The sequence below is a fragment of the Brevibacterium sp. UCMA 11754 genome, from assembly GCF_021532275.1.
Classification (GTDB): Bacteria; Actinomycetota; Actinomycetes; order Actinomycetales; family Brevibacteriaceae; genus Brevibacterium.
The window spans coordinates 230,383-460,141 of record NZ_JACBOT010000031.1 but is presented as its reverse complement, the minus strand read 5'-3'; the positions used below and the strand labels follow the sequence as shown (position 1 = coordinate 460,141).

Here is a 229,759-nt window from a genome sequence, read left to right as displayed (position 1 = left end):
GGCCAGGAGTGAGGCGATGACGGGGAGACCAGCGGTGTCGAGGACCGCGACGAAGGGTGACTCGGCCAGCCGTTCGTCTCTCCAGTCGAGGACGAGGACGATGATCGCCACGGAGCCGATGTAGAGGAACAGGATTCGCCACACAATGGTCTTGATCGCCTGCGTCACGCTGCGACTCGGGTTCGCGGTCTCGGCAGCGGCGACCGCCACGATCTCGATCCCGCCGAAGGCGAACGCCACGACGAGGAGACCGGCCGCAACACCGGGGAGACCTGTGGGCATGAACCCATCGGCGAAGATGGTCTCTGGTGGTTGTGCCGGGGTCCAGCCGAACAGGAATGCGGCGCCGAGGACGAGGAACAGGGTCACGAAGGCGACCTTGATGAGGGAGAACCAGAACTCGAACTCTCCGAAGCTGCCCGAGGTGGTGAGGTTGATCGCGGTGAAGACGACCATGATGGCCAGAGCGATGACCCATTGCGGGATCGACGGCACATAGCTGGCCGCGATCTGTGCGGCGGCAGTGGCCTCGGCTGCGACGACGAGGCAGAGTTGGACCCACCACAGGGCGCCGACGGCGAATGCAGCGGCAGGGCCCATCGCCCGACCGGCGTAGTGGGAGAAGGCGCCGGGATTCGGGTCGGCAGCCACGAGCTCTCCCAGGGCTCGCATGACGAAGATGACGATGAGCCCGGCAACCGCATAGGAGATGAGGACGGCTGGTCCGGCAGCCTGGACACCGGCACCCGAGCCGACGAAGAGGCCGGCTCCGATCGCCGATCCGAGGCTCATCATGACCAGATGGCGGGGCTTCATTCCGATCTTCAGGCCGGCTCCGGCCTTCGACGCATCAGGCGTCGGAGACGACGATGACGAGTCAGCAGGAACAGGGGGCTGTGAGGAACGAGATTCAGGCACCAGATGAGTGTATCTCGTGGCTGCAATCAGGAGACAGTGCAGTCGAAAGGAAGAGGTGCCGTGGTCGCGTCTGCGACCACGGCACCTCTGTCCGGGGTTCCCTGTTTCTGCAGTCTGGGCCGGTGCGGTGCTCGGCGATCGGATCGATCGCCTGCTCGCGCACCACCTCGGCGAATCAGAGAACGAGGATTTTCACGCTCCGCGTTTGATCCAGTCCTCCAGCGACGGAGCTTCGGCACCGATGGATGTCGGATCGCCGTGTCCGGTCAGGACGATCGTGGCGTCGGGCAGCTTGAACAGGACGTCTCTGATCGATTCGATGATCGTGTCGAAGCTTGAGTGCGAACGACCGGTCGCGCCGGGGCCTCCGTTGAAGAGCGTGTCTCCGGAGAAGAGGACAGGCCCGACAGCACTGCCGGCACCCGCAGATGCCGGGATCGGCAGGCCGGTCTCGACGAAGAAGCAGGTGGAGCCGGGGGAGTGGCCGGGAGTGTGCAGGGCCTTGATCCTCACGCCGCCGACGTTCCAGGTATCTCCGTCGGAGATGTCGTTGTCCGGGCGGTAGCTGTCATAGGTCATGTCCCAGAGGACGTGATCCTCGGGGTTCAGATGAACGGGCGGGTTGCCCACACGGTGCGCGAAATCGCGGACGACTCCCACATGGTCATCGTGACCGTGAGTCAGCAGAATCGCTTTGACCTCACGCGCTCCGACCTTCTCCGCGATGGCGTTGACGTCGTGCGCAGGATCGATGACGATGACTTCGGAGTCGTCGCCGATGATCCATACGTTGTTGTCGACGTCCCAGGTTCCGCCGTCGAGCGAGAACGTTCCGGACGTGACCAGATGTTCGATTGCCGTCATCAGAGCTCCACCACCGATCGCAGTACCTTGCCTTGACTCATCTTCTCGAATGCCTCCTCGACGTCGCCGAGCCCGATGCGCTCGGACACGAACTTCTCCAATGGCACGCGTCCCTGCTGATACAGGTCGACGAGCATCGGGAAGTCCCGTTCGGGCAGGCAGTCACCGTACCAGGAGGACTTCAGGCGACCGCCGCGGCCGAATACGTCGAGCAGCGGAACGCTCAGCTCCATCTCGGGGGTCGGCACGCCCACGAGCACCACGGTGCCCGCAAGGTCACGGCCGTAGAAGGCCTGTCGCCAGGTCTCCGGACGGCCGACCGCGTCGATGACGACGTCGGCGCCGAAGCCTCCGGTGAGTTCCTGGATGGCCTCGACGACCTCGTCCTCGCTCTTGCCGCGGGTATTGACCGTGTGGGTGGCTCCGAGATCCTTCGCCCAGTCGAGCTTCGTGTCATCGAGGTCGAGGGCGATGATCGTGCCGGCACCGGCCAGCGCAGAACCGGCGATGGCCGAGCAGCCGACGCCGCCGCAGCCGATGACGGCCACGGTCTTGCCGCGGGTGACCTCGCCGGTGTTGATGGCGGCACCGATTCCGGCCATGACACCGCAGCCCAGCAGACCCACGACAGCGGGATCAGCCTCGGGGACCTTGGTGCACTGTCCGGCCGCGACCAGGGTCTTCTCTGCGAAGGACCCGATGCCCAGTGCGGCTTCGAGCTCGGTGCCGTCGGGCAGGGTCATCTTCTGCGAAGCGTTATGGGTGTCGAAGCAGTACCAGGGTTCACCGCGCTTGCAGGCCCGGCACTCACCGCAGATCGCGCGCCAGTTGAGGATGACGAAGTCGCCCACCTCGACGTCGGTGACGCCTTCGCCGATCTCCGAGACCGTGCCGGCCGATTCGTGGCCGAGCAGGAACGGGTAGTCGTCGCTGATCCCGCCCTCGCGGTAGTGGAAGTCCGTGTGGCAGACGCCGCACGACTTCACATCGACGATGACCTCGCCTGGACCCGGATCGGGAATGACGATGTCGGTGAGTTCGACCGGCGCCCCCTTGCTGCGGGAGATGACACCTTTGACGGTCTGTGGCATTGCGTCTCCTAGTGATCTGGGCGTTGTGCTCTGTGCATTGGCAAAGGCCATATGCGCCCACCGAAAAGTTCGTACAGCCCCCACCCTAACCAGGCAGGGCGCTCGCGACCAGTGCGCCCGCCGAATGAGAACTCAGGTCCGAAGTCGGGCCATGCGAGGGGTCTGTAGTCGGTCGGTGCGAGGGGCGAGACGAGCGGCGAAACGACGAAGGCGGCTCGATGCCTGCTGCCAGGTGTCGAACCGCCTTCGCCGGAACAGATCTCGGGTGTGAGGTCACCATCTGTCGGTGGTGATCACTCCCCGTCCGGGTGCTTGCGCAGGTGCATGATTGCGGCGATGAGGCCGCCCCAGACGGTGACCATGGCGATGACCATCATGACGATTGCTGAGGTACCCATCAGTGTGCTCCTCCGTGAGTGGTGTTTGTGCGATTCTCTTCGGCCACAGAATCGGCGACGGCCGCTTCGGCCGCGTCGAGTGTCTTCTGGGGCCATTTGATCAGGGTCAGGACGATCGAGGCGATGATGAGCAGTCCGATCATGCCCCAGCCGAAGGTGCCTGTGAGGACGACTGGATAGTCTTCGTAGCCCTCGGTCGAGTAGGTGATGATCTGGGTGATGAGCATGTAGATGAGCACGATGGTCGTGAGACCGCCGAGGATGATCATCCAGAGCCAGCCCACCTTGAAGCTCGAGATCGCGTTGAGGTGATCACGCAGGACAGGAAGCCTGCGGGCGATCCAGCCGATGGAGATGAGCGCGACGACGGCACCGCCGACGATGCCGATGTTGTTGGCCCAGGCATCGATCGTGTCGAGGACGTAGAGGCCGGTGACGGTGGGCATGAGCAGGATCGAGATGACCGCCATGATTCCGCCGACGAGCAAGGTCGAGGCCTTGTCGCCGAGGCCGAACTTCTCACGTACGGCCTGGATCGGGACCTGCACGATCGAGATGATCGAAGTCAGTCCGGCGAACACGAGGCAGGCGAAGAAGGCGAAGCCGAACAGCGCGCCTCCCGGCATCTCCGAAATCAGTGTCGGGAACGCCATGAACGCAAGTCCGATGCCGCTGTCGGCGACCTCGGAGACCTGCGTGCCCTGCGCCGCGGCCATGAAGCCGAGAGCTGCGAAGACGCCGATGCCCGCGAGGATCTCGAATGCGGAGTTCGAGAAGCCGACGACGAGACCGGCACCGGTCAGGTTCGTCTTCCGCTTCAGGTAAGAGGCGTAGGTGATCATGATGCCGAAGGCGATCGACAGTGAGAAGAAGATCTGACCATAGGCCGCGATCCATACTGCCGGATCTGTCAGTGCCGCGAAGTCCGGGGTGAACAATGCGTTGATGCCGTCGAAGGCTCCAGGCAGGAACAGCGCCCGGACGACGAGCGCGAGGAACAGGACGACCAGCAGCGGGATGAAGATCTTCGAGAATCGCGCGATGCCGTTCTGCACGCCGGCCAGGAGGATTCCCAGCGTGGCGATCCACACGAGGATGATCGGAATCAGGATGCCGGGGACGAACTCGAACGAGATGCCCGGGTCGCTGGCGTGGAGGAACGTCTCGGTGAAGAAGCCGGTCGCGTCATCGCCCCATGCCTGGTTGAGCGAAAAGAACATGTAGCAGCCGGCCCAGCCGATGATGGCTGCGTAGTAGATGCCGATGAAGAAGGCCACACCGGTCTGGAACCAGCCGATGGGCTCGGCGACCTTCGACGCCATCCGGAACGCCAGCGGCGCTGAGCCGCGGGACCGGTGGCCCATTGCGTAGTCGAAGAACAGCAGCGGGATGCCGGCTGTCAGAAGAGCGACGAGGTAGGGGATGATGAAGGCGCCGCCGCCGTTGTCGTACGTGATGTACGGGAAGCGCCAGATATTGCCGAGGCCGACTGCCGATCCGATGGCTGCGAAGATGAACGCGCCGCGGGTGGCGAAGACCTCCCTCTGGGGTGATTTGGTGGAAGACACGGTGTTCCTTTCTGTCCAACCACATTGTTGTGAGGCTGATGCCGGTATGACGGTCTGCTGTGACGAAGTCGCCGGCAAGCGAGCGTACCGCCCACGAGGGTGTCGTCGTGATGAAGCAGGCACGGTCGCGTTGACTTGCTCCCCAGCATACTGGGAGGTCACTGTGAAACGTGCCCCAAGTCACGTGAGCTGTGTAACACTCTCGTATCAAATGTCGGACACCTCATAGTCGTCCCTGCGTCATGATGCCCGCGCAGCCACAGCACCACGCCTGTCCCCGGTAGACTTGTGTGCGTGACTATCGCTCTGTACAACACCGCCAGCCGCACCACCGACGAACTGCGCCCCGTCAATGCCGGGCACGTGGGCATCTACGTCTGTGGTGCCACGGTGCAGGGCGAGCCCCATATCGGCCACCTGCGCTCGGCCTCGGTCTTCGACCAGCTTCGTCGTTGGCTGATGTATCGCGGCTACAACGTCACCCTGGTCCGCAACGTCACGGACATCGACGACAAGATCCTGTCGAAATCCGCCGAGGAGGGTCGACCCTGGTTCGCCCACGCCTTCAAGTACGAGCGGGCCTTCACCCAGGCCTATGCCGCCCTCGATGTGCTGCCGCCCAGCTACGAACCCCGCGCCACCGGGCACATCACCGAGATGATCGAACTCATCGATCGACTCATCGAAGCGGGGTATGCCTACCCGGCACTCGATGACAGCGGCGATGTCTACTTCGCGGCCGCCTCGTGGGCGGACTATGGGGAACTGACCAACCAGCGCCTCGAGGACATGGAACCCGCGAACGATGCGGACTTGCGGGGCAAGAAGGATGCCCGGGACTTCGCGCTGTGGAAGGCGCACAAGCCCGGCGAGCCCGGCACCGCCTCGTGGCCGGCTCCCTGGGGTCGGGGCCGACCGGGCTGGCACGTCGAGTGCTCGGCCATGTCCACGAAGTACCTCGGCGAGAATTTCGACATCCACGGTGGCGGGCTTGACCTGCGCTTCCCTCATCACGAGAACGAGCTGGCCCAGTCGCGCGCGGCCGGTGACCGGTTCGCCAACATCTGGATGCATTCGGGCCTGCTCAACGTGGGCGGGGACAAGATGTCGAAGTCGCTCGGCAATTCGGTCTTCGCCTCCGAACTCTTCCACCGCTACAGCCCGCTGGCCGTGCGCTACTTCCTCACCGGTGCCAGCTACCGGTCGATCCTCGAGTTCTCACCCGAGGCCATGGACCGGCAGACCGCCTCGCTCGACCGCCTGGCGAATTTCCTCCAGCGGGCCCGGCAGACACTCGGAGACGACGCACCCGCACTGCCCGATGTCAGCGACTCCTACCGCGGTCGCAGCGTCGACGTACCCGCGGAGTTCGCAGCGGCACTCGACGACGACCTCGGCGTGCCCCGTGCACTGTCCGTGGTCTTCGCGAAGGTCACCGAGGGTGCGAAACTCCTCGATTCCGGCCAGGACCGGAACACTCTCACGCAGATCGTCGCCGAGGTGGAGCTGATGCTCGATATCCTGGGAGTCAATCCCAGCGCCGAGGCGTGGGCCGGCTCAGGAGCGAATGCGACGGTGGAATCGGCGCTGGATTCCCTCGTCGATGCGCTCGCCGGACAAAGGGCCGCGGCGAAGGCGGAGAAGGACTTCGCCACCGCCGATGCGATCCGCGACAATCTGGCATCCGCCGGAATCGTCATCGAGGACACAGCCGACGGTTACCGCTACCACGTCAAGGACAGCTGACTCACGACACTCTGCTCAGAAAATCTCTCCCGGTGACGAACTCCGGTTCGTGACCACCTACGACTCTTAAGGATTCACATGGCTTCCAACCCACGCGCCGGCGGCTCGAAGAAGGGCCCGACCAAGGGCTCCGGCGGCAAGAACAAGCGCAGCCTGCAGGGCCGCGGCCCCACGCCCAAGGCCGAGGATCGTGTCTATCACAAGGCACACAAGACGGCAGCGGCGAAGAAGGCCTCAAGCGCCAATCAGGCCAGGCGCCGCAAGAAGGAGAACGGTCCGAACATGGTCGCCGGGCGCAACTCGGTGCTGGAGGCTCTGCGCGAGGACGTTCCCGCAACCGCGATGTACGTCGCCGGACGGATCGACTCCGATGACCGTGTCCGGGAGGCCATCACACTGGCCACCAAGCGCGGCATCTCGATGCTCGAGGCGAGCAAGCCCGACCTTGACCGGCTCACCGACGACGCGATCCACCAGGGCATCGCCCTGCAGATCCCGCCCTACGACTACGCCGAGCCCCGTGACCTTCTCGAGGTCGCAGCCGACCGGGCCGAGGCCCCGCTGCTTGTCGCCCTCGACGGCATCACCGACCCCAGGAACCTCGGTGCCATCGTGCGATCCGCGGCGGCCTTCGGCGGTCACGGCGTCATCATCCCCGAGCGTCGTGCCGCCTCGATGACGGCAGCCGCGTGGAAGACCTCCGCCGGTGCTGCGGCCCGCATCAAGGTCGCCCAGGTCGTCAACCTCGCGCGTGCCATCGACGAGCTCAAGAAGCAGAACGTCTTCGTCGTCGGACTCGACATGGACGGAGGCGTCGAGCTGCCGGAGCTGACCTTCAGCCGTGACCCCCTTTGCATCGTCGTCGGCTCCGAGGGCAAGGGCATCTCTCGCCTCATCGCCGACAAATGCGATCAGATCGTCTCGATTCCGATCGCCGCGACCACAGAGTCCCTCAACGCGGGAATCGCCGCAGCAGTCTCCCTCTACGAGGTCGCCCGCACCCGCCGCGGCTGACCCCCGCTCCCGTCCCCGCTACAACTACCTGACGGCGGCTCAACTACCTCGCGCGAGGTAGTTGAGCCGCCGTCAGGTAGTTGTAGGGAGGCTCAGGCGTCCATGCTGGCGCGGTAGTCGCTGTTGCTCAGCGCCCCGACGCGGGAGTGGCGGCGGCTGTAGGTGAGGTAGACGACGAAGCCGACGAGCATCCATAGGCCGAAGACGAGCCAGGTGGTCCCGCCGAGGTTGACCATGAGGAACGCGCACGCCAGGGATCCGAGGATGGGAATCGTCGGGCCGAAGGGCACCTTGAATGAGCGTGGCAGGTCCGGGCGTCTGACGCGTAGGTAGATGACCGCGATGTTGACGAGGCAGAAGGCGAACAGGGTGCCGATGCTCGTGGCATTCGCGAGTTCGCCGAGCGGGATCAGTGCCGCCGTGATCGCCACGAGCACGCCGGTGACCAGGGTTCCCACCAGGGGAGTGCCCGTCCGTGGTGAGACGATGCCGAATACCTTCGGAACCATACCGTCGCGCGACATCGTGAGCAGGATGCGTGATTGTCCGTAGAGGACGGTGATGACGACCGAGAAGATCGCGAGCACTGCGGAGACGGCGAAGATGAAGACCGCGAAATTGGACTGCGTGAGCTCGTGGACGATCTGGACCAGAGGAGCCGTGGTCGAATCAAGACCGAACCACTGCCATTCCCGGGCACCGATCGCGGCCACGGCGACGAGCACGTACATGGTGGTGACGATGACCATGGAGAGGATGATCGCCCGCGGCAGGTCCCGCTTGGGGTTCTTCGCCTCCTCGCCGGCGGTCGAGGCTGCGTCGAAGCCGATGTAGGAGAAGAACACACTCGAGGCCGCGGCGGTGACTCCGGCGGCACCCATGGGCAGCATCGGTGCGAAGTTGCCGGCCTTGAATGCGGTGAACGCGACGATGGCGAAGAAGACCAGGATGCCGAGCTTGACGAACACGATGATCGTGTTGACGATGCCTGACTCCTTGGCCCCGCGCATGAGCAGCACCGTGGCGAGGAGGACGACGATGAGGGCCGAGAGGTTGATGACTCCGCCTGCACCATCGGGGCCGGCCGACAGCGACGGCGGCAGCGACATTCCGAAGATCCGCAGCGTCTCATTGACGTAGTCGGCGGCACCCACGGCCACCGCAGCCACGGAGACCGCGTACTCGAGGACGAGACACCAACCGCAGATCCACGCCACGCCCTCGCCGAGGGTCGCATAGGAATACGAATAGCTCGACCCCGACACCGGAACCATGCCCGCCATCTCCGCATAGCTGACGGCAGAGAGCAGAGCGGTGATTCCGGCCAGGATGAAGGCCAACCAGACGGCAGGCCCGGCGATCGGCACGGCCTCGCCGAGGATGACGAGGATGCCCGTGCCCAAGGTGGCGCCGACGCTGATCATCGTCAGTTGGAAGACGCCGAAGGTTCTGCGCAGACCGCCGGTGGACGCGTCCTGGGTGTCCTCGACCATGCTGCTGATCGACTTGCGACGGACCAGCTGATTGGCCAGTCGAGGTCGATCGGTCGCTGTCGGGGAGGTGGAGTTGTCTCGAGCGGTCATGCGAATATTCTTGCACGTGCTCCCACCACGGTCGCACACGAATGCGTGCTGCGACTGCGTGCTGAGGTCGCACCTGACTGCGCTCGACCGCCGCACGCGACTGCGCTCGACCGGAGACTTACACCGGAGACCTACGGCGGAAACTTACAGCCGAGGGGAGAAGCGACCGTCTTGGGCCATCCAGCCGCCGTCGACGAGCTGCGAGTGTCCCGTGACATACGTCGAGGCGTCGGAGGCGAGGAACAGCACGGGCCCGGCGATCTCGTGGAGGTGCCCCCAGCGGCCCAGTGCGGTCTTCTCCGCATAGGCGGTCCACCACTCATCATCGGCCTTGATCTGCTGGGTCAGCGGAGTGTCGAAGGGCCCGGGCAGGATCGCGTTGACGCGCACGCCCTGTGGCCCCAGCTCACTGGCCAGCGTCTTCGTCAGCTGCACGACACCGGCCTTGGCCGCGGCGTAGATGCCCTGGCCAGGTTCGATCGCCAGAGCCCGGAATGATGAGTAGGTGACGATCGAGCCGCGGCCGCGCTCGGCCATTTCGGCGCCGAATCCGCGCATCAGGCGATAGGTGCCCTTGAGATTGATGTCGATGACCCGGTCGAATTCCTCGTCGGTCGTCGACAGCAGCCGCTTGCGCACGTTCGCACCAGGGGTGATGACGAGAACCTGGGCCTCCGGGTGAGCCGCGACGAGGGCATTGACCGATTCGGTATCGGTGATGTCCACGCGTGCGGCCTCGGCCCCCGGCGATGAGGTAGCGCTGTGTCCGCCCTTGCCTGTGCCACCCGGGTCGCCTTGGCGCTCGGTGATGATCCGCACCGTCTCCTCGGCACCGTCGACGTTCAGGTCGGCGACGACGACGTGGGCACCGGCATCGGCGAGGCCGATCGCGCTGGCCTGGCCCAGTCCGGAACCTGCTCCGACGACGACGGCGGTACGGCCGCTGAGGTCGAAGAGTGAGGGGATCGAAGGGTTGTTCTCATTCGTCGGCACACAATTCTGCGTCGACTGTGATGAGTTCTGCGGGACTTGCGACATCGAAGGTCCTTTGCGTAGCACTGGCAGTTCAGGCGGGGATCGCCTCATTGTCCTCAAACATATGCCCGCCGAGGTGGCACTCGGGTCCACGTTCCACTTGGTGGAATCCCAGCTCACACGTCCTCAGAACTTCTGGCTGTCGACGTAGAGCGCTTCGTCCGGGAGGTTCGAGAGATAGTCGACGATGAAATAGGCGATGGCCTCCATCGTGGGGATGTCGCGCTGCCTGGCCCGGGACATGACGCGCCGGTGCTCGATGAACTCATAGAAGATCTGGCCAGGTTCGAGTTTATGGGTGAGGTTCTCAGGGATGGCGGAGATGAGGGGCTTGTAGACCTCGTCGAGCCACAGCCGCGCGGCCTGGTCCTCGTCGAGTTCGACGGGCAGCTCGCCCGAGCCGTGTGCTCCGCCGGTGAAGCCGGGTGCGCTGCGGTGGGAGTCGAGGTCGTTGAGCATGGTCCGCGCCTGGTTCTCGTTGGCACCGATGCCTGTCAGGCGCAGGAGTCTGCGGGAATGGTGGTTGGGCTCGACGACCTTCGGTTCGACCAGCAGGCTGACGCCGTCGAGGTCGGTCGTCACGGTCAACTCGCCCAGGTCGAAGCCCAAGTCGTTGAGGCGGCGGATGCGCTCGTCGATGCGCCAGCGTTCGTTGACGGAGAACTCTTCGACCCGAGTCAGCTCCCGCCACAGCCCGTTGTAGGCCTCGAAGAGACGCTCGCCGGCGGCCATCGGGTCGACCGTCGATTCGATGAGGCCAGCGGCCTGCAGATCGAGGAAGTCACCGGCGATGTTCGTGCGCGCGATGCGCAGATCCATCTGCCGCTGACCGTCGGAGAGCTGATCGTGGAGCTCACCGGTCTCCGCATCGACGACATAGGCCGCATAGGCGTCGGCATCGCGCCGGAACAGGGTGTTCGACAGGGAGACATCGCCCCAGTAGAAGCCGACCAGGTGAAGTCGGGCGAGCAGGACCGCGAGTGCGTCGACGAGGCGGTCGGCTGCGTCCGCTGCCAGCGACTGGGAGAACAGAGCACGGTAGGGCAGTGAGAAGTTGAGGTAGGCGGTCAGCAGTGCCCCTGGGAGCTCCGTCGCCGAGGCGGTGGATCGGTTGGTGACATAGGCGCGCGGTTGGACCGTGGGTACGGCTAGGTTTCCGAGCACGCCGAGGATGTCGAATTCGCGCAGGGCCCGACGGTCGTCGGTCTCCTTGATCGCGAGGACCTCATCGCCGATCTCGACGAAGCGCACCACATGGCGGGAGATGCCGCGGGGCAGACCACCGAGGAAATCCTGGGGCCACTCACCGAGGGGAAGATGCCACGGAAGTACTGCGATCGCGTCGTGATCGGCACTGTGGACCGCGTGGATCTGCGGTGCTGAGGCTTCGGGCACCGATCAGGAGTCCACGTCCGCGATCGAGGCGACGAGCGCCTCGGCGACTTCAGGTTTCTCCACCCCGATCAGACGCCCATGGTCGAGGAACGCGATGCGGTCGCCGAGGACCTTCGCATCATCGAGATCGGCCGTGGCATAGAGCGTGGTCAGCCCGAATTCCTGCTGCAGATCCTTGACCAGGCGCAGGGTGTCGGCCTGGTACTCGGGAACGAGGTTGACGACCGGTTCGTCCATGATCAGGACCTTGGGCTGGCGGACCACGGCGCGGGCCAGGGCGATCGTCTGGCGCTGCAGGGCGGAGAGATCACCGGGCACTGCATCGAGGATGTCGCTGAGCCCGATCTTCGAGGTCACGGACTCGACGCGTTCACGGATCTCCTCGGCCGGGAGACCATCGACACGGAGCGCGAAGCCGAGGTTGTCGCGCACGCTCATGTGCGGGTAGAGGGCGTAGCTCTCAAGGGCAAGGGTGACGTCGCGATCGTTGACCGCGGCGTGGGTGACGTCGACTCCATCGATGAGGATCGTGCCCGTTTTGGGGGCCTCGAGGCCGTGGAGCATCCGCAGGATGGTCGATTTGCCGGATCCGGATGGTCCATAGAGGACGACGAACTCGCCGTCGTCGATGAAGAGATTGAACGGGTGCACCGAGGGGGACACGGTGTTCTCGTAGGCATGACTGAGGCCATTCAACGACACTGTTGACATGTTTCCTCCTAAAGTCTTCGTGAGCAGCTGGTCGTCGGTGACCTGGCGGGGATGCTCAGTCATTCACATCCTAAGCCGTTGAATGCGCTCTGTGACAGCCTATTCGACGAAGCGTAGAGTGATTCTCAGCACTGTGCCAGCGCGCAGACGCACACCTGGGCGGATGCTGGGTGAGAAACCGCGGGTTCAGCGATTGTTCAACGGTTCTCATGCGCCGAACGGACAGGCAAGTTTGTTTGTGCAATTGCTTGCGCAGGCGGCGTGTCGGAACTGAGGCCCACCGCAGGCGAGCCTGTCGACCAAATCTGCAATCGAGGGACACCGCCGCTGAGGTGGTCGCCGGTGGGGTTGGCCCCGATAGACTTCCCGGTATGAAGGTCAAGCTCGATGATGTCGCCGTCCGGGCGGGCGTGTCCCTGGCGACGGTGTCCCGCGTCCTCGGCAGGCGCGGTGCTGTGGCCGAAGAGACCCGGGCCAGAGTGCTCGAGGCCATGGACTCGTTGGGCTACTCTCGCTCCACGCTCCTCCATGAGGCGCCGAGGCGGTTGGTCGCCGTCAGCGCGCCCGGCAATCCCGAATACTGGCAGGTTCAGGTCTGCACTCGCGTGGCCGCGGCTCTGCAGGAACACGGTCTGCTCATCACCCGGCCGCCGGTCGAGACCGAGACCACCCCGCTGGAGGTCGCCGTCGACGCCGGTGCCGTTGCCCTCGTGACGCCGACGCTGACGAGCCTGCACACCGACATCCCCTGCATTCGCGTCGACGAGCAGTCGGCGGTGGACTCCGATGATGTCAGCGGCGACATCATCGCCGCCCGCCTCGACCTCGGCGGGGGAATGACGACGGCCTTCGAGCATCTCCAGGCCATCGGTCACCGACGCATCGGTCTGATCTGCAATGACAGCGGTGAGCTTGCGGTGCAGCTGATCAGACGCTTCAGAGCCGAGCATCCCGCTCGCAACTTCGGGGTCAAGCTCGATGATTGGATCTCGCAGGTTCCGAAGTCCTTCTCCGGCGGTTCGCGCGCCGTCCTCGACCTCAAGGATGCGACCTGCACTGCGGTGATCGTGCAGTCGGCCCTGCAGCTGCACGGGGCTCTGCAGGGTCTGCGCAACCGGCACCTGCAGGTACCGCGGGACATGTCGATCGTCGGCTTCGGCGATTCGCCGACGATGAAGTTCACCGGGCCACCAGCCACCGTTCTCGGCATCGACGTCGAGGGGCTCTCGCAGGCGCTCGTCGCAGCCACCCTGTCGACGCTGAAGATCTCCGGTGAGGACCTGAAATCGGTCCCGCCGGTGTTTCGGCCCCGGCTCTTGGCCAGGGCCTCGACGACGGCGGCGCGACAGTGAACCCGACAGCCGACTCACACTCCGGTGCCGGTGGCTCCAAGGCAGCCGAGGCACCCAATGCATCCACCGAGCCCGAACTCGGTGAGCACAGACATGTCGGACTCGGCGCCATCGCCGGTGCGGCAGGAGTGTCGAAGGCGACTGCTTCGCGGGCACTGCGCCACCCGGACACCGTGTCCCCGGGGTCATTGGCCAAGGTCAAGCGCGCATTGGCGATCCTCGGCGTGGACTCGGGCAGTCACGACACACCGTCGAGACAGATGATAGCCCTGGTCAGGCCCTCCGCTCCGGCGGGCGACGTCGACCCCTATGCACGCCTGTTCGACCTTCTGACCAGCAGAGTCTTCGCCCAGGGGATTGCTGCTGTGCATGTGGAGGCCGCGGCCTACCGGGCCGATGCCCTGGCCGAATCACTGCTCGGCCCGGATGGAAGCGACCCTCATGTCCAGGGCGCGATCGTCCTCGGCGGGGGAGCGGCCGGTGAACTCGCCGCGAAACTGGCCGAGCGGAACCTGCCGCAGATCAGGGTCTCCAACGCCCGGCACGAGGACGGGATCTCGCGCATCGTCCTTGACGCCACGGACGGCATCGCGACCGCGGTGCAGCACCTCGTGCACCTGGGGCATCGGCGGATCGGGCTCGCCGTGCTCCGTGACTCAGCCGCGGCCGTGCGCATCGCCGGATTCCGCAAGTCCATGGCCCAGGTCCTCCACATTCCCGCCACCCGTGACCAGGCGCCCGTGATCGAGGCCGCAGGAGGCACCATGGCCGGAGTCGCCGCGGCCGAGGAGCTGCTCCAACTGCAGTGCTCAGCCGTCATCGCCTGCGCTCCATCGCTGTCGTTCGGCATTCTCGAAGCCGCCGCGCGCGCTCGCCTCGACGTTCCGCGGGACCTCTCGCTGCTCACCGTCGGGGACATGCCCGATGCCGATGTCATCGCACCACCCCTGTCGCAGGTCAGCTACGACTGGGAGGCGATCGCCGTCTCCGCGCTCAACGAGGTCAGGGCGATGATGGCCAATCCCGCCGAGGCGGCGGCCATTGACTACTCGATGACCCCGGACCTCGTCCTGCGGGCCAGCGCAGTGCCGCCGCAGCGACGCTGACAGAGCAGCCGCAGCGACGCTGAGGAAGCAGCCGCCGAGGCGCTTCAGGGCTGTGGCGGCGCTGCGCGGCGTTCGTTTACGAGACGTGTGAGGAGTTCTGCGACCGCGCTGGGATCCGTGATCCGCCACGGTGCCCGGGTCGGGGCCGGCCCGACCTTGATGCTCAGGCCGGTCGGCAGGCCTTCGAGTTCGGCGAAGGCATCCTCGTCGGTGACATCGTCGCCGAGGTAGAGGACCGCGGCGGGCGAACCGGCGGCGATGAGGGCCCGCAGACCATCGCCCTTCGTCGCCGTCTTCACTGCAAGCTCGGTGATGTCGTGGCCCTCGATGACGCGGATCCCTGGATGTTCGGCCTGGACGGCGATGACATGGGCGTGCAGCGCGGACGCGAACTCCGGGTCGAGGCCACGCGTGTGCACCGTGCGGGAGAACGGCTTCCGCTCGACCCTGACCTCAGTGACCGAGCCCGAACCCGATTCTGAAACCGAACCCGAGCCGGGCTCCGAACTCGACCCCGAGCCAGGCTCCGAACTCGCGCCCGATCCCGAGGACAGGTCGTGTTCGAAGGACTCGATGTGGGCATCGATTGCGGTGAGCATCCGCTGTTCGGCGACGCTGACCTGGGGCTGATTCATCGTCACCCCAGGTGAGGGAGTCGATGCCGGCGATGACGAGCCCAGGTCCACCTCGGCGCCGTGCGAACCGACCAGCCACACACCCGGGGACGGGTCGGCAAGACGCCGCAGGGTGGTGACGTCACGACCGGAGACCAGGGCAACCCGGGTTGCGGGCAGGGTGCTGAGATCAACGATCGCCTGTGCCGATTCCGGGAGCATCCGGGACAGGTCGGGATTGTCCTGGAGCGGCGCGAGGACACCGTCGAAGTCGAGGGCGATGAGGACCGAATCGGCGCCGGTGACCTGCCCGAGGTCGAGGGAAGCCGATGGCGTGTAATCGGGAGTCGATCGTGGTGAGGGCGCCTGCTCAGGTGACAGCGGCTCCGATGTCACTGACGGCCCTCATCGGGTACAGATTCCGGGCTGGAGTCCTGTGCGGCGACGGTGGAGGTGATGCGATCGGATGCCGTCGTCGGCCGTTCGGGCAGGGCGGCAGGCCGGTCGGGGATGATCGCCTCCGGGTTCGTGTGGATGGCTTCGAGTTCGGCCAGGAACTTCTTCGACCAGATGCTCACCGTGTCCGTGGCGATTTTCTTGCGCATCTGCTTCATCCGCCGTGAGCGCGTCTTCTCATCCATCTGCACGGCATCGAGGATGCCAGCCTTGAGGTCGCCGATGTCGTGGGGGTTGACCATCACGGCGCCCTTGAGCTGATCAGCGGCCCCGGTGAACTCGGACAGGACGAGGGCGCCGTCGTCACGTCTGCGGCAGGCCACGTACTCCTTGGCCACGAGGTTCATCCCATCACGAAGGGCCGTCACGAGCATGACGTCCGCGGCGAGGAAGAAGGCGGTCATCTCATCGCGCGGGTAGGAATGGTGGAGGTAATGGACGGCGATGGACCCGACTTCGGCCTGCTCACCATTGATCCGACCGACGGCCAGCTCCACATCGTGACGGATGATCTTGTACTGCTCGAGTCGTTCTCGGGAAGGCGTGGCGATCTGGATCAGCACGACGTCCTCGACATCGAGCTTGCCCTCGGCCAGCAGCTCACCGAAGGCCTTGAGCCGGTGCCGGATGCCCTTTGTGTAGTCCATCCGGTCGACGCCGAGCATGATGACCTTCGGGTTGCCGACCTCTTCGCGGATCTGCCGGGCACGGTCGATGATCTTCGGATCACGCGCCAACTCCTCGAGGTATGGGGTGTCGATGGAGATCGGGAAGGCCTCGGCGCGCACGATGTGCTCCGGCAGGAAATCCCCGGCCGGGACGTTGACCGTTGAACCCTTCGTCGTGAAATTGAGACGTCCGCGAACCGCACGTCGGAAGTTCGCGGCATCGGCCGGACGCTGGAATCCGATGAGATCCGCGCCGAGGAGGCCGCGGAGGATCTCGTCGCGCCAGGGCAGCTGTGCGAAGAGTTCGTAGGGTGGGAAGGGGATGTGGTTGAAGAACCCGATCGCCAGGTCGGGACGCATCCGGCGCACCAGCTGCGGAACCAGCTGGAGCTGATAGTCATGGACCCAGACGGTGGCACCCTCGGCAGCCACCTCGGCGACTTTGGCCGCGAAGCGCTCATTGACACGCACATACGATTCCCACCACGTGCGGTGGAACTCGGGCGGGACGATCACATCGTGATAGAGCGGCCACAATGTTGCATTGGAGAATCCTTCATAATATTTGAGGACATCCTCACTCGTCAGGGTGACGGGAACCAGATGCATCCCGTCGATCGTGAACGGGTCGAAATCGACGTCGGGCACCCCGGTCCAGCCGATCCACGCACCCTCCTGAGACTTCATCACCGGCGCCACTGCAGTGACCAAACCCCCAGGTGAGGTGCGCCATCCTTGGCTCTTCTCAGCAGGGTCCCTGTCCACGGGCAGACGGTTCGCCACGACGACGAAATCGCTGTCACCATATGCGGATGCGGTAGTGGTTTCGGCAGAGTTGACGGTGTTCATCTGCGCCTCCTCCTGTGTCGGTCCTTGGAACGAACTGTACCCGCTCGACTACGCTTGGGAGGGTGATGGTTCAGGATCTGGGAGGCTACCGCCTCATCGAGGAGCTCGGCTCGGGCGGCATGGGTGTCGTCTATCTCGGTGTCGACGGCGGAAACAACCCTGTCGCAGTGAAGGTTCTGCACCCGCATATCGCCAATGATGAGACCGCTCGCAAACGCCTCGGACGCGAGGTCAGGACCCTGCGACGGATCAAACATCCCAGAATCGCCGAGGTGCTCGACGCCGAGCTCGAATCCGCGCAGCCCTTCATCATCACCGAGTTCGTCGACGGGCAGACGCTGTCCGACGATGTCAGAGACAACGGTCCCTTCGCCGAGGATGAACTCGTCCATTTCGGCCATGCCCTCCTCGACGCCCTCAATGCTGTGCACGAGTCCGGTGTCATCCACCGCGACCTCAAACCCGCGAACGTCATGATCATGGACGGCGAGCCGATGGTCATCGACTTCGGCATCGCCCAGGTCGCCGACGAGGTGCGGGTGACCGCGACGGGCCTGGTGATGGGAACGCCCGGATACCTGTCCCCTGAGATCGCCGATGGCAAGACCTCGAGTGAGAAGACCGACTGGTGGGGGTGGGCCGCGACGATGGCCTATGCCGCCACCGGCCGCAACCCGTACGGCTCCGGTCCTCTTGAAGCGGTGCTGGGGCGAGTGGCCATGGGCAAGTTCGATCTCGACAACGCTCCCCGCAACTTCGTCCCCCTGATCGCGGCCTGCCTCGACCCGAAGCCCGAACGCAGACCCAGCGGACAGATGATCCTCGACGCACTCGTCGACATCGAGTCCGGACGCGAACCGCAGCTGGGATCCGGTCCGGCGGCCGGGAGTTCGAACCAGGCATCGCCGACCGGGACTGCACGGATGCCTGCGGTCGACGGCGGTGGGGGCAGCGGGTCAGGCTACGGCAACGCATTCGGCGCTGCTGCCGGCGGTGCCGCCGCTGGTGCTGCTGCTGTTGGAGGTGCCGCAGCCTATGGCGGAGGCACCTCAGCCGCCGGCTACGACGCTTCCGGCTACGGTGCCACCGGGCACGGATCGCCGCGCGGAGGCTACCCGGGTTCGGCGCCGAACCCGAACGCGCACGGTGGTACGGGGCCCGGAGGCTCGGGCCCCGGCGGAACGGACCCGCAGAGATACCCACAACAGGGCTATTCCCCACAGGGCCAGCATCCACAGAGTCAGCGCCCACAGGGCCCACCGGTGCAGGGCCAGCAGCCGCAGGCCCGATCCGGGATGATGCCCGGCGCGCAGGGGAACCCGCCCACAATGAACCCAGGCCAGATGAACCGGGGAACCGCACCGCCTGTGCGCAATCCCAACGGCGGCATCCAGGCCGCTCCGGGATCAGCAATGGCCGGGACCAACCTCGGCGGGGCAGGGTATGGACTCGGCGGACCTCCAACCGTTCGCGGCGGACCAGCAGCAGGTCAGGGCACGGTCCGACCCGACCCCAACGGCACTGGAGTCCAGTCAGGACAGCAGAGCCGACCGGGTCAGCCGGACCAGCAGGGCTACGGCTGGGGACCGATGACCTACCGGACGATCCGGACCGGCGGATGGGTGGTGTTCGCCCTCATCCTGCTGGCGATCGCGATCATGCCTCTGGCCCCGCTGCTCGTCACACTCATCGTGTTCCTGTGGTCGATCCTGGCGCGGACCGGCACACGGCTGGACCGCAAAGCCCAGAAGCACCGGTTCGAACGCGGAACGAACGGCAGGGGATTCCTGCGTTCGCTCGCCTCGGCGCCGGGTGCGCTTCTGGCATCGGTGCTGACCTCGATCACGTCATTCATCCTGCCGGCGATCGCGGGTGTCGCGATGCTCGTGTTGACCCGACTCGACATTGCCGGAATCGTGCCCAGCGGATACTCGGAGCAGTGGTCGGTGTGGGCAGCCGGTGCCGCCGGTGGTTTGGTTCTGTGGCTGGGGCCCGGTGCGGGCAGCCTGCGATTCGGATCACGGCTCATGGTCTCCGGGGCGACGCGCAACCAACTGGGTCGGCTCATCGCTCTTTCCGCGATCGCGCTCCTCATCATCATTGCGATCATGGTCATCCAGACGGGTTCCGGCATGTCCTGGTGGCCCCTGCAGACGAACCCATTCACCTATCTGCCCGAACCTGTATAGGCGTCTCCCACCCCCGGCGTAGTTGATCCTTGAATTTCACTGGGAGTTGAGGCACCACCTGTTTGGGTAAGGTGGGAAGGTCGGGACTCGTATGTCGACCCGATTCCCCACGGTCCGAGGCTGGGCCGACGTCAGACGATCGCAACGTGAGGAACAATGGCGAAGAACAATTCCGGTGACAATCGGCGGAACCAAGCACGTGAGAACGCGCGCCAGATCGCAGCGGCTCAGGAGAAGAAGGAGAAGACCGCCAAGACCATCCTCTACGTGGGGATCGGTGTTGTCGTGCTCGTCGTGGCTGCGGTCGTCGCTGTTCTCATCTTCCAGCAGAGCAAACCGGGGATGACTCCGGCCAACTTCGTCGGCGGCGGTGTCAGCATCGCCAAGGACGGCAAAGTGGTGCAGCCGAAGCAGATGCCCGAGGGGGAGGAGTCGGATCTGCCGACTGCTGCCGATGCCGGTGCCAAGGAGAATGCTGCCACTGTGACCGTCTATCTCGACTTCCAGTGCCCAGGATGCAAGGCGTTCGAGGACGCTAACACCCCGACTCTGGAGAAGCTCGCCGACGAAGGCTCGATCGTGCTCGAGTACAAGCCAGTCTCCTTCCTTGACCGCGCGTCCAGCGGCAACGAGTACTCGACTCGATCTGCCAACCTGGCGGCCTGCGTCATCGACTCGCAGCCGGAGACCGCCAGGGACTTCTTCCCCGCGATGTATGCTCAGCAGCCGGAAGAGGGGCAGGACGGTCGCACCGACGAGCAGCTGCTCAAGGTCGCTGAGGATGCCGGAGTCGACACCTCGAAGAAGCTCCAGTCCGATCCCGAGCAGACCGTCAAGAGCTGCGTCACCGACCAGTCGTTCAAGGACTTCGTCGAGAATTCCTCGCAGGACGCCCTGGACGCGAAGGTGGAAGGCACCCCCTGGGTGCTCATCAACGGCGAGAAGACCGACAAGACCAGCGACCCGCAGGCGCTGACCATGGAGATCCTCAAGGCCACCGGCGAGTTCAAGGGCTGATCGACTTCACGGACATCGGTCGACCGCCGCCGAGGTGGTGGTCGACCGATGCTCGTGAGTGAAGTCTGCCTCGCGTCCGTTTTGTAGCCGTGAAGGTGAATGGACTACTATCGTGTAGGCGCAGACGGCATCGTTTCGCCGCCACGCCTCCCTAGCTCAGTTGGTAGAGCACCGCTCTTGTAAAGCGAAGGTCATCGGTTCGAGTCCGATGGGGGGCTCCACTCAGCCAGGCCAGACAGTGAATCGTCTGGCCTGGTTTTTTCATGCTCAGGAGTTGTGGCAGATCTGCTACGTGGTGTGCTGTGATCATCACCCGTATCCGGGGTCGCTGACCATAGAGTCTTTCCTTGTCAGGGCCGAAGAGCCGTCAATCACACAGCTCATGCAGTGCCCATCATTTCGAAAGGGAACCCGATGAACCACACCGGACGCCACTCAGCCCGAATCCTCACGCAGACCTCAGCCTTGGCCTTTGCCGCCTTACTGGCCCTATCAGCCTGCGGCACCGATGACTCGGCGGCGGAGACAGCCCCCGAGGGTGCAGCGCCGACTCAAGCGCAGGGCGAAGCCCTCGACGCAGAAGAGACAGCAGACAAGACCACAGAGACGGACGATGCCGAAGGCGCGAGCGACAAGGCCGAGGGCACCGAGGTGAAGGTCGGTGCAGAGTTCACCGATAAGGAGACCGGGGATGTCATCACCGTCGTATCCGCGGTGCGCAACAACCCCACCGAGTACTACGAAGCCGCCGACAACCCTGATGGAGAGATGGTCTACATCGAAGTGAAAGTGGAACCAGGCGACAGCTACGGCGGGACCATCAGCTCATCGGACTTCTACCTCGACAGCGCCGGCGAAGAGGCCAACTACGCATCGAGTGCGAGTGCCGAAATCGAAGACGCCGGTTATGAGTATTTCGACCTGGCGCCACGTCGTGACGGAGAGCACACGGGGTACATTCCGATCTACATGAGTGAAACGGCCGAGGAGCTCAAGGGAACCTACCTCCGTCCCGAGGCGAAGGTGCTCGGAGAGGACAAGAAGGTACCCGAATTCACCTCTGAGTTCGAGATCCCCGCCTCCTAGGACATCAGCGCCTGCGACTATCCGTCGACGTCGCGTTTGAAGACGAGCATGAGCGATCGCATGCTCAACACGAATCCGCCGAAGAGCAGGACGAACCCGAAGAACGCGTAGAGGTGGATGCCCTCGGTCAGCAGCGGCCCTTCTTCGCTGGTGATGAGCATGATCGATCCCAGGACAGCAGCGCCGGCCAGAACTGCGACGATGAGCTGCTGGAACAGACTCGTGAGGAACCGTCGATCGGAGGTGTTCTCCAGCACGCGCATGTTCATTGAGAAGCGGCCCTGCTCGAGGTCCTCGGTGATCTTGTTGAGCCGCCGAGGCAGGCGGTCGATCATCGGCAGGATCTGCATCGCACGCCGCTGCAGTTCGTCGGTGATCTTCGTGGACTTCAGCTTGCTGCGCATGAGTCGGTTGCCCTCGTCGCGGGCGACGGCGACCACGTCGAAGGTGGGGTCGATGACGAGGAGCGCTCCCTCGACCGAGGCCAGGGCACGGAATGCTGCGCTGATCGGGGCCGGGACGGAGAACCGGTGGGCCAGGACAAGGTTGAACAGATCGTCGAAGAGCTTCTGCCCGTTGTACGAGTGGCTTCCGCCGCCGTAGCGGGTGAGCAGCTCGCCGACCGCACGTTCGACGGCCCGATCGTCGAGGTTCTCGGGGCGTCCGAGGAGTTCGATGAGGGAGTCGGTGGCTCCTGCACTGTCGTTCTGATCGATTGAGTAGAGCATGAGTCCCAGGGCCGTCTGCGTTCCCGGGTCGAGTCTGCCGACCGCGCCAAAGTCCAGCAGGCCCAATCCTCCGTCGGGCGTGATGAAGATGTTGCCCGAGTGCAGGTCGGCGTGGAAGACGCCATCGGTGATGATCTGTTCGAGTGTGGCGCCGAGAAGAGTGGTCGCCAAGGCCTTCCGTTCCTTCTCCGAGAGCTCCTCGAGGATGGCCCCTGCCGAGGACACCGGCTGCCCCGGCAGCTTGTCCATGATGAGGAGTCGTTCGCTCGAGAGTTCCGGATAGCCGTGGGGCACCGTCACGGAGAACTTGCCCGACCGCTTCAGACTGTCCTCGATGGTGCGCATGTTGCCGAGTTCGATCCGATAGTCGAGTTCCTCTTCGAGGGAGGTGGCGAAGCCCTTGGCAAGGGTCTCGATTCCCAGGTCCTGGCCCCACACGGTCGTCTTGTCCAGCCACCTGGCCAGACGCAGAATGATGTCGAGGTCCTGATTGACCTGGTTGAGAGCCTTCGGGCGCTGGACCTTGACGATGACGTCGGTGCCGTCGAGCAGTGTGGCCTCATGGACCTGGGCCACCGAGGCCGCGGCCAGAGGCGTTGCATCGATGCGGGAGAACACGTCGTTCAGCGGCCTGCCCATGCGCTCGACGACCGCCGGTTCGATGACGGACCAGGGTTCGGGAGAGACCTGAGTCTGCAGCATCTCCAATTCGCGGATGTATTCGGGCGGCAGCACATCACGACGGGTCGAGAGCATCTGGCCGAGCTTGACGAAGGTGACTCCGGCTTCGGACAGTGAGTTCTTCAGGGCTCGGGCCGTCTTCGCCTCGCGCCCAGGGGCCGTGCCCCGACCGAAGCCGCGGATCTGTGCACCCAGACCGTGACGGACGGCGATCGAGACGACCTCGGCGTAGCGTCGACCGCGCCGCCTGCGCGCCTTCCAGCCGAAGAACAGCGACTGCGGACCGGGCACCGATCCTGTCGGGAAGGCGGCTTCGATGACGACGAGAGCACCGACACCGAGAGCGAAGATCCAGCCGGTCGCCAGCAGCAGGAGCATGAGTGCGACACCCGGGGCCACGTCGAGGCCACCAGTATTCTGTCCTGTCCCGGCGCGATAGAGGTACTGCACTGTCACGGCCATGACCGCGCTCATGACCAGACCCACGCCGATGGTTCGCGGCCAGCCCGTCGGGACGCCGACGACGCGTCGCACAACCGTGGCAGCCAGCCATGACTGAAGCAGGAGGAACAGCAGGGCGGCAATGCTCAGGAGCGCAAAGGCTCCGAAATCGAGGGCGGCCATGTCCGCCTCTCCTTCCACGGGGTTGTCTGGGTGGGGCAGTCCGGGCGTTGAAGGTGGGTCATCACCAGCCTAGACGGTTCAGGGGATTTCGACCGGTCTTCAGCGGCGGCGTCGACTGGGCAGGCCGATCTGCTGGGACCAGATCATCGCCCACACAGCGCCTAAGATGGCGAAGAGTCCCGGGAACAGGATCCCGAAGCGCAGTGAGGCGACCGTGATGACCAGTGAGATGAGGGTCGGTCCGGCCAGTTTGCCGCCGTTGGAGAAGATCGCCCAGATGCCTAGGAAACGGGCGCGTCCGATCGCCGGCGACAGATCGGCACCGATGGTCATGTTCACACCCGCACCCAGACCGTTGCCGAAGGCCATGACTGCTGCGGCCGTGATCATGCCGGTCAGATCTGGACGCAGCACCATGACGATGAAGCCGGATCCGAAGATCGTCAGGCAGGTCACCAACGTCGTCGTCCGCCCGAGGTGGTCTTTGATATAGGCGCCGAGGAACATGAAGCCGAGTTCGAGGGCGGCGCCGAAGGCGATGAGGAGCGAGATCGACGATTCGTGCATCCCGATCTCGACTCCCCACAGCTGGATCACCACGGGCTGAGCCGACCGAGCCACCGTCAGTGCAGCGACCGAGATCCCCACGAGGACCACAGCCTTCCACCTCACGTCGAGGCGAGGGCGGGGAGGCTCTGCTGACTTCAGCGCCTGACCCGGATCGGACGCACCAGCACCGGAGTTCCCGCGGTCCGAGTAGCCGGGGATGTGGGCGATGGGCAGGGCCATGACGACGATGGCGGCGATGGCTGCGGCGCCGGCGAAGACGAACACCGACCACAGCGGGAAGGCGAGCATGAGGCCGGCGCCGGCGATGGGGCCGATCAGGTTGCCCACCCGCTGAGTTCCGCCCAGCGCCGTCATCGCCTTGGCCAGATCCTTCGCCGGCATCACCTCGGCGACCACTGCCTGCCGGGCCAGGCTCCACACATCGGAGACCGGCGCGAAGAGCATGAGCGCCACCGTGTAGAGAACAAGAGAGGCAGGCGAGTCCCAGAGGAAGGCCGCGACGATCCCGCCGAGGACGACGACCGCGGTCATCGTGGCGACGAGCATCGCCCGGAAGTCGCCGAGGCGGTCGATGAGGATCCCGGCCGGCACAGTCGCGACAAGGGACACTGCGCCCATGATGCCGACGATGGCAGCGGCGAAGGAGGAACTCGAGCCCAGATCGAGCGCGCCGAGGACCAGAACCGGAAGCATCGCGCCCACACCGACGGCGAAGAGAAGGGACGGCGCGAGGACCGGCCACAGGATGGGTTTGAGCACCTGACCAGTCTAGACGCCTGCGAATTCAGCCAGCGGGGGCGATTGCGGGCAGGCACACTTCGAAGCGTGCCCCCGCCTCGGTGTTGGTCACGCCTACGGTCCCCGTATGAGCCTCGACGATCCCGCGGACGATGGCCAGCCCCAGACCGGCATTGCCGGTGAGCGCCCCGCCGCCATCGACCCTCGGGTCGCCGGTGATCGTATCGTCGCCGGGGGTGCGTGCCGGTGAGCCTCGCCAGCCAGTGGTGAAGACCTCGGTGAGTGCCTCGGACGGGATGCCGCCTCCGTCATCGGTGACGGTGAGCACGGCCTGCCCCTCAGCGTTCCTGTCCGTCTCGAGGACCACTTCGGTGTTCGCCGGTGTGTGCTGAAGCGCATTCATGAGCAGATTCTCGATCACCCGGGTCAGCTCTCGGGGGTCACCGGCCACGATGACGTCGCTGAGTCCGCGCGCGTGGATTCGGACGTCCTTCGACGCAGCCACGGGACGCAGCTCGGCCACCGCATCGGAGACGAGGTCGTAGAGGCTGAGCTCGATGCTCTCGAGCTCGAGAGCCCCCGACTGGATCCGTGACAGGGCGAAGAGATCGTCGACCATGCGCGAGAGCCGATCGATCTGGACGCGGATCTTCGCATAATAGCGCTGCCGGTCCTCGACCATCCCGTCCTCGAGGGCCTCCGACATCGCCTTCAGGCCGGCCATCGGCGTGCGCAGATCGTGGGCAATCCAGGCGACGAGCTCGCGCCGCGAGCGGTCGAGCGCAGCAACTTCGTCCCGGGAGTCGGCGAGCCTGCGGCTCGTCGCGACGAGTTCGGCACGCAGCAGCGCGGTCTCCGAAACATCCTTCGGATCGCCGAGGTCGCCGAGCCTGCGGCCGTCACCGACCTCGGCCGTCAACGCCCGCAGGTCCTCGTGCTCACGGGTGATGCCGCGGGCGAGGAACCATGTCACCGCGATCGTCGACAGCAGCGAGGCGAAGGCCACGGTGAGGAACACGTAGAGGTCGTGCTCGGACAGGTACATGGCCGCAGAGATCGCGATCATCCCGGTGAGCACGGATGCCAGGGTCGTGGCCACGATGATCGTCAGCCGCACTCTCAGTGATCGGCGCCTGCCCAGCCACAGTGCACTCACGCCGAGGGTGCCGACTGCGGCTGAGCACAGGAAGGCGACGAGGAAGATCCGCAGCATCTCCGGCAACGGCAGCATCATCGGGCAGTCCCGTCCGCAGCGTCGCTACTGACCGCGGCATCTCCACTTACCGCCGCATTGCCACTGTCCGCAGCGTCCGGGACGTCGAAGCGGTAGCCGGCGCCCCACACAGTGGTCAGGAACTTCGCCTGAGAGGGCTCGTCCTCGATCTTCTCTCGCAGCCGTCTCACCGTCACGGTGATCGTCGACAGATCCCCGATCTCCCATCCCCACACCGTCCGCAGCAGCGTTTCACGGTCGAAGACCTGATGAGGGTGTTTGAGGAAGAAGGCGAGCAGGTCGAATTCTCGAGCCGAGAGCTCCAATGGGATCCCATGTCGGGTGACCCGATGGGCAGAGACGTCGAGGTGGAACGGTCCCAGGTCGAAGGGGACCTCGGGTGTGGACTCGGTGATGGTGCGCCGGAGGATGGACTGGACCCGCAGCACCAGCTCCTTGGGGGAGAAGGGCTTCGTCAGATAGTCGTCGGCACCGGCTTCGAGGCCGTCGATGCGATCCTCGGTCGCGGACAGCGCGGTGAGCATGAGCACCGGCACCGAGGTGAAGGCTCGCAGCCGGCGGCACACCTCGGTGCCATCGATGCCGGGCAGCTTGCGGTCGAGGATGACGAGATCGGGCACCGCCTCGGCGAGGGCCTCGAGGGCTTGGAAGCCGTCGGTGACCTCATCGACGAGGAAACCGGCGGCGCGCAGATAATTGCGGGCCACCTCGGCGACCGTGGGATCGTCCTCGACGAGGAGGAGACGGCGATCGGCCAGATGAGGGTCCACAGCGGCATGGGTCATGGCTTCAGTCTAAGAAGCCGCACTCGGTTCGGATACCGTTTCGCGCCGACGCTCGGAGCTTAGACTGTTCCCAGCGGAAATCGGCCCCCATGCGAAGGTGACAGAAATGAGCAGTGCAGCCGCGCACCGAACCCGGTTCCGACTGACCCCGATGCGACCCCGAGACCCAGGTGAGGACTCTCGTGCGGCCAGTTCGCTCGAGCTGTTCTTCGACCTCGTGTTCGTCATCGCGGTGTCCATTGCCGCGAGCAATCTGCATGATACGGTCACTGCCGGCCACCTCGGCGCCGGTCTGGGCAAGTACCTCATGATCTTCTTCGCGATCTGGTGGGCGTGGATGAACTTCACATGGTTCGCGACCTCATTCGACACCGACGACTGGCTCTACCGGGTGATGACGATCGTGCAGATGGGCGGGGTGCTCATCCTGGCCGCGGGCATCGGACCGGTCTTCGAAGACGAGAATTTCCTCGTCCTCATCCTCGGCTACATCCTCATGCGCGTGGTCATGATCGCGCAGTGGCTGCGCGCGGCACGGCATGCGGGCAATGCGCGAGGGGCGACGCTGACCTACGCCTGCGGAATCGGCATCGCGCAGGTGCTGTGGGTGGCGTGGATGAGCATCGATGATCCGGCGATCTCACTGGCCGGGTTCCTCATTCTCGTCCTCGCCGAGGTGGCCATCCCCGTCATCGCGGAAGCGCGGGGGACGACACCCTGGCATCCCGAGCACATCACCGAACGCTTCGGCTGCTTCACGATCATCGTCCTCGGCGAGTCCATGCTGGCCTCGGCGAACGCGGTGTTCGGAGCGTTCGAGGACAGTGTCGACCTCGTTTCGCTGGTGTCTCTGGGCATCCTCAGCCTGCTCGTCACGGCGGCCATGTGGTGGATCTACTTCTGGCCGCCCCACCACCGGGCGATCGGCAGCCTCGGCGGTTCGCTCGCCTACGGCTACGGCCATTACTTCATCTTCGCCGCCGCCGGAGCATTCTCGGCCGGGGTGGGCATCGAAGTCGATTCGCAGCTGGGCAACAGCGCGCTTGACCCGGTGCTCGCGACCTTCACTGTGTCCGTGCCGGTCGCGGTCTTCGTCCTCGGCGTGTGGATGCTGGCGATCAGGGCCAACGCCTCAGGGGTCGTCAACGCGGTCATCCCAGTGTGCGCGGTCCTCGTGCTCCTCGATCCGATCATCCCGGTTCCGACTTTCCTCACGACCTTCTTCATGATCGTCATCGTCATCACCCTCATCGTGGCAACGCCGAAGGGGGACGAATCGTCCACCGTCGCCGAGGCGAGAGCGTGAGTTCGGGAGTCTGAGCTCAGTTCGGGAGACGGCCTCCAGCCATTCGGCGGACAGCAGTTCCTCGTCGGTGGATCCGATGACGAAGTCTTCGAGTGCCCGGGCACTGCTGCGGTTGAACTCGCGGATGACGAAGTCGGCAGCGGCATGGGCTGCGGAGTCGCGACTCTCGTTCCGCGACGGAACAGTGACTGGTCCGGGGGCCCGCTCCCTCCATCTCTCCCTGCCTCCGGCGCTGCCCTCGATCTGGCGGATGAAATCGTGCCGAGCGAGCTGGCGCAGGTGGTAACTGGTCGATCCGGTGGATTCGCCGAGCCTGCCGGCCAAGGTGGTGGCCGTCTGTGGGTGCAAAGGAAGATTTGCGAGGAAAAGTTTGCCTTGAATTCCCATTCGATGTTCGGGCAGAAGTGGCACCCTGGTCATATGAGCCTTAGACATGTCATCCCGCCCTACCTGCTCGATGCGATCGCCGAACGCGGAGGCGAGAAGTTCCCCCGAGCCGCCCGCGCCGCGCGCAGCTGTCAGGTCTCCGACGAATCCTGTCGCAAGCTGCGCGCCGAGGGGCTGCGCTACACGCCGGTGGCCAAACCGAATGGGGGAGCGCGGGACTCCCAGGGCACGGTGCACTCTCAGGTCATCGGTGCCGGTGCCGGGGTGAACCGACTCATCCACGACGCACAGGGCACCGAGACCCTGCCGGGAGTCCTCGTCCGCAGCGAGGGCGAGGAGTCGGTGTCAGACGAGGCAGTCAACGAAGCCTACGACGGGCTCGGCGCCTCCTATTCACTCTTCGCCGAGGCCTTTGACCGCAACTCGCTCGACGGCAAGGGGATGCCGCTCATCGCCAGCGTCCACTACGGCCAGGACTACGACAACGCCTTCTTCGACGGACGGCTCATGGTCTTCGGCGACGGCGACGACGAGGTCTTCACCGGCTTCACCGGGTCGCTGTCGATCATCGGCCACGAACTCAGCCACGGCGTCATCAGCCACACCGCCGACCTCGAGTACCTCGGACAGCCCGGTGCGCTCAACGAACACTGCGCCGACGTCTTCGGAGCCCTGACCGAACAGCACGATGCCGGGCAGAACGCCGAGGATGCCACCTGGCTCATCGGCGCCGGCATCTTCACCCCCGAGGTCACCGGCACAGCGCTGCGTTCGATGCTCGCGCCCGGAACCGCCTACGACGATGACGTCCTCGGCACGGACCCGCAGCCTGACCACATGGACCGCTTCGTCACCACGGAGTCGGACAACGGCGGGGTCCATCTCAACTCCGGCATCCCCAACCGCGCCTTCGCGCTCGCCGCCACCCGCCTCGGCGGCCCGGCATGGGAGACCGTGGGGCAGGTGTGGTTCGCCGTGCTGACCGGATCCGATATCACCACCCGCACCGATTTCGCTGGCTTCGCGGCCCTGACCATCGCCGAGGCGATCGCCCAGTTCGGAGAGGGATCCGACGTTCACGACGCGCTCGTCCAAAGCTGGGACGCAGTGGGCGTCACCCGTGGCGCAGGCCGCGGAAACGTGGGGAGCAGCTGGTGAATGAGGAGGCGCCTCGTCCGAGCGACTCGGCCGGTGCGAGCGATGGGAGCAGTGGCCGCAGCGACGGCTTCGGCCACCTCGTCGTCGAACGCAGCGGTGGGATCGGCGGGCTGCTGCTCGTCTGGGACCTCGATATCGACTCGAGTGAGCATCGGGAGGAGATCGGTCCGAAAGTGGCAGAACTCCCGTGGCAGGGCGACACGAGCTCGCAGACTGCCGGCGGTTGCGGTGCCGGGGCCGACAGGTATGTCTATGTGATCGAGAGTCGCTTCGGCCTTGTGCGCTTCGGCGAGGCCGAGATGCCGGGGGAGTGGAAGAGCCTCGTCGAGCAGGTGCGCGAGATCGCCGCCCCCGAGCGGAGTAGGCCCGGTGCGAATTGATGTTGCAGACTCAGTCCGTGCGGACGTAGATTGCAATAGACTGCTTGTCATGACTCATGACGACTCCACCGCGGCCAAGAACGAACGGGACCTCGAAGACGGCATCCACACGGACCTGCGGTCGACGATGACCTACAGCTCCTACCTCAGCCTCGACCGCCTGCTGACGTCCCAGCACCCCGTCAGCGAACCGGTCCACCACGACGAGCTGCTGTTCATCATTCAGCACCAGACCACTGAGCTGTGGTTCAAGCTCGTCATCCACGAACTTCTCGACGCACGCAACCTCATCGCGGGCGACCAGCTCCAGCTGGCCCTCAAACGCATCGCCCGAGTCAAGCACATCCAGAAGACCCTGACCGAGCAGTGGTCGGTGCTTGCGACTCTGACACCGAGCGAATACGTCGGCTTCCGCGATGAGCTGGGCCAGTCATCGGGCTTCCAGTCCTGGCAGTACCGGGCCGTGGAATTCCTGCTCGGAAATAAGAACGCCGGCATGCTGCAGGTCTTCGACGGTGAGCCCGAAGCCCGTGCGCAGCTAGAGAAGTACCTCAACGAGCCGAGCGTCTACGACGAGTTCCTGCGTGCCCTTGCCCGCCGAGGCCTTCCGGTTCCGCAGCGACTGCTCGATCGGGATGTGAGCGTGGCGCACACCTTCGACGAGGAGCTTCTCGACACCTTCCGAATCATCTATGAGAACCCGCAGGACTACTGGCTGGAGTACGAGAGCTGCGAAGAGCTCGTGGATCTGGAGGAGAACTTCCAGTTCTGGCGCTACCGGCACATGCGCACGGTGCTGCGGATCATCGGAATGAAGCGAGGCACCGGCGGGTCGAGCGGCGTCGGCTTCCTGCAGAAGGCGCTCGACCTGACATTCTTCCCCGAGCTCTTCGACATCCGCACCGGCATCGAAAACGGCCCCGGCACCGCGAATGGCCCGGGGCTCTGAGTCCGATCGTCGATCTCGATCACACGCCCGGCAATCCGACCTCCTTGCTGCGGACCTTCGTCGGACTCCACCTGCGCGAGCTGGGCGGGTGGATTCGGGTCGCCGCTCTGCTCGAGCTCCTCGCCACCGCCGGGGTGTCATACTCCTCGGCCCGCAGCGCGGTCTCAAGGCTCAAGGGCAAGGGTCTGTTCCTCCCCGAGGAGCGGGAGGCCGTGGCCGGGTATCGATTGGATCCCGCGGCTGTAACCGACCTGGAACGCGGCGATCGCCGGATCTTCTCCTACCGCGGACAGAAGGACGACGAACCCTGGTGCCTCGTGTCCTACTCCCTGCCCGAGGTGGATCGGTCCAAACGAGTTCAGCTGCGACGAGCGCTGACAGGGTTGGGCTTCGGTGCAGTCACTGATGGACTGTGGATTGCTCCGGGGCATCTGCGAGCCGAGGTCGAGGACGCTCTGGAGAACCTCGACGTCCGAGAGCGGGCGACGATCTTCATCACGCAGACACCGCTGACGGCCGAGCCCTTCGCCCAGGCCGCGGCGAAATGGTGGGACCTGGACGCGCTCGCTGCCTGGCACACCGAATTCCTTCACCGGTACGAACACGCCGGTTCAGCCCCGCAGCCACGTCCCGAACCCCGTGAAGCATTCGTGCTGTGGCTGCGTTGCGTCGACGACTGGAAGACGATCCCCTACGTCGATCCGGGCCTTCCACCCAGCGCCCTGCCCGCGGACTGGCCCGGTCAGAGGAGCGTCAGACTCTTCGCCGACCTGCGCGCCACGTACGCAGAGCCTGCCCGCGCCCACGTCCGGAAGGTCGCCGCAGGCAGGTGACCCGCACGGGTCGATTCAGCGCAGAAGCGTGTCGACCGTGAGCGGGAAGTAGGGCGATTCGGGATCGACGAGGTCGGCGTGATCGGCACCCTCGGCAATGGTCAGCCTGGCCGGGAACGTCCGTGAGAAACTGATGTCGACCGTCTGATCCCGGTCGCCGTGGAGGATGCGCAGATCCACCCGAGAGGGGATGAGCAGCACTCGAGAACGCGGATCCTCGCGCAGATACGTCACCAGATCCTCCTCCGGCCGTGCCCCCATGTAGCCGAGCACCGCGCCGTCGCCCAGCCCGTCCTCGACCTCCCGGAACAGGTCGGTGATCGGGGCCAAGGGTCTGAGCCGGAACTCGGGTCCGTCCTCGCCGAGGTGGCTCGCCCAGGCCAGCACCAGGCATCCACCGGCGGAGTGGCCCGTCACGACGAGATGGTTCCGTGCCCGTGCGTTCACATTCCAGTCCGACAGCGAACCGTTCGCGAAGGCAATGGCGGCGGTGACGTCATCGAGGCAGTTGGGCTGCCCACCTGCGCGTCGGTACTCGATGAGCACGCACAGCACCCCCGCCTCGGCGAGGGTGACGGCCATGGGCCGGGCATGGGCGAGATCCGTGCGCTGACGGAAGTAGCCGCCATGGACGAGGATCACCGTCGCCGAGGCGGTGCCCGGGTCGCCGTAGACCTCAAGGAACTGATCGGACTCGGTTCCGTAGTCACACCTGAAGACCGCCCGTTTCGAGCCGAGATCGGCACCGGCGTCACCCAGAGCGGCAAAGCGCTCGTCCTGTCTCATTCGGGTTTGCGCACGCGTGTCAGTTCGGGAAGCTTCGCAGTGAGCTTGTCGCCCGAGGACTGTCCGCGCAGGCGCCGACCGACCCAGGGAGCGAAGTGCTCACGGGCCCATTTCGACTCCTCGCTGACTGCGGCGCGGATCGGCCGCGTCGGGCGTGCTGGCATCGCGAACCCTGTCACGGGCAGCGAGTGTCCGCTCTCCAGGGTGGCCAGTGCCTGATTGGCGACGAGGTCGTGGCCTTCGGGTGAGAGATGGATCCGATCATCGGCCCAATTCTCGGCGGCGTAGAGCGGGCGCAGGCCCCAGACATCGATCATGTGGCAGCCGTGACGCTGCGCGATCGACCACAGATGAGTGTTGTAGATGCCCACGCGCGGACGTACGGCGCGGATCAGAGGTGAGCTGATCTCCGTGTCGAAGCCGTTGCACATGAGTACCTCGATGCCGGCTTCGCGGAAGGCGACGACGGCGCGTTCGAACTGATCGGCCAAGTCATCGATGTCGGCCGTCGGGCGCAGGCAGTCATTGCCGCCGCCGCAGAAGCTGACCAGGTCGGGTTTGAGAGCGAGTGCTTTGGGCACCTGCTCATCGATGATCCGATCAAGGAGACGCCCGCGGATGGCCAGGTTGGCGTAGGTGAGTTCGGAACTGCCCACGGGGGAGTCGACGAGCTTTCCGGCCAGACGATCGGCCCATCCCAAGTACCGGTCCTCTTGGTTGGGGTCATGGTCCATCAGCCCTTCACTGAAGGAGTCGCCGATCGCGACATATGACGTGATGGTCTGGAGCATCGCAGGGTCCTTCTCTCATTGGTTCTCTGACTCCGAACTATACTGAATCGGCCCTGCCGGAATCAGGTCGGACCGCCTTGCCGCAAACGGATCGGACTGCTGCAGACCCCGGCGGCACCGCGTCGTGACCAGTGCCGATCGCCTGGCGTAGACTCGAATCGAGACGGATCTCATCTTTGAAGGTCACTGCAGAAGGAGCACAATGTATCGTTCGGTTCCGGTTCCCGAGATCACTGATTTCGCCATCACCAATGCTCGGATTGTGCCCATCGCAGACGCCGACGGCAGACGTGTCGAACCGATCGAATCCGGCACGATCCTGGTCTCGAACGGAACCATCACCTCGGTGGAATCCGGCGCCGGCTCCGCACAGAATCTGCCTGCCGGCACGGAGATCATCGACGCCGGTCGACGCTGGGTCCTGCCGGGATTCATCGAAGCCCACGGCCACCTCGGCGTCCATGAGGATGGTGAAGGCTGGTCAGGTGACGATACGAACGAGATGACGAATCCCAATGGTGCCAGCGTGCGTGCCCTCGACGGCATCGACCCGAGTGACATCGGATTCAAGGACGCGCTGCGCGGGGGAGTCACCTCGGCGCTCATCAAGCCGGGATCCGGCAATCCGATCGGCGGGCGCACCGCCTTCGTCAAGACCTGGGGTCGGATCGTCGACGAGATGCTCGTGACGCAGGATCTGTCCGTGAAGTCCGCACTGGGAGAGAACCCGAAGCGCGTCTACGGTGAGAAGAACGTCACCCCGTCCACGCGCATGGGAACTGCGAAGATCTTCCGCGATGCCTTCGTCGATGCGCAGAACTACCTGGCGAAGCGGGCCCACGCCGAAGCCGAAGGCACACCCTTCGAACGCGACCTTGTGAAAGAGACCCTGGCAGATGTCCTTGAGCGAAAGCTCGTCTTCGACCAGCACTGCCACCGCGCCGATGACATCGCCACGGCCATCCGACTGTCCGAGGAATTCGGCTACCGACTGGTCATCAACCACGGCACCGAGGGCCACAAGATCGCTGATTACATCGCCGACAAGGGCATCGACGTCATCCTCGGGCCCCTCATGACCAGTCGGTCGAAGGTCGAGCTGCGCGATCGCACTTTGGCGACCGCTGGCGCCTTGGCCAATGCCGGGGTGCGCATCGCACTGACCACCGACCATCCCGTCATCCCCATCAACTTCCTCATCCATGAAGCCTCCCTGGCCGTCAAGGAAGGCCTCGACCCGGTCATCGCGCTCGAGGCGCTGACCATCAACCCGGCCGCGATCTTCGGACTCGATGACCGACTGGGCTCACTGGCACCGGGTCGCGACGCCGACCTCGTCATCTGGTCCGGTGACCCACTCGATCTGAACTCCCGCGCCGATCAGGTGTTCGTCTCAGGCCGCAAGGTCTTCGAGCTCGACGCCGCAGCAGGTTCTGCCGATGTGGCGGACCCATTCGGCCCGACTCTCATCAGTGAGCCGTGACGGACGACAGCACAGAAGAGGCCCCCACCGCCGAGGTACCGGTCGACGCCCAGTCGTCGTCCGGTCCTGAGCACGGTGCGAACCAGGCCGAGGCCGGATCCTCGGCGCTGCAGGAACTGCTCGAACTCTCTCGTCAGCAGCGCCTGCAGGAGTTGCGCGAAGCACCGACAGGAGCACTGAAGTCCGAGGACGTCGATCCCGCAGGCCCGAAGTCACCGAGAGCGACGACAGCCAAGTCGAAGCCGAAGGCCGACCATAGGGGCGCCTCCCAGCGGGTCGCCCAGCGCGTGGCCAGACGCACCGTGGGCAGGCTCGTCTCCGGTGCCTCGGTCAACACCCAGCCGGTGCCGATCGTCACCGCCCTCAAAGGCAGCCCGTACAAGGCTCCGGTGCAGGCCAGCGAGCCCGCCGAGGACGAGGCCAGGATGGTTCTCGACCTCGCGGCCGATATCGCCGCGATCATGATGCGTGCCGGCGCGGGCACCTCCGACATCGAGGTCTCCGTCATCGCGGCCTGTGCGGCCTTCGGGCTGACGACTGCCCAGGTGGATCTGACCTCGAACACCCTGACCGTGCACTATTCGACCTCCGATGGCCGTCTCATGACCGTCATGCGCGTCAACCGGGGCGAATCCATCCACTTCGCGAAGCTCGGCTCCGTGCACAAGCTCGTCACCGACCTGGTTGCCGGAAACCTGGGATTCAATGATGCCCGGAGCAGACTCGACGCCATCAGATTCCAGCGGCGTCCCTATCAGGAATGGTTCGTCACCGGTGCCTGGGGGCTGATGGTCGGCAGCCTCGTCGTGCTGCTTGGCGGCGGACCCGTTGCAGCAGTCCTCGGAATCGTCATGGCGATCTTCATCCGGGAGAGCGGCAAGTTCATCGGCCGCACCAGTCTGCCCAATTTCTTCATCACCACGCTGCAGGCTACGATCGCGACCCTGGTGGCGATGGTGGCCGGGAACTTCGGCATCATCGAATCACCGCAGTACCTTGTTGCTGCCGGAATCGTACTGCTTTTGCCGACGCAGTCTTTGTATTCGTCTGTCCAAGACGCCCTGACGAACTTTCCTCTCACCGCGGCCGGGCGAATGGTGGGAGTGGTCCTGACTCTGGCCGGCATCGTTTCGGGCTTGGCACTGGGAGTGGTGACCGGCGAGGCGATCGGCCTCGACCCGATCGAGGTTCTCGTGCCCAAGACCGGTGTACACGTCCTCACCGCGATTGCCTCGATGATCGCAGCGGCAGTCGTCTCAATGGCGGCCGTCGTCGCCATGCAGTCGACGAGGCGGTTCATCCTGCCGGCCGCGTTCGTCGGTCTTGCCTCCTACATCACGATCACGGTGCTGACGGTCCTCGAGATCGACAACGTTCTGGCCAGTCTGCTGGCAGCGACGGTGACCGGTTTCCTGGCTCGACCGCTGTCCCTGCGCTTGGGCGCACCTGCCATCGTGCTCATGATTCCTGCGATCTACACCCTGCTGCAGGGACTGTCGATCTTCACCGCCGTCTATCAGATCGTCGCCGAAACCGAGACGACTTCCTTCGCAGTGGGGCTGTCCTCGCTGTTCACCGCAATTCTTGCCAATGCGGCATTGGCCGTCGGTGCTGTGCTCGGCAGCTACCTGGCCCGGCCGCTGAAGAACCTCAAGGCAGACGCTGTGGAGAAGACCGCCGAATCTGCGCGCTCGAATGAATCGACGATCACTCTTGACACGGTCGAACCCCGCGACTGAGTGCCGGCAGGTTCACTGGCTGCCGAGTCAGTGTTGGCCCGCTCAGCATCGGCCCGTTCAATGTTGGCCCGCTCAGCATCGGCCCGCTCAGTCCTGGGGTGGGAGGGCCCAGTCGATGGGCGGTATGCCCTTTTGTCCCAGCAGGTCGTTCGTCCGTGAGAACGGTCGGGATCCGAGAAAGCCTCTGCTGGCCGACAGCGGCGACGGATGCGCGGACTCGATGATCGCGACCTCGGAGCGACCCGACTGCAGCAGCGGGACAAGATTCCTCGCGTCACGGCCCCAGAGAATCGCCACGAGCGGCTGATCACGGTCGACGAGTGCGGCGATCGCGGCTTCGGTGATGGCCTCCCAGCCGCGTCTGCGGTGGGATGCGGGCTCGCCCGGTGAAACAGTGAGCACCCTGTTGAGCAGCATGACTCCCTGCCGTGACCACGCCTGCAGATCACCATGTGCGGCAGGTCCGATGCCCAGGTCGGAGTTGAGTTCCTTGTAGATGTTCGTCAGCGACCGGGGGAGCGGATGCACCTCGGGGTCGACGGCGAAGGACAGACCGATCGCATGTCCAGGGGTCGGATAGGGATCCTGTCCGACGATGAGCACCTTCACTTCGGCGAGGGGCTCGGCAAAGGCACGGAACACCTTGTCTCCGCTGGGCAGATAACTCCTGCCGGCGGCGATCTCCTCTCGCAGGAAATCGCCCATGGCATGGATGCGATCGGCCTGGCCAGACAGCGCCGTGGCCCAATCGGGGGACATGATCTTCGTCAGTTCGGCTGTGGACGTCATGGCCGCGATTCTACCGATGGGGTGAGGCTCGGTGCCGATGTGCACACAACGCAGATCGGGTGTGCATCATCGCCTACCCTCCCACCATTCTTTTCGGAGCCAGGCAGACGATATGCTCGACGACAAGAGTTCATCGCAGAACTGAGTAGGTGAAAGGATCACTATGTCGCAATTTCCCGAGGCCACGAACTGGAAGATGTTCATCGGCGGAGAATGGGTCGAAGCTGCCGACGGTGACAGGAAAGACGTCATCACCCCCATCGATCGCAATGTTGTGATCGCCACTGTGGCCAATGGCAAGGAAGAGGATGCCGATCGCGCCGTCAAAGCTGCTCGGAAGGCATTTCCCGAATGGGCAGCGCTTCCGTTCAAGGAACGTCAGAAGATGCTCATCCGCTGCGCCGACGCACTTGAAGCCGCTTCCGAGGAACTGGCCCAGCTGACCGCGATCGACACCGGCAACGCTATCCGGACGCAGGCCCGTCCGGAGACGATCATCCTGGCCGACCTGTTCCGCTACATGGGCGGAGTCGCCGGCGAGGTCAAGGGCAACACTCTGCCGGCCGGTGACGGACAGCTGCAGTACACGAAGCGGATGCCGCTCGGCGTCGTCGCGGGAATCCTGCCGTGGAACTCGCCGCTGATGATCGCGGCCTTCAAAACCCCGGCTGCGCTTGCCGCGGGCAACACGATCGTCCTCAAATGCGCCGAGGATGCACCGCTGACGATTCTGAAGATGGCTGAACTGCTCGCCGACATCCTGCCGGCCGGCGTCCTCAACGTCGTCACCGGCAAGGGTTCGGTCATCGGTGAAGCGCTAAACGTCCACCCTGACGTCGACAAGGTCTCGTTCACCGGTTCGACGAACGTCGGTCGCCACGTCGCCGAACTGGCAGGCGGACGCCTCGCTCACTCCTCGATGGAACTCGGCGGCAAGAGCCCCAACATCGTCTTCCCCGACTCGAACGACGACGACACTCTCCAGCAGGTGCTGCTGTCGACTCGCTTCGCACGTCAGGGTCAGTCCTGCACGATGGGTTCGCGTCTGTTCCTGCACGAGGACATCTACGATGACTTCCTGGGCAAGCTCGTCGACGCAGTGTCGAAGATGAAGGTCGGCGACCCTCGAAACGAGGACTCCGACATCGGCTGCATCATCAACGAGAAGCAGTACGACCAGGTGGCTGACTACATCGAGATGGGCAAGTCGATGGACGGCGTTGAGATCGCCTACGACGGTTCGGACTCACTCGAGGTCGGCGAACCCGGTTTCTACCACGCGCCCGTCATCTTCTCCAAGGCCAAGAACGAATGGCAGACCAGCCAGGAAGAGATCTTCGGTCCCGTCCTCTCCGTCATTCCCTGGAAGGACGTCGACGAGGTCATTGACATGGCCAATGACAGCGAATTCGGTCTCGCAGCGTTCGTGTTCACGAAGAACGTCGATGCCGCGCTGACTATGGCCAATCGGATCGAATCCGGCTGGGTCCAGGTCAACCAGGGAGGTGGCCAGCTGGCCGGGCAGTCCTACGGCGGAATGAAGACCTCCGGCTTCGGTCGTGAGGCCTCGCTGGAGGGCATGCTCGAAGGCTTCACCCAGATCAAGCAGGTCAACATCCGCATCCGCTGATCAGCTCTCGCTCGACTGGTCATCCGATTCGGACCACCGGCCGGCACTCTCGACCCACTCTGCTGTGGGCGACTCACCCGATGTGGTCGATCGCCTGCAACAGGGTGGGTTGTCTGGTTGTCCGCCTCTGAGGGGTGTTGGCGGGAATGCGAAGCCGCGATGGTGAGGATGGAAAGCTGCGCTGGCGGACGCGCGACGGCGCGCCGGGAATTTCAGTCCTGTCGTCCGGGCGATAATATAGAGGCAACGATTCATCTCGAAGGAGCACAACGTCTATGCCGCAGAACCAAGGCGCACCCGAACTGAGCGAGCTCGAGGTGTCCGTTTTGGAGTTCGAGCGGCGATGGTGGAAGTACGGTGGAGCCAAAGATCATGCGATCCGCGAACGGTTCGACATGTCTGCCACAAGCTACTTCCAGATCCTCAATTCCCTGCTCGATAACCCAGCCGCTCTTGCCAGTGACCCAATGCTGGTCAAACGCCTGCGTCGCATCCGCACCACGCGGCAGAGCGAACGAGCACAAGCCCGCGTCTCGAGGTAGACATGACTGACGAATTCGACGAGATCGAAACTGGACGACGCAGCGGAGCCCATCGACAGGAGTCCGCGGCGCAGTCGAATGTCGGTGCCATCGCACTGGTCATCATTCTCGCCCTTGTTGCCGTTCTGCTGGTCGTCGCGGCTATCAACATCATCACCTCGTCGATGAAGGATCCCGAGTCCGACGTCGCCGATTCCGGGTCCGACAAGACCTCCTCGGCGAGCCCATCGCCGAGCGAGAGCGAAGTCAGCGTCGCAGACTCATCGCTCACGGTTGACGTCCTCAACGGTTCCGGAGTCTCCGGAACCGCGAAGAAGTTCTCCGAAGCGGTGGAGGAGGAGGGCTGGGGCCTTGGCGAAGTCGGCAACTATTCGACAGGGCTGACCGACTCCACGGTCTACTACGCTGATGAGGCGAATGCCTCGCAGGCGAAGATGGTCGCCGATGCGCTCGGCATCGAGGCCGTCGAGTCGTCGACGGACTTCGACACCGACATCACTGTCGTCATCTGTTCGGATATCGCCGAACGCGGACCCGAACCCAGCGGGGACGGTTCGGGCGAAGGCGGCTCGGGCGAAGGCGAGGGCTGAGAATCCGCACGAATCTCAGCGGAGATGCACTCGTCTGCCAGGAGAGATGAACTCTCCGAATGGCCTCATATAACAAATTGGTAACAGTGTTGAGTGGTCGGGGGACCTGTCCGACGCTGGGGTAGAGTTGCATCAGCTAGGCAAGCACTGCCCTTGTGTTCTATTCGTGCTTCACCGAGATCATTCTCCAGAGGTCAATGAGAGAAATCGCGGGGTCGGTTGATTTTTACTAGCTTCCGTTGTCCGCTGCGCGGCCAGACAGGTTGCAAACGGGTGATGGGATGTCAATGACACTGCACCGTATGGAGAAGTAATGGCACAAGGTACCGTCAAGTGGTTCAACGCCGAAAAGGGCTATGGATTCATCACCCTGGAAGGCGACAACCAGGATGTGTTCGTTCACTGGAGCGCAATCCAGATGGATGGCTACCGCGCTCTCGAAGAGGGCCAGCAGGTTGAGTTCGAAGTTGGAGAAGGACAAAAGGGTCCTCAGGCGGAATCCGTCACCCTCCTCTGAGACTCGCGTACGTAAAGTCTTTTGATCCGCCTCGGCGGGATGGCGGCTCAGGCCCGAATCCCATCGAGCGGGGAAAGCGCCAAGCAGGCAACTGCTTGGCGCTTTTCAGTTCTGCGGGGGCAGCCTCCATGCGGCAGCTTTCCGGTGCATCCACCTCGGGAGTCCGCACCTCGCATCCACCTGGCGCACTCGCCTCACGTGTCCGCTCTGTGGAACTCGCTGGAGTTTCGCGCTGGGCCGAACCGCGGAATCACGCGGGAGGCAGTCATTTCGACTGTTGCGGGAGGACGCCAATATTTGCACTCGCATGGGGAGAGTGCTAAATCTAGTACTGGTGAAAACCTAGGGTTTCTCATCAATCGTTTCGAGAGCGTGGTCCATGTGTGGAATGGAACATGCGGACACACTCTCTGCCGTCGCGGGCGCTGACGATTGCTCTGGATTCCCAATCCACTCCATCAGGGAGGATCTAAGCCACTATGGCAAAGATGATTGCATTCGACGAAGAAGCTCGTCGGGGACTCGAAGCAGGTCTCAACCAGCTTGCGGACGCGGTCAAGGTAACCCTTGGACCCCGTGGCCGCAATGTCGTGCTCGAAAAGCAGTGGGGCGCACCCACCATCACAAACGATGGTGTCTCCATTGCCAAGGAGATCGAACTCGAGGATCCCTACGAGAAGATCGGCGCTGAGCTCGTCAAGGAAGTCGCCAAGAAGACTGACGACGTTGCTGGCGACGGCACCACCACCGCTACCGTTCTGGCTCAGGCTCTTGTTCGCGAGGGACTGCGCAACGTGGCAGCCGGTGCTGATCCGCTCAGCCTCAAGCGTGGCATCGAGAAGGCTGTTGAAGCCGTGACCGCTGTCCTGCTCGAGAACGCCATCGACATCGAGACCAAGGAACAGATCGCCGCTACTGCCGGTATCTCCGCTGGAGATCCTGCTATCGGTGAACTGATCGCCGAGGCCATCGACAAGGTCGGCAAGGAAGGCGTCGTCACCGTCGAGGAGTCCAACACATTCGGACTCGAGCTCGAACTGACCGAGGGTATGCGCTTCGACAAGGGCTACATCTCCGGTTATTTCGTCACCGACACCGATCGCCAGGAAGCTGTCCTTGAGGATCCCTACATCCTCATCGTCAACTCCAAGATCTCGAACGTGAAGGATCTGCTGCCCGTCCTCGAGAAGGTTCAGCAGTCCAACAAGCCGCTGTTCATCATCGCTGAAGACGTCGAGGGCGAAGCTCTCGCGGTTCTCGTGCTGAACAAGATCCGTGGCACCTTCAAGTCCGTGGCCGTCAAGGCTCCTGGCTTCGGAGACCGCCGCAAGGCTCAGCTGGCCGACATCGCCATCCTCACCGGTGGTCAGGTCGTGTCCGAGGAAGTCGGGCTCAAGCTCGACAACGTGACCACCGAACTGCTGGGCACCGCCCGCAAGGTTGTCATCACCAAGGACGAGACCACCATCGTCGAGGGTGCCGGAGACGCCGAGGAGATCGCAGGTCGGGTCGCACAGATCCGTGCCGAGATCGAGAACTCGGATTCCGACTACGACCGTGAGAAGCTGCAGGAACGTCTGGCCAAGCTGGCCGGCGGCGTTGCAGTCATCAAGGCCGGAGCCGCGACCGAGGTCGAGCTCAAGGAAACCAAGCACCGCATCGAAGATGCAGTGCGCAACGCCAAGGCTGCTGTGGAAGAGGGAATCGTCGCCGGTGGCGGCGTCTCGCTCATCCAGGCGGGCAAGACTGCCTTCGCCAACCTCACACTCGAGGGTGACGAAGCAACCGGTGCCAACATCGTCAAGGTTGCCATCGAAGCTCCGCTCAAGCAGATCGCCACCAACGCCGGCCTCGAAGCCGGTGTGGTTGCCGATAAGGTCGCCAACCTCGAACCCGGATTCGGCCTCAACGCCGCAACCGGTGAGTACGAGGACCTGCTGGCCGCTGGCATCAACGACCCGGTCAAGGTGACCCGCTCTGCTCTGCAGAACGCCGCCTCGATCGCCGGTCTGTTCCTGACCACCGAGTCGGTTGTCGCCGACAAGCCTGAGAAGGCTGCACCAGGTGCTGACGCAGCTGCTGCCGGTATGGACGGAATGGGTGGCATGGGCTTCTGATAAGCCCCTGTTGCTCGAAGAGCCGTGCCGGTACCCGTTTGGGTGCCGGCACGGCTCTTCTCGGTTCGAAAGCCGTGCCGTAGCCTGGACGGTATGAACTTCACAGGCACAGACTCCTGCGGAAACAGCCCGAAGAACATGTTCGTAGCCAAGTTCGAGGAGAATCTGATCAACGGTGACAGGCAAGCCCTCGCCGAGGTGGTCGATGAGGACTGCATCCTCCAGATCGTGGGCAGCGGGGGAGTTGAGACCAGCACCGGGCGCGACGAAGTCATCGACGCACTGCTGCGCATTGCTGACTCGAAGCCCGTGGCCGGTCATCTCGAAGCAGCCATCACTCACGGCAAAGCAGCTGCGGCCTGGGGCCAATGGGACTACTCGAGCGACGGCGAGGACATCCGATACTTCTCACATACGCTCTGGTTCCGAAACAACAAGGCCACAGAGTTCGCTCAGATCCGTGTCTTCCACGCCTGATCGCCCTGAGCCGGGCGCGGGCAGGTTCAGGGACGCCGCCTGAGCGCGTCGCTGCCAGTCACGAGTCGGTCAGTCCCAGGGGTTCCTGCGTCGATGACGACGCTCGTGGCGGCGCCTGCGCATTTCATCGCTGGGAGACACCTCTCCCGGAGCGAATGGAGGGGCCAAGGGGTGCGGAGGCTGCAATCCGTTGCCGAATGTGTCTGCGTAGTCCTCGTCCTCATCGTCGTTCTTATGTTCCTCAAGCTCACGCTTGGCCTCAGCGTCGCCCAACTGCGCTCGGGCCCGCTTCGTCAGTTCGCGCTTCCTGTTGCGGATGAGGCTCTGCTTGTTGGAGATCTGTGAGATCGCACCGAAGAGCATCGGAAGAATGACGAATATCGGCCAGAAGAATATGAGCCGGCCCGAGGCGAATGAGGTGGCGGCCCAGATGGCGAGTGTGACTCCGGCAGGACCGGCGAACATACCCAGGAGCGCATTTCGCACGCGGTCCTTGTAGTACTTCTGCGCGGCCGCATCGATCTGCTCGGGAGTGATCGGGATGCGATCAGCATTCAGGCGGGCCAGAGCTTGGGCACGGGCGGAATCGTCGAGTTCTCCCGGAGCGACCTCGCCCGCCTCGGCGATGATGAGATCCTGCACGAGATCGGGGACCTCTCCCAGAGTCTTCAGACGGTTGGCGGCCTCGCTGCGTTCGTCGAATTCCTCGGCGTCGATCTGACCCAGCGCAAACGCCTCGGACAGCACATCGCCCACGATTGCGCGATCGGCGTCCGAAGCGCGCACCTGCCCATGAGCGCGAGGATCTGCGCTGAATCGTGACCACAGCGGCGAACTGTTCATGACACTTACTGTAACCCCGCCCAGGTAGAGGGTCTGAACTATGATGGTGCAAATGGAACCCGTCGTCGTGCTCATCTTGTTCGCGGTGTTCCTGGGGGCAGTTTCGCAGCGGGTCACCGGCATGGGATTCGGCCTGGTCAGTGGCCCGTTCCTCGTTCTTCTGCTCGACCCGTTCTCCGGCGTTGTGCTCGTCAACATCTGCGGCATCGTCGCCAGCGGCACGGTGTTCGTCCGCACCTGGCGAGAAGCTGAGTGGGGCAGTTTCTGGAAGCTGTCGCTGGGGGCGCTCATCGGCACGATTCCCGGAGCCCTCCTGGCCGCGGCGCTCCCAGCGCCACCGCTGCAGATCCTGATCGGTCTGCTGATCATCGTCTCCCTCATCAGCTCCATGGTCATCGGCCGCATCGGCAAGACGATGCCCGCGAATTTCGGAACGAAGTTCACCACCGGCTTCCTCTCGGGAACGATGTCGGCTGCCGCAGGAGCGGGCGGGCCCGCCGTCAGTGCCTATGCTGTGCTGACGAAGTGGGATCAGCGAACATTCGCCGCAACCCTGCAGCCGTTCCTCGTCGTCGGGACCACCTCGGCGATCATCTTCAAAGCCGTGTTCGACCACGGTGCCTGGCCGCAGCTGGCGGCACCTACCTGGATCGGGATCGCGACGGTCCTCGTCGCAGGGCTCGTCGGCGGGGACTGGTTGTCGAAGAAGATCGATTCCTCGACGGCCCGGGTCGTCATGATCGTCCTTGCCCTCGGCGGGGGAATCGCGACCCTCGTCAAGGGGCTGATCCACCTGGGCTGAACGCCGTCCCGACTCCTCGTGATGTAGGCAAGGGCACCTGTTGTGAGCGTGTTGGTCGCTGATCTGAGAGCGATTTTCGAGCCTGCGGACTGAGCTGACACAAGGGTTCGGTTCAGTCGCTTGTCAGACTCATCCGGCATACTGATTGATGACTCGTTTTGCTGGGGAGGCATAGATCGTGGCAGCAGTATTCCTGATAATACTCGTGGTGCTCGGCACCATTTTCTTCGTTGGCTACCGCAAGGAGAAGCACCGTAAGGAGGAGCTCGCCGCCGCCGAGCTCCAGCAGGTGACAAAGACCGCTGAAGAGGATGTCACGTCCTTCGGCGAGGAAGTCGCCGAACTCGATATCCTCACCGCCGGAGTCGAACTCGACACCGGCGGCTCGCAGGACTACAAGCAGGCCTTGGACTCCTATGACATTGCCAAGGAGACGCTCGACAACGTCGACGAGCCCTCCGATATCCGCAGCGTCACCGAGGCTCTCGAAGACGGTCGCTACGCCGCCAAATGCGTGCGTGCTCGCGTTGACGGAAAGCCTCTGCCCGTGCGCCGTCCTCCATGCTTTTTCAACCCGCAGCACGGCCCCTCGGTCGAAGACATCGACTGGGCGCCTGCTGGTGGCCAGCTGCGACCTGTTCCCGTCTGTGCCGCCGACGCCGAGCGCGTGGCAGTGGGTGCGGAACCGGCCGTCCGCAAGGTCGTGACCGGTGACGGTCATACTCGCCGGGCCTACTGGGAAGCAGGACCCGCCTACGCAGAATACAACCGCGGATACTTCAACTCCTATGCAGGTTCGGGACTTCTGCCCGGCGTCCTCATGGGCTCGATGATGTTCGGCGGCATGGGCGGCGGCTGGGACGGCGCCTATGGCGACGCTGGCGGTGGTGACGCCGGTGGTGGCGATGCCGGCGGCGGAGACGGCGGCGGATTCTTCGGTGGCGGAGACGGCGGCGACGGAGGCGGTCTCTTCGGCGGCGACGGGTTCGATCTTGGAGACCTGTTCTGATGGAGAAGATTGAGATCCGCGGCGATTCGATCAAGCTCGGTCAGCTGCTCAAACTCCATGGTGTCGCCGAACATGGCGCGATGGCCAAAGACATGATCGCCGACGGCGAAGTCGTGGTCAATGGTGAGGTCGAAACTCGCCGAGGTGCCACGATTCGTCCCGGAGACACCGTCGAAGCCCTGGGCGAGGTCATCGAGGTCTCGGTCGAATAGGCTCCACAACCACAACCGCGAACACAGCATCTGATGCAGAAGGGACGTCCCCGCGGGGACGTCCCTTCTGCATTGCTGATCCTCAGTGCCAGTGGGTCATTGCGACGGTCTGCGTCTGCGGAGAGAGCCTCCGAGCAGCTGACGTGAAGACTTCAACGCAGCTGACTTGAAGACGTCAGGGTCGCTGATTGGCCTCTGGTGTGTCATTGAGCCCGGGAGCATCCCAGAGGGCTGACCAATTGGATGTGTCCTCTTCGAACGGAAGCTCGTTGGACAGTACGCCGCGGACCTGGATCTCCAGGGGGTTGTCGCGCTGCTTGGGACCCGACTGCGCAAAGGGATAGAACGTGCCGCGTTTGTATTGGTAGACGAGTGCCAGGCGGCGCCCATCCGGGTTCGCGAAGTACACGGTCGAGCACAGCAGCATCGTGTCGAAGCCCTGGCTGACCAGAGCCGAGTTCACGGCGTGCAGATTGGTGACGAGGTTGACCACCTCGGCGTCGGTGTCGGAGACGACCTGCCAGGTGTAGCCGAACCCGTCGTTCTGCTGGGTCACGTTCGCAGCGGGGTCCGAGCCGATGAGGGCGATGCTCTCGGTCTCAGCGGACTGGAACGCCGCCCCTTCGACCTGTCGGAACGCCACGGCCCCGACGCCGGTGGGCTTGAAGCCGGTTGCAGCCTCGAGCGTCAGTGCGGCGGGTGGCAGTGCGAAGAGGTCGTCGAGGTTGGCACGCTTCGGTTTGGAACGGCCCAACAGAGCGTCGAAGAAACCCATGAAACTCCTAGTGGATGTCGGTCAGTGCGGTTGATGTCTGCGGGCGAAGCTCACTGGGGCTGTGAGAGCTGCCCGGAGATCCGCGCCAGCTGCTCCAGACGCTTGTCGAGCGAGGGGTGTGTGGAGAAGAGCTGTCCGAGGGCGGCCTTGCCGCTGGCGGCGGGAATGAGCGCCAGATGATTCGCCGAGGAGGAGGCACGCAGGTCCTTCTCCGGGATCTTGCTCATGTCGCCGCTGAGTTTCGTCAGCGCGGAGGCCAGTGTCGAAGGCGCGCCGGTGAGGATGGCGGCGGCCCTGTCGGCGGCGAGCTCGCGGTAGCGCGAGAGGCTGCGGATGAGGAGGAACGAGAGTCCGTAGACGACGGCACCGACGAGGATGAACAGCAGCTGGATGGGGACGCCGCCGTTGTTGTTCGATCGTCCGAAGCTCATGTAGTAGCCGGCTCGCATCATGAGAGCGGCCACGACACCGGTGACTCCGGCGACTGTCATGATGGTGACGTCGCGATGGGCGACGTGGGAGAGCTCATGTGCCAGCACGACCTCGACCTCATCGCGGTCGAGCTTCTCGAGCAGGCCGCGTGTCACGCACACGACCGAGCGCTCCGGCGAACGGCCGGTGGCGAATGCGTTGGGGATGGCTGAGTTCGAGACCGCGACGCGCGGTTTGGGCGAATCGGCGAGCTGGCAGAGTCGGTCGATCATCGTGTGCAGCTCCGAGGCTTCCTCGGGGGAGACTTCCCGTGCACCCATCGCCTTCATCGCGATCTTGTCGGAGAAGTACCACTGGAAGAAGAACGCGCCGCCGCTGACGAGGACCGCGATGATCACGCCGCCGGTGCTGCCGCCGAGCATCCACCAGATGGCGAGGATGAGGATCACGTAGATGAGTCCGTTCAGGAAGATCGTCCACCCCATACGCATGGTGAGTCCGTTGTCCTTGACGAAACGATTCTTCATCGTGGTTCCTCTCTGGGTGTGGCAGTTCCGGCCCACGGCCTTGGGTTAAGGCAGTGGGCCGGAGTCACCGATATCAAACTTTGTGGATCAGGCTGGATCTGGGATGAAGCCTTCACCGGTGAGGAGCTCTGTGATCTCCTGCAGAGTCGCATCGACGAACGGCACGACGGCCTCACTCGTTCCCAGAAAGTCGTCCGAGACGGGCTTGCCGTGTCCGACGACGTAGTCGTGAAGGGCATGCAGAGCTTTTCGGGCGGCCTCTTCATCGGCGGCGTTGACGGCGTCTTCAACCTGGTTGTCGTACTTCTGCAACAGGTTCTGGTCGACGTCGGCGATGTCGAACTGTCCCTCGCCCATGATGCGGATGATCATTGCTTGTCCTCGCCTTCAAGCGACTGCTGCTGCTTGTCGGAAGATGCCGGCAGCGAATCACGCATCCGGTTGAGCTCCATCTCCACGTCGTTGTCGCTTGAGAGCGCGTCGAGCTGTGCACTGATGTCGTCCTTCGAGGAACCAGTGACATCTTCCAGTGCGCCCGAAGCGATGAGCTCGTCGACGGCACCGGCACGAGCCTGGAGCGAAGCGGTCTTGTCCTCGGCACGCTGGACTGCGAGTCCGACGTCGCCGAGCTCCTCGGAGATGCCGGAGAAGGCTTCGCCGATCTTCGACTGTGCCTCGGCTGCGTTGTACGTGGCCTTGAGAGTCTCCTTTTTGGTGCGGAAGGCATCGACCTTGGCCTGCAGACGCTGCGAGGCCATCGTGAGCTTCTGCTCCTCGCCCTGCAGTCCCTCGTGCTGGCCCTGCAGATCGGTGATCTGCTGGTCCAGCCCCGACTTCCGCGTCAGTGCCTCACGGGCAAGGTCCTCGCGGCCCATCTCCATGGCCTTCTGGGCCTGGCCGCTGAGCTTGTTCTGCTGCTGTTCGAGCTGAGTGATCTGCAGTTCGAGGCGCTTGCGGCTGGTGGCGACATCGGCAACACCGCGGCGTACCTTCTGCAGCAGCTCAAGCTGCTTCTGATATGAATAATCGAGAGTTTCATTGGGGTTCTCGGCTTTGTCCAGCGCCTTGTTGGCCTTGGCGCCGAAGATCGCCGCGATCCTTTGGAAGATGCTCATCCGTAGTCGACTCCTGCATAGGTCTTGACCCGACGGTGCTGACCGCTCGTCTCCGAAGCTGGAGAAACGTAGCCGGCACCGCCGCGAACTATCGCTATCAGCCTACTAATAAAGGCTGACAATTTGCCAGACGCGGACACAGAACTCAAACAGACGCCCTCAGCGGAAATTCGCGGGGAACGACGGGCTGCATGGTCGGTGCTCACGGAGCGAAGAGTCGGGAGTTCGCTGCCTCGACCTCCGAGTACTGCGCGGCCGCAGTGTTGAGGGCCCCGTGGATCGAGGTCAGTGATTCGAACAGCTGCTTCTGAGCGCCCTCCCACTCATTGATGACCGTCTGGAAATTCTGTGCCGCACTTCCCTTCCAACACTCCTGCAGGGCCAGAAGATTCCTCAGCATCGTATTGGATTCTGCAACGAGGGTGCGGGAGGTCCCTGCAGTGGCGGCGGCTGCGGATGAGACGCGTTCGGCATCGACTTCGAAACTCATGACTTCTCCTAGCGGCGGGGCACCGGAGCTCGGAACGAGGCACCGGGACTCACCCCAGCATCGCGGTTCACCCGTGTTCGAAGAAGCCCATTGAAAGAGGGTGTGGACAGCGCTTGGCTGTCCACACCCTCAACGCACTTAAGTGAGATCGTCATCCACAGCGATCTGCACTCAAGTGGTGCTACTTCAGCTCGAGCGTCGTCTTCAATGTCTGCTCCTGGCCGCCGCGGATGACGGTGAAGTCTACGGGGGAGTTCGTCGGCTGTGCACGGACGAGTGCCCGCAGAGCGATCGCGTTGTTCACCTCGGTTCCAGCCACGGACACGATGTCGTCGCCGTCCTTGAAGCCTGCCTTGTCAGCCGGCGATCCGGACTGCACCGACTGCACCTTCGCACTGCCACGCGTGGTGCCGCCGCTGTTGATCTGTCCATCGGTGAGCGTGATCCCCAGGAAGGGATGCAGTGCCTTGCCGCTTGAGATGAGCTGATCGGCGATCATCACGGCCTGTGAGGCGGGGATGGCGAACCCGATGCCGATCGATCCCGACTGCCCGCCTTCACCGGCCTGGCTCAGCGAGGCCGCCGCGGAGTTCACGCCGATGAAGTTGCCGTCACCGTCCACGAGCGGACCGCCGGAGTTGCCGGGGTTGATCGCGGCATCCGTCTGGATGGCGTTCGTGATCGTCATCTCCTTCTCCTGCGAGCTCGCGTCTTCGCCGATGTTCTCCGTGGAGACGGGCCTGTCGAGGGCCGAGACGATGCCGGTGGTGACCGAGTCCGCGAGGCCGAGGGGGTTGCCCAATGCCATCACCGGATCTCCCACCTTCATCTTCTTCGAATCGCCGACAGGGAGCGGACCAGCGTCCTTCGGCACCTGGTCGAGCTTGATGACTGCGATGTCGGTCGAGGGATCGCGGCCGACGATCTCGGCCTTCATCGTTCCCCCGTTCTTCATCGTCACAGCGATCTCGCCGGAGGGAGTGTCGGCCGGGGCCACCACGTGGTTGTTCGTGATGACGTGTCCCTGGTCGTCGTAGATCGAGCCTGATCCCAGTCCCTCCACCTGCCCATTGGTGCCGACCTGGATCGAGACGACGCTTTGGGAAGTCTGCTTGGCGACCTCGGTCCAGTCCGGGGTTTCGATGGTCTGATCGGCGACCTTGCGCGAATCCTCTCCGCCGAGGGCACCAAGCGCGTAGCTCCCGCCGAAGGCTGCGCCTCCGCCCAACAGGGCCGCGATCAGCGCGATGGCGATTGTCGCACCCCAACCCGGACCTCGCTTCTCTCGCCGAGGTGGTGCTTCGCCTCCGTACGGCCCTTGGCCTCCGTACGGTCCTGGAACTCCGTAGGGTCCTTGGTCTGCATACGGTCCCGGCCCGCCTGGCCCACTTGGCCCGCCTGGCCCACCTGGCCCGCCTGGCCCACCTGGCCCACCGGGCCCGGACTGGAACGCTGCGTAATCGGACGTGGGGTACCCGCCCTGGTTCGGCTGACTGCCGAATTGGCCATATGCGGCTGCTCCTGTGCCTGCAGCCGCACCAGCACCCGCTCCTGCGGCGGCACCTGCAGTTGTGCCTGCTGCTGGCTGCCCGGTTCCCTGAGAATACGGAGTGCCATACGGGTTCGTGTCAGCGGGGGAGTTCTGGCCGGCCTGCGCTGCACCGTTGGGTGTGCCGACTTCGGCATAGGGGTGGCTGTACTGACCGTTGCTGCTGTTTTCGGGGCCGCGATCATGGCGCTGGGTTCCGTCGTAGTTCTGGCCGGGGCCATACGCAGGTTGCCCACCCTGCCCCGTTGCGTCGGACTGTCCCGATAACCCGGGCTGCCCTGATGGCCCGGGCTGCCCCGGTGACGTGGGCTGCCCTGATGGTCCAGCCTGCCCTGATGCGCCGGGGTACCGTGCCTGTGAGTCCACAGGGGGTTGAGCACGAGTCGGCTGCATCTGAGGAGGATTCTGCCCCTGCCGGGGGTCCTGTCCCTGCCACGGAGCCTGATTCTGTGTCGGTGCCTGGTCCTGACCCGTGCTGCCGCCTTGGCTTGGTCTCTGTTCAGGGCTGCTCGGCCGGGTAGGAGGCGCAACGGGTGGACTGACCCGAGCAGGACCATTCGAGCCGTTCGTACCGTTCGGGAAGGTCCGTGGGACCTCTGCCGAACGGCGGGGTCCGTCTGTGGAGCCCTGGTGCCCTGCAGTCGAGTTGCGGGGTTTGTCTGAGGATTCGCGTGAGCCATCGGTGGGGAACGTCCGGTGGTCCTGATCCCCGTGCCGTCCCCTGTTGTCGGAGTTGTTGCCCTGATTGTTAGGGTCGTTGCTGCTCATCGCTCGTCCTTTCGTGCGTCCGGAGCGCTGTCTTCAGTTTCTGAGATGGGCAGATCGATGCGGAACGTCGCACCGCCTCCCGGTGTCTGGTGCACTGTGATCGAACCGTGGTGGTTCTCCACGATCGCCTTGACGATGGAGAGTCCGAGGCCCGACCCGCCGGTGTCTCGAGTCCTGGAGACGTCGAGGCGGTAGAATCGCTCGAAGATCCGGGGAACGACCTCGGGATCGATCCCGTCGCCGTGGTCGCGAACCTCGAACCTGACTCGTCCGTTGGGGAATCCGCGCAGCGAATCGTCGACGGTGATGGAGCCGGCCGCAGTCATATCGGGCACGATGCCGGTGGGCGCCTGGGCGTCGTTCTGATCGTTGCCGTTCGAGTCGCCTCGGCGGAAGATGCGGACACCGCCGGTGACGAATCCGCGTTCGCGGGTTCTGTCCTTCGCCACCGTCTTGTTAGCCCCGGTCTTTGACCCGGTGTCCTGACTATCCGACGGGCCAGCGGACTCCGCAGTCACCTCGGCGCGGCCACCGACGACGCCGACGGCGAACTCGATGGCGGTGTGCTCGGGGGTGTGGCGGACAGCGTTGCCGGCGAGGTTGACGATGACCTGGCGGATCTTCGACTCCGAGCCCCTGATCATCGGCACGGGCTGGGCATCTTCCCCATCGAGGCCGATGAAGCTGATGTCGCGGTCGGGGGCCTGAGCAGCCGCGTCGGCGGCGGCGTCGCGGGCGATCCGGTGGAGGTCGATTGGACCGATCTCGGCGGGTCGCTGCTCGTCGAGGCGGGCGAGGACGACGAGGTCGTCGACGAGCACGCCCATGCGTTTGGCTTCGGATTCCATGCGTTCCATGGCGTTTCCGATGTCATCTGATTTCGTGATCGCGCCCTGCCGGTAGAGCTCGGCATAGCCGCGAATGGTCACCAGCGGTGTGCGCAGCTCGTGCGAGGCATCGGAGACGAACTGGCGGATGCGCTTCTCCGATCGCGTCTGCCCGTCGAAGGAGTCCTCGATCCGTCCCAGCATCGTGTTCAGTGCGCCTGACAGGCGACCGAGCTCTGTGTTGCGGGGGAAGGTCGGCACTCTCTGACTCAGGTCGCCGGCGGCAATCCGTGAGGCGGTCTTCTCGATGTCGCGCAGCGGGCGGAAGGTGTTGTTGATCGCCCAGTATCCGACGCCTGCCACCATGGCCAATGCCAGCAGTCCGATGCCGATCATCGTGTTGCGGGCCCGCTCGTTGATGTTGTCGATCTCGCGGTCGAAGGGCACCGCGATCGAGACGAGCACATCCGTGTTCTGGACCTTCATCGCACGCGCCCGCCATTGTGAGGTACTCCCGGGGACCGTGAATGGCTCACCGCCCTGCGCGTAGACCTTCGACTCGTTGATCTTCGGCAGAACCGGGCTGTTGCCCGGCTCGGGAGCCACAGGATCGCTGATCGGTTTGCCGCTCGTATCATAGAACTGGACGTAGAAGCCTCCGGGCATGAGGCTCTTGAGCTCGTCCCACGAGCTCGAATCGATGGTGGTGGGAGCGCCAGCTGAGGATTCCGTCCCGTCACTGCTGTCCGAGTCCGCTGACTGGTCCTTGCTCGACGATGAAGACGACTGCAGCTGGGCAGGCTGGAACACATCCTGATAGGCCTGCTTGGCAAGCGTCTCCGAAGCATTGATGAGTCTCTCATCGGTGCGTTCGACGAGGCTGTCGCGAAGGTTCTCGAGCACCCAGGCGCTCGTTCCCGAGAGAACGAGCAGCATGAGCAACATCATGATGGCCAGCAGCTTGGTGGTCAGCGACCATTCTTCCCAGAAGCCGGGTTTGGTAGGACGGGATTCTTTTACCACGTGAGTAATCTAGCGCCTGAGCTTGACCGACTACTTGGATTCTGGTGTGCGCAGCATGTAGCCCACGCCGCGCTTGGTCTGAATCATCGGCGTCCACTCCATTTCGACGGGGTGTCCGGCGGCGTCCGTTTCCGGCGTGACGTCGATCTTGCGGCGCAGGTAGGAGATGTAGGATTCGACGATTCCGGTGTCCCCGCCGAAGTCGTATTCCCAGACATGGTCGAGGATCTGGGACTTCGAGAGCACCCGGTTCGTATTGAGCATGAGATAGCGCAGCAGCTTGAACTCGGTGGGGGAGAGGTCGATGAGGATGCCGGAGCGACGCACCTCGTGAGTGTCGTCATCGAGTTCGAGGTCGCCGGCCATGATGACAGCGTTCTCTTCGTCTTCGAGGCTGCGGGTCCGACGCAGCACGGCGCGGATGCGGGCGACGACCTCTTCGAGGCTGAAGGGCTTCGTCACGTAGTCATCGCCGCCGACGGTGAGGCCGGTGATCTTGTCCGAGGTGTCATCACGGGCGGTGAGGAACACGACCGGAGCGTTCATGCCGATCTGGCGGAGGCGACGCGTGACGGTGAAGCCGTCCATGTCCGGCAGCATGACGTCGAGGACGAGGAGGTCGGGGTTGGTCTGCTCGGCCAGACGAAGTGCTTCGGCACCGTTGGCAGCCGAGACGACGTCGAAGCCTGCGAAGCGCAGGCTGGTCGAGAGGAGTTCGCGGATATTGGGCTCATCGTCGACAACGAGGAGTGTGGCTTCGATGTCGGTATCGTTTGCTGTGGTCATGTATCCAGTCTGAAGCTCATCTCTGAAAGTGGAGTGATAGTTTCCTGAATGCGATTGTGATCTAGATCACTGAAAAACTCTCAGAAAAGTCCTTTTGGCCCCTGAGTGCCGCATGCGCTCTCAGGAACCGCCCGACAATATGAGGGATATATGCGCTCATGCACAGTTGAAGCACAGGAAACTTGGCCTCGACTTCAGGAGTCGGTTTGGCGGGCGCGGAAGGCGGCGACATGCGTGCGGTTCGCGCAGGTGCCGGAATCGCAGAAGCGCTTCGAGCGATTGCGGGTGAAGTCGGCGAGGTAGGCGTTGCAATCCTCGGCGGCGCAGAGTCCGAGCCTGTCGAGGTCGCCACTGCGGATCAGGTCGATGAGGACCAGCGCGACGTCGGCGGCGACCCGATCGGCCAGGCTCGCCGACTGACCCACTGCGTGCAGGTGCCAATCCCAGTCCCCATGTCTGACCAGCTGTGGCAGTGCACCGGCCCACTGGAGTGTGATATTGACCTCACTGACGATGCGCTCCGTGGCCTTCGAGGCCTCGGATTCAGTCTCGGCGTCGATGCTGGCATCGAGGGCGATGGCGAAGCGTTCACGGAGTTCCCGGGTCTCTTTGACGTCGGACTTCGTGGCCTTCAGCGGGCCTGAGAAGTCGTGTCGGGCCGCGAATCCGTGGAGTCCGGCGGCAGTCGTCAGCTCATCTCCCTCCTCGGCGATGGCGCCGGAGGTATTCAGCAGGTCGACGAGCATGGTGAGGTTCGATCGAATGTCATTGGCGAAAGTCATTGTGGGTCACATTCTTCCACAGCATGTAAGGACCAAAGTGCATTTGACTCATTTCGCGGCCGTGGTGAATACTGCATAAGGTAGGGCTCATGCCCGCACAGCGCGCGTCGCGTCAGCTGCCGATCGGCACAACTCGGTCGCTCTCGGGCCACCCACATCTCCGCAGTTCTCACTCACACACCACATCTGTTCCACACCACAACTGTTCCACACCACAACTCACCCACATGCACCACCTCGGCGAGGGCACCTGTTCGCGTCGAATCCGCGCACGTCCCAGGAGGTCAAGAATGAATCGCACCGTCGTCATGGGGTTCCTGCTGACTCTTGCCTCCGCGTTCTTCTTCGCGGTCTCCGGGCCGATCGCGAAGACGATGTATCTGACCGGATGGACGCCGGGCTCTGTCGTGCTCATCCGACTCGCGGGCTCGGCCGTTCTGCTGCTCATCCCCACCCTCATCGCTCTGCGTGGGCGTTGGGATGAAGTGCGGGCCAACTGGAAGACGGTGCTCATCTATGGGCTCGTGTCGATGGCCGGTGTCCAGGGCTTCTACTTCGTCGCCGTCGAACACCTCACCGTGGCCGTGGCACTGCTGCTCGAGATGACGGCGCCGATGCTCCTCGTGTTCTGGATCTGGGCGCGGACTCGGACCCGGCCGGCGACGGTGACCTTCGTCGGCGTGGTGGTCTCGATGGTCGGACTCCTGCTCGTGCTCGACCTCCGCAACTCTGATATCAGCGTCTTCGGTGTCATCATGGCACTCGCTGCCGCAGTGTGCCTGGCCAGCTACTTCCTGGTCTCTGCGAAGGATTCCATCAACGTTCCGCCGGTGGCCTTGACCGGCCTGGGCATGGGAATCGGGGCGCTCGTGATGGCCGTCATCGTGCTCGCAGGGGTCATGCCAGCCGGCGCCGTCGCCGCCGATGTCGATTTCGGCGGATACCAGGTCTCCTGGATCCTTCCCATGTCGATGATCGTCGTCTTCACCGTGGGCGCTTACATCACGGGCATCCTGGGTCTTCGCTACATCGGGGCGACCATCGGCTCGTTCCTCAACCTCGTCGAGGTTCCGTTCTCCGTGATCGTGGCATGGTTCGTCCTGTTCGAGCTGCCGGCACCCATTCAGCTCTTCGGCGGAGTGTTCATCGTCGGCGGCGTCGGCTTCATCAAATGGGGCGAGTCGCGCCTGGCTCGTCGAGTTGCCTCCCGCGAGGTCGTCGTCACCTCGGAGGAGTTCGCCTCGGTCTGAGGTGCGGCGGCAGCTGATAGCTTGAACGCATGGGCCACATCGAAATCAATGACGTCTCGTACACTCTGGCCGATGGCAGACCGCTGCTGAATTCGGTGTCCTTCCGCGTCGGTGACGGCACGAAGGCCGCACTCATCGGTGCCAACGGGGCAGGGAAGACTACCCTCCTACGACTTCTCACCGGCGAACTCACCCCCGACGAAGGCTCTGTGTCCCACACCGGCAGCGTCGGTCTGATGCGTCAGTTCATCACCGCAGACACCGTCGCCGAGGCGCTCGAGGAGTTGGCGCCGAAACGTATCCGATCCGCCGCGGCCGTCGTGAGGCGGGCCGAGGAGAAGCTGCTCGGGCCCGATGGTGAGTCGACCGCCGTGCAGATGTCCTATGCCAATGCGCTGGGCGAATGGGGTGAAGCCGGCGGTTACGAAGCGGAGGTGTTGTGGGACACCTGCACCACCTCGGCGCTGGGGATGAGCTTCGAGCAATGCCGGGATCGGTCGATCTCAACGCTGTCGGGAGGGGAGCAGAAGAAACTCGTCCTCGAAGCGCTCCTGCGCGGTCACAACGACATTCTCATCCTCGACGAACCCGACAACTTCCTCGACGTTCCGGGCAAGCGCTGGCTCGAAGAGGCGCTGGCCGAGACCGACAAGAGCGTCCTCTTCGTATCCCACGACCGCGAACTCCTGGCCCAGGCGGCATCGGAGATCATCACCCTGGAGCTCTCTGCTGCGGGCAACACGGCCTGGGTCCATCCCGGCGGCTTCGGCAGCTACCACGAGGCGAGGAAGTCCCGTTTCGAACGGCTGGAGGAGATGGGACGACGGTGGGACGAGGAGCACTCCAAGCTCAGGGCCCTGGTGCAGATGTACAAGCAGAAGGCTGCCTACAACTCCGACATGACCTCGCGCTATCGTGCCGCGCAGACTCGGCTGGAGCGCTTCGAGACGGTCGGGCCGCCACAGGCGATTCCGCGCGAGCAGAACCTGGGTATGCGGCTCAAGGGCGGTCGCACCGGCAAGATCGCGATCGTCGCGGACCAGCTGGAGCTGAGCAATCTCATGCTGCCCTTCGACCTTGAGGTCCGATATGGGGATCGAATCGCAGTCCTGGGTTCGAACGGATCGGGCAAATCGCACTTCTTGCGACTCCTGGCCGCTGGCGGCAGCGATCCGGAACCTGAGCATCGGCCGGTCTCCGACGTCGAGATCCCACCCGTCGAGCATGAGGGGCGGGCGAGACTGGGTGCCAGGGTCCGACCGGGGTGGTTCGCCCAGACTCATGGACGGCCGGACCTGATGGGCAGAAGCCTTCTCGATATTCTGCACAGGGGCGATGAGCACCGCAACGGCCTCCCGCGAGAGCCGGCTTCGCGCGCACTCGCTCGCTATGAGCTGGCAGGGGCGGCGGAGCAGACCTTCGGTTCGCTCTCCGGCGGTCAGCAGGCGCGGTTCCAGATCCTTTTGCTCGAACTCGCCGGGGCCACATTGCTGCTGCTCGACGAACCCACGGACAACCTCGACCTGGTCTCGGCCGAAGCGCTCCAGGACGCGCTGGCAGCCTTCGACGGCACGGTTATGGCCGTCACCCACGATCGCTGGTTCGCCCGGGACTTCGACAGGTTCCTAGTCTTCGGTTCCGACGGAGACGTCTACGAGTCGACGGCCCCGGTCTGGGACGAGGGCCGCGTGGTGCGATCGCGCGGGTGAGTGGTACGGCGTTGCCTTAGGCGACTTGGCTTTCGGCTTTCATCATTCCAGCGCGACAAGTCACGATGATCCCGGCCAGCAGAATCAGCAGACTTCCACCCGCTTGCCACCATCCGTTCCACCACCCGCTGATGCTGTCTCCGCCGGCGGGAGATTCGTCTGCCTGCAGACCGAGGTTGACCAGCAGCACCCCGATAGAATGCCTGCGATCAGCCCGGCCGCAGTGAGGGCAAGCCCTGTTGCCATAGTTTTCGACATCCCTGCAGAGTACAAGCTATTCGCTGCTTCTGCAGGTGCAAGCGATCTCCACTGACGAACTCGTACTTGAAACTACCTGACGGCGGCATAACAACCTTGCGCCAGGTTGCTGGGCCGCCGTCAGGTAGTTTTCAGCGGACCTCGATGTCGTAGCTGTAGCCCTGCTCGGTGAGAAAGCGGCGACGCTGGGCCGCGAAGTGTTCGTCGACAGTGTCGGCGGCGACGACGGTATAGAACGTCGCGGAGCCGGAGTCTTCCTTCGGCCGCAGGATCCGACCCAGACGCTGGGCCTCCTCCTGCCGGGACCCGAAGGCACCGGAAACCTGGATCGCCACCGAGGCGGCGGGCAGGTCGACGGAGAAATTCGCGACCTTCGACACCACGAGCACAGGGATCTGGCCCGTGCGGAACTCGCGGAACAGTTCCTGGCGCTGCGATTCAGGAGTCTGACCGGTCAGCACGGGAGCGTTCAGGCCAGCCCCGATCTCCTCGAGCTGATCGAGGTACTGCCCGATGACGAGGATCTGCGCAGTGGGGTGGTCGGAGACGAGTTCGCGCACGATCGGCAGCTTCGCATCCGAGGTGGCCGCGAGCCGGTACCGATCCTCACCGTCGGCACGTGCATAGGCCGTGCGTGTCCCGCCGTCGAGGCGGACCCGAATTTCGTGACAGGACGCGGTGGCGATGTAGCCCATGCGTTCGAGTTCCTTCCACGGAACCTCGTACTGCTTGGGGCCGATGAGGGAGAACACCTCATCCTCACGTCCGTCCTCGCGCACCAGTGTGGCGGTGAGACCGAGGCGTCGCCGGGCCTGCAGGCTCGCGGTGAGACGGAAGATCGGTGCGGGCAGGAGGTGGACCTCGTCATAGATGACCAGCCCCCAGTCCTTGGCGTCGAGGAGTTCCAGGTGCAGGTAGGAGCCTTTGCGGCGAGTCGTCAGCACCTGGTAGGTGGCGATGGTGATCGGTCGGATCTCCTTCGTCGACCCCGAGTACTCACCGACTTCATCCTCGGTCAGCGAGGTGCGGGCAAGGATCTCGTCCTTCCACTGCCGGGCGGCCACGGAGTTCGTCACAAGGATCAGCGTCGTCGTCTGCACCCGCGACATCGTGGCCACACCGACGATGGTCTTGCCGGCACCGCAGGGCAGCACCACGACTCCGGACTCTCCGCTCAGGGAGTGGTCGATGGCTTCCTTCTGATAGTCACGCAGATGCCACTGCCCACCATGGGCGTCATCGGACAGCGAGATTTCGTGGGCCTCACCGTCGACGTAGCCGGCATGGTCAGAGACGGGATGGCCCAACTGCAGCAGGGCATGTTTGAGCTCACCGCGCTCCGAGGGGTGGACGAGGACGGATTCGGCATCGAGGGACTTGCCGAACTTGCCCACCAGATCCGGCTGGCCGATGAGAGAGGCGAGCAGCTCGGTGTCGGTCGAGGTCAGGGTCAGACCGTGGATCGGATTTTCGATGAGGGTGAGGACCCCGAAGCGGTCCATGATGTCGACGATGTCGACGAGCAGCTCATGGGGCACCGGATATTTCGCGAACTCGAGGAGAACGTCGACGACAGACTCCGCATCATGTCCGCTGGCCCGGGCGTTCCACAGGCCCAAAGGGGTGATCGTGTACGTGTGAATGTACTCCGGCGTCCGCGAGAGCTGAGCGAACGGCGCGATCGCCACGGCCGCCTCGACGGCCAGGGGGTGCCCCGATTCCAACAGCACAGTCCGGTCGGACTGCACGATCAACGGACCGTTCATTTAAGTTCCTGCTTCTTTCCACGCCGAGGTGACTTCCGAGGGCCTAACGTCTGTGCCCTCAGGATTGTTCCTCCGCCCCGTCGGACGGTTCCGTCCCGTGCGACCCAACGCCGGCCACATCGACGCTGACGATACGTGCGATCGACAGGGACGCCTCGGCGCCGGTGGTCTTCACCTTCCCGCGCACGCGTCCACCGTTGACGGTGGACGGGAGCATGTCGATGACGCGTTCCTTCCCATGCGAGTCGGCGAGCGTGATTGTGACCTGTTGGCCCGCCTCGGCGGCTTCCCGGAGGCGATCCATGTGCCCCAGCGGCTCGTCCGTGCTCGTGGCCGGGGCCGCCCGGGCTCCGGGGGAGCGAAGGATGCGGATGTAATCGTCGAGGTGGGCATCGTCGACCCGTGCCCGTTTGCGTAGATGCACCTCGGGGTCGGCCTGGGTGATGACCTTGCGTTTGCGCACCGGTCCCGAGGGGGAGTGCAGCATGGCGTGGTGCTCGGCGGACTCGAGCAGATGCATGGTGCGTTCGGGGCCTAGCTGCCCGACCGCCACGGTCGGTGCCAGACGTTCCAGACCGGCCGGGAGCATGGCTTGGTCGGAGAGGATGACGTCGAGGTCGACGGGATCGTCGACGACGAGGACGGCACGGGCTCCGGCAACCTGCACACGGCGCAGCTTCGAAGCCGTGTTCTCGACGAGGAAGTTCAACGTCGACGGCAGAGCCTCGGCGCTGATCTCGGCGAGTTGGGCCAGGGCGTCTTCGGCATTGATGCCGGCCTGCATGCTCGCCTCGATCGTGTCGGCGTCGATGCGGTACACAGTGCCCTGCCCGCGGGCTTCGACGACGGCGAACTTGCGCAGGATGTGGTGGACGCGTGGTTCGATGGGCCCGGTCGCCACCGCGGTGAGATCGGACTGGATGAGCACGGTCTCGACCTCATCGACGAGTCCGAGGCGGACCGCGTCGATGACATCGTTGGGTACTTCGAGGCCCTCGAGGCCGAAATTCACCGGTGCTATCGACGGATCGTGGGCGGCTTGGGCGCTCATCGCACTTCGCAGTCCGGCCGCGAGGAGGACACCGAACCGGCTGGGCCCGAAGTGCTCGGAATTCTGCAGCGGGGTCGTCGCCAGACCGAAGGCACCTGCCGTGTGCAGGATCGCCTCTGTCATCGCGAAATCGTGAGCGGGGATGAGTGGACGCCTGTCCAACACCTGCGCGTGGATCCATTCGGCCGAGCGTGAGGATCCCTGCCCGATGTCGTGCAGAATCTCCAGGATGGTGAAGCGCAGAAGAGGCATCGTCGGCTGCGACTGAGCGAAGCCTTTGAACAGGGACTTCTTCGGTGATGCGAGGACGGTGAGGCGTTCATTGGCGCTTGCACCGGCCGCCAGCTGGGTGACGTCGAGGGGCTCGCGCAGCCAGGAGGTCATGAGCGCCGCCCACAGCTGCGCCCTGTCGCCTTCGAGGACATTGGCCGCGTCGTCGCTGGCCGTCCACTGCGGATCCAGCGGGTCATCGAGGACGCCGATGAGGTTCAACGACTTCGCAGCCAGTAGCAGGGTGATCGTCTGCTCGAGACCCAGATCGATGGTCTTCCCGATTCGGGTGACGTCTCGTTTGGAGATGCCGCCGCTGGTCAGACGGGAGATCGGCGCGCTCGCCAGCTCATCGACGAGTCCGCGCAGGGAGGAGATGACCTCCGCCACGGCGGCTCGTTCGCTGTTGTGGATGAGAGCCGTCGGGATCGTCTCTGTGCTCGAGTCGAGTTCGGAGGTGTTCGTCTGCCACGGGTGAGCCCGGGCGGATTCGGCCGCCGAGGTGGGCAGCAGTGTGATGGCCTCCGACTGGATCCGCCAGGTGGACTCAGACGGTGAAGCCGCCTCGGTGGGGGAGGACGAGGGCCAGGCCAGGCCCAGGTCGCGCAGTCGGGGGAGGACCACCTCGGCGAGGGCATCGTCGATATGACGATTCTCACCCACGTTGATGTCTGCTGCGGTGCGAGCGGCCTTGGCCAAGCCGATGAAGACGTCGAGCTGGGCAGAGGTGAGTGCCTCGATGCCCCGGGAGACGCCGATGCGCGAGGAAGCTGCCGCGGCCAGCGAGGGGATCGTCGGAGACTCTGGTTGGAGGAGATCGCGACGGGTCCGGACGAAGGACTCGAAGTCGGTATCGGAACTGTGGGACAGCCACTGGCTGAAGGTCATTGACATCGCTGTTCAGTTTACCGCGAGGGTTACAATAGATGGGTAGAAGACCGTCGTAGATCTCGGAAAGGACGAGCATTGTCAGCCAAGCGTGTCGACACCACCATCGTCGTCGTAGCCGTTGCCGCCGCCCTCATCGGCGCAGTCGCGCTCATGGGCGTACTGGGCCAGGCCTGGATGGGCTACGCCCCGTCTCACCTGCTGACATATCTGCCGATGATCCTCCTCCCGATCGCATTCGCCTTGGTCGCCCTGGCCCTGGTCAGAGCAGCACTGAGACGCAGACAGACCGAGGTGGGCCAGAGCTGAAACTCTCCCGCGGGCGCTGTCGTCGGCACACGCTCCTCCGCTGAGGCGATCGCCTCGCAGCGAGGTGCAAGGTGGTCGCGAAGTCAGCGCCGGGCGCCAACCCCACCATGACGGCATCGCGCCGAGGTTGGCCACAGTCACCGCCGGTACCTAGGGCGAATCGGTCGGTCATTGTTCGGCCAGCACACCGTTTCGACACACGTTCGGGCGATGCGACGGCATATGAGCACACCGGACGAGCACACAGCGAGATCGGATGCGGAGCGGTTCCGGATCAAATCGTGAAGAGGATCCTGGGCCGCGTCGCTGCAGCCGGGCGAAGCGATGGGGACAGATCCTGATGCCACGCACCACTGCGCATCACCGAGTACGAGCTTGACGAACCACCAGCAACACCAACCACCAGCAGCACCAACTACGAGCAACACCAACCACCAGCAACACCAACCACCAGCAACACCAACCACCAGCAGCACCAACTACGAGCAGTACCAGAAAGGACATCATGCCAACCGGACGCGTGAAATGGTTCGACGTCGACAAAGGCTTCGGCTTCGTCATCGCCGAGGACGGCTCACAGGCCTTCCTCCACTCCTCAGTCCTGCCCGAGGACGCTGAGGTCACCAAGGGCACCCGCCTCGACTACGATGTGGTCGATTCCCGACGCGGGGCTCAGGTCCTCAAAGCCAGGCTGCTCTCCGGCCCGGCGAAGGTGGCGAAGGTCCGCCGACGCCCGGCCGAGGACATGGCAGTTATGGTTGAAGATGTCATCAAAGTACTCGATGACCTCAATAACGGACTGCAGCACGGCCGCTACCCCGATTCATCCCACGGGAACAAGGTAGCCGCACTGCTGCGGGCAATTGCCGACGATTTGGAGTCCTGATGTCATCACTCTTCAGTGATTGGTTGGCCGGCCAGAGTGCCGAGCCGACGAACGACCCTGCGCCCGCCGAGGCGGCGTCGGCTGCTGAAGCACCTGTCAAGGCTGAGGCTGCAGCGCCGGCGAAGCCGACCAAGGCGCCGCGGGCGAGCTCCGAGAAGGTCGTCCTCGATGCACAGCTGGCCGCGGCCATCGACACTGCGCGTTCTGCCATCGCCGAGGTTGCCGGCAGTTCCGTGATCGGTGATCACTTGGGCACGCTGGCCGAGGGCACCCGCCTGGTCACCCACTACTTCGCGTGCACCGATCCGATCTACCGCGGTTGGCGCTGGGTCGCGGTTCTCGCCCGTGCCCCTCGGTCGAAGAAGGTCACGGTCTGCGAGACAGCACTACTGCCCGGCCCCGACTCCCTCGTCGCGCCGGAATGGATCCCCTGGGATCAGCGTGTCGAACCCGGCGATCTGACTCCTCGCGACACTCTGCCGAAGGTCGAGGACGATCCGAACCTGCAGCAGGGCTTCGAACAGGTCGAAGAGACCTCGGACGGCAATCTGGACGAGATACCGAATTTTGAGTTCGGGCTCGGCCGCCGCCGGGTCCTCTCGCCCGAAGGCATCTCATCGGCCGCTACCAGGTGGGCCGAATCGGAGACCGGCGCTGAATCGGATTTCGCGGCGAAGGCCTCGGCCCATTGCTCCAGCTGCGGATACCTCATGCCGCTGGCCGGATCGCTGAGACAGAAGTTCGGAGTCTGCGCGAATGGCTGGTCCCCGGCCGACGGCAAGGTCGTCGCACTCGACTTCGGCTGCGGAGCCCATTCGGAGACCGATATCAGCCGGCAGAGCACAGATCCTGCCGAAGCCGTGGTTGACGACTACTCCGCCGGCGAACTCGAGTTCCAGGAGGGCTGACACACCGAGATGGCACACACGTTCCGGTCACTGGCTGAACCGAACTACCGACATTGGTTCGCCGGTGCACTGATCTCGAACACTGGAACGTGGATGCAGAGGACGGCCCAGGACTGGCTCGTCCTCACCTATTTGACGAACAACAATGCTTCGGCCCTGGGCATCACCATGGCGCTGCAGATGGGCCCACAGCTCATCATGTTCCCCTTCGCAGGAGCGATCGCCGACAGGTTCTCCAAGCGCAAGCTGCTCATGGTCACCCAGACGCTGCTGGGGGCCGTAGGACTGCTCCTGTTCGTGCTCGTCATCACCGACGTCATCGTCCTCTGGCACGTTTACCTGACGGCTCTGGCACTGGGCATTCTGGCCACCCTCGACAACCCCTCCCGACAGGCCTTCGTCTCTGAGCTCGTCGGTGAGAAGCTGCTTCCCAACGCAGTCAGCCTCAACTCCGCATCATTCAACGGTGCCCGCATGATCGGCCCCGCCGTCGCCGGCGTGCTGACGGCACTCATCGGTGCCGGGCCGGTGTTCCTCATCAGCGGACTCGGGTTCGCTGCTACCCTGACGGTGCTCATCCGTCTGGATCAGACCCGGCTGCACCCCTCGGGGCGCAGGGGCAAGGGCGGGATTCTGGGCGGATTCAAATACCTGCGACGACGTCCCGATGTGACGATCGTGCTGGTCGTGCTCTTCATCGTCGCGACCTTCGGATTCAACTTCAACATCTACACCGCCACCATGGCCAAGATCGAGTTCGGCAAGGACGCCAGCGGCTTCGGCCTGCTCAACTCCGTGATGGCGATCGGATCCGTGACCGGAGCACTCGCCTCGGCGAAGCGGGAGAAGCCGAGGCTGCGTTTCATCTTCGGCGCGGCCGGCGGATTCGGCCTCGCCGTGGGAACAGCATCTCTGATACCCAACTACTACGTCTTCGCGGCTTCGCTGATGCTCGTGGGCTTCGCGTCGCTGACGATGATGACCTCCGCCAATGCCTATGTTCAGACGACGACTCCCGCGCACTATCGCGGTCGGGTCATGGCGATCTACGCAGCCGTCGTCATGGGCGGGACTCCCATCGGCGCACCGCTGGCAGGGTGGGTCGCCGATCTGTACGGACCGCGGATGGCGATGGGCGTGGGAGCCGCCTCGGGCATCATCGCCTTCAGCGTCGGGTTGGTGTGGATGATCGTGTCGAAGAACCTGCGCCTGAGCTATGACCCCAAATCTCGCATCCGTCTCCACGTGAGCTATCTCGGCCGGCCCTGAGGAGAGGGTCGGCAGTCCTCTGCCATCCTGAGCGCGGCGCAGAGCTTGGTCCCTTAATATTGGGAGCCCCATGAGCAACAGATCGGACAGACAGTGAACGCGGACATTCTCACCTCAGTGCTGGTCGGACTGGCGATCCTCGTCGGCTGCCTCGGCATCATCCTGCCCGTTCTGCCGGGATCCATCCTCATCGCGATTGCCGTGCTGGTGTGGGCGATCGTCATCGGCGGGCCGATGGCCTGGATCATCTTCGCCATCGTCGCCGTCTTCGTCGCCGGCGGTATGAGCGCCTCCCTGGTGCTCACGGGCAGAAAGCTCAAGGCGATGAAGGTTCCCAACAGATCCGTGCTGCTGGCGGGTCTCCTGGGTATCATCGGGTTCTTCGTGATTCCCGTCGTCGGCCTGCCGATTGGCTTCATCGCCGGTCTCTACCTCGCCGAACACATGCGCCTTCACGACGCCAAGGAAGCCTGGGATTCCAGCTGGGAATCACTCAAGGCGATCGGCATCGGCACCGCTCTCGAGTTCCTTCTCGCCCTGCTGGCAGCCATCACCTTCGGCATCGGAACCCTCATCCACTTCCTCGGCTGAGGCCCGGGGGCCGGAGCCGGGGGCCACCTGTACCGTCGGGAGCCGGGGGTCACCTGTGCAAAGGGCACCGTTAGTGCGGAAAGCAACCGTTGCAACAAGGAGTTTTCGATCTTGCGGTGCCTCGCGCCGGTTCTTTGCACCGCATCATGCACCGGTAGTCGCACGTCCTCCCGCCGGCCACTTCGCCCACAGACAGTTCAGCACCCCACACCCGCAGCTCCAAAACACCCCTTTGCAATGAGATGTTTTGGAGCTGCGGGTGCGGGGTGCTGAAAGTGTTCGCCGTGAACGGCACCGGACCAGTCGGCACCGGACCCTGCGGCACCCGGGGTGACGAGGCTTCAGGCCAGGGCGTCGATGACGAAGTCGATGCTTGCCAGCAGGGCCTTGACGTCCTCGGGATCGACGGAGACGAACGTTGCGATGCGCAGCTGGTTGCGGCCCAGCTTGCGATAGGGCTCAACGTCGACGATGCCGTTGTTGCGCAGCACCGAGGCGACGAGGGCCGCATCGACCGAATCGTCGAAATCGATGGTGGTCACAACCGAAGAGCGATCCTCAGGGTTCTCGACAAAGGGATGAGCCACCTCGGCGGCATCGGCCCAGTCGTACACGAAACCGGAAGTTTCCCGGGTGCGGGCGGTGGCCCACTCGAGGCCGCCGTTGCCGTTGATCCACTCGATCTGCTCGGCCAGGAGCACCAGCGTCGTCACGGCAGGGGTGTTGTAGGTCTGATCCTTGCGGGAGTTCTCGATCGCGGTCACGAGATCAAGGGACGCGGGGATCCGGCGCCCGGAATCCTTGATCTCCTGGGCACGTGCGATGGCCTTCGGGGACATGATCGCCACCCACAGGCCGCCGTCGGAGCCCATGTTCTTCTGCGGTGCGAAGTAGTAGACGTCGGTCGCGGTGATGTCGACAGGCAGACCACCGGCACCGGACGTGGCGTCGATGACGACGAGCGCGTCTTCGTCGATGTCCTCGGGGCGGGTGATCGTGGTGGCCACACCGGTCGAGGTTTCGTTGTGTGGCCAGGCATAGACGTCTGCCCTGGCTTCGGAGGCCCCGGCCGTCTTGGCCAAGGAAGCGGGGGAGGGGATGGCTGAGGTGCCGGGCTCGGCCTTGAGGATCAGCGAGTCCTGCAGGTGTGGGGCCTCATCGGTGGCCTTGGCGAACTTCTGACCGAACTCGCCGAAGGTCGCGTGTGCGGCCCGCTCGCGCACGAGTCCGAAGGCGGCGACGTCCCAGAAGGCGGTGGATCCGCCGTTGCCGAGGACAACCTCGTAGCCTGAGGGCAGGTTGAAGAGTTCGGCCAGGCCGGTGCGGATGCGACCGACCAGCTTCTTCACGGGTGCTTGGCGGTGGCTGGTGCCCAGCACATCGGCGGCGGAGTTCAGCGCCTCGATCTGGGCTTTGCGGATGCGAGCCGGGCCGGCTCCGAATCGTCCGTCGGCGGGCAGGAGTTCGTCTGGGATCGTTATATTCGTGGCAGTCACGCTCGACATTCTACGACGCACTCACGTGTGGGCAATGACCGGCATCGTCATGAACAGACATGTCAGGTCTGGATCGCGTCGTGTCCGGCGGCGGCTTCGGCGATGCGTTGTGCACTCATGCGACGACGTGTGCAGGCCGCCGATGACTCGTGTCACAGGCTCGCCGTAGAGTGAAGGTATGAGTGAGCCAGTCGACCGATTGCCGCAGACCCGGAAGTCCTACGAGTCACCGACCTTCGACCATCCCGAGGTCTCGCCGCTCGCGCTGTTCCGACAGTGGTACGACGAGGCCGCGGAGCACGTCCGCGAGCCGAACGCGATGACGGTCTCGACCCTCGATGAATGGGGTCCGTCATCACGGATCGTTCTGCTCAAGGGCATCGATGAGACCGGGTTCATGTTCTTCACCGACTACGACTCCGCCAAGGGGCGTCAGCTGCGTGCCGATCCACGAGTGGCCGTGAACTTTCCTTGGCAGGACATGGAACGGCAGGTCAGGATCAGGGGCCTCGCCGAGGAGGTCGCACCCGAGGACTCGGACGCGTACTTCGCCGTGCGCCCCCATGGATCCCAGATTGCGGCCAGTGTGTCGAAGCAGTCCCAGCCCGTCAGCGGACGGGAGCAGATGCAGACAGAATACGATGCCGCCTTCGCAGAGTATGCGGACAAGGAAGTGCCCCGACCCGATCACTGGGGAGGAGTCCGAGTCCGCGTCTTCGAGATCGAGTTCTGGCAGGGACAGAAGAATCGGTTCCACGATCGGTGGGCATTCCGCCGTGCAGATGGCAGTCACGAGCCTGCGGATCTCTCGCAGGAGGCCGCGTGGGACCCTGTCCGTCTCTACCCTTGAAGTGGGCGTCGGCTGAGTCGAGGACGCAGCGAAATAGTCGCCTCACTTCAAGCGTTGAGCGGGCAGGCGGGATCGTGGTCCAGGTGCCGAGGTCGAGGGATCGACCGGGGAATTCCCTCATTGCGCATTCAGCGGTAGACATCAACGTCGGTTGAACATACGTGATTGGACGCACGCGGGATAGGATTGATGCAGAGAACGCCTGAAATGGTCGAATGGGCCTGAAGACGAAGAGTGGAGTGGCTGGTCTGAAGTGAACGACCTCATTGATACAACTGAAATGTACCTCAAGTCGATCATCGAGCTTGAGGAGCAGTCGATCGTGCCGCTGCGCGCTCGGATTGCTGAACGTTTGGATCACTCCGGTCCCACCGTTTCACAGACCGTGGCGCGGATGGAGCGTGACGGACTGCTGCATGTGAGCAACGACCGTCATCTGGAGCTGACGGCCGAGGGGCGTCGGATCGCCACCGAAGTGATGCGCAAGCACAGATTGGCCGAGCGGCTCCTCGCAGACGTCGTCGGACTCGAGTGGGAACTCGTCCACGACGAAGCTTGCCGTTGGGAGCATGTGATGAGCGAGCAGGTCGAACGCAAACTCGTCACCCTGCTCCCCGAGACCGCTTCGGGCCCGTACGGCAACCCGATCCCTGGCCTTGACGTGATCGGTGGAAAGCAGACGCCAGGCACCGAGGTCGTCGATCTGGCGACGGCTGTCGCTCGCGACGGGGCGAAGGAGCTTCGGATCGCCTGGTTGGCAGAACCTCTGCAGGTCGATATCCACCTGCTGCAGCAGTTCCAGGTCGCAGGTGTCCTGCCGGACAGCGATGTGGAGATCTCACGCAACGGCGAGTACATCACGGTCCAGGTTCCGGGTGCACAGGATGTGCTCGACCTGCCGCTGGACACTGCTTCACACGTATTCGCCTACAAGAAGTAAGTTCCCTCCAGAGGCAGTCCTCGGCAAGAAGTGAACTCGGTCGAGTGGTCGGCCCTGTAGAGAGTGAAGCGTCGTCGAGAAGCAAGCCTCGTTGGCAGATCCTGCGCCGAGACAGCCCGGTCACGGCCGATGGTCTCGATCAGGATCGATTTGTTACAAAATGACGTTGAGCACGGCCCAGGGAGTGTCAGAACACCCCTGGGCCGTGTCGTATAACGCGCCAATGTTACGAACATTTACCTGAATTTCAGGCCTCTGACCTGGACATTTATGGAAAACCTCCGTGGTCTCGAGCGAGGTTCGTGACAGAAACGTGACAATCGGTCACTGATTGGTTACAGTTATGGAGGTCGTTCACGAAAGTGACGGCTTTGCCTCGAGAGCCGCGCGCCACGCTCGATGCAAAATTTCTAAGGACCGAGAGTGGCGGTTGGGATCCATTCCAATAGGTGACGAGAGGGAAACGTGGCAATTAAGCAGCATGGCCGTCGCGCCGCTGAAGCCAAGGTCAAGACTCCATTGACCGAACTGACAGAAATCCTGAACGCCAACTCCGCCGTCTTCGGACGCCGTGCAGCCGTTGTCGCTGCCAGCGGTGGTCTGCTCACCGCAGCAGTCCTTCCGGCAGCAGGACAGGGAGCCGACGACAACGTCGCAGTCTCCGCCGAGTCAGAAGCTCAGACACAGGTCGAATTCAAGAACCAGACCGCGACCGTCAATGCTGACGATGATTCCAAGGACAAGGACAAGAAGCAGGACTCCTCCTTCAGCGCCGACGTCCAGACCGTCACCGCCAAGGCTGCTCCGAAGCCTGAGCCGAAGCCAGAGCCCGTTGAGACCGCCGAAGACACTTCAGGCGATTCCGCAAACGCCGGCACCTCAGATTCCGGTGACAAGGGCGAGAGCAAAGACTCCGATGCCGGTTCGATCGACGGCTCCAAGGCCGAGCAGGTCATCGGCTGGGCAGGCAAGGGCGTCGGCACCCCATATGTTTACGGTGGAACCTCGCAGAGCGGCTGGGACTGCTCCGGTTACACCGCCTGGGTCTACGGCAAGGTGGGTGTCAACCTGCCTCGCAGCTCCGGTGCACAGAAGGCCGCCGGCCAGGTCGTCTCCCAGTCGGAGGCCAAGCCCGGTGACCTCATCTGGCACCCAGGTCACGTCGGCATCTACGCCGGTGACGGACAGATGTACGATGCCGGCTCACCAGGGTCAGGCACCTCGAAGCGCAGCTACAGCTGGATGGGTGACGTCACCTTCATCCGCGTTCTCTGATCCAGTTCACACAGAAACTCCCCGCCTGACTCGACGGTCCTCGAGTCAGACGGGGAGTTTCTGCGTACCTGATTGTCAGAGATCCACACGATGCCAGGCCTGTGGTTGAGCTGTCGGCGACGCCACAAGGTGAACGGGAATGAAAGAATCCGTGACGCGAGCGATATGAATTCGGTCACAGGAGAGGGTCGGAGTTAGTCTTAATACGATTGAGTTGGCGTAAGTGATGGGAAATCAGATGGGCCACAGTCGGATAGTGCGAATAGCCGCTCCAGTTTCTGGCGCGGAGTACATATCTGTGTCTGTCCCTTCTTTCGAGGCGTTGTGCTGCGGCACGGCGCCTTTTGCGTTTCCCGGGCCCGTGTCGATCGGCAGGGTCCACGCTCACACGAAGATGAGGGGCGGGATATGAAGACTCTCGTGCTAAATGCCGGATATGAACCACTGTCGATCGTTCCGTTCACCAGGGCAGTGGTCCTGGTGCTCACGGGCAAAGCGACAGTCCTGGCCGCCGAGGACGTTCCGGTGAGATCCGAACATCTGAATCTGGACCAGCCATCAGTCATTCTGCTGACACGTTATGTGAGGCCTCCTCATGACCGCCGGGTCTCCCTTTCCCGGCGGGGTGTGCTGCGCCGCGACAATCACCGCTGTGCCTACTGCGCAAAGCCTGCGACGACGGTTGATCATGTCGTTCCACGCTCGCGTGGCGGGGTCAACAGTTGGGAGAACCTCGTGGCCTGCTGCCGTGAGTGCAACAACCGCAAGGGCAACAGATCGTTGGCCGAGATCGGGTGGAAGCTCAGTTTCCACCCTCAGGAGCCGCGAACCGGTCAATTCTGGATGCGCGGGATCGACAAGCCGGTCGAACAGTGGCGTCCGTTCCTGGAGCTTTCCAGAGCTGCCTGATACACATCGTCCCTGCTCGTCGCCGCAATGTCCGAACTGTGGCTCAATTCGGATAACGATGTGACATAGGCACCGGTGTCCGATCGATTCTGATTTAGGGTGGAAGCGAGAGAAGTTCGCTTCAAGATGAGGAGCTTGCGATGAATGAGCAAGACCGACCCCAGAACGACGATGCAACACCCGCTGGGGAGCCCGAAGCCGTTGTCGTCGGCATCGACGGTTCACCGCCCAGCCGCAATGCTCTGGCGTGGGCAATCCAGGAAGCGAAATCCCTGGACAAGCCGATCCGCCTGGTCGGTGCCTACACGATCCCGAGCGTAGCTGCGGCCGCGATCGATGTCTCCTATGTTCCGATCGACGACACTTCGATCCGGGCGGCGGTGACGAACACACTCAAGGAAGCCGCCGCCGAGGTGAAGTCCGCCGGTGTACCAGTCGAAGCAGTCATTGAGATCGGTGACGCAGCCGGTGTCCTCATTGACGAATCGAAGTCGGGAAGCCTGGCCGTCGTCGGTTCCCGCGGTCGCGGCGGATTCGCCGGGCGACTGCTCGGCACCGTCTCCAGCGCCCTGCCGGCCCACTCCGCCTGCCCGACCGTCGTCGTTCCCACCTCGTGGCAGTCCGATGCGGAGAAGACCGCCCATCCCACATCCTCAAGGCCCATCCGACAGGACGGCATCGTCGTCGAAGAGCCTGACCCCAATGTCGAAGCCATCGAGGGACTGCGTTTCGACGGCAAGGTCGTCGTCGGCGTCGATTCCCTCGGCGCCGAGTCTCCGGCGCTGTGGAAGGCCGCTCGACTGGCCGTGCGCCGGGGATCGCCGCTGCACATCGTCGCCGTCATCACCACGACGGTCATCGGCCCGGAATGGCTGCCGAGCACCGCGGATCTCGAGCGACTGGTCAATGAGGGCGCTGACAAGCTCGTTGTGGCCAAGCAGCGCCTGCAGGCCGAGTTTCCGAACCTCGACGTCACCTGGACCCTGTTCGACGGTCAGCCCGCCGAGGTGCTCGTTCGAGCTTCTGATACCGCCGAGGTGCTTGTCATCGGTTCTCGCGGTCGTGGAGGCTTCGCCGGACTGCTCCTTGGCTCGACCTCACAGTCAGTGCTGCCGTACTCGCAGTGCCCGACCATGGTCGTGCGCGTCACCCGCGACCTCAACAAACGTCGCCACGATGGAGAGGTCCCTGAGCCGGGGCTGTGATGCTTGGCCCCACCGCACCTGGCTCTGGAACCCTGCTGGTCATGGTCAGTCGGCGATAGCCTCGATGACGACGTTGTCGGCTGACCGACCGGAGCTGCGCTGCAGGCACGTGAGGATGACGAGTCGGCCGGGTTCATCGGCCCACACACGATCATCACCGGAGATGTCGTTCTTGGACACAGTGTAGGAGTCGGTCACCGTGTAACTATGGTCTTGGAGAGTGATCGACTCACCCTTTTCAACAGTCGGCTCTCCCGCATCGACATCGATGAGTTTGTTTCCCGGAGCATTGCTGCCTTGCACCGAGTGAATGGCGACAAAGGTCGTGCCGCGTTCGGGATGGTCGGGGGTGCCGTGGTTGCGCACTACATAGCCGTTGCGCAGCCCTGGGGGATTGATTGTGCCGTTGACCTCGGACATGGTTTCCAGCCCGGTATCAAGTCCTACAGAGGGGACTTGGAAATCCCCGTCGAGGGCTTCGATCTGCATGTCCTGGACCTCGGACTTGCTTGGGGGCTCCTCCAGCCGTACGTTGGCGTTGCTTTCGGCGGTGTTCTGTTCATCGGTGAGGCCCTGAGTGAGCATCCATGCACCTGCGCAGATGAGCGCAATGATGACAACTGCGACGGGGACGGACCACCAGTCACGAAAAATTCGTGCCGACATGGTTTCCTTTCATATGTCGGCGGCGGCCACCGGAGCAGTGGCCGCCACCGAGTCATGACTGAAGCGTCAGCTGCCCGTCTTGTGACGGCGAAGTGCTCCGAAGATGAGCCCTCCGGCCACGGTCAGCAATCCGATGCCGCCGACGAGGTTCCAGTTTGGTCCACCGTCGGCCGAGTCAACGTACGCACCGGTCTTCACGACCGGGTTGTCGTCTGGCTTATCAGCCTCGGGAACGGCGATTTCCACGGTCTCCGAGGGCACACCGTATTCATGCGAGAAGGCTTCGTTTGATTCGGAGGCAGGAGCCGAGGCCACGAATGTCACCGACTTCTCCTCGCCGGGCTTGACGAAGTCGGCATCGAGTGCGAGCTCGTCCGTCTCGAAGTCGACGGTACCGTCTTCATCGCAGGTGACATCGGGAGTGAAGGTTTCCAGCAGCTCCGCGTCCTCGGGGACGGTCTCGGACTGAGTGATGGTTCCCTCTTCGGCATACACCTCGACCTTGGCATCTTCGATGTCTTCACCCGGTGCGCAGTGGTCCAGGCGAACCTTGTCGGTGACCTTGGCCGGGAGCTCAGTGATCTCGGTGACCGAGACCTGGGAAGACACCTTCGGGGTGTAGAGGCCCTGGTAGGAATCCGATGCCTGAGCCGTTGTCTCCTGCCCCTCAACGACAGCTTGCAGGCTCGCGCGATCATAATCATCGGCGTCGAAGTCCTTGGGATTCCACTGGGTCACCGAACCGGTCGGCAAACCCGAGAAGGTCACTGATACAGAGATATCGGGAACTTCGTCGGCGAACTCGAGGGGCACCTCGACTGATGATTCGCCGGACGTGATCTCCGTCGTCTCAGGCTTGGCGCCGTCGACAGTGAGCTCACCGTCGAATCCGGGAACGCTGACGCCCTCGGAGTTGACCAGCGAGACAACCGCAGCCGATGAGTCCTCGTCAATGGCGACCTCGGCCTTATAGGTGCCGTCTCCGGCATACTTCGCGGCTTCGTCGCCCATGACTGCCGAGAGGTCGTAGGCCTTGGGAAGTACGTCATCGTAGAACGCGTCTGCACCGATGTCCTTGAGGTTCTGAGAGTCCTCGTTCCACCCGATTCCATCGGTGACCTCTTGCAGGCTGCGGTCATCGAGAATGTCGCGGTGGTCGATTTCATCAGAGCTGTGCACGTGCTCGCCGATGGCCATGTCATGAGCCATCTGATCGGCTTGATCGTCGCGGGGTTCGTCCCATTTCGCGAGGATGTAGGCCAGCTCGGGGGCTTCGACAGATGATCTGCCGCCTTCGTCGTAGCCATTGCCCATAGGCTGGGTCAGGCCCCGGTCGATGCACCAGACACGACTGCCGGAGAGGACACCTGACGAGGGAATGTAGGCGCCGTACATGGTGGCGTTGTCGACGCCGCCCTGGTTGTCAGTCTCTGGGTTTGTGGTGACACCGGTGAAATCAGGTTCGCCCTCGTATGCGCTGAGCTGGGGGCCGAGTTCGGGCGCGGCCATTGCCGGAGACGATAGGAGGGTGCTCCCGGCGATCAGTGCAATCGTTGTGCCGACTACGGGGAGTCGTCTGCGGAGGTGCCGCATATTCTGGTCCTTCCTGGGGTGCGCCACGAGGTGTCGGCCTTCGACTCCGCGTGGTTGGTCGCAAGGCAGGTTGCCGTTGCTCGCTCCCACCTGGATAGTTTAGAGGCAGCAAGGATTATTGTCTTGTTGAGTTGCTGTTGATCTCGCCGTTCGGGTGTTGGCGCCCATCGTCGCCGAGGGTCTGGGGTGTACTCGGAGGTACGACGGCGCACGCGGGCATCGCTGTATCGTCGGATTCCAGGCGCCGATGAGGCCAGGGCGACTGCTGCGGCGGGCCCAGGCAAGCTGGGTGATGAGCTGAGTGCGGGTGCGCAATGTGGAGCGGTCGAAAGGAGATGTGGAGCCGAGAACGGATCTGATCCGCAGTTGTGATGGCGCCCCCGGGCAGATTCGAACTGCCGGCACCCGCTTTAGGAGAGCGGTGCTCTATCCCCTGAGCTACGGGGGCGATGTGGCCTTCTTCGACCACGACCACCCAGTGTAGCGTAGAAGAAACCTGGATGTTTCACGGTGTGCCCGCACCTATTATGTGAAATTTCTCGTTAGGGTCGAATTGTGCCAGATTCCGTTGTTGACGATCAGTTCCCGGAACTCGACGATGTCTTCGCCGAGTGGAAACAGCAGGCTGCCCATCTGGGCGGTCGCGACACCATGCTCCATTTCCGGGATTCGCGTGATGGCAGCATCGATCTCTCCGGAGCGCACCCGTCTGGCCTAGCCCAGCTTCTGGCCGGTCGGGCCACCCGACTCTCCAGCCTGGTCCGCGACCATGAGGTCCTCGCTGACGCACGCCGTCGAGCGAAGACGATCCGGTCGAAGGCCGAGCAGCTAGACAACGAACGCGGAATTCAGACGGCACACCTGGCGATCGGCTTTGCCTCGTGGACCGAAAAGGATTCCAAGTACAAGTTCAACGCCCCCGTAGTGATGCGCCATGTCACTCTCGTTCCCCGCGGCTCCCGCGTCGAGGACTTCGAGATCGTGTTGGGCGACGGAATCATGATCAACCCTGCCTTGGTTCAGCACCTGGCCGAGACCTACGACCTGGACGTTCCCGTCGACGAATGGGTTGACGCCACCGGAGGTCCGCACGGCTTCGACCCAGGGCCGGCCCTCGATCGCCTCCGTGACCTCGCGCAGTCAGTGCCCGGGCTGCGCATCAACCACCGTTTCGTGGTGTCGACATTCGCGAACATTGCGAGCCCGTTCACCACGGACTACCTGCCCACTCAGCACCCGATCCTCCGCGCCCTCGCAGGCGACGAGGACGTGCGAGGGGCGCTCGGCGGCCCGTCCTACGTTCCGGCTCCTCGGCAGGAAGCGCAGCAGGAGCCGCGTCAGGAAGCCTCACCGAGCGCCGACGAACAGCACACCTCTGCCTCGGACGAAGCCGCTGGCGACGAGGATGAGTTCTCTCAGCCGACGGTGCCGATCACAGACGGGTCTCTGCCCGGGGGTGCGAAGGCCCCAGTCGAAGGCTCACGGGAGTCCACTTCGGCCAGCACCGCAAGTGGGACCACGGCAGCCAAGGACACCTCAACCAAGGACACCGAGGCAGGTAGCACTGAGCGTGATGAGCGCGCGCAGTCGGACCACGGCATCGGCGAGACCGCTGCGACAGACTCAACGTCGGCGGGCTCGAAGGCAGATGATTCAGCGGCAGCTACCGCCGAACCCCAGAACACAGAATCTGAGACGGACGTCGACAGCTTCGCGGACTCGGACGCTGTCGAATCCGATGATGATGTCGTTCCGGCCGCACTCAAGGAACCTGTCACCCCTCTCCCTGATCGCAAACCACAGGAAGAGTTCCTCGTCATCGATGTCGATGGCGACCAGCAGGCCGTCGTCGACGCCGCAGTCTCCGGGCAGTCTGTCGTCGTCGACACCCCACCGGGGACCGGGGCCACCCAGGTCGCAGTCGCGGTGGCCACAACACTTGCCCACACAGGAAAGAGCGTTCTTTTCCTGGCGCAGACCGCCGACGCACTCGACGACTTCTCCTCCCGCCTCGGCGAAGTCGGGCTCTCAGAATTCGCCGTGGACACCCGCCAGGGCTCCGGCGAGATCAGAAATCAGCTCATCGGCCTCATCGGATCGGCTGAGAAGGCCGAGCGCCCCGATCTGAGCGGGCTGCTCAATGAACTCAACGAACAGCGCGAGACACTGAACGAACATGTCTCGTCACTGCATCGTCGGCGTGAGCCCTGGGACGTATCCGTCTACGAGACCATGCAGCACCTGGCGGAGCTGACATCCGGCGACGATTCTCCCCAGACTCCAGTCCGGTTCGGTGAAGATATCCTCGAGGCCAGCGATGACCGTCGCAACGCCCTGCGTGGAAAGCTCAGCGAGCTGGCATCGTTGGGTGCCTTCACTCTCGACGTCGAGGACACGGTCTGGTTCGGCGCGGACCTGAAATCGGTCGAAGAAGCCGAAGCCGCACGAACCGTCGCCGAGCGACTGGGCCGGACCATCCCTGATCTGGTCAAGGCCGTCGAGCCGGTCCTGTCCAAAGCCAAACTGAATCCCCGCCGCAATCTCAATGACTGGTCACGCGCGATCAAGGTGCTGCTGCGTGTGCGCGCGACCCTCGACAGCTTCGCCCCTGACATCTACGATCATCGACTCGACGATCTCATCGCCGCGACCGGAACCGCAGAATACCGTTCCGAGGTCGGGGTAGAGATGGGCATGCTTCAGCGCAAGCGCCAAAAGAAGTCCGCGAACGAATTCCTCCGTCCCGGCGCCGAGGTGACAGACCTGCATTCGGCGCTGATCGACGTCCGGTCCCAGCGCATCGTGCTCCAGGACCTCGCAGGGCATGACGGTCGTCCACAGATTCCTCGCGGCGTCCTCGATGCTGATGAGATCCTTCAAGGTGTTGAGGCCGACGTTGCCAAGATCGCACCTATTCTGGAGACCACTCCTGATGGCGGCGATCTGGGATCGATGCTCATCGAAGAGCTGCAGGCGCGGACCGAAGCCATGGGCCGTGATTCTGAGAACCTCGGTGAACTTCCGGAACGGTCCCGCATCCAGCGCGAACTGACCGACGAGGGCCTGTCTGATCTGCTCACTGACCTGCGTCGCCGCAAGGTCGACACCACGCTTGTCGGGCCGGAGTTCGACCTGGCCTACTGGGCGTCGGTTCTGCAGAGGATGGCCAGCGAAGATCCCCAGGTGGGTCGTCACGACGGTGCCGCGCTGCATCAGGTGGCCGAAGGCTTCCGCGAAAATGACCGTGCCTTCGTCGCAGCAGGTGCGAGCCGACTGCGGTACAACCATGCTCAGGGGTGGAAGCGGGGCATCGACAACGACCCGATCTCCGCTGGAGTCATCAAGCAGGAGCTGCTCTCCCCGCACACCTCCGTGCAGACCATGTCGACGAGGGCTCCCGAGCTCCTGACGACGCTTGCCCCGGTCTGGATGGCTAGCCCGTACACGGTGCCCGAACTCTTCTCAGCACTGCCGCTCTTCGACGCTGTGGTCATCGCCGATGCGGGACGTCTCTCGGTCCCCGACGTGGTCCCCGCCATCACTCGGGCCCGTCAGGTCATCTCATTGGGCGACTCCAGACTGCTTGGTCCCCGTCCCTTCACGATCGCGGTCGATCGCTGGGGGATGGACGATGGGAACCATCCGAGCTCAGTGCAGGAGCGCCTCGGCGAATTCCTGCCCCGAATGAAACTGTCGAATTCCTACCGACAGTCACCGGTCGGACTCATCGATCTGGCGAACCGGCACTTCTACGATTCGACGATCACGACGATGCCGACCGCGCACACGGGCGAGGGCACCGGGCTCGAGTTCTCCTACGTCGCCGACGGAAGGGGGCCGACGGACATCGGCACCGGTCGTGTCGAGAGCCCTGACGCCGAGGTCAAGCGGGTCGTCGAGCTCGTGCTCAGGCACGCTCGGAACCGTTCGCGTGAATCCCTGGCCGTCGTCGCGCTCACTGCTCATCACGCTCAGCGCGTTGCCACCGCGATCTCTCGGGCCATGAAGGACCTGCCCTATGTTGCGGCGTTCTTCAACGATTCGAGCAAGGAACCATTTGTGGTCACCGATGCCGAACGCGTACAGGGCATGTCCCGCGATGCGGTGATCTTCACCCTCGGCTTCGGTCGGACAGTTCACGGTCGTGTCATCCACGACTTCGGTGCACTGTCAGGTCCCGACGGCGAGCGGATCCTCGCGGCTACGATGACCCGGGCGCGCAAACGTCTCACCGTGGTCTCCAGCATCGAATCCGATGACTTCGATACGAACAGGCTCAGCGGGGGAGCGGCGCTGCTGCCACGACTGCTCGACGAACTGGCAGGCGGCGGCATCAAGCAGCCGGGCCCACACGGCGAGATCTACGACCCGCTCTTCAACGACATCGCCGATCGTCTGCTGCAGCTTGGCGTGGTCGCTCACGAACATTACAACGGCATCGATCTGGCCGTGGCGAACTCGACTGAGGACGAGCATGGAATGATCATCGCCGTCGCCGGAGACGGACCCGAATACGCATCGGTCCGCAGTCTGCGTCAGCGTGACCGCGTCGTGCCCGAGCAGCTGGCCCGTCGCGGATGGAAGTTCGTGCGCATGTGGTCCACCGACGCGTTCGTCGATCCGCAGTCCGAGACCGAGAAGATCTTCGAAGCCTGGAAGTCCACGGTCGAGAAGATGAGCCCGCAGGCTGTCCTCAATGCGGCTCGTGCGGCCTCGGTCGTCGTGGGCCGCACCGGCAGCCGGCCCAAACTGGTGCCGGGCCTGCCCATGCACAAGTACTCGGGCTCGGGCCTCGATGCAATGATCGACTGGGTCCAGTCCGATGCAGTCGTCCGTGGTGACGGTGAGATCAAGGATCTGCTCCGAACGGCGTTGGCACAGAAGGGCAATTCCGGCCGTGGAGACTCCCAGCTGCAGGCGGCCGTGGACCGCTACCGGCAACGGCATGCACAGGCCAAACGAGTCACCGGCGCCGAGGTGGTGGTTCCCGAATCAGCACAGCACAGTCCGATGGAGGACGAGGTCGTTCCCACCTTCGACACGGGCAAGATCAGGGCCGATGAACTGCGTCAGGCGGGACTGATCGAGACCGCGAGCAATGACCAGGTGCCCAGCTCTGACCAAGTACCGAGCTCTGACCAAGTACCGAGCTCTGACGGGCAGAGTGCGCCGGACGGCACGCAGGGGAATCCGCCTGAGTTCTCCGAGCCCACCGGTGGTGTGCAGGAGGCTGCTTCAAGTGAGTTGGGTGTTGAGAAGGAGCGTCCGAGCGCAGCCGATATCGAGCCGCGCACGGATGACTTGCGCTGAGATGACTGACGAATGCCTCGGGTCACAATCTCCCGAGGGTGAGCATGCACAAGACTCAGAACCTGCTGATCTCTGCGCTGAACGTGCTCCCGATGAGGAGCACGAAACGGAGCATCAGAAGACGGCGCGACTCGAGGCAGCAGTGCGGAAGTATCGTGCCACGCTGCGCAATGAGGCAGAGACTGGCAATGGAGGCTTAAGCGCCGACTATTACCGGTCACAGAAGCCCCCGCACTGGTGATGGGCGGCAGTGATATGCCTCCTTGAGAGGTGCGGAATCTGAGAAGCAGCGAACAGCTGAGATCAACCAAGACGAAGGCCCGCTTCCCCATTGGGGAAACGGGCCTTCGTGGCGCTCGCGTCAATCAGTGGCGCGGGGGCTCTGTCGATTCGGTGTCGTCGAACGGACCGGCCGTGCTGGCAGGACCTTCGGCAGGACCACCGGCGGTTGTGGCCGCCTGGGTCCGGAGGATTTCGCGAATGTCGCCGAGCAGATCCTCGGTGGTCGGAGGAACCTCTTCCTCAGGAGCTCCGCGCTTGCGCAGCTCGTTGAGCTTGTTCATCGGGACGATGATGATGAAGTAGACGACGGCGGCGACGATCAGGAAGTTGATCGCTGCAGTGATCACAGCGCCCAGGTCAATGGTCGTCTCCCGAACGCCTTCCTTGATGGGGAAGGACAGCGCGGGACCTTCCGCGCCACCGACGGCAGCGATCAGCGGGTTGATGATCTTATCGGAGAACGCCGTCACGATTCCAGTGAAGGCGCCGCCGATGATCACCGCGGTTGCGAGTTCGACGACATTCCCTTGGAGAATGAAGTCTCTGAAGCCCTTAAGCATTAGAGGCACCCTTTCGGCATATATGTAAACAATGATGGGGAGTGAAATGCTTCTATTACGATTACATAATACACACAGGTAACTCGACTACACCTCGCGGACATGCGTGCCATCTGGCGCGACAAATCCCAATTGGCCCGACTCGAGACAGTCCAGTTAGCCCGAATGGGGGCAATCCGATTAGCCCAGTTGGGGACAATCCAGTCAGCCCCGGCTGGGTATGTCCCGGTCAGCCGTGCCGGAGCGACCCGGTGAAGTCAGCCGCTGGGTCATAGGGACGTCAGCGGTGGGTCAGCGCGGAAGGATCGCGAAGCTGATCGGCATCCCGGCAAATTCTGCGATGCGTTCGGCATCATCCGAGGACAGTATGACTGAGACAAGCTGCCCTGATTCAGCGGAAATGCCGTCGCCTTTGTCGACCAATCGGGCAATCGTCACTTCCTTCACGACGACATCAGAGCCCCCGTCGGGGAGTGAGCTGAATAGGCGGATGCGCTGTCCTGGCTGTAGGAGTGCTGCCGAAGAATCATCGGCCAAGCGCACAGGCATGAGGAGGTCAGTGCTGCCCTCCGGCAGTGCCTGCTGATCGAGGACCACCGACTGCGTCAACGGCGAACCCTTGGACAAGCCAGCCGAGGTGCGCTTGTGATCGGCGTCCGAGACAGAGGTGAAAGCCTTGTCCGGGACGAGTTGCGAGGGAAACTCGACAACTGTCAGATCCTGAGATCGCAGTTCAGATCCCGGCGGCAGATCTCTGGTGGCAACGACGATGGACGTTCCGCCCTGATTCGGAGTGAGGATCCAGACCACGAGAGCACACGCACAGGCGAAGCAGACAGCGGCGACTATCCGCTGTGGTTTGATCCGTGAGGACTTCGACCAGGTCGATGCTCTGGCTCTGAGGCGCCGCAAGATTCCCATACCTCGAGCCTGGTTGTGCGCAGAAGCTCAGATCAAGAAGGCAGACAATGCCTGTGGACAGCGGTTGTGTGTCCACAGGCGAATCGCACATGAGTCTTCGGTCAATCCACAGCGATCACGCGCACGAGTCGACAGAGCGCGGCTGCGGTGAGAGGGAAGCCGACGGAGTCAGCTGGCGGAAGTGCTGCTCGCCGCCGGAGCGCTCTTGGCCGGTGAGCTGGATGTCGACGAAGACGAGCCCGAGGAGCTCGGCGATTCCTTCGACGAGTCCGATGAGTTGGACGAACTCGAAGAGTCGGAGTTCGAGGAAGAGGGGACTGTGCTCGAATTGCTCGCGCGGGAGTCAGTGGCGTAGAAGCCCGACCCCTTGAAGCTGATCCCCACGGTGCCGAAGACCTTCTTCAGGCGTCCCTGGCACTCGGGGCAGACTGTGAGCGAGTCATCGCTGAAATCTTGATGAATATCAAAAGCGTGACCACAGCTCTTGCAGGCGTAGGAGTAAACGGGCATTCGAGACCTTTCTTCGACGAGAAGATTATAGTCCACCGGACTCGCCCGCGAGTAACGCATGGGGTGAGAGGCTCGAGCCGGCGCCGTCCCGTCCACAGGATCGCACGCGCGAGTCGGCTGCTGTGGCCCCGATCTGAGAACGGCACGAAGCGTGAGAGCGGGCGTGGTCGCATCGCAATCGGTGCTCGCATCTGCCCGAGTCTCGGTTTCGTCGAAGGAGCGAATCAGTTGAAGGAGCGAATCAGTCGAAGGAATGAACACCGTGATCGGTCACGGCCCGAGTGATCTGCAGGTCCCAGGGTTCCGCGGTGAGCTCTGGGAGACTGAGTTCGGTCGAGAAGCAGACTCCGTAGACCACGCTTGCGTGTTCCCTGCCTGTCAGGGGCACTTCGCCGCGCGGGCCGAACGTGCGGTCATAGAAACCGCCGCCGTTGCCCAAGCGGGCGCCGCCGGGCCCGAACCCGAGGGCAGGCACGAACACAAGGTCAGGGGCCACCTCGGCGGACATGAGATCTGCGGCGGTCAACACAGGTGAGGGTTCACGAATTCCCCACCTTCCGCGAGCGTGGAGCGTGGCCATGGACTCGGTGACGGTACCGAACATGAGGGCATGACCGACGGCGGTGACGACAGGAAGGTAGACGGTTCCACCGCGGGCGAGGAACCGATCGATGACCGGATCCAGGTCGGGCTCGCCGGTCAAGGCGGCATAGGCGAGCATCGAATGGCCTGTCAGGTCCAGGTTCGGCCACAGGCTCTCGATGATCTGCCAGGTAGACTCGGCGACCGCCGACTCGCCTTCAACGATCGACGATTTCGCCTCTGTCATCGTTGATTCAACGCCCGCCGCAACCTGAGCCGCGCGTTCGGAACGTATGTGTGCACGCAATTGCGCCTTTGAAGTTTCTGCATCCACGCTCATAAGCCTAATCGCAGCCACATCCTTTGGTTAAGATGAGCGACATGAGTGATGAAACGCAGCGCACAGTGCGCAAGGCCGTGATCCCTGTGGCCGGTCTGGGTACCCGCTTCCTCCCGGCCACAAAGGCGACTCCCAAGGAGATGTTGCCCGTCGTCGACAAGCCGGCCATCCAATACGTCGTCGAAGAGGCAGCCGATGCCGGCCTGCAGGACCTCCTCATGATCACTGGTCGCAACAAGCGACCTCTGGAGGACCACTTCGACCGCGTCGACGGACTCGAAGCCGCATTGGCGAAGAAGGGCGACACAAAGAAACTCGCCGCTGTTCGTCACGCGTCCGAACTCGCCGACATCCACTACGTCCGCCAGGGTGACCCGAAGGGCCTGGGCCACGCCGTGCTCAAGGGCCGCCAGCATGTGGGCCAGGAACCGTTCGCGGTTCTGCTCGGCGACGACCTCATCGACGAACGCAGCCCGATTCTGCCGAAGATGATCGATGTTGCTGAGAAGACCGGCGGCAGCGTCGTCGCGCTCATGGAGGTTCCTCCTGAGGCGATACACCTCTACGGCTGCGCCGCAGTCGAACCCACCTCCGATGACGAAGTCGTCAAGGTCACCGGCCTGGTCGAGAAGCCAGAGCGGAGTGAAGCCCCATCGAATCTTGCGATCATCGGCCGCTACGTCCTCGCACCGGAGATCTTCGACGTCCTCGAAACCACTGAACCGGGGCGCGGCAACGAAATCCAGCTCACCGACGCTCTCCAAGTCCTCGCTGGACAGGAGGGTGGCAACGGGGTCTACGGAGTCGTCTTCAAGGGCGCTCGCTATGACACCGGTGACAAGCTCGACTACCTCAAGGCCGTCGTGCAGATCGCCAGCGCCCGCGAGGACCTGGGTGCTGACCTCAACAGCTGGCTCAAGGAATACGTGGCAACGCTTCCCTGACCGTCGTCAACGTCAATGCACCCCAGCATCACCGCACCCTGATATCACCGCACCCAAGCATCACCGCACCGATGTACCAGCGGACATCACTGATTGAGCACCCGAGAGCGGAGGCAACCGTTTGTGGCCAGTCATCCTGACTGATCAGCAGTCCGACATCGTGCTGCGCCCGTTGAATCGGCGCGACGAAAGTCAGTGGCGAGAGGTCCGTCGGCATAATCGGAATTGGCTGCGCCCCTGGGATGCGACGCTGCCGATTCCCGGCCAGCAGCTTCCGGGGTTTCGAAGCATGGTCCGCATGTACGACAAGCAGGCCAAACGGGGACAGTCGGTGCCGCTGGCGATCGAGGTCGGCGGTGAATTCCGCGGCCAGCTCACCGTGTCGAGCATCAGTTGGGGATCCATCCTCAGTAGCCAGATCGGCTACTGGATCGATTCGAGAGTCGCTGGCCGCGGCATCACTCCCATCGCCGTTGCCATGGCTGCCGACCACTGCCTCTTCGCGCTGGGGCTGCACAGGATTGAGATCAACATCCGACCCGAGAATACGGCCAGCCTGCGCGTGGTCGAGAAGCTCGGCTTCCGGGATGAGGGGCTGCGCGAGAAGTACATGCACATCGACGGCCGATGGTGTGACCACCGGACATTCGCCCTGGTCGCCGAGGAGGTTCCGCAGGGAATTCTCGCCGCCTACCGTCACAGCCTGAGAAAGCTGTGAACTTGACACCTGTTTGACCGACACACCACATCCCTTCACGTCGTTGCCGAACCGGGCACTCTAGGGTTGCAGTGTGGACACCAGCATCATCGTCGTTATCGCCATCATCGTGGTATTCGTCGTTGTCGTGCCCACAATGATCCGCAAATCAGCGACGGAGCTCTCCCGCGTCGAGATCGACACCGTCCCGGATCAGGCACAGGTCATCGACGCCGATCTCCAGATCCCTGGCCACGACCACACCGAACGCGCAAGAGTCTTCCAATCCTCGGCCACCATCGAACCAACCGTCCCGCGACCCGACGTCGCCGCGATGGCTGGCACACCGAAGCTCAGCCTCTCCGCACAGGCACCGGAGTTCGCCGTCGTCGACGGACACGCAGACTCGAGTTCGACCACAGACACAGAATCCACCACCGCCGAGGCAGACGAGCAGCATCAGCGAAGCTTCCTTCCTGTGGCCGTCGGCGAAACCCGCTCCACCTACCTCGACAGCCACCGCGGCCACGAGGCATCCGCCTCGGCGACGACCGACAACGTTCGGATGCTGCACCCGGCAGTGCACGCCGTGTTCAATCAGTCGCAGCAGGGATCGAACGGCCACAGTGCGAACGCACACAGAGCGAACGGCCAGGCTTCGTCGGCGAGCGATGGCTCCGGAAGCGCCAGCCACCTCGGCGAGCGTTCCGGGACGGTTCCGATCCGGCCGGGACGGACCCAGCCGCGATCGCCGCAGAGCCGATCCGATGAAGCTGTCACCATAGACACAGATGAAGCTGTCACCACAGACACAACAGAGACAAGCAGACGAGGTACACAGATTCCCAATCCGACTTTCGGAGCCGATGAGGACCATTCGATGACTGAGAAAGCAACGACACTGCGCGAGTCGATGAAATCGCTGGGCACCATGACGCGGGGATTCGCACTGCTCTTCCTCGCCTCCACCCTGGGAATTCTGGTGACGGGCGTGCTTGCGATGTTCTCGGTCGTCCATGTCGCACTCACCGGAGTGTTCCTCGGACTCGCGATCGTCTCCCTGGCCATCGTGCGCACACTCAACCTGCGCAAACGGGAGATCAAGGCTCGTCTCCGGGAACTCGAAAGCCGGAACCCGAAGGCCAAGCGCACCGCGCCGAAGAAGAGCACCACGCAGTCGACGAGCGCGGCTGCGAAACCAGCTGCCACCTCGGCACCTGCTGCCCCGAACTCAGCCGCATCGAAGGCCCCGAACTCGACCGCATCGAAGGCCCCGAACTCAGCCGCATCGAAGGCCCCGGTCACCAAGCCAAGTGAGGCCCGGTCGGCAGGATCGACGAAGGCTGCTCAGGCGCGTGCCGTCATGCAGCGCAACGTGAGCGCAAAGCAGAGCAAAGAAGAGGCCGACACCGGCGAGATTCCGCTCGTGCGCATTCGCAACGAAGCCGCAGAAGGCCACACCACCCGTCAGGTGCTGCTCACCGGACCGATCCCTATCGTCGAAGAAGCAGCGCCCGAGGCCGCAGAAGCGCAGGGTGAAGAGCCAGCTTCCGCCGGTTCCGACTCCTTGTCGAAGCCGACGGCATCCGAGTCGGCATCCGTGATCAAGGCAGCCGACTCCGCACCGGCCGCGGCTTCGACCCGCGAAGCGGAATCGGCTGCAGAAGCTGAGTCCGCGCCGCGCAACGAGTCTGTTGCCGAGAGCGACTCCGCTAAGGAATCCGAGGTCGTCGCGACCGCGTCGAGTGTCGACACCGTCGAGGTCAGCGATCCGTTCATGCAGCGACTGCAGGCACGTGCTGCCTGGTCACCGACGCCGCTGCCGGTCCCCAGCTACGTCGATGCCCCACAGGTTGAGCACCCGGTCCCCGAGGCGAAGGCAGCGGATGCGTCGTCCTACTCCTCGTATGAGACCAAGGCCCGCAGCCGTGAGGACATCGCGGCTCAGTTCGCCGCCGAACTCGGCTACCGTCCCGAGCTCAGCGACTCGGCTCGTGACGACGGTCCGCTGGAGCACGGTCGCAAGGCGATCAGGACGAACAAGGCTCCCGAGATGGGCGCCGTCGACGACGTGCTCGCCCGACGCCGCGCCTGACCTCGCAGGCAACTGTGCCTGCGCTTCGCAGGTAACTGTGCTGCGCAGATCACCGTACTTCGCAGGTTCAGTCGGTGTCGAAGAGGAACCAGCAGATGGAGTTGCGTCGCTTCTGATCCGCAAGGACGAGTTGACGGATCTGCCTGGGCAGTTGGTCCCTCTGCCAGTCGCGTTCAGCCTGTCCCGCGCCTGGGTCCTCGGGATTCGCACTGCGTACGGCTTTGATGGCATAGGCGGCAGCACCAAGATCGTGTTCAGCGACGTGCCCGACGCAGGCGGCCTGCCCTGCCGAATAGGCTGCGAACCGAGCTGCGCTGCGCAAGGGACGAGCAGCTCCCATGGCGTGTCCTCCTGAGGCGCGCGCCCGCATCATCTTCACGGTGCCGTCAGCCCAAGCGCGGGCCGCAGTCACAGCATCACGGACTCGTGTGTCCTCCGGAGCTTCGCGCTCGAAGAGGTGCAGGACATGCTCGGCGCAGTCGGCTGCCCACAGCGCCAGAAGTCGATGATCAGCATCGGTCATTGTGCCGCCGCGTCGAATCGTCACCATCGTCGGGTCGCGGACCTCGGGCAGAATCATGGCTGCTCCGTCATCCAGGAGTCTGCCCTGGCCGAGCCGGTCCCCGTCACCGGGGCCGCCTCAAGCTGAGCGTCCACCGAAGTCCGTCGCTATCGATGCCGCCACCTGCTGCAGGCGGGGTACGAGGTCGTCTTCGACGGAGAGCCCGCGCAGATGAGACGTATGCAGGGAGACGTTGAGCGCGGCGAGAGTGTTGTCACCTCGGCGAATCGGAACGGCCAGCCCGCGGAGACCGTCATCGAGCTCCTGGGACACCAGGCACCAGCCCTGTCTCCGGATCCGGCTGAGTTCGTCACCGAGCTCGGCGGCCGATGACACGGTGTGGTCGGTGAACGGTGAGATCTCAACGCGTTCGAGGAACTGCTCCTGGAACGACTCGGGCAGTTCGGCGATGAGCATCCGGCCCATGGATGTGGCCCAGGCGGGAAGCCTGTTCCCCAAATTGACGGTGACTGCATGGAGTCGCGGGGCCGCAGCCCGAGCGATGTAGACGATGTCATCGGCATCGAGGATGCTCAATGTCGCGGACTCGTCGAGGTCGAGGGCCAGCTCATTGAGATGCGGTTGAGCGATCTTCGGCAGATCCAAGCCGGCGAGGAAGCCGGCTCCGATGTCGAGGACTCGAGGGGTGAGCGCGAAGTGCGAGCCCTCCGTCGACAGATAGCCGAGGTCGACGAGCGTGAGGAGGAAGCGCCGGGCTGCGGCCCGCGTCAGATTGGTGGCGGCGGCCACCTCGGTGACGGTGCGATAGGGGGTATCGGAGTTGAAGGCAAGGAGTACGGCCAAGGTCTTCTCGGCGGACTTGACGTAGTGGGGGCGCTGCGACGGCTCTTCGGTGGGACTCAACTCTGACTTCACCTCTCCAGGGTATCGGTCGCAGCGACGTACATCCTCCGCGGATGACGGAAGCAACGACTCAGATCACGGGCACACGATCTCATTAGTGTGCGCAAAGTGCACATATGTACGTACAGCGTACATCGTGATAATGTGATTTGCGTCAACCCGAACCGACAGCACTGCCATCGACCTACGGCTCCACCATTCGAAGGAGAATGCCATGTCCACAGCACAGAATCAGACTGCTGCGAACACCGAGGAACTCAAGCGCGCCAGACGCGCAGCCGCCGGCTCCTTCATCGGCGCAGTGGTCGAGTGGTACGACTTCCTCCTCTACGGCATCGTTGCAGCACTGGTCTTCGGCGAACTCTTCTTCCCCGGCTACAGTGCCCATGCGGGAACCTTGGCAGCATTCGCGACCTTCGGCGTCGGCTTCATCTTCCGTCCTCTCGGCGGCATCATCTTCGGCCACTTCGGTGACAAGCTCGGCCGCAAATCCATGCTCATCTGGACGATGACGATCATGGGCATCGCCACGGCCCTCATCGGATTCCTCCCCACCTACGACTCCGTCGGCTGGTTGGCACCGGCACTGCTCGTTCTGCTGCGCTGCGTCCAGGGTGTCGCGGTCGGCGGAGAGTGGGGCGGCGCGGCACTCATGGCCGTCGAAAGCGCTCCCTCGAAGCTGCGTGCCTTCTTCTCCAGCGGCGTCCAGATCGGATACTCCTTCGGGCTCCTGATGGCCACCGGCCTTGTCGCACTCCTGAGTGCCAACTTCTCTCAGGAAGCCTTCCTCGCCTGGGGCTGGCGCATTCCCTTCTTCTTCAGTGCCGCCCTCGTCCTCATCGGCCTCTGGATCCGCTCCGGCGTCCAGGAGTCCGAGGAATACCTCGAGCGAGTGAAGAACGCCAAGGAGGACAAGGTCGCGAAGCTGCCGATCTTCGAGGCCTTCAAACGCTACCCGGCCCAGATCTTCCAGATCGTCGGCCTGCGTTTCATCGAGCTGCTGACCATGTACATCGTGACCACATTCGCCCTGTCGTACTCGACGGATGAGCTCGGACTCGACAGGTCCGTGATGCTCAACATCACCCTGCTGGTCGGCGGACTCGGCATCATCACGATCCCCGCATTCGCCTACCTCTCCGACAAGTACGGCCGACTGCGTGTCTACCTCACCGGCGGCTTCGTCGGCCTCGTCTGCGCGATCCCGTTCTTCTTCGCCCTCGAGAGCGGCAACATCGTCGCGATCGTCATCTTCGCCGTGCTGCTGATCAACGTTGCCCACGACGCCGTCGTCAGCGTCCAGCAGCCCCTGTTCGCCGAAATGTTCAGTCCGGAATTCCGCTACAGCGGAGCCGGCGTCGGCTACCAACTGGCCAGCGCCATCGCCGGTGGCTTCACCCCGTTCATCGCGACCTTCCTCATCGGCGTCGGGAACGGCTCGTGGTATCTCGTCGCCGCGTACCTGGCAGGCGGATGCCTCATCTCGATCGCCATCGCGATGTACCTCGTCCACCAGTGGCGCGTCGAACGCAACGTCGAGCGCGCCTCGAAGACTGATGCGAAGGCGCTCCAGCTCTGATGCGCACAGCGGAGATCACAGCACCTGGCCGCGTCGAGATCCTCGACGGCCCACTGCCGCAGGGGCCGTTGGGCGGCAGTGATCTCCGAGTCCGGATGCTCGCCGTCGGAATCTGCGGAACCGACCAGAGACTGGCCACCGGCCTGCGCACACCGCCCGAGCTTCCGTGGCGGCTGGGCCACGAAGGCATCGGTGAAGTCGCCGAGGTGGGTTCCGGTACCCACGGATTCGCCGTCGGGGATCGGGTTGCCCTCGAGCCGAACATCACCTGCGGCCGGTGCGAATACTGTAGACTCGGTATGACCTCCGCCTGCACCTCGCGGCTGAGCGCAGGAGTCCTCACCCAGCCGGGCTTCCTCGCCGAGGTGATCGACCATCCCATCGATTTCTGTCATCGACTGCCCCCGGAGATGGCGCTCGAACGAGCGGTGTGCGCCGAGCCGCTCGCCGTTGCTGCCTCGGCGATCCGGCGAACGGGACTTGACGGGACGGAGACCGTACTCGTGCTCGGTGCCGGTGCCCAGGGGCTGCTCTCGATCTTCACCCTCGTCGCGCAGGGGTATCGCCCATGGGTCAGTGAGCCCAACGACAAACGTCGCGCGCTGGCAGTCGAACTCGGAGCCCGGGTCTTCACGCCGGGACAGTGCCCAGCACCGGACGTCGTCATCGATGCCGCCGGAGTGCCTGAGGCCCTCGGTGCAGTCGTAGACCACCTGGCGCCGTTCGCGGCGATCACACTGGTCGGGGAAGACCACCACCACCTCGGCGCCTCCAGCTTCAATATCGCGCAGAAGCAGCTGCGCATCAAAGGCTCATTCATCTACGAACATCCTCGGGACATGGCAGAGGCCGTGGACCTGCTCGTCGAGATGCCCACAGAGAAGATCATGGGTCCGGCGCTGGCACTCGACGATGTGCCTGCGGTGTTCGCCGGGAAGATGCCGCAGGAGGGTGAGAACCCCCAGCCGGGTGTCACCCCGAGGCCCGAGGTCAAGCAGTGGGTGGACATGCGTCTGCGCACAGACAATGCGCATGCCATGCACTGATGCCTGACATGCGCATTGGAAGTACGCGAATGATGCGCGCTCAGGCCCGGGGCAGAGCCACGTACTTGACCTCGAGGAACTCTTCGATGCCTACGTTTCCGCCCTCGCGGCCGAGCCCGGACTTCTTCACCCCGCCGAAGGGCGCTGCAGGGTTGGAGACCAAGCCGGTGTTGAGACCGACCATGCCGACCTGCATCTTGTCGGCCAGGTTCAGCGCACGCTCGACGTTCTCACTGAACAGGTAGCCGGCCAGACCGAACTCGGTCTCGTTGGCCAGAGCGATGCCCTCCTCATCGGTGTCGAAGGTGACGATGGGTGCGACGGGTCCGAAGATCTCGGTGGTGCGGATCTCGGAGTCCAGCGGCACATCGGTCATGACGGTCGGGCTGTAGAAGAAGCCCTTGCCTTCGATCTTCGACCCGCCGGTGAGGACCTTCGCGCCCTTGGACACAGCATCATCGACGAGGCCGGCGACCTTGTCCAGGGAATCCTGATCGACCAGCGGGCCCACCTCGGTGCCTTCGTCGAGGCCGTTGCCGACCTTCATCGAGCCGATGCGCTCGGTCAGCTTCGTCGAGAACTCCTCAGCGACGGAGGAGTGGACGAACAGACGGTTCGCCGAGGTGCAGGCCTCGCCGCCGTTGCGCATCTTCGCCTGGACCGCACCGGTGACGGCCTTGTCGATGTCGGCGTCCTCGCAGACGACGAACGGAGCGTTGCCGCCGAGCTCCATCGAAGTCTTCATGACATTGTCGGCGGCCTGCTTGAGCAGGCCCACGCCCACCTCGGTGGAGCCGGTGAAGGTTACCTTGCGGGCGATTCCGGATTCCATCCACGGGGTGACCACGCGACGAGCGGATTCGGAGGTGACGACGTTGAGGACACCGGCGGGCAGGCCGGCCTCGATGAGCACGTCGACGAGCATGAGGGAGGTCAGCGGGGTCAGCTTCGCAGGCTTGAACACCATGGTGCAGCCGGCGGCGATGGCTGGGCCGATCTTGCGGGTGCCCATGGCCAGCGGGAAGTTCCACGGCGTGATGAGGATGCAGGGCCCGACGGGCTCGCGGGAGACCATGACGCGGGTCTTGCCATCGGTGGACTGGGTGTATTGGCCGCCGACACGCACGGCTTCCTCAGAGAACCAGCGGAAGAATTCTGCTCCATAGGTGACCTCCCCCTTGGACTCGGCGAAGGGCTTGCCCATCTCGGCGGTCATGACTGCCGCGATGTCGTCGGCACGTTCGATGAGGAGTTCGAAGGCACGGCGTAGGATCTCGGCGCGTTCGCGCGGCGGGGTGGCGGCCCATGATTCCTGGGTGTCACCGGCGACCTTGATGGCCTCTTCGGCATCGGCTGCCGAGCCGTCTGCGACCGTGGTGATGAAGTCACCGGTCGCGGGGTTCGCAACGTCGATGGTCTTTCCGCCCTCGGCATCGCGCCACTGGCCATTGATGAACAGTCCGGTGTTGAGCTTGTCGATGATCGGCGTGATGTCCACGACAGATCCTCCTTTGGTTGTCGATGAGGCATGGCCGCCGCTCGCCGGAAGCCACAGTAGGGAGCAGTCGTGATCAGTGTAGTGGTGATATTCGATGTGGGCTATACGGAATTCGTTGTCAGGGACTCTCAGGACTGCGGGCTTCGAGGCATGGCCGACAGCGAAGCATGGACGAGAGCACTGGTCGCCACCAAGAGTCTGTTGTGCATCGTGATCCCGCGAACCACCTCGACGCAGATCCGATCTCTGCTCAGACTGTCGGTGATCGGTGTGGTGTTCCTGGCCGCGATCTCGGCCAATGCCTGAATGTGGCGGAGGATCGTGTCGCGCCCGACGGGATAACCTGAGTCGCTCAATTCCTCGAGCACGCCTGCCATCGATGCCACGGCGGTTGGTGAGATGTCCGGCCAACCCAGTTCTTGCAGAATGTCACGGATATCGTTCTCGATAGTTTTCGGTGCCGGTTCAGGTTCAGGCTCGGAAGGTGAGGATGAGCCGGCTGCGGACTTCAGGACGTTGCTCGCCTCCAGCGCAAGTCTTTGGCAGATGCCCATCAGTTCGATGTTCTCCAGTGACTCGTCATCGATGGCCCGAGTCAGTGCGGCGATGGACTCGATGGGGGAGCTGAGCTCCCGGCGCAGGCAGGTGATGAGCCCGAGACGGTCGACGTGGGCCTGGGAGTAGTCGGACGTGGTCGCGTTGCGCTTGAGGCCGGGACGAAGGATGCCGACGTGGATGTAGTACTTGATGCTGGCGGTCGAGACTCCGGATTCTCGAGCCAAGGCGCTGAGCTTCATGCGGGTCCCCAATCAGCTGAGATAGCAGCGTGGCGGCACCTGGCTTGGATAGCAATTCGGGTTCTGCTATCTACGTTGCCGGCCTTGGTTAGTGAAACTATCTTAGGTCTATGACAACGATGTTCATAGCAATCCACGCTCTTGCCGCCTCTGGCGTTGTGCTCTTGGCCCCGGTCCAGATCATCCGGCGGACCAAGGACCGTCGGCACAGATGGATCGGGCGATCATGGGTCATCCTCATGTACCTCGTGTGCGTGAGCGGAATGTTCATCTACACCCTCAGCGGAAGCTTCACGATCTTCCACGCACTCGCGATCTTCACCTTCGGCACCACAACCGTCGGAGTCATTGCGATCCGGAGAGGAAACATCCGCAGGCACATCGGGATGATGATCGGATCATGGCTCGGCGCGCTGACGGCGGGCACCTTCGCCGCGATCATTCCGGGCAGGGAGATACCTCAGCTGGCGGTGGTCGATCCAGGTCTGCTGTGGGGTGCCGTCGCAGCAATCGTCATCGCCGCCACGGTCTGGGTCGTCTACGTCCTCAGATTCGTGCCGACTCAGGCACGCAGCTCGTCGAATTCGGGATTCTTGCGGAAGAACTCCATGACATAGGAACAGGTCGTACGGAATTTCAGGTCCGCCTCGGCGCTGGTCTCAAGGGCGAAGCGCACCAGGTGTGCGGCGATGCCGCGGCCACCATAAGCGGGGGACACCTCGGTGTGGGTGAACGTGCGCACTGCGGATTCGGACGTGTCATCAGGGCTGGCCGCGCGGTCGATGTAGTCGACGTGTCCGATGACCTTGCCGTCGTGGCTCACCGTGAAGCGAGACGCCGCGATGTCCTGGGCAAAGGTGTACGTCTCGTCCGAGATCTCGAGGTCCATGAACGCTCCTTAAGGTGAAGGTGTCGGTCATCCCCATGCCAGCACGTGGATGAGTCAGTCCTGATACATGAAACCATAGTTGTATTCCCCATCGAGCGACTAACCTGTTGAGCAACCCGTTCTTTCGGCCGTACATGGCGACGGTCAGACATCCTCAAGGAGCCGACCTATGTCCTCTTACGCACCCGCCACGATGGTCGATGCTCACAAGCTGATCCTGCACGAGACAGGCTTCGAGGTCAGCGAACTCAGCCTCGACGACATCGACGACTACGTTGAACTCGTCGCCTCCGCCTACCGTGGTGAGCCCTCGAAGCAGGGGTGGACGACCGAGGCGGATCTGCTCAGCGGTCAGCGACTCGATGCCGATATGGCCCGCGAGATGCTCGCCGAGCCCGATGCGTCGATGATCCTCGTCCGGTCCGCCGAGGGGCAGGCTGTCGGCAGCGTCTACCTGCGCGAACCCGTCGACGGAATCGCCTACCTCGGCGTGCTCGCGGTCTCCCCACTGGGGCAGGGGCAAGGCGTGGGATCGGCTCTGATGAACCTCGCCGAGGCTTGGGTGGTCGAACGCTGGAGCGCTCACTCGCTGCGAATGAGCGTCATCAACAAGCGCGCCGAGCTCATCGCCTACTATGAGCGCCGCGGCTACGAACGAACCGGAGAGGTCGAACCCTTTCCCTACGGAGACGACCGGTTCGGAGTGCCGCTCGTCGACGACCTCGAATTCGTCGTTCTGGTCAAGCCGCTGAGCTGAAAGACATCAACGCAGCGACAGATGCAGATGGTGCCCAGCGAATTTCGCTGGGCACCATCTGCATCTCGGGAACTGTGCGGAGAACAGTCACTATGGTCCGGGCGCCTCAACGGCCCGGGCCACAGTCTCAGAAGAACATTGCCGGGACGACGAGACCGCCGACGAGGACGATGGGGCCGATGATGACCATCGACATGCCGAACTTCACGAGGATGCGCGTGAGTCGCGCCTTGTGATCCTGTGGAGCCGTGGCCACGACCGTGGCACCCAGCGTCGAGAACGGTGAGACGTCGACGACGGCCGAGCACACGCCCAGAGCTGCGATGAGCGCCCAGCCGGGGACTCCGCCGGCGGCGATGAGGGGCAGCGCCAGCGGCACGAGTGCGGCGAGGATGCCGGTCGTCGATGCGAAGGCTGAGACCAGACCGCCCACGATGCACAGGACGAAGGCTGCGATGAGCGGCGAACCGATCGCCTCGGCGCCCTCACCGAGCAGGTCCACAGCACCCATGTTCTGGAGGACGCCGACGAAGGTGATGATGCCGCCGACGAGCAGAACGGTCGACCAGTCGATCTTGGGCAGTGCGGCCTTGCCGGTCTTGGGATCGGCGAGCGAGAGGATCGCACCGAAGAAGAAGCACAGCAGGCCGATGTCGGGTTCCTTGCCGAAGGCGGCCAGGACGACGACCGAACCGATGAGTCCGACCATGAGGACCACGGTGAGGATCTGCACGAAGGAGAAGGGACCCGATTCGGAACTCGCCGAGGTGCTGGATGAGTCGAAGAGGGCTTCGTCGTCCTCGTCCTCACCGAAGGCCACCTTCGTCGCCGAGGCGGATCCGCGGGAGACCGTCGAACCGGAGTGAGCGGAGCCGGCTGCGGCCATGACGGACTTACGCCCGAAGAGCGTACGACCGAACATGAAGTAGGCGACGGCGAGCATCACGAGGTAGACGACGACGGCGATGCCGAAGAGCAGGAACGGCGACAGATCGATTCCCGCATCATGGGCGGTGCTGTAGGTGACGATGCCATAGAGGCTGGTCGGAGCGAATCCGCCGGCGCCGATGGCGAAGCAGATCGCCAAGCCCATCAGCGCATAGTCGACCCCGTACTTGCGGGCCACCTGCATACCCACCGGCATCATCACGAGACCGGCCAGGGGAGCACCCATGGATGCGATGCCGGCTGTGATGACGAAGAAGACGATCGGGAGAAGGACGGCAGAGGACCCGACCTTCTCCAGCGCCCAGTCGATGATCTTGTCGACGGTCCCGTTCTCCTGCGCAATGGCGAAGAAGTAGGTGACCCCGGCCAGCAGGATCATGATGGAGAGCGGGAACTCGGCGATGATCTTTTCGACGGTCATGTCTGCCAGGAACAGGCCGGTTCCGGCGGCGCCGACGAGCATGAGTACGCCGATCTGCACACCGCGGATCGCGCCGACTGCGAACAGAGCGATGAAGATCGCCAACGCAATGATTTGAAGGAGCATGATTTCCCCATTTAGGCTGAAATTTCGCTGAATGAAACTGAATGACTCGCTGAGCGACACTACCAGCTCAGTCGCGACAGTCGCGGTTACCACCAGGGGGAAGGCCGCAATTTCCCAAATATCGGAACGTGTTAGTGCTGTGCTGAGATCAGCCCATGACGTTTCCGCTTGTTCCAGCCGGAGACCTCAGGCGAGAGAAGGTTCCCAGGTTCAGTTCCCCTCCTGTGCGCTGAAGGGCAATCCGGACGGGGTCACGGTCATGGTCATGACCGCGCTCGACGGCGTCGATGAGTTCTGCCATGGCTTCGCCCACCATCGGAGCGTTCTTGAACTGGTTGCCGCTGGTCCCGATCGCCTGATAGTAGCCGTCCGCCTCGGAACGGTCGTAGATGGGAGTCCAATCGGTGGAGGCATCGTAGACTCCGACGACTCCGCGGGCCCGGTTCGGGATCGTGATGTCGTTGAAGCGTTTGGCAGCTCGCAGAGCCTGCGTCTCGAACTGCTCGGGACGAACACTCATCGATACGGTGTCGGGGTCCTCGACCCACTCCAGCTCATCGCACTCGGGTTCCGAGCCTCCGATGAGCAGCTGACCGCCCACCTCGGCGCGCATATAGGTGCCGATGCCGGCATCGAGGAGCGCAGGAATAGGAGTGCCGTCGCTGCGGATGACGGTCGATGCCGCCGGCAGAGTATGGACTTCTTGGCGCAGAGGAGTCAGGGAGACTCCGTGGTCGGATCCGACACCGGCGAGCTCGTTGAACCGCGATGACCAGGGTCCGGCCGCATTGACCACGACGTCGGCGTCGAGAACCCGACCGTCGGAGAGGTTGAGCGTCCAAGCCGCACTTGGCTGACCGGTGACGCCTTCTTTGGGGCGGACGTCGGAGGCACTGTGGTGCACGCCGATGACTTCGGCGTTGTAGAGGAACTGGGCACCGTGTCGCTTCGCGGCGCGAGCGAAGTTCTCCGTGGCCAGTACGGGATCGGAGATGTACCCGCCGTCCGGTGTGTACAGCGCCGTCGCCGCCTCTTCGCTGTCGTCGAGGAACGCCGGATCATCGGGGCGCACGGGCGGATAGTGGTTCGAGGTATCGACGCCGGGCAGCTCCCGGGCGAGGTCGGCCGCGTCCCAGTCGGCGTAGGGGATCGAAAGATCCACGAAGTCTGTGCGGATGGTGCTCGGGAGCAGCCCGGGTATGTCGATGACGGCCATGCCGGTGCGGATGAAGTCCGCGACTGGCTCTGATTCCGGTGCCTGAACATGCTCGCGCAGGTTCTCCCAGAGGTGCTTCGACTCCCAGGCCACGGCAATGGAGTCCCGCAGAGAATAGGTGAAGCGAACGATCGCACTGGTGGCCCCGGTCGAGCCCTGCGCCGGGCCGGATTTCTTGTCGACGACGGTGACCGCATATCCGCGTTTGGCCAAGGAGAACGCGATCGACGCCCCCATCACGCCGCTGCCGACGACTATCGCGTTTTCACTCATTGCAGCACCCTTTGCCTGAATCATGGTTCGACTTCGCAATCATCGTAACCAGAGCGGTTCGTCCGCGCAGGGAGCTTCCAGCATGTGTGCACTGAGGCCGGCGTTCAAGACGGCGCTCAGGTCAGCAGCAGGGCCCCGCCGAGGCCGATCACGGCAACGATGAGAGTCGTCGTCGCTGCCAGGCCGATCGGACCGGCGCCGAGGTTGCGCAGGGACCGCCATTGGACCCCGCGGCCGAGGGCGAACATCGCCATGGCCAGACACACGGTCTGGATCCAGCCCAGACCGGAGACCGCGAAGTCCGGCAACAGGCCGAAGGTGCGCAGGCCCGCCATGAGGAGGAATCCGAGGACGAACAGCGGGACAATGGGCGGACGCTTCGTCGCAGGTGCAGCGGCCGACTGCACCCGAGTCGACGACGATCCGGCGGTCGAGGACGATGTCGACGAAGACTGAGGGACCACCTCGGCGGGGGAATGCGACGAGGCCTCGTCCCGTGACATCGCGGTGGAGGAAGCCATCGCTGCCCGCTCCCGGCTCTCCTTGCGGCGCATCACCATGCTGAGCACGGCGACGGTCGGGGCGAGCATGATGACACGGGAGAGCTTGACGAGGACGGCAACCTGCAGGGCCGCGGGACCGATGATGCCGCCGATCGCGACGACCTGCGCGACCTCGTGCGTGGACGCCCCGCCCCACATGCCGGCGGTGTCCTGGGCCAGCCCGAAGGCGGCGCTCAGCGAGGGGATCACGGCGATCATCAGCGTGCCGAAGAGGACCACGAGACCGATCGCCGCGGCCACGTCCTCCTTCTTCGCCTTCAGCGTCGATTCGATCCCGGCGACCGCGGCGGCTCCGCAGATGCCGAACCCGCAGCCGATGAGCAGCGCGAGATTCGAATCGACGCGGAACGGACGCGCCAGCAGCAGACCGGAGACGATGCCGACTGCGACGACGACCGCGGCGAGGACGAGGACCAGCCAGCCGAGGTCGAGGATATCGCCGAGCACGACCTGCGCGCCAAGGGCCACAATGCCCAGACGCAGGAGGGGTTTGGCCGCGAAGTCGAGACCGGGACGGAAGATCTGCGGCAATTCGGGGAACACGTTTCCGACGATGATTCCCAGAACGATGGCGATGAGCAGCGGGGAGAGGACGGGAGCCACCATCGAGACGGGCCACGCGATGGCTGTTGCTGCTGCGGCGACTCCCAAGCCTGGGAGGAGGCGGACGATGCGATTCATGAGTTCAGTCTGTCAAGCGGTCTGGGCTTTCGGTAGACGGCATTGTTCGACCGACCCATATGGCGCTGATATGGCAGAATTGGGGCATGCGAGACCTCAGCAGAATGCAGGACTGGCCCGAGCTTCCGGCTCTGGGGCTGTTGGTGACGCTGAGCGCGAGCGCCCAGTCCATCGGTCAGGCCGCCGAGGCGATGGGCCTTGCCCAGCCGAATGCCTCACGCAGTCTGCGCAATCTCGAACGGAACCTCAAGGTGCCGCTGCTGAGGCGCTCGCCGCAGGGCACCCAGCTCACCGCCGAAGGCCACGCCGTTGCCCAGTGGGCCTCGAAGGTCATCGACGCCTATGCCGATCTCAACGCTGGCACTCGAGCCATCCAGGACGCGCGGGCCGGCACTGTGCGCGTGTCCGCCTCGCTGACCGTGGCCGAATACCTGCTGCCCCGGTACTTGACGACGTTCACCTCGACGCACCCCGACATCGATGTGGGCCTGGCGGTCGAGAACTCCTCCGCAGTCATCGCCGCCGTGCGTGAGCAGCGCTGCGACCTCGGCCTCGTCGAGTCCGTATCCTTGCCCCAGGATTTCCCCGCCGAGGTGGTCGGCCATGACCGGCTCATGATTGCCGCCGCACCCGCCTTCGCCGATGCCTGGACTGCTCCGATCGCCGCCGAGGCGCTGGCCGAAGTTCCGCTGCTGGTCAGGGAGGTCGGTTCGGGAACGAGAGAAGTTCTCGACGCCGCGTTGGCGCAGTTCGGTGGGGCGCATGTGGCGGGGGAGTACGGGTCGAACTCGGCTCTGAAGATCGCAGCGGCCACCGGCATCGCACCGGTCGTACTCTCTGAGCTGGCCCTGCGCGATGACTTCCGGGCTCAACGCTTAGTGCCGCTGCCGGTGCAGGCCGAAGTCGCCCTCGAACGCGAGCTGCACGCGGTGTGGTCACCCAGGCGACGCCTCTCAGTCGGAGCCAGAGCACTGCTCGAGCACATGATTCGCGTGCACGACTGAGACATCGGTTCCAGGACTGAGGCGTCGCTGCCACGACTGAGACATCGGTGCGGAGCGGTCGGCACTCGGCATATATTGGGACGATGACCTCAAGAGATTTCTCCCACGCACCAGAAACCGTCCTCGTCGAAGCGGGTCGTCCGCAACGCTCGAACGGTTCGTCGGTGAACCCTCCCATCGAACTGTCCTCGACCTTCGTCGGCAGCGGAGAGATCGACCATTCCGACCATGTCTACGGGCGATTCTCGACTCCGGCCTGGACCCCGTTCGAAGAGGCACTGGCTGAACTCGAACATGCCGAACTGCCCGGCCTGGTCTTCGGATCGGGTCTGGCGGCGATCGCCGCTGCGCTCAGCCTGGTCCCACGCGGCGGCACTCTGATCATGCCTCAGCACTGCTACCAGGGGTCACTGGAGTCCGCGGGCGAGGTCGCCGAGCGCAGCGGATTCGATTTCGTCACCGTCGACATCGCCGACACCGGCGCCGTCGTCAGCGCACTCGATGACGTTGCTGCCGCCTCGGCGGTGCTGTGGATCGAATCTCCGACCAACCCGATGCTCGAAGTCGCTGACACACCCGCGCTCATCTCCGCTGCGCGCGATCGCGGCATCCTGACCGTTGTCGACAACACCTTCGCGACTCCGCTCCTGCAGACGCCGCTTGATCTGGGCGCGGACGTCGTCATCCACTCCGTCACCAAATACCTCGCCGGGCACTCGGATGTCGTCCTCGGCGCGGCGCTGACCAGTAACGAAGACCTTCACAAGCGGCTTCAAAGTGAACGCTCACTGCGCGGAGCCATCGCCGGACCATTCGAGGTCTGGTTGGCGCTGCGGGGCCTGCGGACGCTGTCGGTGCGCATGGAACGAGCCCAGGCCAATGCGGCACTGATCGCCGAACGGCTGAGTTCGCATCCCAACGTCGTCGAGACCCGTTACCCGGGTCTGCCCGGCGACCCCGGGCATGAGCGCGCGGCAGCGCAGATGACGGGATTCGGTGCTGTGGTCGCCTTCTGCACGGAGACCGCGCAGCAGGCCACCGCCGTCGCCGAGGCGGTCCGGGTGTGGACGCCGGCCACTTCCCTGGGTGGAGTGGAGTCCCTCATCGAACGCCGTCGGCGCAATGCCTCGGAACCGGAGTCGGTCCCCGAGGGGCTGCTGCGTCTGAGCGTGGGCATTGAGCACGCCGACGACCTGTGGAACGACCTCGACGCAGCCCTCCGGGCTGCGCACGGCGCCTGATGGCAGATCCGTTCGTGCTTGACCGCCCGGGGCTTCAGGACCTGGACGAGGTGTTCGAGATCTACAGCGACCCCCGCGTGTGGGCACATTTTCCCAGCGGCCGGATGATCAAGCGGGAGGAGGCCGAGGCGTACCTGCTGACCCGCATCGCTGATTGGGAGATCGACGGGCTCGGATCATGGATCGTCCGTGAGTCGGAAGACGGGCCGGTGTTGGGGATGTGCGGCTGCGGCGTCAGGCGCATGCCCTTGGCTGATGAGTGGAACCCGGATCGGATCGAGGCCTATTGGAACTTGGGGTACCGCTTCCGCCCCGAGGTCCAGGGCCGCGGCTACGCCAGTGAGATCTCTCGTCTGGCCGTTGCTCGGGCCCAGGAGCTCAAGCCTGAACTGCCTGTCATCGCCTACCTCCTCGAGCACAATGCGGCCTCACGGAAAGTGGTCGAGAAGGTCGGTCTGAGTCTGCAGCATCGAGCTCCCGACGCCGGCAATCCCGATCCGCAGGCGATGCGCCTGGTCTACGCTGACCGGCCCCTGACCGGGACCCAGCTGGCGGCTGCGCTGATCTGAGCACGACGCTGGACTGCTCTAGGCGCGCTGCTTGGCTGAGCGGATGACGCGACGGCGCATCAGGGGTACGGTGGTGACCGAAACGCACTTCTACGTCCTGTAGAAGTCAGGCGGGAGGGAGCGATCATGGATGGGCCCGGGATGAGCGGACTGATGTGGCACCCGACGCTCCCGCCGACGTTCCAGCGGGTCATCGACTGGCATCCGCAGCCGATCCCCATCATCGTCATTCTCGCGGCTTTCGGTCTGGTGCTGTATGCCTTCTGTGTGTGGCTGCTGCACCGCCGCGGAGTGTCGTGGCCGGTCTCGCGACTCATCTGGTGGAGCCTGGGCATCGCCACCGTCATCCTCGTCGATGGCACAGCTTTGAATGGCTATGGCATGGCGATGTTCAGCATGCACATGATCCAGCACATGATTCTGTCGATGCTCAGCCCCATCCTGTTGGTCTTGGGGGCACCGATCACGCTGATGCTGCGTGTCCTTCCGGCCGGGTCGGGGCGATGGAATGCGCGCCGTGTGATCCTCGCAATCGTCCACAGTCCCGTCATGCGCGTGCTGACCAACCCGGTGGTGACGACCGTGTTGTTCCTGATGAGCTTGTACGGGTTGTACTTCACGCCTGCCTTCGACTGGCTGATGTCGACGATGTGGGGCCATAACCTGATGTTCATCCACTTCGTGGCCATTGGGATGCTCTACTTCTGGAACATCTTCGGAATCGACCCCTCGCCGCGAACGAGCAGCAAGCGGCAAGTGCGCATCGATCCCACCGTGGTTCAGGTCTTCGAGATAGTGGCCACCATCCCCTTCCACGCATTCTTCGGCGTTGTCGTGATGATGTCGACGACATTGCTCACGAGCTTCTACAACATGCCGATGTGGGGCATCGATCCATTGAAGGACCAGTTCCTCGGAGGAGGCATCGCGTGGGCCTTCACGGAGATCCCGACGCTGATCATGCTCGGCGTGCTGGTGTTCAAATGGCAGCGATCGGATGAACGCCTGAGTCGCCGCCTCGATCGCCAAGCTGCTAGGGACGGTGACGCAACGCTGCGGGACTACAACGCCTATTTGGCCTCGCTGTCTGAGGCAGACCAACATGACAGCCGCCACCAGGCGTGACCACTGTGGCCCGGCAGGACCACCTTCCGCAGGCGCTTCTGAGACTGTGACCCAGGTCAACTTAACGTGCGTTAAAGTTGGAGGAAAGATCAATCATCCAGCGCCAACTAAGAGGAGTCGCTTTGACCTCGAGTGTTCTCACCGACCTGCGAGATGGGGTCGTGACTGTCACGATCAATCGCCCCGAAAGCCTGAACGCACTGACCAAGGAGGCCATGGAGGCGCTCGGAGACGCCGTCGCCGAGGCGGCCACCACAGCCCGCGTGCTCATCATCACCGGCAATGACCGGTCCTTCAGCTCAGGCGCCGACCTGCACGGGTCGGTGCAAGGGGGAGGGCTAGGGCTTGATCGGGCCAATGCCATCATCCGATCGCTCATCGATCTGCCGATTCCGACCATCGCCGCGGTCTCCGGCCCGGCCGCGGGTATCGGCTGCTCCCTGGCCCTGGCCTGCGATTACACCGTGATGAGCGAAGAGTCCTATCTGATGCTGGCCTTCACCAAAATCGGGCTCATGCCCGACGGCGGAGCAACAGCACTCGTGGCAGCCTCGGCGGGCCGGCATCGAGCCATGAAGATGGCCCTGACGGCACAGAAGGTGTGGACGAAGGAGGCTGCGGATTGGGGCCTGGCCAGTCTGGTCACTCCGGCAGGTGAGCACCTGAGCCGGGCGCAGGAGATAGCGGCGCAGTGGGCTCAGGGCGCACCTCTGGCCTTCGCGGCCTCGAAAGAAGCCATCAACGCGGCGACACTGACCGAACTTGACGATTCATTCGATCGGGAGCTCAAAGGACAGACTGACCTGCGGGCGAGTAAGGACTTCGCCGAGGGAGTCGCTGCATTCATTGAGAAGCGCGGACCGAACTTCAGCGGCGAATAGCCGACGGGCTCGGAACTCGAAGCGCACACGTTTCTAATTGGTAACGTTGCGGCGAAAGTTGTGAGCTGTATCACTTGCCGGGATAGTCTGACGATGAAAATAGTCCGGATATCTGCACGGCACCTCCACCCCAGCACGACCACCATGACAAAAGGAGTCTCATGCTTACAGGCATTCCATCCACTCTCGGTGACAGCTACCAGCTCAACACCACCACCCTGATCCGCCATGCAGCGACCTTCTTCGGCGAATCAGAGGTCGTCTACCGCCGATCGGACGGGTCCTGGGGCCGCTCCAACTACGCCGATGAGTACAAGCGGATGGCCCAGCTGGCACATGGCCTGGACGAACTCGGCGTGGGCGCAGGCTCCATGGTCGGCGTCATCGACTGGAACTCCCGCCGTCACCTCGAGCTGTACTTCTCGGTCCCCGGCGTGGCCGCGACCATGCTCCAGCTCAACCTGCGTCTGGCCCCCGAAGACCTCGCCTACGTGGTCAGCCACTCGAAGTCCGACTGGATCTTCGTTGACGAATCACTCCTCCACGTCGCCGAGGCACTTGCCCCGAAGCTCGACGTCAAGGGCTGGGTCGTCATGACCGACAAGCCCGCTTCGGAGATCGAGACATCTCTGGAGAACGTCGTCTTCTACGAGGACCTCATCGCCGACAAGCCTGAGACCTACGACTGGCCCGTCGTCGACGAGAAGACCGCCGCCTACGCAGGCTACACGACCGGAACCACAGGCCGACCCAAGGGCGTCTACTACTCCCACCGCTCGATCTACCTGCACACGATGGGCGGACTGGCAGCGCTGCAGGCGACCTTCGACGACTGCGTCATGCCGATCACCCCCATGTTCCACGTGCTCTCCTGGGGCTTCCCGCAAAACGCAGTGGCCGCCGGCGCCAAGCTCGTCCTGCCCGGCAAGTTCGCGGCCGAAGAGTTCGGCGCCATCGGCCAGGCCTTCATCGAAGAGAAGGTGACGCTGGCCAACGGTGCGCCTGCGATCTTCACCCCGATGCTGGCGATGATGAAGAGCATGCCGACCCCGCCTGACCTGAGCGGCGTTCGCCTCGTCTCCGGATCCTCCGAGCCGCCGCTGTCGATGATGCGCGGGTTCAAGGAGATCACCGGCGCCGAGGTGATCCACGGCTACGGTGCCACCGAAACCACTCCACTGGCCACCACGAACTGGCGCCTGAAGTCCGGCATGAACCTCAGCGAAGAGGAGAAGTGGGACCTCAAGCGCTACCAGGGTCTGCCGATCATCGGCGTCGATCTCAAGATCGTTGACCCGACCGGCCAGGAGATGCCCCGTGATGGGAAGTCTGTGGGCGAGATCGTCATGCGCGGCCCGTGGATCACTGAGTCCTACTACCAGCTGCCCGACAATGCGGACCGGTTCATCGACGGATGGTGGCGCTCGGGCGATGTCGGTGTCATCGACCAGCATGGTTATCTCAAGATCACAGACCGCCTCAAGGACGTCATCAAGTCCGGCGGCGAGTGGATCTCCTCGATCGATATGGAGAACGCGATCCTCGACAGCCCCAACGTCAAGGAAGCAGCCGTCATCGGAGTCCCCGATGAGAAGTGGGATGAGCGTCCTGTGGCCTATGTCGTGGCCAATGACGGCGCCGAGGTGACCCGTGAGTCCATCATCGAAACGCTGAGTGAGCGCTTCGCCAAGTGGCAGATGCCTGATGAGGTCAACGTCGTTGCGGAGATGCCTCGCACGTCGGTCGGGAAGCTCGACAAGAAGCTGCTGCGCAAGAATTGGGAAGAGAAGTGACCTGAGCAACCAGGCCAAAGAGACCGCGAGGTCAGGCTTCCTTCCTCGAAGCGCGGGTGTTCAATCGAAACTCGGTTGAACACCCGCGTTCGTCGGTTCGGCGTGCGGTTTTCGATCAAATCAGCGTCTGGGGTAAAGGTGCCGGACTGCCCCCGAGCACCTCGCCGGCCGTCCGGAGGGTTTCGCCTCCCCGAGGCTGCATGTTCACCCTTTCCGCACCGTTCACCTTTTCCTCAGCTCTTGCCTGTTCTGCGGGGTCGTGTCTGATCCTCGCTCCCGCCTTTCACTCGCACTCGTAATTGAATTCTTCTCTTTAGCGTATAAGCGCAGTAGATGAATTTGGATAGCATTTGATTGCGTTTGATGCTGGATAGATGCATAATGATGGAATGTTCCGGGTGCTGACAACCAAGCAACTGTGCGAGCTCGACATGCCGCGACAGCATGTGGCTGAGGCTGTCGGGTGCTGTCTGTACAAGGTGCGACGGGGATATTTCGTCCTCAGGGGCCGGTGCGACCAGGAGCATCATGCTGTGCTCGCACCGTTGTCATCTGAGCCAGGGACCACGTTCCCGAAATTTCATGGTGACATCAGAGACGAGATCGAGCGGTTGCGGCTGCAGATATCGACCCGACGTGACACTGTGCTGCCCGGCGATGTCTTCTCGCATGTTTCGGCGGCGCTCCTTCACGGCCTTGATCCGGTGATCACCGGGACGAGGAAAGTAGAGGTCTCCAGGGGCACAGTCACTCGGAACTATCCTGGCATGTTCGTGTACTCGCGCAAGCTCGAAGTCTCTGATGTCGCTGAGGGTTTCAGCTATCCGATTACCACCTTGAGCCGCACTCTCGCAGACATCGCTCTCGATCACAGTCTTGAAGTCTCTGTTCCCTTGATTTCACAGGCGATGAGAGATCGCGGGGTGAGTACCGATGAAGTTCGCAGGTATTTGAGGAACGGGAGGCGTGGCCTGCGTCGGGCGCAAGTGGCGTTGGAACTCTCGGGCGCGGTATACGAAGCGCCGTCCGAGTCATTTTGTGCAGTCAAGTTCCACAGACACGGGATCACCGGGATGGTGCCTCAGGTTGATGTTCGCTCCGCCGCAGGTGGGCTCATTGGGCGCAATGATTTTCAACACGACACGGTTCCAGTCATAGTCGAGGTTCACGGAGTGGGGAAATACTATCTCCACCCTGATGGTCCTGATGAAGCTGCGAAGCAGAACCATCAGCGCCACATGAATCTTCTCAATGCCGGATACCAAGTCTTCAATCTGACATTCGGTGACCTATTTCGCCCGGGAAGCTTCACTGCGATCAAAAACTGCATCGATGCGCTGATGATCAAGCATCAGCGGCAGGCCCTGGCTGAGCGAGTCAACTAAGATCTACGCTGAACTGAGGCCGCCAATTTGGGTCAGGCAAGTTGAGAGCTGATGCAACGTCGCATCGAAACACGGTGTCTGTCCCGAATATCGGTTGTGCACTTAGCTGTCTCAGGTCGACGCCCGTTTTTCGGGGAAGCCGCCTGGCGCCCGACGTGTTTCTCGGCGAGCCGGGCGCGTGTCAGCGCTGTACCCGAGTTGCGGGGTGCGTGCCGCGGCTCGGCTAGCTGCTGTGCAGCGGCTGGTTCACGGGCATTCCTCCGCCGTTGTCGCGATAGATGAAAGCCGCGCGAGACTCTACCCGCGTGGTTCAAGGGTGGGGAGGCAGGCGGGCGGGTGCCCACTCAGGGGAGGCAGGCAGGCGGGCACCCACTCAGGAGAGGTAAGGCAGGCGGGCGGGTGCCCACTCAGGAGAGGCAGGCGGGCACCCACTTGCAGGCGGGTGCGCCCTCACGGGTGGTGGAGCAGGTACGTTCCGCCCTTGAGGCAGGTGTCGAGGACCCAGCCGTCGGCGACGAGCGCGGTCAGCGAATCGCGCAGTGCCTTCCGCCACCGTGAGGCGAGCTCGGCATCCTGGCCGCGCAGCGTCTCGATGTCGGAGGGAATGTCGAGGGAGACCAGACTGGCTTCCTTAGGCACCTCGGCAACCAGCGGTTCACCGTTGTCGTCACTGCGCAGACATTCGAAGGCATCGTCCGCCTCGGCGAGCGTGGCTCTGGCCGGCTTGTCGAGCGGCCACGATACGACCATGCGGTCGCTGGCCTGACCGGCATTGACGCCGTCGCGCATCTGCCCGTAGAAGTCCTCGAGGTATTCGACCATTCCCACTCCCAGTCGCTGGAAGTTGAAGTAGGCGTTGCGTGCCACCAGCGGATCGAAGGTCCAGGTCATCTCCGTGATGCCGAGGTTGAGGCACCACAGGCGCTGATGCAGCTTCATCGCAGACCCGGCGCCGCGGCCGATGATCTGATGCCGCACACCGGCGATGTGAGAGTGCATGACCGTTCCCAGCGGCTGGCCGAAGAAGCCGATCGTCACCCCGATCATCTCGTCGGGTTCGTCGAGGCTGTAGGCGGCCGAGACGTAGTTTCCTGCATGGGCGAAGGCGACGATGAGTCCGGGCTCGAGCACATTGGTGCCCGTCTCGTCGACGCTCCACACCTCGTCGAGCAGGAGGGCGGCTTCGGCGGCTTCGGCGGCGGTGTGGATCTCGCGCACCTCGATCCGGGCGGTGTCAGCTGCGGCCGCATACTCATCCTCGGCCAGGGCAATGATCTCCGAGTCCACTATGGTCAATCCATCGCGCGGTGTCATGGTGACATTGTGCCACCGAACAGCCCGGCTTGACGTGCCCGAACATCGATATCTGAAGCATCTGTGCTGGTGCCGGCGGGTGACGTCGAAGAGCAACCGGCAGGTATAGCCTTAAGATATGAGCTTCTGCGTTGCTGTCATAGGGGCCGGGACGATCGGCCATTCATTCGCTTGGCTGTTCGCCCGATCGGGTTACCCGGTCCAGGTCTTCGACCCCAGACCCGACCTCGCCGAGGTGGTCGCCGAGTTGCAGGCCGCCGTCAGTGCCGATGCTGCCGCCCACGAAATGCTCGCCTCCGAACTCGGGTCCATCAGCCTCGCCGAATCGGTCGAGGCCGCGGTGGCTGGGGCCTCGTTCGTGCAGGAATCGGGGCCCGAGGATCCCCAGGCCAAGCCGAAGCTGTTCGCCCAGATCGCGGCAGCGGCCCCGATCGACGCGGTCTTCGCGAGCTCCTCGTCGACCATCCCTGCATCTTTGATCGCTCGGCATCTGCCAGCGGAAGTCGCAGCCCGCGTCATCGTCGGTCATCCATTCAACCCACCTCACCTGATGCCGCTCGTCGAGGTGGTGCCGGCCCCGGCGACGAGTCCGAACACGGTCGAACGCGCCCTTGAGTTCTACCGCAGCTGCGGGCGCGAACCCGTGGCGCTGAATCGCGAAGTGCGCGGCTTCGTCGGAAATCGTCTCCAGAACGCACTGATGAAGGAAGCGATCTCGCTGGTGGAGAACGGAGTCATCTCAGCCCCCGACCTCGACGCGGTGATGAAGAATTCTTTGGGCCTGCGATGGTCCGCGGTGGGGCAGTTCGAAGCGATGCACCTCGGCGGGGGAGAGAAGGGCATCCGAGGTTTCATGCACCACATCGGAACCTCGTTCGCTGAGATCGGCGAGCTTCCACTCGACCTCAGCGATGAGGGCATGACCGATGTCTATGCCCAGGTGGAACAGGCCTACGGCAAGACCCCGAGTCCGGCCGGCGCCGAGGCGCGTGATCGTGCTCAGCGTGCGGTGCTCGAATCGCGTGGTCACGGTGGTGCGCACTCGGAGGGGGCGACGCCTGCGCACGACTGACGCGGGTCCGAAGCGCAGTGACGCGTGAGGCGAGTGTCTGGTGCCATGCCGCACGCGCCCGAGCGGCAAGCCGTTTGCTCAGACTGCGGCTTGGTAGAAGTAGGTCGTGCGTTCGGCGATGAGGCCCTCGGTGTCGAAGAGGAAGAAGTCGGCGAAGCCCACGGAGGTTTCCGTGCCATCCTTGAGTCGGCCGGTGAAGACCCCGCGGCTGGACGCGCGGTCGCCGTCGATGAGAATCTCGGTCAGCGAATGCGCACCCGATTCGATGACGCGCTCACCGTGGTAGAACTCGGTGATCTGCGTTCCGATCATGGTCGGATATCCGGGCCGATCGTAGTGACCTTCGGCCGCGAAGAGCGCCGAGGTGGCTCCCGCGTCTCCGGCATCGACGGTGGAATAATAGCGCTTCACGAGTTCAGTCACACTGTCCATGGCAACACAGTAACAGCGATCACACTCGAGCCTGCGCTCACAGGGTGGGATGGGGAATTGCCGCCGAGGTGATTGGGCCATAGCGTGGGAGATGAATCCATTCGTCGATCGGTGCCGGAGATTCGGTTCCACGCCGTTGGATCGAGGTCAACAACCCCCGCAGAAATGAGGCTCGACATGTCCACCATGTATCGCGTGACCAACCCGGCAACCGGCGAAGTGGCCGAAGAATTCGCCACAGCGACCGACTCAGAGATCCTGGCCGCACTCGATCGATCCGCGACCACCTTCACCGAATGGAGTCAGACTTCCGTGGCCGACCGCGCCGCGATCCTCGTCCGCGTCTCCGAAATCTACGCGGAGCGGGCCGAAGAGCTGGCGAAGGTCATCCAGATGGAGATGGGCAAGGCAGTCCCCGAAGGCAAGGGCGAGGTCGGACTGAGCTCCGCCATCTACCGCTACTTCGCCGACAACGCCGAAGCCTTCATGGCCGATGAACCCCTGCGCGGGCCCGATGACGGAACCGCGATGATCCGCCGCAAGCCGGTCGGATCACTGCTGGGCATCATGCCTTGGAACTTCCCCTACTACCAGGTCGCACGCTTCGCAGCGCCCAACCTGGCCCTGGGCAACACGATCCTGCTCAAGCACGCCCCGCAGTGCCCCCGTTCGGCTCAGATCATGGAAGAGATCTTCATCGAAGCCGGACTGCCCGAGGGTGCCTACATCAACATCTATGCGAGCAATGAGCAGGTCGCAGACATCATCCTGCCCGACCCACGCAACCACGGAGTGTCCCTGACCGGTTCCGAGCGCGCAGGTTCGGCTGTGGCCGCCGAAGCCGGTAAGAACCTCAAGAAGGTCGTCCTCGAGCTCGGCGGATCCGACCCCTACATCCTCCTCGACACCGCCGATGTGGAGAAGAGCGCGAACACCTTCTTCAAGACGCGCATGGGCAACACCGGGCAGGCCTGCAATTCTCCCAAGCGCATGATCGTCATGGATGACGTCTACGACGAGTTCCTGTCATCGATCACCGAGGCGGCCAAGAAGTTCACCCCCGAAACCCCCGGTGCTGAAGGTTCCCGCCTGTCCCCGCTGTCATCGACTGCGGCTGCCGATCGCTTCATCGAGCAGGTTCAGGACACGGTCAAGGACGGCGCCACTCTGCTCGCCGGCGGCAAGCGCTACGACGGTGGCGGCGCCTTCGTCGAACCTGTCGTCCTCGCCGATGTGGAGAAGGGTATGCGCGGCTACTACGAAGAGCTTTTCGGTCCCGCCGTCATCGTCTACCGAGTCAGCAGCGAGGAAGAGGCCGTCGAGATGGCCAATGACACCCCGTTCGGACTCGGCGCCGCTGTGTTCTCCAACGACCTGGAGCGGGCAGAGCGTGTCGGTTCCCAGATCGACTCCGGAATGATCTTCCTCAACACACCCGAAGGCACGCGCGAGTACCTGCCCTTCGGCGGGGTCAAGCGCTCCGGCGTCGGACGCGAGCTGGGACCGTTGGCCATGGATGAGTTCGTCAACAAGCAGATGGTGTTCAAGAAGAGCTGAGGCTGAACTCCTGACGCACCACGTCGTCTGAGCCGCCTGCCACTCTCAGAGCGCTGATCGCAGAGTCGATCAGCGCTCTGATTGTAAGCTGAGGACACACACATTCTTTTCTCAGCAGGAGGATCTCATGTCGGCACCGAAGCCGTCGCCCCAGGTCAACGCCGCGGCCTCACAAGGGTTCATGCGTCCGATCAACCGCTTCCTCGAACAGTGGATTCCGTCAGCGCTGACGTTCGCCATCGTTCTCACCCTCATCGTCGCCGTCCTGGCGTTCATCCTCACCGGGGCCAGTCCGGTCGATGTTGTCACCGGCTGGGGCGAGGGACTGGCAGGACTCCTCGAGTTCATGACTCAGATGTGCCTCATCCTGCTGCTGGGCCACATTCTCGCGAACACCGGACCGGTGCAGAAGCTGCTGACATGGCTGGCTCGAGTTCCCGGCAACCCGGCCTTCGCCTATGTCTTCGTCTTCCTCGTGGCTGCGATCGCCAGCCTCATCACGTGGGGCCTCGGCCTTGTCGTCGGTGCCCTGCTGGCGCGTGAGATCGCCGTGCAGGCGCGCAGCCGCGGATACAGGGTCCACTTCCCGCTGCTCGTCGCCGCCGGGTACTCGGGCTTCGTGGTCTGGCACATGGGCTACTCCGGTTCGGGCCCGCTGACCGCAGCAACACCCGATTCCTTCCTGGCGAAGTCGCTGGGCGGTGAAGTCATCCCCGTCAGCGAGACCATCTTCTCTACCTGGAACCTACTCGCCATCCTCGGCGTCATCGTCGTCTGTGGGGCTCTCTTCTACCTCATCGCGCCGAAGAAGGATGCACCCGTCTACGAGTTGCCTGAGTCGATCACCTCCGAATCGAGATCCACTTTCGACGAAGAGGTCGTCACACCCGCCGACCGCATCGACGCCTCGCGGATCCTCACTCTCATCGTCGGCCTGGCACTCGTGATCTACCTGATCATCCACTTCACCCAGGGCGGAGGACTGACCCTCGACATCGTCAACTGGTCCTTCCTCGCGCTCATCTTCCTGCTCGTGAAGAATCCCTTCGAACTCATCCACCTGACGAAGGAAGCCGCCTCGAACGTCGGCGAGATCCTGCTCCAGTTCCCCCTCTACGCAGGAATCCTGGGCATCATGTCCGGCACCGGCCTCATCGCCGTGTTCTCCGACGCTCTCGTCTCGATCGCGAACCCGACGACCTTCGGCGTCCTCGCGCTGCTCTCGGCAGGACTGGTCAACTTCTTCGTCCCTTCGGGCGGTGGACAGTTCGCGGTCCAGGGGCCGATCATGCTCGACGCCGCCAACCAGTTGGGAGTCGATCCGTCGATCGCGATCATGGCGGTCTCCTACGGTGATCAGTGGACGAACATGCTGCAGCCTTTCTGGGCTCTGCCGGTGCTGGCCATCGCGGGGCTGAAGATGCGTGACATCCTCGGCTACACCTCGGTGACTTTCATCGGATCCGGGGTCGTCATGGCCCTGGCTCTGTTCCTCGTCTCCCTGTGAGCCGAGGCGGATTCGAAAGGGAATGAGCGAAGAGGCGTCCCGGCGCTGTGATGGCCACAAGGTGCCTGGTGAGGTCACAGTTTGCCCTCTATCCGGTTACCAACGGTTACGATATGGTAGCCTGCATGGTTGGTCTTCACCGGGAGCCCGGTGTGCAGAAACAGGGAAATCGATGTGGACGCGAAGTCGTCCGCTGAAGGAGTGAGCCGATGACAGCCACAGTGGACAAACCCGCCAAATCGCCGAAGGACGGTGTGAAGAAGGCTCTGCCGCCGGTGAACAAGCCGGTCTTCATCGCTGCGGCCCTCGGCACTCTGGCCATCACACTCTGGGCTTTCTTCGCTCCGGCCAACGCCGAGGCTGTTCTCGGTGCCGTCGTCGGCTGGACTTCGGACTGGTTCGGTTGGTTCTATGTCCTACTCGTGGCCGCCGTCCTCGTCTTCGTCATCTACCTCGCCGCGTCCAAATACGGAAACACGAAGCTCGGCCCCGAACATTCGAAACCCGAATACGGGCTGCTGGCCTGGGCCTCGATGCTCTTCGCCGCAGGCATCAGCACCGACCTCATGTTCTTCGCCGTGGCTGAACCAGTCACCCAATATCTGGCACCACCGAGCACGGAACCCGAAACAGTCGAGGCCGCCCGTGAGGCCACCGTCTGGACCCTGTTCCACTACGGCATCAGCGGTTGGGGACTCTACGCCCTCATGGGCATCGCCCTGGCCTACTTCGCCTACCGAATGAACATGCCGTTGGCGATCCGCTCCGCACTCGCCCCACTCTTCGGCAAGCGCGTCCACGGCGGACTGGGCGACACCGTTGACTTCGCAGCGCTTCTGGGCACCGTCTTCGGTGTGGCCACCTCATTGGGCATCGGTGTGGTCATGGTCAACGTCGGTCTCAACACGGTCTTCGGCCTCCCCATCGGTGTGGGCTCTCAGATCGGCATCGTCGTCGTCGGCGTCGCTGTTGCAACGCTCTCGGCCGTCTCCGGCGTCGACAAAGGCATCAAGTTCCTCTCGATCCTCAATGTCTTCCTGGCAGTGGCACTGAGCCTCTGGGTCTTGGTCGCAGGTAACACCAAATTCCTGCTCAACGCCTTCGTCCTCAACGTCTTCGACTTCGTGCGGATGTTCCCGAACATGGCGGGACAGACCTTCGCCTTCGAAGACACCGGAACGTGGATGACCGACTGGACGCTGTTCTTCTGGGCTTGGTGGATCGCCTTCGCCTCATTCGTCGGTCTGTTCCTTGCCCGTATCTCGCGCGGCCGCACGATCCGTCAGTTCGTCCTCGGCACCCTGACGATCCCGTTCATCTACATCTTCATGTGGATCTCGATCTACGGAAACTCCGCCCTCGACCTCATCCGCAACGGCGACAAGGAGTTCGGTGAGAAGACGATGGTCAACCCCGAGGGCGGGTTCTATGAGCTGCTCTCGAACTACCCTGGATTCTTCGTCATCGCCGCACTCGCGACGATCACCGCGCTGCTGTTCTACGTCACCACGGCCGACTCCGCTGCACTCGTCATGGCCAACCTCTCATCGCGCCTGCCGACCCCGCAGGACGACGGCCGGCCGGGACTGCGCATCTTCTGGGCTCTGTCTACCGGTGCGCTGACGATTGCCATGCTCATCGTCGGCGGTGTCGGGGCATTGCAGAACGCAACCGTCGTGATGGGTCTGCCGTTCGCCTTCGTCGTCATCCTCGTGATGGTCGGTCTGTACAAGGCGCTGCGGGTCGAGGCACACCGAGTCGACAGCGTCTCTCAGAGTCTGCCCGGTTCCCTGGCAAGACGCTCGCGCACAGTCGACGGTCATGAGCCTTGGCAGCGTCAGCTCGGTCGAGTCCTGTCCTTCCCCAGTGGGAACAAGGCACGCGACTTCGAACGCGACGTCCTGTTGCCCACCTTCGAAGAGGTCGTGGCAGAGATGGTCGAGCGCGGTGTCGACGCCCACTGCGGTCGAGTCGACACAGAAGGCGTGTTCGTCGAAGACGGTGAACTCATCCAACTCGAAGTCGACGGCAAGGGCGAATACCCGTTCCGCTATCAGATCTGGCCGCACAAGGTCAGTGTTCCTTCGTTCGGCGGACACATCCCGCGCGGAACCGAGGACTACTTCCGGATGGAGGTCTACCTCGACGGTGGGACCGGTCAGGGATACGACATCATGGGCTACTCGAAGGAACAGCTCATCGACGACATCCTCGATAAGTACGGTCGTCACGTGGAGTTCCTGCAGATGCAGGAGAACATCGCTCACCCCGACGACTGACATCGTCTGCACCCTGTCCCCGGTCCAGCCATCTGCCCTCGAGGTTGACGGCCGTGCCGGGGACAGCTGTCTTTCTCGGGGCGGTTGCCTATGATCTGGCAGCCACTGTCTGTGATCGGGCAACCACGGTCAGCGCCGGCGCAGGCCCTCCACACATGTCCGCAGGGTGCGAGCGACCGAGAGCGCGGTGAGACCACTGGTTGCCGGGTTCTCCGGGCTCGGCGTCGACGAGATCGAGAATGCGAAGTCACCTCCCGATCCGCTCGCGGTGATCTCATGATGTGAGTCCACCTGACTGGGATCAGCCCGGATCTCCACCTTCGTCCGGTGCAGAGCCTCCTCCATCAGCTCGTCATCGTCGGCTGCGTCGAACCCGAGCCCACGCGTCGCCCAGGCAAGCGCGACGGTGATGTTGACGTTGGCCGGGAATCTCACGATCGCCTCGGCGGGGGAACCGGTGAAGATGGTCTGCGCTCCATCTGCCGGGGTCAGCTCATTGAGCCGGCGAACCTCCTCGGCGTCCATCCACGGTTGGATGAGACCGGTCGGGGCCTTGGCCGTCCTGATCGACACGTCGTCTAGGGCCTGTGCCTGAGCAGCGGCCTCAAGGACGTCGAGCCCGCCGATCGCCCCATTCGTCACATGCAGCTCGCCCGGACCGGCCAGAAGCGCCTGCCTGGTCGGCCGATGCGCGAGGGCACCGACGCTGGTGAGAATGATCGGAGTGCCAGCAGCCACCACGGCCGGACCATAGGCTTTGGCAGCTGGAACCCCCGCACATTCGACCACGACATCGGCCGTGAGCTCGGCCCAGCGCGGGTCCTCAGGATGCTCGACCTCAATGAGATCGGCCCCCAGGCCCCGATGCTCGACGTGCTTATCGAGGTCCCGGACCAGCGCTGTCAGCCTCAGCCGCCCACTCGAAATCTCCGGATGCAGCAGCCGCGCGACATGTCGCCCGATCGCACCGAACCCGATCATCGCCACCGTTGCCACTTCCCGCTCTGGACTCATGAGATCAGGGTACACATCGGCACGGACACGCAATGTCAGTGCGCCGGGGTACCGTAACGGTGTGGATGGGCGAGGCAGTGGAGAGGGACCGATGACAGAGACGAATGCCGGCGATGGAACAGCCGCCGACGGCGCGGTGGCAGGCGAGGACGGGCTCGCCCGAACTCCGTGGGCCTATGGTGACCCGCTGCTGCGCACGTACTACGACACCGAATGGGGTCTGCCCGTTCGGGACGAATCCGGGATGTTCGAACGATTGAGCCTCGAAGGATTCCAGGCCGGATTGTCGTGGCTGACGATTCTGAAGAAGCGTGAACGCTTCCGACAGGTCTTCAAGGACTTCGACGCCGAGGTGGTCGCCGAGTTCGGTGAGACCGACATCGAATCCCTGCTCGCCGATGCAGGAATCATCCGGCATCGCGGCAAGATCGAAGCCTGCATCGGCAACGCCAAGGCAACATTGGCGATGCGCGAGGAAGGTGGCCTCGGCGATTTCATCTGGAGCTTTCAGCCGGAGACCACACCGCACCCCCGCGCGCTGAGCGAGATTCCCACCACGAGTCCCGAGTCTCTGGCGCTGTCGAAGGCGCTGAAGAAGAAGGGGTTCCGGTTCGTGGGACCGACCACCATGTATGCGCTCATGGAGGCGGTCGGTATGGTTGACACGCACGTCCTCGGGTCCCACCGCCGAGGTGTCTCCGGAGTCTGGAAGGACTGACGGAGAGGCTGACGAAAGACTGATGAAAGGCTGGAATGAACGATATCCGAGTCAGCGCACTCGTCCTGCTGCACCCATTCGAACCTCTTCTCCTCATGGTTCGCAAGGAGGGCACGACGTCGTTCATGCTTCCCGGCGGCAAACCCGAATCCGGTGAGAGCGCCGAGGCGACGATCATCAGGGAGATCAGCGAAGAACTGGGCCTGGCGCTGGAGGCCGGCCGCCTGTCCCCTCTGGGCACCTTCGCCGCGGATGCGGCCAATGAAGCCGACCACAGAGTGATCGGGGACGTGTTCTGCTATGAGGGTCTGCCTGCTGAACTCGACGTCGATCGCATCAACCATCAGGCCGAGATCGCTGAGGCTGCGTGGTTTCCCTACGCCCCGATGCCGGTCGACACCGATGAGCGTCAGTTCGCTCCATTGACTCGTCTGCAGGTCATTCCCGCGTTGGAAGCCCGAGGCCTGCTCGCGCGGTGAGGTTCGCGCGGTGAGGTTCGCGCGGTGAGCCTCAGACGCCCCCGCGTTGGAACGCCAGTTCGAGGACGAACAGGTGGACGGCGTGCCCCAGCACCAGGCCGGCGGTGAGGAAGCTGAGGACGATATCGAAGACACCGAAATCCGTGTAGGCCGGAGGGTCAACATACCCGGGGGACTGCAGCAATGTGGAACCGATGACGGTTGATCCCACCAGGATTGCGATCAGACCACTCGTCGACAGTTTTCCCACCGCGGCGAAGGCCAGCAGCAGTGCTGTCAGGAGGAGGACCAGCAGCGCCATCAGGTCGTAGCCGGGTCCGAGTCGAACCACCTCCTGCCACAGGTTTCCGTAGATGATTGAGCTGTCTGATTCCGACTCGTAGTAGGGGAAGAACGTCAGCGAGATTACCAGCAGGCACAGCGGTCCGTAGAAGCGGGCGTAGACGGCGTTGGTTCGCGTGATCCGTGAGTTGAGGAGCTCGGCTCGGATCATCTGCTCGGGCAGAGTCATGTGCTGTCTGTCCTTACTGTCGGTCATCGCTCGTCGACTTCGGTGACCTTCGTGCCACGACGACGGTCGCTGCTGAGGCGAAGACGAGGGTGAGCATGCTCAGGCCGATGCCGAGGACCGAGAGTCCCGGACTCGGCGGGACCTGAATACCGTTCCTTGCCTGAGGTCCGATGCTTCCCACCTGTGTCGTGGCCCCGCCGGTGCCGGCGCCGGTATCGGCACCGGTGTCTGTATCGCTGGCTGGGATGACGGGCAGGACCGAGAACGATTCGCTCAAGTGTTCTTCGTCCATGCTCTGCTCCGACGAGATCTCAGCCTGGTAGCCGCCGGCGTAGGTGTTGAGCGGTCGGCCGGGTGGGCCGCCGATTGGAAACGTCACCGTTCCATCGGCTCGAGCTCGTCTTCTGTCGTGGATGGTCTCGATGCCTCTCGGTGTGGATGCGATGTCGAGCCGCACCTCCTCACCTGGAAGGAAGCCCGTGGCCGTGATGGTCACCGCTTGGTTGTCGGTGATGAAGTCGGTGGTGGCGAGGGCCCGTGGGCTGACGTCGACGACCGACGGCACTCCGTCTGCGTATTCGTCGGCCGCCGCTGGGCCAGGTTGCAGGGTGGTTCCCAGAATGCAGGCGGCGGCCGTGATGGCCAAGGGGATCCGCCATTTCGGTGGGCGCATGTGTATTCTCCAAACGAATGTCGAATGTGATTGTTCAGATGTGATTGGGTTCTGATTGAATTCGTCCGCAGGCATTGAAATGGATCATTGCCTCGGGAAAAGAGAACTGTGGTGGAATTTGACCACAATGATTTCTCGGAATAGTCGCGGTGCTGCTTAGGCGATTGCTAAGAAAGCTACAGTTCGACGATCGCAGGAGACAAGGAAAGGACAAGACTCACGACTCATGCCCGCGAAAAGCCGCGTGACAATATGATTTTCGCGGACACGTCGGGTGAGGATCGTTCGGTGTTGGACTCTGCCGCGAGCGGCAGGTTATATCGAGGTGGGACGGTGCGCAGCAGCTGGTCCTGCCTGCGTCGTCGCACGCAGCAGTCGATCCGAGAGTGCACTGAGCTCCGCATTGAGCTCCGGTGAGTCCTCGACGACGAACTCGACGTCGAGCCTGGCCAGCGTCAACGCCATGGTGCTGACAGTCTCGGCTCCGATCTTCACCGTCGAGCGGTGTTCGTCGAGGGCTTCGACGGTGCCTTCGGCCGGCATCAGCATCTTCATGACCTCGGATGCCGCAGCGTCTACGGTGACTGTGGCTGCGTGTTTCCACCTGCTGGCTGAGACGTTGCGTTCGACATAGGCGCCGATGTCTTCGGCCGGGAGAGCCCGGGGCTCGAAGCGTCGGCCTCCGGGCAGTTTGGGCACGATGTGTTCGACCCGGAAGATCGTCCAAGCCTTTTCCACAGGGTCGAAGGTCAGGAGAAACCAGCGATGCTGATGGTTCACCAGCCGGTAGGGCTCCACCTCGAACTCCCCGCCGCGCTCCCTATTCGACGGTGTGCCTCCTGGATCCGAAAAGGCACCAGTCTCGGAGGTGTAGGTGAATCTGAACCTCTCGTGGCTGTGGCAGTACTCGATGATCAGGGTCAGCAGATTCGGGTCGACGATCGGCATCGGATGGTTGCCGGCCAGCGGGACTGTGAAATGGGCTAGGTTCTTCACACGGTTGCGCACGCTTGCGGGCAGGATCTGCTCAAGCTTCGCCAGGGCCTGCGCCGAGGTTTCTTCCATTCCGCCGATGATGCAGCTCAGCCCGGAGTGGAGTCCCACAGCAACGGCGACGGCTTCGTCAGGGTTGAGCAGCAGTGGCGGCACAGCCGATCCGCCGGCTCCCAGGCGGTATCCGCCCTCTCCGCCGCGGGTTCCCTCGACAGGGTAGCCGAGGTCGCGCAATGTGCCGATGTCGTTGCGTACCGTGCGTGAGCTGACGTTGAGGCGCTCTGCCAGCTCCGTGCCGGACCAAGTGCGAGGAACCATCAGCAATGACAGCAATCCGAGTAGCCGCGCTGCAGTTTGTGACATTTTCTGTTGTCTCCCTTGATTTAGGAAGACCTCCTGCCTAATCAAACAATAGCATCAGAGTTCTGAAATGTTAATGAGCTGCATGCGGCAGCGAGGCCGTGACGAAAATGGAGGAACAGAGGCATTCATGCATACGCAATTAGCTCCTCACCCTGGTTCGAGGAGACAACGCGGGATGATCGTCTACGATTATCTAGATCGCTACAGAGCAGCACGGAAGCAGGACAAAGGCTGGATTCTCGACGAGATCGTCGTAATGACTGGGTGGTCACGGGACCATGTCCGCAGACTCTTGGCCCAGTTGGCACGAGGGCAGAAGCCGCTGCTGGACGAAGCTGACCGGCCGCGTCACAGAGAGGGCAAATATTCCGACGAGGCCAGGACTGCATTGGAGCAAGTCTGGGATTGGTCCGGTCGGCAGAGTGGAAAGTATCTGGCCGCCGCCATGCCTGTGCTGCTCGATGCTCTGGAGCGTCATGGTTCCCTGACAGACGGTGAGGATGGTTACAGCAGGGGAGTGCGGCAGGAGCTGCTGTCCGTCAGCCCTGCCTCGATTGACCGCTACCTGCAGTGTGCCCGAACCTGTGACTTTGCGACTCGCAATGTGTCAACGAGGCGCTCTCATGCACCCAGTGCGGAGTTTCTCGACTTCGCCGGCGGGGAGAATGAGGACGAACCTGGCTTCTTCATGGCCGATACCGTTGCCCACACGGGTCCAGCCCTCAGCGGGGACTCCCTATTCACCCTCAACGCCACATGCCTGCACACCGGGTGGGTGTTCACTCGAAGCCTTGCAGACAACGCTCCGGACCTCGTCGCCGATACTCTGCAGTGGTCGCTCGACGAGATCAAAGGCATTCCCTTCTGGGTCAACGCCGTCGAATTGAGCAACGCATGCGAGAGGGTCCACGAAGCGGTCGCCTCGTGGGCCCAGGCGCTTGATATCCACTACAGTCCTGTGCCGAAGGATCATCGGCGAGACCGGCTGCCGGATGCTTCGAAGCATCAGCACCTGGTCCACGAGTACGGGTTCGTCAATCGCTATGACACCGAGGAGGCCAGGTGGGCGCTCAACCATCTGTGGAGGGCGGTCAACGATCGACTGAATTTCTTCACGCCGATCCGGAAGCCGGTCGCCTGGGTCAGGGACTCGACCGGTCACCGCAAACGGATCTACGACGATCCTGCGACGCCGCTGCACCGTTTGAGCGCAGCGGGTGTCATGTCGCCTGTGCAGGAAGCCGAGCTGATCACCTACCGCAACAGCCTCGACCCCGCGAAGCTCGCTGCAGATATCAGCCGGTGGCAGAACGAACTCAGTGAGATCACCGAGCTGGCGGGGTGAGTGGACTGTCGCTCGTGGCGGGCATCCGCTAATCAAAACTTCAATCTTAGCAGGCGACCCTGCCAGGAAACCAGCCCGAGGGCGACTTTGAGGCAAGTCGTTATTGGGGGATTACAATCGCGTAACTTCCGGGTACAGTAAAGATCGATTGTGATCTGACGAACCTTCGAAAATCGGCACAATGTTACGTGCCACCCCGAGTTTGAATCGCACCCGTATGACGGGGATGCGGTCTTTCAGCAGGGACTGACCGAGGGTGGAGACGGACCACCTTCGCTGAGGATGTCGGTGTGCAGCCCGGCCATCCTCGAGCACCGGGCGAGCCGGTTGTCAGAAGAGCGTCTTGGGAGATGGCTATGGAGTTGCGTGCACTGATGGAAGAGAACGACTGGTGAAGGCGAGCGGGAGCCTGGCGCGGCGCAGCGTACGGGAGAACTCATGATCCAAACCGTCGCCATCGCCATGATCGCCTATGCGGGAGTGGCCGTGTTCATCATCATCCTGCTGTTGTCCAAAGCCGATTATGGACGATCGTGGCGCGATCGCAGAGATGCGGCGCGGATGGGATTCTTCGTCCCTGTATGGCCGCTGTTGGTGGCGTACCTGATCTACCGCGCTGTATCGCGCATGTGGCACATGGCCGATTGGGGTCAGGCGCGCTGACGATGGTGTCTCCGATTGTCGGGGCCCTGACACCACGGCCCCCGACAACAGGGTGACTGACATCAGGGTGCTGACTTCGGTCACTCTGATGTCGGATGTTCAGATGTGCAAGCGCCCTGCAGCGCGTGTTGTGTCAGTCGTTGCTTGGACTCAGTCGTTGGGCTGTCGCGAGTAAGCGATGAGCGCCCGGTACACATCGAGCGGTGCGCAGTTGGCGCCCTTGGCCAGTGACTTCACCAGTTTCCGATAGGTCCGGTAGTCAGTCTGATTCGGGTTGGGCGATTCAAGCAGACCGTATTCGTGGAGGACACCCGTGGCGCGCGAGTCCATGATGGTGAACTTCTTCGGGTCATACACGGTGAGCAGAGTGCTCGCGAGCGGTCCGCCGACACCGGGCAGAACTTTGAGGAACGGCAGCCGCAGGTGGCTGGGTGTGTCCTCGTCGAGGGCCACTGCGGTCACATACTCGATGTCATCGGAGTCGAGGCTCTCAAATGTCGCCTGAGCGGCGACGGCCTTCCACTCGGCGACCTTGAGGAAATGCTTGCGCTTGTACGACTCGCGCTTGACGACCTTGGGTCCAATGGAACCGAAGATCTCGGCCTCGGCATCCGTGACCGTGTACTGAGGTTCGAACCGCAGTACGAATGCCGTGTCAATGCCGCCGCTGGAATTGGTTTCGGTAGAGGACTTCATTCCGCGATTGTACAGAGGTGGCTTGACTTGAAGATGAACAACTGACGGCGCCGCAGTCGCGCCGTACCGTCATTGAATCGTCACTGAACCGTCACTGAACCGCCGCCGCACCCTCGCCTGAGCGCACGGTCCTCAGGTCTCCTTGTCCAAGGCGCTGAAACCTGGACTGGGAGAAGCCTGGGGCGGCATGGCGGGGCTGAGCGAACGATGTGAACGACTACGATGTCAACGTATTGCAGAGTCCCCAGTCGGCCGGCCCCGCGGTCAGGAGAACGTCATGGCAGAAAAGACCCCCACTCATGCCGAGTCACTCGCGACTCGTTATGAGACGCCGGCGCTCGAGCCTTTGTCTGATGCGGTTGCCTCATCCGGCCATGATCGAGCACTGAGAGACCGACTGGGAGATCGGATGAGGGACCGGGCGCAGTCGCTGGAACGAGGCAAGAAGGGAATCGTCACCAACACGATCCGACACGTGATCAGTGATCAGGGACTTGATCTGGCGGCGGGCTTGGCGTTCTACGCGCTGCTGTCGATGGCCCCGGCCACCCTGGCGCTCGTGTCGATGCTCGGCGTCGTCGGGGAGGCGAAGTCCACCACCGAGGCGGTTCTGGGTCTGGCCTCTGATCTGTCGACCGAGGCAGCCGAGGCGATCCGCCCGCTCGTCACCGAGCTGGTGTCGACACCGGCTGCGGGTCTCACTCTCATCGTCAGCGTCGCCTTTGCGATCTGGTCATCGTCGAAGTACGTCGGCGCCTTCGGCCGCGCCTCGAACAGGGCCTACGCGGTTGAGGAGACCCGGCCGCTCTGGAAGCTCAAGCCGATGATGCTGTTCATCACCCTGGTGCTTCTGCTGCTCATGGCCGGACTTGGTCTGCTGCTTGTGGTCTCGGGGCCGATTGCCGAGTCGATCGGGCGTCTTGTCGGTTTGGGGCCGGTGGCCGTGATGATCTGGAGCATCGCCAGGTGGCCGGTCGTGATCTTCTTCGTCATGCTCGCCATTGCTCTGCTCTACTATGCGACTCCGAATGTGAAGATGTCGAAGTTCCGCTGGACGAGCATCGGAGCCTTCGTCGCGCTGATCTCGTTGATCCTCGTCTCTCTCGGGTTCGTCCTCTATATCAACAACTTCGACAACTACAACGCCGCCTACGGTGCCATCGGCGGTGTGATCGTCGGGTTCGCGTGGCTGTGGATGGTGAATTTGGCCTTGATCTTCGGCGCGGAGCTCGACGCTGAGATCGAAAGGTCCCGGACTTCGGACTGAGACTGCAGGTACCGTATGGTCAAATGATGAGTTCCGACAGGTCTGATGCTTCGACGTTCACCCCAGCACTGCTGGGCCTTGTGTGGACCGCGATGTTCGGATTTTCGGCTTTCTTCTTCAGCTATTCGACGATGGTCTCGATCGCGGCCGTCAACGGACTCTCGACAGTCACCGGAGGTTCGGTCCTGACGACGATGATGATCGGCGTCATCGTCGCTCAGCCCTTTGCTCCGTGGGTAGGCAGAGTGCTTGGTCTCAAGGGCGCACTGTTCTTCGCGCTGGGTCTGCAGCTGCTGGGACAGATCCTCGGTCTGACCGTGCCCGCACCGCTGCTCGGTTTGGTGCTGGCCGGACTGTGCGGGGGAGTGGGCTTCGGACTCTTCGTGGTTCTGGCCAATGCCGCGGTGCCTTCCACGACGTCTCCTGGCCGCATCGGCAAGGCGCTTGGCTTCTTCGGCGGAATCACTTCATTGGCTTCTGCCGTCGGAGCTCCATTCGGACTGTGGCTGGTCGGCACGGTCCCCGTCTGGACCTTCAGAATGATTGTGTGCTTTTCGCTGCTCCTGGCGGTGCCGACTGTCGTGAAGTTCCTGCCTGGCCGTGAACGCAGGACCGCGAAGGCTTCGACCGACGATTCCGGGGTCACAGTTCGCAACGGACCGAGAGGACACGGGGCTCTGCGCAAGACTGGCCGCAGCCTCGGTGAGGCCCTGTACCTGGTCATCATGCTCTCTCCGTTCCTCATCGGCATGGTGGTCTTCGGACTCATCATCGGATTCGGCCCGGGCGAGGACATCGCCGGGGCCGCACTGTACATAGGCGCCATGCAGCTATCGGCCGTGGTCGGCAGGTTCGCAGCCGGCGCCATCGCCGACCGTTTCTCCCCGTTCGCACTCAACCTTCTGGGCCTTGCCCTCGCCATCATCGGGCTCGTCGTCACCGTCGTCGCATTCGGCGGAATGCTCTGCCTCGCGATGATGATCATCGGCCTGGGGCTGGGCACACTGCAGTCGGCGAGCCTGGTGATGGCGTTTTCCAATGTCAGCACTCCGGCGAAGGCCAGCGTTGCCTGGAACATGAATTTCGACATCGGATTGGCCATCGCCGGAGTCCTCGGCGGACTCGGGTTCACCTATCTCGGCGACTCCGCGACGTTCCTCGTTTGCGCCCTGCTGCTGCTCCTCGCCGGTGTCGTGTCCTGGATACTGCGAGCTCTGCGCCGCTCACACTAGGATCTGCGTCGGTCATGCTGGGTCCGTGGACTGGTTCTCCAAGTCGGCCAGGAGCCCCACAGCGGCCCGCGTGTATTCGCCGATCCAGCGATCGTGGATGCGCTTGATCGGCAAGGGAGCCAGTGCCAGCCGGCGGGTCCTGCCGACGCGATGCCCTCCGATCAGCTCCGCTCGCTCCAGGACACGGATGTGTTGGAGGACCGTCGTGCGATCGAGCCTGGCAAAGGCGGCGCAGACCTCTCCTGTGGTTCGGGGCTCGTCACGCAGCATGTCGAGGATCCGGCGACGGGTGGAATTGGCCAGCGCTTTGAACACCGCATCATCGCGTTCGTCCTCATCAATAGGAGAGGCCATTCCATTTGCAGACAACATGTGATAAAAATATCACATGAACGATGAGCAGAGCACCAAAGATGCACGGCTGGAAGAACTGTCTTTCACCGTCATGGGTTACATCTCGAAGACCCCGCATGAGACCTTCGAGGCAGTGGCCGATCCGGCGCAGCTCTCGAAGTACTTCGCCACTGGCGGTGCACGCGGACGTTTGGAGTCCGGCGCCGAGGTGACCTGGGACTTCGCGGATTTCCCCGGTCGGTTCCCGGTTGAGGTCCTCGAGTCCGTTCAGGATGAGAAGATCGTCATCGCGTGGGAAGGTACGGAGCATGCCACGGCGAAGTCCACGACGACGACCTTCGAGTTCTCTCCTGTCGATGACGGAGCTCGGACTCTTGTCACGGTGACCGAGAAGTCGTGGGAGACGACCGTCGGGGGCGCAGAGGGTGCCTTCGGCAACTGCATGGGCTGGACCGGCATGCTCGCCGCTTTGAAGGCCTGGGTCGAATACGGCATCGACCTGCGCGAGGGCTTCTACAAGTAGTCAGTCCGACCTTCTTCAGGTGATCAGTTTGAGGTGATTCGACCAGCGGACTCTGGGGAATGAGGCAGGGCGCTGGTCAGCTTTACCCCACGTCTCGCCTGAAAGTGCCAAATGAGAGTCAACGAGATTGCCGCCAAGAAGATCGCCTGCGCTGCGAATCCTCGAACGGTATTCTGCTTCGGTCATTTCTGAGCATGTGACGCCTGTATTGAGGTCCTGTGGACCGGGTTTTTCAGTCGGCGGCTGTCGCGCGAACAGAGCGTCGGTGGGCCGCACTCTGCTTGGCCTCTGCATCGAGTTTGGCCAGACCTCCTCTGAGGATCGACTCGGCCTGCAGGCCCGGTAGAACGATGACTCCATCCTCATCGGCGACGATGTAATCGCCAGGGTGGCACACCACTTCTCCGATGGAGATCGGGACCTGATGGCGTCCGGGGCCATGGCGGTAGGGGCCGGCCGGTGTCACTGCCCGAGCGAATGTCGGAAAGTCGAGCTCGGCAATTCCGCTGGCATCGCGGACTGCGGCGTCGAGTACGACACCAGCGGCACCGGCGTCACGAAGGCGCTCGGCGATCAGCTCACCGATCAGAGCCCGCTCCGTCTCTGCGCGACCGTCAATGACGACGACTTCGCCCGGGCGGATGTCGGCAATCGCGTCATGGATCGCCTTGTTGTCGCCGGCCCTCGTCTCAATTGTGAACGCGCGTCCGGCGATTCGCGGTGATGCCCAGACTGGTTTGATCGCGGAGTGCATTAGTCCGCGACGTTCATTGGCATCACCCAATGCGGGAGTCGGAACCTCGGCCAGGGCAGCCGCAAGATCGTCTGCCTTCGACCGCGCGTACCGCAGGTGAGTAGCCAAGGCGCCTTCTGTGACGGTGGAGGTGACGCCGAGCTCGGCGAGCACGCCGAGGCTGTCCTCGAGTTCATGGCTGCGCCTGCCAGCGTGCAGCCGTGTCGTGTGGTCGAGGCGATTGATGGTGGAATCACCGTCGTTGAGCCATTCCGCGATCTGTTCCTTCATCCACTGCTCACCGTCGAAGGCCCGTGCAGCATCCATTGACTCTGCGATCAATGCGGCGAGGCTCTTGACGAAGACGCTGCGGACCAGCTTCCGCTGCGATGCTGAGCCGATCTGCTCACTGACCACAACCGTCTCAGCGCCGATTTGAGACAGGAGGGATGCGCCCGACTGTGCCCGCGAGCCGGCGAGGAGCACTGTGACGTTCGGGCCGAACTTCATCACAGAGCCGAGGACGGCACCGTCGACTAGCTGAGTCTCGTTGCCCAGGGCCGTGGCGATCTCGCGCTTACGCCCAGGCGATGCGGCGTTGAGGTCAATGAAGACCGCATCGTTCTTCAGGTGCGGACCTGCATCCGCGGCGGCGCCGGCCGCGAAGCGTGCAGTTGTGAGGCTGAGGATGAGGTCGGCATCAGCGACTGCGGGGCCGACGGAGTCGAATCGGGCGACATTTTCCGGGGTCGGGGTGTCCGCCGGATCAAAGGCAGAGACACCCCACCCGGCTGTCGCGAACGCTGATGAGAAGACTCGGCCTGCTTCTCCGAGACCCAGAATAGATACGCGCATTATTCCTCCATTGAAGTGATGCGAAAGTTGTCGGGGATTTACTGTGCGGTACTCGCTCTTGCGCTTGTGACCGTTGCCACGTACTGTACATCGAGTGCATTGCAATCGCATACTGCGAATGTGAATTGCACCAGATGCAAACCATCGGGCTTGACGAAGGAGACATATGCCCATTGCGTTGATTGCGCTGCTGGTGTTTATCGCGGTTTTGATCGTGTGGAACGTTGCCTTCAAGCGCTCTATGAGTGAAGCCATGATCATCGGCTTTATCGCCACCTGCCTGTTCGCCGGCCCACAAGCGCTCACCGTCGCGTGGGACGGTATCGCCTCGACTACGGAGAACGAAGTCGTCTACGCGGCACTCGGATTCGTCTTCATGACGTATCTGATCGACCAACTCGGAATCATGCAGAAGATCCTCGACCTGCTGAACTCGGTGTTCGGCAAGGTCCGTGGGGGACCCGCCTATGTCGACACCCTCGCATCCAGCGTCATGGGAGCTCTGTCCGGATCGAATTCTGGCAATGCCGCCTCAACCGGCGCTATCACCGGGCCGTGGATGGTCAAGGAGGGGTGGAAACCGTCCCGGGCTGCGACAGTCGTCGCAGGCAACTCGGCGATGGGTGCCGCCCTGCCTCCGAGCACGTCCATGGTCATCATGCTCGGCTTCGCCGGGGGACTAGCATCCACAGGCTCGGTCTATCTCGCCCTACTGGTCAGCGGTCTCTACCAGGTTTTCTACCGTCTTCTGCTGATCACCTACTTCGTGTGGCGAGACAACATCAAGGCCGGTAATGGCATCGATGTGCTCTCGAAGGGGCAAGCCTGGAAGCAGGGTCGTGTTCCGATCCTCATCTACCTTGGCGCGCTGATTCCGATCGCTGTCACCATCGGACCGCTGGCGTCGTTCTTGGAGAATGCGACAGAGGTCGGTGACGCCATGGGCGATATCTCGATCATCACGTGGATCCCTATTCTCATCATTCTCTTTGCGGTGCTCATCGGTTGGAAGAAGATTCCTAAGACGAGGCGGGGGCTCTACGAGCTGATAGCCGGTTCGATCCCTCGGTTGGCCCCCATCGGTGTTCTGCTCTTCTTCGCCATTGCTGCCAGTTCGGTGCTCACCGAACTCGGCTTGGCACGAGACATTGAGAGCACTCTCAATGGTCTGGACCTGCCGAAATGGGTTCTCGTCGCCATCGTCGTTGTTCTAGTGGCGCTCATCGCCGGACCGCTGTCGTCGACGGCCACAGTGTCCGCCATCGGCCAGGTGTCGATGTTGTCGATGATCGCTGTGGGAATCGATCCGGTCCTTGCGATCACCGTGGTCCTGATTGCGGCGTCGACGGAGGGATCCTCACCGCCTGCCTCGGCACCGATCTTCATCGCTTCGGGCATCGTCAAGGCAAGACCCGAAACGACATTCGTCCCCCTGATCGTCTACTACCTGTTACCGGTAATGCTCATCGCAGTTCTGGTGGGCATCGGGGTTCTCCCAGTGCCGATGCAGGGATAGGAGAACTCTCATGACTCAGTCGACAACTGCGAGCTCGCGACTCATACGGTCGCTGTTCGTCATCGTGTTCAGCTTGTTTCTCATCACCGGGTTCGTTCTCGTGTTCGCTCAGATCATCGGTCTGATCATGACGAATCCGACCCTGGTGACCTGGGCGTCGAGCACGCTAAACGCCCCTGCGGTGGTACTGGCCTCGGTCAGCGGAATCATCGCTTTCATCTATACCTACACGGACAAGTCAGCAGCATCTGCTGACGAGGAGGAGTGACAGACTTGACGCAAGAACCCACCAGCTCATCAGCGGGTGCCGATTCATCGCGGGGTGCGCTGGACGGCCTCAAGGTGCTCGACATGTCGACTCTGTTCGCCGGTCCGATGTGTGCGACGCTCCTGGGTGACTACGGGGCCGAGGTCATCAAGGTCGAGAATCCGAGGCAGCCGGATGCAGCACGCGGGCACGGATTTCAGAAGGACGGAACCGGACTGTGGTGGAAGACGCTTGGACGCAACAAGAAGACCGTCGCAGTCAATCTCAAAGATGCAGCCGGAGCAGACCTCATTCGCAGCCTCGTTGCGGACGTCGACATCATCGTGGAGAACTTTCGCCCCGGTGTCATGGCTAAATGGGGACTGGGGTACGAGGCTCTCTCGGAGATCAATCCGGGCCTGATCGTCGTCAGCGTCACCGGGTTCGGGCAGTTCGGCCCCAAATCGAATGAGCCCGGATTCGGTACCCTCGCCGAGGCGATGAGCGGGTTCGCGTCGATGACAGGCCAACCCGATGGTCCGCCCACCTTGCCGCCCTTGGCGCTGGCCGATTCCATTGCCGGAATCATGGGCGCCTTCGCCGCAATGACGGCGGTACATTCGCGCCTGTCTGACGGTCAGGGGCAGCACATCGATATGTCACTCATCGAACCCATGCTCTCGGCGCTGGGCCCACAGGTGAGCGTCTTCGACCAGTTGGGCCTGGTGCCCAAACGGTTGGGAAATCGATCCGAGAACAATGCTCCGCGCAATCTCTACGAAACGGCCGACGGTCGGTGGCTGGCGGTATCGACGTCATCTCAGTCGATCGCCGAACGGGTCATCGAGCTTGTCGGGCATGGTGAATATGTCGAGCAAGAATGGTTCAAGTCGGCCAAGGGCCGGGTCGAACACGCCGATGAACTCGACCTTGCCGTCGCCACCTGGGTGAGAACGAAATCGTCACACGACGCATTAGCGGCTTTCCGGGAGGCGCACGCCGCAGCCTCGCTGGTCTACAACGCTGAGGACATCATCGAGGACGAACAGTACAATGCGTTGGGATCCGTCATCGATATCGACGACCAGGATCTCGGCCCGATGAAGATGCTCAATGTTCCGTTCCGCATGTCGCACACGCCCGGCCGTGTCGAATGGACAGGACGAGGCCATGGGCAGGACACGGACGAGGTGCTGTCCGGACTCGGCGTGGACGCGGAGACGATTGCTGATCTGCGCTCGCGAGGGGTGGTCTCATGAGCGAGATTTGCACCTGGCTCTATACTCCGGCATCGAGCGGCGGCAAGTTGGACAAGGCTCTGCACCGTGGTGCCGATGCGGTCATCTTCGACCTCGAAGATGCTGTCCACGTCGATCGGAAGACCAGCGCCAGAGCCGAGCTTGTCGAGTTCCTTTCGTCGGTGAGCGTGCTTCCCGCGAGCGAGTCGCCGGACAGCAGCGCAGCAATTTCACGGATCTTCGTGCGTGCGAACGCTTTGGATTCGCCCTGGGGAATCGATGATCTTAACGCGATCGCTAAGCTGCCCGCTGTTGAAGGGATTCGCGTCCCCAAGGTCGAATCGTTGACCGATCTTAGTCGAATCGAATCCGTCGTCAGTGCGAGAAAGAAGATCCAAATCCTGTTGGAATCACCCCTGGGTCTGGCGGCGCTCGAGGACCTTTGCCGGGCAGGCGGACCGTCGAGTGTCTCCTTGGGCGACAACGACCTGCGGGCGGTGCTCAATGTTGAAGGTGAAGCGGTTCTCGACCAGATCCGGATCCGCCTGGTCATGGCGTTGGCCGCCGCAGGGAAAGAGGCTCCCACCGGCTCCGTCTATCCGCGAATCAAGGATCTCGAGGGTCTGCGATCGGATTCGGTCAGACTGCGGGGGATGGGCTTCTTTGGCCGGACCGTCCTGCATCCGATGCAGCTGGAGACCGTGCGAGATGCATTCCGTCCCGACAGTCAGGAGGTCGACTGGGCACACAGCGTCGTCGAGGCTGCCGACAGAATCTCAGCGCAGGGGAGCGGAGCGGTGATGTTGTCCGACGGGCAGTTCGTCGATCGGCCGTTCGTGGTTCGGGCGGAGACGATCCTGCGTCGTGCGGGTGTTGATAGGCGTCAGCTGTAGCTCTTCATTCGGCTGATCTCGTGTCCCGCTGAAGCCAGGGAAGGCAGAACCCTTTCGAGCTGTTCCTGCGTCGTACTGTCGCTGGGTCCTGTCAATGACAGGGACCCAGCGACAGTCTCGTCTGTGAAGAGTGGCACTGAGATGGACGCGATGCTGATATCGCGTTCACCGATGGAGATGAGGTGGCGATCGTGTCGGATCCCTTTGAAGTCCTCGCGGATCTCTGCGGCTGTCAGTACATGATGCGAGGTAGTCTCATGACCGTCGCCGAGTGCCGCGACTTCCTCCTGCTGTTGGATTGGCATGAAGGCGGCGATCGTTTTGCCAGACCCGATGAAGAGAGGCAGCCAGCGTCCGATCGGCTGCTGATACTGCATCGGTTCGAAGCCATCGACTCGAACTGAGAGCAGTCGCTCCAGTCCGCTGAGCAGGTGCAAGGTCGATGTCAGTCCGGTTTGCCTGGTCAGGCTCTGCATGACAGGACGGGCGAACTGGCTGAGCGGGTCGTTGACCAGGTAACCGTGCGTGAGCCGAAGCACGGCCGCACCGAGGCGGTAGCGCTGATCCTCTTCGACGACGTAGTTCGACGCCTGCAGCGTGGACAGGATCCGCGACACCGTTGCACTGTGCAGCTCGACCGCTTCGCCGATCTCTTTGAGGCGCAGAGGTCGCTGTGCTCGTTCCAGGGTCTGCAAAATCGTGACGGCTCGTTCGACAGCCCTGATGTGAGGCTGCGAGGGTTTCGACATGTGTTTACCTGGAATCCTGGAAGCTGAAGATCGTCTGGCCAACAGACTCTCTTACCAAGGAGGCAGGGAGTCTGCTGCTTTGGCTTATTCTAGTGCCGAAGTCGGTGGAGAGGGCCTCAGTTGCTGCGACGGTGACATAGGAGACGTGTCTGCTCCCTCAGTCCTCGACTTTCAGCCCGTGGGAGTTCTTGATGAAGAAGGACCCGACGATACCGAATATGCCGATGACCGCGGCAACGAAGAAGGCGACGTCCGCACCGTGAACCAGCCCTTCGACTCCGTAGACTTCGGGGTCGCGTGTTGTGGAGACCATGATGGTGACCAGGACGGCGGTGCCCACCGAGGCGGCAATCTGGCGGAAGGTGTTGTTGAGTGCAGTGCCGTGTGGGATGAGACTCTGCGGCAGCTGGTTGAGTGCTGCCGTGGTCACCGGCATCATCACCATGGCCACACCGAACATGCGGATCGTGTTGACCACGGCGAGGAAGGTGAACGAGGTGTCGGCTTCGAGGTCGGCGAACAGGAATGTGGTGACGGTGAGCAGGGTGAACCCGGCCACAGCCAGCCACTTGGCGCCGATGGCGTCGAAGACTCGACCTGTGACCGGCGACATCAGCCCCATGACTGCTGCACCGGGCAGAAGCACAAGGCCCGATTCCATGGCAGTGAAGTCGTTCATGTTCTGCATGTAGAGCGGCAGGATCATCATGCCGCCGATCATGACGATGAAGACGCACATGCCCAGTGCGGTGTTGAGGGTGAACATGCGGTAGCGGAGCACGCGGAACTCGAGCATCGGCTGGTCCAGCTTGAGCTGGCGTGGAATGAAGATAGCCAAGGAGATCACACCTATGGCAAGGGGGATGATGACCTCGAGGCTCAGCCAGCCTGCATCGCCAGCGGTGCCGAAGCCGAAGAGCAGCCCGCCGAAGCCGAAGGTCGAGAGGATGATGGAGGCGACGTCGAGCTTGGGGTAGGTGCGTTCGGTGACGTTCTTGAGGATGAAATAGGCGACGATGATGTCGATGATCGCGATCGGCAGCATCATGTAGAAGAGAACTTCCCAGGGCAGGTGATCAACGATCCAACCGGAGAGGCTGGGCCCGATTGCCGGGGCGAAGGCGATGACGAGTCCGAACGTGCCCATCGCTGTGCCGCGCTTCTCCACCGGGAAGATCGCGAAGAGGATGGTCTGCATCAGCGGCATGATGATGCCGCCGCTCGAGGCCTGAATCACACGTCCAAGAAGAAGGACGGGATAGGTCGGTGCCAGCGCACAGACGAGCGTGCCGACGATGAACAGCAGCATCGCGGTGAGGAACAGCCCCCGGGTGGTGAACTTCTGGATTAGGAAGGCCGTGATCGGAATCATGATGCCGTTGACCAGCATGAAGCTCGTCGTCACCCACTGCGCGGCGCTGGCTGTGATGTCGAAGGACTGCATGAACGCGGGCAGCGCGGTGTTGAGCAGCGTCTGGTTGAGGATGATGACGAAGGCACCGGAGACGAGGACAGCCAGGACCACATTCCGATTGATCGGCTTGCCATCGGCTGCTGTGTACTGCGCGTCGTCCTCTTTTGTCACTGAAATTCCCTCTTTCCCTTCAACGTCTGCCTTCGCCGGCGCAGTCGGCAGCGGTACAGATCCGACCATCCGCACCGCGTCGGTGCTCAACCGCGCCGTGCGAGTCTACTCCCCGTCGGATCGGACTCTAGGGACAGGGTATCGGCAGAGGTCAAGGCACAGGTGTCAAGGAGATGTCTCGCAGGTGAGCAGCGGCCTCAGTCCTCAGGCGAGAAAGGCTCATAGCGGACGGGAATGACCTTCAGCAGATGGGGCACACTCGGTCGGTTCGTGCTGCTGACTTCCGGTATCGGCGCTATAGCCGCACTGGGTCTGTATCTGTTCAACGCGCCTCCTGCCAGCTTCTTCGAACTGCTGGAAGGGCTCGCCTATATACTCTTCTTCCTGGTTCCAGGTGCCGTTCTGGGACTGATTATCGGAGTGCCGGCCTACGGAGTCCTTCGTCTCAGTCTTCGTGCGCTGCCGGGTCGTAAATCTGCTCTCGCCTTCTTCTTCGTCCTCGGCGTCATTTCGGCGCTGATCGGGTTCGCAGTGCTCCTCGTTCTGACCGGCGGCCCGTCAACATATACCTTCGAGTCGCAGGGAGACGTCATGCGAGCACTCGGTGGGCCGGCCTTGACGGCTGGAGTCTTCACTGCTGCCGCGTCATTCCTCATTGTGGAACCCCGCAGCAACAATGCACAGCTGACTCCGCTGCGCAGCAGCAACAGCTAGTAGCCGAGGAGACTTTCAGAGATGCCTATCAGCCGATGCTCCTATTCGCTTACACGATCCGGGTCGGCGGGGACTTGGTCTTCGACGGATCCGTGACAGGCTGATCACCGAGGGCATCATCGATGCGCGCGAGCACCTCGGCGTCGAGCTTCACCCCGGCTGCGGCAACATTGGACTCCACCTGCTCAGGACGTGATGCGCCGACGAGAGCGGTCGCAACATTGTCGTTGGCGAGCACCCAGGCGATGGCGAGCTGCGCCATAGTCAGGTTCAGGTCGGCCGCGATCGGCTCCAGCTTGGCCACAGCATTGAGCGTCTCATCGTCGAGATAGCGGTCGGTGATCATGTCCTTGCCGCCCTTCTCGTCGGTGGCACGTGACCCGGCAGGGGCAGGCTGGCCCGGCTTATATTTGCCGGTGAGCACACCCTGAGCGATCGGTGACCACACAACCTGCGAGATCCCGAGTTCCTTCGAGGCCGGGACGACCTCAGACTCGATGACGCGCCAGAGCATGTTGTACTGCGGCTGATTCGACACGAGCTGGATGCCCAAGTCACGGGCCAGATAGTGCGCTGCACGCAGCTGATCGGCGTTCCATTCGCTCACGCCGATGTAGAGTGCCTTGCCCGCGCGGACGAGATCCGCGAACGCCTGCATGGTCTCTTCCAGCGGTGTCTCATAGTCGTAGCGGTGGGCCTGGTAGAGGTCGACGTAGTCGGTGCCCAGGCGAGACAGGGAGCCGTTGATCGACTCCATGATGTGCTTGCGGGACAGCCCGGTGTCGTTGTGACCCTTGGGTCCGGTCGGGAAGTACACCTTGGTGAAGATCTCCAAGGATTCGCGACGCTGGCCCTTGAGGGCATCGCCGAGGACCTGCTCGGCAACTGTGTTCGCATAGACATCCGCGGTGTCGAAGGTCGAGATGCCGCTGTCCAGGGCTGCATGAACGCACTTCGTTGCCGTGTCGTTCTCCACTTGGGAGCCGTGGGTGAGCCAGTTTCCGTAGGTGATTTCTGAGATCTTCAGGCCGCTGTTTCCAAGATATCTGTGCTCCATGAACCCCAGCCTACTCGCGCAGCTGTGCTTGGGAAGTGCGGTTCGTGAAATCACTGAGCAGCTCAGCTGTCGACTCCGGAGCTTCGAGGTTGGGGGAATGCCCGATTCCGGGCAACATCGTGAGAGCGGCACCCGCGATCCGCCGATAGTCCTCGGCCGATGATGAGCTCCACCGCCGATCCTCCTGCCCGAAGATGACGAAGAGCGGTGCATTCACGTCCGTGAGCCTGTCTGGAATCGATCTGGCCCGCAGGTACTCGTTCGATGCCTTCATCGATGCGCTCAGGGAATGGAATGTCATCCGCCGAACGTCGTCGAGCAGAACCTGAGGAATGTCGAACCCGGATCTGCTGAATGCAGGACGGGCGAGATCTCGCAGCTGCTCATCACTCGGAGGCCAGGCATCGGGGCTGATGAGGGACGAATCCCCTCCGCCGGCGATGAAGGCATCAGGATTCGGTCCGGTGTTGATCAACGCCAGGGCAGTGACCATCTCAGGATGCCGTTCCGCGAGGGCGGTGGCGACCAGGCCGCCGCTCGAGTGTCCGACCACGACCGCCTCGGCGATGGAGAACTTGGACAGCGTCTCAGCGATTCGGTCAGCCTGGGCCGTGACTTGGTAGACGTCACCGTCGGGTTTGTCGGATTGGCCGAACCCCAAGAGATCCATTCGAATCGTCCTGTGGGACCCCTGCAGCAAGGGGACCAGGCTGTCCCACGACCGGCTCGACGATGTTGAGCCGTGGATGAGGAGCAGAGGAGGAGCGGTTGCGGGGCCGTCGATTTCAGTGTGAAGTGATGTCATGTCTTCACGGTAGGGCTGAGGTTCGACGGGGTATTGAACAAATGTTCCCGTCCCTTCTACTGTTGGCCCATGCTGTCGAGCCCGGGCACCGACAACGACCGATCCGGGGTCAGGGATGACCCGAGCGATTGGGAGATTGCTGTGCCTTCTGAACGGTCAAGGTCGACGATGCTCGAGGGGCTGTTCGGCCGGCGGGATATTCGTATGGCGGGGTTCCGGGTCGGTGAACTGCGTGGATTGACGATGGTTCCGCATCCGGCGGCGACCTTGTTTCTCAGCTTCGGTGTCGGCACGCCCGTGCTGCGGTCGGAGAACCAGTCCTTATCGGGAAGCATCGTCACAGGTTTCGGTCACGGGATCGGCGGGGGCTCCCGTGCGCAGGGCACAGGGCTCGACTGCATCCAGATGCGCCTGTCCCCGCGTCTGCTCCCGTTCCTCGTGGATGTGTCAGCCGATGACTTGGCGACCGGGGCGGTGTCCGTCGCCGACCTGGCTGTGAGACGTTTCGAATTGCTGACCGAGCGAATTCACCATGCGAAGAGCTGGGATGAACGATTCTCAGTTCTCGATTCATGGCTCGATCATCACCTCGGTGACGTGCACCCGCCCGATCCGGTGGTCCGCTGGGCGTGGGAGCGGATCAGAGCCTCGCACGGCCGGGTGGGAGTCGACGATCTGGCAGCTGAAGTGGGGTGGAGTCGCAAGAGACTGTGGGCACGGTTTCGTGCGGATTTCGGACTGTCGCCGAAGCGCGCCGCCAGAATCGTGCGTTTCGACGACGCTGTCCATCGGCTTGTGGGCGGAACGGGTTCTGCTCAGGTCGCAGCGGAAGCGGGGTTCGCGGATCAACCGCATCTGGTTCGAGAGATCCGATCGGTGAGCGGAGTGACGCCTGTCGGAGTGCAATCCGAACCGTTCCTCACCGTTGATGACACCGCTTGGCCGAGGAGCGGCTGAGGAGCAGTCACTCGCGCCGAAGCATCGTCGAATCGAAGGCTGTCAATGACCTCGCCGAGGTTGCTGTGGGCGGTGCGTTCTCCGCGAGGTGACCGCGCAGGATGTTCGCGAACCCGGTGGAGTCGCCCTCGCGCAGGTGTTCGACCAGGGAGACGTGCTCGGCGATGATCTCCTCGCACCGGTCAAGGAGGCGGTCTCCGGAGGCGAAGAGGATGAAGCGGTGTCGGTCGGAGAGCTGGGAATAGAGTTCGATCATCACCAGGTTGTCACCGGCTTCGACGAAGCCGCGATGGAACTGCAGCGTCAGGTCGATGAAAGCGGCGATGTCACCGGCGTCGAAAGCCTCGCGCTGCGCTTGAATCGAAGCGTCGAGGGCATCGGCGAGCTTCTGCCGCAGCGCATCCGGGGCCCGGTCGACGGCCGTCGTCTCCAGTACGAACCTGGCGTCGGCGAGTTCTGCCACCGTGCGCTCATCGACTCCTTGGACGATGGCCCCGCGCTTGGGATAGATGACGATCCACCCCTCGTCCTGGAGGCGAGCAAGAGCAACTCGCACCGGTGTGCGGCTGACCTGGAGGTCGGATGCCAGTCCGGTCTCGCCCAGCATGGTCCCAGGCTGGTGGGTGCCGTTGAGGATTTGAGCGCGGATGAGCTGATAGGCGCGCTCGGCCGCACTCGGGGTCTTGCCGCTGCTGGTCATGACCGCAATCTTCTCATTTGCCGGATCGGGTTCCTTCCTGCGTCTGTGTCAATCTGCTCTCTCAACTTACTTGCGAAGCTTCCTCGACGTTCTCCACCGAGCCGGATCTCTGAGTCCGGCCGGGCCAACGCATCAGAGGAACGGCCCGGATTGAGAATGCCAGTGCGATGAGCAGCACGATGGTAGCCATCATTTTGATCCACAGGAAGCCTCCGGCCTGCAGCACGGTGCCGGCCAGACCTGCCATGAGAGCGCCGCCGAGGTTCATCGCCGCATCCGATGCACCCTGCAGGGGGACCTTCGCATGACGCGGCACCGAGGCTGTCAGCAGCGCGGACCCGCCGATGAGGAACATCGACCAGCCGATGCCGAGGAAGATGAGCGCGGTGCTCAGCAGAATCATGGACGAGACCTCGGCTGCGGCGTCGACGACGCCGAGGGTGATGGCGGTGGTGAAGACGGCGACGCCGCCGGCGATCACTGTTCCTGGTCCGAAGCGATCGGCCATCCACCCGAATACGGGGGAGAGGGCGTACATGCCGGCGATGTGCACGCTGACGACGATGCCGATCGCGCCGAGAGAGAATTCCTGGTGGTCCATGTGCACGGGCGTCATGACCATGACGTTGGTCATCATCATCTGACCGGCGATGATCGTAACCATGGCAAACAGCGGCACCGGGCGGGCAGCGGCGAAGCGCAGCGCCGGACCAAGCTTCATCGTCGCGGTCTCAACGGTGGGCTCATCGGACTCAGCGGTAGCTTCGGTGGCTCCCGGTTTGATCTTTTTGGTCAGCGTTGATGCGACCAGGGTCGCCAGCCCGAAGGCGGTCATCGAGATCAGGTAGGGGCCGGCCAGTTCGTTCATGCCCAGGGCCGCGCCGAGGTGAGCGCCGGGTTCGGTGAAGCTGGGCCCGAGAACTGAGCCGACGGTCGTCGCCCACACCACCAGTGACATGGCCCGCCCAGCGGATTTCGGATCGACGAGGTCGACGGCCGCATAGCGAGCCTGCAGGCCAGATGCGGTCGCGGAGCCGCACATCATCATGCCCAGCATGAACAGGGGCAGGAACTGGAATGCGACGCCGAGGAGGACGACCGTCGCACCCAGGGCGCCGATACCGAATCCCAGCGTCAGTGCGGTTCGCCGACCGGCCTTGCCCGCCAACACGGCCAGGGGGTAGGCGATGAGGCCGGCGCCGAGGATGACGCTCATCTGCGCGATGCCCGCCATGGAGGTCTTGCCGGTGATCTCCTCGGCCAGCAGACCGCCGACCGCGTAGCCGGAGGCGATTCCGGCTCCGGAGAGCAGCTGCGCGGTGATCAGTTTGGCCTGTGCCGAAGTGCGGGTCTTCATCGACGCCTTCCGTGTTCTGTGGAATATACTCACACAACGTATCTTGGATCCAGCTTGGATACAAGATGATCTCACCCCAGGGCGGGGCCGCTCCATGGCGATCGTGTTGTCCTTCGCGTCACCTCGCCGTGGGACGATATTGGGGCCGACTCGCACCCGCACCAAGCCGTTCCCCATCCACCGAAAGTGAGCCCTTGATGATCCGACGCACCCGCAGCGAGAATGGGATCCTCACGATCACGATCGACAACACCACCAGTGCCAACGCGCTGCGCCCGGGCATGCTCGACGCTCTCATCTACGCCTTCGAAGCGGCATCGGACCATCACGAGCTGCGCGGTATCCTGCTCACTGCGGCGGGTGACAAAGGCTTCTCCGCAGGAATGGACACCGCACAGTTCAACCACTCGAATCCGAGCCGGGCATTTGACACGATCACCCAGCTTGGGCAGGTGTGCGAAGCGATCAAGAACTGCGATCTGCCCGTGGCCGTCGCCATCCGCGGCTACTGCATCGGGGGAGCGGCGGAGATCGCTGCGGCTGCCGACTTCCGGGTTGGTGGCATCAACTCCTGGTACTCGATGCCCGAGGTGCGCATCGGCATCCCCTCGGTCCTCGAATCCGTTAATCTGCACCGCCTCATGGGGTGGACGAAGGCCACGGAACTCATCCTCACCGGCAGCCGTTTCACCGCAGCCGACATGGACAGATGCGGCTTCCTCAACACGGTCGTCGAGGACAGTGCGGTCGAGGACCGGGCGCTGGAGTACCTGCACGAGACGATGAAGGCCGATCGTGCGGTCATCGCCCAGCAGAAGCGCCTGCACCGGACGTGGAAGAACAGCTTCGAACGCGAGGCGCTGGCCGACAGCCGGAAAGAGTTCGCGCTTGCGTTCGCACGGAAGAACGACTGACTGGCTACAAGGACTGAGCGACGAAGCTGCCAGGGGTTGCCCGCCGGGGTGACTGTAGGGTGTGATGAGCGAATGGACTTTGTGGGATTGGTGCTCGTCGGGTGCCTCGTCGGGCTGACCACGGTGCTGTTCGGGTTCGGTGGCGGCTTCGTCACCGTCCCCATCATCACTCTCGTCGACTCCGACCTCGGCAGCGACACGGCACGGGTGGCCGCGGCCACCTCGGCGTTGGTCATGCTCGTCAACGCCGTCGTCTCCACGATCTCGACCAAACGCGAAACCCTGGCTCACCTCAAGGGGGAGTGGTGGTTGTTCCTCCTCCTTGCGGCAGGTGGGGCGTTCGGCGCGTTCTGCGCGAAATTCGCACCCGAAACGCTCCTGAAGTGGGGCTTCGTCATCTACATCGCAGTGACCGCCATCGACCTACTGGCCCGCCCCGGCTTCTTCCGCCGAGGTGGTGCGAAGGCGCGCACGAAAGGTGGGAAGGGCGGCGATGGCCGGAATGGTGGAACCGCTGGAGTCGGAGACGATGAGAACCTCGGTGACGGCGGTCGAGGCATCGCGGCACTGTTCGGTTTCCCGATCGGCGGCCTGGCCTCGTTCCTTGGTGTCGGCGGCAGTGTGATGACCGTGCCGATGATGCGCCGATCAGGGGCCACCATGACTGTGGCCACCACGCTGGCCAACCCGCTGACCTTGGTCATCATGCTCCCCGCTGTGCTCGTCACAATCACCACTCATGCCTCTACCGAGGTCCCGGGAATGGTCGGCTCTGTGGATCTGCGCTCGGCACTCGCCCTCCTCATCGGTGCGATTCCGCTGATAGTTCTGCTGCGCCGTCGCGTGCCCAAGATCCCGGAGATCATCCACGCCTGGGGCTACGTCATCCTGCTGATCACAGCCGGAGTCGTCGTCGCTGTGTCGTGATCGGACCTCGTCCTATCCGTCCCGGCGGCGCTCACGCAACACGGCGGGCAAGCCGAAATAGATGGGCGGCCGCAAGGAGACTTCCGGCGCACGGACGGAGAATCCGCTGCCACCGGATCCTGCGCCACTGGGTCCGCTGCCATCGGATCCTGCGCCAGCAGATCCTGTGTCGCTCGCCCCGCCCAGTGCCCATGCGCTTTCCCAGCTGATGAGCTCGCCGGCGTGGCAGACGGGATCGCCGCCGCCGTAGGGCGGTTCGGCCCACAGCCACAGGTTGATGCCGTACTCGATGAAGGTGAGCTTCTCTCCCTGTTCCCGGACGGTGTTCTCCTCGACCAGTGCCGCACGCACCCTCGCCGAGGTGGTCTCGAGCTCCGTCCACCCGTCCTGTCAGTGGGGAAGGAAGATCCACGTCCCCGCGGGGACGTCGGCGGGCACAACCTCCTTCGCGGTTATGACTGTGACGAACTCGTCCGTGGCACGGGCGTCGGTGTCTGAACCAGCGCTGCCGAGAAGGTCGGCGAAGCAGGTGCGGGCCACCTCGGCGGTGGGGGAGACGATGAGAATGTGGGGCGTCTCGGCCCGGACCTCGGCAAGACTGAGGCGGGTGAAGGTGTTTGCTCGCATCCTCGCGAGCACCTGGATCCAGTGGCCGGGAACCGGGGCGTCAGTGATCAGGCGATTCGTCTCGGGTCGTTCTGCATCGTGTCGCAAGATCGCCTCCCTCTTCCTTCGTCATGGACGAATGCGTTCTCCTCCACCATGGCACGAACCGGTGACCTGCCTCAGCTCTTTTCCTGTTTCCCTGTGGCCTTACGGTGCTGACTGGGCCGGACGCCGTACTCGCGGTGGAAGGCGGTACTCAGAGAGTAGCCGCTGGAATAGCCGACCTCGTGAGCCACGGACTCGACTGTGGCATCGGTGCGCTCGAGGAGGTCGGCGGCCAGACACAGTCGCCACCCGTTCAGATACGACATCGGAGGCTCGCCCAGCAGATCGGTGAAGCGGCGCGCCAACGTGGCACGCGAAACAAGCGCCTGACGCGCCAGCGACTCGACGGTCCAACCTCGGTCTGGGGCCTCGTGCATGGCTGTCAACGCGGTGCCCACGATCGGATCTGAACTTGCCCGATACCAGCCCGGTGCCCTCGCCTCAGGCAAGGCGAACCAGTCACGCAGGGCACCTGCGAGCACCAGATCGAGCAATCGGTCGAGGATGGCCTGCTGGCCCGGTTCCTCACGCAGGATCTCTGCCTCCATCAGCTGCAACGCCGCTGTGCGCTGCACGGCCCGCGGCACGACGAGGACCCGTGGCAGAGTGTTCAGCAGGCGATCGGCGATGCGCCCCGTGACGGTGAAGGAGCCGGTCAGCATGGCGTCATCTGCATCTAACTGCACCCCGCACGTTCGAGCGCCCAGCGCGATGTTCTCGGACTGCGCGCCGCCATCAGCGAAGCAGACTCCGGTCTGGGTCTGAACGTACATGGGGATGGGGTTCGCTGCGGGGTCGCTGGTCACGTCGAAGGGTGCAGGTCCGACGACGATGGCGATGTCGTGTGCGGAGAGCTGATGGGATTCTTCGCCGTCGACGATCCATGCTTCCCCGCGCAGCATCGTGATCAGGGACAGGGAAGCGTCCTCTGCGAAGGTGGCGCACCAGGGCGGGTTCGCGAGAGTCCGGCCTACCAGTGCGCCGGAGGAGCGGATGTGTGTGAGTACATCGGAAAGTGTGTCCACACCCCCAGTTTAGACGCTGAATGATCTTTATGAGACTGTGGGCGATTCTGCGTCTCACTCATGTGCGGTGAGATTGGCATATGAACACATTTCATGAACCTACGCCAGGCCGCGCCCACTGGGTCTACACGCACCCCCGGGCAGATTCCTTCAACCAGCAGTTGTTTCGGGCAGGTTGCTCTGTTCTGTCCGAACATTATGACGTGACTGTGTCCGACCTCTACGCCGACGGATTCGACCCGGCACTGAGTGAGCGTGATCTGGGAAGCCTGTCCACGGTCCCCGGCAACATCTCGGACCTGGCAGGCGAGGCGTATGCACGCGGCGAAGTTGAACCCGAGGTCAGGCGGGAACAGGAGAACCTGGCTGCCTCCGAGCTGCTGGTGCTGCAGTTTCCGCTCTGGTGGTACGGGCCTCCCGCAATGCTGAAGGGGTGGCTTGACCGGGTGCTGCAGACCGGATTCGCACAGGGGGACGTCGACGAGGACACGGGGCTGCCGCGCCGGTATGGCGACGGTCGGTTGATGGGGAGGAAGGCTCTGATCATTGTCACCGCTGGGGATGACCAGCGCACGCTGAGCCCGCGCGGTATCAGCGGCGACTTGGAATCCCTGCTCTTCCCGTTGACGCATGGTGCCTTGTGGTATGTGGGGATCGAAGTGCTTGACCTTCACGTGGTCTATGACGTGGACGGTATCGGCGACGCCGGGCGCGAGGAGGAACGACAGCGACTGACGGACCGGCTGGCGGGCCTTCCCCGCGAGCGGGTCCGCCCGTATCGGACGCTGCTGGGAGGAGATTATGACCGCAGGACCCGGGCCCTGGTCGACGATGTGAACCCCGGACGCCTGGACTTGGGCATCCACCTCAGCGACTGAAGGGGCAGGGGGAGTGACCTGCGCGACGTCGATAACGAATGCGTCTCTATGTGTCCGCCGGTCGTGCAACGGCCACGATTCAGTCATATCATTTCTGTAGTGGATCGGGGGCCGGCAGCATTGCCGGTCACGGTCCACGACCACATTCCCACCCTTGTGCACGACTGGACACCCATGCCATTTTCCGCCTTCCTCAGCCATGCCTCGACGCGCCTGCGCGCTGGCATAGTCTTCGCCTTCATCACAATCCTCAGCCTCACCCTCCTCTCCGCCTGCGCCGACGGCGGCGACGTCGAGACCAGCGCCGATGACGCATCCTGGACTTCGGAAACCAGCCCCGCGACTGAAGAGGCCACGGAGTCGGAAGCCGAGCCCGAGACCACAGCACCGAACGAGGACGCCGAGGACAGCGAAGGCCAGGACACGCCAGAGGAGACAGAACAGGGCCGAGCCGGCGGAACGACTGCCGGTACAGCTCTCGCGATGCTTCAGGAGCTGGAGGTCAAGGGCCGGGCTCCGAAGACCGGCTACGATGCGGACCTGTTCAAGTGGCGATCGGATGCCGACCACAATGGCTGCGACACCCGCAATGACGTGCTGCGCCGGGACCTGAGCGACATCACCCTCAAGGCTGGAACGAAGGGCTGCGTCGTCATCGCCGGCGATCTGAACGACAAGTACAAGGGCGAGACCTACGCCTTCGACCGCGACCCGAACAACATCGACATCGACCACATCGTTGCCCGCTCCAACGCCTGGCAGACCGGTGCCGCGAAGTTCGACGAGGACACGCTCAAGGAATTCGGCAACGACCCGCTCAACCTGCTGGCCGTGGACTCGAGCCTCAACCGGCAGAAGGGCGACGGGGACGCCGCGACCTGGCTGCCGCCGGCCAAGAGCTACCGCTGCGAATACGTCTCCCGCCAGATCGCGATCAAGCACAAGTACGAGCTGTGGGTCGTCAAAGCCGAGAAGTCCGCGATGGAACGAGTCCTCAGCGCGTGTGATGATCAGCCCGCGTTCACGAAGAACGTCGCCTGGCCAGAACCCGGCGCGGGTGACAATGTGAAGACCTCAGAAGACACCCTTACGAAGAAGAGGCCGGCATCGTCCGGTTCGAAGTCGAGTTCCGGTTCCAAGGGCGATTCGGGTGAGAAGTCGACGTCATCCGGCTCGGGATCGTCGGGCTCGGTCTTCTACAAGAACTGCACCGCGGTTCGTGACGCCGGTGCCGCACCTGTTCGCCGAGGTGACCCCGGGTATGCGTCTCACCTTGACCGTGATGGTGATGGAATCGGCTGCGAATAGTCGTCGAAGCGGCCGAGCGTGAGAGTTTTATGACAGTTTCGATTTCAACAGATAACGAATCGGTTACCGAATGCTCAGGGTCGTTCCCTATAGTGACAACCTGCCCTAGCATTTCAAGCGTGTCCAATTCGATGAACTCCGCAGTCGCGACTCGCAGCACTCGAATTCGGGCAATGTCCCTTTTTGCCATATTTGTCCTTGCCTTGCTCTCCGGGTGCGGCGGCAGCGGCTCAAGTCAGGTCGACGGAAGCGAAGTTGCCTGGTCGACCGGCGGAGGCGGCACAGCAGATTCCGACCCGGTTCCCTCCCGACCTTCAGCCTCGGCGGCACCCGGCCAGGAAACTCGACCGCACAATGACCAGGAAGTGCCCGCGAATTCAGGTCGTGATGTCGCCGCGCAGAACGAGTCGAAGCCTGCAGCCGATGGTGAAGACGGCAGCGATTCTCCACAGGACAGCGCAGGTACCGCCGGGTTGAGCCCGGCACGGTCGATGCTCGACGAGCTTGAGGTCAAGGTCAAAGACCACAGGACCGGTTACGACCCGGAACTCTTCGACTGGACCTCGGACGTCGATGACAACGGCTGCGATACACGCAACGATGCGCTCAGACGCGACCTCAAGGAACTTAAGATCGAGGCGGAGACCAACGGCTGTGTTGCCATCGCCGGTGATCTCGAAGACAAATACCTTGGTGAGTCATACGCCTTCGAGCGTGGATCCGCCAATGTCGACGTCGATTACATCGTCTCCGGCTCCAACGCCTGGCAGACCGGTGCCGCAGGCATGTCCATCGACGAACTGCGGGAGTTCGGAAACGACCCGCTCAATCTGCTGACCGTGAGCGCAAATGTCATTCGACAGAAGGGCGGCGGCGACGCAGCCGCATGGCTGCCGCCGAACGAGGACTTCCGATGCGAATACGTATCCCGACAGATCGCGATCAAGCACAAGTACGGACTGTGGGTGGCCTCTGCTGAGAAGGACGCGATGGAGGCCGTGCTCGACACGTGTGCGGATCAGCCCGCCTTCGACGGGGAAGTAGCCTGGCCGGAACCGGGCGAGGGCGAGAGTGTCAGTGCCGAATCAGCCACCGAAGAGACCCCCGCAGGGACTTCGGACGAGCCCTCGGAAGCAAACTCAGCAGAATCCTCAGCGAGTCCGAGCGATGGCGCCACAAACCCGAATGACGGCGACGCGAGCTCACCTGACGGCGGCGCGGATGGTTCGACCGATGAAGCAGAGACCGCCGCACCAGAGAAATAGACCGCGCGCTACTAGGCTTCCAGCGGGAAGACGAGCAGACTGCCGGAAGCCGTGGCGACAGTCTTGCCCTTGTTGTCGACGACTTCGCCTTCGGAGAAGATCACTCGGCGACCGGGCTTGACGACTCGACCTGTGGCGACAAGCAGCCCGCTGTCGGCTGTAACCGGGCGCAGGTAGTTGACCTTGATCTCAATCGAGGTATAGCCGGTGCCCTTCGGCAAGGTGGTGTGCGCCGCGCACCCGAGTGCCGAGTCGAGCAGGGTGCAGACCAATCCTCCGTGAACCATGCCGATCGGGTTGTAATGGGACTCATCGGGACGGCAGTGGAATGTGACCGTGCCCTCGCCCACCTCGGCGATCTCCATGCCCATATGGGAGCCGATGGGTGCCCCGGGGATTTCGCCGGCAGCCATCTTGCGCAGGTAGTCGATGCCGTCCAGCGTCGGCAGAAGTGCCAGTCCCTCCGAGGGGTCGCTCCACGTCACCGTTGTTTCGCGAGTGTGTGTTTGCCTGCTCATCTCAGTTGGCTTCCTTCGGCATGGGGACGTTCTGCAGGCGCAGCTGGCCGCGGGCAAGAACTTTGTCCGAAGAGGTGTCGGTGATGATGACCTCCCACAGCTGTTGGGTCCGGCCCTGGTGCAGGGCAGTGCCCTCGACTGCGACACGGGCACCGGTGGTCGGGCGCAGGAAGTCGGTGGCGTTGTGGATGCCGACGGCGAACTCGCCGCGCTCGCCCACGGCGTGGCTGGCGCCGATGCTTCCCGTGCTCTCCACGAGCGTTGTGTACACGCCGCCGTGGACGACGCCCCAGGGCGTGTGATGGTCGGAGCCCAGGTCGGCATGGCCGCGGACAGTTGTATTCGTGACCTCGTCGATGATGAGTCCCGAGGCGGCGACGAAGCGACTGGCTGTCTCAAGCGAGACGTCTGGAAGTGAGTCTGACTGCGGATTCATGAGTTCCCCTTCGAGCTGGCTGAATAATTTGAAGTTAGCCTACAATGGATCAGGCGGTCAAACGAAGGAGCGCATATGGACTGGCTGGATTTCGATACTGCAGACTGCTCGATCCAGAAGACCCTGGATGTCATCGGGGAGAAGTGGACCGTGCTCATCCTCCGTGAGGCGTTCAATGGAGTGCGCAGGTTCGACCAGATCCGTGACCATGTCGGCGTCTCGGACCCGGTGCTCTCCGACCGGCTGCGCAAGCTTGTCACCGCGGGAGTCCTGACGGCGAAGCCCTATCGCGAAGTAGGTCAGCGGGCCCGCAAGGAATACCGGCTGACGGACAAGGGCCTCGACCTCTACCCGGTGATGATCTCGCTGCTGCGCTGGGGAGATAGGCACGGTGGCGGCCAGGACGTCGGATCGGGCGGTCCGCCACTCGAAGTGCTGCATCGCGACTGCGGCCAACCAGTGAATGCTGTCGTCGAGTGCGCCGCGGGTCATCCCATTTCCTCACCTCGGGAATCCGTGACCCGCATGAGCGACGCCGAGCGGACCCGCGCGAGCTGAGGTCGAGCGCATTGCCAGCGGCGGGCCGGCTCAGGAGAAGAGCGTGATCCCGAAGATCGCGAACACGACGAGGTGGGCCGCACCGTGGATGGCTGTGACCTTCTTCGCCGCAAACGTCGTCACCGACAGCAGCAGCGTGACCGCGAGCAGAAGCAGGTTCGCCGGGGACTCCGCCAGCACGATCGGCTGATCGGTGAGCAGCCCGATGAGCAGCACCGTCGGAATCGTCAGCCCCACCGTGGATACCTGCGCACCGTGGCACAGGTTGCTCACCCGCTGGATTTCGCCCTGCCATGCGGCCCTGATTGAGGTGATCGTCTCCGGGAGGAAGACGATGAGTGCGATGACGACACCCGACAGAGCCACAGGAGCGCCGAGGCGGCCCAGGCCGTCATCGAGCAGCGACGCCATATCGTGGGAGAGCAGTACGATCGGAGTGACCGTGGCGATGAGCAGCGCCAGACGCACGATGATCTCGATGCGGTGGGTGGAGATGATCTCGACGATGCTCAGTTTCGGTGGCATGGAATCGCTCGCACCCACCTCGGCGGGGATCTGGGTCAGTCGCGGATCGACCTCGTGGAAGTCTGCGGCCTGGGCACCCATCTGACGGTAGAGGAAGAAGGCGTAGATGCCGATCGTGAGGACGATGATCGGGATCTCCTGCCATTCCTCGTAGCTGCCGTTCGCGCCGATGAGCGCCGGCAGGGCGAAGGCGAGAGCGGCGAGGACGATGATGAGTGACAGATACGTCGAGACGCCCGTGCGGTTATGGGCGAGGCTGCCGTGGCGCAGCCCCGCGACGAGCAGACACAGGCCGATGACGGCATTGAGAATGATCATCGACACAGCCATGACTGAGTCGCGAGCGATCGTGGCGTGCTCTCCGGGGCCCAGGAGGACGGCAGCGATGAGCACCACCTCGATGAGCACGATCGAGAGCGTGAGCACCAGCGAACCATAGGGATCGCCGAGGCGGCGGGCCAGATGCTCGGCCTCGTGGACGACGCCGAAGGCGCAGATGAGGATGACGCCGACGATGACGATCAGGGCGCTGACGAGGAGCGGGCCCGCAACGGGCGGAGTCAGCAGTGGGCCTGCGAAGAGGAGAGCGGCGAAGGCGCCCCAGCCGAGGATCAGGCGAACGATGGCGGAGGGAGTGAGGATGCTGCGAATGGCGGCAGTCATGAGGGCATTCCTGTTCTTCGAGGCCGTCCTCATCGTGACTGATTGCGTTCGGGTCGTCCCGACCGTTTCTAGCTGCTGTTGCTCACTTCTCAGGGTATCGAGACCGGTGTGCGCAGGACAAACTGCGGCCCCATCGGAGCCGACCGTGCGCTGTGCGCAATCACGAGACGATCGAGGCGTCGATGAGCGCCGGGCCCGATGCTTCGAGTGCCTCCCGATAGGCGGCGGCGAACTCGGCACGGGTCGATGTCTGCTTGGCCGGTACTCCGTAGCCCTGGGCCAGGGCGACGAAGTCGATGCCGCCCAGGGTCAGACCAGGAACCTTGGGCACGCCCATGCGCTGTGCAAAGCCGGCCAAGGCGCCGTAGCCGGAGTTGTTGATGATGACGAACACGGTTCGCGTCTGCAGCTGGGCGGCCGTGTACAGCGCGGTGATGCCGTAGTTCGCGGAGCCGTCACCGACGGTCGCAACGATCGTCTTCTCCGGTGCTCCGATCGACATTCCGACGGCAACAGGCAGCCCGAAGCCCAGACCGCCGGAGGCTGGGAAGCTGTACATTCCGGGTCGGTCGATGGCGACCCGTTCGAGGTAGTCGAGGTCCAGCGTGGTGGTCTCATTGACGTAGGACACCGTGTCATTGACGTGCTCGTTGAGCACTTCGAGTACCTCTCCGCCGGTCATTCCCTCCGCCGAGGTGGCCGCTGGGCTCATGATCCGTGAACCGCGCTCGCCGCGACGGGCACCGCGATCGGCGATCTGCTTCGCAAGCGTCACGGTGGTGCTGGCGACATCGGTGATGACGGCTTGGCCGAACGGTGCCCGGGTGGCCTCGCGCGGGTCCTGGGTGATCTGGATGACCTCGGTGCCGGGGGTGAGATAGTTCGAGGGCTCCCAGCGGTGATATCTGAACACGGCCGCACCCAGAACCAGGACGACATCATGGTCGGCCAATTGGTCCCGCACTGACTGGATCCCGGGGACAAGGACTCCCTCGAAGTTCGGGTGGGTCGTCGGGAAGGGACAGCGGGTGGGCGACGGGGCGATGTAGACGGAGGCGTCGAGCTTCTCCGCCAGCGACATCGCTGCTTCCATGACGCTCGAGTCAGCAACGGCGGCGGCATCCACCTGGGGGCCGACCACGAGAGCCGGACGCTTCGCACCGTTGAGGGAGGTGAGCAGCTCCTGTTCGAGCTCCGGATCGATACCACGCCCGGTCGAGACCGATCGCTGCGGCAACAGGTCGTCATCGTCGAGTGCCGGTTCGCCCCAATCGTCCAAGGGCACCGAAACATAGACGGGACCGCTCGGCTGGGTGACGGCTTCGAATGCGGCTTGGGACAGGGTCCGGGGGACGTCGGCGGCAGACAACGGCTCGTGGGAGTACTTCACCAGCGGCGTCGGCAGTGCGGCGGCATCCGCGCTGGCCAGCATCGCTTCTAGACCGACCGTCCGGCGGACCTGCTGGCCGGCGAGGACAACCAGCGGAACGTGGCCATAATGAGCGTTGGTCAGCGCTCCCATACCGTTGCCGGACCCGGACGCAGCGTGCAGGTTCACCAGGACCGGACGCCCGGTGACGCGTGAAAAGCCTTCGGCCATGCCGACGACGACCTGTTCATGCAGGCCGAGGACGAAGCGGAAATCATCGCCGAGTCCCGCGAGGAATGGCAATTCGTTCGATCCGGGGTTGCCGAATATCGTCATCATTCCGTGGGCGCGGAAGACATCCAGGCTTGCCTGAAGGACAGTCTTGGTCATTGACCTCTCTGCTTTCGTTCAAGGGAGTGGTTCGTGTCGCATCTTACGCAGGGGACAGGAACGCCGCGATGCGTTCCAAGGTCGTTTCTGCCAATGAGTAGTACGACCAGATACCGCGCTTCTCACGGTGAAGGACTCCCGCGTCGACGAGGGTCTTGAGGTGGTGTGAGACCGTGGGCTGGCCCAGTCCGACCGGATCGATGAGATCGCACGCGCAGGCCTCATTGTCCTCGTGCGCGGCAACCAGTGAGACCAGGCGCAGACGGGTAGGGTCGGCGAGCGCTTTGAGGATCCGGGCGAAATCCTGGGCCTCGTCCAGGCCCAGGGGCTCAGCAGTCAGGGGAGCGCAGCAGGCCGCCGAGGCGGGTGCGGGCAAAGTCTGTTCAGCAGTCACCAGTCCATTATGCCCACATATTGACAGTTGTCGATATGTGGTGGTTGTATTCATATCGATACCCATCGATGTTTGTGGCGGGCTCGGCTGTGACCGGGCGATGCCTGTCATGATCAGAAGCGTCCGAGGAGTTCGATGAGCACCCCCGTCACCGCTACCAGTGAACCGGCCCAGGCCAAACTGTCCACCCTTGACCGTTTCCTGCCGGTGTGGATCATCGCAACGATGGTGCTTGGTCTGCTGCTCGGCCGCCTCGTGCCGGGACTCGGGTCGGCACTGGACTCGATCAGGGTCGCCGACGTGTCGCTGCCGATTGCTCTGGGCCTCTTGGTGATGATGTATCCGGTGCTGGCCAAAGTCCGCTACAACGAGACCGGCCGGGTGCTGGCCGATAAGAAGCTGATGATCACCTCTCTGCTCATCAACTGGCTGGCGGCTCCGACATTCATGTTCGCCCTCGCCTGGATCTTCTTGCCTGACCTCCCCGAATACAGGACAGGGCTCATCATCGTCGGCCTCGCCCGCTGCATCGCCATGGTCCTCATCTGGAACGACCTCGCCTGTGGAGACCGTGAAGCCGCGGCCGTCCTCGTTGCGATCAACTCGGTGTTCCAGGTCCTCGCCTTCGGTCTCCTCGGCTGGTTCTACCTGCAGTGGCTGCCGAACCTCCTCGGGTTGCCGACGACCAGCGGAGAGTTCTCATTCTGGGCGATCACGCTCAGCGTCCTCGTCTTTCTCGGCATCCCGCTGTTGGCCGGTTTCCTCACCCGTACCATCGGTGAGAAGACCAAGGGGCAGACCTGGTACGAAGACCGCTTCCTGCCGAAGATCGGTCCCTTCGCGCTCTACGGCCTCCTGTTCACCATCGTCCTGCTCTTCGCTCTCCAAGGCGATGAGATCACCTCGAATCCCTTGAGCGTCGCCCGCATCGCACTGCCGCTGTTCATCTACTTCACCGTCGTCTTCGCCCTCGGCATGGTTGTGGGACGCGCCCTTCGCCTCGGGTATGAGAAGACGACCACGCTGGCCTTCACCGCTGCCGGAAACAACTTCGAACTCGCCATCGCCGTAGCTATCGGCACCTACGGAGTCGCCTCCGGGCAGGCCTTGGCCGGAGTCGTCGGCCCACTCATCGAGGTCCCCATCCTCGTCGCCCTCGTCTACGTAGCACTATGGTCACGACGCCGCTTCTTCCCCGAAGGTGCCGCAGGCCAGATGTCGCCGAATCGACAGGAGTCGTACTCATGACTTCAACCGAAACGAAGCCCGCCGTCCTCTTCGTCTGCGTGCACAACGCCGGCCGGTCGCAGATGGCGGCAGGTACGAGGACTGGGAACTTGACGACCCGGCAGGTCAGGGAATCGAGGCCGTGCGCACCATCCGCGACGACATCCGTGCCCACGTCGAGACCCTGCTGACCAGCCTGTCCATATCCAGGGCTTCTGCAGATGACGCACTCCCAGACAGGATGACTCATGACTGACATCACCACAGGCGAACTCCCCGTAGCCGTCATCGGTGCCGGGCCGGTTGGTCTTGCTGCCGCGGCGCACGTCATCGCTCGCGACATGGAGCCGCTCGTCCTCGAGGCAGGTGCGACACCTGCGGCCGCTGTCAGTGTGTGGGGCCACATCGGTCTCTTCTCACCGTGGAAGTACAACATCGACCAGGCTGCACGAGCGCTGCTCGGGCCGACAGGATGGGTGGAGCCCAATGGCGACCACCTGCCCACCGGGGCTGAACTCGTCACCGAGTACCTCGCTCCATTGGCCGCGACCCCACAGCTGAGCAACGCGATCCGCACGCAGACACGAGTCATTGCGATCAGCCGCGTCGGCAAGGATCGCACCCGCACCCCGGGACGCGGCGACACTCCATTCCTCGTGCGAACTCAGAACGGGCGTGGAGAAATTTTGGATCATGTCGTGCGCGCCGTCATCGACACCTCAGGAACCTGGGAGACACCGAATCCACTCGGCCAGGCTGGACTGTCGGCACTCGGTGAAGACGAGGCCCGCGAGGCCGGGCTCGTGAGCTCACCGCTGCCCGATGTCCTCGGCCGGGACCGTGCGCAGTTCGCTGGCCGTCACACTCTTGTCGTTGGGGCCGGTCACTCGGCGGCCAACACTCTGCTGGCTCTGGGAGAGCTCCGCGAGGCCGAACCGACCACCCGCATCAGCTGGGCCATACGAGGAACTGACCCTGCCGGTGTCTACGGCGGTGGCGACCAGGACGGACTCCCAGCCCGCGGAACTCTGGGCACCCGACTGCGCAACCTCGTCGAAGCCGGACGTATTGAGGTCCACACCTCGGTGACCATCACGAGGCTAGGCATCACGGACCCGAGCGCCACCTCGGCGACCAGTGTAGGGCACGACGACACAGCTTCAGGCACTGCAAGCGAACTCATCGTCACCGGTACCACTCCAGACGGATCAGTGTCGCTCGACGTTGACCGGGTAGTGCCAGCCACAGGGTTCCGCCCTGACCTCAGCTTCCTCCGCGAGATCCGACTCGATCTCGACCCGATCGTCGAGGCGCCCACAGGCCTGGGCCCACTCATCGATCCGGAATACCACAGCTGTGGAACCGTCGCGCCACACGGTGCTCGCCTCCTGGCCCACCCGGAGAAGGACTTCTACATCGCAGGTATGAAGTCCTACGGTCGCGCGCCGACGTTCCTCATGGCCACCGGTTATGAACAGGTTCGCTCTATCGTCGCCGCGATCGCCGGCGATCAGGAAGCGGCCGACAAGGTCGAGCTCGTGCTTCCGGAGACCGGAGTGTGCTCGGCCGACATCGGTTCGTCATGCGAGTCGACCTCAGCCGAGGTTGGCGTCGAAGCCGCAGAATCGGATTCGTGCTGCGATTCTCCCGCACAGCCAGTTACGCTAGGTATCCCCTCCGGGCTGGAGCACGGTCGCAGCACCACTGTGGCAACAGACTGAATCAGACGTTATGAGCTCTGCCCTGCCTTCTGCGCACCCGTGACTGCCGAGGCGCCCAGGTCTCCCTTCGGCAGCGGCTCCTGAGCAGTCAGTGCCTGAGTCCAGGCCTCGGTGGTCGCGACGGAGGCCCAGTTCGAATGCAGGAGTGCCATCAGCGTCGTGTGCACGGTCTTGGCATCGGCGAAGCCGGCATCATTGGCGATGTTGATGGCACCGGTCGCATCGGAGAGCACCTCCGTGGTGAAGCCGAGAACCTCGGCGCCTGCTGCCGAGGAGAGGATGCAGTTATTGGTCATATAGCCCACGAGGGTGACAGTGTCGACGCCCTTCTCGCGCAGCCATGCTTCGAGATCGGTGTCGGCGTAGACGGAGCCGTATTCCTTGACCACTGACTTCCAGGAATCGACCTGGCGCTGAGCGACCTCTGGGTGGAGTGCGAACCCGGGCTCGTTCGGATTGAAGACCGGGGCTTCGGTGCCCATCGTGTGCTGGAAGACGGCGACCGGGATGTCGGCGGCAGCCGCAGCGTCGATGGCCGCAGTGATCTTCGGCAGTGACTGGTCATGGCTCGGGTACTGGATCTCCAAGGGGCCGTCGAAGTACTGCTGCTGCACATCGACGAGGACAAGGGCACGGCGGGCGGTAGTCATATCGAATCTCCAAGATGTCGTTAGTAGGGACGTGGCGCGCAACTGCGGCACATCTCAAGTGTGCGAGAGCCGACCGGGCGCTACCAGTAGCACAAATGCTCATCTACGATGGAATTACGCCAAACTTCCCGAGCCTGCCACCAGCCAAACAGGAGGGCGCCGACGTGCGCATCGCCATCTATGCCTTCACCGGCATCACCATGTTCCATCTGTCTGTGCCGCAGATGGTCTTCAACGAGGTTGCCCGCCAGGGCTTGGCAGCGTGGGAAACCGTCCTGTTCTCCGACGACGTTGCGCCGATCACGACGGCGGAGGGGTATCAGATCACTGGGCTGAGTGGGCCGGACGCGGCAGCTGGCGCCGAGGTTGTCGTTGTCCCGTCCTGGTACGACGATGGTCGCCCGGCTGGGCAGCCCCTGCGACAGCTGCTCGTTGACTGCCATGACCGGGGTGCTTCCATTGCCGGACTCTGTCTGGGCACGTTCCCCATCGCAGACGCAGGTCTGCTCGCCGGCCGCAGGGCGGTCACGCACTGGCAGGGGTTCGACCAGCTCACGGCTCGACACCCGGATCTGGAGATCGACGATTCAGTTCTCTACATCGACTACGGCGATGTCATCACCTCGGCTGGCACAGCCTCGGCGTTGGATGCCTGTCTTCACATGGTCCGAACCCGGCTGGGCGCCGCCGCGGCCAACCAGGTGGCACGCAGTCTGGTCATCGCACCGCACCGCGACGGTGGGCAGGCGCAGTACATTCAGCGACCGCTGCCGGAACATGCCGATGACGACCCGATCTCTCGGGTTCTCGATTGGGCAGTCGATCACCTCGACGAATCACTGCCGGTCGAGAGGTTGGCCGAGATCGCACACATGAGTGTGCGGACCTTCATCCGCACCTTTCGGGCATCGACAGGGGCGACGCCTGCTTCGTGGGTGCGCATGCGTCGCCTCGATGAGGCCCGTCGGGCGCTGGAGACCACGAGCGTGTCGATCGATCAGATCGCCGTGAACTGCGGATTCGGCAGTGTGGTCACTTTGCGGCAGAACTTCGCTGCCGCGTTCAAGACGACGCCTTCGGAATATCGTCGCCGGTTCGAAGCGCGGCCCGAACTTAGTCGGCTGAAGTGAGCTGAGCGTTCGACTCGTCGGCCTGGTTCGCCTTCTTGTTCTTCTTGCCCTTGAGCAGGAACCGGTCGACGCTGAGGCGTCCCGGCCCCATAGCTGCCAGCAGAAGGGCGCCTGCTGCCAGAGCTGCCACGAGTTCCCAGCCGCCCTGATCGACGAACGGCACGGGAGTCAGGTGGACGATGAGAAGGGCTCCGATGAGGTTGGCTGCCAACAGAACCCCGACGATCGGAGTCAGGGCGCCGAGGATGAGCAGCGCGCCGCCGATGAGTTCGACGAACGTGGCGAACGGCGCCGCGATGTCCGGCAGCGGCACGCCCATCTGTGCGAATGACTGGGTAGTTCCGGCGACGGTCCACTCATTGAACTTCTGCCAGCCGTGGGCGATGAAGATGGCGCCGAGGGCGATCCGAGCGATGACGGTGATGATGTCGCGAGCGATGGTCGGGAATCCGGTCGTGGCGTACACAGCGATCTCCAGGGTTGATTGAAATTGCAATTACAGAGTATGCGCTGCGCTTGGCAAGACGCTGACAGCAGTTTCGCTTGTCATCTGAGATCGTCGCGGACGGCCGTGGCTGACGACGCTGGCCGTCGGAGTCTGATGCTCAGAACCCGTAGGCAGCGTCCTTCGCTTCCCTGATCGAGGCGTAGGTCTGTGTGAGCACAAGGGTGTCCTCGACGAGCCGGTCGAGGCGGGCGATGACATCGTTGTTGACGATCTGGTTGCGCAGCAGGTCCTTCTCCTCGACGAATACGTACGGCTGCACGACCTGAGCCTTCATGTATGTCAGGATCGGCTGCAGCTGTTGCTGGGGGATGAGATAGTGCTTGGCTGACCCAGCGGTCGCGACCATCGCCACGACCTTGTCGCGGAAGGCATTGACCGGCAGCAGGTCGAAGATGTTCTTCAGCGTCGCCGGAATCGAGGCCTGGAAGATCGGCGTGCCGATGACGATGGCATCGGCATCCACGAGGGCCCGGGTGACACGACCGGTATCCCCGGTGTACTCGGTGAAGTTTCGTCCGTCACTGAAGACCATGTCGACCTCGGCGAGGTCGATGAGGGTGGCCTCGACGTCCGGGTCCTGGGCCAGCACCGTCTGGGTGACGTGTTCCATGACGGTCCGCGTCTTCGTGCCGACGTTCGAACCCGAGATCGCGACGAGCTTCATCGGGTGACCTCCTTCGCCGTGTACTTCTTCAGGGCCGGGATGATCTCGGAGCCGATGATCTCGATCTGCTTCATCACCTGGTCATAGGGCATGCCGCCGAAATCCATCTGACCCAGGTACCGCTGATGGCCGAACACCTCATGCTGGTGCAGCATCTTCTCGACAATCTGCTGGGGGCTGCCGAGGTTGACGATGCTGTGCGGGTCCACCGCCTGGGCGAAGAGTTGCTTGGGCATGCCCTGACCGTTCGTGCGCTTCATCCCCTCGTTGATATGAGGGTAGAGTCCGCGCAGCGCCTCCTGCGAGGTCTCGGCAACATGGAAGAATCCCGCAGTCGCGATCGGCAGGGTATCTGGGTCGAACCCTTGGTGGCGTGCCGCTTCCCGGTAGGCATCGACCGTGGGTCTGAACGACGAGGTTGTCCCACCCAGGTGCGCCATGACCATGGGCACCCCGGCCAGGCCGGCCTTGATCGCGCTCGTCGGGGCACCACCCACGGCTCGCCAGATCGGCAGAGAATCCTGTGCGGGACGGGGGAGCACCTCGGCGTCGTTCAGCGGTGCACGGAACTGGCCCCTCCAGCTGAGCTTCTGCTCGCGATTGATTCGGTTGAGCAGCTCGAACTTCTCTTCGAACAGCTCCTCGTAGTCGCGCAGATCATAGCCGAGCAGTTCGAAGAGCCCAACGCGTGAGGCGCGACCGGCGACGAGTTCGGCCCGGCCGCCGGAGATGTGGTCGATCGTGGAGAAGTTCTCGAACACGCGAACCGGATCTGAGGTGCTCAGGATCGTCGAGGTGCTGCCGATTCGGATGGCGCTCGTCGCCTGGGCGATTGCGCCGAGGATGATGGCGTGAGCCTGCGAAGCGAAGTACTCCTGGTGACTCTCACCGACGCTGAAGAAGTCGAAGCCAGCATCCTCGGCCGCCTGCGCATAGCCGATGAACTCGCGGATGCGCTCGCCCGCACTGACTCTGGATCCGTCGGCCGGGTTCGGCAGATGATCGCCGAGGCTGTACATCCCGAACTGCAGTCCCTGGCCGGGCGTGAATCCGAAGTGATCCATCATGCTCAAGTGATCCATCACGTTCGCGGGCTCAGTGTGGGTGGTGGTGTCGGTCATGTTCTCTCCTCGGTGACGGCGAATTCGAAAAGTATCGTTTGCCATGTCAACTGATCGGTGCGGAGAAAAATTCCCTAGGGCTTTTCGTCTGCCTCGCGGCGCTTCACACTGTGCTCGTAGAGCTTCTTCATCAGCGCATGCAGCTGCGTCTTCTCATCCTCATCGAGGGCCTCATCGAAGAGCGCAGACTGGAATTCGATCTGGGCCGGGTAGGCCTTGTCGAGCCGTTGCCTGCCGACGTCCGTCAAGGAGATGAACTTTGTCTTCCAGTCCTGTGTGCGTGAGATCAGACCATCACGTTCGAGCCGGGAGACCATCCGGGACACACCTCCGCCGCTGACCGTGAGTCCCTTCGCCAGATCCGACTGGGTGACCGGTTCAAAGGCGCGGATGTGGCTGAGCATCTCGAACTGGGCGATGGTGAGATCGAAATGGTGCAGGTGAGTATTGGACATCTGGTTGCTGTTCTGAACGAAACGCACCATGCGCAGCCAGATCAACGTGCTCAGCGACAGATCCTCCATCGCGCCTCCTGTGATCTCGGGCCAAGTGTGTCGGCGGTGCTGCCTGATGGTCAATCTACATCGTGGCGAAGCGACAGATGACAGCGACAGATGACGAAGGCAAGGAACTCAAAGTTCCTTGCCTCTATTTACTTTATAGTGCAGATGGGGACTTGCGGCAAGGCCCCGTCTGCGGGGCAGACTGGTACCTCGGGTTGAGAGAGTGGAGCAGTTGTGACTGAAGTGATCATCGTCGGTGCCGGGCCGACCGGGTTGATGCTGGCCGCAGAGCTGGCTCTGGCAGGGGTGGACAGTGTTCTTGTCGAGAGACGAGCAAACCAGGACCTCGTCGGAACGCGAGCGCTGGGTCTGCAGTCGCGGACCCTTGAGATGCTCGATCAGCGCGGCATCGTCGATCGTTTTCTAGATGAGGGCCAAGTCGCTCAAGTTCTGGGGTTCGGCAACACGCGACTGGGCATCATCGACTTTCCGTCACGGCACCCGTACGGATTGGGTCTCCGGCAGCAGCGCACCGAACAGATCTTGGCCGGGTGGGTCGAGGAGCTCGGGGTGAGAATCGACTACGGCGTTGAAGTCACCGGGTTCGATCAGGACCGCAGCGGAGTTGAGGCTCAGCTGTCCGATGGTCGTGTGCTGCGCGCTGACTATATCGTCGGCTGTGACGGAGGGCGCAGTCGGATCCGCAAGGCTGCGGGGATCGATTTTCCCGGTTGGGAGCCGACGATGAGCAGCCTCATCGCCGAGGTTGAGCTGACCGAAGAACCAGAATGGGGCGTCCACCAGCACAAGTTCGGAACGCAGGCGTTCAGCCAGCTTCCGAATGGCCGGGCAAGTCTCGTCGTCTCTGAGAGGGAGCCGCAGGAGAGCTCAGAGCCCACTCTCGATGATCTGCGCTTCGCGCTGACCGAGGCATGGGGGAAAGACTTCGGGGTTCGCGATCCGAGTTCGCTGACTCGCTTCACCGACATGGCTCGGCAGGCCGCGAGCTATCGTTCCGGACGGGTGCTGCTGGCCGGAGACTCGGCGCACGTCCACTCGCCGGTCGGTGGCCAGGGCCTCAACACCGGCGTCCAAGACGCGATGAACTTAGGGTGGAAACTGGCGCGAGTGATCAAGGGGACGTCGTCAGAGAACCTCCTCAATACCTATCACCGGGAGCGTCACGCAGTCGGCGCGCGAGTCATCCACCACAACCTGGCCCAGACGGCACTGATGCGAATGGACGACCGCGTCAAAGCCCTCAACGAAGTGATCGATGGCTGGCTCCACATGGACGAGCCGCGCAAATCACTTGCCGGCGACCTCTCCGGCCTCGCCATCCGCTACGAGGCGCGAACCGAAATTGTCGGTACAGCCGATGCTGCCAGTGGAACCGATGACCCCAGCTCAGACGTGCACCCACTGGTGGGTCGTCGCATGCCTGACCTGGACCTCCACACTCCAGCGGGGGCACGGCGAGCATTCACGCTTCTCCACAGCGCTCGCCCAGTGCTGCTCAGCCTCGGTGATCCCAGTGACATCGACATCACAGCATGGGCAGATCGTGTCGATCGTGTCGATGCGCGCTACTACGGTGTGTGGGATCTGCCGGTCATCGGCGAGGTGTCGGCTCCCACTGCCGTGCTCATCCGCCCGGACGGCTATGTGGCGTGGGTCGGGCAATCGTCGGCCGCAGGGCTGAGCGAGGCGCTGGGATTCTGGTTCGGTCTCTAGGTCTTCGTGGAACAATGGGTAGCAGAGCTCGCGTGTGCGCCGGGAAGAAGGATTGATTCGTGAATAGCCAGAACTCAGCAGTCGGTGAGACTGACGACCGCCTCGGCGCGGGACGGACTGCCGCCGTCATCATCGCCTCCACCTCGGCAGCCAGGGGAGAGGCGGCCGATACCACCGGGCCGATCCTCGTCGACTGGCTGCGCACCCGCGGATACGAGACTCCCGATGCCATCGTCGTGCGTGACGGCGAGCCCGTCGGTCAGGCGCTGGGCACGCTCCTCGTCGACACTCCCGAACACGAACGCCCACGCATCATCGTCACCAGCGGCGGCACCGGACTGGCTCCGGACGATCGAACTCCGGAATTCACCGCCGAACTCCTCGAACGACAATCCCCGGGGCTCGTCTACGCGATGTGGCGCAAGGGCCTGGAGACGACCACCTCGGCGGTGATGAGTCGCGGCGTCGCCGGCGTTCGGGGCCGCAGCTTCGTCATCAACTTTCCCGGCTCGAAGGGCGGCGTCAAGGACGGCATCACCGTCATCGATGACCTCCTCGAACACATCCAGACTTCCATCGAGGACACCACCGACCACGGACCAAGGGTCTGATCACCATGGCTCAACGCAGGGCCGTTCGTGCCCGAGTCCACAGATTCGACGCCAGCGGAGAGATCTCCGCCGGGCCCGACTCGCTGGCTGGGGAGGAGCCGCTGGAGGTCAGCCTCAACGGGGAGCAGTTCTCCGTGACCATGCGCACACCCGGCAACGACATCGAACTCGTGGCCGGCTATCTCCTCTCCGAAGCGATCATCACGACCATGGCCGACATCGAGGAGATCGACTTCTCCACTGGGCTCGCTCCCGACGGGACTCGGAACCACAACGTCGCGGCTGTGCGGCTGCGACCCGGAATCTGGAGCGCCGAGGCGGCCCCCGCCCGATCCGTCTACACCTCGTCCTCGTGTGGGATCTGTGGAACCGCGGCCATCGACGCGGTGACGAAGACCTCCGCCTACCCCCTGATCCCGGCTTCCTTCCACCTCGACGAGGATAACGATGAGGAGTACCGGTTCCCGCCCCTGCTCTCGGCCGCACGGCTCGGTGAGCTGCCCGACCGCCTGCGCACACAGCAGGACGTCTTCGACAAGACTGGGGGAGTCCACGCCGCCGCGCTCTTCGCCGTCGGTGCTGACCCGAACGATGAGCCGGAACTCCTCGTCGGACGTGAAGATGTGGGTCGTCACAACGCCGTCGACAAGGTCATCGGCTGGGCGATGTCACACCAGGGAAGTGGTCTGCCGCTGAGCCGAACGGTCCTGCAGGTCTCAGCGCGTGCCTCATTCGAACTGGTGCAGAAGTCAGCGATGGCAGGCATCCCGATGATGTCGGCCGTCAGTGCACCCTCGGCGCTGGCCGTCGATCACGGCAAGAGTGTGGGTGTCAGCGTCATCGGCTTCAACCGCAGGGGCCGTTTCAATGTCTACTCATACCCGGAGCGGGTTGCCTGAGCCCCGGCCCGATTCCGGCCAAGGTGATTGTGGCCCATCGGGTCGCTGCACCTGGAGCCCTTGCCTCTGCTGGGCCGCCTGCCAGCCGAGATAGCTGCCTTCGAGTTCGATGACGCGGTGCCCGGCTCGCCGCAGAGCGCTGGAAGCCACCGAGTTGCGCACACCGCTCTGGCAGAAGCTGAGGATCGTGCCCGAAGCTGGCAGCCGATCCTGATGCCACAGGACCCGCCCCGCACTCAGCTGCACTGCGCCGGGGATCGTGCCCTGCGCGAATTCCGATGCGTTGCGTACATCGAGGAGCATCTCGTAATCAGTCGAGTCGAGGTCGTCCGGCCCCACCAGATCGGGGACAGCTGCGGGGAGTCCGTCGGTGGCGGTGACATAGCCTTCAACTGTGTCGATGCCGACCCGAATGAGGTGATTTCGTAGGTGGTGAGCGGTGTCCGAGCCGTCGGTCAGAAGCACGAGAGGCCGAGTATCGGACTTCGGATCCAGCACCCAGCCCGCATGGACGGCAGGCTTGTTCCAGGCCGGAATGTTGATCGCGTCCCGAACCGCGCCCGCATGGACACCGTGCTGATCCCTGGTGTCGATGAGGGTCACAGCGGCGTTCGCCAGGCCCTCGCGGACTGCAGTGACACTCAGTTCTGGCAGCACCGACTGTGGACCGAGAATCGCAGGCCCTTCCAGGTTCTGTCGTTTCATGCGACCGAAATAGGAAGGAGCATCCGGCTGTCCGTCTAAGAGCTCGTCGATGAAACCCTGCTCATCGCCGGCCGCAAGATGGTGGCCCCACCAGGAGAAGCTGCGTTCGTAGCCGACTGTGATGGTGTAACCGTCGGCCAAGCGTTCGCCCTCGTGCCCGTATTGCCAGTCAGCTCCGCCTTCACCGGGCAGATGGGCAGTTGCGCCGGTGGAATCGGCCAATTCTCGAGTACCGGAGAAGAAATCGGCGTGAATGTGCGTCTCGGTGACGTGGGCGATGCGCATTCCTTTGGCTTCGGCCAGCTCCAGGTAGGCGCTGATGTCCCGACTGGGGTCGATGACGATGACGATGGCGTCGCCGGTGGCCTGACAGCCGATGAATTAGCTCGCGTGAGATAGGTCCTCATCGTAGATTCGTTCGAGCAACATGACGTTTCTCCTGTCCGACTGCCAGGGTGAGGCTGCTGCACCGCTGCACCGCTGCACCGCTGCACCGCTGCAGGGCATCGTCTTAGATACTGTGAGCCAGACCTTGGGCGAGCACCTCGGGGCACCTCGGGGGTCAGCAATACCCGACTGATGGTCAGGGACTCGCCTTCAGAATACGCCGCCCGGCCGACGGGGGACAGGCATCAGCGGTCATCTCTAGGTCACGAGACGACATCGATGTGGAGGGCTCGGCGCGAGATTTTGGTCTGCTCTGTGGCGAGTCAGTCGGGCCTGAATCCACCGCGGGAAGGATCGGCAATTCAGTCTTCAGAGGGAAGTGGCCCCGCAGGTGCGCGCATACGCTGAATTCATGGGCTACCCCGCCCAGCTGAGGTAAAGGATTCGCCATGACTGAGGTCACCATCAACAACAACCGACTGACGATCGTCTTTCCCGGGTGGGAGCGGCTGATGGCCGGACGCCGTTTCCATTCTGTTCCCCTCGATGCGATCCGCGCCTCCGAAGTCACCGGGTGGCCGTCGGAGTTTTTGGGTCTGCGATCTGGTCTGAACATCTCCGGCTACCGGAAGCTCGGCACCTATCGGCACCCGAACGGCACACGTCGTCTCGTGGCGATGAAGGCCGGTGAACCGGTGCTGCGCATCCGTTTGACCGACGGCTCTGAGAACGGGGGATTCGATGAACTGCTCATCTCGACACCCAATGCCGAAGAGGTGAGCGCCGCGCTGCGAAGGTCACCGAGGTGAGCGCCGCGATTCAGGACTGAACTTGCGCAGCCGCGGTCGGCGGCAGCCCTAACCTTCTGTGGATTCCTCGACCACCCTGTCTGTGGCCAGCAGGGTCCGGTCTCCGGCTCGAAGAGTACCCACACCCGTCGATGTGAAGACGTCGGGAACTGCCACGATGCCCGAGCCCTCGGCAGGGTAGCCCCTGGCGAAGCTGCCGGTGGCTGCGTTGTGGACCCGCAGACTCTCGCCCTCGCGCAGGTAGATGAGCCCGCCGACGGCAGCCTCTAAGACCACGGGCTCGGGCAGAGAGACTGGCAGTTCGTTCGTGCCCGTCTCATCGATGACCGTCAGGCCCTGCTCGTCCCTCGTGATGATCAACTCCGAGTTCGCATCTCGAGCGATCTCGCTGGCGGACTCGTCGAGGACATCACCAGTTTCTGCATCGATGACGGGCCCGGACCCATCGTCGGCATCGAGGTGAATGAGACCGTCGACCTGTTCGGGGAAGGCTGTAAGCCCCTCGACGCTCCAGTCGTGATCCGCCAGCGGAATCTCCCACGCGGTGTCTCCTCCGTCCGAGGCGGAGAGAGTGTCCTGATCAACACTGAGGATCGTCCCCTGATACTCGCCGAGGACGCGCGAGGTCGAGGATTCCTCATCTGCGACTTCACCGGAGTCAGAGTCGAGTGCCACAGCTTCTCCGTCATCGGTGTCGCCGTCATCGTCGGCGGGCGAGAAGACCGTTCCCGGGCCTTGCAGCGGACCGGGCACGTCTGTCGGGCCCCACTTCTGTTCGCCCGTTTCCAGGTCATAGGCGCTCGCCGTCACCTCGGTGCTGCAGCTTTCGTCAGATGCCGAGTCGGTGAGCACCGCCAGCGGTTTCCCCTCACTGTCGGCGGTCACGGTGAACCCGGTGCAGCCCGTAGGTCGCTGGGCCTGCCACAGGGTGGTGCCGTTGCTGTCGACGGCGCTGAAGTTCAGCCGATCCTCGCTGCTGCCTGCGGACAGGAAGACATCGCCGAGGTGCTTGACGTCGAGGTCCCAGTCCGGTTCCACGAGTTCGAGCGGTTCGACGATCAGCGGCAGCTGCAGGTCGGAGGCATCGACCGCATCGAGCTTCGTGTCGACCTGCTTCGGTTCGCGTTCGAGCTCGGGCGGTTCCTCGGCCGAGGTGCAGCCAAGGAGAGCCAGTGTGGTGGTCAGCGCGATGGTCAGACTGACGAGTCCTCGCCTGGCCATCAGGGCCTTCGCTCGTCTCTGACCCGGTTCGGTGCCTTCGCGGTCTCCGGCCCGGTCTCTGTCTCCGATCCGGTCGCAGTCTCTGTCTGCTCCTGACTCTCGTCCCTGCCCGTCCTGTCCCTATTGCGACGGCGTTCATGCCGGAACCACAGGGCGATGGCGACGACTGCCAACAGGCAGACGACGAGGATGTCGACCGTGGTCGACGTCCAGGAGCTCGCCCATTCCTGAATATGGGCAAGGGTTGAGGTTGAAACCAGAGACGGTGCCGAGACCAGACCATTCGTCATCCAGAACACGATGCCGATGAGGATCATCAGGGCTCCGGTGATCATCGAGATGATGGGTAGCCGGCGGCCGAAGAAGTTGACCGAGCCTCCGCGCATGACCGACCTGGCTCGCGGCCCCATCCGCGACCACAGGGCCGCGATGATGAACAGCGGCACGACCATGCCGGCACCATAGATCGCCAGCATCACACCGCCGAGGAATACGCTGCCTCTCGTAGCCGCCAGAGTCAGGACCGCGCCGAGGATGGGCCCGGAGCAGATTCCGGCAATCCCGCTCGTGGCACCCAGGAGGAAGGTCTTCGTTGCTCCTGTCGCCGTTGCGGACTTCGACCTCATGGCGTCGGCACCCGGCAGCGCCCGAGCGGGGTCGAACCCGAATCCGAAGAACTGGACGATGCCGAGGATGACGAGGATCACCGAGGCGACGAGGACGATCGTTCCGCGATAGGCCGTGAAGATTGCTCCCAGGGTTCCTGCTCCCATCCCCAGGGGGATGAGGACGAGCAGCATTCCAACGTAGAAGATGACACCGTGGAGCAGCAGTCGTGACCCGGCCCCTACCGTGGAGCCGAAGAAGGCCGGCAGCAGCAGCGCCGCGCACGGGCTGAGCAGTGCGAGGACTCCGCCGATGAAAGCGCTGAGTAAACCGATGTCCATCAGTTCGCTCCTTCCAATTTCTGTTCTATGGCGTCGACGAAGACGCTGGTGGGCTGGGCTCCGACGTAGGGTTGATCGCCGAGGATGAACGTCGGAGTCGAGAAGGCGCCGAGTTCGGTGCCCATCTTGGCGTTCTTGTCGACAGCCGCGGCTGTTTCAGAGGAGTTCATGTCCTTCTCGAACTGGTTCATGTCGAGGCCGATATCGGCGGCCACGGATGTCAGCGCTTCGGGAGAGAGCTCCTCCGGCGGACGTGGTTTGCCTCCGGCGAACAGCTTCTCGTGGAACTCCCAGTGCTTTTCCTGCAGGGCGGCTGCGTATGCCGCCTTGGCGGCCTGTTCGGACGCGGAGCCGAAGACGTTGACCTCGCGCCATTCGATGCGCAGATCATCGGAGTCGACGTAGTCGAGCATCTTCGGCAGAGTGTCCTGAGACCAGGCCGCACAGTACGGGCACTGATAGTCGGAGAAGACGACGAGAGTAACCGGAGCATCCACCGGACCGTCGGCCAGAGGGTCGTCATCGTCGCTGTCGAAATCGCTGACATCCTTCTGCTGGGGATCCTCGACCTCGGTGACGACGACATCCGACTCCTTCTGTCCGGCGGTGGTCTGGCCAGAATCGTCGCCCTGCTCTCGATCCATGAAGAGGATCATGAGCACGAGAGCCAGGGCCGAGGCGATGACCACGAGGGGTATCCACCAACGGTATTGGGGTCTGAGCGCTTCGTGTCTCGGCATATCACCACTCCTGAATTACTATGAAACTTAATAAAGTGCATGTCGTGGCGGGCCAGTGCTGCCACGTTCATTCCTGACTCGTGATCAACAGCGGTGTCTGTGGATCACCGATGAGCGCGGCACCGGATTCGGAGATGTGGTGTGGGGCTCCGAGCTGCTTGGTCGCCTTGAGCAGTGGAGTGTCCTTCTTGATGGGACTGCCGTCGCGAGCGGATCTGGCTGTGACTGACTGCTCCTCCTGGTCCGAGTCGCTCTCGTTCTCCGGCTCGCTCCCACTCTCTGAGTCGAAGGTGATGAGACCTGCGCCCACTGCGGAAACCTCGGCGTGGGCAGGCAGCGGTGTGCTCCAGCGATTGGTCCCATCGGCGTCGAAGCCGTGCAGTTCGGACCCGACCGTGACCAGGGTGTCGCTCGATGAATCGAACCAGGCCCCAGCGATCTCGGAATCGACGATGGCACCCGAGCGCATGTCGATCAGAGTCCGCATGTCGCTGCCGGCGTCGCCCAGCAGTGCATGAGTGGTGCCGATCGGTTCCCAGGGCACCTCCCTGGCCTCGGACGTTGACATGCTGAAGTCCTCGGCGGCTCGGTTCCATCGCTCTTGTCCATCGAGATCCTCACCGACGATGTCACTGCCCTGGCTGCGAACGAGATGTTCACCGAACAGTGCCACCACACGTGGCGAGGCGTCGCCACCTTCACCTGCGTCCTCTCCTTCGGCGGCGACCACGTCTCCGGTGGCCGGGTCGAGTGCGGTGCGGGGACCGCTGGGTCCGATGTAGTCCTTCGGTGTGCCTGCGAAGATGAGGCCGTTGCCCAGCATTGCGCCGGGCGTCTCCACCGGTCCCCACTGTTTCTGACCGGTCTTGAGGTCATAGCCGCTAGCGGTAGGTGTGAGTGAGTTGCCGGTCGAGAGGTCTTGGTCCATGAGGACTGCAATGGGCCCATCATCGGTTGTGGTGACGAGATAAGCGGAACAGGCTCGTGGACGCTGCGCAGTCCACAGGACCTCCCCGGTCGAATCGACAGCACGATATTCGAGGCTGTCATCGTTCTCGTGCATCGACAGGAACGTCCCGTCCGCTTCCTGGGCGGAGGCGTCCCAACCCGGGTCGACGGTGCGAGACGCAGCGGAATCGCTGTCTGCCTCACCATGATTGGAACTCAAAGCTTCACCGGCATCGAAACTCGGAGCTCGTGACCCAGCCGAGCTCGGCTCGGACGACTGGGACTCCGAAACGAACGCAGAGCAAGCGCTGAGCGGCAGGACGACGGCGAGCGCGAGTGGCAGAACGGCTGAGGCGATGGGTCGTGGTCGCACGCCGCCTTACCCTTCCGCCTCGGCGAGGGCATCGTCGACGGCACCGACGAATTCCTTGGTCGGTTGGGCACCCACGAGGGGTTTGCCGCCGATGACGAACGTCGGGGTGCTGGCCACGCCCAGGGAAGAGCTCTCTTGGGCGTTGGCCTCGAACTCGTCGTGAGCGTTGACCGAATTCAGGTCTCCCTTGAACTTGGTGGGGTCGAGGCCGAGTTCCTTGGCGGTGGACACCAGTGAGTCGTCGTCGAGCTCGGATTTCGGAGGGTGCTCACCGCCTTCGAACATGGCATTGTGGAACTCCCAGTATTTGTCCTGGAGGCCGGCGGCATAGGCAGCCCGGGCCGCCCTTTCGGACTCCTCACCGAAGACGGCGAGGTCACGCATCTCAATGCGCAGATCACCCTTGTCGACGTATTCCATCATGGTTGGCAATGTCTCCTCGTTCCAGGTGGCGCAGTAGGGGCACTGGTAGTCGGAGAACATGACGAGAGTCACCGGCGCATCGACATCGCCGACGGCGCGGCTGTCGTCTTCGACCCGGTGCTCGACGAACGACAGGTCGATCTCTTCGCCCTCGGAGCCTGAATCGCTGCCGGAACCCGCTTCGCTCTGCGAGTGTGCGTCCGCACTGTCGTCAGAGGGGCCTTGGCTGGCGATGACCACGCCGATGAGCACCGTAGCGAGAACGATGACGGCTAAGGGCACGAGCCAGACCATGGGGCCGCGATCGGAACGGAACACGGGAGCCTCCTTGAAAATGTCGGGTTGGAGTCGGATCGGCACGCATTCGAGGCAGCGTGCCATGGAGCTTTACTATCTGGCATAGTATACTAACTTCCATAGTAAACGTTTTGTCCGAAGCTGCGCAACGAAGGGACCCTCATGCTGTTCTCCTACCTCTCTGAGGCGGCCCAGTCGCTTCGGATATGGGGCACCCGCCGCATCGTCGTCGCCATCGCGGCGGCCGGTGCTTCCGTTTTCGTCATCGGATTGTCCACGGTGCTGATTCCCAACTCCTTCTTCTCCAGAGACATCCCTCCCGAGTGGTGGGACTACCCGGTCTGGATTCTCATGTCGGTCCTCTTGGGCCTTCTCATTGCCACCTATGTCCGCGAGCCCGGCCCTCGCAGAACCGGTTCCCGTGGAAACAAAGACGTTGCCGATGCGGTCGACGATGACTTGGTCGATGAGGACGTAGTCGATGAGAGGGCTGAACGTCGCGGCGGCACCTTCGGCACCGTGGGCGGCATGCTCGGATGGTTCGCCGTCGGATGCCCCGTGTGCAACAAGATCGCGCTTCTGGTGCTCGGCTACACTGGGGCTCTCACATACTTTGCGCCGCTGCAGCCTGTGCTGGCGGTGCTGTCGGTCATCCTGCTGCTGGTCGCGGTAGTCGTCCGCCTCAAGGGGCAGTTCTCCTGCCCGGTGTCCAATCGTGAAAGGAGCCGCCTGTCATGACATCAGCGTCGGATTCGACTGAGAAGTCATCACCGATTCGCCTCGGTGCTCTCGAGCAGCAGGTCATGGACCTGCTGTGGGACGAGGGGTCGTTGACGGTCAGGCAGATCATTGAGGACTTGGACAATGTTCCCGCCTACACAACGATCGCGACCGTGCTGACGAACCTTGAGCGGAAGGGCCTCGTGCGGCGTGAGCGACAGGGCCGATCGGTGCTGCACCGTCCGATCATCAGCCGCGAGGAGCATGCGGCGACGCTCATGCAGAAGGCGCTGCTCAACGGGGGAGACCGGGCGGCATCGATCCTGCACTTCGTCGAAGGCATCGGAGCCGAGGACGTCGAGCTCCTCCGTAGCTATCTCAACTCCAAGGATGAACGCGGATGAGTCTGCTGCTCATCGGCGCCGGCGCAGTCGCTCTGTTCGCCCTCATCTCCTTCATCGGTCCTTTTCTCGTGAGAACGGCCGCGCCGGTTCTCATGCGGGTACCGCGGTTGGCCGTGTATGGGCTCCTGTCGGTGTCCCTCATGTGGTGGGCCGTCGTGGCAGCGCTGAGCCTCATGGCGGCCTCGCTGTTCAAGGGTCCGGACGTTCTGCCCGTTCCCCTTGCCGATGTGTGCCAGCGGTGCCTCATCGCAGCCAGTCCCTTCCCCGGGCTGGCGCAGGTCGACACAATGGTCCCGGTCGTCCTCTTCCTCATCTTCCCGCTTGTGCTCTCGGTGGTCTCCGCCGTCTGGGCGCTGCATCAGCGGACTCGTCGCAGGCAGGCGAATTCGGCTGAAGCTCAGCGACTGCGCCGGGGCTCGGCGGTCGCCGATATCAACGGGCATTCACTGAACGTCCTCGATGGTCGGGCCCCGTTCGCGTTCTCACTGCCACAGAAATACGGCGGTGTGATCGTCTCCGAAGCTTTGTGTGCGACCTTGGAGAAGAATGAGCTCACCGCCGTGCTCGAGCACGAAAGAGCCCACGTCGAGGGCGGGCATCATCGGGTGATGGCAATCGCCGACACCTTCGTGCGACCGCTGTCGTTCATTCCCTTGTTCGCCGAGGTGGCTGCTTCCATTCCCCTCTATCTCGAGATCATTGCCGACAACCGAGCTCGGCAGGTTGCCGGCACACCGGCTCTGGCCAGCGCTCTCCTCAAGATCGGGCAGCCCACGAGCCAAAGCGACCACCTCGGCGGCCTCCATGCTCTCAATATCGCCGGGCCCGACCGCATTCGACAGCTGGTCGCACCGGCCACTATGACATCCGGGGTACTGCCGGTGGTGGCTCTGGTCAGCGTGCTCGCGGCATTCGTCACCGTCTTCTCCTCAGTCTTCTACTCCTACGCCACGGTGCTGGCCACCGGATGCGCCATACCCTGACTCACCTCGGTGAAGTGGTCACCGCTCGGACTCAAACCACTTCGGCCACTCAGATGCATATCATGCTGGAAGGGAGCATGAGGAGAGTGATGAGTGGATAGTCGAGAACAACAGGGGCCGAGCAGGGGAATGCTGACGGTCCTGCTGGGCGCTGTCGGTGCCGGACCGCTGCTGCTCTACGGACTCAGTGCTGTCAGCGACTCGATCATCGTCGACCTCGGCATCTCGGAGGCTCAATTCGGTCTCCTGGCCACCGCCTGCTTCACCTGTGCGGCCATCGGCAACGCCACACTGGCGCGTGTCGCCGACAGGCATTCGGACATGTTCCTCATGACCATTGTGTTCGCACTCGCCGCCGCGGCATTGGCGCTGGTGGCGGTCCCGGCAGGATTCGGAATGCTGCTCGTCGCCGCAGCACTGTCGGGCATTGCACAGTCCTTCCCCAACGGGGTCACCAACCGGATCCTCCTCGAACGAGTTCCGGTGCAGAAGCGGATCGGCTGGGTGGGAATCAAGCAGTCGGGGGTGCAGGTCAGCCAGCTGGTGGCCAGTGTGGTCTTTCCGCTGCTGGCCGCGGCCGCAGGGTGGCGGGGCGCGGCCCTGGTCATCGCACTCGTCCCGCTCGTCCTTATGGTGATGACCTGGCGTGCGCTGCGTGCCGCACCGCTGCTGGCCGAGACGTCGGCGCCGGTTGCCGAACCTGATCCCGGCGAACCCGATCCTGGCAACCCCGATCTCGCCGAGGCTGCCGACGTCACCGCTGGTCCTGCCGCACCGGTGGCGCCCGCACCAGCCGCCTCGCCGCGGTACCCGGGCATGATGTGGGCGCTGGCGGCCTTCGGCCTGCTCAACGGCATCGGTGTCCAGGCAACCAACGTCTACATGCCGCTGTTCTCCGTGCGCGAGTTGGACTTTCCACTCGTGCTCGGCGGTGTCACCGCCGCAGTGGCCGGTGCGATCGGTGTGGCCGCCCGAGTCGGCTGGGCCAGGCAGATGGCCCGCGGTGCATCCGGGCCCCGCGTGCTACTGCTTCTTGCGCTCATCGCCGTCGCCGGTGCCGCCTTGTTCTTCGCCGCTGGTGTTACCGGCTGGCCGTGGCTGCTGTGGATCGCGGCGGCACTGCACGGCACCTCGGCACTCGGCGTCTCTGTCGTTCTCATGAGCGCTCTCATGCGGTCGATTCCCGCGACCGCGATGGCGTCGGCAAGTGGAATGGTCACCGCCGGGATGTTCACCGGGTTTGCCCTCGGGCCGGTGGCTATGGGCGTGCTGGTCAGCTCACCCGGTGGCTTCTCGCTGGGCTGGGCCGTTGTCGGACTGGTCTACCTGCTCTGCGCGCTGCTCGCTGTGGTGCTCATTCGCGCAGCGAACAGAGCAGCCTGATCCGGTCATTGATGCGACTGTTCCGGACAGCGGAGGATACTCTCCCTCAGACAGTCACACCAGGTCTTGTCTGTTGTGTGGAGTCTGCTTAAACTCCCCGATAGATGGCACAGACAGGTAACCGGTGCGAACTGATACAGCGAGGTGTCTGATGAGCAAGGATGTTGAACTCGGAACCATCACGACCGACGTGCCGGCCCGCATGGACCGACTCCCGTGGGCTCGATTTCACTGGATGGTTGTCGTCGGCCTCGGCAGCGTGTGGATCCTCGATGGACTCGAAGTCACGATGGTCGGCAATGTCGCCGCCCGGATGACCGAGGACGGCAGCGGCATCGATATGACTGCCGGACAGATCGGCACTGCGGGGGCCATCTACGTGCTGGGGGCGTGCGTCGGCGCCATTGTCTTCGGTCAGCTCACCGACAGGTTCGGTCGCCGCAAACTCTTCCTGATCACCCTCGTCCTCTACCTCGTGGCCACCGTCGCCACGGCGTTCTCCTTCTCACCGTGGTACTTCTTCATCGTCCGCTTCCTCACTGGTGCCGGAATCGGCGGCGAATACGCAGCCGTGAACTCTGCCATCGATGAACTCATTCCCGCCCGGGTGCGCGGACGCATCGACCTCATCATCAACGGCTCCTACTGGCTCGGTGCCGCCGGAGGAGCGGCGACGACGCTGTTCTTCCTCAACACCGACATCTTGCCGCAGATGATCGGCTGGCGACTGGCCTTCGCCGTCGGTGCACTGCTGGCGATCTTCGTCTTCGTCGTGCGCAAGAACGTCCCCGAGAGTCCACGATGGCTGTTCATCCACGGACAGAAGGACGAGGCCGAATGCATCGTTGAGAATATCGAGACCGACATCGAGGAGGCGACTCAGGACAAGCTTCCGGCACCGGATCAGACGATCACGATCCGCCAACGCAAGACGATCTCCTTTGCCGAACTGGCGAGGGTCGCTTTCAAGCTCTATCCGCGGCGGGCGATTCTCTGCCTGCTCCTCTTCGTCGGTCAGGCCTTCCTCTACAACGGAATCACGTTCAACTTAGGCGGCATCTTCAACGGCTTCTACGGGGTGGCCGCGGCGAGTGTGCCGATCTTCATCATTCTCTGGTCTTTGAGCAACTTCGCCGGGCCCGTTGTCTTGGGCAGGCTCTTCGACACTATCGGACGCAAACCCATGATCGCGTTCAGCTATCTGGGATCCGCGATCGTTGCAGTGGTCCTCGCGTTTGTCTTCAACGCGGGCATCGGCAACGCCTGGGTATTCCTCATCATTCTTGTCGTCTGCTTCTTCCTCGCCTCCTCCGGCGCCAGCGCCGCGTACCTCACCGTCAGTGAGATCTTCCCGATGGAAACCAGGGCCCTGGCGATCGCCTTCTTCTACGCGATCGGCACCGCCGTCGGTGGCATCGCAGGGCCGCTGCTCTTCGGCAACATGATCGAGTCCGGCGACCGGTCGCTGGTCGCGATGGCATTCTGCATCGGCGCAGGGGTCATGGCTCTGGGCGGGGTCGCCGAGATCTTCCTCGGTGTCAAGGCCGAAGGCGCGAACCTCGAGGACATCGCCCGCCCCCTGACAGCCGAGGATGCCGACGAGGCCAAGGATGAGTTCGCATCGAAGAAGACTTCCGAGGCGGGGGAGCGGAAGGTGCCGCAGAGCCGACGGCAGAGGCTGCGTCCTGGTCCCGGTTCGGTGGGAATATACTCCCCATGGCCATCGGTGTCCTCACGCGATGTCCCACCCGAGGTCTCGGCCAACGAGGTGCAGGGCATCATCGCCTACGTCGGCGACATGCAGCCTGTTTCAGAGACGGAGCTCTACCGCGCCATCGGCGCCCGCCATTGGGGCCCGGGTCGTTTCCACTCCTCGGTGCGCGAAGCGATCAGGCAGGGACACATCCGGCGCAATCGTCGCGGCAGACTGGAGTCGACTGCCCATTGAGCGGAAGTGACGGGACTGCACAGGCGTCCACAGTAGAATAGGACGCATGCGTAAACGTGTGCTCATCATCATTTTGGCCGCCCTCGCGGTGCTTGGTCTGATCGCCGGTATGCTCAGCGGCACCCCAACGTGAGGGCCGCCCCGTCACTCGATGAGAAGGTCCGAGAGGGTCAACGCTGTGACAGGCAGCCGGTCGACGCAGCTGAGTGCCGCCGCATGAGAGGGACGACAGGGCACGGAAGCTAGGTTCAATCCATCGATTTCCGGATAGTCTGGGGCTCTGATCGACGATGCCCAAGCACCGCTGCCGTCAAGAGATGACGTTTCCTCACTGGTTCGCACCACTTCGGTTCGCACCACTTCGAGCTTGTTGGGCTCCACACTCAGACCATGTCCAGTCGTCTTCAGCGCAGCTTCCTTGGCTACCCAGAGTTCGAGACGCCTCCGGTCTGAGTTCGTACAGTCGGAAGTGCGCTCACTCGGGGCCAGCACATAGTCATCGAATCCGGGGAAGACCTCGCTTGGGAGACCTTCGATGTCGAAGCCGATGGGTGAGGACGGCGGCGCGGAGCCGACCAGCACCATCGTTCCCGAACGAGACAGGCTGACTTCCGCGCCCGTGACCTGGGGCTTGCCGTGTGGGCCGCCGCAGCTGCGGCAGCAACGCGTGAACTCCAGGTCACCAGCACTGCGAACATCCACGCCGAGTCGACGAGCAGCGACGAGGCGCAAGGCGAGATGTGCGCAGCGATAGGCGATCCGATCGGATGCATGGCGCAGGCGATCGGAGCGCTTCACCTCAGCCGGTGAGAGCAGTGAGGCGAGCCATGGGTGAGCCGACTGCGTCTCGCGCACCTCGTTGATGTCGCACACCAGGTACTCGATCCCGGCAACGGTCATCTCTTGCTGATCCCCCGGTACTGGGACACCGCGATCGTGGAGAAGATCGCAATGACTGCCACGCAGCTGATCACGGCGTAGAGCATCGGGTTGTCTGCCGCCCATCCGGTGCCCGAGGTGTACCCGGCGGGAGAGACATTGCCGAACAGTTCTCGGACGCTGGTTGCCACTGCAGTGACGGGATTCCATGAGGCGATCGCCTGCAGCGGTCCGGGCAGTGAATCGACCGAGACGAAGGCCCCGGAGAGGAAGGTGACCGGAAAGAGCCAGATCAGGCCGAGGCTCTGAGCCACCTCGACACTTCGCGCTGTCAACGCGATGAACGCTCCGATCCACGACATGGCGAATCCGAAGAGGAGCAGGAGCAGGATGCCGAGGAGCGCTGACCATGGGCCTTCGGTGATGCGCCACCCGATGATCAGTCCGCAGACCATGGTGACGGCGAGGGAGATCACACCGGTGGCCAAGTCGGAGGTGGTCCGGCCGAGGATGACTGCCACGCGGGACATCGGCAGCGATCGGAACCGGTCGATGAGCCCCAGCTGAAGGTCCTTGGCGAGGTAGACGGCCGTGAATGAGGAGTTGAAGGTCAGCGTCTGGGCCAGGATTCCCCCGATGAGGAACTCCCGATAGGGTGCGCCACCCAGGCTGCCGCCGAAGACGAATGCGAGCAGGAACACGAAGATCACCGGCTGCACGACGCCGGTGACCAGGGCTCCGGGGGTGCGGCCCACGTTGAGGAGATTGCGCCAGGCGATGACGGAGCTGTCGCGTGCCGCCGAAGTGATGGTGCTCATGCTTCCACCTCGACTTCCGACTGCGGCTGAGGCGATGGTTCCGCAGTGGCCGGGCTTCCAGTCAGCTCCAGGAAGACGTCGTCGAGCGTCGGACGGCACAGTGCCGCCTCGGTGACGAGGACACCGGCTCGGTCCAGGGCGCCGAGCACCTCCAGCAGAGTCTTCTGTCCCTGCGGGGCCGGGACTGTGAGGCGCTGACCCGTGGAATCGCGCTGCGGTGTGACCGAGCCTCCGAGGATACGTTCGATGATGCGCAGAGTCTCGGCGAGGAAATCGGAGCTGAGCAGGGTCAGCGCGATGCGTTCTGCGCCGAGGCTGACCTTGAGTTCGTTCGAGGTCCCCTCGGCGATGACTCGACCGGAGTCGATGACGGCGATGCGATCCGCCAGCTGATCGGCTTCCTCCAGATATTGGGTCGTCAGCAGCACCGTGGTTCCTTGGCCGACAAGAGTGGAGATGACGTCCCAGGTGTCCAGCCTGCCGCGGGGGTCGAGGCCGGTGGTGGGTTCGTCGAGAATCACAACCGGTGGCCTGTAGACCAGAGCCGAAGCCAGGTCGAGGCGCCGTCGCATGCCACCCGAATAGGCGCCTGCTCGTTTGTCTCTGACGTCGACGAGGGCGAACTCCCTGAGCAGTTCGCGAGCTCGAGCTCGCGACTCGGTGCGGCTCATCCCGTAGAGGCGGGCGACCATCAGGAGGTTCTCGTAGCCGGTGAGCTTCTCATCGACCGCCGCATACTGTCCGGACAGTCCGATGCTGCGGCGCACGGCGGTGGGATCGGCTGTCACCGAGTTCCCCGCGACGGTCGCGTCTCCGGAGTCGGGACGGATCAGCGTCGACAGAACCTTGACCGTGGTGGTCTTGCCTGCCCCATTGGGCCCCAGCAATCCGAAGATCTGTCCCTGGTCGACCTGCAGATCGATTCCGTCCAAGGCTCTGAAGCTTCCGTAGTTCTTCCTCAGCTGGTCAATGCGGATCACTATGACGCGATCTCGGCGAGCCGGCGCGGAGTGATGTCCGTCCAATTCGCCTCGACGAATTCGAGGCATTCATCGCGCTGAGCCGGGCCGAAGGCGATGACCCAACCAGCGGGCGCATCGGCGAACGTCGGCCATAGGGAATGCTGTTGGAGGTCGTTGACGAGTACACGGAAAGTGGCGGTGGTGTCATCAAAGGGGTTTTGCACTTTTCCTCATCTCCTGTCGATTGCTGGTGAGATATAACGCTTACATCTGTGGTTCGGCGTCATCGTCCAAGTGGATTGCCATCGCGGGAAGAATTTCTCGAAGGGCAGGCACTGTGAGCATGCCTGCGTGTCGTGCCGGGACTTCGGTGACGTGAATGTGACCAGTGACATATGGCCGCCATGATTCGGCAGTGGGGGTGCCGGGCGGAACATCCTGGGTGGCTGTGAAGACCACGACATCGCCGACGAATCTCTCCGCTGGAGCTTCCCGGAGCAGTCGAGACATGGTGAAGAACCCGTCGGTCATCGCCTTCATGGTCTCAGTCGACACGTTGCCCAGCGGATTGCCGAGTTCGCGCAGCAGCTCCAAAACCCGTTCGTCGTCGAGGTCTTCCGTTCCGACCCGAACGCCAGGATGATTGGCGCCGAGGTAGTCGGCCCACAGCTCCGGACCCACGACCATTTCGTTGGCGGCTTGACCGTCGGGGAAGGCGTCGAGGATCCCGAGGAAGGCAACGTCCTCACCGAGCTCTTGCAGCCGCGCGGCCAGGCGGTGCGCCAGAATGCCGCCGAAGGACCAACCCAGCAGGTGATACGGACCCTCCGGCTGCACCGACCTCATCTGCGCGATGTAATCGTCGGCGAGCTCGATCAGCGTGTGAGCAGAGACCTGCTCCGGATCCTCCGGTGCCAGTCCCGGCATCTGCAGGCCGATCAGCGGACGCTGTGCATCGAGGCCGTGGAGCATCGTTGCGAAGCCCCAACTGATGCCGGTGGCCGGATGCACCGTGAAGAGAGGAGCCTTCGTGCCCGTCGTACGCAGCGGAAGCAGACGCTGCAGGCTGTCCCTGACCGAATCAGCAGTCTCCTGGCCAGCTTCGTCCACCAACTGCTCGACTGTCGGCGAGCGGAAGAGGGACTGGACCGAGAGTTCGGCACCGAGGGCCTCGTTGACGGCTGCGATGAGCGGTCGGGCGAGGAAGGAGTGGCCGCCGAGTTCGAAGAACGACTCGTCGATCCCGACACGGGGCAGTGAGAGCACCTCGGCGAAGATGGCGGCCACGGTCTCCTGGCGTGGCGTGCGAGGTGCCGAACGCGACCCGAGCTCTGTCTGTGATGGGTCGGGAAGCGCTGACTCATCGATCTTGCCGTGCGCTGTCAGTGGGATCTCGTCGATGACAACGATCCGCGGCGGGACCATATAGTTCGGCACCATCGACCGCACATGTCGCCGAGCCTCATCGGCGAGGTCTGCACGCTCCTCTCCCGCTCCCGGGGCAGTGGTCCCAGCCGCTACGACATAGCCGACCAGCGCCATGGTGGCGGCATCAGCGCCGAATGGCCTCACGAGTGCGTCCTTGACGTTCGGGGCCGAGCGCAGTGCGCGTTCGACCTCGCCGAGTTCGACCCGGAACCCGCGGAGTTGGATCTGGTTGTCGCTGCGACCCAGGAAGCTGAGGCCGCCGTTGTGATGACGAACAACGAGGTCCCCGGTCCGGTACATGCGTTCACCTGGCTCACCGTAGGGATCACTGACGAAGCGTTCGGCGCTCAGTCCGCTGCGGCCTCGGTATCCGTGTGCCAACTGGCGCCCGGCGAGATAGAGCTCTCCAGTCGTCCCGGCTGGCACATGGTGGAGTCGTTCGTCGAGCACATAGCCGCGCATGTGCTGCAGTGCCGAGCCGAGAACCGGAGCCGCGGAGGCGGCTACGGGCCCGGCAAAGGCGTCGACAGTGGTTTCGGTGGGGCCGTAGAGGTTGTAGGCACTGATGCCGGGGCGTTCGCGCAGCCACCCCCAGAGGTCCTCATCGATCGCCTCACCGCCGAGGGCGAGAGTCACTGGGTCATCTGCCTTGGCCGCTTGGTCGATCAGTTCCAGGAAGTCCGGTTCTGTTCTGAGCTGACGCAGGTAGCTGGGGGTGGTCTCCCAGAACCCGATACGCAGATCGCGGAGCAGGTGTGCCAGCTGCTGTGGGTCGCGCTGGACCAGTGTGGAGGTGATGTGGACGCGGTGCCCGACCATCATCCACAGCAGGGGGTCCCATGCGGCGTCGAAGCCGATACCGGTAGTGTGAGCCACTGTGACCTGCTCGGCACCGGTGGCCGGGGTCGGCAGATAGGTGGCGCGGTGGGAGGCGAGCAGGTTCGCCAGCGCATCGTGGCCGACTTCAACGCCTTTGGGCCGTCCAGTCGAGCCGGAAGTGAAGGTCACATAGGCCGCCGGATCGAGTTGTCCCGCCGGAGGCGTCTGTTCCGGTGCCGCAGTCACCGAGACTGGCCACGGCCAGGTCGGTCGGGCATCGTCGACTGTGCCGTCGAGGGCTGAAATCTCAACGATGGGAGGGGCGATCCCGGCCTCGGCGAGGACAGGTGCCAGCTCCTCCGCGGTTCCTGTTTCGGCCAAGACGATGCTCGGTGTCGCATCGGCCAAGATCGCAGTCGTGCGACCTGTGGGGTAGTCGATGTCGATCGGGTTGTAGGCAGCACCGGACTTGAGAACGGCCAGGGTGGCGACGATGATGCCGACCCCGCGGCTCAGCCGCACGGACACCGTCGACCCGGGCCCGGCACCGAACCTGACGAGTTCGCGGGCCAGCAGATCGGAGGCTTCGTCGAGTTCCCTGAACGTCAGCGAGGTGTCGGCTGATTCCACCGCGGTGGAATCGGGCAGCTGGCGCACAGTGGTGGCGAAGACATCGAGGACCATCGGCAGAGAACCCGAGGAGACCGGGCCGGCGAGTTGGTTGATCGCGTGAGTGACCTCTGCAGTCTCGAGGAGGCAGATGTCGGAGATCGACCTCGCGGGCTTCTGCACGAGTTCGGCGACGAACCTGGACAGATTCTCACACATGTCGCTGATCGTTGCGGTCTCGAACATCGAGGAGTTGTAGTCGAGCACGACGTCCAGACCGGCTTCGGGAGTCGACCTGCCTGAGGCGGTCCTGCGGAAGGTGAAGGAGAGGTCGAACTTCGCATCTCCGGTCTCGACCTCCGGTTCGATGCTCGTGTCGACTCCCGGGAGGTCGAGGAGGGGAGAGGCCGTATTCTCCAGGGAGAGCATGGTTTGGAACAGAGGATGGCGGCCCAGCACCCGGGGCGGATTGATGGCTTCGACCAGCCGCTCGAATGGTACGTCGTCGAGTTCCAGTGCGTCGATGACCGCGGTTCGGGTGCGCGCAAGCAGGGTGTGGAAATCCGGTTGGGAGGAGACATCGGTGCGGATCGGGACGGTGTTGACGAAGAGCCCGACCATGTCCTCGAGCTCTGGGTCCGAACGTCCGGCGCTCGGCGAGCCGATGACGACGTCCTCACTGCCGCCGATTCTGCTGAGGAACCCGGCGAGCACTGCGTGCAGCGCCATGAACAGGCTGGCTCCCGCCTCGGCGGCGATGGCGGTCAGGCGTTGCGTCGTGCGGTCGTCGAGGCGGAAGTGATGGTGACGGCCGGCTTGACGGGCGGTATGCGGACGAGGATGGTCCGAGGGCAGCGGCGTTTCGGACGGAATGCCCGCCAAGCGCTCGGTCCACAATTGGGTTCTGTGCTCCAGGAGCGGACGACCGTCACCGACAAGAGTCTGCGTTTCAAGCACGTGACGCTGCCACAGAGCAAAGTCAGCGTACTGGACGTCGAGCTTTCGTCGCATCGGTTGGGCGGAGCCGCGCAGTGCGGCATAGGCGGTCGCCAGGTCCTGAGTCAGCGGCCCCAAGGACGCTCCGTCGGTGGCGATATGGTGCATGACGAGATGAAGGACCCATTGGCCGCCTTCGGCGAAGAGGACAGCCCGCAGGGGCAGGTCGGTGCTGAGGTCGAATCCTCGGGCGGCTTCCCGGGCCATCTCCTCTGTGGTCGCGGCCGGCGACGGGGTGGTGCGGCGATCGAGGATGCCGTGTCCGGCCTCTGGCGGCAGGATGTGCTGGACAGGTCTGCCATCGATGGTCGGATAGATGGTGCGCAGGATCTCGTGCCGAGTGATGACCTCATTCAGAGCCTGGGCGAGGATATCCGGGTCCAGGTCTCCCTCAAAACGCGCCGCGAGAGAGATGGTGTAGTCGGAGGCCCTGGTGTCGAGCTGATTGAGGAAGTGCATTCTCGCCTGCCCGAAAGACAAGGGGATCGCGTGAGGGCGAGCACTCTGGGAAGAGCGTTTCCACTCGGACAGGCGCAGCCCCGAAGTGGCACCGGGGTCAGCGGTGGGCACCTCTTCGGTGCGTGCTGACCTGCCTTCATCCAGTCCGGTCGGCAGGTTGCGGGACGAGCCATCGAGGCGGCCCAGCAGGGCCGCGGGAGTGGGAGCATCGAAGATCGTTCGCAGCGGAAGATCGGCGTCGAATGCCTCACGGATGTGACCGATGAGCGAGACGGCGAGCAGCGAATGACCGCCCAGCTCGAAGAAGTCGTCGTCGAGTCCGATGTGCTCGGCCTCGAGCACGAGCGAGAACTGCTCACACATGGTGCGTTCGTCCTGAGTCTGGGCGGCGCGGGAGGACCGGCCTCCCGTCAGGTTCGGAACCGGCAGACGACCGCGGTCGAGTTTGCCGTGAGACGTCAGCGGAATCGAGTCGACTGAGATGAGCACGCGTGGGACCATCGGTGCCGGAAGTCGGCGGGTGAGATGGCTGCGGATGACGCTCTCCTCGACGTCGCCGGCATAGTAGCCGACGAGTCGTGCCGATTGCGGGTCCTGCGGGTTGTCGACTACGGCCGCGGCCTGTTCGACGCCCTGGCAGGCGGTCAGCGCATTTTCGACGTCTCCGAGCTCGATCCGGTACCCGCGCAGCTTGATCTGGTCGTCGTCACGGGAGATGAAGTCGAGGCGCCCGTCCGAGGTTCGGCGGACCAGGTCACCCGTCCGGTACATGCGCTCGCCGTCGCCGTGTGGGTTCGCGACGAACCGCACCGAGGTCTCTGCCATGCGGTTGACATAGCCGGTGGCGATTCCGTCTCCTGCGAGATAGAGCTCGCCGACGACGCCGTGGGCAACTTCGCGAAGATGCTGGTCCAGGACCAGAGCCTGAACGTTCCTGACCGGATGCCCGATCGTGGTGTGCTCTCCTTCGATCTTTGCGGTGACTGAGTCCACGGTGAATTCGGTGGGCCCGTAGAAGTTATAGGCTCGTGTACCCGCGTGCTGGGCCAGTTCACGCCACAGGTCATCAGGCACGGGTTCTCCGCCGAGAGCGATCGTCAGCACAGGGGTCTTGCGGTGCTGTGTCTCGCCACGGCCGTCGGCGTGATCGGCGCGATCAGGGTCGTGTTCGAGGGCTCCGACCCGGTCAAGGAGACCGGAGGCAATCAGCTGACGCACAAATGAAGGCGTGGTCTCGAGCGCATCGATCTGCTGCTCACGACAGAATTCCACGAGCGCCTCGGCATCTCGGCGCACATCTTCGTCGACGATGTGCAGGCTCGCTCCGGCCACGAGCCAGAGCACCGGGTCCCAGGCGGCGTCGAAACCCAGACCGGCGGTGTGTGCGACTCTGACCGACTCTTCACCCAGGCCTGCCTCGGCGAAGATCGTCTCCTGGTGGTGAGCCAGGAGATTGGCCAGCCCGAGGTGGGGCACAGCGACGCCCTTGGGTGTTCCGGTGGACCCGGACGTGTACATCTCATAGGCGCGGTCATCGAGATTCGGACGGTAGGCGTCCCCGCGAGCGAATGCTGGTTCGGCATGCAGATCCGCGGTGGAGATGGCTGTGCCCGCTCGCACCGGCACGTCGGGGGAGTCGATGATGACGGCGACCGGGTCGCTCACGTCGAGGATCAGCCGGATCCGTTCCTGCGGGTAGCTGAGGTCGATGGGAACGGCGATGGCTCCGATGCTCAGCACCGCCAATGGCACGATGATGGCATCGGCGGATCGTGGCAGAGCGATCGCGACCCGCTGACCGGGTTCTATGCCTCGCCGGCTGAGCGCGCGGCCGTAGCGGTGCACGCGGTCCCCGAGTTCGGCAAAGCTCAGTTCGGTGTCCTCGGCCACGAGTGCGGTCCGCTCGGGGTGACGGTGGACAGTGGTGTCGAGCGCGTCGATGATCGTCGTCTCGACTCGCTCGCGATCGGCTCCGCGGCTCTCCTGGCGAATAGTGTCGAGCTCTGCGCCGCTGAGTACCTCGACGTCTGAGAGAAGACGGTTCGGTTCGGTGGCGAACTGTTCGAGCACGTCCACGAACCTGGCGGCGATCCCGCGGGCAGTGGAGTCGTCGAAGAGTGTGGAGTCGAATTCCAGGGAGCCGCTGATTCCGGCCGCCTCACCACGGCGTTCGGCCAGATCGAGGAGCAGGTCGAACTTCGCCTCCGAGACCTGCGGGCCGGAGTCCGGCTCGACGTTGAGGTCGCCCATGTCGATATCGACAGGCTCCGTGTTCTGCAGTGTCAGCATCACCTGGAACAGGGGGTGAAGACCTTCAGAACGCGGTGGGTCGAGCTCGTCGACGACGCGCTCGAACGGGGCATCCTGATTGGCGTAGGCCGCGAGGTTGGATCCGCGGACTCGGTCGATGACGTCGGCAGCACTCGGATTGCCCGAGGTGTCGGTGCGCAGGACGAGCGTATTGACGAAGAACCCGACGAGTTCGTCGAGCTTGGTCTCGGTTCTGCCTGCGACTGGGGTGCCGATGGGGATGTCACTGCCCGCACCGAGCTTGTCCAGCAGGACGGCGAATGCCGCCTGCAGCACCATGAAAAGGCTGGCATTGCGCTCGCTGGAGAGTCTGCGCAGTCCGGCATGGACCGTGGGACTGATGTCGACCGGAATTGCACGGGAGACAGATCCTGAGTTCGCAGCACTTCTGGTCCGATCAGCGGGGAGGCGCAGCTGTGAGGGCGCGTCGGCCAGCGTGTCCTTCCAAAATGCCAGTTGGTGCGAGAGCGCACTGTTCAGGTCGTCCTCGGTTCCGAGGGTCTCTCGCTGCCACAGGGCGTAGTCGGCGTACTGCACAGGAAGAGGGGGAAAGGCCGGGGCCCGACCCTGCCCGCGGGCGCGATAGGCGGTGGAGAGGTCTCTGGCCAGGGGTCCAAGTGACCAGCCATCAGCGGCGATGTGGTGCAGAGTCAGCATCAGCACATGCTCATCCTCGCTGAGCCTGATGAGGAGGGCCCTGATCGGAAGTTCTGTGGAGACGTCGAATCCTCGGGTGGCCTCAGCTTCCACGGTGTGGTGGACGAGCCCTTCACTGACGCCGACCGTGGACATAGCGACGCGGGCGTTGGCCGGGTTGAGAATGACCTGCTCGGGCTGCCCAGCCGTCCAGGGGAAGACGGTGCGCAGGCTCTCATGCCGCGCGGTGACGTCATTGATGGCCGATTGCAGCGCATTGACGTCGAGTCGTCCGCGCACGCGCAGAGTCAGGGGAATGTTGTACGCCGCGGAACTCGGATCGAACTGGTTGATGAACCACAGACGAGCCTGGGCATATGAGAGTGGTACCTGGGTGGGTCGGTCTGCGGCGACGAGCTCATGACCGGCATCGTCGGTGGTGGCCTTCGGGTCGAAGCGGGCGCTGAGCTCGCGGACCGTGGGGTGTTGGAATACCTCGCGCAGGGCGGGTGCGGTGGCGAAGCTCGTGCGCAGGTTGGCGACCAATTGGGTGGCGAGCAGCGAGTGTCCGCCGAGTTCGAAGAAGTCATCGTCGATGCCGACGGAGTCGATGCCCAACACGTCGCTGAAGGCCTCGGCCACGATCCGTTCTTGGGAGTCTCTCGGCGCTTCGGATTCGGAACGTGCCGATTCCGGTTCGGGGAGGGCCTGGCGGTCGAGTTTGCCGTTGACTGTGAGTGGAATGCTCTCAATCTGCATGATGAACGAGGGAACCATGTAGTCCGGGACACGGGTCTTCATACTGCGGCGCACCTCGGCGGTATCGAGCTGCGAAGGAGAGGTGACGAAACCGAGCAGCTGAGCATAGCCGGCCTGGTTCTGCCTGAGTTCGACGATGGCCGAACTGATCCTGGGATCAGACTGCAGGGCGAGTTCCACCTCAGAGAGTTCGACTCGGTAGCCGCGCAGTTTGATCTGCTCATCGGCGCGGCCCAGAAACTCGATGCCGCCGTTCAGGGGCCGGCGGACGATGTCTCCGGTACGGTACATCCTCGAACCATCGTCGGCGAACGGGTCGGCAACGAAGCGCTCAGATGTCGTACCGGGACGGTCCACATAGCCGCGCGCCAGGTTGAGCCCTGCGATGTAGAGCTCTCCGGTGGCCTGTTCGGGCACAGGGGCCAGCCGGGAATCGAGGACGTAGTGCCGAGTGTTCGTGACGGACTGGCCGAGGATCGGCGACGTGTCGGCAGCGATGGTTGCAGTCAGACTGTCGACGGTGGTCTCTGCCGGTCCGTACAGGTTGTAGGCGGTCATTCCTTCACGCGCGGCCAGCTGTTTCCAGAGTCCGCTGTCGACTGCTTCTCCGCCCAACGCGACGACGCTGGGGTGGCCGTCCGCGCCGAAGCTGCTGTGAGCCAGCAGAGCCTTGATGAAAGAGGGCGTCGTCTCGATGGAGTCGATGCCGTGGGTGGTGAAGTAGGCCGTCAGGGCCTCTGGGTCGCGGCGGGTGAGCGAGTCGATGAGGTGGAGTTCATGCCCGGCGAAGAGCCACAGCAGCGGGTCCCATGCGGCGTCGAATGAGATCCCTGCGGTGTGTGCCACCCGCAGCCCGCGACCGAGGCGTTCCGCGGCCGGAGCGAAGATGGTCTCCTGGTGGCTGAGGAAGAGATTGAGCAGCGACTGATGTTCGACGCCGATGCCCTTGGGCCGGCCGGTCGACCCGGACGTGAAGATCACATAGGCGAGGTCGTCGGGTGCCGGAGTGGCCCCCGGTGCCGTCTGAGAGGTCCTGGACGACAGTGCAGCGGCGAGTGCGTCCGAATCCAGGTCGATGACAGGTCGGTCTGTGAGAATCGTGGTCTCTCCGTCAGGGCCGGGCACGCTTGAGGAGTTGAGTACGAGGGCCGGGGCAGCATCGGCGACCATGGCTTCGATTCGGGCCGCCGGATGATCGGGATCGAGGGGAACGAATGCAGCTCCCGCCTTGAGGACCCCGAGCACAGCGACCGGCATCGCCGTGGTCCGTCCGATGCGTGCGGCGACGCGTGTACCCGGGCCGACGCCCTGCTGGCGAAGATGGCCGGCCAATTGTGTCGAACGGCGATCGAGTTCGCAGAAGCTGAGATGCCCGTCATCGGCGACGACAGCGGAGGCGAAGGGGGTCTGATGCGCGTGGCTGACGAATTCGTCGACCACGGTGTGGTGGGGGATGTCCTGGACTCGGCCCTGTCCGCCGGCGATGACCTCGTCTGCTTCGCTGTCGTCGAGCAGAGACAATCCGGCCAGAGGCTGAGCGTGACCGGGTTCCAACTGAGCGTGACCGGGATCCAGCTGGGCGAGCACGGAGAGGAAGCGTCCGAGGTGATCGGCGAGGCTCTCTTGGGAGTAGAGCTCGGCATTGGCCTCCAGCCGAACGATCGCAGTTCGTGAGCCTCTGCCGGAGGTGTTCTGGTCCGCGCCCAGGCCGTGGACGATGATCGACAGATCATCGACGGGCCCCGTGGACAGAAGATGAAGGGAGGCCTGAGCCTGGCCGAAGCTGATGTCATCGACGGCAGGGAAGATGTTGACCGAGGGCCCGATGTAGCTCGTGTCGGTATCGAGTTCCTGATATTGGAATCGTTGGTGGATGAGTGTCGAGCGCAGGGCGGAACCCGTGCTCTCAAGGAGTTCGGGGAAGGTGGTCTCGGGTGCAGTGGTCAGCTGCAGCGGCAGGATCTTCGACATCATCGACGGCACTGATTTGGCCAGTGCGCTGCGCCGGGCCGTCACCGGCAGGCCCACGGAGACGGTCTTCCGACCTGTCATCCTGTGCAGATAGGTCGCAGCCGCTGCGAGGATGAGCGTCGGTGCCGACTGGGCACTCGCCAATTGCCTGGCCAGCTCCGGGGGTATGTCGGCGTTGGCTGTGACCAGCTGTTTCGCCGAGGCAGGCGGACGTCCCGCCAAGCCCGTGGCGGTCTCCGACTCGGCGATGGTCTGTGACCAGAAGTCGGCATCCGTGCGGAAACGCTGTGACGCCCGGTAGTCCGCCTCCTCGGCCACCAGGGCCTCCAGGCTGCCGAAAGGCGAATCCGATGGCTGTGCGGCAGGATCAGCCAGCTCACCGTACAGCTGCGACTCGCGTCGCAGGATGAGCACGGCAGAGTAGCCGTCGACGAGGAGGTGGTGGGCTCGCTGGTAGAAGATCCAATGGTCGTCGCCGAGGTGGAACAGCTCAGACCTGAGCAGCTCACCGGTCTCGATATCGTGAACGGTGGCGAGGTCGGCTTCCATGAGGGCCTGGGCCTTTGCCATGGATTCGTCGACCGACCCGCCTCGCAGATCATGGAAGTGTAGGTGACTGCGAGGCGAGCCGTGCTTTTGGAAGACTCCCTGATCGTCTTCGCCGAAGACGACGTTGAGCGAATCGGCCTCGGCTACGGTGGTGCCGACGGCACGTCGCATGACATCGATGTCCAGAGGCCCGAGAATTTCGACGTACAGCCCGATCTGGAATGTCGGGTTGTCGGGTTCGATCTTCTGGGCATACCAGATGCCTCTTTGTGCGGACGTGAGTTCGATGCGGGGGGAGTCTTCAGTCATTGTGTCTTTCGAACGCGAGAGTGTGATGCGGTCTTGCTGAAACGGCAGAAGGACGGTTACTGGAACTGTCCGATGTTGATCGAGCCGATGAGGTTCATCAGATCTCCGAGATCGATGAGCGGTCCTTCGATCAGTGAGCTGGAGGTATCTGCAGAATCTGTCTGTGGTGCTTCAGCTGCCGAAGCTGCGCCGGGGGCGGCGAAGACTCCGACCATCACGGCGAGAGCTGCGATTGCGGCACCGCCGATGGCCCGAAGACCTGTGCGTTTGAGGCTCAACATTGTCCCTGTCCTTTCCTGACACGCGGTGCAGATCATCTGCACCGGGCAAGCAGTACTGGTTCGGAGGGTTCGTGCGTTTGGATTGACGATTCGCGAAATTTCCCGGAATCCTCAGACTGACAGCTGCTGAGAGTCGCGTTGACGCGCATGCTTCACGACTGACCGAAAGCGGAGCATAATAGAACGTATGAACGAATATCAGCGACCGGAATGGCTCAGTCGGTACCAGGACTTCAAGTCGCTGTGCTCAGACGTTTCGGGGGAGTACGTCCGCTTCTACCTCACCACGGGCTGCGAGCAGATCAGCTATACGCATTCCCAGAACACCGAGGGGCTGCCGAACTACTCGTGCCGCCTCACGGCAGAGGACGGTACGGTGCTGCTGTTGCCGCTCGACGCCTGGCGCCATCGCATGGACGAGGTGCCTGGACTGGTGCGCACCTGGTTGCGAGAGCATGCGGATCTCAAGGGCTGCAAGCCTTCCAAGTCCCACTATCAGGGCGACAGGTACTGGTTCGAGCAGTGGCAGCTGGCGAATCCCTGGTGAGCCGGTGACGCGAGCTGATTTCTGGGTGCACGCACACTGAAGCGTCGCATGGTCGTGAAGGCAGCTCCGTGCATTACCAGCCAAGGCAGTTCCGCCTTTTACTAGCCAGGCTAGTGAATATTGCCTATGGTGACAGAATGGCGCAATCTCGATTCGAAACCATTGACCCCTCGCCCCTCCCGCGAACCGTTCTTGTGCTCGGGGCCACCGGTTATATCGGGGGGAGGCTCGTCCCGCGCCTTCTGCAGGCCGGCCACCACGTTCGTGTCGCCGTGAGATCGCCGCACAAGCTCGAACAGGTGCCCTGGGCCGACGAGGTCGACATCCATCGCGTCGATCTCGACGATGGAGACGGCCTCATCGAGGCCGCAACCGGAGCTGAGGTCATCCACCATCTGGTCCACTCGATGGGATCGGGGCGTGACTTCGAAGACAAGGAGGCCGCAACGGCCAGGCGGGTAGCCGAAGCGGCAGAAGCCGCCGGTGTTCGACGTATCGTCTACCTCGGCGGACTCCACCCCGACAAGACGGACCTGTCCATGCACATGCGCTCGCGAGCAGAGGTCGGCCGGATTCTCATCGATTCGCCTGTGCCTGCCGTCGCGTTCCAGGCGGGCATCATCATCGGATCAGGCTCGGCATCATTCGAGATGGTTCGTCATCTCGCCCTGACATTGAGACTGATGCCGGCGCCGAGGTGGGTCAGCAATCACGTCGAACCGCTGGCGGTCCGTGATGTGCTCTACTACCTCCTCAAGGCCGTCGACATCGACGGCGACGTCAACCGTGCCTTCGACATCGGATCCCATGATGTTCTCAAGTACGCCGAGATCATGAGAAGATTCGCTGCGATCGCCGGACTCAAACCCCGGCACGTCCTCACACTGCCTCTGCCTGCACCCACACTGTCCGGCATCTGGGTCGGACTCGTCACCCCGCTGCCGTTCGCACTGACGCTGCCGCTCGTCCAGTCGCTGCAGGAGGACGCGGTGACCAAGGACCGCGATGTCGACGAGGTCATCCCTCCGCCGCACGAAGGGATGCTTGACTTCGAGCAGTCTGTGCGTCTGGCTCTGCTGCGCGAAGCCGAAGGAGCCGTCGACACCAATTGGGATGCCGACGCCGGAGGGCTTGCCCAGGCGGCGAAGCCGCTGCCGAATGACCCCGAATGGGCAGGAGAGCGCGTCTTCACCGATGATCGAACACTGCACTTCTCTGATCTGACTCCCGAACAGCTCTGGCCGGTCATCGAAGGCATCGGTGGGAAGAACGGCTGGTACTCGTGGCCGTTAGCATGGCGGGTACGGGGCGTGTGGGACAAGATCGTCGGCGGCGCCGGCCTGAACCGCGGGCGGAGACTTCCGGATCGGCTTCGGGTCGGTGACCCGGTCGACTGGTGGCGAGTCGAAGAGCTTGACGCCGAGCGTCGACTGCTCCTGCGGGCAGAGATGCGGGTATCGGGCAGCGCCTGGCTCGAATTCACCACCACCGATGCCGGTCAAGGCTGCGACTTCAGGCAGCGGGCGATCTTCATTCCCAAGGGAGTTCGCGGTCGGATCTACTGGGCCTTCATCTCACCATTTCATCGACTCATCTTTCCTGCCATGGCGAAGAACATTGCCACGGCTGCGAAGAAATCTCACCCCGAGAGACGTCAGAAAGGAATTAGTTAGCTAAGCTAACAAATATGTTCCCGCAGACGCACGAAGTGTTCAGTCACACGGCCCAGCAGGCGGCCGCGGCCGTCATCTCGAACTATTCGACGTCCTTCGGTCTGGCCACCAGACTCCTCGGGCCCACCTATCGGCACCACATCCGCAACATCTACGCCCTTGTGCGGATCGCCGATGAGATCGTTGATGGTCTTGCCGCTGATGCTGGACTCGATGCAGGCGAGCAGCGGCAGCTGCTGGACAACTTCGCTGCCGCAACCCGCAGCGCACTGCATTTCGGCATCAGTGACAACCTGATCATCCACGCTTTTGCGCAGACGGCCAGGACCACCGGAATCACGTTTGATCTCATCGAGCCGTTCTTCGCCTCAATGAGGGCAGATCTGAGCGCCCCGAGTGCCCCCGTCCGCAGTCTCCCTGCGGACGAACACCGAGATTACGTCTACGGTTCCGCCGAGGTGGTCGGCCTGATGTGCCTCAAGGTCTTCCTCAGCGACCAGAACCGCACCCCCACCGAGGTTGAGACGCTGGAATTCGGTGCGCGGCAGCTCGGGGCGGCGTTTCAGAACATCAACTTCCTCCGCGATCTGGCCGACGACAGTGTGCGCCTCCATCGCAGCTACCTCACCACTGAGAGTCGACTCTCAGACTCCGACAAGACCGCGTGGGTGATCATCATCCGACAACAGCTCGCAGACGCTCAGGCCACGTTCTCGCTGCTGCCGAAGGATGCCAGAGCGGCGGTGAGAAGTGCTGCCGCACTCTTCGCCGCTCTCAACGACAGGATCGCTCTCACTCCCGTAGATCGCCTCTATCAGGAGCGTGTGCGCATCCCCAACGTGGTGAAGATGCGTCTGGCATCGCGAGCCATCCTGTCCACTGCAAGGGAAGGACGGCCATGACACAGCGCATCGGTGTCATCGGTGGAGGTGCGGCGGGCCTCGCCACCGCAGCCCTGTTGGCACGCGAAGGACACACGGTCGACCTCTTCGAGCAGAATTCCACTCTCGGCGGTCGTATCGGTTCGATCGAGCGCGACGGCTATCGATTCGACACCGGGCCCTCCTGGTATCTGATGCCGGAGGTCTACGAACACTTCTTCAACCTCGTCGGGACCTCTGCGAGTGCCGAACTGGATCTGCGCAGTCTTGACCCGGCCTACACCGTATTCAGCCCCGGCTCGACATTCGCACCAGCGCAGACGATCACGATTCCGCAGGGCAGAGCTCGAGTGCTCGAGGTATTCGAACGCGTCGAGAGGGGCAGCGGCCGTTCTCTGAGCCGATACCTGGCATCGGCCGACCGCACCAAGAACATGGCGATCGACTACTTTCTCTACAATCCCTTCACCTCACCGATATCGATGCTTCGGCCAGAGATCATGACCGCGCTCCCGACCTTGGTTCGTCAGCTCGGCACATCGCTTGAACGCTTCTCCTCCGCCTCGGTGAGGCATCCCGTGCTGAGACAGATCCTCCAATACCCGGCAATCTTCCTCGGCACGGACCCGCGGACGGCACCTGCGATCTACCACCTGATGAGTGCCTTGGATCTCGACGACGGAGTCCGATACCCGATGGGAGGATTCAGAACCATCGTCGACGCATTGACTCGCATCGTCGAAAAGTCCGGAGTCCGCGTGCACACCAACGCCGCAGTGGAGCACATATCTGCCGTCCCGCGCAGCGGTCGACGCAGGAAAGCCACCGGTCTCGTCTGGACGGATCACGAGGGCCGAAAGCACGAACACCGCTGTGACATCGTCGTCTCCGCCGCTGATCTCCACCACACGGAGACTCAGCTCCTCGATCCAGTCGATCGGAGCTTCCCTGCAAGCTGGTGGGAGAAGGTGACGAGCGGGCCGGGCGCCATTCTGGTATTTCTCGGAATTGAGGGAGAAGTCCCGCAGCTTCCCCATCACTCGCTGTTCTTTACCGACGACTGGTCGACCAACTTCGACGACATCTTCGGCCCTCGACCGAAGATCTCCTCCCCGGCATCGGCCTATGTGTGCAAACCCAGCCACACCGATCCCAGCGTGGCACCACCCGATCACGAGAATCTATTCATCCTCATACCCGTGCCCGCTGATGCAGGCCTGGGCGCAGGTGGCAGCGATGGGCAGGGAGATCCGCGCATCGAGCGTGCGGCGGATCGAGCCATCGATCAGATTGCGCAATGGGCAGGCATTCTTGACCTGAGAGCTCGGATCAGATTTCGGCAGACGCAGGGCCCGACGGATTTCTCCAGCACCTTCAATTCGTGGCTGGGCGGGATGCTCGGGCCTGCCCATACGCTGCGGCAGAGCGCGATGTTCCGCCAGCAGAATGCCTCCAAGAAGGTGGAGGGACTCTTCTACGCCGGTGCAACGACGGCACCCGGTGTCGGTGTGCCGATGTGCCTGATCAGCGCTGAACTGGTTCTCAAACACATCCGAGGAGACTCAAGCCCGGGCCCCTTGCCGGTAGAGGGCGGCACCTTCGACGCAGCAGAGTCTCAGCCGTTGAACTGCTCGAGTTCGTCTGCGCTGTAGTAGTGCTGGGCCAGGTCATTGACCCGAACGAGGTACTTGCCCCGTTCCTCGTCGAAGACCTCGACCTTGCCGGTGTTGCCATTCATGGGTTCGCCGGTGATCGTCACGGTGTCGCCTGTGTTGAAATCAGCCATACCTCAGTTTAGGCGCGCCGGCGCGGGATCGCGTAACTGGTGCCGGTATCCGTCTCGAAACGTTGGAAAATCCAACGATCCGATGAAGTCACGGAGCCGAGTGTTCTCAATCCGTCTTCCCGCCTCGGACTCTTCCGTCAGGTCTGGCGGAGGCGAGACGTTCAGCGAGGAGGCCAGGAATCCCACGACCTCGCCCAGCTGAACTGGACACGAGTCCGCAGCATGTAACAGCTGCGGCGGGTCAGAAGTGAACAGGAGAGCTTCCAAGACTCGGATGAGATCTCGGTAGTGAATGCGATTCGTCCACCGTCGGTAGTTCACTGCTCGGCCGGAGAGGACTCCGTCGACGAGGCGAGAACCCTCGCGACCATAGATCCCGGCGGCCCGAACGATCGAGGCGGAAGGGAACGTGCTGCGAATCAGATTCTCTGTCTCCCAGAGAGAGCGTGCAGGACCCGACTCAGGCCGGGGCACAGTGTCCTCATCAGCGGTCTCGCCAGGCGACGCACTGCCGAGGACCCGAGTCGAGGACACGAGGATCACCCGCTTGGGCCGGGACGTCAGGATGCTGATCAGGCCCTCGACTCCACGGCGATACGTCTGCTCATAACTCGCATCGGAATAGTCATCGGGAGTCAGCGTGATGACCACTGCATCGATGCCGTCGATGGTGGTGTCACCGGGGTTGCCGAGGTCCACCGCAAGCGTTTCGAACGAGCCGGGAAGCTGCTCGGGGTGCCGGCGTGCACCGACGACCTCATGGCCGCTTCGCACCAGCCGCAGGCCCAGACGAGTTCCGAGATCACCACATCCTGCCAGAAGCACCTTCATGATCGGACCGCCTTCGTATCGTCATCGCCTGCGGATACAGGTCCTGTGGACATATTCTTCATCCGGTCGTAGGCACTCAACGCGGCCTGTCGCGAATCCGCGAGGTCAACGATGGGAGCAGGCGCCGCTGCTGGGGGATACGGAAGCCAGTCGTCGACGTAGGCGCCGTCGGGATCGAAGCGATCGCGTTGGCGTTCGGGATTGAAGACTCGGAAATAGGGAGCGGCATCGGCTCCGCTTCCCGCGACCCACTGCCAGGAGACCGGGTTGTTGGCCTCATCGGCGTCGACGAGGGTGTCCCAGAACCACTGCTCACCGCACCACCAATGCTGGAGGAGGTTCTTGGTGAGAAAGCTCGCCGTGACCATCCGAACTCGATTGTGCATCCACCCGGTCTCCCACAGCTGGGCCATGCCGGCATCGATGAGTGGATAGCCTGTGGTCCCCGACCTCCAGTGGGCCAGAGCCTCATCGTCGTCTTCGTAGGGGAAGTTTCGGAACTCACTCCTGATCGGCGTGGAGTCGATGTCGGGGTAGTGGTAGGTCAGATGCCAGGAGAATTCGCGCCAGTAGAGCTGACGTACCCATGCTGCGCGGTCGTCTGGGGTGACGGACGTCGTCGTCTGGGCGGCGTGGAGGAGCTGCCGCGGTGACAGTTCTCCGAACCGCAGCCTCGGCGAGAGTCGAGAGGTGCTGTTGGCATCCGAGGGAACATCCCTGGTAGAGCTGTAGCCATCGATGCCCACAGCCAGATCGTCAAGCTGGTCGGCAGCGGCCCGGGTTCCCGGCAGCCAGTGGCAGGCGATGGTGTCCTGCCACCATCGGGGGCCGCGGACTGCAGCGAAATGTCCTGAACCGGTCCCTGTGCCGTCGAGGAGCCCCAGTCCGTCGAGGGCGGTCACGGCTGCGCAGTCTCGCGCGGATTCCACCAGGGACGGTTCGATTGGTGACTGTGGTTCGGGCGTCGGCAGCACGTCACCGACCTCGCGTCCTGACACGGCTTTCCAGAACGGGGTGAAGACCTTGTAGTGGTCACCACCTTGAGGTGCGGCAGTCCAAGGTTCGACGAGGAGAGACCCGGTGTGGGAATGGACAGCGAAGCCCTGCTCGCGGAGTACGGTCTTGATCTGGCTGTCGAGAGCCCGGGAGGCGGGGGCGTAACGGCGCGACCACCGGACCGCGCCGACGCCGAGGCTGTCGGCCAGCTGCGGAATGATCGCAGCCGCCTCTCCTGCGGCGAAGAGCAGAGGAATTCCCAGCTCAGAGAGCTCTTGGTGGAGAACTGCCAACGATTCGTGCGCCCACCACCGGCTGGCCCCGCCCATTGGCCTTGGCCCCAGTCCCTGAATGTCGCGAGCCTCACGAATCCACACGGCGATGACGCGGCCATCGGCACGCGCCGCCGTGAGTGCTGCGTGGTCGCTCACGCGCAGGTCATCACGAAACCACACCAAAGTGAGGTCCTCCTCGGTCGTGCCCATCAGCGACCGCTCGGATTGAGACGCAGGATCTCCGCGTTGAGAACTGTCGCGAATCCCACCCACGCCGCGTACGGTGCGAGCGCTGCAGCCGACACCCGATCGACCTTGGCAGCCTTCGTCAGCAGTCTCAGCGTCGATGCTTCCAGTACTGCCGAGGTGAGGAGAGAGGCATCCGGACGCCGAGCGGAGAAGAACAGCCAACTCCATGCCACATTGACTGCCATGTTCGCCCCCAACTCACCCAGATACGCTCGTCGGTCCCGGCTGTTCGGCATGCGATTCAGAACGCGGCCTGATGCGAATGCTGTCAACGAATACAAGGTTGTCCACGCGGGCCCGAAGACCCGGCCCGGTGGTTGCCATGCAGGCTTCTTCAGGTTCGAATACCAATCAGAGTCGACCTTCGTGCCGAGTGCGCCGAGCGTGGCTGCTCCGGCGCATACAGCCGACGGAAGGAGGAAGCGTTTCCAGTCAGTGCTCATGAGTTCCCGCGCCTCAGGTGCCCGAGCACGCCGCGTCTCAGCAGTCCGAGAGTCGGTGGTGACCACAGCGGGGTTCCTTCGACCCTCCACGAGGAGAGGAGGTGATTGGCCGCCATATAACCGGTCGTCGTGGCACGTTCCATGAGAGCCACAGGCAAGTCGCAGCGCACATAGTCACCGGCGACGACCAGACCCGGAATCGGGGTGGCAGCTTCGGGCCGCTCATCCCAGGGGCGGGTGTCCGTCAACGCGCAGTCTGCTTCGATGAGCAGCTCCTGGTCGACGATGGGCAGATGGGCGGTTTCGGGGTAGACCTGATGCAGGTCCGAGAGCAGACGGGTCACGATGCTCGCCCTGTCCCGCTCAGAAGGATCAGCGTCGATGTCGAGCGCGTAGGCGTGAAGTTCCAGAACCGAACCGTTGTGGGATTGCGCCCACCGGCTGGCACCGTCCTCGAAGCGTTCGAGCACCGAGACATTGTCGAGGACGTCATATCCGCTGGTGCCCAAAAACTCCGGCCGATGGTCAGCCACGGGTGCACCCAGCCAGAGACGAAGCACAGCGAAAGCGGGTGCGTTGGTCAGCGAGTCGATGTTCTCCAGCCACCCTTGCGCGGCTGGAGCGGTGCCTACGATCGAGTCGCGGCTGACTTTCAGCAGCTCACGAGCTCGCGCGGGATCGGCCGCGAGGACAACTGCATCGCCGTGGACCTCCTGGCTCTCGGTCGACACCATCCAACCCGACGAGGTGGATTCAAGCGAGGTCACCATCTCCCCGGTGCGGATCTGCACACCGATTTCGGTGAGATAGTCGGCCAGTGGGGCCCAGAGAGCGGTGTCGTAGTCATCGACGGGGACGTCGAAGAGCAGCCCCTCCGCCGATCCGGCGAAATAGGTGTGGAACATGGCAATGAGCTCACCGGCGGAGAAATCTTGCGGATCGGCGAAGAAGGAGCGCGCGAACACCTCAAGAGCCAGATGTCGGGCTTCGTCGGGGAAGCGCAGCCGGTCGAGGAAGTCGGCCGCGGACTCACCATCGTAACGTCGATAGGTGGCGGGAAACTCGACGTCGATGAGTTCAACCGCAGCCGGGATGTCGACGTCGAGGAGCCGGCGGAGGGGAAAGGTCGGGCTCTGCCAGACGAACCCGAGGAGATTGAACGGTGGAGTCCGGGGGATCGAGGCGAAGGTGTCCGTGGAGCCTCGGCGATGGAGGAGGGGGTAGTCGTCGACGGGCTGCAGGCGGTGAAGCTCGGGATCTGTCCGACTGAGCAGATCGCGAAGGTTGTAGTACTGCCGAAAAAATGCGTGGAAGCCTCGGCTCATGGTCCGATCGTCTCCGACTGGCCATGCGCCCACACGCCCGCCGAGGTGGTCCTCGGCCTCAATCACAGTGACCTTGACACCGTGTTCGGCAAGGATCGTGGCCGCGGCCAATCCCGCGATGCCCCCGCCGATGACCGTTACCCGTTTGGGTCTGAGAGGGCGAGGGCGTCCCTGCAGTGCGGGGATGTTCTGCGCACGTCGATCTCTGGGTCGTGGTCCAGGTGTCATTCGGTGCCCTTCTGCAAACGGTTGAGCTGCCATTGCCACACCATGAGCACAGAGGTGATCATGGCGAATCCGAATCCGAAGTCTTCGATCGGGATGTCCCAGGGGAAGCGCAGATTCAGGAACTGAGACGGGTTGTAGATGACGATGGGATCGGTCAGTTTGGTCAGCCAGCCGTCGACCAGGCATTGGAATCCCAGACAGATGGCGAGCGCGGCCCAGTACTTCGCGCGTCGGAAGATCCCGCTGCGAAAGACGAAGGCTTCGAGCCCGATGACGACCAGCATCCCGAGGATCGTCATCAGCGTGTATTCAGGCACCACCACTGCCTCCCCTTCTGCTCTTGGCCTTCTTGGCGAAGAATTCGAGCACGGTGCCCACTGCCTCGTAGCTGAGCAGGGCGCAGATCGGGATGACGATGAAGAAGACGATCTCTTCCAACGGAAGGTCGCCGAGGTGGACGCCCGTGACGTACTTCGAGTTGTAGGTCCAGTGATCGCGGGAAATGGCGACAATGTCCCAGAGCGAGAAGATGAGGACGATCGGAACAAGAGATCCGATCAGGATCTTCCAGCGTCGATACACCTTGGCGGAGAACACCAGCTCCAGAGGAAGTGTGATCAGCAGGCAGGCACCCATCAGCGCCAGGTATTCGAATGAGCTCATCTCGTCTCTCTCGTGGCTGCTGGACGCGACCTTTCCATCAGGCTCAGGTCCATGCCGCGCAGACGGTACCCCTCGATGAGGTTGTCCCAGCTGATTTCGGGCTTCCGGAGGATGCGTGGGCCGATGGCCAGGAGCTTGTGGACAAGGGCATCGGTTTCGTAGAGAGCCAGTGGCTGGCCGGGGCACGCGTGGGCTCCGTCGCTGAAGCTCAGCCCCGTCGCGGCCTTCCCCCGTTCGAGATCGCGCCCGGGGATGATCGTCTCCGGGGCGGTTCCCATCGCGTGTGGGTCGGTGTTGGTCTGTCTCACACACACGTCGATCAGGTCGCCTGCGGAGATGGTGTGGGGGCATCCGTTGTCCGAGACCTCGATATCGGCTTGCGCTCGACGGTAGAGGTGGCCGACGACAGGGTCGAGGCGGATGATCTCCTCGAGGATCTTCAGACGGGTGGGCTGTGAGGACTCGGTGTAGCGACGGCCCAGCTCTTCGTCCGTCAGCAGGTGCCAACACGCCATGGTGATGAATTCGCGAGTCGTCACCATGCCGGCGGTGCCGTAGGTCATGCACTCGACGAGGATGTCGGCGGTGCTGTAGCCGGCGGAGAGCAGATGCGAGAGCACATCGTCGCGGCGCCGGCTGCGCCGGGAGCGGATCGCCGGTTGCACATCGTGAACGTAGAACCGTCCGATGGGCAAGAGGCCGTTGACGGCCGCCTGGGCCCATTGCCGACGGGTCCGGCCCATCGCAGGAGCTGCGAGGTCGACAGGCGGCTGTCGGAAGAACCCGACGAGGCGCTTGGCCATCGCATCGGTGGAGGACTCGGTCAGTCCCACGATCTCGGCGGTGACTTCGACGGAATAGTTCAGAGCCGCCTCATCGAGGCGAAGCCCGCCGTTCGCGACGGCGCGGTCGACGAGGGCTTGAGCGCGCTCGTTGATGAATTCTCCGTACTTCGCAGACACCACTGCGGGGGCGAAGTAGCGAGCGACCTCTTTGCGCTGAGAATCGTGATCGTCACCGTCAGAGATCAGTATGGGGTGTTTCCGAAAGTACCCGCGCGGGATCTTCTCTGCGGTGAATCCTGCCTGAGTCGTGCGGTGACGCGCACGCAGCACGGTAGTGGCTGCCTCGTAGGAGCGGATCCTCCACATGGTTCCATCGTGCTCGACGCGAGGTTCGGTCTCGTCGTGTGGTCCCACTGCTTTTCGCTTGCTCACCGAGTTCATGCGATGCGCGAGCTGCAGTCGGAGGTCAGCTGGATCAGCTGGCGGCTCAACGCCGACGGCAGGGCTGCATCGGAGATGAGTCGATACAGGTCCTCGCAGCGCTGAGTGATGATGGATTCGACGAACACGCGAGCTCCTGATTCCTCGATGATGGTCCGCAGCCGATCACCATCGGCATTGCTCAGCGTCCTATCCCCGAAGAGGGGGCGGACCTCGGGCCAGGACGGATCGGAGCGAGCGAACGTGATCAAGAGAGTCTCCTTGCCTTCACGGAGATCACTGACATTGGATTTCCCGGTCTCCCGTTCATCGCCGAACAGGCCGAGGACGTCGTCGCGCAGCTGGTAGACGATGCCGATCTGCGCAGCGATAGCGCCCAGTTCGGCAGTCTGGGTGCTGCTTGCTCCGGCCAGAACAGCCGCGATGAGCAGGGGAGCCTGAAACGAGTACACGGCGGTCTTCTGCCCTGCCATCTCGAGGACCTCCCGGGAACGGGCCTCTTCCAGATGCAGGCTCAACCACACATCTGAGTGTTCTCCCGCGGCACTCCGGAACAACGTGTCATCGAAGATGTCGAGGATGGCCCGGCGTTTGGCGTCGTCGACATCGAGCCGCGCCAGCAGAGAATGGGCGAGGGTGAGCATCAGGTCACCGCCCAGCAGTGCTGTGGCGTCTCCCCAGACTTGAGCCTCATGCTGGCCGGCGCCGCGGCACAGTGCGTCGGAGGCGAATGCTCCGGAGATATTCGCCTCACCACGACGGATGGTGTCATTGTCGATGACGTCATCGTGGATGACGAGTGCGATGTGCAGCAGCTGCATGGCGCAGGCCGCGTCGACGGCGGCTGCCTGGTCACGTCCGCCCAGGCCGTGATGTGCGTCCAGGAGCAGGCGTGGTCTGATCAGCTTTCCGCCTGTGGCCATGTGTGTGAGTGAGTCCCAGAGCTGTCCGTACTGTGCGGAGAATGTGCGCGAACGGTGCCGTCCCTCCGTCAGCACCTGTGAGAGCCGGTCCTGGAACGAGAACGCGATGTCTTCGAGTGGGGTGATCGAATCAGTCATTGAGCCCCGCCTCGGCGATGTGCTCGGCGATATGATCGGGTGCCATCGACGATGTGGCCCGGGCGATGAAGACCGGGCAGTGTTCGTTCTCTTCGATTCCGGAGCGGCGGCGGACTGCAGCCTCAAGCGTTTCGCCGGGCCCGGGACGGCCACAGAAAGAATTCGTCCATACTCCCGGCCACGTCTTCTTCGTCAGTGCGCGCCGTGTGACGAGAAGACGACCGTGTCCGTCGACGCGAACAACCATTTCCACTGTTCGAACCCACTTTCGTTAGCCGGGCGAGAGACCTAATCTAGTGTAGCAACGGTATGCTGTCATCGTGTCGAGCACAGAGCGAAGAATCCACCCGGATTCAGAATTGAAGTACTTTTCGAACGATCTCGAGTTCTCCGATCGTTCTCAGCTGACGCAGTCCGAAATCACGCAGTGCATGTCCGTCATGGAGTCGCTGCGCCTCTGGCGGGAAGCCGATCGGGCGCTGGCGGAGGCATCCAGGCGGTATATGCGCCTCAATGAGAGTGACATGCGCGCCATCCGGATGCTCATGCAAGCGCAGAAGCAAGGGCAGATCATCACTCCCAGGGACATTGCCTTTGAGGTGGGGATCTCCAGTGCATCGACGACGAAGCTCATCGACCGCCTCGTCGCCGCAGGCCATCTGATCCGTGCAGCGCATCCCAAAGACCAGCGGTCGATCTGCATCAGCGTGACGCCTCAGACCGCACAGGCGGCACATGAGACGATCGGCCGCCAACACGCGCGCCGCTTTGATGCCGCCGCCGCCATGAGCAGTGACGAGCGTGAGGTCGTCATCCGGTTTCTCACAGCACTGGCCGAAGCCGATGAGCCGCAGGGAGATCTCACGGCGCAGTGACTTCGGTGGACGCCTGGTGAGATACTGCGGATAGTCACTGGTTCGAATGAGGAGCTGAACTGAAATGAAGCCAACGGTGAAGGCATTTCAGGACGATATCGGTTTGCTGAACGAACTGAAGAAGCAAGCATCGAAGGGTGCGCCGAAGGAAAGTCTCCATGTGTTCGCCCACGATGACGCACGCATCGACTGCATCGTCGGCCATGCCACCTCCCAGCCTGCCGATATCGCGCACCTCGTTGCCGATCGCTACAACGAAGAAGACTCTGAGCTCAGAACCGTTTTCAGCGGATTCGGCTTCGATCTCGAAGAGTGCGATGACCTCGAGACGAAGCTCGCCAATGGAAAGCTCCTGTTGGTGATCGGTCAGTCAGACTGATCGCGGTCGAGTTGCCCGATACGGCATTATCGCGGACAAGCTGCGATCAGGCCATCCCCTTCCGCCGGTTGAGGTGAGTCACTAGCATGACCACTCCACACTGATCCACCGCGTCAAGAGGAGCTGTCGCATCATGGGCCACGGCGTCGAATCCGGGCAGACCACGTTCTGCTGTTCTCACTGTGCTCGTGAGATGGGTCATTCGTCTGCGACGGACTCGAAGAGCTGAGACCTCAAGGAAGAACAAGGAGACCGACGATGGAATATACACGACTGGGCACTTCGGGTCTGTACGTATCCAGGTTGGCACTGGGGGACGATACCCTTCGGCTCAGGGGGAGGGTTCGAGAAGATTGCAGGCGTTCGGGGCCACGACGCGGAACGAGTCGGCACCACCTGATCCGGGCTGTCGACGAGAGCTTGAGCCGTCTGTGGACCGACCACCTGGACCTGCTGTACATCTACCAGTGGGATGGACAGACACCGATCACCGAGACGATCGCCACTGTCAACGAACCCTTGAACCCCACAAGAGTCCAACGCTTCCGCTCCACCACTGACAGGGCTGCCGGGCCCGTCCATTGTCGCTGCAGTGGTACAGTCCCCGGCAGCCGAGGGAAAGCGCCCTATCGGTGGCGCAAGGGTGCCGTCGCGAGTTCGGCGATGCCCTCGTCAGGTCCGATACGCGCCTTGAATCCCAAGTCTTCGAGGGCAGCCCGAGGCGAGGCCGCTACATGTCTGACATCGAAGGCCCGATATTTGCCGTTGACCGCCGGCTCCGGTCCATCCATCACCGTTGCCAAACGTCGGGCCATGTCGCCGATGGTGTAAGTCTGTCCCGAGCAGATGTTGTAAGCGCTCACCCCAGGACTATGCGCCCCGACCGCTTCGATGGCGGCGACGTTCGCGCGGGCGAGGTCGGCAACGTGGACGAAGTCGCGTATTTGGTTGCCGTCCTCGAATACCTGGGGCGGTTGACCGCGCTCGAGTGCCGAGCGGAAGATGGCTGCGACCCCTGAGTAGGGTGTATCCGCCGGCATGCCGGGCCCATAGGCATTGTGGTAGCGCAGTGCGATGGCGTGGCCCGATTCCAATGTGCACCAGGCAGCGGCGTAGTGCTCCTGCGCGATTTTCGACGCGGCGTAGGCCGTGCGTGGAGCGAAGACCGCATCCTCGCTGATCAGGTGTGGCTTGATTGTTCCTCCGCAGTGCGGGCAGCGAGGGTCGAACAGGCCCTGTTGCAGGTCTCTGTCCTGCCTGGGGGCCGGGGGCACATCGCCGTGGTCGGGGCAGGTGTATCTTCCCTCACCGTAGACGACCATGGAGGAAGCCAGTACCAATCGCTTCGTTCCGGAGCGGGCCATCGCTGCCAGAAGGGCAGCGGTGCCGAGGTCGTTGTGGGTGGCGTAGCCGGGCAGGTCCTGGGCGTCGACGCCGTTGCCCACCGTGGCGGCCTGATGGCACACGACGTCGACATCGGCCAGCAGCTCATCGAGCAGAATCGGATCACGGATGTCGCCGTGCACGACGCCTGCGGGCAGCACTGCGGTTTTCCCATGGGCCTGTTGAAGCAGCATGTCGACGCCGGTGACTTCGTGTCCGGCAGCCGTTGCCGCCTCGGCGATGTGTCGTCCGATGAAACCGGCCGCGCCGGTCAACAGCACCTTCATGGCAGCTCCAACGGCAGTGTCATTCCTGCCAGCGCCTGGGAGCAGCTGCACGAACGCTCCGATGACAGTGAAGCGATCACTGTCCGCAGACTCGATTTCAGTTTGTCGGTGTGCTCGGCGAAGACCCGGAAGACCTCCGACTGGTCGACGGCATGCGTCGAGTCGATGCCCGCGTCGAGGTCGGTCACCAGCGCAGCAGTCGCATAGCACAGCTCGAGTTCACGCGCCAGGATCGCTTCGGGTTGGCCGGTCATGTTCACGATGTCCCAGCCCTGTGCTGCATACCACTGGGACTCGGCGCGGGTGGAGAACCTCGGACCTTCGATCACCACCATGGTTCCGCCGTCGACCGGCGGTTCGTGGTCATCTGCAAGCCCGTCCAGCAGGGCCGTGCGCAGCCTGGGACAGTACGGATCGGCGAATGAGACGTGGCAGGCGCCCCTGTCGAAGTACGTCTGCTCCCGGCCGAACGTCCGGTCGACCAACTGGTCTGGAACCACCAGTGAGCCGGGCCCTAGGTCCGTACTGAGTCCGCCGACTGCGCACGGTGCCAGAATCTGCCGCACTCCGAGGCTGCGCAGCGCCCACATATTGGCGCGGTAGTTCACGCGGTGCGCAGGGAATTCGTGCCCCCGTCCGTGCCGGGGCAGAAAAGCCACGGTGCGGCTCGTGTCCCCGTGTTCGAACCTGCCGGTCGCGATGGGCGCCGACGGCGGGCCGAAGGGCGTTTCGACCTCAATTTCCTGTGGGTCATCGAGGAAGGTGTAGAAGCCGGAGCCGCCGATGATGGCGATGTCGGGTGATTCAGTCATCACGCTCTCTTTCGATTGATCGCATTGTTCTCAAACGGCCTGCGCCGTAACGGATTGCGTAAGCCAGGACACTGAGGCAGCAGAACAGGACCGAGAGCCACAGCCACCGTCCGAGGAACGGCTCCTGGGTGTGGCCCGTGGCGGCCAGGTGGCTGTCCTTGCCCTGCTCGATGATGCCGGGGAAGAAAAGCAGGAGCAGCAGTCCGCTGGCCAGCACCGGTACCCGGATGTAGTTGACGATTGGCACCCGCAGGCCACGTCTCCGGGCTGTCCGCTCAGCACGGGGGACGGCATTGAGCACACGGTCCGCCGCGGAGCAGAGCGGAAACAGTATGAGGTCGACGACGATGGCCCCGCCTAGGAACCAGACCGCAGGGGATTGCCACCATACGTCCGAGTCGAACAGCTGATCCGGGCCCAGCTCCAGCACCGCGTATCCGGCCAGAAGGAAGCACCCGGTCAGCACCAGCAGGTGCCGGGGTCGGGCTCCATACATCTGTCGGAACCATCCGGGGTGTGCTGGCATATCAGGTCCTGAACTCGATGGAGCGCACCCATTTCGTGTTGTGCACACCGGGCATGGCCGGGACGATGATCCGTGCGGGAAATCCGTGATCGATCGACAGGTCCGCACCGTTGACGCGCAGGGCGAGCAGCGAGTCGGGGTCGAGTACCTGGTTGTGCTGCAACGTGGCGGCGTTGAACGTGCCGGATTCCTGAAGCGATTCAACCCGGGCAGAGGCTGGTTCGCCGACTCCGGCCAGACGTGCCAGTTCGGCCAACCGGACGCCGGTCCACGTCTGCGTTGTCGACCATCCCTCCACACACGCGATCGGCAGGTCAGCGGTGTGTTGGGGCATCGTCAGCAGCTGCGTCCGGCTCAATGAGATGTCGCCGTCGCCGCCGCGCAGAGTCAGTCGCCAGACCTCGCCCGTGTCGTCGGGACTGATGCGCGCGGCCGCGGCCGTCCGGTTGACCTGAAAGTCGTTGGGTCCGTCTCCCAGCACTCGCCCCCGAGGGAGCAGTGCGGACAAAGGCCGGAGCACTCCACCAATCGTCTGGCCGACGCTGAGAAGGAGTACAAGTGCGGAACCTCCACCGACAAGGGCCAGGGCACCGCGGCGGCTCATAGTCGGCGGAGTCGGGTCAGACGACACCAGCCCATCGGCATCGGGCGGCTCCGGGTGAGTTTCGGCCAGGGGAGTGCGCAGCTCAGTGCGCAGGGACCGCGAGCGCAGGGACTCGATCATTCTCGGCAGCTTGAGGCATACGTGCGCTATGAATGCCGCGATGAACACCCACGCCCCGAAATAGTGCGCTGCGTAGAAGCTGAACCCGAAGATGTAGTCGTACTGAATGTTCAATACGCCTGTGGCCAACTCGAACAGGACGCTGCCGACGAGGATGAGCAGGGACAGTCGTTCGAGGGCGTGCGCCGGAGAGCGTACCGGCGGCCATGTGAACAGCTTCGGCGTCACCGACCACAGCTTGGCAAGCACCACTGGAATGACGACCATGCCGAGGACGACGTGGATCCCCTGATTGAGTTGATAGAGCCAGGCAGGACTGGTGGGCCACTGGAAAGTCGGCAGCTTCAGCCAGCCCACGTCCCCTGGTATGGCCTGGCCCAGCTGCGGTGCGTATGCCATGTAGGAGAGCAGACCGGTCAAGGTAACCACCGGCAGCGCGGCCAGCAGCACCGCACCGAACACCGAGGTCAGCCATGGCCCACGGATCGGACTGCGCCAGCGCATCGGCTAGGCGTGCCCGTCACGCGTCAGCGCAGCCATGTACCGGCCCTCATGCTGGTACAGTCTGCAACCGTGAAATCCTGCCGCGGCCGCAACGCCGACGATGGCCTCGGCATCGACCAGCGACCAGTCGAAGGCCCCGGTCAGCTGTCCCTGGACGCGCAATCGAACACTTTCATGCACCAGGCCCACCCCGGGGGCATCGACCTCGACCAAGACGGACCCCTCTGGACGTATCAGCTGGCGAATCCGCTGCAGCAGCCGGACCGGATCGCCGCCGATCCCGACATTGCCGTCTGCCAGCAGAGCATCCTGCCAGCAGCCTTCGTCGGGCACTTCGTCAAAGACACTCATGTGAATCGCGACCGCGCCGCGCTCCTGGGCCAGTTTCACGGCGACGAGAGAGATGTCGATCCCCAGAGCGTCGCCGCCGCGGGCGGTCAGTGCCCCCGCAAGACGGCCTGCACCGCAGCCGACATCAAGCGTCGGGCCCATGCAGCGGTCCAAGAACAGCGCATGGTCCGTCGCGTCGGGCGCACCCGTCCATTGCTGGACATCTAATCGGGTCGCTGTGCCATCGGCTCTGACCACGTCGCATGCGTGGCCCGTCATGGCCGCGTTCAAGGCGTCCAGGGGTGCGAAGTCAATGGTTTCGGTCATGGTTGGGACCCAATCTGTTCACGGTCGGCTGCCTGAGCGACCTCGGCGGCAAAATGGCTGTGCGGAATGAGGGAGGCGACAGCGTGTGAGTCCTCCCAGTAGTCTACATCGGCCAGGACCGGAACGGAGGCGACCCGGGCACCGTTGCTCACGAGCGCCTCCTTGGTCCGCATGCCGGTATCGGGTCTCGACATCGCCACCGAGGCCAGGCTGGACGTCCAACTGGGATTCTGTGCAGCCAGTATCCACCATCCTCCGTCCTCAGCCAGGCCCAGCGCGACGTCATGGCATTCCAATGCCGCTGCCGCCGTCTGCAGGCTCTCCGCGGTGACTTGGGGCGTGTCCATGCCGATTTGCACGACCCCGTGGCCTGCATCGGCGTCGTGGTGAGCCGCGATCAGCCGGGACGCGAAAGAGCCTCCGCGTTGGGCGATGACGCGGTGCCTGCCACACGCCGCGGCGAGCTCATCTGCCATTGCCGCCTCGGCAAGGTCACCGGTCATCGCGATGACCACGGGCCATCCCAGATCACCCACGACCTCCAGCGTGTCCAGCAGCGAGGCCGCGGCGATCCGTGCTGCCGCCTGATCCCCGACAGCTGTCGCCAATCTGGTTTTGGCTTGGCCGGCAACCGGCGCCTTGGCGACCACCAGCATCGTCGGTGGTGCGCTCATGTCAGCACCCTGGCGAAATCGGCGATGGTCCGCCACGTCCCCAGCAGCGTTCCCGAAACCTTGGACTTCGTGCCTCGCGCACGCCTGCGGTAGACGATGTCCCTCTCGTGCACAGTCCAGCCCGCCCGCGAGGCCTTGATCATGAGCTCAAGCGGATAGCCGAACCGTCGGTCGGTGATATCCAACGCAAGAAGGTCGTCCCGGCGGCAGACCCGCATCGGAGCCAGATCATGCACACCAAAGCCGCTGCTGCGTCGGATCCACCAGGCCAGGACGGCTGTTCCGGCTCGTGCATGCCAAGGCCAGACGCCGTTTCCCTCTGGTCTTCGGCGTCCGATCGCCATCGTGGCCGCCCCTTTGCTCACGACCGAAGCCAGCTCAGGCAGGTCGGCAGGATCCATCGAACCATCGCCATCAAGCACTGCCACCAAGGGCGCCGTGGCCGCGAGGATTCCGGCGTGAACCGCAGCGCCGTAACCGGCGACAGCCTCGTACACGACTTCGGCGCCCAGGCTGCGAGCGACCTCGGCGGTGCCATCGACCGACCCGTTGTCCACGACGATCACGTTCATGCCATCGGGGATGGTGCTGAAGACGCCGGGCAACGCCAGCGCCTCGTCGCGGCACGGAATCACCACAGTGCAGGCAAGCGGCTCACGTGCGAGAGGATCATGCATAAGGTGACAGTACCAGTGTTAAAATGTGATTGTGCCCACGCAAGCATCCTTACTTTCCCGCCGGGCCTGGACTGCAGCGATGGTCAGTACACTCATCGGTGTGGGGTTGGTCGCCGCCGCCATCGTCTGGCCGCGCGCGACGGGAACGGATGTTTTCATCCACTGGCCCCCCTTGAAGGCAAGATGGACACCTGATCCGGCACCTACCTTGGTGCTGCCGGTGCTCGTGGCACTGACCGGGTTTCTGTGCTGGCGACGCATCAGCTCCGCACTGAACTGGGGCCCCTATCTGGCTGCGGTCTTCGCCGGATCCTGGCTGTGGACGGCCGCGTTGGCCCATGTCGGCGGCAAGGAAAGCGTCAGCAAGGTGTTTGCACGCCCCAGCGAATACTTCGTCGATGCCAAAGAAGTGTCCTCGATCCCCGCGTTCTTGTCCGGATTCATCGAAAAAGTGCCTCTGCGTGCGCCCGACCACTGGCCCATTCACATTGCCGGGCATCCACCGGGCGCGACGCTGTTCTTCATCCTGCTCGACCGGATCGGCATCGAGGACCCGTACACAGCTGGTGTCATCGTCATGACTCTTGGTTGCACCGGAGTCGTCGCAGTGCTGCTGACCGTCAAGACCTTGGCCTCGCAGAAGTTCGCCCGCCGCGCAGCGCCCTGGCTGATCGCCGCACCCGCGGCGATCTGGATGGGCGTGTCCGCTGATGCGCTGTTTACAGCAGTGGCCGCCTGGGGACTGGCGCTTCTGGCGCTGGCCGCGACAGCAGACCGCAGCTCACGACTGATCGGCTTTGGTCTCCCCGCAGGGCTGCTACTCGGCCTGAGCGTGTATCTTTCCTACGGACTATTGCTGCTGGGGATCCTCGCCATCGCTGTGATCTATCTCGGCGGCAGATGGACGGCACTGCCCTGGGCACTCGGCGGTGCGCTGCTCGTCGTTGCGGCATTCACCCTGGCCGGATTCCGGTGGTGGGAGGGGTTCCCCGTACTGGTCACCCGCTATTACGACGGGATCCAACACAAACGGCAATTCGGCTATTGGGTGTGGGCGAACCTGGGCGCCTGGACGTTCACCAGTGGACTAGCGGTATGGGCGGCCTTTCCCCGCGGCATCGCCGAAGCGTGGCGGGGGGCCGACAAGGGGCGGCGCGTGGTCGCTGTCCTGGGTTGCGCCGGCTTCGTCTCGATCCTGGTGGCGACGCTGTCGGGCATGAGCAAAGCAGAGGTCGAACGAATCTGGTTGCCGTTCACAATCTGGACATTGGTGTTGCCATCGCTGTTGCCGCTGCGTTGGCAACGGCCGCTGCTTGCCACACAGATGGCATCCGCGGTCGCCATCGAGTACCTCTTGACGACGCAGTGGTGAAGGTTGCGCAGTCGGAGTGGACATCCTTCGGACGAACGGACGGTCGCGGTGTACGTGACGAGGCTAGCCGCGAAGTGGCGACTCGCGTAGCCTCGAACCAGACTCATTTCCTCGTCGTCAGGAGGTCGACATGCAAGTCGTCGGATTTCATCAGCCAGGTGGGCCTGAGGCGTTGGAGGTCATCGACCTCCCGATTCCGGCCCCGGGCGCGGGAGAGGTTCTGATTCGCGTTCATGCGGCGTCTGTGAATCCCACCGACACCATGCTTCGCAGCGGCACACGTGTTCGGCGATCCGAAGAGGAGTCCCAGGTGCGTGTGCCCGGAATGGACGCCGCCGGAGTCCTCGAGGAGTTCGGAGACGGCGTTGAGACCGATCTCGCAGTCGGCGACCATGTGATGGCAGTGGTCGCGCCTACGGTAGCGCACGGTGCCTATTCGGAACATATCGCCGTGCCCATCGAGTCAGTCGCCCGCGCCCCGCACGGGTTCGACGATCAGGAGGCGGCCACGTTGCCGATGAATGGGCTCACCGCCCGTCTGGCGCTGGATACCCTGGGGCTTAAGAAGGGCAGCGTGCTCGCGGTGACCGGTGCGGCCGGCACGATGGGCGGGTACGCCGTGCAACTGGCGAAGAAGGACGGCCTCACAGTCATTGCCGATGCCAAAGACTCCGACGAAGAACGTGTCACCGGGCTTGGAGCCGATCTCGTGCTCCGCCGAGGCGACGACTTCCCGCAGCTCATACGAGAGCGGTACCCCGACGGTGTGGCTGGCGTGATCGACGGAGCGCTCATGCTCGAGAAGATCGCCCCGGCCGTCCGCGGTGGGGGCACAGTCATCACGGTGCGCGGATACGACGAAGCAGGTGAGCGCGGTGTCACGTTCACGCCCGTCTGGGTCGTCGACTATGCACGAGAGCACGGCAGACTCGATGAGCTCCGCCAACTCGCTGAGGACGGAACGCTCACTCTGCAGGTGGCTGAGACGTTCTCCAAAGACCAGGCTCCGGCAGCGCATCGTCGCCTGGAGGCAGGCGGCGTCCGCGGGCGACTCGTCCTGGAATTCTGATCACGAGCGCACTCCGGGACGAGACTCAGGCACCCGTCGCCGGTGCCGAGGTCGCGCTCCTCGTGCCACATGATGCGATGAAACATAGGGTATAGGCTCCTAGCATGTTGGACGTCCTCACTGCCGCACAGCAGCGGCTCTTCGCTGCGGAGGAACCGCAGGACGTTGCGGTCGCGACCATCGTCGGGACTGATGGTTCGGTGCCGCGGCCGGTGGGGACCTCGATGCTGGTCGACGCCGCAGGTGAGATCCACGGTTCCCTCACAGGAGGATGCGTCGAAGGCGCCGTCCTCGAGGCTTGCCGAGAGGCGCTCGCCACCGGAGCGGCCACAGTTCAGAGATTCGGCTACAGCGATGACGATGCCTTCGCCGTCGGTCTGATGTGCGGGGGCAGCATCGACGTGCTCGTCCAGCCCTTCAGCGCCGGTCGCTCGGATCTGCGACAGGAAACCGATCAGCAGGATCCGATCGCGATGGTGATGCGACTTCCTGCTGCAGACCACGATGAGTCCTCCAGCGCCCTTGCCGTCAGCGAAGACGCACTCGAGGAGAGTTCCGGACGAGCTGCGGGCTCTCTTGCCGCGGGTCTGGGCACAATCGTCCCGCCCTCGGTGCTCGACTCCGCGGTCAGGCATGCTGAGTCGATGATCCGCAGCGGGAGCACGGGCACAGTCCGCATCACTGCGCCCGAAGGCGACCGCAACCCGATCGACCTCTTCATCGAGACCCGGATACCGCCGGCACACCTGGTCATCATCGGAGCGAACGCCTTCGGGCGGGCCCTGGTGGAAGCTGCCCTGCCACTGGGCCACCGCATCACGCTGTGCGATCCCCGCCCCGCCTTCACCGGCCCGACCTCGTTTCCCGGCGCCGAGGTGGTCCGAGCCTGGCCACACCGTTTCCTCACCGAAGCTGCCGACTTGGGAGCGGTCGATGAGCGCAGCATGATCTGCGTCCTCAGCCATGACCCGAAGGTCGACATCCCCACACTGGTCCGTGCGCTCGACCTCGACGTCGCCTATGTCGGGGCGATGGGCTCACGCCGCAGCGACCGCGACCGCCGCAATGCCCTGCAGGAGGCAGGAGTCGACAGCAGAGCGTTGGAGCGGCTGCACTCTCCGATCGGTCTCGATGTGAACGCGATGACGCCCGCCGAGGTGGCCGTCTCGATTCTCGCGGAGATCCTCGCTGTGCGCGGCGGCAGGACGCAGGCAGTGCCCCTCAGCTGCCGGTCGGGGGCACTGCACCCTCACTGACCGTGCGATCCGGTCGGTCGAGAAGATGCAGATCCGCGGGCACGTCGATGTCCTCCCCGTCGTCGAGGTCGCTGCAGTCGACCAGCGCAACGATGTCACGGTGGGCGATGAGCAGCTCGCGAGCACCGATGTCATCATGGGCGGCAGTTACCACCTCGGCGGTCCAGATCGCATCGAAGAGAACAGGGTGTCCACGGTGCAGCCGCCCGCTCCGATTACGATGGGCGGCTGCGGTGATGGCGCCCGGACGATGAGCGGCGATGACGCGTTCGACTTCCGCCGGGCAGATGCCAGGTCGGTCGACGGGCGTCACCAGGACAGTGCGTCCAGGGCCGATCGAGTCCAGGCCGCTGCGCAGCGATGAACCCATTCCCTCATCCCACTCAGGATTGTGAGCGACTCGGACATGATCCCGTCCTTTCAGAACGGTCGCGACCTCCTCGGCTCCGGCTCCGGTGACGACCGTGACGTTGCAGCAGCCTCCGGAGAGCAAAGACTCCACGAGGGACTCGACGAGGGTGCGGCCGTTGCTGCGCAGCAGTGCCTTCGGTCCCAGGCCCAATCGACGACCTGCGCCGGCGGCGAGGACGAGCCCGCACGGGCCCTGCAGGGCTGCAGAGTTGATCGGCGGCTCTTGGTCGGGGCTCGCGGTCATCGTGGCAGGTCGAGTTTCGCTGTCATCGGGGCAGGAACACGTCACCGAAGAGCGGCAGATCGCGCACCCGCACCCCGGTCGCGTTATAGGCGGCATTTGCGAGTGCCGCCGCCGCACCGACGATGCCGATCTCCCCGATCCCGCGCGCCCCGAGCGGACCGGCCCGCGGGTCCTCCTCGTCGAGCCAAGCCGCCTCGATCTCAGCAACGTCGGCATTGACGGGAACGTGGTATTCGGCGAGGTCGTGGTTGACGACGTGGCCGAACCGCGGATCGAGCTCACCCTTCTCAAGAAGCGCCATCCCCAGGCCCATGGTCATCCCGCCGATGAACTGTGAACGAGCGGTGCGCGGGTTCACGATCCGCCCGGCGGAGAACATTCCGAACATCCGGTCGACACGGATCTCGCCGGTGGCGGCGTGGATGCGGACTTCGGCGAAATGAGCACCGAAGGAGTGCAGAGCGAACTTCTCTGCTGCCGGGTTCGCCTGTGCCTCACCCTGCGATTGGGCTCCGGATGCGGGATCGGTTCCATGCTCGTGTCGGAACGTCTCGGCCGCGGCGAGGACCGCGGCGCTCCAGCTCGCCAACCCGGTGGAGCCGCCGGCGACAGTCGCGTTCGGCAGGTCGGTGTCGCCGATCTGCAGCTCCACCTGCTCGATGGGAACGTCAAGGGAGTCCGCTGCGACCTGGGTCAGGGCAGTCCAGGTGCCGGTGCCCAGATCCGCGGCCGCGATGGCCACCTCGTAGCCATCAGAGGTCCGGCGGATCCGTGCGACAGAGCCGGGCTGCCTGCCTGCTGGATAGGTGGCGGAGGCGACACCCATTCCGATGAGCCAGCCGTTATCCCGCTGAGTGCGCGGTTGAGAACTTCGCTCGTCCCAACCGAAGCGCTCCGCCCCTTCGCGGAGGCAGTCCACGAGTCGGCGCTGATTGAACGGCAACCCGGTGTCCGGGTCGTTCTCGGGGTCGTTGCGCACACGCAGTTCGATCGGGTCGATTCCGCTGGCCACAGCAAGTTCGTCCATGGCGATCTCGATCCCGACCATGCCCGGGGCCTCCCCGGGAGCTCGCATCCACGAGGGCACGGGCACATCCAGAGGAACCACTCGCTGGGTGACGCGGCGATTGTCGCCTGCGTACATCATGCGGGCCGGCTTCGTCGCTTCCTCCGGGAACTCCTTGGTCTGCGACGACATGGACACCGCGTCGAAGGCAAACGCTGTGATCGTGCCGTCGGCACGTGCGCCCAGACGAACATGCTGCAGGGTCGGAGCCCTGTAACCGGTGATCGAGAACATCTGCTGCCGGGTCACGGCGTACTTCACGGGACGTCCCGGCACCGCTTTGGCCGCGAGTGCGGCCAGCATCATATCGGCGTGGGGCACGCCCTTGGAGCCGAAGCCCCCTCCCACATGCGGGGAGACGATGCGAAGCTGGTCAGGCTCGAGACCGAGGATGGGTGCCAGTGTCGACCGTGCGGGGTGCACGCCCTGGGTCGACGTCCACAGCGTGAGTTCGCCTCTGTCCCAGCGGGCGATGGTGGTGTGCGGTTCCATGGGGTTGTTGTGCTCCATGGGAGTGCTGTAGCGCTGATCGATGCTGACGGCAGCCTCGGCGAGGGCCGAGTCGACATCGCCGACGGTGACGTCCCCGCCGCCGGACTCCGGAGTTCGGGAAGCAGGATGGTCCTCCCGCAGCTCGACATCATGGTCCTCCTGCACGTAGCTGACGGTGATGAGGTCCGCAGCGTGGCGGGCCTGCTCCGGAGTGGTGGCGATGACGGCACCGAGGTACTGTCCGCGGAATCCGATCTCCGGAGAGCGCAAGATCGCCAGCTCCGCGTCATCCGTGCTCTGCAGGGCCGGTGCGTTCTCGTGGGTGAGTACATGCACGACCCCGTCTGCTGCCTCGGCCGCCGAGGTGTCGATGGTGGCTGCGCGTCCCCGCGCGATCATCGCCAGGAGGGGGCAGAGGTAGAGAGGGTCGTCGACCGGATGCTCGTACGCGTAGGTGGCGCGGCCGCGGACCTTGTCGGGTCCGTCCAGACGCACCTGCCGGGTGCCGATGGCTGAGGTTGCCAGCAGATCACTCATGAGTGTCCTCCGTGGTGTCGTCCAGCTTCGACTCCGAGCCGCCGGTCAGCTCGGTGAGCACCGTCGTGATCGCACCGCGTGCCATCTGGACCTTGAAGCGGTTGCCGTCCAAGGGCTCGGCGGCCGCGAGTTCAGCATCGGCCGCCTGCAGAAACGTCTCCTCGTTCGGCTCCGCACCTCGCAGCACTGCCTCGGCGGCGCGTGCACGCCAGGGTTTGTGGGCGACGCCCCCCAGAGCGATCGCGGCCTCGCGGATCACCGGCTTCGGTCCCGAGTCATCGACGTTGACCGTGGCGGCGACCGAGACCAGCGCGAAGGCGTAGGACGCACGGTCACGGATCTTTCGGTACGTCGAGCGTCCAGCGCGTGGGGGAGGGAGTTCGAGGGCGGTGATGAGCTCCCCGTGCTCAAGGATCGTGTCCCGCTCGGGTTGCTCGCCGGGCAGCCGGTGGAGTTCGTCGACCGGAATCCGGCGCTCACCGTGAGGACCGAGGACGACGACAGTGGCGTCGAGAGCGGCCAGCGCGACCGCCATATCTGACGGGTGGGTCGCAACGCAGTCCTGTGAGGCGCCGAGGATCGCGTGGTAGCGGGTGTAGCCGCCGATGGCTGAGCAGCCGGAGCCGGGTTCGCGCTTGTTGCACGGCGTCGAGGTGTCCTGGAAGTACACGCATCTGGTGCGCTGGAGGAGGTTGCCGCCCATGCTCGCTGCGTTGCGCAGCTGACCGGAGGCACCTGAGAGCAGGGCTCGCGAGAGCATCGGATAGTCGCGGCGGACTCGTAGGTCGGCGGCGGCATCGCTGTTGCGCACCATCGCACCGATGCGCAGTCCCGAGTCATCGAGGCCCTCGATGTCGGTCAGGTCCAGGCCGTTGATGTCGACGACCAGTCCCGGTTCCGTGACACCGAGCTTGAGGTGATCGACGAGGTTGGTTCCGCCTGCCAGAAACACCGCGTCCGGTCGCTCGGTGAGCACGGCGACGGCGTCAGCGGTGTCGGTGGTGCGTATGTAGTCGAAGGGGTTCATCGCGACTCCTCGGCGGCTTGGCTGACGGCCGCGACGATGTTCACGTAGGCTCCGCACCGGCATAGATTGCCGCTCATGCGCTCGCGGATCTCCTCATCAGTGAGGTCGACCGGAGCCTCCAGATCCTCAGTGACCACGCTCGGGGCGTCGTCGGCCGCCTCCTGCAGCATGCCGGCGGCCGAGCAGACCTGGCCCGGCGTGCAGTAGCCGCACTGGAAAGCGTCCTGTTCGAGGAATGCGCGGTGCAGCGCGGAGAGTTCACCGTCGGTGGCCAGGCCGTCGGAGGTCGTGACGTCAGCAGCTTCATGGGTCAGCGCGAGCGCCAGGCAGGAGTTCAGCCGGCGGCCGTCGACCAGAACCGTGCATGCGCCGCATTGACCATGGTCGCAGCCCTTCTTGGGAGACATCACCCCCAGCCGGTCGCGCAGTGCATCGAGCAGAGTGGTTCGGGGGTCCACGGCCAGCGTGTGCTCCTGGCCGTCGACGGTGAGGTTCAGCGGATGGTCCACGAGAACCGCCTCCAGACAGCGTTGTCGACGTCTGTCAAACCTACCCCCACTGCGGGAGGTGGACAAGGGGGTCGTCGCGGACAAGCCGGAGTATCAGAACACCCGCGCTTTCGGAACACCCGTGTCAGACAACCGGGCAGTCATCAGATCGGGGAAATGCCGGTCATCTCGAGACGGACGTGAGTTAGAGTGACAATTGGTCAGTATCATTGTGGGCCGGGATGCCACCATCTCCAGCTGGCACTTATCTGCGAAGGAGCACCGTCGAACATGTCACGGATCCTCGTACGCATCTGGCACCGTTACCGGGATACAAAACTCCTTGTGAAGATGACAGTCGGCTTCGTGCTGGGGCTGATCGTTGCACTGGTGTTCGGCCAACAGGCTCAAGTGCTGTCACCAATCGGTGACATTCTGCTCAATCTCCTGCAGCTGGTCGTCATCCCCATCATCATGCTGACGTTGATCGACGCGGTCAACACCACGCAGTCCGGAAGCCTTGTCAGGGTTGCCTTCAAGACCTTCGCCTTCTATCTGCTGACGACCGTCGCCGCCGTCATCATCAGCCTGTCGCTGGGCCTTCTCATCAACCCGGGAACGGGACTCAACCGTCCTGAGAACGGCACAGAGACGCCCGAACCGCCGTCGTTCACCGACCAGCTGGTCGGAGTATTTCCTGAGAACTTCTTCCAGGCCCTGACCGATGGCAAGATTCTTGCTCTGATCTTCGTATCCATGATCATCGGCCTCACGCTCGCGGGTATGCGGCGCTCGTCGGACGTGACGATCTCGGACTTCGGAGCCCTGCTGCACAAATTCGTGCTGGCAGCCAAAGAGATGACGTTCCGCATCCTCGCCGGCATCCTCCAATATGCGCCGTTCGGTGTCTTTGCTCTCGTGGCCAGCGATATCGGGAGTCAAGGATTCGATGCACTGGCGGCCCTGGGCAAGCTGACCGGTGCCGTCTATGCAGGACTGGCTGCGCAGATCCTGCTGATCTACATTCCATTGCTGCTGATCAATCGGGTTCCGATCGGCGGATTCTTCCGAATCGCCGGTGAGCCGATGGCCACGGCGTTCACCACCCAGAGCAGTTCCGGCACGATCCCGGTGTCGCTGCAGGCGACGAAGAAAGCGGGAATCCTCCAGGAAGTCGCGGGCTTTGTGATCCCGCTGGGAGCGACCATCAACATGGACGGCGCAGTCATCCGCCTGGGAGCGTCGGTCGTGCTGGCCGCCAATATCGCCGGACATGACATGTCCCTCCTCGAACTCGGCGCAATCGTGCTCACAGCCACGTTCGTCTCCATCGGCACTGCAGGAGTCCCCGGCGCTGGACTCATCGGCCTGACGATCCTGTTGCAGCAGGCAGGGTTGCCACTCGAAACTGTGGCGTTGGTCGCTGGTGTCGACGTGATACTCGGGATGGGGGCGACGATGATCAATATCACCGGCGACCTCGTCGGAGCCCACCTCATCGACAAGAGCGAAAGGCGGATCAGCAGGAAACACGCAACCTCGACAACCGAGGGCAGCCCTTCGTAGCAGTGCGGCCGACGGGGGCGATGGTATCGACTTCGCAGAAGGCGCGAGTCCGCGACGGTCGGGGAATCAGCTCTGACTGATCAGATGGCCGGTGACGACGATGTTGTCCTCGTAGTGGCCGGTCTGTTCGTCGAAGTCCCCTCCGCAGGTGATGAGTCGGATCTCCGGGTCCTCCGTATTGCCGTAGACCTGGTAGTCGGGGAACGAGTCCTTGCCGTAGTCGGTGACGTCATCGACGCTGAAGGTGGCCTTCGAACCATCCTCGCGGGTGACGGTGAGCTTGTCTTTGCGGTGCAGGGCACCGAGGTCGAAGAAGACGGCGGGCCCGTCTTTCGCGGAGTCGACGTGTCCGACTATGAGCGAGGGCCCGACCTCACCGGGTGTGGGAGAGCGGTCGTACCAGCCTGCCGGTGCGTCCTTGCCCAACGGAGGGACTTCGAGCTCATCGTCGTCCGTGAGACCAAGCTTCATGATGCTCGTGTCGACGTCGATGGCCGGGATCGTCAACTGGGTCGGCGCCGAGGCGTCCATTGCGTTATCAGGTGCGGTGTCTGCAGCGACATCGCTTGGGGTGCTGGGCTCAGTCTCGGCGGGTGAATCGGTTTCGGCGGTTGAGGGGGCTGGCGCGGCAGGGTCATCGCTGTTCTCTGCAGCGGCAGATTCGCTGCTGGACGCTGCATCCGGCTGGGGTGGTGACTGGCCGCGGACGAGGCCGATCGTGATGAGTATCGCCGCGACGACGAGCAGGGCAAGACCCACCGCGGCCCAGGTGTTGATGCCGCGATGAGTCCTTGCCTGCTTGTCAGTCATGACTGGTGTCTTCCTCTCTGCTGTGGGACAGCCTGGGCTCGATCAGTGAGCGCTGGTCGTCTTCTTCTTCCGCGAGATCACAAAGGCGGCTCCCGCTGCGACGAGCACGCCGCCGCCAGCGGCCAGCATCACGGTGTCATCAGTGCCAGCGGTGCTTCCGCCACCGGTGTCAGGTCCGCCCTTGGGCGGCTGTCCCATCTGGCTGTCCGCGAGAGTTCCGCACAGAGCAGGGGCAGTGGCGGCCTGCGGCAGGCTGTCATCGAGCGGGCTCTTCGCGTCCTGGACATCCTTCGACAGGTTCTCTGGGTTGAGGCCGTGGACGACGACAGAGGCGCGGCCGTCCTTGATGGCGTCTGCGGTCTTGTCATCGAGATCGATGGTGCGCTTGTATGTCGCCGAGCCGCCCTTGATGCCGGCGTGGTCGACGTCGACGGCCGCTTTGGCACTGGTGTCACCGGAGTCCGTCAAGGTCGTGGCAACTTCACCGTAGGCGGCTCCGCCTTCGGGTGTGTTGACGATGCCGTCACCATTCTCGTCGGCTGAGGGTGTGGGGCATTCGGCACTGCCATCGGCCTTCACATGGATGTGCTGGACGTGCGGGTAGGGCCCGTCCATGAACGTCTCGGCCAGGCCTTCGACGTGTTCGGTGACCATCGCCTGATTGCCCTTGAGGGTGATCATGATGTCGCCTGATGCTCCGCTGTCATTGATTTCGCCGAGGTCGGCCTGGTAGGTCCAACTGTCTTCGCCGCCGGTATCACTCGCGGTCGCCGCGGCTGCGGGGCCTGTTGCCAGACCGAAGGCAGTCAAGGCAAGGACGGGTGTGAGCATGAGCTTCTTTGCTGTGCGCATGGTGCTTCCCTTCTCTTCTGTGGACAGTCCCGTTCGGGACCGCACAGTGTGTATTCGGAGAAGTCGGCTCAGCGGATTGCTCGTCAACCGTAGTTTTTCGAATTCGCACTCATCAGGTGTCCGAGCAGTTTCCGCGGCGTCCATGCCGCGATGCTTGAGATACACAGAGGAATGGGAGCGGCAATGAACTGCCACTCCCATTCTCAGATCAGTTGCGTCTCAGCTCTCAGGGGAGTCCTTGAGCGAGTTGGCGACGCCGCGAGCGGCGTCCTTGGCTTTCTCGCCAGCCTCTTTGCCTTTGGCCTGGACCACGTCGGCTTTTCCCTCTGCCTGGAGAGATTCGTCATCGGTGGCCTTGCCGGCAGCGGCTTTTGCCTTGCCCTTGAATTCTTCGGCCTTGTGGGAGTTCTCTTTGCTCATTGCTCTTCCTTTCGGTTGGGCAGCAGGTCCTGACCCATACGAGGCCTGCGGCCTATCTGTCATAATCGCGCCATCAGCAGGGCTGGCGCAAGGGGGTTCTCAGACGCTGTCATCAGCCTCGGCACCCTTGTCGTTGAAACCGATGAGCTCATAGCCCATGTCGGCAAGCTCCTCGTCTTCGGAGCCCGGGGGAGTGACGCCGTTGATCGGACGTCCCGCCGTCTCATTGAAGAAGTGGATGCCGATGAGGCCGATGATCCCGGCCCCCGCAAGGTAGAAGGCCGGGAACAGATCGAACCCGGTCTTTTGAATGACGAAGGTGTTCACCGCTGCCGTGGTCCCACCGAAGATGGCGGTGGAGATGTTGTAGCCGATGGCGAAGCCGGAGAACCGCACCTGGGTGGGGAAGATCGCCGGCAGCGTCGCCGAGACGCAGGACTGCATCATCACCTGCAGCAGCGCGATGATGCCCAGTCCCAGGAATTGGAGCCCGCGGCTTTCGGCGTGCATGAGCATGAATGCGGGGATGGCGAGGACGATGAAGCCGATCGCCGAGGTGTAGAGCACCGGTTTGCGCCCGATCGTATCCGTGAGCCTGCCCAGCGGACTGACGACAGCTATCATCGCCAACAGCAGCCCGACAAGCATGAAGTTGCTCGTGACCTCGGAGTGGCCCAGAATGCCGCTGAGGTAGGTAGGCATGTACGTCAGCACCATGTACTGGCCGACGTTGAGCAGCACGACGAAGGCCATGAGCATGAGGATCTGTTTCTTGTACCCGGTGAACAGCTCCTGGAACGGCTTCCGGTTGGCCTGCTGCCGTGAAGTGGTCTGTGAGAACGCCTCCGGTTCATCGAGCTTCATCCGCAGCCAGAGCGCGACGGCACCCAGGGGCAGGGTCAGCAGGAAGGGCAGTCTCCACCAGCCGGCCTCCATGCCGTCGGAGCCGACGACGACCAGGAGGATGGTGCAGACGAATGCCGCCGAGGCTGTTCCCGCCAGGGTGCCCATCTCGAGGAAGGACCCGCAGAAGCCTCTGCGTCTGTCGGGTGCCGATTCTGCCATGTAGACGGCGGCACCGCCGTACTCGCCGCCGGTGGAGAAGCCTTGGACCATGCGGCACAACAACAGCAGGATCGGTGCGAATGCCCCGAGTGTGGCATAGCCGGGCAGAATTCCGATGAGCGTGGTCGGAATCGTCATCATGATGATAGTCAGAACCATCACGTGCTGGCGGCCGACCTTGTCGCCCAGGGGCCCGAGGATGAAGCCTCCCAGGGGCCGGAAGACAAAGGACAGAGCGAGAACTGCGAAAGTGAGGACGACACCCCACTCGCCGGGGAAGAAGGCGCTGGCGATGTAGACGGAGACATAGGAATAGACGCCGTAGTCGAACCACTCGACCGCGTTGCCCAGTGCTGAACCGCCGATGGCTCGCTTGAGCGTGCGCTTCTTCTCGGGTGGCATCTTCGTCATGTCGATGCCGTCAGGGGTGGGGATCTTCTCATCGTGTGACGAATAGTTCATTCCAGTCCCTTCTTCGCTGTCTACGGTTTCCGCTCGCGCCTGGCCGGCACCTCTGATCAGATACTCGTACCTCAGATGTCTGAACCTGGTCTGCCCGAGTAGTGGAAGACGAACCCGCTGCGCGGCAGTGCGGGGAACTGGTTGAGGGGAATGGACAGGTCCTGCGTGGGCACGTCGAGTCCGCTGCTGACCAGCAGACGCACGGCTCGTTTGAGGATTTCGACCGTACTCCATTCCCCGGGACAGCGGTGGTTCTCGGAGTGCCTGCCGGCACCTTGCGCGATCAGCGTGTTGGGGTGCTCGTCCCAGCTGAAGCCGCGGAAGCGCTCGGGTTGAAGACTGTCGGGGTCCGTCCACAGTCTGCGATCGTGACAGGTGCCGTAGAGGTCGAGGATGACACGGTCGCCTTCGTCGAACCGGTGCCCACGCCAATTGAATGGCTCATGGACTCTGCCCGGGACTGCCGGGAAGAACGGGTAGAAGCGACGGACCTCCTGGACGAATGGTTCCAGATCGGTCTCGTCACCGGATGCGAACGTATCGCGCCAGCGCGGATGGTGAACGAGAGCGACAGCGGCGAAGACGATGAAGCGGGCAACCGCCGCAATCGGACGCAGGATGTTGATGAGTTCGACCGCGGCCACCTCGGAAGAGAGCTCCTGGCCAGCAGAATCGGTGTGATGGGCGAAGACGAAGAGTGCAGAGCCCGGCGCAGGTGACAGAGCCCCCTGACGAACCTTCTCGATGAGACTGGCCGCCCAGGTTTCCGTGCCGCGTCTGCGCCACTGCGCATACCAGTTCGCAGGGCCGGCTTTGGCAACGTGATCGATCATCATGCCCAGTTCACTGCTCAGTTTCCGGACATCGGTCGCCTCCAGGGGGACCCCCGCCCACCGGCAGGCTGTGCGAGTCAGCACGTCCCGGGCGAAATCATGAAGAACGATGCGTCGTGGCCCAGGACGCGTTTCCAGCGTCTCGGCCCACTCTTCGTCGAAGATCTCCCCGAGGCCGGACATCGCGTCCTCGCCCATCAGGGACAGGAACGCCTGCTTTCTCCGGTGGTGCTCGACCCCGTCCAGAGCTTGGACTGACCCCTTGTCCTGCAGCAGGTGCTGAACACTCGGGGGCACGGCGGCCTCACGGGTGAACCGATTGCCCTCGTAGAAGAGCCCAGCTGCTTCCTCGCCCCGGATGAATGTGGTCGGCTGAAGGAACAGTCTCGTGGTGAAGAGATCGGTGTCCCATGTGTCACAGCGAGAGGAGACGAATGCGTATCCCTCGTTGAGGAAGGAGGCGGTGCTGTCGAAGGGACGGCGTATCATGCGAACTCCTCTGCTGTTCTTGCTTCGCGTTATCCTGTCTTCTTCTTCGCACCCGACTTCGAGGACGAGGACTTCCCAGACGTACTCTTCGCACCCGATTTGCTCGAACTCTTCTTCGACCCGGATCTGCTCGAGCCCTTCTTCGAGGAGCGTGAGGTGTCGACGGATTTGCGCAGCGCCTCCATCAGGTCGATGACGTCGCCGCCGGGTTCTTCGTCCTCGTCCTCGTCAGGGAAGGCCTTTTCCAGGTCGAGGGTCTCTCCCTTGTCGATCTTCGCGTCGATGAGCTTGCGCAGTTCGTCCTGGTAGTCGTCGTTGAACTCCTCCGGTGTGAAGTCCTCCGAATACGATTCGACGAGTTTGGCTGACATCTCCATTTCCTTTTTGGAGATCTTCGCCTGGGAGTTCACTCCCTTGAAGTCGACGTCGCGGATCTCATCGGCCCACCGCAATGTCTGGATCATGAGCACCTTTCCACACACTCGCAGGATCGCCAGTCGGGTGCGGGTGCGCAGAGTGATCTTCACGATGGCCGTGCGGTCGGTGTCTTCGAGCGTCTGCCGCAGCAGCAGATAGGCCTTCGGTGTCTTCGACGTCGGCTCCAGGAAATACGATTTCTCCAGCATGATCGGGTCGATCTGATCGTTGGGCACGAACTGGAGGACGTCAAGGTCGTCATTCTCATCGGCGGGCAGGGCTTCGAAATCGTCTTTCGTGAGAATCACGCGGTTGTCGCCGTCGTCGTAGGCCTTGACCATGTCGTCGAACTCAACGACTTTCCCGCACTCCTGACAACGGTGTTGATTGCGGATGCGTCCGCCGTCCTTCTCATGCACCTGGTGCATGCTGACATCGTGGTTCTCGGTGGCCGAGTACAGCTTCACCGGCACGTTGACGAGACCAAACACAATCGATCCGGTCCAAATGGCTCTCATACCTCCATTGAAACTCAGTCTCAGCACCTTGGCTACCCCCCGACCAGACTCACGTAAACAGCCCGGATGCCACCCTCGGTGCCTCATATACTTTTGCCCGCGAAATGGTGGACCCTCGGAAGCTATGGGGAGTGAACTGTCGATGGCGACTCGAGCAGAGATCACCACGAAATACGCCAGGGAATACAAGAAGGCTTCGAAGAAGAACAAGGGCACTGTTCTTAACGAGGTCATGGCCGTCACGGGCTGGACCCGCGACAACGCACGACGGCGATTAACCCAAGCCGCGAAACACCCACCCGGCCGCGGCAAGCAAGTCGCTTCGCATCCGCGTCAACCTCGGGCCAGGAAATACTCCTACGACGCGGTCAAAATCCTCCAGCGCGTGTGGGCGATCTCGGGTGGTCAATGCGGCAAATACCTCCACACCACGATGCGGATCCTCCTTGACCTCCTCGAAGCCCACAACGAGCTCACCCCCGGCCAGGACCGCTACACCAAAAAGGTGCGTAAGGAACTGCTTGCGATGAGTCCGGCCACGATCGACCGGTACCTCAAACCCGTGCGAGCCAGGGACGCGATCAACGGGATCTCGACGACGAAGCCCGGGTCCTTGCTGCGTTCAGCGATCACGATCCGCCGGGCCGGTGACGATGTCGAAGGCGAGCCCGGCTTCTTCGAAGGAGACACCGTCGCCCACTGCGGACCCGTTGAGTCCGGGGAATTCGCACGCACGCTCAACCTCACCGACTTCCACACGGGGTGGACGTTCACGCGCACGGTGCGTAACAACGCTCATACGAACATCCTGGCGGGGTTGAAGACCGCAGCTCGTGAGATTCCATTTCAGATCACTGGCTTGGACTTCGATAACGGGTCGGAGTTCCTCAACCAATACGTCATCGAATGGGCCGGGTCGAAGGGCATCTACTTCACCCGGTCGCGGCCGTATAAAAAGAACGATCAGGCCACGATCGAGTCAAAGAACAACCACGTCGTACGCCGGTATGGGTTCTACTACCGTTACGACACTGACCTGGAACGACGAGCACTCAACCGGCTATGGCGTTTAGTCAATGATCGGGTCAATTATCTGATGCCCACGATCAAGCCGACCGGGTATGGGGCGACGAAGAATGGGCGACGTAAACGTGTCTATGATCGGCCCCGGACTCCCTTCGATAGGCTCCTCGATTCTGGTGTCTTAGCGCCGAAACAGGTGAAGGACATGACGGCGTATCGCAACAGTCTCAACCCGGCGAGGATCGCTGCTGAGATCGCCCGGGTCCAGGACCGATTGCTGGTTCTATCGGGTAAGAAGACCGAGCAAATGTATCTGGCTTCGTTCCCGTCAGCCCTGCCGGATGTGCGTAAGGGCGTGCGAGTCAAGACTGGGTAGGTTTCGCGGGCAAATCTATGTGAGGCATCGAGAACATTTCGCGGGCATATTGACATGAGGCATTACGCCCCCGTCGACTGGCCCTGCTGGCCCGTCCGACCTGGAAGGGCTCCAGCGCCGAGGTGGTCGTGGCATCGCCACCGTCCGTGCCCCCTCGTGCACTCTGCTGTCAGCGGGTACCGTACAGACCACAGGAGGTGTCCATGTCACGCCAGGAACAGAAAGTCACCGTCGACGGGCATCGGTTGACGCTGACCAATCTCGACAAGGTCTTCTATCCCGAGACAGGCACAACCAAGGGCGAGGTGCTCGACTATTACGCTCGCATTCACGAACATCTGATCCGGCACGCCCATGACCGCATCGCCACCCGCAAACGTTGGGTCGACGGTGTCGGCACACCGCAGAAACCGGGAGACGTGTTCTTTGAGAAGAACCTCCCCGATTCCGCACCATCGTGGCTCACATCCCGTTCCATCCGTCATTCCACCGGATCCAAAAGGTACCCGCTGGTCCAGGACCGCGCGACATTGACCTACCTTGCGCAGATGGCCTCACTCGAGATCCACATCCCTCAATGGCAGGTCGCGAAGGGGTCATCCGACCCGGGCACCATCGAGTCGACGGCACGGCATCCTGACCGCATGGTCTTCGACCTCGATCCGGGGCCAGGACGCGAACTGGCCGACTGTATCGAGGTCGCACAGCTGGTCAGGGAGCTGCTGACCGGGATGGATCTCGACGCCTACCCGGTGACCAGTGGCTCCAAGGGGATCCATCTCTATGCGCCGCTCGATGGATCGGCATCAAGCCAGCAGATCTCCGACGTCGCCCACGAGTTGGCGCGCAGCCTCGAAGCCGATCACAAGGACCTCGTCGTCACAGCCATGAAGAAGACGCTGCGAGAGAACAAGGTGCTCATCGACTGGTCTCAGAACTCAGCGGCGAAGACGACAGTGGCCCCGTATTCTCTGCGCGGCCGGTTCACCCCCACAGTGGCGACACCGCGGACTTGGGACGAACTCGACGACCCGTCCGCTGTCGAGCAGCTGCGCTTCGAGGAGGTCCTTGAGCGGATCGACGATTACGGCGATCTGCTCGAGCCGTTGGCGAAGACTGCCGGCGATTCAGCAAATCCGACTCCCACCTCGGCGGGAGCCGCACCCGCTTCGAAGAAGGAATCGTCGAACTCATCGAAGGCGCCGCGCGACCGCCTGGACATCTATCGGTCCAAACGGGACCCGAAGCACACCAGCGAACCGGTGCCCGAAAGCCACGGCACCAGCGGGGACGAGCTGTCCTTCGTCATCCAGGAACATCACGCCAGCACCCTGCACTGGGACTTCCGACTCGAACACGAAGGCGTGCTGGTCTCGTGGGCACTGCCGAAAGGACCGCCCACCGATCCGAAGCACAATCATCTGGCCATCCAGACCGAGGACCACCCTCTCGAATACGGAAGCTTCGAAGGCACGATCGAGAAGGGACAGTACGGTGCGGGCGAGGTCACGATCTGGGACTCGGGGACCTACGAACTCGAGAAGTGGAAGGAAGGTCGCGAGATCATCGCTGTCCTCCATGGGGCCGAAGACGGCGGCCTAGGGGGAGAACGACGATTCGCACTGTTCAACACCGGCGAGCACGGGCCGAACAAGGAACCCGAGAAGAACTGGATGATCCACCTGACCAAAGACTCAACCACGAACTCATCACTGCGGGGCAAACCCTCGCCTGAGCCCACCGATTCCAAGCGAAACGGGCACACCGGCCCCGAACGCACCGGCTCCACAGATGTCCAGCCCACTGACATGGCACCGATGCTGGCCAGTATCGGAAGCCTTCACTCCGTTCGCCGACAGGCCGAGGACTGGGCATTCGAAATGAAGTGGGACGGCATCCGAGCGCTCGCCTCCGTGCGTGCCGGCACCGATGATTCGTCCGGGTCGATCGCGCTGACCAGCCGTAATGGTCACGATATGACGAAGGCCTACCCCGAACTCATCGAGCTCGCCGACTGTGTGGACGGTGATTGCGTCCTTGACGCAGAGATCGTTGCGCTGGGCCCGGGCAGTCGCCCCGACTTCGGGCGGCTGCAACGCAGGATGGGGCTGACGCGTGAGAGTGACATTGAGCGTGAACGTGAGCGCACACCGGTGTATCTGATGGTCTTCGATGTGTTGAACGAAGATGGCGCTTCATTGCTGAAGACCCCATATCTCGAACGACGCGAACGTCTCTTTGACATGGTCACCGAGAGTGAGCACATCCATGTGCCGGCAGCTTTCGAAGGAACCGTCGACAAGGCGATGGAGGCCAGTCGTGAACTCCAGCTCGAAGGCGTTATGGCGAAACAGACCGGCAGCACCTATCTGCCGGGCCGTCGGACACGAACCTGGGCCAAGCTCAAACATTCCTCGACCCGAGACGTGATCATCGTCGGGTGGCGCAGCGGCAAAGGGGAACGTTCCGAGACCTTCGCCTCGCTGCTGCTGGCAGCCCACGAAAAGGACGGTCTGGTCTATCTGGGTCGTGTGGGCACCGGCTTCGACGACCACCAACTGCAGTCTGTGCGGGCACAGCTCGATCGCCTGAGCCGGAAGACACCTTCTCTGAATGTTCCTGCCGCCGAGTCACGTGATGCGAACTGGGTGCGGCCCAGCCTCGTCGGTGAGGTCCGATACGGAGGTATCACCGAGGCCGGTCGTCTGCGTCATCCCGTATGGCGCGGACTCCGGGGCGACATCGACCCGGAGGAGGTCACCGCCTGAACCAGGAGGGGGTCGAGCATGTTCTCCCGCAGACCACCTCGGTCACAACGGGGGTTACGAGACTCCGAGGAGACTGTTACCGTTGCGGCACCGGGCGGTGCTGAAGCTTCCCAGAGCACCGTGCTGATCGAGAGCGAAACGAGTCTGATCCTTGCGGAAGCGGGGTCAGTCGAAAGGGGCCACAGCTCATGAGCGACCAACTGACTTTCCAGGATCCGGTGAAACGATTTCCAGACATCTCTCCACCCAAACAGGACCAGCCTGAGCCGGGCCTGGACGTCGAACTGATTCCAGGCACTGACCGTGGCGAGCAGAGTTATTGCGGCACCGGTCGGCTCAAGGGGCGCAAGGCGCTGATCACCGGTGCCGATTCCGGCATCGGCTCGGCCGTCGCTATCGCGTTCGCTCGCGAAGGAGCAGATGTCGCTCTGTCGTACCTGCCTGCCGAGGAGGAGGACGCACGCCATGTCTGTGACGTCATCCGAGAGGCCGGCGGCACAGCGGTCCCATTGCCCGGTGACCTCGCCGACGCCGACTACTGCCAGCAGGTCGTCCATGATGCGGCAGACGGGCTGGGCGGACTCGACGCCCTGGTGAATAACGCGGGGCGACAGATCGCAGTCGAAGAGATCGAAGACCTGTCCGACGAACAGTGGGGCAATACGTTCGAGACCAACATTCGCGCCATGTTCCGCGTGACGAAGACGGCAGTCGGCTATCTGCCCGCCGGCGCAACGATTGTGAACTCGACGTCCGTTCAAGCGTATTCTCCATCGACCCACCTGCTGGACTATGCGTCGACTAAAGCTGCGATTAACAACTTCACCAAGGGACTGGCCACTCAGCTGGCTCCACGCGGCATCCGAGTCAACGCAGTTGCTCCCGGCCCGATCTGGACACCCCTTCAGGTCTCTGACGGTCAGCCGAAGGAAGCACTGCCCCATTTCGGGAAGAACACTCCCTTGGGGCGAGCCGGTCAGCCTACGGAGCTCGCGCCAGCTTATGTGTTCCTCACTTCGGCTGAGTCGAGTTACGTCCTGGGCGAGACTCTCAACGTCAATGGAGGCCAGCCCACGCCGTGACAGCGTCTGAAAGAAAGGGGGAATTGGCCCTGCTGTGCTGCGGGCTGCCTCTGCAGCCGGACCGTTCAGGACATCAGAGCTGGATTGCCCGTTCGGCATTGTCACGGCCTGCAGAGAGGTCGCCGATGTGGGACAGGCGCAGAGGCGCAAAGGCTCCGCTGGTCTCGCTTGAGATCACCCGAACAGTGATGGCGACGTGGTCTCCTCCGTCATCGAGCATCGAGATGCGCTCGACGTCCATCCGGTTCGGCAGAGCACTGAGCAACGGCACTCCCTGCTCGGTGAGGTGAACATCGAGTCCGCGGAACTTGTCAGTGTCCTCACCTGATCGG

210 protein-coding genes, 2 tRNA genes and 4 pseudogenes (2 of these 216 running past the window's edge) are annotated in these 229,759 nt (G+C 63.4%); 102 read left to right on the top strand and 114 right to left on the bottom strand.

Annotated elements, in window-relative coordinates:
- The 5 genes from HX613_RS19070 to HX613_RS19050 all read right to left on the bottom strand — a co-directional run.
- A protein-coding gene (locus HX613_RS19070; protein ID WP_235346789.1) for an amino acid permease crosses the window boundary here: on the bottom strand, positions 1-918 show its 5' portion. Its footprint begins 495 nt before the window's first position; 918 of the gene's 1,413 nt are visible here — the first part of the coding sequence; its start codon is at positions 916-918; its stop codon lies off the left edge, out of view.
- 192 nt (positions 919-1,110) lie between these two features.
- Positions 1,111-1,782 carry an MBL fold metallo-hydrolase gene (locus HX613_RS19065; RefSeq protein WP_235346788.1) on the bottom strand — a complete coding sequence of 224 codons (672 nt, stop codon included), beginning with the start codon at positions 1,780-1,782 and terminating at the stop codon, positions 1,111-1,113.
- Positions 1,782-2,873 (bottom strand): S-(hydroxymethyl)mycothiol dehydrogenase, encoded by a 1,092-nt coding sequence (locus tag HX613_RS19060; protein WP_096159742.1) that lies wholly within the window; start codon positions 2,871-2,873, stop codon positions 1,782-1,784. Before HX613_RS19060 ends, HX613_RS19065 begins: the two co-directional genes overlap by 1 nt.
- 293 nt (positions 2,874-3,166) lie before the next feature.
- Positions 3,167-3,271: a methionine/alanine import family NSS transporter small subunit gene (locus HX613_RS19055; RefSeq protein WP_143920606.1), complete on the bottom strand. Its 105-nt coding sequence runs from the start codon at positions 3,269-3,271 to the stop codon at positions 3,167-3,169.
- The gene (locus HX613_RS19050) at positions 3,271-4,839 is read right to left on the bottom strand and encodes a sodium-dependent transporter (RefSeq protein WP_235346787.1); all 1,569 of its coding nucleotides are present in this window, start codon (positions 4,837-4,839) and stop codon (positions 3,271-3,273) included. Before HX613_RS19050 ends, HX613_RS19055 begins: the two co-directional genes overlap by 1 nt.
- A gap of 294 nt (positions 4,840-5,133) precedes the next feature.
- Between HX613_RS19050 and cysS the strand changes: the two genes are divergently transcribed.
- Entirely contained in the window at positions 5,134-6,585 is a 1,452-nt protein-coding gene (gene cysS / locus HX613_RS19045; RefSeq protein WP_235346786.1) for a cysteine--tRNA ligase, read from the top strand.
- A 78-nt stretch (positions 6,586-6,663) separates the two neighbouring features.
- Positions 6,664-7,599 carry a 23S rRNA (guanosine(2251)-2'-O)-methyltransferase RlmB gene (gene rlmB, locus HX613_RS19040; protein ID WP_235346785.1) on the top strand — a complete coding sequence of 312 codons (936 nt, stop codon included), beginning with the start codon at positions 6,664-6,666 and terminating at the stop codon, positions 7,597-7,599.
- Between the two features lie 92 nt (positions 7,600-7,691).
- Here rlmB and HX613_RS19035 read toward each other — a convergent pair whose 3' ends face one another.
- The 4 genes from HX613_RS19035 to HX613_RS19020 all read right to left on the bottom strand — a co-directional run bounded on the left by HX613_RS19035 (position 7,692) and on the right by HX613_RS19020 (position 12,386).
- Complete coding sequence (locus tag HX613_RS19035) at positions 7,692-9,182, bottom strand: amino acid permease (protein ID WP_235346784.1); 1,491 nt, start codon at positions 9,180-9,182, stop codon at positions 7,692-7,694.
- Between the two features lie 144 nt (positions 9,183-9,326).
- Positions 9,327-10,220, bottom strand: coding sequence for an SDR family NAD(P)-dependent oxidoreductase (locus HX613_RS19030; protein ID WP_235346783.1), 894 nt, complete (start codon positions 10,218-10,220; stop codon positions 9,327-9,329).
- A gap of 123 nt (positions 10,221-10,343) precedes the next feature.
- Entirely contained in the window at positions 10,344-11,612 is a 1,269-nt protein-coding gene (locus tag HX613_RS22830) for a DUF4032 domain-containing protein (protein WP_235346782.1), read from the bottom strand.
- A 3-nt stretch (positions 11,613-11,615) separates the two neighbouring features.
- A complete protein-coding gene (locus tag HX613_RS19020; protein ID WP_198396501.1) occupies positions 11,616-12,386 on the bottom strand; it encodes an ABC transporter ATP-binding protein in 771 nt (256 codons plus the stop codon).
- Between the two features lie 308 nt (positions 12,387-12,694).
- On the opposite strand from HX613_RS19020, the gene HX613_RS19015 reads away from it, so the two are divergent.
- Both HX613_RS19015 and HX613_RS19010 read left to right on the top strand, forming a co-directional pair.
- On the top strand, positions 12,695-13,675 hold the full coding sequence (locus tag HX613_RS19015) for a LacI family DNA-binding transcriptional regulator (protein ID WP_235346781.1): 981 nt from the start codon (positions 12,695-12,697) through the stop codon (positions 13,673-13,675).
- Positions 13,672-14,781: a substrate-binding domain-containing protein gene (locus tag HX613_RS19010; RefSeq protein ID WP_235346780.1), complete on the top strand. Its 1,110-nt coding sequence runs from the start codon at positions 13,672-13,674 to the stop codon at positions 14,779-14,781. The genes HX613_RS19015 and HX613_RS19010 overlap by 4 nt, the downstream gene beginning before the upstream one ends.
- A gap of 44 nt (positions 14,782-14,825) precedes the next feature.
- Here HX613_RS19010 and HX613_RS19005 read toward each other — a convergent pair whose 3' ends face one another.
- Positions 14,826-15,791 carry a trehalose-phosphatase gene (locus HX613_RS19005; RefSeq protein WP_235346779.1) on the bottom strand — a complete coding sequence of 322 codons (966 nt, stop codon included), beginning with the start codon at positions 15,789-15,791 and terminating at the stop codon, positions 14,826-14,828.
- Entirely contained in the window at positions 15,788-17,368 is a 1,581-nt protein-coding gene (locus HX613_RS19000; RefSeq protein WP_235346778.1) for an alpha,alpha-trehalose-phosphate synthase (UDP-forming), read from the bottom strand. Before HX613_RS19000 ends, HX613_RS19005 begins: the two co-directional genes overlap by 4 nt.
- A 65-nt stretch (positions 17,369-17,433) precedes the next feature.
- Here HX613_RS19000 and HX613_RS18995 point away from each other — a divergent pair, with 65 nt between their 5' ends.
- The 4 genes from HX613_RS18995 to HX613_RS18980 all read left to right on the top strand — a co-directional run bounded on the left by HX613_RS18995 (position 17,434) and on the right by HX613_RS18980 (position 21,660).
- A complete protein-coding gene (locus HX613_RS18995; protein ID WP_235346777.1) occupies positions 17,434-19,557 on the top strand; it encodes a serine/threonine-protein kinase in 2,124 nt (707 codons plus the stop codon).
- A gap of 156 nt (positions 19,558-19,713) precedes the next feature.
- The gene (locus tag HX613_RS18990; RefSeq protein WP_235346776.1) at positions 19,714-20,574 is read left to right on the top strand and encodes a DsbA family protein; all 861 of its coding nucleotides are present in this window, start codon (positions 19,714-19,716) and stop codon (positions 20,572-20,574) included.
- Between the two features lie 145 nt (positions 20,575-20,719).
- Positions 20,720-20,795: transfer RNA gene (locus HX613_RS18985), tRNA-Thr, on the top strand.
- Between the two features lie 193 nt (positions 20,796-20,988).
- Positions 20,989-21,660 (top strand): hypothetical protein, encoded by a 672-nt coding sequence (locus HX613_RS18980; RefSeq protein ID WP_235346775.1) that lies wholly within the window; start codon positions 20,989-20,991, stop codon positions 21,658-21,660.
- A 17-nt stretch (positions 21,661-21,677) separates the two neighbouring features.
- Here the strand turns inward: HX613_RS18980 and HX613_RS18975 are convergent, their stop codons facing one another.
- The 4 genes from HX613_RS18975 to HX613_RS18960 all read right to left on the bottom strand — a co-directional run bounded on the left by HX613_RS18975 (position 21,678) and on the right by HX613_RS18960 (position 27,020).
- Complete coding sequence (locus HX613_RS18975) at positions 21,678-23,693, bottom strand: ABC1 kinase family protein (RefSeq protein WP_235346774.1); 2,016 nt, start codon at positions 23,691-23,693, stop codon at positions 21,678-21,680.
- Between the two features lie 99 nt (positions 23,694-23,792).
- Entirely contained in the window at positions 23,793-25,022 is a 1,230-nt protein-coding gene (locus HX613_RS18970; protein WP_235346773.1) for an MFS transporter, read from the bottom strand.
- A 25-nt stretch (positions 25,023-25,047) separates the two neighbouring features.
- Positions 25,048-26,235 carry a sensor histidine kinase gene (locus tag HX613_RS18965; protein ID WP_235346772.1) on the bottom strand — a complete coding sequence of 396 codons (1,188 nt, stop codon included), beginning with the start codon at positions 26,233-26,235 and terminating at the stop codon, positions 25,048-25,050.
- A complete protein-coding gene (locus HX613_RS18960) occupies positions 26,232-27,020 on the bottom strand; it encodes a response regulator transcription factor (protein ID WP_235346771.1) in 789 nt (262 codons plus the stop codon). The genes HX613_RS18965 and HX613_RS18960 overlap by 4 nt, the downstream gene beginning before the upstream one ends.
- A gap of 106 nt (positions 27,021-27,126) precedes the next feature.
- On the opposite strand from HX613_RS18960, the gene HX613_RS18955 reads away from it, so the two are divergent.
- The 5 genes from HX613_RS18955 to HX613_RS18935 all read left to right on the top strand — a co-directional run bounded on the left by HX613_RS18955 (position 27,127) and on the right by HX613_RS18935 (position 32,033).
- The gene (locus tag HX613_RS18955; protein ID WP_235346770.1) at positions 27,127-28,326 is read left to right on the top strand and encodes a low temperature requirement protein A; all 1,200 of its coding nucleotides are present in this window, start codon (positions 27,127-27,129) and stop codon (positions 28,324-28,326) included.
- Positions 28,327-28,746: 420 nt separating this feature from the next.
- On the top strand, positions 28,747-29,871 hold the full coding sequence (locus HX613_RS18950; protein ID WP_235346769.1) for a M4 family metallopeptidase: 1,125 nt from the start codon (positions 28,747-28,749) through the stop codon (positions 29,869-29,871).
- Complete coding sequence (locus tag HX613_RS18945) at positions 29,868-30,251, top strand: hypothetical protein (protein ID WP_235346768.1); 384 nt, start codon at positions 29,868-29,870, stop codon at positions 30,249-30,251. Before HX613_RS18950 ends, HX613_RS18945 begins: the two co-directional genes overlap by 4 nt.
- A 49-nt stretch (positions 30,252-30,300) precedes the next feature.
- Entirely contained in the window at positions 30,301-31,200 is a 900-nt protein-coding gene (locus tag HX613_RS18940) for a tryptophan 2,3-dioxygenase (RefSeq protein WP_235346767.1), read from the top strand.
- 44 nt (positions 31,201-31,244) lie between these two features.
- On the top strand, positions 31,245-32,033 hold the full coding sequence (locus HX613_RS18935; RefSeq protein ID WP_235346766.1) for a PaaX family transcriptional regulator: 789 nt from the start codon (positions 31,245-31,247) through the stop codon (positions 32,031-32,033).
- A gap of 15 nt (positions 32,034-32,048) precedes the next feature.
- Here the strand turns inward: HX613_RS18935 and HX613_RS18930 are convergent, their stop codons facing one another.
- Together HX613_RS18930 and HX613_RS18925 are read right to left on the bottom strand one after the other, a co-directional pair.
- On the bottom strand, positions 32,049-32,819 hold the full coding sequence (locus tag HX613_RS18930) for an alpha/beta hydrolase (protein WP_235346765.1): 771 nt from the start codon (positions 32,817-32,819) through the stop codon (positions 32,049-32,051).
- Positions 32,816-33,610, bottom strand: coding sequence for an SGNH/GDSL hydrolase family protein (locus tag HX613_RS18925; protein ID WP_235346764.1), 795 nt, complete (start codon positions 33,608-33,610; stop codon positions 32,816-32,818). Before HX613_RS18925 ends, HX613_RS18930 begins: the two co-directional genes overlap by 4 nt.
- A 202-nt stretch (positions 33,611-33,812) precedes the next feature.
- On the opposite strand from HX613_RS18925, the gene HX613_RS18920 reads away from it, so the two are divergent.
- Together HX613_RS18920 and HX613_RS18915 are read left to right on the top strand one after the other, a co-directional pair.
- Positions 33,813-35,093, top strand: coding sequence for an amidohydrolase (locus tag HX613_RS18920; protein ID WP_235346763.1), 1,281 nt, complete (start codon positions 33,813-33,815; stop codon positions 35,091-35,093).
- Complete coding sequence (locus HX613_RS18915) at positions 35,090-36,832, top strand: threonine/serine ThrE exporter family protein (protein ID WP_235346762.1); 1,743 nt, start codon at positions 35,090-35,092, stop codon at positions 36,830-36,832. Before HX613_RS18920 ends, HX613_RS18915 begins: the two co-directional genes overlap by 4 nt.
- Positions 36,833-36,919: 87 nt before the next feature.
- On the opposite strand, the gene HX613_RS18910 is transcribed toward HX613_RS18915, so the two are convergent.
- Positions 36,920-37,621 (bottom strand): uracil-DNA glycosylase, encoded by a 702-nt coding sequence (locus tag HX613_RS18910; RefSeq protein WP_235346761.1) that lies wholly within the window; start codon positions 37,619-37,621, stop codon positions 36,920-36,922.
- Between the two features lie 163 nt (positions 37,622-37,784).
- Between HX613_RS18910 and HX613_RS18905 the strand changes: the two genes are divergently transcribed.
- The 6 genes from HX613_RS18905 to HX613_RS18880 all read left to right on the top strand — a co-directional run bounded on the left by HX613_RS18905 (position 37,785) and on the right by HX613_RS18880 (position 43,494).
- Positions 37,785-39,251 (top strand): aldehyde dehydrogenase family protein, encoded by a 1,467-nt coding sequence (locus tag HX613_RS18905; RefSeq protein WP_235346760.1) that lies wholly within the window; start codon positions 37,785-37,787, stop codon positions 39,249-39,251.
- A 275-nt stretch (positions 39,252-39,526) separates the two neighbouring features.
- Positions 39,527-39,793 carry a DUF3263 domain-containing protein gene (locus HX613_RS18900; RefSeq protein ID WP_009881872.1) on the top strand — a complete coding sequence of 89 codons (267 nt, stop codon included), beginning with the start codon at positions 39,527-39,529 and terminating at the stop codon, positions 39,791-39,793.
- 2 nt (positions 39,794-39,795) lie between these two features.
- Positions 39,796-40,383 carry a LytR C-terminal domain-containing protein gene (locus HX613_RS18895; RefSeq protein ID WP_235346759.1) on the top strand — a complete coding sequence of 196 codons (588 nt, stop codon included), beginning with the start codon at positions 39,796-39,798 and terminating at the stop codon, positions 40,381-40,383.
- A 313-nt stretch (positions 40,384-40,696) separates the two neighbouring features.
- A complete protein-coding gene (locus HX613_RS18890) occupies positions 40,697-40,900 on the top strand; it encodes a cold-shock protein (protein ID WP_235346758.1) in 204 nt (67 codons plus the stop codon).
- A 479-nt stretch (positions 40,901-41,379) separates the two neighbouring features.
- Positions 41,380-43,017, top strand: a complete 1,638-nt coding sequence (groL, locus tag HX613_RS18885; protein ID WP_204233121.1) for a chaperonin GroEL — start codon at positions 41,380-41,382, stop codon at positions 43,015-43,017.
- 93 nt (positions 43,018-43,110) lie between these two features.
- Positions 43,111-43,494 (top strand): nuclear transport factor 2 family protein, encoded by a 384-nt coding sequence (locus HX613_RS18880; protein ID WP_235346757.1) that lies wholly within the window; start codon positions 43,111-43,113, stop codon positions 43,492-43,494.
- A 69-nt stretch (positions 43,495-43,563) separates the two neighbouring features.
- Here HX613_RS18880 and HX613_RS18875 read toward each other — a convergent pair whose 3' ends face one another.
- Positions 43,564-44,337 carry a DUF1707 SHOCT-like domain-containing protein gene (locus HX613_RS18875; protein ID WP_235346756.1) on the bottom strand — a complete coding sequence of 258 codons (774 nt, stop codon included), beginning with the start codon at positions 44,335-44,337 and terminating at the stop codon, positions 43,564-43,566.
- Between the two features lie 52 nt (positions 44,338-44,389).
- Between HX613_RS18875 and HX613_RS18870 the strand changes: the two genes are divergently transcribed.
- The 3 genes from HX613_RS18870 (at position 44,390) to HX613_RS18860 (ending at position 46,360) form a co-directional block, all read left to right on the top strand.
- On the top strand, positions 44,390-45,139 hold the full coding sequence (locus HX613_RS18870; protein WP_235346755.1) for a TSUP family transporter: 750 nt from the start codon (positions 44,390-44,392) through the stop codon (positions 45,137-45,139).
- Between the two features lie 178 nt (positions 45,140-45,317).
- Entirely contained in the window at positions 45,318-46,148 is an 831-nt protein-coding gene (locus HX613_RS18865) for a hypothetical protein (protein WP_235346754.1), read from the top strand.
- Positions 46,148-46,360: an RNA-binding S4 domain-containing protein gene (locus HX613_RS18860; RefSeq protein ID WP_235346753.1), complete on the top strand. Its 213-nt coding sequence runs from the start codon at positions 46,148-46,150 to the stop codon at positions 46,358-46,360. Before HX613_RS18865 ends, HX613_RS18860 begins: the two co-directional genes overlap by 1 nt.
- Positions 46,361-46,535: 175 nt before the next feature.
- Here the strand turns inward: HX613_RS18860 and pspAB are convergent, their stop codons facing one another.
- The 9 genes from pspAB to HX613_RS18815 form a co-directional block, all read right to left on the bottom strand.
- Positions 46,536-47,135, bottom strand: coding sequence for a PspA-associated protein PspAB (gene pspAB / locus HX613_RS18855; protein WP_198396529.1), 600 nt, complete (start codon positions 47,133-47,135; stop codon positions 46,536-46,538).
- Between the two features lie 50 nt (positions 47,136-47,185).
- A complete protein-coding gene (htpX, locus tag HX613_RS18850) occupies positions 47,186-48,094 on the bottom strand; it encodes a zinc metalloprotease HtpX (protein ID WP_235346752.1) in 909 nt (302 codons plus the stop codon).
- 87 nt (positions 48,095-48,181) lie between these two features.
- Positions 48,182-48,466, bottom strand: coding sequence for a PspA-associated protein PspAA (gene pspAA, locus HX613_RS18845; protein ID WP_235346751.1), 285 nt, complete (start codon positions 48,464-48,466; stop codon positions 48,182-48,184).
- Positions 48,463-49,209, bottom strand: a complete 747-nt coding sequence (locus HX613_RS18840; protein ID WP_198396532.1) for a PspA/IM30 family protein — start codon at positions 49,207-49,209, stop codon at positions 48,463-48,465. The genes pspAA and HX613_RS18840 overlap by 4 nt, the downstream gene beginning before the upstream one ends.
- Positions 49,210-49,411: 202 nt before the next feature.
- A complete protein-coding gene (locus HX613_RS18835; RefSeq protein WP_204233112.1) occupies positions 49,412-49,699 on the bottom strand; it encodes a WXG100 family type VII secretion target in 288 nt (95 codons plus the stop codon).
- Between the two features lie 181 nt (positions 49,700-49,880).
- Complete coding sequence (locus HX613_RS18830) at positions 49,881-52,016, bottom strand: trypsin-like peptidase domain-containing protein (RefSeq protein WP_235346750.1); 2,136 nt, start codon at positions 52,014-52,016, stop codon at positions 49,881-49,883.
- Entirely contained in the window at positions 52,013-53,866 is a 1,854-nt protein-coding gene (locus tag HX613_RS18825) for a sensor histidine kinase (RefSeq protein WP_235346749.1), read from the bottom strand. Before HX613_RS18825 ends, HX613_RS18830 begins: the two co-directional genes overlap by 4 nt.
- A gap of 30 nt (positions 53,867-53,896) precedes the next feature.
- Positions 53,897-54,652, bottom strand: coding sequence for a response regulator transcription factor (locus tag HX613_RS18820; protein WP_009881891.1), 756 nt, complete (start codon positions 54,650-54,652; stop codon positions 53,897-53,899).
- Between the two features lie 194 nt (positions 54,653-54,846).
- Complete coding sequence (locus tag HX613_RS18815; protein WP_235346748.1) at positions 54,847-55,434, bottom strand: CGNR zinc finger domain-containing protein; 588 nt, start codon at positions 55,432-55,434, stop codon at positions 54,847-54,849.
- A 290-nt stretch (positions 55,435-55,724) separates the two neighbouring features.
- Between HX613_RS18815 and HX613_RS18810 the strand changes: the two genes are divergently transcribed.
- Positions 55,725-56,684, top strand: coding sequence for an EamA family transporter (locus tag HX613_RS18810; RefSeq protein ID WP_235346747.1), 960 nt, complete (start codon positions 55,725-55,727; stop codon positions 56,682-56,684).
- A gap of 29 nt (positions 56,685-56,713) precedes the next feature.
- Positions 56,714-58,393: an ABC-F family ATP-binding cassette domain-containing protein gene (locus tag HX613_RS18805; protein WP_235346746.1), complete on the top strand. Its 1,680-nt coding sequence runs from the start codon at positions 56,714-56,716 to the stop codon at positions 58,391-58,393.
- Positions 58,394-58,782: 389 nt separating this feature from the next.
- On the opposite strand, the gene HX613_RS18800 is transcribed toward HX613_RS18805, so the two are convergent.
- Positions 58,783-60,417: a DNA repair helicase XPB gene (locus HX613_RS18800; protein ID WP_235346745.1), complete on the bottom strand. Its 1,635-nt coding sequence runs from the start codon at positions 60,415-60,417 to the stop codon at positions 58,783-58,785.
- 58 nt (positions 60,418-60,475) lie between these two features.
- Positions 60,476-62,632: a helicase-associated domain-containing protein gene (locus HX613_RS18795; protein ID WP_235346743.1), complete on the bottom strand. Its 2,157-nt coding sequence runs from the start codon at positions 62,630-62,632 to the stop codon at positions 60,476-60,478.
- A 72-nt stretch (positions 62,633-62,704) separates the two neighbouring features.
- Between HX613_RS18795 and HX613_RS18790 the strand changes: the two genes are divergently transcribed.
- The 5 genes from HX613_RS18790 to HX613_RS18770 all read left to right on the top strand — a co-directional run bounded on the left by HX613_RS18790 (position 62,705) and on the right by HX613_RS18770 (position 66,589).
- Positions 62,705-62,935 carry a hypothetical protein gene (locus HX613_RS18790; protein WP_204233106.1) on the top strand — a complete coding sequence of 77 codons (231 nt, stop codon included), beginning with the start codon at positions 62,705-62,707 and terminating at the stop codon, positions 62,933-62,935.
- A 505-nt stretch (positions 62,936-63,440) separates the two neighbouring features.
- A complete protein-coding gene (locus tag HX613_RS18785; protein ID WP_235346742.1) occupies positions 63,441-63,821 on the top strand; it encodes a cold-shock protein in 381 nt (126 codons plus the stop codon).
- Positions 63,821-64,729: a DUF3027 domain-containing protein gene (locus HX613_RS18780; protein ID WP_235346741.1), complete on the top strand. Its 909-nt coding sequence runs from the start codon at positions 63,821-63,823 to the stop codon at positions 64,727-64,729. The genes HX613_RS18785 and HX613_RS18780 overlap by 1 nt, the downstream gene beginning before the upstream one ends.
- A 9-nt stretch (positions 64,730-64,738) precedes the next feature.
- Positions 64,739-65,998 (top strand): MFS transporter, encoded by a 1,260-nt coding sequence (locus HX613_RS18775; RefSeq protein ID WP_235346740.1) that lies wholly within the window; start codon positions 64,739-64,741, stop codon positions 65,996-65,998.
- Between the two features lie 93 nt (positions 65,999-66,091).
- Positions 66,092-66,589 (top strand): DUF456 domain-containing protein, encoded by a 498-nt coding sequence (locus HX613_RS18770; RefSeq protein WP_235346739.1) that lies wholly within the window; start codon positions 66,092-66,094, stop codon positions 66,587-66,589.
- A gap of 341 nt (positions 66,590-66,930) precedes the next feature.
- Here the strand turns inward: HX613_RS18770 and serC are convergent, their stop codons facing one another.
- Entirely contained in the window at positions 66,931-68,085 is a 1,155-nt protein-coding gene (serC, locus tag HX613_RS18765; RefSeq protein ID WP_235346738.1) for a phosphoserine transaminase, read from the bottom strand.
- A gap of 178 nt (positions 68,086-68,263) precedes the next feature.
- Between serC and pdxH the strand changes: the two genes are divergently transcribed.
- From pdxH to HX613_RS18740, 5 genes are all read left to right on the top strand, one after another.
- On the top strand, positions 68,264-68,935 hold the full coding sequence (gene pdxH / locus HX613_RS18760; RefSeq protein ID WP_235346736.1) for a pyridoxamine 5'-phosphate oxidase: 672 nt from the start codon (positions 68,264-68,266) through the stop codon (positions 68,933-68,935).
- 253 nt (positions 68,936-69,188) lie between these two features.
- Entirely contained in the window at positions 69,189-69,875 is a 687-nt protein-coding gene (locus HX613_RS18755; protein WP_235346735.1) for a metal-dependent transcriptional regulator, read from the top strand.
- A 465-nt stretch (positions 69,876-70,340) separates the two neighbouring features.
- Entirely contained in the window at positions 70,341-71,150 is an 810-nt protein-coding gene (locus HX613_RS18750; protein ID WP_235346733.1) for a C40 family peptidase, read from the top strand.
- Between the two features lie 408 nt (positions 71,151-71,558).
- Positions 71,559-72,059 (top strand): HNH endonuclease, encoded by a 501-nt coding sequence (locus tag HX613_RS18745; protein WP_143920546.1) that lies wholly within the window; start codon positions 71,559-71,561, stop codon positions 72,057-72,059.
- A 140-nt stretch (positions 72,060-72,199) separates the two neighbouring features.
- Positions 72,200-73,264 (top strand): universal stress protein, encoded by a 1,065-nt coding sequence (locus tag HX613_RS18740; protein WP_235346732.1) that lies wholly within the window; start codon positions 72,200-72,202, stop codon positions 73,262-73,264.
- A gap of 45 nt (positions 73,265-73,309) precedes the next feature.
- Here HX613_RS18740 and HX613_RS18735 read toward each other — a convergent pair whose 3' ends face one another.
- The 3 genes from HX613_RS18735 to HX613_RS18725 all read right to left on the bottom strand — a co-directional run bounded on the left by HX613_RS18735 (position 73,310) and on the right by HX613_RS18725 (position 75,971).
- The gene (locus HX613_RS18735; RefSeq protein WP_235346731.1) at positions 73,310-73,930 is read right to left on the bottom strand and encodes a class F sortase; all 621 of its coding nucleotides are present in this window, start codon (positions 73,928-73,930) and stop codon (positions 73,310-73,312) included.
- A gap of 66 nt (positions 73,931-73,996) precedes the next feature.
- The gene (locus HX613_RS18730) at positions 73,997-75,439 is read right to left on the bottom strand and encodes a hypothetical protein (RefSeq protein ID WP_235346730.1); all 1,443 of its coding nucleotides are present in this window, start codon (positions 75,437-75,439) and stop codon (positions 73,997-73,999) included.
- Positions 75,440-75,895: 456 nt separating this feature from the next.
- Positions 75,896-75,971 (bottom strand) — tRNA-Arg (locus HX613_RS18725).
- Between the two features lie 107 nt (positions 75,972-76,078).
- Between HX613_RS18725 and HX613_RS18720 the strand changes: the two genes are divergently transcribed.
- Positions 76,079-80,833, top strand: a complete 4,755-nt coding sequence (locus tag HX613_RS18720; protein WP_235346728.1) for a DUF4011 domain-containing protein — start codon at positions 76,079-76,081, stop codon at positions 80,831-80,833.
- A 365-nt stretch (positions 80,834-81,198) separates the two neighbouring features.
- Here HX613_RS18720 and mscL read toward each other — a convergent pair whose 3' ends face one another.
- Both mscL and HX613_RS18710 read right to left on the bottom strand, forming a co-directional pair.
- Positions 81,199-81,675, bottom strand: coding sequence for a large conductance mechanosensitive channel protein MscL (mscL, locus tag HX613_RS18715; protein WP_235346727.1), 477 nt, complete (start codon positions 81,673-81,675; stop codon positions 81,199-81,201).
- Positions 81,676-81,966: 291 nt separating this feature from the next.
- The gene (locus HX613_RS18710; protein WP_235346726.1) at positions 81,967-82,596 is read right to left on the bottom strand and encodes an SAF domain-containing protein; all 630 of its coding nucleotides are present in this window, start codon (positions 82,594-82,596) and stop codon (positions 81,967-81,969) included.
- Positions 82,597-82,777: 181 nt separating this feature from the next.
- Between HX613_RS18710 and HX613_RS22825 the strand changes: the two genes are divergently transcribed.
- The gene (locus tag HX613_RS22825) at positions 82,778-82,951 is read left to right on the top strand and encodes a hypothetical protein (protein ID WP_328284997.1); all 174 of its coding nucleotides are present in this window, start codon (positions 82,778-82,780) and stop codon (positions 82,949-82,951) included.
- 14 nt (positions 82,952-82,965) lie between these two features.
- Here the strand turns inward: HX613_RS22825 and HX613_RS22820 are convergent.
- Both HX613_RS22820 and HX613_RS18700 read right to left on the bottom strand, forming a co-directional pair.
- Positions 82,966-83,106, bottom strand: a pseudogene (locus tag HX613_RS22820) (FmdB family zinc ribbon protein); the annotation flags it as partial.
- Between the two features lie 241 nt (positions 83,107-83,347).
- Positions 83,348-84,028 (bottom strand): 5-formyltetrahydrofolate cyclo-ligase, encoded by a 681-nt coding sequence (locus tag HX613_RS18700; RefSeq protein ID WP_235346724.1) that lies wholly within the window; start codon positions 84,026-84,028, stop codon positions 83,348-83,350.
- A 41-nt stretch (positions 84,029-84,069) separates the two neighbouring features.
- Here HX613_RS18700 and galU point away from each other — a divergent pair, with 41 nt between their 5' ends.
- From galU to HX613_RS18685, 3 genes are all read left to right on the top strand, one after another.
- Complete coding sequence (galU, locus tag HX613_RS18695; RefSeq protein ID WP_235346723.1) at positions 84,070-84,972, top strand: UTP--glucose-1-phosphate uridylyltransferase GalU; 903 nt, start codon at positions 84,070-84,072, stop codon at positions 84,970-84,972.
- A 121-nt stretch (positions 84,973-85,093) separates the two neighbouring features.
- Positions 85,094-85,690 carry a GNAT family N-acetyltransferase gene (locus tag HX613_RS18690; RefSeq protein ID WP_235346721.1) on the top strand — a complete coding sequence of 199 codons (597 nt, stop codon included), beginning with the start codon at positions 85,094-85,096 and terminating at the stop codon, positions 85,688-85,690.
- Between the two features lie 73 nt (positions 85,691-85,763).
- Positions 85,764-87,764 carry a hypothetical protein gene (locus HX613_RS18685; protein WP_235346720.1) on the top strand — a complete coding sequence of 667 codons (2,001 nt, stop codon included), beginning with the start codon at positions 85,764-85,766 and terminating at the stop codon, positions 87,762-87,764.
- 67 nt (positions 87,765-87,831) lie between these two features.
- Here HX613_RS18685 and HX613_RS18680 read toward each other — a convergent pair whose 3' ends face one another.
- Both HX613_RS18680 and HX613_RS18675 read right to left on the bottom strand, forming a co-directional pair.
- Entirely contained in the window at positions 87,832-88,344 is a 513-nt protein-coding gene (locus tag HX613_RS18680; RefSeq protein ID WP_235346718.1) for a putative immunity protein, read from the bottom strand.
- A gap of 60 nt (positions 88,345-88,404) precedes the next feature.
- Positions 88,405-89,202: an IclR family transcriptional regulator domain-containing protein gene (locus HX613_RS18675; RefSeq protein WP_235346717.1), complete on the bottom strand. Its 798-nt coding sequence runs from the start codon at positions 89,200-89,202 to the stop codon at positions 88,405-88,407.
- Between the two features lie 202 nt (positions 89,203-89,404).
- Between HX613_RS18675 and shiA the strand changes: the two genes are divergently transcribed.
- Positions 89,405-90,769: a shikimate transporter gene (gene shiA / locus HX613_RS18670; protein ID WP_235346716.1), complete on the top strand. Its 1,365-nt coding sequence runs from the start codon at positions 89,405-89,407 to the stop codon at positions 90,767-90,769.
- The gene (locus tag HX613_RS18665; protein ID WP_235346715.1) at positions 90,769-91,815 is read left to right on the top strand and encodes a zinc-dependent alcohol dehydrogenase; all 1,047 of its coding nucleotides are present in this window, start codon (positions 90,769-90,771) and stop codon (positions 91,813-91,815) included. The genes shiA and HX613_RS18665 overlap by 1 nt, the downstream gene beginning before the upstream one ends.
- 40 nt (positions 91,816-91,855) lie before the next feature.
- Here the strand turns inward: HX613_RS18665 and HX613_RS18660 are convergent, their stop codons facing one another.
- Both HX613_RS18660 and HX613_RS18655 read right to left on the bottom strand, forming a co-directional pair.
- Positions 91,856-93,313, bottom strand: a complete 1,458-nt coding sequence (locus HX613_RS18660) for an NAD-dependent succinate-semialdehyde dehydrogenase (protein WP_235346713.1) — start codon at positions 93,311-93,313, stop codon at positions 91,856-91,858.
- A gap of 128 nt (positions 93,314-93,441) precedes the next feature.
- Positions 93,442-94,110, bottom strand: coding sequence for a MerR family transcriptional regulator (locus tag HX613_RS18655; RefSeq protein ID WP_235346712.1), 669 nt, complete (start codon positions 94,108-94,110; stop codon positions 93,442-93,444).
- Between the two features lie 110 nt (positions 94,111-94,220).
- On the opposite strand from HX613_RS18655, the gene HX613_RS18650 reads away from it, so the two are divergent.
- Positions 94,221-94,727 carry a DUF2306 domain-containing protein gene (locus HX613_RS18650; RefSeq protein WP_235346711.1) on the top strand — a complete coding sequence of 169 codons (507 nt, stop codon included), beginning with the start codon at positions 94,221-94,223 and terminating at the stop codon, positions 94,725-94,727.
- On the opposite strand, the gene HX613_RS18645 is transcribed toward HX613_RS18650, so the two are convergent.
- Positions 94,673-94,999 carry a GNAT family N-acetyltransferase gene (locus HX613_RS18645; protein ID WP_235346710.1) on the bottom strand — a complete coding sequence of 109 codons (327 nt, stop codon included), beginning with the start codon at positions 94,997-94,999 and terminating at the stop codon, positions 94,673-94,675. The genes HX613_RS18650 and HX613_RS18645 overlap by 55 nt on opposite strands.
- A 169-nt stretch (positions 95,000-95,168) precedes the next feature.
- Between HX613_RS18645 and HX613_RS18640 the strand changes: the two genes are divergently transcribed.
- Positions 95,169-95,756: a GNAT family N-acetyltransferase gene (locus HX613_RS18640; protein ID WP_235346709.1), complete on the top strand. Its 588-nt coding sequence runs from the start codon at positions 95,169-95,171 to the stop codon at positions 95,754-95,756.
- Between the two features lie 127 nt (positions 95,757-95,883).
- Here HX613_RS18640 and HX613_RS18635 read toward each other — a convergent pair whose 3' ends face one another.
- The 3 genes from HX613_RS18635 to HX613_RS18625 form a co-directional block, all read right to left on the bottom strand.
- Complete coding sequence (locus HX613_RS18635; RefSeq protein WP_235346707.1) at positions 95,884-97,251, bottom strand: SLC13 family permease; 1,368 nt, start codon at positions 97,249-97,251, stop codon at positions 95,884-95,886.
- Positions 97,252-97,399: 148 nt separating this feature from the next.
- Positions 97,400-98,740, bottom strand: a complete 1,341-nt coding sequence (locus HX613_RS18630) for an NAD(P)/FAD-dependent oxidoreductase (protein ID WP_235346705.1) — start codon at positions 98,738-98,740, stop codon at positions 97,400-97,402.
- Between the two features lie 116 nt (positions 98,741-98,856).
- Positions 98,857-99,984 carry a YeiH family protein gene (locus HX613_RS18625; RefSeq protein ID WP_235346703.1) on the bottom strand — a complete coding sequence of 376 codons (1,128 nt, stop codon included), beginning with the start codon at positions 99,982-99,984 and terminating at the stop codon, positions 98,857-98,859.
- 86 nt (positions 99,985-100,070) lie between these two features.
- Here HX613_RS18625 and HX613_RS18620 point away from each other — a divergent pair, with 86 nt between their 5' ends.
- From HX613_RS18620 to HX613_RS18590, 7 genes are all read left to right on the top strand, one after another.
- Positions 100,071-100,988, top strand: a complete 918-nt coding sequence (locus HX613_RS18620) for a LysR substrate-binding domain-containing protein (protein ID WP_235346702.1) — start codon at positions 100,071-100,073, stop codon at positions 100,986-100,988.
- A gap of 83 nt (positions 100,989-101,071) precedes the next feature.
- A complete protein-coding gene (locus tag HX613_RS18615) occupies positions 101,072-102,229 on the top strand; it encodes a trans-sulfuration enzyme family protein (protein WP_235346700.1) in 1,158 nt (385 codons plus the stop codon).
- Positions 102,229-102,798: a GNAT family N-acetyltransferase gene (locus HX613_RS18610; RefSeq protein ID WP_235346699.1), complete on the top strand. Its 570-nt coding sequence runs from the start codon at positions 102,229-102,231 to the stop codon at positions 102,796-102,798. The genes HX613_RS18615 and HX613_RS18610 overlap by 1 nt, the downstream gene beginning before the upstream one ends.
- Before the next feature lie 126 nt (positions 102,799-102,924).
- On the top strand, positions 102,925-103,923 hold the full coding sequence (locus HX613_RS18605; protein WP_235346697.1) for a cytochrome c oxidase assembly protein: 999 nt from the start codon (positions 102,925-102,927) through the stop codon (positions 103,921-103,923).
- Positions 103,924-104,045: 122 nt separating this feature from the next.
- A complete protein-coding gene (locus HX613_RS18600; protein WP_235346696.1) occupies positions 104,046-104,804 on the top strand; it encodes an enoyl-CoA hydratase in 759 nt (252 codons plus the stop codon).
- A 161-nt stretch (positions 104,805-104,965) separates the two neighbouring features.
- The gene (locus tag HX613_RS18595; RefSeq protein ID WP_235346695.1) at positions 104,966-106,597 is read left to right on the top strand and encodes a long-chain-fatty-acid--CoA ligase; all 1,632 of its coding nucleotides are present in this window, start codon (positions 104,966-104,968) and stop codon (positions 106,595-106,597) included.
- 389 nt (positions 106,598-106,986) lie between these two features.
- The gene (locus HX613_RS18590) at positions 106,987-107,982 is read left to right on the top strand and encodes a hypothetical protein (protein ID WP_235346694.1); all 996 of its coding nucleotides are present in this window, start codon (positions 106,987-106,989) and stop codon (positions 107,980-107,982) included.
- Between the two features lie 450 nt (positions 107,983-108,432).
- On the opposite strand, the gene HX613_RS18585 is transcribed toward HX613_RS18590, so the two are convergent.
- Positions 108,433-109,296, bottom strand: a complete 864-nt coding sequence (locus tag HX613_RS18585) for a hypothetical protein (RefSeq protein WP_235346693.1) — start codon at positions 109,294-109,296, stop codon at positions 108,433-108,435.
- A 118-nt stretch (positions 109,297-109,414) separates the two neighbouring features.
- Here HX613_RS18585 and HX613_RS18580 point away from each other — a divergent pair, with 118 nt between their 5' ends.
- Positions 109,415-110,368, top strand: a complete 954-nt coding sequence (locus HX613_RS18580) for a 3-hydroxyacyl-CoA dehydrogenase NAD-binding domain-containing protein (RefSeq protein ID WP_235346692.1) — start codon at positions 109,415-109,417, stop codon at positions 110,366-110,368.
- Between the two features lie 78 nt (positions 110,369-110,446).
- Here HX613_RS18580 and HX613_RS18575 read toward each other — a convergent pair whose 3' ends face one another.
- Entirely contained in the window at positions 110,447-110,800 is a 354-nt protein-coding gene (locus HX613_RS18575) for a nuclear transport factor 2 family protein (protein WP_143920515.1), read from the bottom strand.
- Between the two features lie 177 nt (positions 110,801-110,977).
- On the opposite strand from HX613_RS18575, the gene HX613_RS18570 reads away from it, so the two are divergent.
- The 3 genes from HX613_RS18570 (at position 110,978) to betT (ending at position 116,143) form a co-directional block, all read left to right on the top strand.
- Positions 110,978-112,357: an NAD-dependent succinate-semialdehyde dehydrogenase gene (locus HX613_RS18570; RefSeq protein ID WP_235346690.1), complete on the top strand. Its 1,380-nt coding sequence runs from the start codon at positions 110,978-110,980 to the stop codon at positions 112,355-112,357.
- Between the two features lie 127 nt (positions 112,358-112,484).
- The gene (locus tag HX613_RS18565; RefSeq protein ID WP_235346689.1) at positions 112,485-113,864 is read left to right on the top strand and encodes a short-chain fatty acid transporter; all 1,380 of its coding nucleotides are present in this window, start codon (positions 112,485-112,487) and stop codon (positions 113,862-113,864) included.
- A gap of 209 nt (positions 113,865-114,073) precedes the next feature.
- Positions 114,074-116,143: a choline BCCT transporter BetT gene (gene betT / locus HX613_RS18560; protein WP_235346688.1), complete on the top strand. Its 2,070-nt coding sequence runs from the start codon at positions 114,074-114,076 to the stop codon at positions 116,141-116,143.
- Between the two features lie 129 nt (positions 116,144-116,272).
- On the opposite strand, the gene HX613_RS18555 is transcribed toward betT, so the two are convergent.
- A complete protein-coding gene (locus HX613_RS18555; RefSeq protein ID WP_235346687.1) occupies positions 116,273-117,157 on the bottom strand; it encodes an aspartate dehydrogenase domain-containing protein in 885 nt (294 codons plus the stop codon).
- A gap of 91 nt (positions 117,158-117,248) precedes the next feature.
- Between HX613_RS18555 and HX613_RS18550 the strand changes: the two genes are divergently transcribed.
- Together HX613_RS18550 and HX613_RS18545 are read left to right on the top strand one after the other, a co-directional pair.
- Complete coding sequence (locus HX613_RS18550; RefSeq protein WP_235346686.1) at positions 117,249-117,875, top strand: DNA-3-methyladenine glycosylase I; 627 nt, start codon at positions 117,249-117,251, stop codon at positions 117,873-117,875.
- A 35-nt stretch (positions 117,876-117,910) separates the two neighbouring features.
- Positions 117,911-118,354 (top strand): NUDIX hydrolase, encoded by a 444-nt coding sequence (locus HX613_RS18545; RefSeq protein WP_235346685.1) that lies wholly within the window; start codon positions 117,911-117,913, stop codon positions 118,352-118,354.
- 31 nt (positions 118,355-118,385) lie between these two features.
- Here HX613_RS18545 and HX613_RS18540 read toward each other — a convergent pair whose 3' ends face one another.
- The 3 genes from HX613_RS18540 to HX613_RS18530 form a co-directional block, all read right to left on the bottom strand.
- On the bottom strand, positions 118,386-118,865 hold the full coding sequence (locus HX613_RS18540; protein ID WP_235346683.1) for a hypothetical protein: 480 nt from the start codon (positions 118,863-118,865) through the stop codon (positions 118,386-118,388).
- Between the two features lie 13 nt (positions 118,866-118,878).
- On the bottom strand, positions 118,879-119,538 hold the full coding sequence (locus HX613_RS18535) for a hypothetical protein (RefSeq protein ID WP_235346682.1): 660 nt from the start codon (positions 119,536-119,538) through the stop codon (positions 118,879-118,881).
- A 315-nt stretch (positions 119,539-119,853) separates the two neighbouring features.
- A complete protein-coding gene (locus HX613_RS18530) occupies positions 119,854-120,894 on the bottom strand; it encodes a helix-turn-helix transcriptional regulator (RefSeq protein ID WP_235346681.1) in 1,041 nt (346 codons plus the stop codon).
- A gap of 175 nt (positions 120,895-121,069) precedes the next feature.
- Between HX613_RS18530 and HX613_RS18525 the strand changes: the two genes are divergently transcribed.
- Positions 121,070-122,239, top strand: coding sequence for an integrase (locus tag HX613_RS18525; protein ID WP_235346680.1), 1,170 nt, complete (start codon positions 121,070-121,072; stop codon positions 122,237-122,239).
- Positions 122,240-122,677: 438 nt separating this feature from the next.
- Positions 122,678-122,902, top strand: coding sequence for a hypothetical protein (locus HX613_RS18520; protein ID WP_235346679.1), 225 nt, complete (start codon positions 122,678-122,680; stop codon positions 122,900-122,902).
- A 150-nt stretch (positions 122,903-123,052) separates the two neighbouring features.
- Here HX613_RS18520 and HX613_RS18515 read toward each other — a convergent pair whose 3' ends face one another.
- Positions 123,053-123,598, bottom strand: a complete 546-nt coding sequence (locus tag HX613_RS18515; protein ID WP_235346678.1) for a hypothetical protein — start codon at positions 123,596-123,598, stop codon at positions 123,053-123,055.
- A 277-nt stretch (positions 123,599-123,875) separates the two neighbouring features.
- Between HX613_RS18515 and HX613_RS18510 the strand changes: the two genes are divergently transcribed.
- Both HX613_RS18510 and HX613_RS18505 read left to right on the top strand, forming a co-directional pair.
- Positions 123,876-124,865, top strand: a complete 990-nt coding sequence (locus HX613_RS18510) for a YihY/virulence factor BrkB family protein (protein WP_235346677.1) — start codon at positions 123,876-123,878, stop codon at positions 124,863-124,865.
- 23 nt (positions 124,866-124,888) lie between these two features.
- Positions 124,889-126,097, top strand: coding sequence for an MFS transporter (locus HX613_RS18505; RefSeq protein ID WP_235346676.1), 1,209 nt, complete (start codon positions 124,889-124,891; stop codon positions 126,095-126,097).
- 12 nt (positions 126,098-126,109) lie between these two features.
- Here the strand turns inward: HX613_RS18505 and HX613_RS18500 are convergent, their stop codons facing one another.
- The gene (locus HX613_RS18500; protein WP_235346675.1) at positions 126,110-126,469 is read right to left on the bottom strand and encodes an ArsR/SmtB family transcription factor; all 360 of its coding nucleotides are present in this window, start codon (positions 126,467-126,469) and stop codon (positions 126,110-126,112) included.
- 16 nt (positions 126,470-126,485) lie between these two features.
- Between HX613_RS18500 and HX613_RS18495 the strand changes: the two genes are divergently transcribed.
- Positions 126,486-126,974, top strand: a complete 489-nt coding sequence (locus HX613_RS18495) for an SRPBCC domain-containing protein (protein WP_235346674.1) — start codon at positions 126,486-126,488, stop codon at positions 126,972-126,974.
- Positions 126,975-127,206: 232 nt separating this feature from the next.
- Here HX613_RS18495 and HX613_RS18490 read toward each other — a convergent pair whose 3' ends face one another.
- Entirely contained in the window at positions 127,207-128,562 is a 1,356-nt protein-coding gene (locus HX613_RS18490) for an NAD(P)-binding domain-containing protein (RefSeq protein WP_235346673.1), read from the bottom strand.
- A gap of 166 nt (positions 128,563-128,728) precedes the next feature.
- On the opposite strand from HX613_RS18490, the gene HX613_RS18485 reads away from it, so the two are divergent.
- The 4 genes from HX613_RS18485 to HX613_RS18470 are packed head-to-tail and all read left to right on the top strand — an operon-like array spanning position 128,729 to position 132,456.
- Positions 128,729-130,078 (top strand): TRAP transporter large permease subunit, encoded by a 1,350-nt coding sequence (locus HX613_RS18485; RefSeq protein WP_235346672.1) that lies wholly within the window; start codon positions 128,729-128,731, stop codon positions 130,076-130,078.
- Positions 130,079-130,088: 10 nt separating this feature from the next.
- Positions 130,089-130,346: a hypothetical protein gene (locus HX613_RS18480; RefSeq protein WP_235346671.1), complete on the top strand. Its 258-nt coding sequence runs from the start codon at positions 130,089-130,091 to the stop codon at positions 130,344-130,346.
- A gap of 5 nt (positions 130,347-130,351) precedes the next feature.
- Positions 130,352-131,584 (top strand): CaiB/BaiF CoA transferase family protein, encoded by a 1,233-nt coding sequence (locus tag HX613_RS18475; protein WP_235346670.1) that lies wholly within the window; start codon positions 130,352-130,354, stop codon positions 131,582-131,584.
- Complete coding sequence (locus HX613_RS18470) at positions 131,581-132,456, top strand: HpcH/HpaI aldolase/citrate lyase family protein (protein WP_235346669.1); 876 nt, start codon at positions 131,581-131,583, stop codon at positions 132,454-132,456. Before HX613_RS18475 ends, HX613_RS18470 begins: the two co-directional genes overlap by 4 nt.
- Here HX613_RS18470 and HX613_RS18465 read toward each other — a convergent pair.
- The gene (locus HX613_RS18465; RefSeq protein ID WP_235346668.1) at positions 132,447-133,205 is read right to left on the bottom strand and encodes an IclR family transcriptional regulator; all 759 of its coding nucleotides are present in this window, start codon (positions 133,203-133,205) and stop codon (positions 132,447-132,449) included. The genes HX613_RS18470 and HX613_RS18465 overlap by 10 nt on opposite strands.
- Before the next feature lie 157 nt (positions 133,206-133,362).
- The gene (locus HX613_RS18460) at positions 133,363-134,790 is read right to left on the bottom strand and encodes an MDR family MFS transporter (protein WP_328284991.1); all 1,428 of its coding nucleotides are present in this window, start codon (positions 134,788-134,790) and stop codon (positions 133,363-133,365) included.
- A 234-nt stretch (positions 134,791-135,024) separates the two neighbouring features.
- Between HX613_RS18460 and HX613_RS18455 the strand changes: the two genes are divergently transcribed.
- The gene (locus tag HX613_RS18455; protein WP_235346667.1) at positions 135,025-135,504 is read left to right on the top strand and encodes a hypothetical protein; all 480 of its coding nucleotides are present in this window, start codon (positions 135,025-135,027) and stop codon (positions 135,502-135,504) included.
- A gap of 49 nt (positions 135,505-135,553) precedes the next feature.
- On the opposite strand, the gene HX613_RS18450 is transcribed toward HX613_RS18455, so the two are convergent.
- Together HX613_RS18450 and HX613_RS18445 are read right to left on the bottom strand one after the other, a co-directional pair.
- The gene (locus HX613_RS18450) at positions 135,554-136,561 is read right to left on the bottom strand and encodes an aldo/keto reductase family protein (RefSeq protein ID WP_235346665.1); all 1,008 of its coding nucleotides are present in this window, start codon (positions 136,559-136,561) and stop codon (positions 135,554-135,556) included.
- A gap of 10 nt (positions 136,562-136,571) precedes the next feature.
- Positions 136,572-137,366, bottom strand: a complete 795-nt coding sequence (locus tag HX613_RS18445; protein WP_235346664.1) for an alpha/beta fold hydrolase — start codon at positions 137,364-137,366, stop codon at positions 136,572-136,574.
- A gap of 69 nt (positions 137,367-137,435) precedes the next feature.
- Between HX613_RS18445 and HX613_RS18440 the strand changes: the two genes are divergently transcribed.
- A complete protein-coding gene (locus tag HX613_RS18440; protein ID WP_235346663.1) occupies positions 137,436-138,323 on the top strand; it encodes a helix-turn-helix domain-containing protein in 888 nt (295 codons plus the stop codon).
- A gap of 7 nt (positions 138,324-138,330) precedes the next feature.
- Here HX613_RS18440 and HX613_RS18435 read toward each other — a convergent pair whose 3' ends face one another.
- Complete coding sequence (locus HX613_RS18435; RefSeq protein WP_235346662.1) at positions 138,331-139,023, bottom strand: GntR family transcriptional regulator; 693 nt, start codon at positions 139,021-139,023, stop codon at positions 138,331-138,333.
- 61 nt (positions 139,024-139,084) lie between these two features.
- Positions 139,085-140,380, bottom strand: a complete 1,296-nt coding sequence (locus HX613_RS18430; RefSeq protein WP_235346661.1) for an MFS transporter — start codon at positions 140,378-140,380, stop codon at positions 139,085-139,087.
- A gap of 197 nt (positions 140,381-140,577) precedes the next feature.
- Between HX613_RS18430 and HX613_RS18425 the strand changes: the two genes are divergently transcribed.
- Both HX613_RS18425 and HX613_RS18420 read left to right on the top strand, forming a co-directional pair.
- Complete coding sequence (locus HX613_RS18425; protein ID WP_235346660.1) at positions 140,578-141,294, top strand: enoyl-CoA hydratase/isomerase family protein; 717 nt, start codon at positions 140,578-140,580, stop codon at positions 141,292-141,294.
- Positions 141,295-141,366: 72 nt separating this feature from the next.
- Positions 141,367-142,221: a sulfite exporter TauE/SafE family protein gene (locus HX613_RS18420; protein WP_235346659.1), complete on the top strand. Its 855-nt coding sequence runs from the start codon at positions 141,367-141,369 to the stop codon at positions 142,219-142,221.
- A 12-nt stretch (positions 142,222-142,233) separates the two neighbouring features.
- Here HX613_RS18420 and HX613_RS18415 read toward each other — a convergent pair whose 3' ends face one another.
- The 3 genes from HX613_RS18415 to HX613_RS22815 form a co-directional block, all read right to left on the bottom strand.
- Entirely contained in the window at positions 142,234-142,572 is a 339-nt protein-coding gene (locus HX613_RS18415; RefSeq protein ID WP_235346658.1) for a hypothetical protein, read from the bottom strand.
- 39 nt (positions 142,573-142,611) lie between these two features.
- Positions 142,612-142,935 (bottom strand): hypothetical protein, encoded by a 324-nt coding sequence (locus HX613_RS18410; protein WP_235346657.1) that lies wholly within the window; start codon positions 142,933-142,935, stop codon positions 142,612-142,614.
- Between the two features lie 71 nt (positions 142,936-143,006).
- On the bottom strand, positions 143,007-143,957 hold the full coding sequence (locus tag HX613_RS22815; protein WP_235346656.1) for an AraC family transcriptional regulator: 951 nt from the start codon (positions 143,955-143,957) through the stop codon (positions 143,007-143,009).
- A gap of 80 nt (positions 143,958-144,037) precedes the next feature.
- On the opposite strand from HX613_RS22815, the gene HX613_RS18400 reads away from it, so the two are divergent.
- The 3 genes from HX613_RS18400 (at position 144,038) to HX613_RS18390 (ending at position 147,408) form a co-directional block, all read left to right on the top strand.
- Entirely contained in the window at positions 144,038-144,835 is a 798-nt protein-coding gene (locus HX613_RS18400; RefSeq protein ID WP_235346655.1) for an NAD(P)H-dependent oxidoreductase, read from the top strand.
- Positions 144,836-145,009: 174 nt separating this feature from the next.
- Entirely contained in the window at positions 145,010-146,143 is a 1,134-nt protein-coding gene (locus HX613_RS18395; RefSeq protein ID WP_235346654.1) for a GmrSD restriction endonuclease domain-containing protein, read from the top strand.
- Positions 146,144-146,316: 173 nt separating this feature from the next.
- The gene (locus HX613_RS18390) at positions 146,317-147,408 is read left to right on the top strand and encodes an HNH endonuclease family protein (RefSeq protein ID WP_235346653.1); all 1,092 of its coding nucleotides are present in this window, start codon (positions 146,317-146,319) and stop codon (positions 147,406-147,408) included.
- An 11-nt stretch (positions 147,409-147,419) separates the two neighbouring features.
- On the opposite strand, the gene HX613_RS18385 is transcribed toward HX613_RS18390, so the two are convergent.
- A complete protein-coding gene (locus HX613_RS18385; RefSeq protein WP_235346652.1) occupies positions 147,420-147,926 on the bottom strand; it encodes a PaaI family thioesterase in 507 nt (168 codons plus the stop codon).
- 1 nt (position 147,927) lies between these two features.
- Positions 147,928-148,362, bottom strand: coding sequence for a PaaI family thioesterase (locus HX613_RS18380; RefSeq protein WP_235346651.1), 435 nt, complete (start codon positions 148,360-148,362; stop codon positions 147,928-147,930).
- A 75-nt stretch (positions 148,363-148,437) separates the two neighbouring features.
- Here HX613_RS18380 and HX613_RS18375 point away from each other — a divergent pair, with 75 nt between their 5' ends.
- Positions 148,438-148,920, top strand: coding sequence for a winged helix-turn-helix transcriptional regulator (locus tag HX613_RS18375; RefSeq protein WP_235346650.1), 483 nt, complete (start codon positions 148,438-148,440; stop codon positions 148,918-148,920).
- A 30-nt stretch (positions 148,921-148,950) separates the two neighbouring features.
- Here the strand turns inward: HX613_RS18375 and HX613_RS18370 are convergent, their stop codons facing one another.
- The 3 genes from HX613_RS18370 to HX613_RS18360 all read right to left on the bottom strand — a co-directional run bounded on the left by HX613_RS18370 (position 148,951) and on the right by HX613_RS18360 (position 152,261).
- Entirely contained in the window at positions 148,951-150,108 is a 1,158-nt protein-coding gene (locus HX613_RS18370; RefSeq protein WP_235346649.1) for a calcium:proton antiporter, read from the bottom strand.
- Positions 150,109-150,268: 160 nt separating this feature from the next.
- Positions 150,269-151,867: a benzoylformate decarboxylase gene (gene mdlC, locus HX613_RS18365; RefSeq protein ID WP_235346648.1), complete on the bottom strand. Its 1,599-nt coding sequence runs from the start codon at positions 151,865-151,867 to the stop codon at positions 150,269-150,271.
- Positions 151,868-151,910: 43 nt separating this feature from the next.
- Positions 151,911-152,261 (bottom strand): ArsR/SmtB family transcription factor, encoded by a 351-nt coding sequence (locus HX613_RS18360; RefSeq protein ID WP_235346647.1) that lies wholly within the window; start codon positions 152,259-152,261, stop codon positions 151,911-151,913.
- Positions 152,262-152,396: 135 nt separating this feature from the next.
- On the opposite strand from HX613_RS18360, the gene arsB reads away from it, so the two are divergent.
- The 3 genes and pseudogenes from arsB (at position 152,397) to HX613_RS18345 (ending at position 155,209) form a co-directional block, all read left to right on the top strand.
- The gene (gene arsB / locus HX613_RS18355) at positions 152,397-153,509 is read left to right on the top strand and encodes an ACR3 family arsenite efflux transporter (protein WP_235346646.1); all 1,113 of its coding nucleotides are present in this window, start codon (positions 152,397-152,399) and stop codon (positions 153,507-153,509) included.
- A gap of 52 nt (positions 153,510-153,561) precedes the next feature.
- Positions 153,562-153,744, top strand: a pseudogene (locus tag HX613_RS18350) (hypothetical protein); the annotation flags it as partial.
- Complete coding sequence (locus HX613_RS18345; RefSeq protein WP_235346645.1) at positions 153,737-155,209, top strand: flavoprotein; 1,473 nt, start codon at positions 153,737-153,739, stop codon at positions 155,207-155,209. The pseudogene HX613_RS18350 and the gene HX613_RS18345, both read left to right, overlap by 8 nt.
- Positions 155,210-155,217: 8 nt before the next feature.
- On the opposite strand, the gene HX613_RS18340 is transcribed toward HX613_RS18345, so the two are convergent.
- The gene (locus HX613_RS18340; RefSeq protein WP_235346644.1) at positions 155,218-155,859 is read right to left on the bottom strand and encodes an isochorismatase family protein; all 642 of its coding nucleotides are present in this window, start codon (positions 155,857-155,859) and stop codon (positions 155,218-155,220) included.
- A 95-nt stretch (positions 155,860-155,954) separates the two neighbouring features.
- Between HX613_RS18340 and HX613_RS18335 the strand changes: the two genes are divergently transcribed.
- Complete coding sequence (locus tag HX613_RS18335) at positions 155,955-156,989, top strand: GlxA family transcriptional regulator (RefSeq protein ID WP_235346643.1); 1,035 nt, start codon at positions 155,955-155,957, stop codon at positions 156,987-156,989.
- Here HX613_RS18335 and HX613_RS18330 read toward each other — a convergent pair.
- The 4 genes from HX613_RS18330 to HX613_RS18315 form a co-directional block, all read right to left on the bottom strand.
- Positions 156,973-157,485, bottom strand: coding sequence for a DoxX family protein (locus HX613_RS18330; RefSeq protein ID WP_268827010.1), 513 nt, complete (start codon positions 157,483-157,485; stop codon positions 156,973-156,975). The two genes, HX613_RS18335 and HX613_RS18330, sit on opposite strands and share 17 nt — an antisense overlap.
- A 109-nt stretch (positions 157,486-157,594) precedes the next feature.
- On the bottom strand, positions 157,595-158,161 hold the full coding sequence (locus tag HX613_RS18325; RefSeq protein WP_235346642.1) for an NADPH-dependent FMN reductase: 567 nt from the start codon (positions 158,159-158,161) through the stop codon (positions 157,595-157,597).
- Complete coding sequence (locus HX613_RS18320; protein ID WP_235346641.1) at positions 158,158-159,282, bottom strand: LLM class flavin-dependent oxidoreductase; 1,125 nt, start codon at positions 159,280-159,282, stop codon at positions 158,158-158,160. Before HX613_RS18320 ends, HX613_RS18325 begins: the two co-directional genes overlap by 4 nt.
- A 74-nt stretch (positions 159,283-159,356) precedes the next feature.
- The gene (locus tag HX613_RS18315; protein WP_235346640.1) at positions 159,357-159,806 is read right to left on the bottom strand and encodes a MarR family winged helix-turn-helix transcriptional regulator; all 450 of its coding nucleotides are present in this window, start codon (positions 159,804-159,806) and stop codon (positions 159,357-159,359) included.
- A 213-nt stretch (positions 159,807-160,019) separates the two neighbouring features.
- On the opposite strand from HX613_RS18315, the gene HX613_RS18310 reads away from it, so the two are divergent.
- From HX613_RS18310 to fdhD, 3 genes are read left to right on the top strand one after another with little or no spacing between them, the layout of a single operon-like run.
- Positions 160,020-161,519: an FAD-dependent monooxygenase gene (locus HX613_RS18310; RefSeq protein ID WP_235346639.1), complete on the top strand. Its 1,500-nt coding sequence runs from the start codon at positions 160,020-160,022 to the stop codon at positions 161,517-161,519.
- 59 nt (positions 161,520-161,578) lie between these two features.
- Positions 161,579-162,130 carry a MogA/MoaB family molybdenum cofactor biosynthesis protein gene (locus HX613_RS18305; RefSeq protein WP_235346638.1) on the top strand — a complete coding sequence of 184 codons (552 nt, stop codon included), beginning with the start codon at positions 161,579-161,581 and terminating at the stop codon, positions 162,128-162,130.
- Between the two features lie 5 nt (positions 162,131-162,135).
- Positions 162,136-163,029, top strand: a complete 894-nt coding sequence (gene fdhD / locus HX613_RS18300) for a formate dehydrogenase accessory sulfurtransferase FdhD (protein WP_235346637.1) — start codon at positions 162,136-162,138, stop codon at positions 163,027-163,029.
- Here fdhD and HX613_RS18295 read toward each other — a convergent pair.
- Entirely contained in the window at positions 163,006-164,112 is a 1,107-nt protein-coding gene (locus HX613_RS18295) for a rhodanese-like domain-containing protein (RefSeq protein ID WP_442862618.1), read from the bottom strand. The genes fdhD and HX613_RS18295 overlap by 24 nt on opposite strands.
- A gap of 458 nt (positions 164,113-164,570) precedes the next feature.
- Between HX613_RS18295 and HX613_RS18290 the strand changes: the two genes are divergently transcribed.
- Entirely contained in the window at positions 164,571-164,930 is a 360-nt protein-coding gene (locus HX613_RS18290; RefSeq protein ID WP_235346636.1) for a hypothetical protein, read from the top strand.
- Between the two features lie 48 nt (positions 164,931-164,978).
- On the opposite strand, the gene HX613_RS18285 is transcribed toward HX613_RS18290, so the two are convergent.
- The 5 genes from HX613_RS18285 to HX613_RS18265 all read right to left on the bottom strand — a co-directional run bounded on the left by HX613_RS18285 (position 164,979) and on the right by HX613_RS18265 (position 169,900).
- Complete coding sequence (locus HX613_RS18285) at positions 164,979-166,151, bottom strand: hypothetical protein (protein WP_235346635.1); 1,173 nt, start codon at positions 166,149-166,151, stop codon at positions 164,979-164,981.
- A complete protein-coding gene (locus HX613_RS18280) occupies positions 166,151-167,098 on the bottom strand; it encodes a cytochrome c biogenesis CcdA family protein (protein ID WP_235346634.1) in 948 nt (315 codons plus the stop codon). Before HX613_RS18280 ends, HX613_RS18285 begins: the two co-directional genes overlap by 1 nt.
- Positions 167,098-167,838 (bottom strand): DsbA family protein, encoded by a 741-nt coding sequence (locus tag HX613_RS18275; protein ID WP_235346633.1) that lies wholly within the window; start codon positions 167,836-167,838, stop codon positions 167,098-167,100. The genes HX613_RS18280 and HX613_RS18275 overlap by 1 nt, the downstream gene beginning before the upstream one ends.
- Before the next feature lie 67 nt (positions 167,839-167,905).
- Positions 167,906-169,006: a PQQ-binding-like beta-propeller repeat protein gene (locus HX613_RS18270; protein ID WP_235346632.1), complete on the bottom strand. Its 1,101-nt coding sequence runs from the start codon at positions 169,004-169,006 to the stop codon at positions 167,906-167,908.
- 159 nt (positions 169,007-169,165) lie between these two features.
- Entirely contained in the window at positions 169,166-169,900 is a 735-nt protein-coding gene (locus tag HX613_RS18265; protein ID WP_235346631.1) for a DsbA family protein, read from the bottom strand.
- 141 nt (positions 169,901-170,041) lie between these two features.
- On the opposite strand from HX613_RS18265, the gene HX613_RS18260 reads away from it, so the two are divergent.
- From HX613_RS18260 to HX613_RS18240, 5 genes are all read left to right on the top strand, one after another.
- Positions 170,042-170,617, top strand: coding sequence for a hypothetical protein (locus HX613_RS18260; protein ID WP_235346630.1), 576 nt, complete (start codon positions 170,042-170,044; stop codon positions 170,615-170,617).
- Positions 170,614-171,003 carry a BlaI/MecI/CopY family transcriptional regulator gene (locus tag HX613_RS18255; protein WP_235346629.1) on the top strand — a complete coding sequence of 130 codons (390 nt, stop codon included), beginning with the start codon at positions 170,614-170,616 and terminating at the stop codon, positions 171,001-171,003. Before HX613_RS18260 ends, HX613_RS18255 begins: the two co-directional genes overlap by 4 nt.
- A complete protein-coding gene (locus HX613_RS18250; RefSeq protein ID WP_235346628.1) occupies positions 171,000-171,986 on the top strand; it encodes a M56 family metallopeptidase in 987 nt (328 codons plus the stop codon). The genes HX613_RS18255 and HX613_RS18250 overlap by 4 nt, the downstream gene beginning before the upstream one ends.
- A 93-nt stretch (positions 171,987-172,079) precedes the next feature.
- Entirely contained in the window at positions 172,080-173,369 is a 1,290-nt protein-coding gene (locus HX613_RS18245; protein WP_235346627.1) for an MFS transporter, read from the top strand.
- A gap of 151 nt (positions 173,370-173,520) precedes the next feature.
- The gene (locus HX613_RS18240; RefSeq protein ID WP_235346626.1) at positions 173,521-175,317 is read left to right on the top strand and encodes an MFS transporter; all 1,797 of its coding nucleotides are present in this window, start codon (positions 173,521-173,523) and stop codon (positions 175,315-175,317) included.
- Between the two features lie 144 nt (positions 175,318-175,461).
- Here the strand turns inward: HX613_RS18240 and HX613_RS18235 are convergent, their stop codons facing one another.
- Genes HX613_RS18235 through HX613_RS18210 form a run of 6 tightly spaced genes read right to left on the bottom strand, consistent with a single transcriptional unit; the run spans position 175,462 to position 189,102 of the window.
- A complete protein-coding gene (locus HX613_RS18235; protein ID WP_235346625.1) occupies positions 175,462-176,217 on the bottom strand; it encodes a 4'-phosphopantetheinyl transferase family protein in 756 nt (251 codons plus the stop codon).
- Positions 176,214-177,014: an ABC transporter permease gene (locus tag HX613_RS18230; protein WP_235346624.1), complete on the bottom strand. Its 801-nt coding sequence runs from the start codon at positions 177,012-177,014 to the stop codon at positions 176,214-176,216. The genes HX613_RS18235 and HX613_RS18230 overlap by 4 nt, the downstream gene beginning before the upstream one ends.
- Positions 177,011-177,994 carry an ATP-binding cassette domain-containing protein gene (locus tag HX613_RS18225; RefSeq protein WP_235346623.1) on the bottom strand — a complete coding sequence of 328 codons (984 nt, stop codon included), beginning with the start codon at positions 177,992-177,994 and terminating at the stop codon, positions 177,011-177,013. Before HX613_RS18225 ends, HX613_RS18230 begins: the two co-directional genes overlap by 4 nt.
- On the bottom strand, positions 177,994-178,200 hold the full coding sequence (locus HX613_RS18220; RefSeq protein ID WP_096159599.1) for an MbtH family protein: 207 nt from the start codon (positions 178,198-178,200) through the stop codon (positions 177,994-177,996). Before HX613_RS18220 ends, HX613_RS18225 begins: the two co-directional genes overlap by 1 nt.
- Positions 178,201-178,240: 40 nt before the next feature.
- A complete protein-coding gene (locus HX613_RS18215; protein ID WP_235346622.1) occupies positions 178,241-188,821 on the bottom strand; it encodes a non-ribosomal peptide synthetase in 10,581 nt (3,526 codons plus the stop codon).
- Between the two features lie 56 nt (positions 188,822-188,877).
- A complete protein-coding gene (locus HX613_RS18210; protein ID WP_096167742.1) occupies positions 188,878-189,102 on the bottom strand; it encodes a hypothetical protein in 225 nt (74 codons plus the stop codon).
- 187 nt (positions 189,103-189,289) lie between these two features.
- Here HX613_RS18210 and HX613_RS18205 point away from each other — a divergent pair, with 187 nt between their 5' ends.
- The 4 genes from HX613_RS18205 (at position 189,290) to crtI (ending at position 193,855) form a co-directional block, all read left to right on the top strand.
- On the top strand, positions 189,290-189,649 hold the full coding sequence (locus HX613_RS18205; protein WP_235346621.1) for a hypothetical protein: 360 nt from the start codon (positions 189,290-189,292) through the stop codon (positions 189,647-189,649).
- Positions 189,650-189,786: 137 nt separating this feature from the next.
- Positions 189,787-191,322 (top strand): SDR family oxidoreductase, encoded by a 1,536-nt coding sequence (locus HX613_RS18200; RefSeq protein ID WP_235346620.1) that lies wholly within the window; start codon positions 189,787-189,789, stop codon positions 191,320-191,322.
- Between the two features lie 14 nt (positions 191,323-191,336).
- Entirely contained in the window at positions 191,337-192,224 is an 888-nt protein-coding gene (locus HX613_RS18195) for a phytoene/squalene synthase family protein (protein ID WP_235346619.1), read from the top strand.
- Positions 192,221-193,855: a phytoene desaturase family protein gene (gene crtI / locus HX613_RS18190; protein ID WP_235346618.1), complete on the top strand. Its 1,635-nt coding sequence runs from the start codon at positions 192,221-192,223 to the stop codon at positions 193,853-193,855. The genes HX613_RS18195 and crtI overlap by 4 nt, the downstream gene beginning before the upstream one ends.
- On the opposite strand, the gene HX613_RS18185 is transcribed toward crtI, so the two are convergent.
- From HX613_RS18185 to HX613_RS18140, 10 genes and pseudogenes are all read right to left on the bottom strand, one after another.
- On the bottom strand, positions 193,819-193,989 hold the full coding sequence (locus HX613_RS18185; protein WP_009884241.1) for a hypothetical protein: 171 nt from the start codon (positions 193,987-193,989) through the stop codon (positions 193,819-193,821). The two genes, crtI and HX613_RS18185, sit on opposite strands and share 37 nt — an antisense overlap.
- A gap of 3 nt (positions 193,990-193,992) precedes the next feature.
- Positions 193,993-194,820 (bottom strand): SDR family oxidoreductase, encoded by an 828-nt coding sequence (locus HX613_RS18180; RefSeq protein ID WP_096159594.1) that lies wholly within the window; start codon positions 194,818-194,820, stop codon positions 193,993-193,995.
- Positions 194,817-196,301, bottom strand: coding sequence for a cryptochrome/photolyase family protein (locus HX613_RS18175; RefSeq protein WP_235346617.1), 1,485 nt, complete (start codon positions 196,299-196,301; stop codon positions 194,817-194,819). Before HX613_RS18175 ends, HX613_RS18180 begins: the two co-directional genes overlap by 4 nt.
- Positions 196,301-196,783 carry a TspO/MBR family protein gene (locus HX613_RS18170; protein WP_235346616.1) on the bottom strand — a complete coding sequence of 161 codons (483 nt, stop codon included), beginning with the start codon at positions 196,781-196,783 and terminating at the stop codon, positions 196,301-196,303. Before HX613_RS18170 ends, HX613_RS18175 begins: the two co-directional genes overlap by 1 nt.
- A complete protein-coding gene (locus HX613_RS18165) occupies positions 196,780-198,336 on the bottom strand; it encodes an FAD-dependent oxidoreductase (protein WP_235346615.1) in 1,557 nt (518 codons plus the stop codon). The genes HX613_RS18170 and HX613_RS18165 overlap by 4 nt, the downstream gene beginning before the upstream one ends.
- Positions 198,333-198,653 carry a lycopene cyclase domain-containing protein gene (locus tag HX613_RS18160; RefSeq protein WP_328284990.1) on the bottom strand — a complete coding sequence of 107 codons (321 nt, stop codon included), beginning with the start codon at positions 198,651-198,653 and terminating at the stop codon, positions 198,333-198,335. The genes HX613_RS18165 and HX613_RS18160 overlap by 4 nt, the downstream gene beginning before the upstream one ends.
- Complete coding sequence (locus HX613_RS18155) at positions 198,646-198,999, bottom strand: lycopene cyclase domain-containing protein (protein ID WP_235346614.1); 354 nt, start codon at positions 198,997-198,999, stop codon at positions 198,646-198,648. Before HX613_RS18155 ends, HX613_RS18160 begins: the two co-directional genes overlap by 8 nt.
- Positions 198,996-200,216 carry a cytochrome P450 gene (locus HX613_RS18150; protein WP_235346613.1) on the bottom strand — a complete coding sequence of 407 codons (1,221 nt, stop codon included), beginning with the start codon at positions 200,214-200,216 and terminating at the stop codon, positions 198,996-198,998. The genes HX613_RS18155 and HX613_RS18150 overlap by 4 nt, the downstream gene beginning before the upstream one ends.
- 5 nt (positions 200,217-200,221) lie before the next feature.
- Entirely contained in the window at positions 200,222-201,286 is a 1,065-nt protein-coding gene (locus tag HX613_RS18145) for a polyprenyl synthetase family protein (RefSeq protein ID WP_235346612.1), read from the bottom strand.
- 19 nt (positions 201,287-201,305) lie between these two features.
- Positions 201,306-201,521: pseudogene (locus HX613_RS18140) on the bottom strand (NUDIX domain-containing protein); the annotation flags it as partial.
- Positions 201,522-201,606: 85 nt separating this feature from the next.
- Here HX613_RS18140 and HX613_RS18135 point away from each other — a divergent pair.
- The 3 genes and pseudogenes from HX613_RS18135 to HX613_RS18125 form a co-directional block, all read left to right on the top strand.
- Complete coding sequence (locus HX613_RS18135) at positions 201,607-202,161, top strand: MarR family winged helix-turn-helix transcriptional regulator (RefSeq protein WP_235346611.1); 555 nt, start codon at positions 201,607-201,609, stop codon at positions 202,159-202,161.
- A 64-nt stretch (positions 202,162-202,225) separates the two neighbouring features.
- Positions 202,226-202,540, top strand: coding sequence for a general stress protein (locus tag HX613_RS18130; protein ID WP_235346610.1), 315 nt, complete (start codon positions 202,226-202,228; stop codon positions 202,538-202,540).
- Between the two features lie 258 nt (positions 202,541-202,798).
- A pseudogene (locus tag HX613_RS18125) lies at positions 202,799-203,044 on the top strand (aldo/keto reductase); the annotation flags it as partial.
- Positions 203,045-203,166: 122 nt separating this feature from the next.
- On the opposite strand, the gene HX613_RS18120 reads toward HX613_RS18125, so the two are convergent.
- From HX613_RS18120 to HX613_RS18090, 7 genes are read right to left on the bottom strand one after another with little or no spacing between them, the layout of a single operon-like run.
- Entirely contained in the window at positions 203,167-204,210 is a 1,044-nt protein-coding gene (locus tag HX613_RS18120; protein WP_235346609.1) for an NAD-dependent epimerase/dehydratase family protein, read from the bottom strand.
- Positions 204,207-205,022 (bottom strand): S-methyl-5'-thioadenosine phosphorylase, encoded by an 816-nt coding sequence (locus tag HX613_RS18115; RefSeq protein WP_235346608.1) that lies wholly within the window; start codon positions 205,020-205,022, stop codon positions 204,207-204,209. Before HX613_RS18115 ends, HX613_RS18120 begins: the two co-directional genes overlap by 4 nt.
- Positions 205,015-205,548, bottom strand: coding sequence for a hypothetical protein (locus HX613_RS18110; RefSeq protein WP_235346607.1), 534 nt, complete (start codon positions 205,546-205,548; stop codon positions 205,015-205,017). The genes HX613_RS18115 and HX613_RS18110 overlap by 8 nt, the downstream gene beginning before the upstream one ends.
- Position 205,549: 1 nt before the next feature.
- The gene (locus HX613_RS18105) at positions 205,550-206,776 is read right to left on the bottom strand and encodes a molybdopterin-dependent oxidoreductase (RefSeq protein ID WP_235346606.1); all 1,227 of its coding nucleotides are present in this window, start codon (positions 206,774-206,776) and stop codon (positions 205,550-205,552) included.
- Positions 206,777-206,779: 3 nt separating this feature from the next.
- Positions 206,780-207,433, bottom strand: coding sequence for a class I SAM-dependent methyltransferase (locus HX613_RS18100; RefSeq protein ID WP_235346605.1), 654 nt, complete (start codon positions 207,431-207,433; stop codon positions 206,780-206,782).
- A complete protein-coding gene (locus HX613_RS18095) occupies positions 207,430-208,107 on the bottom strand; it encodes a TIGR04282 family arsenosugar biosynthesis glycosyltransferase (protein WP_235346604.1) in 678 nt (225 codons plus the stop codon). The genes HX613_RS18100 and HX613_RS18095 overlap by 4 nt, the downstream gene beginning before the upstream one ends.
- Positions 208,104-208,784, bottom strand: a complete 681-nt coding sequence (locus HX613_RS18090; protein ID WP_235346603.1) for a glycosyltransferase family 2 protein — start codon at positions 208,782-208,784, stop codon at positions 208,104-208,106. Before HX613_RS18090 ends, HX613_RS18095 begins: the two co-directional genes overlap by 4 nt.
- 79 nt (positions 208,785-208,863) lie before the next feature.
- Between HX613_RS18090 and HX613_RS18085 the strand changes: the two genes are divergently transcribed.
- The 3 genes from HX613_RS18085 (at position 208,864) to HX613_RS18075 (ending at position 212,481) form a co-directional block, all read left to right on the top strand.
- Positions 208,864-210,156 carry a hypothetical protein gene (locus HX613_RS18085; RefSeq protein ID WP_235346602.1) on the top strand — a complete coding sequence of 431 codons (1,293 nt, stop codon included), beginning with the start codon at positions 208,864-208,866 and terminating at the stop codon, positions 210,154-210,156.
- 130 nt (positions 210,157-210,286) lie between these two features.
- Positions 210,287-211,225, top strand: coding sequence for a quinone oxidoreductase family protein (locus HX613_RS18080; protein WP_235346601.1), 939 nt, complete (start codon positions 210,287-210,289; stop codon positions 211,223-211,225).
- Between the two features lie 104 nt (positions 211,226-211,329).
- A complete protein-coding gene (locus HX613_RS18075) occupies positions 211,330-212,481 on the top strand; it encodes an XdhC family protein (protein ID WP_235346600.1) in 1,152 nt (383 codons plus the stop codon).
- On the opposite strand, the gene HX613_RS18070 is transcribed toward HX613_RS18075, so the two are convergent.
- From HX613_RS18070 to HX613_RS18055, 4 genes are read right to left on the bottom strand one after another with little or no spacing between them, the layout of a single operon-like run.
- On the bottom strand, positions 212,447-213,136 hold the full coding sequence (locus HX613_RS18070; RefSeq protein ID WP_235346599.1) for a nucleotidyltransferase family protein: 690 nt from the start codon (positions 213,134-213,136) through the stop codon (positions 212,447-212,449). The two genes, HX613_RS18075 and HX613_RS18070, sit on opposite strands and share 35 nt — an antisense overlap.
- Positions 213,137-213,158: 22 nt before the next feature.
- A complete protein-coding gene (locus HX613_RS18065) occupies positions 213,159-215,231 on the bottom strand; it encodes a xanthine dehydrogenase family protein molybdopterin-binding subunit (RefSeq protein ID WP_235346598.1) in 2,073 nt (690 codons plus the stop codon).
- A complete protein-coding gene (locus HX613_RS18060; protein WP_009884223.1) occupies positions 215,224-216,258 on the bottom strand; it encodes an FAD binding domain-containing protein in 1,035 nt (344 codons plus the stop codon). Before HX613_RS18060 ends, HX613_RS18065 begins: the two co-directional genes overlap by 8 nt.
- Positions 216,255-216,767 carry a (2Fe-2S)-binding protein gene (locus tag HX613_RS18055; RefSeq protein ID WP_235346597.1) on the bottom strand — a complete coding sequence of 171 codons (513 nt, stop codon included), beginning with the start codon at positions 216,765-216,767 and terminating at the stop codon, positions 216,255-216,257. The genes HX613_RS18060 and HX613_RS18055 overlap by 4 nt, the downstream gene beginning before the upstream one ends.
- 270 nt (positions 216,768-217,037) lie before the next feature.
- Here HX613_RS18055 and HX613_RS18050 point away from each other — a divergent pair, with 270 nt between their 5' ends.
- The gene (locus HX613_RS18050; RefSeq protein ID WP_235346596.1) at positions 217,038-218,312 is read left to right on the top strand and encodes a dicarboxylate/amino acid:cation symporter; all 1,275 of its coding nucleotides are present in this window, start codon (positions 217,038-217,040) and stop codon (positions 218,310-218,312) included.
- 66 nt (positions 218,313-218,378) lie between these two features.
- On the opposite strand, the gene HX613_RS18045 is transcribed toward HX613_RS18050, so the two are convergent.
- From HX613_RS18045 to ku, 6 genes are all read right to left on the bottom strand, one after another.
- On the bottom strand, positions 218,379-219,122 hold the full coding sequence (locus HX613_RS18045; RefSeq protein ID WP_235346595.1) for a class F sortase: 744 nt from the start codon (positions 219,120-219,122) through the stop codon (positions 218,379-218,381).
- Positions 219,123-219,164: 42 nt separating this feature from the next.
- Positions 219,165-219,974, bottom strand: coding sequence for a hypothetical protein (locus HX613_RS18040; protein ID WP_096159578.1), 810 nt, complete (start codon positions 219,972-219,974; stop codon positions 219,165-219,167).
- A gap of 219 nt (positions 219,975-220,193) precedes the next feature.
- Positions 220,194-220,394: a CsbD family protein gene (locus HX613_RS18035; RefSeq protein WP_009884218.1), complete on the bottom strand. Its 201-nt coding sequence runs from the start codon at positions 220,392-220,394 to the stop codon at positions 220,194-220,196.
- Positions 220,395-220,493: 99 nt separating this feature from the next.
- Entirely contained in the window at positions 220,494-221,921 is a 1,428-nt protein-coding gene (locus tag HX613_RS18030) for an MFS transporter (protein ID WP_235346594.1), read from the bottom strand.
- A 71-nt stretch (positions 221,922-221,992) separates the two neighbouring features.
- Complete coding sequence (locus tag HX613_RS18025; protein ID WP_235346593.1) at positions 221,993-223,243, bottom strand: cytochrome P450; 1,251 nt, start codon at positions 223,241-223,243, stop codon at positions 221,993-221,995.
- A 29-nt stretch (positions 223,244-223,272) separates the two neighbouring features.
- Positions 223,273-224,178 (bottom strand): non-homologous end joining protein Ku, encoded by a 906-nt coding sequence (gene ku / locus HX613_RS18020; RefSeq protein ID WP_235346592.1) that lies wholly within the window; start codon positions 224,176-224,178, stop codon positions 223,273-223,275.
- A 142-nt stretch (positions 224,179-224,320) separates the two neighbouring features.
- Between ku and HX613_RS18015 the strand changes: the two genes are divergently transcribed.
- The 3 genes from HX613_RS18015 (at position 224,321) to HX613_RS18005 (ending at position 229,427) form a co-directional block, all read left to right on the top strand.
- On the top strand, positions 224,321-225,577 hold the full coding sequence (locus HX613_RS18015) for an integrase catalytic domain-containing protein (RefSeq protein WP_235346591.1): 1,257 nt from the start codon (positions 224,321-224,323) through the stop codon (positions 225,575-225,577).
- Between the two features lie 203 nt (positions 225,578-225,780).
- Positions 225,781-228,345, top strand: coding sequence for an ATP-dependent DNA ligase (locus tag HX613_RS18010; RefSeq protein ID WP_235346590.1), 2,565 nt, complete (start codon positions 225,781-225,783; stop codon positions 228,343-228,345).
- 188 nt (positions 228,346-228,533) lie between these two features.
- Complete coding sequence (locus HX613_RS18005) at positions 228,534-229,427, top strand: SDR family oxidoreductase (protein WP_235346589.1); 894 nt, start codon at positions 228,534-228,536, stop codon at positions 229,425-229,427.
- A 73-nt stretch (positions 229,428-229,500) separates the two neighbouring features.
- On the opposite strand, the gene HX613_RS18000 is transcribed toward HX613_RS18005, so the two are convergent.
- Positions 229,501-229,759, bottom strand: partial view of a flavin reductase family protein gene (locus HX613_RS18000; protein WP_235346588.1) — the 3' portion only. It continues 251 nt past the right edge of the window; 259 of the gene's 510 nt are visible here — the last part of the coding sequence; its start codon lies off the right edge, out of view; the stop codon is at positions 229,501-229,503.

Excerpts from the sequence above, each read along its gene's own strand:
- HX613_RS18930 (WP_235346765.1), bottom strand. The coding sequence starts at position 32,819 with ATGAGACAGGACGAGCGCTTTGCCGCTCTGGGTGACGCCGGTGCCGAT.
- HX613_RS18025 (WP_235346593.1), bottom strand. The coding sequence starts at position 223,243 with ATGATACGCCGTCCCTTCGACAGCACCGCCTCCTTCCTCAACGAGGGA.
- HX613_RS18955 (WP_235346770.1), top strand. The coding sequence starts at position 27,127 with ATGAGCAGTGCAGCCGCGCACCGAACCCGGTTCCGACTGACCCCGATG.
- shiA (WP_235346716.1), top strand. The coding sequence starts at position 89,405 with ATGTCCACAGCACAGAATCAGACTGCTGCGAACACCGAGGAACTCAAG.
- HX613_RS18555 (WP_235346687.1), bottom strand. The coding sequence starts at position 117,157 with ATGAGTCCAGAGCGGGAAGTGGCAACGGTGGCGATGATCGGGTTCGGT.
- HX613_RS18065 (WP_235346598.1), bottom strand. The coding sequence starts at position 215,231 with ATGAGTGATCTGCTGGCAACCTCAGCCATCGGCACCCGGCAGGTGCGT.
- HX613_RS18115 (WP_235346608.1), bottom strand. The coding sequence starts at position 205,022 with ATGACTGAATCACCCGACATCGCCATCATCGGCGGCTCCGGCTTCTAC.
- HX613_RS18590 (WP_235346694.1), top strand. The coding sequence starts at position 106,987 with ATGTTCCGGGTGCTGACAACCAAGCAACTGTGCGAGCTCGACATGCCG.
- HX613_RS18285 (WP_235346635.1), bottom strand. The coding sequence starts at position 166,151 with ATGGCCAGGCGAGGACTCGTCAGTCTGACCATCGCGCTGACCACCACA.
- HX613_RS18505 (WP_235346676.1), top strand. The coding sequence starts at position 124,889 with ATGATGAGTTCCGACAGGTCTGATGCTTCGACGTTCACCCCAGCACTG.
- HX613_RS18345 (WP_235346645.1), top strand. The coding sequence starts at position 153,737 with ATGACTGACATCACCACAGGCGAACTCCCCGTAGCCGTCATCGGTGCC.
- HX613_RS18085 (WP_235346602.1), top strand. The coding sequence starts at position 208,864 with ATGGTCAGTACACTCATCGGTGTGGGGTTGGTCGCCGCCGCCATCGTC.
- HX613_RS19060 (WP_096159742.1), bottom strand. The coding sequence starts at position 2,873 with ATGCCACAGACCGTCAAAGGTGTCATCTCCCGCAGCAAGGGGGCGCCG.
- HX613_RS18180 (WP_096159594.1), bottom strand. The coding sequence starts at position 194,820 with ATGAAGGTGCTTCTGGCAGGATGTGGTGATCTCGGAACTCGTCTGGGC.
- HX613_RS18540 (WP_235346683.1), bottom strand. The coding sequence starts at position 118,865 with ATGACTCTGCCCGAGCAGATGATCCGAGCCGAGCTCCTCAACTCACGG.
- HX613_RS18335 (WP_235346643.1), top strand. The coding sequence starts at position 155,955 with ATGCTCATCTACGATGGAATTACGCCAAACTTCCCGAGCCTGCCACCA.
- HX613_RS18530 (WP_235346681.1), bottom strand. The coding sequence starts at position 120,894 with ATGTCACAAACTGCAGCGCGGCTACTCGGATTGCTGTCATTGCTGATG.
- HX613_RS18700 (WP_235346724.1), bottom strand. The coding sequence starts at position 84,028 with ATGAGCGTGGATGCAGAAACTTCAAAGGCGCAATTGCGTGCACACATA.
- HX613_RS18495 (WP_235346674.1), top strand. The coding sequence starts at position 126,486 with ATGAACGATGAGCAGAGCACCAAAGATGCACGGCTGGAAGAACTGTCT.
- HX613_RS18570 (WP_235346690.1), top strand. The coding sequence starts at position 110,978 with ATGTCCACCATGTATCGCGTGACCAACCCGGCAACCGGCGAAGTGGCC.
- HX613_RS18120 (WP_235346609.1), bottom strand. The coding sequence starts at position 204,210 with ATGAAGGTGCTGTTGACCGGCGCGGCCGGTTTCATCGGACGACACATC.
- HX613_RS19000 (WP_235346778.1), bottom strand. The coding sequence starts at position 17,368 with ATGAACACCGTCAACTCTGCCGAAACCACTACCGCATCCGCATATGGT.
- HX613_RS18060 (WP_009884223.1), bottom strand. The coding sequence starts at position 216,258 with ATGAACCCCTTCGACTACATACGCACCACCGACACCGCTGACGCCGTC.
- HX613_RS18010 (WP_235346590.1), top strand. The coding sequence starts at position 225,781 with ATGTCACGCCAGGAACAGAAAGTCACCGTCGACGGGCATCGGTTGACG.
- HX613_RS18165 (WP_235346615.1), bottom strand. The coding sequence starts at position 198,336 with ATGACACCTGGACCACGACCCAGAGATCGACGTGCGCAGAACATCCCC.
- HX613_RS18340 (WP_235346644.1), bottom strand. The coding sequence starts at position 155,859 with ATGACTACCGCCCGCCGTGCCCTTGTCCTCGTCGATGTGCAGCAGCAG.
- HX613_RS18450 (WP_235346665.1), bottom strand. The coding sequence starts at position 136,561 with ATGGAGCACAGATATCTTGGAAACAGCGGCCTGAAGATCTCAGAAATC.
- HX613_RS18605 (WP_235346697.1), top strand. The coding sequence starts at position 102,925 with ATGGATGGGCCCGGGATGAGCGGACTGATGTGGCACCCGACGCTCCCG.
- mdlC (WP_235346648.1), bottom strand. The coding sequence starts at position 151,867 with ATGACCAAGACTGTCCTTCAGGCAAGCCTGGATGTCTTCCGCGCCCAC.
- HX613_RS18635 (WP_235346707.1), bottom strand. The coding sequence starts at position 97,251 with ATGCTCCTTCAAATCATTGCGTTGGCGATCTTCATCGCTCTGTTCGCA.
- HX613_RS18645 (WP_235346710.1), bottom strand. The coding sequence starts at position 94,999 with ATGGACCTCGAGATCTCGGACGAGACGTACACCTTTGCCCAGGACATC.
- HX613_RS18130 (WP_235346610.1), top strand. The coding sequence starts at position 202,226 with ATGAAGCCAACGGTGAAGGCATTTCAGGACGATATCGGTTTGCTGAAC.
- HX613_RS18250 (WP_235346628.1), top strand. The coding sequence starts at position 171,000 with ATGAGTCTGCTGCTCATCGGCGCCGGCGCAGTCGCTCTGTTCGCCCTC.
- HX613_RS18035 (WP_009884218.1), bottom strand. The coding sequence starts at position 220,394 with ATGAGCAAAGAGAACTCCCACAAGGCCGAAGAATTCAAGGGCAAGGCA.
- HX613_RS18400 (WP_235346655.1), top strand. The coding sequence starts at position 144,038 with ATGAACACATTTCATGAACCTACGCCAGGCCGCGCCCACTGGGTCTAC.
- HX613_RS18390 (WP_235346653.1), top strand. The coding sequence starts at position 146,317 with ATGTCCCTTTTTGCCATATTTGTCCTTGCCTTGCTCTCCGGGTGCGGC.
- HX613_RS18655 (WP_235346712.1), bottom strand. The coding sequence starts at position 94,110 with ATGAAGCTCAGCGCCTTGGCTCGAGAATCCGGAGTCTCGACCGCCAGC.
- HX613_RS18500 (WP_235346675.1), bottom strand. The coding sequence starts at position 126,469 with ATGTTGTCTGCAAATGGAATGGCCTCTCCTATTGATGAGGACGAACGC.
- HX613_RS18990 (WP_235346776.1), top strand. The coding sequence starts at position 19,714 with ATGGCGAAGAACAATTCCGGTGACAATCGGCGGAACCAAGCACGTGAG.
- HX613_RS18890 (WP_235346758.1), top strand. The coding sequence starts at position 40,697 with ATGGCACAAGGTACCGTCAAGTGGTTCAACGCCGAAAAGGGCTATGGA.
- HX613_RS18325 (WP_235346642.1), bottom strand. The coding sequence starts at position 158,161 with ATGAAGCTCGTCGCGATCTCGGGTTCGAACGTCGGCACGAAGACGCGG.
- HX613_RS18950 (WP_235346769.1), top strand. The coding sequence starts at position 28,747 with ATGAGCCTTAGACATGTCATCCCGCCCTACCTGCTCGATGCGATCGCC.
- HX613_RS19015 (WP_235346781.1), top strand. The coding sequence starts at position 12,695 with ATGAAGGTCAAGCTCGATGATGTCGCCGTCCGGGCGGGCGTGTCCCTG.
- HX613_RS18145 (WP_235346612.1), bottom strand. The coding sequence starts at position 201,286 with ATGACTGATTCGATCACCCCACTCGAAGACATCGCGTTCTCGTTCCAG.
- HX613_RS18080 (WP_235346601.1), top strand. The coding sequence starts at position 210,287 with ATGCAAGTCGTCGGATTTCATCAGCCAGGTGGGCCTGAGGCGTTGGAG.
- HX613_RS18835 (WP_204233112.1), bottom strand. The coding sequence starts at position 49,699 with ATGAGTTTCGAAGTCGATGCCGAACGCGTCTCATCCGCAGCCGCCGCC.
- HX613_RS18820 (WP_009881891.1), bottom strand. The coding sequence starts at position 54,652 with ATGACCACAGCAAACGATACCGACATCGAAGCCACACTCCTCGTTGTC.
- HX613_RS18045 (WP_235346595.1), bottom strand. The coding sequence starts at position 219,122 with ATGACTGACAAGCAGGCAAGGACTCATCGCGGCATCAACACCTGGGCC.
- HX613_RS18595 (WP_235346695.1), top strand. The coding sequence starts at position 104,966 with ATGCTTACAGGCATTCCATCCACTCTCGGTGACAGCTACCAGCTCAAC.
- HX613_RS18810 (WP_235346747.1), top strand. The coding sequence starts at position 55,725 with ATGAATCGCACCGTCGTCATGGGGTTCCTGCTGACTCTTGCCTCCGCG.
- HX613_RS18465 (WP_235346668.1), bottom strand. The coding sequence starts at position 133,205 with ATGTCGAAACCCTCGCAGCCTCACATCAGGGCTGTCGAACGAGCCGTC.
- HX613_RS18230 (WP_235346624.1), bottom strand. The coding sequence starts at position 177,014 with ATGAGCACCATCACTTCGGCGGCACGCGACAGCTCCGTCATCGCCTGG.
- HX613_RS18925 (WP_235346764.1), bottom strand. The coding sequence starts at position 33,610 with ATGCTCCAGACCATCACGTCATATGTCGCGATCGGCGACTCCTTCAGT.
- rlmB (WP_235346785.1), top strand. The coding sequence starts at position 6,664 with ATGGCTTCCAACCCACGCGCCGGCGGCTCGAAGAAGGGCCCGACCAAG.
- HX613_RS18525 (WP_235346680.1), top strand. The coding sequence starts at position 121,070 with ATGATCGTCTACGATTATCTAGATCGCTACAGAGCAGCACGGAAGCAG.
- pspAB (WP_198396529.1), bottom strand. The coding sequence starts at position 47,135 with ATGGGTTTCTTCGACGCTCTGTTGGGCCGTTCCAAACCGAAGCGTGCC.
- HX613_RS18910 (WP_235346761.1), bottom strand. The coding sequence starts at position 37,621 with ATGACGTCCACAGCCGAACTGACGAAGATCATGTCCCCCGATTGGGCC.
- HX613_RS18515 (WP_235346678.1), bottom strand. The coding sequence starts at position 123,598 with ATGAAGTCCTCTACCGAAACCAATTCCAGCGGCGGCATTGACACGGCA.
- HX613_RS18380 (WP_235346651.1), bottom strand. The coding sequence starts at position 148,362 with ATGAATCCGCAGTCAGACTCACTTCCAGACGTCTCGCTTGAGACAGCC.
- pdxH (WP_235346736.1), top strand. The coding sequence starts at position 68,264 with ATGAGTGAGCCAGTCGACCGATTGCCGCAGACCCGGAAGTCCTACGAG.
- HX613_RS18455 (WP_235346667.1), top strand. The coding sequence starts at position 135,025 with ATGACCTTCAGCAGATGGGGCACACTCGGTCGGTTCGTGCTGCTGACT.
- HX613_RS18550 (WP_235346686.1), top strand. The coding sequence starts at position 117,249 with ATGACAGAGACGAATGCCGGCGATGGAACAGCCGCCGACGGCGCGGTG.
- HX613_RS18290 (WP_235346636.1), top strand. The coding sequence starts at position 164,571 with ATGACTGAGGTCACCATCAACAACAACCGACTGACGATCGTCTTTCCC.
- HX613_RS18175 (WP_235346617.1), bottom strand. The coding sequence starts at position 196,301 with ATGGGCACGACCGAGGAGGACCTCACTTTGGTGTGGTTTCGTGATGAC.
- mscL (WP_235346727.1), bottom strand. The coding sequence starts at position 81,675 with ATGCTTAAGGGCTTCAGAGACTTCATTCTCCAAGGGAATGTCGTCGAA.
- HX613_RS18005 (WP_235346589.1), top strand. The coding sequence starts at position 228,534 with ATGAGCGACCAACTGACTTTCCAGGATCCGGTGAAACGATTTCCAGAC.
- HX613_RS18745 (WP_143920546.1), top strand. The coding sequence starts at position 71,559 with ATGAAGACTCTCGTGCTAAATGCCGGATATGAACCACTGTCGATCGTT.
- HX613_RS19055 (WP_143920606.1), bottom strand. The coding sequence starts at position 3,271 with ATGGGTACCTCAGCAATCGTCATGATGGTCATCGCCATGGTCACCGTC.
- HX613_RS18385 (WP_235346652.1), bottom strand. The coding sequence starts at position 147,926 with ATGAGCAGGCAAACACACACTCGCGAAACAACGGTGACGTGGAGCGAC.
- HX613_RS18320 (WP_235346641.1), bottom strand. The coding sequence starts at position 159,282 with ATGACCGACACCACCACCCACACTGAGCCCGCGAACGTGATGGATCAC.
- htpX (WP_235346752.1), bottom strand. The coding sequence starts at position 48,094 with ATGAAGAATCGTTTCGTCAAGGACAACGGACTCACCATGCGTATGGGG.
- crtI (WP_235346618.1), top strand. The coding sequence starts at position 192,221 with ATGACACAGCGCATCGGTGTCATCGGTGGAGGTGCGGCGGGCCTCGCC.
- HX613_RS18580 (WP_235346692.1), top strand. The coding sequence starts at position 109,415 with ATGAGCTTCTGCGTTGCTGTCATAGGGGCCGGGACGATCGGCCATTCA.
- HX613_RS18565 (WP_235346689.1), top strand. The coding sequence starts at position 112,485 with ATGTCGGCACCGAAGCCGTCGCCCCAGGTCAACGCCGCGGCCTCACAA.
- HX613_RS18015 (WP_235346591.1), top strand. The coding sequence starts at position 224,321 with ATGGCGACTCGAGCAGAGATCACCACGAAATACGCCAGGGAATACAAG.
- HX613_RS18740 (WP_235346732.1), top strand. The coding sequence starts at position 72,200 with ATGAATGAGCAAGACCGACCCCAGAACGACGATGCAACACCCGCTGGG.
- HX613_RS18040 (WP_096159578.1), bottom strand. The coding sequence starts at position 219,974 with ATGCGCACAGCAAAGAAGCTCATGCTCACACCCGTCCTTGCCTTGACT.
- arsB (WP_235346646.1), top strand. The coding sequence starts at position 152,397 with ATGAGCACCCCCGTCACCGCTACCAGTGAACCGGCCCAGGCCAAACTG.
- fdhD (WP_235346637.1), top strand. The coding sequence starts at position 162,136 with ATGGCTCAACGCAGGGCCGTTCGTGCCCGAGTCCACAGATTCGACGCC.
- HX613_RS18800 (WP_235346745.1), bottom strand. The coding sequence starts at position 60,417 with ATGAACGGTCCGTTGATCGTGCAGTCCGACCGGACTGTGCTGTTGGAA.
- HX613_RS18280 (WP_235346634.1), bottom strand. The coding sequence starts at position 167,098 with ATGGACATCGGTTTACTCAGCGCTTTCATCGGCGGAGTCCTCGCACTG.
- HX613_RS18430 (WP_235346661.1), bottom strand. The coding sequence starts at position 140,380 with ATGAAGACCCGCACTTCGGCACAGGCCAAACTGATCACCGCGCAGCTG.
- HX613_RS18830 (WP_235346750.1), bottom strand. The coding sequence starts at position 52,016 with ATGAGCAGCAACGACCCTAACAATCAGGGCAACAACTCCGACAACAGG.
- HX613_RS18730 (WP_235346730.1), bottom strand. The coding sequence starts at position 75,439 with ATGGCCGCGCCCGAACTCGGCCCCCAGCTCAGCGCATACGAGGGCGAA.
- HX613_RS18640 (WP_235346709.1), top strand. The coding sequence starts at position 95,169 with ATGTCCTCTTACGCACCCGCCACGATGGTCGATGCTCACAAGCTGATC.
- HX613_RS18520 (WP_235346679.1), top strand. The coding sequence starts at position 122,678 with ATGATCCAAACCGTCGCCATCGCCATGATCGCCTATGCGGGAGTGGCC.
- pspAA (WP_235346751.1), bottom strand. The coding sequence starts at position 48,466 with ATGATCATCCGCATCATGGGCGAGGGACAGTTCGACATCGCCGACGTC.
- HX613_RS18075 (WP_235346600.1), top strand. The coding sequence starts at position 211,330 with ATGTTGGACGTCCTCACTGCCGCACAGCAGCGGCTCTTCGCTGCGGAG.
- HX613_RS18840 (WP_198396532.1), bottom strand. The coding sequence starts at position 49,209 with ATGAGCATCTTCCAAAGGATCGCGGCGATCTTCGGCGCCAAGGCCAAC.
- HX613_RS18215 (WP_235346622.1), bottom strand. The coding sequence starts at position 188,821 with ATGACTGAAGACTCCCCCCGCATCGAACTCACGTCCGCACAAAGAGGC.
- HX613_RS18440 (WP_235346663.1), top strand. The coding sequence starts at position 137,436 with ATGCTGTCGAGCCCGGGCACCGACAACGACCGATCCGGGGTCAGGGAT.
- HX613_RS18445 (WP_235346664.1), bottom strand. The coding sequence starts at position 137,366 with ATGACATCACTTCACACTGAAATCGACGGCCCCGCAACCGCTCCTCCT.
- HX613_RS18805 (WP_235346746.1), top strand. The coding sequence starts at position 56,714 with ATGGGCCACATCGAAATCAATGACGTCTCGTACACTCTGGCCGATGGC.
- HX613_RS18785 (WP_235346742.1), top strand. The coding sequence starts at position 63,441 with ATGCCAACCGGACGCGTGAAATGGTTCGACGTCGACAAAGGCTTCGGC.
- HX613_RS18510 (WP_235346677.1), top strand. The coding sequence starts at position 123,876 with ATGGCAGAAAAGACCCCCACTCATGCCGAGTCACTCGCGACTCGTTAT.
- HX613_RS18575 (WP_143920515.1), bottom strand. The coding sequence starts at position 110,800 with ATGGACAGTGTGACTGAACTCGTGAAGCGCTATTATTCCACCGTCGAT.
- HX613_RS18815 (WP_235346748.1), bottom strand. The coding sequence starts at position 55,434 with ATGACTTTCGCCAATGACATTCGATCGAACCTCACCATGCTCGTCGAC.
- HX613_RS18315 (WP_235346640.1), bottom strand. The coding sequence starts at position 159,806 with ATGGAGGATCTGTCGCTGAGCACGTTGATCTGGCTGCGCATGGTGCGT.
- HX613_RS18435 (WP_235346662.1), bottom strand. The coding sequence starts at position 139,023 with ATGACCAGCAGCGGCAAGACCCCGAGTGCGGCCGAGCGCGCCTATCAG.
- HX613_RS19030 (WP_235346783.1), bottom strand. The coding sequence starts at position 10,220 with ATGTCGCAAGTCCCGCAGAACTCATCACAGTCGACGCAGAATTGTGTG.
- HX613_RS18395 (WP_235346654.1), top strand. The coding sequence starts at position 145,010 with ATGCCATTTTCCGCCTTCCTCAGCCATGCCTCGACGCGCCTGCGCGCT.
- HX613_RS18205 (WP_235346621.1), top strand. The coding sequence starts at position 189,290 with ATGAACGAATATCAGCGACCGGAATGGCTCAGTCGGTACCAGGACTTC.
- HX613_RS18680 (WP_235346718.1), bottom strand. The coding sequence starts at position 88,344 with ATGATTCTGCCCGAGGTCCGCGACCCGACGATGGTGACGATTCGACGC.
- HX613_RS18875 (WP_235346756.1), bottom strand. The coding sequence starts at position 44,337 with ATGAACAGTTCGCCGCTGTGGTCACGATTCAGCGCAGATCCTCGCGCT.
- HX613_RS18425 (WP_235346660.1), top strand. The coding sequence starts at position 140,578 with ATGATCCGACGCACCCGCAGCGAGAATGGGATCCTCACGATCACGATC.
- HX613_RS18710 (WP_235346726.1), bottom strand. The coding sequence starts at position 82,596 with ATGGGAATCTTGCGGCGCCTCAGAGCCAGAGCATCGACCTGGTCGAAG.
- HX613_RS18275 (WP_235346633.1), bottom strand. The coding sequence starts at position 167,838 with ATGCCGAGACACGAAGCGCTCAGACCCCAATACCGTTGGTGGATACCC.
- HX613_RS18940 (WP_235346767.1), top strand. The coding sequence starts at position 30,301 with ATGACTCATGACGACTCCACCGCGGCCAAGAACGAACGGGACCTCGAA.
- HX613_RS18090 (WP_235346603.1), bottom strand. The coding sequence starts at position 208,784 with ATGCATGATCCTCTCGCACGTGAGCCGCTTGCCTGCACTGTGGTGATT.
- betT (WP_235346688.1), top strand. The coding sequence starts at position 114,074 with ATGACAGCCACAGTGGACAAACCCGCCAAATCGCCGAAGGACGGTGTG.
- HX613_RS18255 (WP_235346629.1), top strand. The coding sequence starts at position 170,614 with ATGACATCAGCGTCGGATTCGACTGAGAAGTCATCACCGATTCGCCTC.
- HX613_RS18965 (WP_235346772.1), bottom strand. The coding sequence starts at position 26,235 with ATGATGCTGCCGTTGCCGGAGATGCTGCGGATCTTCCTCGTCGCCTTC.
- HX613_RS18185 (WP_009884241.1), bottom strand. The coding sequence starts at position 193,989 with ATGGCTGATTTCAACACAGGCGACACCGTGACGATCACCGGCGAACCC.
- HX613_RS18665 (WP_235346715.1), top strand. The coding sequence starts at position 90,769 with ATGCGCACAGCGGAGATCACAGCACCTGGCCGCGTCGAGATCCTCGAC.
- HX613_RS18615 (WP_235346700.1), top strand. The coding sequence starts at position 101,072 with ATGACCTCAAGAGATTTCTCCCACGCACCAGAAACCGTCCTCGTCGAA.
- HX613_RS18070 (WP_235346599.1), bottom strand. The coding sequence starts at position 213,136 with ATGACCGCGAGCCCCGACCAAGAGCCGCCGATCAACTCTGCAGCCCTG.
- HX613_RS18480 (WP_235346671.1), top strand. The coding sequence starts at position 130,089 with ATGACTCAGTCGACAACTGCGAGCTCGCGACTCATACGGTCGCTGTTC.
- HX613_RS18235 (WP_235346625.1), bottom strand. The coding sequence starts at position 176,217 with ATGACCGTTGCCGGGATCGAGTACCTGGTGTGCGACATCAACGAGGTG.
- HX613_RS18980 (WP_235346775.1), top strand. The coding sequence starts at position 20,989 with ATGAACCACACCGGACGCCACTCAGCCCGAATCCTCACGCAGACCTCA.
- HX613_RS18585 (WP_235346693.1), bottom strand. The coding sequence starts at position 109,296 with ATGACACCGCGCGATGGATTGACCATAGTGGACTCGGAGATCATTGCC.
- HX613_RS18610 (WP_235346699.1), top strand. The coding sequence starts at position 102,229 with ATGGCAGATCCGTTCGTGCTTGACCGCCCGGGGCTTCAGGACCTGGAC.
- HX613_RS18780 (WP_235346741.1), top strand. The coding sequence starts at position 63,821 with ATGTCATCACTCTTCAGTGATTGGTTGGCCGGCCAGAGTGCCGAGCCG.
- HX613_RS19035 (WP_235346784.1), bottom strand. The coding sequence starts at position 9,182 with ATGACCGCTCGAGACAACTCCACCTCCCCGACAGCGACCGATCGACCT.
- HX613_RS18110 (WP_235346607.1), bottom strand. The coding sequence starts at position 205,548 with ATGCCAGCACACCCCGGATGGTTCCGACAGATGTATGGAGCCCGACCC.
- HX613_RS18370 (WP_235346649.1), bottom strand. The coding sequence starts at position 150,108 with ATGACTGCCGCCATTCGCAGCATCCTCACTCCCTCCGCCATCGTTCGC.
- HX613_RS18900 (WP_009881872.1), top strand. The coding sequence starts at position 39,527 with ATGCCGCAGAACCAAGGCGCACCCGAACTGAGCGAGCTCGAGGTGTCC.
- HX613_RS18905 (WP_235346760.1), top strand. The coding sequence starts at position 37,785 with ATGTCGCAATTTCCCGAGGCCACGAACTGGAAGATGTTCATCGGCGGA.
- ku (WP_235346592.1), bottom strand. The coding sequence starts at position 224,178 with ATGAGAGCCATTTGGACCGGATCGATTGTGTTTGGTCTCGTCAACGTG.
- HX613_RS18030 (WP_235346594.1), bottom strand. The coding sequence starts at position 221,921 with ATGAACTATTCGTCACACGATGAGAAGATCCCCACCCCTGACGGCATC.
- HX613_RS18870 (WP_235346755.1), top strand. The coding sequence starts at position 44,390 with ATGGAACCCGTCGTCGTGCTCATCTTGTTCGCGGTGTTCCTGGGGGCA.
- HX613_RS18880 (WP_235346757.1), top strand. The coding sequence starts at position 43,111 with ATGAACTTCACAGGCACAGACTCCTGCGGAAACAGCCCGAAGAACATG.
- HX613_RS18995 (WP_235346777.1), top strand. The coding sequence starts at position 17,434 with ATGGTTCAGGATCTGGGAGGCTACCGCCTCATCGAGGAGCTCGGCTCG.
- HX613_RS18470 (WP_235346669.1), top strand. The coding sequence starts at position 131,581 with ATGAGCGAGATTTGCACCTGGCTCTATACTCCGGCATCGAGCGGCGGC.
- HX613_RS18920 (WP_235346763.1), top strand. The coding sequence starts at position 33,813 with ATGTATCGTTCGGTTCCGGTTCCCGAGATCACTGATTTCGCCATCACC.
- HX613_RS18485 (WP_235346672.1), top strand. The coding sequence starts at position 128,729 with ATGCCCATTGCGTTGATTGCGCTGCTGGTGTTTATCGCGGTTTTGATC.
- HX613_RS18260 (WP_235346630.1), top strand. The coding sequence starts at position 170,042 with ATGCTGTTCTCCTACCTCTCTGAGGCGGCCCAGTCGCTTCGGATATGG.
- HX613_RS18860 (WP_235346753.1), top strand. The coding sequence starts at position 46,148 with ATGGAGAAGATTGAGATCCGCGGCGATTCGATCAAGCTCGGTCAGCTG.
- HX613_RS18895 (WP_235346759.1), top strand. The coding sequence starts at position 39,796 with ATGACTGACGAATTCGACGAGATCGAAACTGGACGACGCAGCGGAGCC.
- groL (WP_204233121.1), top strand. The coding sequence starts at position 41,380 with ATGGCAAAGATGATTGCATTCGACGAAGAAGCTCGTCGGGGACTCGAA.
- HX613_RS18420 (WP_235346659.1), top strand. The coding sequence starts at position 141,367 with ATGGACTTTGTGGGATTGGTGCTCGTCGGGTGCCTCGTCGGGCTGACC.
- HX613_RS18650 (WP_235346711.1), top strand. The coding sequence starts at position 94,221 with ATGACAACGATGTTCATAGCAATCCACGCTCTTGCCGCCTCTGGCGTT.
- HX613_RS18200 (WP_235346620.1), top strand. The coding sequence starts at position 189,787 with ATGGCGCAATCTCGATTCGAAACCATTGACCCCTCGCCCCTCCCGCGA.
- HX613_RS18490 (WP_235346673.1), bottom strand. The coding sequence starts at position 128,562 with ATGCGCGTATCTATTCTGGGTCTCGGAGAAGCAGGCCGAGTCTTCTCA.
- HX613_RS18625 (WP_235346703.1), bottom strand. The coding sequence starts at position 99,984 with ATGAATCGCATCGTCCGCCTCCTCCCAGGCTTGGGAGTCGCCGCAGCA.
- HX613_RS18155 (WP_235346614.1), bottom strand. The coding sequence starts at position 198,999 with ATGAGCTCATTCGAATACCTGGCGCTGATGGGTGCCTGCCTGCTGATC.
- HX613_RS18100 (WP_235346605.1), bottom strand. The coding sequence starts at position 207,433 with ATGACCGAAACCATTGACTTCGCACCCCTGGACGCCTTGAACGCGGCC.
- HX613_RS18795 (WP_235346743.1), bottom strand. The coding sequence starts at position 62,632 with ATGTCAATGACCTTCAGCCAGTGGCTGTCCCACAGTTCCGATACCGAC.
- HX613_RS18775 (WP_235346740.1), top strand. The coding sequence starts at position 64,739 with ATGGCACACACGTTCCGGTCACTGGCTGAACCGAACTACCGACATTGG.
- HX613_RS18630 (WP_235346705.1), bottom strand. The coding sequence starts at position 98,740 with ATGAGTGAAAACGCGATAGTCGTCGGCAGCGGCGTGATGGGGGCGTCG.
- HX613_RS18960 (WP_235346771.1), bottom strand. The coding sequence starts at position 27,020 with ATGACCCATGCCGCTGTGGACCCTCATCTGGCCGATCGCCGTCTCCTC.
- HX613_RS18240 (WP_235346626.1), top strand. The coding sequence starts at position 173,521 with ATGAGCAAGGATGTTGAACTCGGAACCATCACGACCGACGTGCCGGCC.
- HX613_RS18050 (WP_235346596.1), top strand. The coding sequence starts at position 217,038 with ATGTCACGGATCCTCGTACGCATCTGGCACCGTTACCGGGATACAAAA.
- HX613_RS19020 (WP_198396501.1), bottom strand. The coding sequence starts at position 12,386 with ATGACTGAGCATCCCCGCCAGGTCACCGACGACCAGCTGCTCACGAAG.
- HX613_RS18170 (WP_235346616.1), bottom strand. The coding sequence starts at position 196,783 with ATGAGCACTGACTGGAAACGCTTCCTCCTTCCGTCGGCTGTATGCGCC.
- HX613_RS18535 (WP_235346682.1), bottom strand. The coding sequence starts at position 119,538 with ATGCGCCCACCGAAATGGCGGATCCCCTTGGCCATCACGGCCGCCGCC.
- galU (WP_235346723.1), top strand. The coding sequence starts at position 84,070 with ATGAGTGATGAAACGCAGCGCACAGTGCGCAAGGCCGTGATCCCTGTG.
- HX613_RS18735 (WP_235346731.1), bottom strand. The coding sequence starts at position 73,930 with ATGTCGGCACGAATTTTTCGTGACTGGTGGTCCGTCCCCGTCGCAGTT.
- HX613_RS18975 (WP_235346774.1), bottom strand. The coding sequence starts at position 23,693 with ATGGCCGCCCTCGATTTCGGAGCCTTTGCGCTCCTGAGCATTGCCGCC.
- HX613_RS18210 (WP_096167742.1), bottom strand. The coding sequence starts at position 189,102 with ATGTTGAGCCTCAAACGCACAGGTCTTCGGGCCATCGGCGGTGCCGCA.
- HX613_RS18105 (WP_235346606.1), bottom strand. The coding sequence starts at position 206,776 with ATGCGCTGGCGCAGTCCGATCCGTGGGCCATGGCTGACCTCGGTGTTC.
- HX613_RS18195 (WP_235346619.1), top strand. The coding sequence starts at position 191,337 with ATGTTCCCGCAGACGCACGAAGTGTTCAGTCACACGGCCCAGCAGGCG.
- HX613_RS18095 (WP_235346604.1), bottom strand. The coding sequence starts at position 208,107 with ATGAGCGCACCACCGACGATGCTGGTGGTCGCCAAGGCGCCGGTTGCC.
- HX613_RS19065 (WP_235346788.1), bottom strand. The coding sequence starts at position 1,782 with ATGACGGCAATCGAACATCTGGTCACGTCCGGAACGTTCTCGCTCGAC.
- HX613_RS18620 (WP_235346702.1), top strand. The coding sequence starts at position 100,071 with ATGCGAGACCTCAGCAGAATGCAGGACTGGCCCGAGCTTCCGGCTCTG.
- HX613_RS18545 (WP_235346685.1), top strand. The coding sequence starts at position 117,911 with ATGAACGATATCCGAGTCAGCGCACTCGTCCTGCTGCACCCATTCGAA.
- HX613_RS18375 (WP_235346650.1), top strand. The coding sequence starts at position 148,438 with ATGGACTGGCTGGATTTCGATACTGCAGACTGCTCGATCCAGAAGACC.